We start from the raw sequence: 230686 nt of genomic DNA, 5'->3' as shown, positions 1-230686 counted from the left end.
TCAATAATTCCGGGCGAGTGAGCAGCGCCATGGCAATCATCACGCGCTGGCGTTCGCCGCCAGAAAGCTGGTGGGGGAAATCCCCCAGGCGCTGGTGGGCATTGCGGATACCCACCCGGTCAAGACAGGTCAGGATCTCGGCGCGGGCGGCCTCCCGGCGCATCCCCCGATGTAGCGATAAGACTTCGTAGAGCTGCTTTTCCACGCTATGCAGTGGATTGAGCGACACCATCGGTTCCTGAAAAATCATCGCGATTTTATTGCCGCGCACCTGGCGCAAGGTTTTCTCGCTGGCATGCAGCAGGCTTTCGCCATGAAAGAAGATATCGCCCTGCGGATAGACAGCGGGTGGCGTGGGCAGCAGGCGAAGGATCGACAATGCGCTCACGCTTTTGCCCGAGCCGGATTCGCCGACCAGCGCCAGTGTTTCGCCCGCCTCAATTTGCAGCGAAAGCGAATCCACCACCGTGCGTTGTGTCTCCTGCTGACGAAAAGCGATAGACAGGGAATCAATGCGTAACAGGGGAGGGGTCATCTTATACCGCCTTGTTGGGATCGAAGGCGTCGCGCACCGCTTCACCAATAAAAATTAACAGCGACAGTAATACCGCCACAGACAAAAACGCCGCGATACCCAGCCAGGGCGCCTGCAGATTGTTCTTCCCCTGCAGTAATAATTCGCCAAGCGACGGTGAACCCAGTGGCAAACCGAAGCCGAGGAAATCCAGCGAGGTCAGGGTGGAAATCGAGCTACATAAAATAAACGGCAGGAAGGTTAGCGTGGCGACCATCGCATTAGGCAGCATATGGCGCAGCATAATGCTGCGGTCGTTCACACCCAGCGCCTGCGCCGCACGGATATAGTCGAAATTTCGCGTGCGCAGAAACTCAGCGCGCACCACGCCCACCAGACTCATCCAGCCGAACAGTACCGTAATGGCCAGCAACCACCAGAATCCAGGCTGTACGACGCTGGAGAGCAGAATAATCAGGAACAGCGTTGGCATGCCTGACCAGACCTCAATAAAGCGCTGGCCCCACAGATCGATTTTCCCGCCGTAATAGCCCTGTAGTGCGCCTGCGAGCACGCCGATAACGCAGGAGCAGAGCGTCAACATTAAGCCAAACAGCAATGAGATACGCGTCCCGTAGAGAATACGTGCCAGCACATCCCCGCCGTTGGCATCGGTACCTAACCAGTTCTGCTTTGAGGGCGGCGAGGGGAAAGGCTGAGTGGTGGAGTAGTTGATACTGCGCGCGCCAAAGCGGATGGGGGCATGAATCATCCAGCCATGCTGAGCGATTTGTTGCTGCAGCCAGGGATCCTGATAATCCGCAGGCGTGGCAAACGGACCGCCAAATTCGCTCTCGCTGTAGTTGAAAATCACCGGCGCGTACCAGTGACCCTGGTAACGCACCAGCAGCGGTTTATCGTTGGCGATCAGTTCGGCAAACAGGCTGAATAAAAAGATCAGCAGAAAAATCCACAGCGACCAAAAGCCGCGGCGATTATGGCGAAAACGCGCCCAGCGAGTCTGGTTGACGTAGCTTAATTGAAACATCAGCGTCCCTCGAAATCGATGCGCGGGTCGACCAGCGTGTAAGTCATGTCGCTGAGGATATTCAGCAACAGGCCGATAAGCGTGAAAATATAAAGCGTGCCAAACATCACCGGATAATCGCGCGAGACGGTGGCCTCGTAGCCCAGCAGCCCCAGCCCATTAAGCGAGAAGATCACTTCAATGAGCAGTGAGCCGGTAAAAAACATGCTGATAAAGGTGGCAGGGAAGCCTGCGATCACCAGTAACATCGCGTTACGAAACACATGCTTGCGCATAATATTGCCTTCGCTGACGCCTTTTGCGCGCGCGGTCACCACATACTGCTTTCTGATCTCATCCATAAAGGAGTTTTTCGTCAGCATGGTCAGGGCCGCAAAGCCGCCAATGACGGTTGCCAGCACGGGCAGGGTGATGTGCCACAGGTAGTCGGTTACCTTAGCGTACCAGGGCAGGGTATCGAAGTTCGACGAAACCAGCCCACGTAGCGGGAAGATATCGTAGTAGCTGCCGCCTGCAAAAAAGACGATCAGCAAAATAGCGAACAGAAATGCGGGGATCGCGTAGCCGATAATAATAAAAGCGCTGCTCCAGACATCGAACCGGCTGCCGTTATAGACCGCTTTGCGGATCCCCAGGGGAATCGACACCAGATAGATAATCAGTGTCCCCCATAGCCCCAGCGTGACGGAAACCGGCAGGCTCTCTTTGATCAGTTGTAGCACTGAGGCGCTGCGAAACAGGCTATTGCCGAAGTCGAAACGGACATAGTTCCAGAGCATTTTGAAATAACGCTCATGAATCGGTTTGTCGAAGCCGTAGCGTTTGGTGATTTCAGCAATCACTTCCGGATCAAGCCCACGCCCGCCGCGATAGTGGCTATCGTTGCTGGTAGCGCTGCCGACACCGGTTCGGGCGTGTGTGGCACCGCCACCTTCGACCGTCGTCCCCGGTAAACCACTTTGGTTACCGAATTCAATCGCTGCAATGGCCTGATCGACCGGCCCTCCCGGGGCAATCTGTACGATGAAAAAGTTAATGGTGATAATCGCCCACAAGGTGGGAATGATCAGCAACAAGCGTCGAATAAAATAGGCGCCCATCCTGTCTCCTTAGCGTCTGTCTGCGGGCAGTTTTGCCGCTTTGTTCACGTCGTACCACCAGGTGTCGAAACCGAGTGAATAGACGGGGCGAATGCCTGGCATCGAGAACTTGTCCCAGTAGGCCACCTGATCGGCTGCCATATACCACATGGGCAACATGTAGTAATTCCACGTCAGCACCCGGTCGAGCGCCCGCCCCAGCGGCAGCAGTTTTTGCTTATCTCCCTGCGCCTGGATAATTTGCGCGATCAGTTTATCCAGTACCGGGCTTTTCACGCCGGGGGAGTTATAGGTTGAATCAATGTATTGCGAACTCCAGGAGATTTGCAGATCGGAACTGGGCCACGGCATTGCCCGCCACACGCGCGGCATCATGTCGTAATCGCGGGTGCGCAGACGATTGGTTATCTGCGAGTTATCGACCTGGCGGACTTCCATCGTAATACCCAGCCGCGCCAGGTTGTGCTGAAACGGCAACACCCACTGGTTGTTCCCGCCAGAAGGCAGCAGCATCTCGAAAACGAACGGTTTACCAGTCTGGGTGTTCACCAGCTTCTGGTTTTTCATCTCCCAGCCCGCCTGTTTAAGCAGCTCGGCGGCTTTCAGTAAGTTCTCGCGGTCATAGCCGTCGCCTTTGGAGACGGGTGGAGTATAAATAGAGGTGAAAACCTCCGGCGGCAGGTCGGCTTTCATCGGCGCCAGTAGCGTCAGCTCCGCGGCATCCGGATAATTGCGTGCGGCATATTCCGTGTTCTGGAAATAGCTGTTGGTGCGGCTGTAGGCGTTATAAAACAGCGCCTTGTTCATCCACTCAAAATCAAAGGCCAGCGAGACAGCTTCACGTACCCGACGGTCGGTAAACACTGGTCGCTGGATATTGAATGCCAGCCAACGGGTATCCTGCGCGGAGGTGTTTGGCTGCTCATCTTTAATGATATAGCCACGGTCAAAATTGCTGCCGATATAGCGCGTCGCCCAGTTTTTTGCACTGCCCTCGGTGCGCATATCAAACGCGCCAGCTTTAAAGGCCTCAAAGGCGACGTTGTCGTCCAGATAATAGTCATAGCGAATCGTGTCGAAATTCCAGCGCCCGCGATTGACCGGCAGCGTCGCGCCCCAGTAATCCTTCACACGCGAGTAGGTCACGTACTGCCCCATCCGCCAACTGGTGATGCGATAAGGGCCGCTCCCGAGGGGAGGGGACGATAGCGGGTCGCTGAGTTTATGATCTTTCCAGAATTTCTCAGGCATAACCGGCAGAGAGAAGAGGCTAAGCATGTTCTCTTTGCCCGGTTCACCCAGTTCGATACGCACGGTTAACGGGGAGATCGCTTTTACCGTGGTGCCTTTATAGATCAGGCGGAACTGCGGCACCCCTTCGGTCATGAATTTATGGAAGGTGAATGCCACATCGCTGGCCCGGATAGGTGAGCCGTCGTGGAAGGTGGCGCGCGGATTGATCGAGACCTCGACCCATGAATAATCATCGGCGTAGCGGGCCACCTCAGCAATCAGCGGATAGTAGCTGCCCGGTTCATCATCAGAGGTGGTAAACAGGCTGTCATAGAGCGACTCGGTGCGCACGGCGGCGTTACCGCGCAGTGCAAAGCGGTTGAAGCTATCGAACGTACCGATATAAGAAAGCGTAATATTGCCGCCTTTAGGCGCAGCGGGATTCACATAGTCAAAATGTGAGAAATTGATGGCATATTTGGGTTCGCCGATAACGGCAAACGCGTAATTCTCTTTAATGGTTTGCGCATGGGTAATGGTGCCCACCAGCAGCAAACTCAAAATAAACAGGCGCACAAACTTCATCGGGCGGGATCCTTTACCAGTGGCGCTCCGGGCGCACCAACGTTTTCTCATTGAATAATAAGGGAGGGGGCGCCCGTTGTGAAATAATTAACGGCCTAAAGTCGTGATGAAAACTGCGGGGGGTGCCACATTGTGAATTGCTCAAGTGTCATTGGGCGGCTGAAATAGTAACCCTGCATAAAATTAACGCCATGTTCCCGCAGCCAGCGAGCCTGCTCTGGTGTTTCGACACCTTCTGCCACGGTGGCCATATTCAGACGTTTCGCCAGCGTCAGCACTGCATCAAGCACCGGTGACGTGACGGTTTCAGTACCAATAGCATTCACAAAGCCACGATCGATTTTAAGATAATCAACGGTGAAACGTTCAAGATAGATAAGTGCGCTGTGACCGGTGCCGAAATCATCAATGGCAATTTCATAACCTTCATCACGCAGCCACTGGAATAATTTCACTGCCTCACTCTGGCGCAACATATCCCGCTCGGTGATTTCCAGCACCAGGCGGAAATAGTCGTCCGGAAGGGAATGGGTAAACTGGCGAATATCCTCAGCAAAGCTTTCAACATGCAAATGGCCGGGCGAGATATTAATACCCAGTTTGGCCCCCTGCGGCAGCAGCGTTTGCAAGACCGGCGCATCGTGGGCAATAAGCTTAAACAGATGCAGCGTCAGCGGCACGATTAGCTGTTGCGCCTCGGCATACTGGATAAATGCATCTGGTGGGATCTCGCCGGCAGTGGGGTGCTTCCAGCGCATGAGCACCTCGACACCGCGCACCCGTAATTCGCTGGCATCAACCACTGGCTGGTACACCACATAAAACTGATTCTGTTTAATGGCGGTTAGGATCTCTTTGCCAGGACGCATTCGGATATAGAGATACCAGGCCGTCAGCAAACCGGCAAGCGTACCCACCATGCCGCCAAACAGCAGGGCAAACTGTACATCTTCGGGCTTCCAGGTTTCAGTATAAAGATTAATGGTCAGCGGAAGGCCAGCAAGATGAGCTGTACGAAACGGCGTGGTTTTCAGGGTACGCAGATCAACAAGGCCAGTCGAAAAGGTGGAGATCGCGTTGTCGCCGATTCCGAGAGCAATACCGGTCAGTTCTTGTTGCTGTGAGGTATAAAGCAGGAAAGGGGTGAGGTTGACATTGAGTGATACAAAAACGCCACGGTCCTCAAGCAAGGGGCTGCGGAACCACATTGCAATTGCAGGTTTATCCGGCATCATTGGCGTGCCGTGCAAAATGACCATATCAAAGTCTTTGTGCAGATCAATCTCCGGCAGGAGATCCTTCATCGGCACGTGCATCACGCCCGTAGCGGAAGAACAAAATGCGTTATCGTTTTTGACTAATAAAAATGCGCGGACATTGGTGCTAAAAGCGGCGCGCGAGGTCAGCTCACTGGCGACATCAGCGCACTCATTGAGCGTTAGCGGCTGGAGTGCCTCAGCGGTGGTTTTGATATCGCTAAAATAGTCTGTGAGCCAGTGCTGCATGCCCGTGAGTACGGTATTCATCTTTTGTTCATGTTTCTTCTGAACAACTAAAAAATGAATCCCGCTAACGGCAATAGCCGCGAAGATACCGACCAGAAGGCTAAACAGAAGGATTTTCCGGCTGGCGGAAAAGTTGCGGGTCAACATCACTTATATCCATATCTGGTGAGTTTGAGCGAAAAAAAGCCAGGCGATTGCTCTATTTGATATTCCTGGAATATAGCCTGGAAAGTGTTAATGAGACATATGAACAGGCAAGAAAAATAGGTATAAAAAAACACCGCCGAAGCAGTGTTCTTTTATCGTTTCGCGCCAGCCAAGGGATACCGGCGAAAACATGCGTTAGCTGCGGGACAATATGCGGCGCGCTTCGTTGTAGCGCTTCTTCCAGTAAGGTTCATCCATACTGGAAATCACCACACCACTACTTGTCGAAGCATGGACAAACTGGTTATTGCCAATGTAGATGCCTACATGGCGACCCGTTGACCCTGCTCTGAACAACACCAGGTCACCGGTACGCAAACTGGTGCGTGATACCGACTTACCCATTTCCTGCTGTTCGTAGGTTGAACGCGGTAATTCTAAACCAAACTGCTCACGGAAGGTGCGCTGGACAAAACCGGAACAATCAATACCTTTCTTGGTGTCGCCGCCTAAGCGGTAACGTACACCTTTCCAGTCAGCATATTGATCGAGGATGCGATTTTTCACATCCAGATTACGCACCATATTTTCAAATTCATCCTGAGAGGCTTGCAGTGAAGAGATATCTTCGCCCACAGCATGCGTCTCAGAATGCATGTTTTTCGCGGTATTTGTTGAACAAGCTGATAACAGAACCGCCACTGCTACCGCGGGAATCGCCCGCAAGATATATCTCAAAATCGGCTGAGATTTGACCATGTTAATTATTTTCCCTTGAAGTCCTTAACGATAAATATCGTTATAAAAAATGCCAACGCAGCGAGAGTAATTAGCTGTATGCAATGAGACAATTACCCGTGGTCAAATCTGTGGATGAACGCACAAATTTATTTGTTATGAGAATAATTGCTCATTAGCTCAAAGCAGACCCGAGATTACCCTATCACTACGGGCATTGCGAGCGCTTTTCTGCGATTTTTTATAAGAAATTATGATACAGAAAGTTAATTATCAGGAATGGCTAAAAAAGCGGCAATTTAGGTTAAGAATCATGCAAATCGCTAATTTGAATAGTGATTGTTATGACAGGGGGATGACAGAAAAGGCGAAGTTTTGACAAATTTGCATCAGGGATCGAAAACGATCCCTGATGATTAGTGTATATCCATGTTATTAAATTGTATAAAAGTTGTTTATTTTCCCGGTAGGTAACGATTAAACAGGCTAATTATTTTGTCGCTAAGTGGTGTCATCAGACACCACGGCAGGCCAATCAGCACCACAGAAAGAGAGCCAACAGCAATATCGGTAAACCAGTGGGCGCCAATCATCACGCGTGGGAATGCGAAAACCACAAAAATAATCAGGGCAATGGCGAACGCTTTTTTACCGAAATAACGCAGCATGATAGAAGAAAAAATAAGCAACATCATGCCATGATCGCCCGGGAAACTGTCTTTGGAGGCATCCTTGGTCGGGAAATCCAGTAATTCACTGACCCGATGAATGCCGCTAAAAAAGAGTGTCGGGCTTTCGCGTTTAACGGGAATAAGCAATTGCGCGAGCTGATTAATAGCCACCGCAAACAGCAACATAGTCAGGCCAATAATGACGATCCGGCGACGTCCGGCGCTGTCTTCACGCAACCAGAACGACAGCATCAGGCAACCCATGGCAATGAGCGAGCAGGCGTCAAAGGCGCGGTTGTTGGTCAGCGCGACCAGCCACAGGAATGCACGGTTCTCAACGAGGCCGTTATTGAAGAAGTGGAAAATTGCCGCGTCCAGCGGAAACCAGAATCCATGATTAACCGGTAAATACCAGGACAGGAACAGCGCAAAACCAGCGACATTAAGCAAAAAAATAAGCGGTAAACGAGTCTTCATCTTTATCCATTTTTGAACAATACGGGCAAAACAGTAGTGTCCTTAACTTAAACGAAGCTTCAACAAACTGGCCTGCAAGGCATTCCAGTCCGCTTCGGAGGCGGTAATTAATTCAATACGGCTGTCCGGCGGCGCGACATTTTGCGTCTCAATATGCAGATCCAGCCCCTGGCGATTAATACGCACCAGCCCTTCGGGAATACGCATTACACCCTTGACGCGTTCGACTGGCGCAAGGCGCGCCCACTCAAGTAAACCAATGGTGTCAAACTGCGTATCTGCGTCAAAAATCCAACCGCATGCATGATGACCCTGGCCACTATTCAGGCTGCGTCGCCAGCGTTGATGTTCAGGCAAGCTTAACGCCGCCAGTCCTTTTCTTTCGCCGGTGTGGTGATGATGTTCGGCACTGGTGGGAAGTGCGCGCAGATTGCGGCGTGGGTTATCCAGCAGCGACACGGGAATATTTCCCTGTGTAGCGTTGATACGCAGACGGTCGCCGCCATGTTGCTGCCACCATGCTTCCAGTGCCTGTTGGCTCTCGACGCTGGCGCGGTCTTCTTTATTAGCGACAATGATGTCAGCCGCCGCAAGCTGGTCGCGGAAGTTTTCATTACCCGTTACTTTTTCGTCCAGCAGCTGACGTGGGTCGATAAGGCACAGGGTCGCGCGCAGATCGATCCAGGGTTCATAGACCGGGGCAGTGAGCATATCGAGAATCTGTTTTGGATGGCCCAGGCCGGTAGGCTCAATCAGTAAGCGATCGGGTTTACCCTGACGTAATAGCGTATTAAGGCCAACCTGCATTGGCAGGCCATTCACGCAGCACATGCATCCGCCGGGGATCTCTTTTAATAAGGCCCCGCTGTCCGCCAGTAACGCGCCATCGATGCCCACTTCGCCAAATTCATTGACCAGAACGGCCCATTTTTCGTTGGGGTCTTTATTTGCCAGCATATGGAGAATGGACGTCGTCTTCCCGCTGCCAAGAAAGCCAGTAATCAGATTTGTTTTCGTCACGTTTACTCCAGCATTACGCACAATAATAAGTGCGACAATCCTGGCGAAAATTGGCAAAAAAGAGAAGGGCAGGAGCGGAGAAAGCACTTTCCGCCCCTTTTAATGGCAGAAAATGTTAAATCTGCAGGGCGTTACGCACCGCCTGGTGCGCCCCTTGCGTGCGCAACTGTTGCCATGCACTGTCGATGGCATTCACAAAACGCGGGTCGGTGGGTAAATCAGTACCGAAGATTTCACTGAGCGCCAGCAAAGCCCCAACGCGCTCCCTTTCACTGCTGGTCTCGACGATAGCCCGTATCTTATCGATCAGAGGGTCTCGTACATCAATGGCCTCGCCTGCGTCATCCGTTCCGCTGACATAGCGCATCCAGCCTGCCACGCCGAGTGCCAGCAACGGCCAGTGGCTTTCACGCTGTAAATGCACGCGAACGCTATCCAGCATACGCTGCGGCAGTTTCTGGCTACCGTCCATCGCTATCTGCCAGGTGCGATGCTTAAGCGCCGGGTTGGAAAAACGGGCAATCAGATTGTCTGCATATGCGTTGAGGTCCACGCCGGTAATAGCAAGCGTAGGGGCCTGTTCACCTAGCATCAACTGATGTGCGGCACGGCGAAAAACCTCATCCTGCATACAATCGCTGATATGGGCAAACCCGGCCAGATACCCCAGGTACGCGAGGAACGAATGGCTACCGTTCAGCATACGCAGCTTCATCTGTTCCCACGGGCGAACGTCTTGTACCAGTTGCACGCCTGCCACTTCCCATTGCGGACGACCGGCAACAAAGTTGTCTTCAATGACCCACTGAATGTAAGGCTCACAACTGATGGCACAGGGATCGGCCACTCCCAATTCAGCGGCAATTTCCGCCAGTGATTCGTCAGTAGCGGCCGGCACGATACGGTCCACCATGGTTGAGGGGAAACTGACATGCGTATCAATCCACTGCGCCAGCTCGGAGGAACGGGTTTGCGCCATACCCAGTACCGCGTTTTTCACGATGTGACCATTATCCGGAATATTGTCGCAAGACAGCACCGTAAAGGCGGGCAGGCCGCGCTCACGTCGACGGGCGAGCGCTTCAACCAGAATTCCTGGTGCGGAATGCGGTTCGCCAGGCTCCTGCAGATCATGGGCAATGCGCGGTTGAGTGAGGTCCAGTTTGCCGGTTGCCGGGTCGATGCAATAGCCTTTCTCGGTGATGGTCAGAGAAACAATGGCTACCTGCGGTTCGCAAAATTTTTCAATAATGGCCGCCAGTGAGTCCAGTTTGGCATTCAGACATTCGTTAACCGCGCCAATAACGTAGGCTTTATTCCCTTCAGCCCCTTTCTCCAGCACGGTGTACAGATGATCCTGCGCGCGCAACTGCGCCATAAGCTGGTCGCCGCTGAACAGGCTAATCTCGCATATGCCCCAGTCGCCCCCTAGCGCGTTCAGCACACGGTCAGTCAACAGTGCCTGATGCGCGCGGTGAAAGGCGCCAAAACCGAAGTGAACAATGCGCGAACGCAATGAACGGCGATCATATTGAGGTAACTGCACCGTTTCTGGCAGCGTTACGGAGGCAATTGTTTGCATTGAAATACACCTGTTTAACCATTAATTAACAATATGCAGTGTAAAGTTATATGACAGCAAATTGAATTGGTGTGCCTGAAATATCCGGGTAATGTGAGCTGGATCAATCATTCTTGCGGCGGCGTTTGACCCTCTGCATTAAACATGTATGGTAGTCGTCATGAGCTTTGCGGCATTGGTATAACAACTTTGAGGATGAGGCGATGGAACAAACCTGGCGTTGGTACGGACCGAACGATCCGGTTTCATTAGATGATGTGCGTCAGGCTGGCGCAACAGGTGTTGTGACAGCACTGCACCATATTCCCAACGGTCAGGTCTGGCCGGTAGAAGAAATCAAACAGCGTCAGGCATTGCTGGCTGAAAAAGGGCTGACCTGGTCGGTAGTGGAAAGTATTCCTGTGCATGAAGATATCAAAACGCACAGCGGGCAGTATGACACCTGGATTGCTAACTATCAGCAAAGCATCCGCAACCTGGCAGCCTGTGGCATCGATACCGTGTGCTACAACTTTATGCCGATCCTCGACTGGACGCGTACCGATCTGGAATACGAACTGCCGGACGGCTCCAAAGCGCTGCGTTTTGATCAGATTGCTTTTGCTGCGTTTGAACTTTATATCCTCAAACGCGACGGCGCGCAGGCCGATTATACCGAAGAAGAACAGCAGCAGGCGCAGGCCTATTTTGAAGCGATGAGCGCAGCGGAAATTGAAAAACTGACGCGCAATATTATTGCTGGTCTGCCGGGTGCGGAAGAGGGTTACACGCTGGATCAGTTCCGTGCCCGTCTGGCGGAATACGATGGCATCAATAAAGATCAGTTACGCGAAAATATGGCTTATTTCCTGCGTGCAATTGTTGCCGTGGCAGAAGAAGTCGGCGTGCGTCTGGCGGTGCACCCGGACGATCCGCCGCGTCCAATCCTTGGCCTGCCGCGTATTGTCTCAACCATTGAGGACATGCACTGGCTGAAAAACGCGGTCGACAGCATCAATAACGGTTTCACTATGTGCACGGGTTCCTATGGTGTACGCGCCGATAACGATCTGGTGAACATGATTGAGACGTTCGGCGACCGTATTCACTTCACGCACCTGCGTTCTACCTGCCGTGAAGATAACCCGAAAACCTTCCATGAAGCGGCGCACCTGCAGGGCGATGTGGATATGGTTTCGGTTGTGGCGGCGATCCTGAGTGAAGAGCAGCGCCGTAAGAAAGCCGGCGACCTGCGTCCGATTCCGTTCCGTCCGGATCACGGCCATCAGATGCTCGATGACCTGCGTAAGAAAACCAACCCAGGCTATTCGGCGATTGGCCGTCTGAAAGGGATGGCGGAAGTGCGCGGCGTGGAACTGGCGCTTAAGAAAACGCTGTTCCGCGACCTGTTGTAATCCATTATCTTCGCTCTGGAATAAAAAAAGGACAGTTTTCACTGTCCTTTTTTACTTTTACTGGCTGACTTAGTCCGCACGGCCCATATAACGGCTTTCTTCAATATGAATGCGGATTTTCTCGCCGGTGGTCAGGTATTCCGGAACCTGAATCACCAGACCCGTGCTCATGGTTGCCGGTTTGGTACGTGAACTGGCTGACGCGCCTTTGATGCCCGGTGCGGTTTCAACAATTTCCAGATCAACGGTCTGCGGCAATTCCAGCGCCAGCAACTGGCCATCCCAGGTCAGCACCTGCATATCCGGCATCCCGCCTTCCGGGATAAACAGCAGTTCTTCTTCGATCTGCTCTTTTGTGAAGGTGTACGGCGTGTAATCTTCTTTATCCATAAACACGTATTCGTTGCCATCAACATAGGAGAAGTCAACGAAACGGCGGGTCAGGGTCACGGTATCGACGATATCGTCACCTTTGAAACGTTCTTCGACTTTCAGACCGGTGCGCACATCGGAGAAACGCATTTTATAGAGGGTTGCGGCGCCGCGGGCGCTCGGTGACTGAATATCAATATTCTTTACAATCAGCAGTTTGCCGTTGTAGTTCAGCACCATACCTTTCTTGATTTCGTTCGCTCTTGGCATCAGTGGGATCCTGTAAATTAAAAATAACGAAAATATCGCGACAAAGTACCCGCGAGGGCCTTTACAGGCAAGTGGAATCGCTGAGTTTTGCGTTTGACGGGGAAAACAGGTAGTTTGGCGGCCAGCCCAACAGAGAGTCGTGATTATGGAATGCCGTACGGATTGCGGAGCGTGCTGTATCGCCCCTTCGATTTCAAGTCCTATCCCCGGTATGCCACAGGGCAAGCCGGCCAACACGCGTTGTGTCCAACTGGCGGATGACAACACGTGTAAAATTTTCGGCTCCCCGCTACGTCCGGGCGTCTGTGCCAGCCTGCAACCGAGCGCTGGCATGTGTTTCAGCGATCGTGAGGCGGCCATGACTTTCCTGATTAATCTGGAAGCCGCGACCGCACCTTAAGGCGACTCAGCGCTGTGCTGATATTTCGCTTCATGTTCCAGTAACCATTTCTTACGCGCAATACCGCCACCGTAGCCTGTCATTGCACCGTCCTTGCCAAGGATCCGATGGCAGGGGATGACAATCGCAATACGATTAGCACCAGTGGCACTGGCCACGGCGCGCACGGCTTTCGGGTTGCCTGCCTGTTCAGCAAGCTTGCCGTAATGGCTTATCTGCGCATAACCCACATTGTTCAATGTTTTCCAGACATGTTGCTGAAAGGCGGTTCCCGGCGTATCCAGTGCCAGGGTAAATCGCTGCCGTTTCCCGGCAAAATATTCGCCAGTCTCCTTTACTGCCTGCCGGGTATGTTCATTCTCTCCGGCAATGATACGCGCATCAAAAAGACGCTGAATATCGCTGAACTCCGTTTCCAGGGACCGCCTGTCAACAAATTCAAGCAGGCAGACACCGTTTTCTGTCGCACAGACAAACATTGGGCCGAGCGGAGTGGTAAAGCGCTGGACGACGATAACCTGCGCGCGATGCGTTGGGGGGCGGCCTGTCAGCTTTTTGAAGGTGTAACCAAAGCCACTTAGCGAATCATAGCCACTGTCATAGGCGGTCTCGATAGCTTTACGACCCGATTTCAGCTCCTGCATTGCTGTGTTGACCCGCAGCATTCGCTGATACGCCTGAAAGGTCATACCGTGATGCCTGAGAAACCAGCGGCGCAGGGACTCCGGACTGATATTGTGCTCGCGTAACTGCGCGTCGCTGATTTTGACGTTACCCTCTGTTCGCAATAATGCCAGAGCCTGCTCGACGGCGGGTGGCGCGGTAAACGCATTCTCCGTCGGGCGACAGATCTTACACGGACGGAAACCGGCGGCGAGCGCGGCGGAAAAGTCAGAATAAAACAGCACGTTTTCGCGCTTAGGCTTACGCGCCCGGCAGGTCGAAATACAAAACACGCCGGTCGTCTTTACGCCGACAAAAAAGACGCCTGCATAATCGGATGCCCGCGCAAGCAGCGCCTGATACCAGATATCGCATGTCGATTCATCGTGCTGCTGCATGGGCAAACACCGCGTCAAATGAGTGAGCTTTCACAATATCAGCAAACAGCCTTTTTGCGCTGTTTTGTAATGCCTGATGCGGGAAATCGCCCATCGAAATGCGCTTAACGCCCAGTCTCCCCAGCTCGGTAAACGGGGGCAATGCAGGCATGCACATGACATTAAGCGGCAGCGCAATAGCGTTTGCGATCGCCAAAATGTCTGAGGGTTGTGTGACGCAGGGGACAAACAGGCCATCAGCACCGTTTTGCGCATAAAGCATGCCGCGAGCGAGCGTTTCCGCCAGCGCGTTAACTTCACCCAGCAAGTATGTGTCCGTCCGGGCATTAATGAACAGACTGTGTTGTTCATCAGCAAGGCGCTGGCGGATGGCGTTTAGTAGTGATGCAAATTCAGTAGAATCCTGTAACACCCGCTTTCCTTGCTGAACGCGGCTGTCTTCCAGGTTAATGCCTGCGACACCGAGTTCAACCAGCGCGAGCAGGTTTTCGATGATCTGCTCATGACTTTCACCATAGCCATACTCCATATCAACGGTCAGCGGCAGGGAACAGCAAGCCCGTAAACGGATGACCAGGTGGCGGAGTTCTGCAAAGGTGATGCCGTCGCCATCGTCATAACCGTACATCGCGGCAATAGCTGCGCTTGAGGTGCCAATGGCCTTGTAACCCTCGGCCTGTGCGGCTCTGGCGCTGGAGACATCCCAGACATTTGCGAGCAGCAATGGGCTATCTTGTTGGTGTAAAAGGGCAAAATTCATCATCACATTCCTCTGTTAAGTGGCGTCTTAACGATATCGATAAGGCGCAACCTGCAACAACCGAAAAACGGACACGTATTTTTTTCTTCCCGAATCCCTGTCTTTTTCTGTTCACAACAACGGAACATCATTTCAACGATACCGTCATGCTGATGGGTGCTGAATGAGACCTAAAAAGACGGTCAGCTTTGTTCAGCAAAAATGAGATGCCAGGGAGTGAAATGTGCAGTAGATCGTAATTTTGCAATCAAAAATGAGACTTTTCTTGATTGCTGAAGCGGAAAAGTCAAGACTTCTCGAAACGTTTCAGCGTCATCTTGTTTTTAACACATTTCAGGGTGGCGCATTATTTCTCAAGTTAGCTGAAACGATTCAGTTCAGCAGGAGAGGATTTACATGTTCCAGTTATCCGTTCAGGACATCCATCCGGGCCAGCAGGCCGGAACGAAAGAAGAGGCGATTCGTCAGATTGCTGCCGCACTGGCAGAAGCAGGCAACGTCGCCGGTGGTTATGTTGATGGCATGCTGGCGCGTGAGCAGCAGACGTCAACGTTCCTTGGCAACGGGATCGCCATTCCTCACGGGACGACTGATACCCGCGACCAGGTGTTGAAAACCGGTGTCAAAGTGTTCCAGTTCCCGCAAGGCATCCTCTGGGGGGAAGGCCAGGTCGCCTATGTGGCCATCGGTATTGCCGCCAGTTCTGATGAACACCTGGGCCTGCTGCGTCAGCTGACCCACGTCCTGAGCGATGATTCCGTTGCTGCGCAACTGCAATCGGCGACCACAGCAGAAGAACTGCGTGCGTTGCTGATGGGTGAACAGCAAGTGGCGTCGCTGAAACTTGATAACGATACCCTGAGCCTTGACGTTGTCGCCAGCGACCTGGTGACGCTGCAGGCGTTGAACGCTGCGCGGCTGAAAGAAGCGGGCGCGGTTGATGCTGTCTATGTGGCACGCGCGATTAACGAACAACCGCTGAATCTTGGTCAGGGGATCTGGCTGAACGACAGCGCACAGGGCAACCTGGCGAGCGCGGTGGCTGTCAGCCGTGCTGCAAAAGCATTTGATGTGAACGGTGAAAGCGTTGCGCTGCTGGTCAGTGTAGCAATGGCTGATGACCAGCCGGTTGCCGTGCTCAAACGTCTGAGCAATCTGCTGCTCGACAATAAAGCTGACCGTCTTCTGAGCGCAGATGCCGCTACCCTGCTGGCACTATTGACCAGCGATGACGCTATTGCTGACAACCTGCTGACCGCCGAGTTTGTTGTACGCAACGAACATGGCCTTCATGCCCGTCCGGGCACCATGCTGGTCAATACCATCAAACAATTTAATAGCGAAGTGACTGTCGCTAACCTCGACGGTACCGGTAAATCCGCCAATGGTCGTAGCCTGATGAAAGTGGTCGCGCTGGGCGTGAAGAAAGGTCACCGTCTGCGCTTCACCGCCCAGGGCGATGATGCTGAACAGGCGCTGAAAGCGATTGGCGAAGCCATCGCTGCCGGTCTGGGGGAGGGCGCATAATGAGCAGACGTGTCGCTACTATTACCCTTAACCCTGCCTATGATCTGGTCGGGTATACCCCGGAAATTGAACGCGGTGAAGTGAACCTGGTTCGCACTACCGGCCTGCATGCTGCGGGTAAAGGTATCAACGTGGCGAAAGTGCTGAAAGATCTGGGCATCGACGTGACCGTTGGCGGCTTCCTGGGTAAAGACAACCAGGACGGTTTCCAGCAATTGTTCAGCGAACTGGGCATTGCTAACCGCTTCCAGATTGTTCAGGGCCGTACCCGTATCAACGTGAAGTTGACGGAAAAAGACAGCGAAGTCACTGACTTCAACTTCTCCGGCTTCGAAGTGACGCCGGCAGACTGGGAACGTTTTGTTGCAGACTCTCTGACCTGGCTGGGTCAGTTCGACATGGTGTGTGTCAGCGGCAGCTTGCCATCGGGTGTGAGCCCGGAAGCCTTTACCGACTGGATGACGCGCCTGCGCAGCCAGTGCCCATGCATCATTTTCGACAGCAGCCGCGATGCGCTGGTTGCCGGTCTGAAAGCTGCGCCGTGGCTGGTTAAACCTAACCGTCGCGAACTCGAAATTTGGGCTGGTCGCAAATTACCGGAATTGAAAGATGTGATCGACGCGGCGCATGCGCTTCGTGAACAAGGAATTGCCCATGTGGTTATTTCACTGGGCGCGGAAGGGGCGTTGTGGGTTAACGCTTCGGGCGAATGGATCGCCAAACCGCCGTCAATGGAGGTGGTAAGCACCGTTGGCGCAGGGGATTCAATGGTTGGCGGCCTGATTTATGGCCTGTTAATGCGAGAGTCCAGTGAACATACGTTGCGCCTGGCCACTGCCGTGGCAGCACTGGCCGTTAGCCAGAGCAATGTAGGTATTACCGATCGTACCCAGTTAGCCGCGATGATGGCGCGTGTTGACTTAAAACCCTTTAACTAACAGCAGGAGAGCATAATGAAAACGCTGCTGATAATTGATTCTGAACTCGGTCAAGCTCGCGCATATATGGCGAAAAGCCTGTTAGGCGCAGCGGCACAAAAAGCGAATTTGCAGTTTATCGACAACCCCGGTGAAGCTGAACTGGCGATCGTTCTGGGCTCCCGCGTGCCGGCTGACAGCGCGCTGAGCGGTAAGAAAGTCTGGTTGGGCGACATCAATCGCGCTGTGGCTCATCCGGAACTGTTTTTAAGTGAAGCAAAGAACCACGCTTCTCCGTACACAGCTCCGGCGGCGGCACCGGTGACGTCCAACAGTGGTCCGAAACGTATCGTGGCCATCACCGCCTGCCCGACGGGTGTTGCACACACCTTTATGGCGGCAGAGGCCATTGAAACCGAAGCGAAAAAACGCGGCTGGTGGGTGAAAGTGGAAACGCGCGGCTCTGTTGGCGCGGGTAACGCCATCACGCCGGAAGAAGTGGCGCAAGCCGATCTGGTGATCGTCGCCGCTGACATCGAAGTGGATCTGGCGAAATTCGCTGGTAAACCGATGTATCGCACGACTACAGGTCTGGCACTGAAGAAAACGGCGCAGGAATTAGACAAAGCGCAAGCCGAAGCGAAAACATATCAGCCGAGCGGCGGTACGCAATCTGCGAGCAGTGAAGGTAAAAAAGAGAGTGCGGGCGCCTATCGCCACCTGCTGACCGGTGTTTCTTACATGCTGCCGATGGTTGTTGCCGGTGGTCTGTGTATCGCACTGTCCTTTGCCTTCGGTATCACCGCATTTAAAACGCCGGATACACTGGCTGCCGCGCTGATGCAAATCGGTGGCGGGTCTGCGTTTGCTCTGATGGTGCCGGTGCTGGCCGGTTACATTGCCTTCTCCATCGCTGACCGTCCGGGTCTGACGCCGGGTCTTATCGGCGGTATGCTGGCAGTAAGCACCGGCTCTGGCTTTATCGGCGGTATTATTGCCGGTTTCCTTGCGGGTTATCTGGCGAAAGCCATCAGTAAAGGCGTTAAGCTGCCGCCAAGCATGGAAGCGCTGAAACCGATCCTGATCATTCCGCTGTTCTCAAGCCTGATTGTTGGTCTGGCGATGATCTACCTTATCGGTAAACCGGTTGCGGGTATCCTTGCAGGTCTGACGTCCTGGCTGCAATCCATGGGTACGGCGAATGCTGTCCTGCTGGGTGCAATCCTCGGTGGCATGATGTGTACCGACATGGGGGGTCCGGTGAACAAAGCGGCCTACGCCTTTGGTGTTGGTCTGTTGAGTACGCAGACTTACGCACCGATGGCCGCCATCATGGCTGCCGGTATGGTGCCGCCGCTGGCGATGGGTCTGGCGACCATTGTTGCCCGTAAGAAATTCGATAAAGGGCAGCAGGAAGGGGGCAAAGCGGCGCTGGTTCTGGGCCTGTGCTTCATCTCTGAAGGTGCGATTCCGTTCGCGGCACGTGACCCGATGCGTGTTCTGCCATGCTGTATCGCCGGTGGCGCGCTGACGGGGGCTATCTCCATGGCGATTGGCGCGAAACTGATGGCACCGCACGGTGGCCTGTTCGTTCTGCTGATTCCAGGTGCAATCACCCCGGTTGTGGGTTATCTGCTCTCTATCGTGGCAGGTACCCTGCTGGCAGGTCTGGTCTATGCGTTCCTGAAACGCCCGGAAACCGAAGCTATTGCCAAAGCCGCATAATATGATTGACTGAGTCATAAAGGGGCCGGGAAACCGGCCCTTTTTTTATTCCCCGCCTTCTGTGCCCCGCATCTCATTTCTGTAACGTGTTTTAGTCTCAATCCCTATAAATTTGTGATGACCTTCATATCTATTAACCTTCGCTCGTGGGGATGTATTTACTTTACTCAAATTCGGCTTACGATAAACACATGTTCAAAAATAAACATGTGCTCTAATAAGGTTTCGCAACCAGAAGATAAACGAATTTTTGTCTCGACGATCTCATTAATATGGCATTTTTTGCCAGAGGGCGTTTTATGCGTAAAAAGGATTATATAATCACTATTGGTTCCGCCAATATGGATGTGGCGGGCTATTCACATGGTGTATTGAATTACGCGGATTCCAACCCGGGGAAAATAAAATTCACGCCGGGCGGTGTGGGGCGTAATATTTCACAGAATCTGGCATTGCTGGGAACTGAGTCATGGCTACTCACCGTGGTGGGCGATGATTTTTATGGCCAGTCTCTCTTAAATCAAACCAGTCAGTCCGGTGTCCGAATAGAAAAATGTCTTATTGTTGCAGGTGAAAATACCTCGAGTTATTTATCGCTCCTGGATAATACCGGCGAAATGCTGGTAGCCATCAATGATATGAATATTACCGATCATTTGTCTGCGGATTTCCTGGCAAAACATATCGATTTTATTCGCGACGCCAGCGTAATTGTGGCCGACTGCAATATCAGTGAAGACGCGCTCGCCTGGCTGCTGACACATGCGGGAGATACGCCTGTTTTCATCGACCCGGTATCCGCCTGGAAATGCGTCAAAATACGCGACTGGCTGGAACAGATTCATACGCTGAAACCCAACCGCCTTGAGGCCGAAACGCTCAGTGGCATTACGCTTTCCGGGCGCGACGATGTAGGAAAGGTTGCCGAATGGTTTCATGCTCGCGGTCTGCGACGGCTGGTACTGAGCATGGGCGGCGACGGCGTTTATTACAGCGAGCGCGATGGTGTAAGTGGGTGGTCACCTCCGATTAAAACCCAGGTCGTTAATGTCACCGGGGCGGGTGACGCCATGATGGCGGGTCTGGCGGCCTGTTGGGTAGAAGGTTTTTCATTTATCGATTCGGTCCGTTTTGCGCAAGGGTGTTCGTCTATGGCTCTGGCGTCCGAATATACCAATAATCCTGACTTATCTTTTTCAAAAGTCACATCGCTAGTGGAGAAACAAGATGTCTGAATTAACGATTTCCCCTGAATTACTGCATATTTCTGCGGAAGTAAAAGAAGCGCTCGAAAATAACAAACCGGTTGTAGCGCTGGAATCGACAATTATTTCTCACGGTATGCCCTTCCCGCAAAATGCGCAAACGGCAATTGAAGTCGAAGAGACTATTCGAAAACACGGTGCGGTACCGGCAACTATCGCCATTATTAAAGGCGTCATGAAAGTTGGCCTGACGAAAGAGGAAATTGAATTATTAGGCCGTGAAGGGCACAGCGTCGCAAAAGTCAGTCGCCGGGATTTACCTTTTGTGGTCGCCGCTGGATTAAATGGCGCAACCACGGTGGCATCCACCATGATTATTGCCGCACTGGCCGGTATTAAAGTTTTTGCGACCGGGGGCATTGGCGGTGTTCACCGTGGTGCCGAACATACATTTGATATTTCCGCTGATTTGCAGGAGCTGGCGCACACTAATGTCACGGTCGTTTGCGCAGGGGCGAAATCAATTCTCGACCTCGGCCTGACCACCGAATATCTGGAAACCTTCGGTGTACCGTTAATTGGTTATCAGACCAAATCATTGCCGGCGTTTTTCTGCCGTACCAGCCCGTTTGAGGTCAGCATTCGTCTGGATAGCGCAAAAGAGATCGCGCGTGCCATGGCGGTGAAGTGGCAAACCGGCCTTAACGGTGGTCTGGTGGTAGCGAACCCGATTCCTGAACAGTTTGCGATGCCGGAAGAGAAAATCAACGCTGCTATTGATCGGGCGGTGAAAGAGGCCGAAGAGCAGGGCGTGGTCGGTAAAGATAGCACGCCGTTCCTGCTGGCTCGTGTAGCCGAGCTAACCGGCGGCGATAGCCTGAAGTCAAACATTCAGCTGGTGTTCAACAACGCCGTACTGGCATGTGAAATCGCAAAAGAGTACCAACGTCTCGCATAAACCGGGCGCGGGCAGTGAGCGGTCGCCCGCAGGGATATCAGACATACCAAAACCTGGCGTTTACGCCGGGTTTCCTGGCATGAAGGGAAAATCATTATGGATATAATGAGAAGTTTTCTGGGTATGGTGGTATTACTGACCATCGCTTTTCTGCTGTCAGTAAATAAAAAACGCATTAGTTTACGCACGGTTGGCGCGGCGCTGCTGCTGCAAATCGCTATCGGCGGGATTATGCTCTATTTCCCGCCGGGCAAATGGCTGGTTGAGCAGGCGGCGCTGGGCGTACATAAAGTGATGTCCTACAGCGACGCGGGCAGCGCCTTTATCTTCGGGTCGCTGGTCGGGCCGAAAATGGATGTGCTGTTTGACGGTGCCGGGTTTATTTTTGCCTTCCGCGTGCTGCCTGCGATCATCTTCGTTACCGCCTTAATCAGCCTGCTTTACTATATTGGCGTGATGGGGCTACTGATCCGCATTCTGGGTGGGATTTTCCAGAAAGCGCTTAAGATCAGCAAAATCGAATCCTTCGTTGCCGTGACCACGATTTTCCTCGGGCAGAATGAAATCCCGGCTATCGTGAAGCCGTTTATTCATAAGCTCAATCGCAACGAACTGTTTACCGCTATCTGTAGCGGGATGGCGTCAATTGCCGGGTCGATGATGATCGGCTACGCCGGAATGGGGGTGCCGATTGATTACCTGCTGGCGGCGTCACTCATGGCTATTCCGGGCGGGATCCTGTTTGCCCGTATGCTGAGCCCGGCAACAGAGGCCTCGCAGGTCACGTTTGAAAATCTCTCGTTTACCGAAACACCGCCAAAAAGCATCATTGAAGCGGCGGCAAGCGGTGCGATGACCGGGCTGAAAATTGCCGCCGGTGTGGCGACGGTGGTGATGGCGTTTGTGGCGATCATTGCGCTATTAAACGGCATTATTGGCGGTGTGGGCGGCTGGTTCGGTTTCGGCAACGCGACGCTTGAAGGGATCTTTGGTTATGCGCTGGCACCGCTGGCGTGGATCATGGGCGTGGACTGGCACGATGCGACCCTGGCTGGCAGCCTGATTGGGCAAAAGCTGGCGATCAATGAGTTTGTGGCCTATCTCAATTTCTCCCCTTATCTGCAAGCGGGCGGCACGCTGGATGTCAAAACCATCGCCATTATTTCGTTTGCGCTGTGTGGGTTTGCCAACTTCGGTTCTATTGGCGTGGTAGTTGGCGCGTTTTCCGCGATTGCTCCCCAACGCGCGCCGGAAATCGCCCAGCTTGGGATGCGGGCGCTGGCGGCGGCAACGCTCTCTAACCTGATGAGTGCCACCATCGCCGGGTTCTTTATCGGTCTTGCCTGAGTCAACGGCACGCCAGTGTCACTGGCGTGCATTCTTACGCTTCAGCTTTGCTTGTATTGAGTAACGCCATCGCATTTTCTGCTGAGAGGGCAGGGTTGTTGATGCTCACGCTGGCGCGGGAAATCGCCGCACAGGCCATGGCAAAGTGGGCGCTCTCGGCAAAATCTCCCCCTTCCAGGAAGCTATATAATAGCCCCGCCATAAATCCGTCATCGGCCCCGAATCGGTCGGTGAAGGTGTGATCCGGCGAGGTCAGCAGAAGCTGCTCGCCATCACGTTTAGAGCAGAACACGGAATCATCGTCCAGATACACGAAGATGCGTTGCACCCCTTGTTCATGGAGTGAATTGACCGCCGCGATTTTGTCTGCTTCACGACGAATCGGCTGACCCCATAAGATTTGCAGCTCTTGTAACGTGGGTTTCAGCGTGTGAATGCGTGACAGCCAGGGGCGAATCTTATCGGCTTTGAACTCGGAAACCGTATCGACGAAGACCGGAATATTCCCCGCCATGGTGAAGACCCACTGCAATGCCTCTTCGGTCAGGTTACAATCAGCGAGCACCACACCCGCATGCATCACCAGATCGCGTGAGGCATTGAGCAACTGCGGCGTCAATTGCTGCAGAATATGGGTATCGTTGATGGCCAGTACTGTCTCTTCCTGCTGATTGGCAACCGACAGATAGGTAGAGGTGTTGTGCCCGTGCAGACGAATACAGCTTTGCACGTTCACCCCGGCCTGACGGGTCTGTTCCAGTAACGTCTCGCCGTAAAAATCATCCCCCACGACGGAGATAAGGTGCACATCGCGGCCCAGCAGGGCGAGGTTATGGGCAACATTACGCCCTACGCCGCCTGCGGAGCACTGGATGTTACCGGGGTTGGAGGCGGACTGCGGGTAATGGATATCCGCCACACCGCGAATATCCATATTAATGGCGCCAAACACGACGCAGTAATCCTGCTCGGTCAGAATGTAGCCTTTGCCTTTAATAAGCCCTTTACGCATCAAATCCATAATATGGGCGGCGACGCGTGAACGGCTGATTTGTAAAATATCGCCTATCTCATTTTGCTGAATAAGTGGGTTGCTGCGCAGGATTTGTAATATCTGTTTTTCCCTGTCGTTCATTTACGCCACGGCCTCTTCATTTTGTTGGGCTTTCAGCCAGGCAATCTCTTCTGCCCAGATGTCCGGGTTGATGGTTTCCAGAATCATCGGAATACCGTCGAAGCGATCGTCTTGCATGATCCAGCGGAAAGCATCATGACCAATATTGCCTTCGCCCAGGCTGTGATGGCGGTCGACACGGCTGCCGAATGCGCTTTTGGCATCGTTGAGGTGCATACCGCGCAGGTAGTTGAACCCCACTACGCGTTCAAATTCGGCGAACACTTTCGCGGTGCTTTCAGTGGTGCGCAGGTCGTACCCGGCGGCAAACGCATGGCAGGTATCGATACACACGCCGACGCGGGATTTGTCTTCGACACCATCGATAATGGCGGCCAGATGCTCAAAGCGAAAGCCGAGGTTGCTGCCCTGGCCTGCGGTGTTTTCGATAACCGCTGTGACGCCTTTGGTTTGTGCGAGCACAATATTAATGGATTCGGCAATGCGCGCCAGGCACTTATCTTCATCGATTTGCATAAGATGGCTGCCGGGGTGGAAGTTCAGCAGCGTCAGCCCCAGTTGTTCGCAGCGTTGCACTTCATCGAGAAAGGCATCGCGGGATTTCTCCAGCGCCTCTTCAACCGGGTGACCCAGATTAATCAGATAACTGTCGTGGGGAAGAATTTGTCCCGGCTGATAGTGGTATTTTTCGCAGGCGGCTTTGAATTCATCAATCGTCTCGCTGGTGAGCGGCGCGGCACGCCATTGACGCTGATTTTTTGTGAACAGGGCAAACGCAGTGGCTTCGATTTCTGCTGCGCGAATGGCGGCATTGGCCAGACCGCCGGCGGCGCTGACATGCGCTCCGATGTATTTCATGTAAAGACTCCTGTTAAACCCGCAATACGCGGCATCCTTCACGCTGCATCGTTGTTGGCTTCATTCACTCACCCCGCGCCGGGGATGCTTTCATTTGCCGCCTTGATGCAACGCGAAGGATTTTGCGTAATTAAATAAATATTTTCCAATAATAGCGGGTTAACAGGGAACAGACGTAAGGTTTTATGCCATCACATGGTGCACCAGCAGGTTAATTGCACCGCCACCGACAATCAGCCAGACAAACAGCGCCAGCGCCATCAGTAGCGGCTTCGCTCCAGCCTTTTTCAGTGCGCTGATATGGGTGGTTAATCCCAGTGCGGCCATCGCCATCGCCAGCAAAACGGTATCGACGGTAATCAGGACATCAACCACACTTTTTGGCAGCAGATGGAACGAGTTAAATATGGCCACCAGGATAAACAACACCGCAAACCACGGAATGGTAATCTTGCTTTTTTCGCCGTCTGCCGCCGGGGAGAGTTGTTTAACCCGCGAGGCGAGCAGGATCAGGAACGGCGCCAGCATCATCACGCGCAGCATTTTGGCAATGACCGCCGCATTCTCGGCATCCGGGCTGACGGCATGTCCTGCGGCCACCACCTGCGCCACTTCATGCATGGTTGAACCCATATAGATGCCGTACGCTTCCGGGGTGAACCAGTGCGCCAGCAGCGGATACATGGCCGGATAGATAAAAATAGCCAGCGTTCCGTAAATCACCACGGTGGCGACGGCAACGGCGACTTTGCTGGACTCCGCTTTGACCACCGGTTCGGTTGCCAGCACGGCGGCAGCGCCGCAAATACTGCTGCCTGCACCAATCAGCCAACTGGTCTTTCTGTCCAGCCCAAAGACCTTTTGACCGAGTAAACAGGCCAGCATAAAGGTGCTGGAGAGCATCAACACATCGATAGCGATGCCGCTGACGCCTACCTCGGCAATTTGCGAAAATGTCAGGCGCAAGCCATAAAGAATAATACCGAGACGCAACAAATACTGTTTTGACCATAATACGCCCGCATCACAGTGAACGTGGATGCGCGGGTAAAGCGTGTTGCCTGCGACAATACCAAATAAGATAGCCAGCGTTAGCGCGCTAAAGCCTGCACCCGAAACCGAAGGAATATTACCCAGCCACAATGCCAGCCCGGCGATGACCGCACTGAGTAACAGACCCGGTGCGAACAACGCGACGTAGTTCTTGCGTGGAACATGATGTGTGATTTCAGTCATAACCTTCTCCTTTCTCCGGGTAAAAGGTTACGGCGCTCTGGCTTAAAGGTAAAATTGATTATATATTTATAATTAATCTTTATAAGTGGTAAGTAACCCTTACCCCGACGGTGAAAATTTATGCATATCACATTACGGCAGCTCGAAGTTTTCGCCGAGGTGCTCAAGAGCGGTTCCACGACCCAGGCTTCGCAAATGTTGTCTCTATCGCAGTCGGCGGTCAGTGCTGCGCTGACCGACCTCGAAGGCCAACTCAGCGTTCAGCTTTTCGATCGCGTTGGTAAACGGCTGGTGGTGAATGAACATGGCCGTTTGCTCTATCCCCGGGCGCTGGCGCTGCTGGAGCAGGCGACGGAAATTGAGCAACTGTTTCGTGAAGAAAACGGCGCGATTCGCGTGTACGCCAGCAGTACGATTGGCAACTACATCCTGCCGGAGATCATTGCCCACTATCGACGGGATTTTCCCCAGTTGCCGCTGGATATGAGCGTGGGCAACAGTCAGGACGTTATCAATGCGGTGGCCGATTTTCGTGTCGATATAGGTCTGATTGAAGGGCCTTGCCATACGGCTGAGATCATCGCTGAACCCTGGCTTGAGGATGAACTGGTGGTGTTCGCGCCGCCAGACTCCCCGTTGTTGCAAGGGGAGGTCACGCTGGCGCGTCTGGCCGCTGCGCCGTGGATCCTGCGTGAGCGCGGCTCCGGTACGCGTGAAATTGTCGATTACCTGCTGCTGTCCCATCTGCCTGAGTTTCATCTCGGCATGGAGCTTGGCAACTCAGAAGCTATCAAACATGCCGTGCGCCACGGGCTTGGCATCAGTTGCCTGTCGCGGCGCGTGATCGCCGAACAGCTTGAAGCGGGTTCGTTGGTGGAAGTCCCTGTTCCCTTGCCTCGCCTGGTACGCACCCTGTGGCGTATTCACCACCGTCAAAAGCATCTTTCCAGCGCACTGAATCGCTTTTTGCGTTATTGCGACATTTGATTGCACCAGTAACAGGCAGTTGCACCATTCTGGTGTGCGACTGCCTTCTTTATCTTCTCTTTATGACCGCTTAACTGCCGCTATAACGGGTCCGCTCGCGTTTTTATCTCGTTGGCACATTAGTTGCAAAAAGTGATTCAAAGAATCTTTTGTTTCATGAGCGATGAGGTGACGAGAATGAAGAAGTGGATGATGGCAGCAGCGGGTGCGGCATTAATAGTGTCCTGTGCAGGGCAGGCGATGGCCGATCAGCTCCAGGATATTCAAAAGCGTGGCGTGCTGCGCGTGGCGGTACCGCAGGACTTCCCGCCATTTGGCTCCGTGGGAACCGATCTCAAGCCGCAGGGCTACGATATCGACATGGCGGAGTATCTGGCCAAAGAGATGAAAGTGAAGGTGGAACTGGTGCCGGTAACCAGCGCTAACCGCGTCCCTTATCTGCAAACCAATAAAGTTGATCTGGTCATCTCCAGCCTCGGTAAGAATGCGGAGCGCGAAAAAGTGATCGACTTTAGCCGCGCCTATGCTCCGTTCTTCCTCGGCGTATTTGGCCCGAAAGACGCCACTCTGGCAGACGCTGCCGCGCTGAGCGGTAAGTCGGTCGGCGTCACCCGTGGGGCGGTGGAAGATATGGTGTTAAGCGATCTGGCCCCGAAAGATGCCGAGGTCAAACGCTATGAAGATAACAACACCACCATCTCTGCTTATCTTTCCGGCCAGGTGCAGTATATGGCGACGGGTAATGTGGTGGTGGCTGCGATTGCCCGCCAGAACCCGGAAAAAGCGCCGGTCAGCAAATTTATGCTTAAAGATTCCCCCTGCTTTATCGGGCTTAAGAAAAATGAGCCTGCGCTGAAAGCCGAAGTGGACAAGCTGATTGAACAGGCACTGAAAGACGGCACGCTCAACAACTTCTCGCAGAAATGGATGCAGGCGCCGCTGCCCGCCACCCTGGGCGCGTAAGGGTCTGGCATGACGACAACGCTTGATTTTGCCGCGCTGTGGCCGTTCTGGCCGCAGCTACTCGCGGGGCTTTGGACCACGGTAACCTTAACCATTCTGGCAACCATCGGCGGTGTGTCTCTTGGCATCCTGGGCGCGGCGCTACGAAGCGGCAAGCCCACGCTGGCGAGCCATATCTGGGGGGCGTATGTCGAACTTATTCGTAATACGCCGTTCGTGGTGCAACTCTTTTTTATCGTTTTCGGTCTGCCCGGTCTGGGGCTGAAATTAACGGCAGGCGAGGCGGCGTTAATTGCCATGCTGGTTAACCTTGGGGCTTACAGTACGGAGATTATCCGCGCCGGGATCGAGGTGGCGCCAAAAGGGCAATGGGAAGCGGCGCGTGTGCTGGGGCTAACGAAAACGCAGACCTTTATTCGCGTGATCCTGCCGCCGTCGCTGCGGCGTATTTATCCGGCCCTGGTCAGCCAGTGCATTATCGTCATGCTCGGATCGTCGGTGGTCTCGCAGGTGTCCTATGAAGAGCTGACGTTTGCGGCAAACCTGATCCAGTCGCGTACGTTTTTAAGTTTTGAAGTTTATCTGGTCACCACATTGCTGTATCTGGCGCTTTCACTTTTGATGCGTCAGGTATTGATGGCGGCGGGACGGAAGTGGTTGGGGAGCGAGAGTTGATGAGTACATTTACCGACTGGGATATTCTGCGCAACCTGTTGCTGGCGGCGCGCTGGACCTTGCTGCTGTCGCTGATCGCGTTTATCTGCGGCACGCTGGTGACACTGCCGCTGTTGGTATTACGTATCAGCCGCTGGCACTGGCCGAAACGTCTGATCAGCGCCTATGCCGCGCTTTTTCAGGGTACCCCGCTACTGATGCAGCTCTTTCTGGCTTTCTTCGGTATTGCCTTGTTCGGTATCGATGTTAGCCCGTGGACGGCGGCAACGCTGGCGCTGACGCTCTTTACCAGCGCGTTCCTGCTGGATATCTGGTACGGCAGTATTAAGGCGTTGCCGAAAGGGCAGTGGGAGGCCTGTCGCTGTCTGGGGTTGAGCTTTGGTCAGACACTGTTTCGGGTGATTGCGCCACAGGCTATTCGCATCGCCATCGCTCCGACGGTCGGCTTTTCCGTACAGGTGATTAAAGGGACGGCGTTGGCCTCGATCATCGGCTTTGTCGAACTGACCAAAGCGGGCACCATGCTGAATAATGTCACCTTTGCGCCTTTTAAAGTGTTTGGCCTGGTTGCCCTGGGCTATTTCCTGATGTGTTACCCGCTGTCGCGTTACAGCCGTTATCTGGAGAAGAAATTCCATGCCGCTCATCACCATTAATGACGTGCAAAAATACTATGGCGAGAACCATGTGCTCAAAGGCGTAAGCCTGGATATCGAAATGGGCGAAGTGGTGTCGATCATCGGGCGCAGCGGTTCCGGGAAAAGCACCTTGTTACGCTGCATGAATGGGCTTGAGGGCTACCAGGACGGCAGTATTAAACTCGGTGGGATGACGGTCACCGACCGGGAGTCGCAGGCGCGGGAAATCAGTCGCTCGGTGGGGATGGTGTTTCAGAGTTTTAATCTGTTTCCACACATGACCGCGCTGGAGAATGTGATGCTGGCGCCGCGTCGGGTGCTGAAATTACCGGCGGATGAGTGCCGCAAGCTGGCGATTGAGATGCTGGAGAAGGTCGGTCTCGGTGAGCGCATCGATTATTACCCGTCGAATTTGTCAGGCGGGCAGCAGCAGCGCGTGGCGATTGCCCGTGCGCTGGCGATGAAACCCAAAGTATTGCTCTGCGATGAGATAACTTCGGCGCTGGATCCGGAGCTGGTGGGTGAGGTGTTACGTGTGCTGGAACAGCTTGCCGCTGAAGGGATGACCCTGATTCTGGTGACCCACGAGATGAGTTTTGCCCGCGAAGTGGGCGACCGGGTGGTGTTTATGCATCAGGGAAAAGTATGGGAGCAGGGCGAGAGTAAGTCTTTCTTTAGCCAGCCACGTACCCCGGAGTTGCAGCAATTTATCGCCTCAGTGCGTGGACTGAATTAAGTCTTTGCGTTTTTCCCTCACCCTAACCCTCTCTCCAAAAGGAGAGGGGAGGTTGCAGTTACGCCGCTCTGCGTGAGCTTTCAACCTCTTTTCCCCCCTCGCTCGCCAGATGTCGACTCCACTGCTTTACTTATAATCCACTGGCGATCATGAAGGTCTCTAATAAAACGTTGATTGTGCCGGAAGGATGCCCTTTCGTTTGCTACAATCGCGCCTCATTTTTTAGATGGATAGCATTTTCTTATGGTTTCCGAAACTAAAACCACACAAGCGCCCACGCTTCGCCGTGAACTCAAGGCGCGTCACCTGACGATGATCGCCATTGGCGGCTCAATCGGTACAGGGTTGTTTGTCGCATCAGGGGCGACGATTTCTCAGGCGGGCCCGGGCGGCGCGCTGTTCTCCTATATTCTTATCGGTCTGATGGTCTATTTCCTGATGACCAGTCTTGGCGAGCTGGCGGCGTTTATGCCGGTGTCCGGCTCCTTTGCGACCTACGGTCAGCAATACGTTGAAGAAGGCTTTGGCTTCGCGCTCGGCTGGAACTATTGGTACAACTGGGCGGTGACCATCGCCGTTGACCTGGTGGCTTCGCAACTGGTGATGACCTGGTGGTTCCCGGATACGCCCGGCTGGATCTGGAGCGCCGTATTCCTGTGCGTGATCTTCCTGCTCAACTACATCTCCGTGAAAGGCTTTGGCGAAGCGGAATACTGGTTTTCGCTTATCAAAGTGGCCACCGTTATCATCTTTATTGTCGTTGGCGTACTGATGATCGTCGGCATTTTCAAAGGCGACCAGCCGGCGGGCTGGAGCAACTGGCAAATCGGCGATGCGCCGTTTGCGGGCGGGCTATCGGCGATGATTGGCGTGGCGATGATTGTCGGCTTCTCCTTCCAGGGGACCGAGCTGATTGGTATTGCGGCAGGTGAGTCCGAAGATCCGGAGAAGAATATTCCGCGCGCGGTGCGTCAGGTGTTCTGGCGTATTCTGCTGTTTTATGTGTTCGCTATCCTGGTCATCAGCCTGATCATTCCTTATACCGATCCGAGCCTGCTGCGTAACGATGTGAAAGATATCAGCGTCAGCCCGTTCACCCTCGTATTTGAACATGCGGGTCTGTTGTCTGCGGCAGCGGTGATGAATGCCGTTATTCTCACGGCGGTACTGTCGGCGGGTAACTCCGGTATGTACGCGTCTACCCGTATGCTCTACACCCTGGCCTGCGATGGCAAAGCGCCGCGCATTTTCGCTAAGCTGTCGAAAGGCGGCGTGCCGCGTAACGCCCTGTATGCCACTACCGTGATTGCGGGCCTGTGCTTCCTGACGTCGATGTTTGGCAACCAGACCGTTTACCTGTGGCTGCTGAACACTTCCGGCATGACCGGTTTTATCGCCTGGCTGGGTATTGCTATCAGCCATTACCGTTTCCGTCGTGGTTATGTCATGCAGGGGCACGATCTGAACAACCTGCCGTACCGTTCAGGTTTCTTCCCGCTGGGGCCGATCTTCGCTTTTGTGCTGTGCCTGATCATCACCCTGGGCCAGAACTATCAGGCTTTTCTGGCGGATACCATTGACTGGGGCGCCGTAGCGGCAACCTACATTGGTATTCCGCTGTTCCTGATCATCTGGTTTGGTTACAAGCTTTCGAAAGGCACCCACTTTGTAAGCTACAAAGATATGGTGTTCCCGGAGCGCTTTAAGAAATAACCGGCAGTTGTTCTGCGATGGCCAATAAAAACGCCCCGGCAAATTACCGGGGCGTTTTTTGTTAAGCGTTATCAGAAATTATAGGTTAAGCCAACGGTATAACGGCGGCCATCAAGGACCGTGTCATAGGTGTCGTAATCAATCTGCTTATCCAGCACGTTGTAAACCCCGGCGGAGACCAGCAAATTCTTATTCGCGTTGTAACGCAGACCCACATCCACCTGACTGTAAGATGGCGTACCCTGCGACATTGAGGTGCGGCTTAAGTATTCCGAGGTTTTGCCACGGAAGTTCAGGCGACCCCAAAGACCCACATCCTGCGTGGCCTGCCAGTCGAGCGTGGTGTTGACCATATGTTTTGGCATTTTGTTAAGCGGCTTGCCGGAGAACTGACCGCTTTTCTGTTCTGACTCGGTGAAGGTGTAGTTGGCCGTCAGGTTAAGGTCGCGCGTGATGTTCCAGCCGAAGGTGGACTCAACGCCGCGCATATTGGCTTTATCAACGTTAACGCGATCGCTGACAAAATCGTAACTGACGCTGCCGATCGTACAGGCCGGATCGGCGCTGCTGTTGCACCGACGTACTTCGGTGATTTTATCCTTGAAGTCGGTATTGAACAGCGTAATACCCGCATTGAGGGTGTCGTTGTTATCCCACAGCAGGGCGATTTCTTCGCTCAGGCTTTTTTCTGGTTTCAGGTCGGGGTTGCCAACAATGATACCATTCAGGCGGCCACCGCCTGTCACCTGTCCCCAGCTTGCGGAAGACTGACGCAGATCCGGGGTGCGGTAGCCTGCCGACACGCCGCCTTTAATCGTCCACTGGTCAGTAAGGTGCCACACGCCGTAGCCGCGCGGTGTCCAGTTGGTGCCGTAGTTTTCATCTTTGTCCATACGCAGGCCGCCGGTCAGCGTCACGCTGTCGAGCACCGCCCATTCATCTTCTGCAAATAACGCCCAGCTCCAGCGGGTTAGTTTATTCAGCCCGTCCGCCGCTTCCAGTTGATTGCCGTTATCGCGCAGTTTCTCATAGCGATACTGCCCGCCGACCGTCATGGTATGGCTGCCAAGGAAGATCTGGTTCTGGTTGTTGACGATGGTGTTATACGATTTCATCTGGCGACCAGGGTTATTGGTCTCTTCCTGCTGAATATAGCTGACGGTGTTGAAATCGCTGTAATAACCGCTGTGGGTTAACGAGTAAGTGGTGTGCTCGTAGCGGCTGTCACTTTTGCTGTTGGGCGTACAAACGTTGCCACGGCAGGTCTCCGCCGCCGACGACATACCAGGCGTACTGTTGCGATCCTGCAATTCGCGGGCAATATCCAGGTCGAAATCGTTTTTATCATCCGGGGTGAAATTGAACGTCACGCCACCGTTGCGCAGGCGCTGTTCGTTATAGCCGTTAAGTATTTTATCTTCCGCGCGACGGGATAATAGCCCGGTGACTTTCGCGCCCAGCAGGCCGTCAATCAACGGACCGGAAGCGTAGGCGTTGGTCTGAAAGAGGTCGCCGGAATCGCTGTTTTCCTGGAAGGTGGCATCGCCATGCACGGAGCCCGTCCAGCCTTTGGTATTGGACACTTTTTTGGTAATGACGTTAATAACGCCACCCATGGCATCGGAGCCATATAGCGATGACATCGGACCGCGGATCACTTCAATACGCTCAATGGATTCCAGCGGCGGTAGCCAGCCCTGCTCGATGCCAGCGTTGTCGCTATTTGGGCGCGTACCGCGTGTGCTGATTCGTTTGCCATCGACCAAAAAGAGGGTGTATTGCGAAGCCATGCCGCGAATGCTGATATCACTGCTGCTGCCGCCACCGGTCACCACCACGCCCGGTACATCTTTCAAGGCGTCGGTGACATCGCGATATGCTTTATCTTCAAGCTGCTGTTTAGAAATAACCGAAATAGAGGCCGGAGCGTTCTGGATTCTCTGTTCAAATCCGGTTGCGGAGACGACGACGGTGTCCTCTCCTGCCGCAAGAAGTGCCGGGGGGAAAGTGGCAGCGCAGACGGCAACTGCCAACAATTTAGCGCGAGGTAAAGTCATTTTGTCATTCCGTTTAAATGAATAAAGCTCCATCGGGCAATACCATGAAGAATATAAGTATTTGTCTTTTACGAACTCTGGTGATGGAGAAGCGGAAGGATTGTGGATAAAAAGTGAATTTATGTAAATACAACTGATAATTGAAATCATTTGCATTTGTTGATTTTGATGAAGGGAAATCTAGTTTTTTCAGCGGGATAGTGAAAAGTGTAAGGAATCGTAAAGAGGAGGGCACCGCCCTCCGGTGATTATTTCAGCAGATATTGCGCGTGGAAACGCAGGTGGTCTTCAATAAACGAGGCCATAAAGTAATAGCTGTGATCATAGCCAGGTTGAACACGAAGCGTGAGCGGCCAGCCGGTCTGGCGGGCGGCCTCAGCCAGACGGGCAGGCTGTAGCTGTTCTGCGAGGAACTGATCGGCATCGCCCTGATCGATAAGCGTCGGGATCGCATCTTTATTTTGACTGGCCAGCATCAGTGCGCAGCTATCCCAGGCCTGCCAGGTTGAGATGTCGTTGCCCAGATAAGCGCTAAAGGCTTTCTGTCCCCAGGGGACCTGTGCCGGGTTTACAATCGGCGCAAACGCAGAAACGCTGGTAAAGCGCCCCGGGTTTTTCAGCGCCATGATCAGCGCGCCATGGCCGCCCATGGAATGGCCGCTGATGGCGCAACGTTCGCTGACGGTAAATTGTGATTGAATTAACGCGGGCAGTTCATCGCGTAGATAGTCATACATGCGGTAATGCGCCGCCCACGGTTGTTCGGTGGCGTTGAGATAAAAGCCCGCGCCTTTCCCCAGATCATAGCCATCGGCGTCGGCAACGTCATCGCCGCGCGGACTGGTATCTGGCATTACCAGAACAATCCCCAACTCAGCCGCAACGCGTTGCGCGCCGGCTTTGGTGGTGAAGTTTTCATCTGTACAGGTCAGGCCCGACAGCCAGTACAGCACCGGAGGGGGTGTTGTTGTCTTCACGGGCGGTAAAAAAATGCTGAATGTCATGGTGCAATTCAGCACGGTGGAGTCGTGCCGCCAGCGTTGTTGGCGCCCCTCAAAACAGCGGTGCTCTTCAAGCAATTCCATGCAAGGCTCCTTGATTATTTGTTAACAGTTAAAGCGTGACGATCACTCATAATACAGATAATTCATGCGCCTGTGAGTAACTTTCACTTTCACCTCGCTGCATCATAATGCATCATAAATTTTACTTTTTTTTAACGTCAGAGGTTTTCATGGCGCTACGCATTGCGCTCTGCGGCTTTATCGTACTGGTGGTGGCAATGGGAATAGGGCGCTTTGCCTTCACGCCCCAGGTGCCGCTGATGATTCGCGATGGACAACTGACGTTAACCAGTGCCGGACTGGTCGCCGCGATGAATTACCTCGGTTATTTGCTGGGAGCGTGGGATGCGATGCGCGCCAGTAAACATATCGAGATGCGTCTGTATCTTGGCGTTGCGGGTGCTGTTGCGCTGACCTTTCTTTCGGCGCTGGCGGATAACGCCATTGCACACGGCGCGCTGCGTCTGGTGATTGGTGCGATGAGCGGCTGGGCGATGGTGCTTACCGCGGCCTGGACGAACGAGCGTCTGGCGCATTACGCCCGTCCGGGTTTGAGTGCCGCCGTGTTTGCCGGGCCGGGGGCGGGTATCGCCCTGAGCGGCCTGCTGGCGGTGGTTATTCAGTCGCGCGCGCTCTCCTCAATGGCAGCCTGGCAGGTCTACGGCGTACTGGCCCTGGCGCTGGTGGTCCTGGTCGCCCGCTATTTGCCGCATCCGGGTCAGTTACATCGCTCCGGCGTTCAGCCGGAACCGCTGCATCTGACGACCGATCTGAAACGACTGGTCTGGAGCTATAGTCTGGCGGGGTTTGGCTACATCTTACCCGCGACCTTTCTTTCGCAAATGGCGGCGCTGCGCTTTCCTGGTAGTCTCTTTGCGCAGTTTGTCTGGCCGGTGTTTGGCGCTGCCGCAGTCGTCGGGATTGGGCTGAGTATTGCCCTGCGTCATGTGGGCCACAGCCATCAGCGGCTGGCGATTGTGCTGTGGCTACAAGGGTTGGGTGTGGTGGCCACTTGCGTATTGCCGGGGATGAGTGGGCTTGTCATTGGCGCGCTATTGGTCGGCGGGGGTTTTCTGTGTGCGGTGCAGTTATCGCTGCTCTATGGCCGTGAACTGGCGCCGAATCATACCCGGTATATGGCGGGTTTGCTCACCACCGGCTATGCCGTCGGGCAATTGATTGGGCCGATGACGTCTGCGCTCTCCACCTGGCTTACGCAGCGGCTGGAACCCGCACTGGGACTGGCCGGGCTGGCGCTGCTGCTCGGCGGGATTTTGGTCTGGAAACGGACGGCGTGAAAGGTACGAGCAATTTCATTAATTATCACCTTGAATACTGGATTCTGTGCGCGACCTCACGCACAATGATTGCTCGCTTCGCCCGTCGCACGGCGAAGATGCCACACCTGCAGGAGAATAAAAAATGTCATCACTCAGTAAAGAAGCGGCTCTCGTTCATGAAGCCCTGGTTGCCCGTGGCCTTGAAACCCCGTTGCGCCCGCCTGTCGACATGGATAACGAAACCCGTAAACGCCTGATAGCCGGTCATATGACCGAGATTATGCAACTCCTTAATCTCGATCTGAATGATGACAGCCTGATGGAAACCCCACATCGCATCGCCAAAATGTACGTTGATGAAATTTTCTCGGGACTGGATTATGCCAATTTCCCGAAAATTACCGTCATCGAAAATAAAATGAAAGTGGATGAGATGGTGACGGTGCGTGATATTACGCTGACCAGCACCTGTGAACACCACTTTGTCACTATCGATGGGAAAGCGACCGTCGCTTATATTCCCAAAGAGTCGGTGATTGGTCTGTCGAAAATTAACCGTATTGTGCAGTTCTTTGCCCAGCGTCCACAGGTGCAGGAACGTTTGACGCAGCAGATCCTGACGGCGCTGCAAACGCTGCTGGGTACCAATAATGTGGCGGTGTCCATTGACGCGGTACATTACTGTGTGAAAGCACGCGGCATTCGTGATGCTACCAGCGCCACCACCACGACGTCACTGGGCGGCCTGTTTAAGTCCAGCCAGAACACTCGCCAGGAGTTCCTGCGCGCAGTACGTCACCATAACTAATTAGCCCGGAGAGCTGGATACATGGAGAGAAATGTCACGCTGGATTTTGTTCGTGGCATTGCCATTCTCGGTATCCTGCTCCTGAATATCACCGCTTTTGGACTGCCAAAGGCGGCCTATCTTAATCCCGCCTGGGCTGGCAGCATAACCTTAAGCGATGCCTGGACATGGGCGCTGCTCGACCTGTTTGCGCAGGTTAAATTCCTCTCCCTGTTTGCGCTTCTCTTTGGCGCGGGCCTGCAAATGCTCTTGCCACGCGGCAAGCGCTGGATCCAGTCACGCTTAACGTTACTGGTACTGCTGGGTTTTATTCACGCGCTGGTCTTCTGGGATGGCGATATATTGCTGGCTTACGGGCTGGTGGGGCTTATCAGTTGGCGCATGATTCGCGATGCGCAAAGTGTGAAAGCGTTGTTCAATACCGGGCTGGCGCTGTATTTGATTGGCATTGTGGTGTTGCTGTTGCTGGGATTCATATCTGGCAGTGCGCCAAACCGTTCATGGCTGCCGGGGCCAGCCAATATCCAGTATGAAGTCTGGTGGAAAACCACGGGCAGTATGATGGAGGCCATCAGTAATCGTGCTGATATGCTGTCCAGCGGTCTGCTGGCGCTGGGGGCGCAGTATGGCTGGGAGTTGGCCGGGCTGATGTTGCTGGGCGCAGCGCTGATGCGTAGCGGCTGGCTGAAAGGACAATTCAGCCTGGGGCACTATCGCCGTACGGGATGCTTTTTGATAGCGCTTGGCGTAGCGATAAACCTGCCGGCTGTCATTGCCCAATGGCAACTTGACTGGGCATATCGCTGGTGCGCGTTTATCCTGCAAGCGCCACGTGAGCTGGGCGCACCCATACAGGTGCTGGGTTATACCGCGCTTATCTTTGGTTTCTGGCCGCAACTGTGCCGCTGGAGACTGGTTAATGCCGTGGCCTGCGTTGGGCGGATGGCACTGAGCAATTATCTGCTGCAAACGCTCATTTGTACCACGCTGTTTTTTCAATTCGGCCTGGTGATGAAGTTTGATCGCTTGCAACTGCTGGCTTTCGTCCCACCGGTCTGGGCCGTCAATATTCTCTTCTCTGTTCTCTGGCTGCGCCGGTTCCGGCAGGGGCCGATGGAGTGGTTGTGGCGGCAATTAACCGCGCGTGCTGCGGGGACATCATTGCCGCGCACATCCAGATAACGATCTGGATCACAATCATTAACAAAATGGATGTAACCGTTTCCATTCATGTGATGCCACTCACGCAGCAACCTCTCGCCGACTGAGAGAATAGCCTCCTTGCTAAACAGGGGGTATCTGTGAGCTGCCGTAATCAACATAAAGGTTGGTCAATATGATCACCATTCGTGATGTGGCCCGTCAGGCGGGCGTTTCCGTCGCGACGGTTTCCCGTGTGCTGAATAACAGTGCGCTGGTCAGTCAGGAAACGCGGGAAGCGGTGATGAAGGCGGTTGCGCAACTGGGCTATCGCCCGAATGCCAACGCCCAGGCACTGGCCACGCAGATCAGCGACACCATTGGCGTGGTGGTGATGGACGTCTCCGACGCCTTCTTTGGCGCGCTGGTGAAAGCGGTAGATACCGTGGCGCAACAGCATCAGAAATATGTGCTCATCGGCAACAGCTACCACGAAGCGGAAAAAGAGCGCCACGCTATTGAGGTGCTGATACGTCAACGATGTAACGCATTGATCGTTCATTCAAAAGCGTTAAGCGATGAAGAACTCGCCGGGTTTATGGAACAGATCCCAGGCATGGTGGTGATCAATCGCGTGGTGCCGGGTTATGTCCACCGTTGCGTCTCACTCGATAACGTCAGCGGTGCGGTGATGGCCACCCGCATGCTGCTCAATCACGGACATCAACGCATAGGCTATCTCGCCTCCAGCCATCAGATTGAAGATAACGACATGCGCCGTGAGGGCTGGGTTAAAGCGCTTGCGGAGCAGGGGATTGCCGCGCCGGATGCCTGGGTGGGTATGGGTTCACCGGATATGCAGGGTGGGGAGGCTGCTATGGTGGAGCTCCTGAGCCGCAACCAGCAGCTTACGGCGGTGTTTGCCTATAACGACAGCATGGCCGCCGGGGCATTAACGGCGCTGAAAGATAATGGCATTGCGGTGCCACCGCATCTTTCTCTCATTGGTTTCGATGATATCCCGATTGCCCGTTATACCGATCCGCAATTGACGACGGTGCGATACCCGATTGCCTCAATGGCCCGCCTGGCCACTGAACTGGCGCTGATGGGCGCTGCGGGCAAGCTCGATCCTGATGCAACACACTGCTTTATGCCAACCCTGGTACGCCGTCATTCTGTCGCTTCACGTCAATCTGTGGCAACGATCACTAACTTATGATGTTTGTTGATGTAACCGTTTTCAATCTGTGAGTAAATTCACAGTATCTTAACAAGGCGGTGACTATGATGTCAGCGTTTTAGAAGCTGAAACACAATGTAACGGTGATCATTCATTTTCACCGAGTCATTCAGCCTGAAGCATCGAAGAAAGCGGATTATTGGAGCGTTACCGAACACGGAAGAAAGAATTTTTTGAGTGAACTTCGGCGAACAGTAACGTTTCATTAACTTGCTGCCCCGCCGATCATTATTCGCATGAACTACCCTGCATAAAAAAACCGGAGATACCATGAATAAGAAGGTGTTGACTCTGTCTGCTGTTATGGCAAGCATGCTTTTTGGCGCAGCCGCACATGCAGCTGATACCCGTATTGGTGTGACCATCTATAAATATGACGACAACTTCATGTCAGTTGTCCGTAAAGCCATCGAGAAAGACGCCAAAGAAGCTTCTGGCGTACAGCTGCTGATGAACGACTCCCAGAACGACCAGTCCAAACAGAACGACCAGATCGACGTTCTGCTGGCGAAAGGCGTTAAAGCTCTGGCAATCAACCTGGTTGACCCGGCTGCTGCAGGCACCGTTATCGAAAAAGCACGTGGCCAGAACATTCCGGTTGTGTTCTTCAACAAAGAACCTTCTCGCAAAGCGCTGGACAGCTACGACAAAGCTTATTATGTGGGTACTGACTCCAAAGAATCCGGCATTATTCAGGGCGACCTGATTGCCAAACACTGGGCTGACAATAAAAACTGGGACCTGAACAAAGACGGTCAAATCCAGTACGTTCTGCTGAAAGGCGAACCAGGTCACCCGGATGCTGAAGCTCGTACCACTTACGTTATTAAAGAGCTGAATGACAAAGGCATCAAAACTGAGCAACTGCAGTTAGATACCGCAATGTGGGATACCGCTCAGGCGAAAGACAAAATGGACGCATGGCTGTCTGGTCCGAACGCAAACAAAATTGAAGTCGTGATCGCGAACAACGATGCGATGGCGATGGGTGCGGTTGAAGCGCTCAAAGCGCACAACAAATCTTCCATCCCGGTATTCGGCGTGGATGCGCTGCCAGAAGCCCTGGCACTGGTTAAATCTGGCGCAATGGCCGGTACCGTGCTGAACGATGCCAACAACCAGGCAAAAGCAACCTTCGATCTGGCGAAAAACCTGGCAGACGGTAAAGGCGCAGCTGACGGCACCAACTGGAAAATTGAGAACAAAATTGTTCGTATTCCTTACGTTGGTGTAGATCAGGGCAATCTGTCTCAGTTCATCGGTAAATAATTCGTTTTAAGCATGTTCTCACCGGGCGCAACAATAATAGTTGCGCCCTTATAATACGATATGCCAGGCCAACAAGGTACAATTATGGTCAGCAATAATACTCAGTCGTCCGGTGAATTCTTGTTGGAAATGAGCAATATCAACAAGTCTTTTCCAGGGGTAAAGGCTCTCGATAATGTGAATTTAAAAGTGCGTCCGCACTCAATCCATGCATTAATGGGTGAAAATGGCGCCGGTAAATCGACATTATTAAAATGCCTTTTTGGGATATACCAGAAAGACTCCGGTAGTATTCTTTTTCAGGGAAAAGAAATCGATTTCCATTCTGCAAAAGAAGCGCTGGAAAATGGTATCTCAATGGTTCACCAGGAACTTAACCTGGTGTTGCAGCGTTCTGTAATGGACAACATGTGGTTAGGTCGCTACCCAACCAAAGGCGTGTTTGTCGATCAGGACAAAATGTACCGTGATACAAAAGCCATCTTTGATGAGCTGGATATTGATATTGATCCGCGTGCGCGTGTCGGTACATTATCTGTTTCGCAAATGCAGATGATCGAAATTGCAAAAGCGTTCTCATACGATGCCAAAATTGTCATCATGGACGAACCAACTTCTTCGCTGACCGAAAAAGAAGTTAATCATCTTTTCAAAATCATCCGTAAGCTGAAAGATCGCGGCTGCGGTATTGTTTATATTTCCCATAAGATGGAAGAAATCTTCCAACTGTGTGATGAAATTACGATCCTGCGTGATGGTCAGTGGATTGCGACCCAGCCGCTCGAAGGGCTGGATATGGACAAGATCATTGCGATGATGGTAGGGCGTTCGCTCAACCAACGTTTTCCGGATCGCCAGAACACGCCGGGTGAGACGATCCTCGAAGTGCGTAATCTAACCTCATTGCGCCAGCCGTCAATCCGCGATATCTCCTTTGATCTGCGTAAAGGTGAGATTCTTGGTATTGCTGGTCTGGTTGGGGCGAAGCGTACCGATATCGTAGAAACATTATTTGGTATTCGTGAAAAAGCCACGGGTACGATTAAGCTACACGGCAAAAATATTAATAACCATAATGCGAATGAAGCCATCAATAATGGTTTCGCACTGGTTACCGAAGAGCGTCGCTCTACCGGTATTTACGCTTACCTGGATATCGGATTTAACTCGCTTATTTCCAATATTCAGAATTATAAAAATAAAGTCGGTCTGCTGGATAATTCCCGTATGAAAAGCGATACCCAATGGGTTATTGACTCCATGCGCGTGAAAACACCCGGCCACCGTACCCAGATCGGATCGCTTTCCGGTGGTAACCAACAGAAAGTGATTATTGGTCGCTGGTTGTTAACCCAACCGGAAATATTAATGCTTGACGAACCCACGCGCGGTATTGACGTTGGGGCGAAGTTCGAGATTTATCAGCTGATTGCGGAGCTGGCGAAGAAAAACAAGGGGATTATTATTATCTCCTCTGAAATGCCTGAATTGTTGGGTATCACTGACCGTATTCTGGTTATGAGCAATGGTCTCGTTGCCGGAATTGTTGACACTAAAACGACAACGCAAAACGAAATACTCCGTCTTGCGTCTTTGCACCTTTAAGATCAGGGGCTCCTCATGAGTGCGTTAAATAAAAAAACTTTTCTCACTTATCTGAAAGACGGCGGTATTTACGTTGTTCTTTTAGTGTTACTGGCGATTATTATTTTCCAGGATCCTACGTTCTTAAGTCTGCTGAACTTAAGTAACATTCTGACCCAATCCTCCGTGCGTATTATCATCGCACTGGGCGTAGCCGGGCTGATTGTGACACAGGGTACTGACCTGTCCGCAGGGCGCCAGGTAGGCCTGGCGGCGGTAGTGGCAGCGACCTTGTTGCAGTCGATGGAAAACGTCAACAAAGTGTTCCCGGAAATGCACACTATGCCGATCATCGCGGTCATCGGCATTGTCTGTGTGATCGGTGCAATCATCGGTCTGGTGAACGGTATTATCATTGCTTACCTCAACGTGACGCCTTTTATCACCACGTTGGGTACCATGATCATCGTGTACGGTATCAACTCCCTGTATTACGACTTCGTGGGTGCATCGCCGATTTCCGGCTTTGACAGCGGCTTCTCAACCTTCACGCAAGGCTTTATCGCACTGGGTGCGTTCCGTCTGTCTTACATCACTTTCTATGCGCTGATTGCTGTCGCCTTCGTTTGGGTGTTGTGGAATAAAACGCGCTTCGGTAAAAACATTTTCGCTATCGGCGGTAACCCTGAGGCGGCGAAAGTGTCTGGTGTTAACGTTGCGCTGAACCTGCTTATGATCTATGCCCTGTCCGGTGTGTTCTATGCGTTCGGTGGGATGCTGGAAGCCGGTCGTATCGGCTCGGCAACCAACAACCTCGGCTTTATGTACGAACTTGATGCTATCGCAGCGTGCGTGGTTGGCGGCGTTTCCTTTAGCGGCGGGGTAGGTACGGTTCTGGGCGTGGTGACTGGTGTAATCATCTTCACCGTTATCAACTACGGTCTGACCTATATCGGTATCAACCCGTACTGGCAGTATATCATTAAGGGCGGCATCATCATCTTCGCGGTGGCGCTGGACTCTCTGAAATACGCGCGTAAGAAATAACAATCAGAACCCGGATGAGGCGTTGCTTTATCCGGGCTACTTTTGCAGCAAATCCGAATAAGGTGATTTAATGCCGAATTCGGGATTGCCTTACCTTGATAGCGCATCGGCGGCGCAAATCAGCGCCAGATGGCTCAACCCCTGCGGCACGTTGCCGCGCCATTCGCCGCTGCGCACATCGAACATCTCATTAAACGTCTCCACGTTGCCCTTATCGCAGAGCGTCTTAAGAATGGTGTCCATACAGTGCCGGGCGCGGGTTTTATCCCCCATCTCCGCCAGCGCCTCCACCATCCAGAACGAACAGGCGACAAAGGTGCTCTCCTCCTGCTCGACACCGCTGTAGCGATAGAGCATGGGTTCGCCATGCCCCAGTTCGTCCATAATGGCGTTGAGGGTTGAACGCATGCGCTGCGGATTACAGTGCTTACCATAATGCCAGGCAAGACAGAGCGAGGCGTCGAGCCGGTCGCTGCCAGCATAAAAGGTATACGCCTGCTTTTTCTCCGACCAGCAATGCGTCTCGACCCATGCCTCGATGCGCGCTTTTTCACGATCCCAGCGGGCCACCCAGGTTGCCTCCAGGTGCCCCTCACGCGCCAGATGCGCGGCAATATCCAGCGTTATCCAGCAGGTGATTTTAGAGTGGGTGTAGTGTTGCAGGTCGTGCAGTTCCCAGATGCCGGAGTCCGCCTGCTTCCAGATATCGGCGCAGGTGTTCGCCAGCGAGGCGAGCAGCCGGGCGGTGGTAAGATCCAGCACGTGTCCGGCGCGGACAAACAGCAGAGCGGTGGCCAGCAGATCGCCATACATACTGAGCTGTTGCTGGTCACGTGCGTTATTGCCTGTGCGTACCGGGCGTGAGTTCTTATAGCCGCATAATGGCGGGTAGCTTTCCGCCGGAACGATGCCGCCATCAAGGGTATAACAGACGCGGACTTTGCCGTCATGGCGCAGGATGGTGTTGGTAAGCCACGAGAAGGCCGCTTTGCACTCCTCCAGCGCACCGATAACGGTAAAAGCACGGATGATCATGCAGGCATCGCGCGTCCAGGCGTAACGGTAGTCATAGTTTTTCTCGCCGCCGATGTCTTCCGGCAGCGATGTGGTCGGTGCCGCCGCCAGGGCGCCGGTCGGGGAATAGAGCAGGAACTTTAGCGCCAGCGCCGAACGCGTCACGTGCTCAGGGAACATGCCTTTATAGGTCAGGCTTTCGCACCATAACTGCCAGACGTGGTCGGAGATATCAATATGGCCGTCAATTTTTTCAAGAGAGGGTACGGCGAGCGGCTCTTTATGGCTGACCAGCAACGCCACCAGTGAACGCACACCTTCACGGGCGATAACGGTTCCCTCTATCGCGTGGTCATCGAAATGGGTGACGGTGACATCGTCAGAGGTCCGCAGCATCGCCATTAAATCGCCAATATGGATAACCTGGCCTTTGTTGGTGTTCTGAATCCAGGGAGAGCGGGTACAGGCCGCTGTGCCCGGCACAAATATCACCCGCAGTTCAACTTCGCCTTTAATGCCTTCGATACGTCTTGCCAGTTCACACCAGGGCAATCGTCCGGCGTAATTGCTATTGAGGGATTCAGTCAACATCACGCTACCTGATGCTGTCTCATAAAAGGTTTCCAGCACATTGCTGTTTTCCCGGTAGCGGCGATCAACGCGATAATCACCGGTGGGCTCAATCTGGAAATAACCGCCGCCGGCGGCGTCAAGAATGCGATCGAAGAGCGGCGGGGAGTCCATATTGGGGGCGCACCACCAGTCAATTGCGCCGTCGGGGGCGATTAACGCCACCGAGCGGCCATCGCCAATGGCGGCGTAATCGCCCAGTCCCGCATAGCCATCATGACGCGGCGGATGAGAGTACGACTCGTTCTTCATCTTTTCTCCTGGTCATAAGTATGGCGGCCATCTGCCGCCATAAATAAGTGCGTAGATCAAGCGTAACAAGGATTGGCGATAGCGCAGGAAAATGACCTGTCTTTTCATCAGGCTGACTAAAGGTCGCTGAGGATGTATTCCTGTTTAGCGTTGGCGCTCCCGGCGGGAGATATACGTTCGGTTTGGATATCCCGGGCAAAAACGGAGCAGGGCACAATGCCCGGAAAAAGGAGAAATGTGAGCAAAACCGATGTGAGGTTGAACGTAAATTAAGAAAATTCTTACCCAATGAAAAGCAAGCGTAGCCACAACAGCTATGGCAGGCCGTAGCCTGCCACAGGTTTTACAGTGTTCCCGTTCCGCCGTCAGAACACCAGACCTGACCAGAAGAGTAGGAACTCTCATCCGAGGCAAACAGCACATACAGCGGGGCAATTTCCACGGGTTGACCCGGGCGACCAAGCGGTGCGGATGCGCCAAATTGTTTCACTTTTTCCTCAGGTTGACCGCCACTTGATTGCAGCACTGTCCAGTATGGCCCTGGCGCGACGGCGTTGACGCGAATACCTTTAGCGCCAAGTTGCTGTGCCAGCGCTTTGGTAAATGCGACCCCACAGGCTTTGGTTTGCGCATAGTCCAGCAGAATAGGGCTGGGCTGATAAGCCTGAACCGAAGTGGTATTGATAATGACCGCCCCTTCCTGCAAATGAGGGATGGCTGCTTTGGTTATCCAGAACGGCGCATACACGTTCGTTTTGAAGGTTGCATCAAACGCCTCGGTGGTCAGATCTTCAATGGATTCGCAGTATTGTTGACGTCCGGCATTGTTGACCAGAATCTCCAGTCCTCCCAGTTCCCGGACGGCGCTTGCGACGAGCTGCTGGCAAAATGCTTCGTCACGAACATCGCCAGGTAACGCGACTGCTTTTCGTCCTTCTGCGGCGATTAACGCGATCACCGCTTCGGCATCGGATTGCTCCTCAGGTAAATAATTAATCGCCACGTCAGCCCCTTCACGGGCAAAAGCGATAGCAACGGCACGGCCAATACCTGAATCACCACCGGTAATTAATGCACGCTTACCTGCCAGCCTTCCGGAACCGATATAACTTGTTTCCCCATGATCGGGAATAGGTTTCATCTCGGAAGCCAACCCCGGTGGCTGTTGCGGCTGCGCCGGGAAAGGAGGCCGTGGGTAATGAAGATGTTTCTTATCCGCAGGTGACATAATTATTTTCCTCTTCTGTAAACCAGAATTTTAAGGTAGACCTTAATATTCATTCGCGCTATCAGAACAGAAATAACGAAACGTTTTTTTTAATTTTTATACAAACGTAACGCGCTATTTTTCTTATTTTGTGTAAAAGATAAAACTAGCGAAGCGGCTATTTCTATCAAGCGATTCGTCAAGGATATATCTTCCGGTTGTCCTTTTTTTGAACATGAGGGTAACAAACCGTTAACTGATAACTCCCTGTTGAATAACATATATTCGGAATTTACTTAGGTTGGTAATTAATAAACGCGACGATATAACGGATGGAATAACAAATTCACTTTTACATTAAAACTTCACCTATTCTTTATTGTTAATTTTTGCATTTCGGTGCTACGCTCTTTGAGTCACAACATTCACAAGGAGATTAGGATGAACAATGAATCAGCATTTCCTGCATTTCCCGTTAATGGATGGCAGGTGGGAGCAGTGGAAGATTTGAATGGCGTGGTTATTCGTTTTGGTTACAGTACTTCCCCTTATGCGCCGGGCGGTTCAACGTTCGAGTCGCAGTTTTTTAGTCTGACGCCGGAGAAAGTTAAAAGCCTCATTTACGATCTCCAGGTTAGTCTGCATAAGTATGAAGAAAAAGTTGCCTGATACCCCTCAGTTTATGAATGATTAACATTGCAGCAGCTGTGGCTTATTGCAGTCTGCTGCCCATTATTGCCAGGCATCTTACTATTTAATTTGTTATTTTTACTACATAATAGTTAAGTGCCGCTACGTTAACACTTAAGCCAATTCTTAATGTTGGCGTATTGCCTGCTTCTTACGCTATATATTATAGGTGAGCAGTCCGTTGTGATGCTGAACTGGAGCGCCTATGAATGTTGTGTATTTTAAAGTTGATCACCCGCCGCACGAAAGACAAACCTCTGTTCACTACTATTTAAAATCCGTGCAGCTATTGCGGGATAATGCTGTTGTTGCCGATCTTGGTGATCTGAAAATAACTAATTTGCCTGCCTGGTTTTATACCGTTATCCCCACTGGATTCAGTAAAATAGAATTTTCAATGCAAAATAGATCGCAATTGCGTATTGAATGTTATGCGGGTTACTTACGTACTGGCGAGTATATTGTCTCGACGCCCGGTGGAGAAATCGTTTTGCCATTTAATGCCCTCTCAGGGCTTTGGACGCTGAATAAGCAAGGACAAGTGCATATCGACCATCAAGAATTTATGGCACGTAATTATTCGCTACTTCGACCTGCCAAAATACCTGCACGTGGTGTATCCGTGTTTTGATGTGGGGTAGAGAGATATCTAGTTATTTTTCTTGTCTAAATCAAGCAGCTGCTCGACGGTCACCGCCGGGTAGCCCTGCGCGTCTTCAGGTACCTCCTGCAATGAAGGAATAGGTTCCAGCGGGCCTAAGAAACGGGGTTCACGTTTGAACAGATATAAATCAGCGAGCGTCCCCAGACGTGCGCCAAATTCACGTATGCGTACGCTCCACATATTTTTCGGCGAAGGGACGGCATAGCATTGCGCCTGGATGCCCATATGCTGGGCAATAAAAAGTGCACGTTCGCAATGAAAGCGCTGGGTGATAATAATAAAATCGTTGGTATCGAAAACCTTACGAGTACGCACAATCGAGTCGAGTGTGCGAAAGCCTGCGTAGTCCAGCACGATATCAGAAGGGTCAACGCCAGCGGCAATCAGGTCCTTACGCATGGTCATCGGCTCATTATAACTTTGCAGAGCGTTATCGCCGCTTAACAGCAGGTAATTCACTTTGCCGCTGTTGTAGGCATTCAGCGCACCCTGAATACGATAGCGGTAATACTGATTAATCACGCCAGTGCGGTAATATTTTGCGGTGCCCAGTACCACTCCCACCTGACGCCAGGGTAAATCCTGCAGGTCATCGTAGATGTAGGGGGCGGTTTTCCAGCTTATCCAGCGGTCTAAGCCGAGCGCAGTCAACAGCAGTAAGCCGATAAGGACCAACAGGCTGTATACAAAGCGCTTTAGCATGCGGACAAACTCGATACAGGATTAAATTTCACTCAAGGCTACTTTACCCGTCCGGCAATCGCAAGAAACGGGCGTTCAATTGCGGGGTTTTTCATCACTGCGGGCAAAATGCCCGCAGTTGACTGGTCAGTCGAGCAAAACACGCTCAACGTTCTGGCAACCCAGAGCGCGCAGCGTGGCGACAGTCGCGTCCCATTGGGTGAGAGGGGCATCGGCTTTTTCTGCGAGTACTGCACGCTGCATATCCGGATAGTCGAACCCGGCCAGGCTCATCAGATTCAGCGCGCCCTGGAGTGGTGGCAATGTCGGGTTGAATGCGGCATTTTCCGCATAGCTGCCGCTGAAAATGCGCCCATTGCGACACTCAATAGCCACACCAGACGGCGATTGTGTATACGGCGTATGGCTTTTGTTGGCTGCTGCGATAGCTGCCTGGGAAAGCGTGTCTCCGCTGGGGGCAAACCCGTGGTCCTGAGCATCAAGTAACAAGGTTTTAATCTCAAGATCCTTCGGACCGAACGCGTCTGGCAGATAATCACCCAGGGTATGCGGCGCACGCCCCGGTAAGTTAATACGCAGCGTCAGGCCGCTATTCAGTTCATTCATAAACTGACGACAGTGACCGCAGGGGGTGTAATTAACGGTGATAGAGGCCAGCGCCTTTTCACCGCGCTGCCAGGCGTGGCTAATGGCACTCTGCTCTGCATGGACGGTTTGCTGCATGGTGGCGCCAGCGAATTCCATATTGCTACCGAAATACCAGGTGCCGCTGACTCCGCGGGCAATCGCGCCGACGTTAAAGTGCGAAAGCTCAGTACGTGCGCAGGCTGCTGCTAACGGTAACAGAGCGAAAGCCAACGCGTCTTCGTCCATTCCTGTGGCGTTAAGCAGAGTCGCTACCTGTTCTGCGCTTAACATCGCGGGAAAATCCGCGTCCGCCAGCAGCGGCGCCAGTGCGGCCTGTAAATTCTCCGCAAGGGTCGGAAACGCAGTGTGAAAACGTGAATGCATGGCGTTGCCTCATAACAATGTATTGGGATCGTAGTGTAAGGGCCGTTTTAGCCTTTATATGTGATCAACATCTCACTGTATATGTAACGTATGCAATTCAAATTAAAAATGCGCGACGCATCGCAAATTTTAGCCCGCTATCGCGAGGATTACCGGGAACAGGAATGGCGCAATCAGTGACGTAATAATCCCACAAATGACCAGCGCCAGTGAGCTAAAGGCCCCTTCCTGATAATCCAGCTCTGCACAGCGCGCGGTTCCCAGGGCGTGCGACGCGGTACCCATCGCCAGGCCGCGTGCTGATTTTGTGTGGATACGCATGGCATTCAGCAGGGTATGACCGAAGACCGCGCCCAGGACGCCGACAAAAATCACACAGACTGCGCTAATTGCCGGAATACCGCCAATGCTGCCGCCAACCGCCATGGCAATCGGCGTGGTGACCGATTTAGGCAGAATAGAGGCGGCAATCTCTGGCGATGCCCCCATCATCAGTGCAATACCGGCACCGCTCGCCATCGCCACGATACTGCCAAAAAAGCAGATAGTGATGATGGATTTCCAGCGCGCGCGGATCTGGTGCAACTGCTCATAAAGTGGAAACGCCAGGGCGACCACGGCGGGCTGCAATAAATCATTCAGGATTTTGCTGCCCTGGAAGTAGTGGTCATAGGGAATACCGGTGACCAGCAGGAACGGGATAATGACCACCATCGCAATCAGCAAAGGATTAAGCAGCGCCATCTTGAAGCGTGCGGAGAGCTTACGCGCTGCAAAAAAGACCGCCAGTGTGAGCGGCAGAGACCACCAGATATATGTCATCATTTTTCACTACCTTTCTCGCCAACGACCTTACGCTCGCCGTGTACCAGATGGGTACTCCAGCTCACCACAAGAAAGACAATCACCGTGCTAACGGCACAGGAGACCACTATTGGCCCAAACTGCGCGCGCAAAATGTCGTAATACTGCATTACGCCCACGCCGATAGGCACAAACAGGAGCGCCATGTAGCGGATCAGCACGTAGCAGCCGGGATTGACCCATTTGGCGGGCAGGATTTGCAGTGCCAGCAGGACGAACATGATTAACATGCCAATAATGCTGCCGGGAATCGTAATAGGCAGCAGTGATGAAATATAAATTCCTGCGTATAAACAAGCATATATCAGGACAAATGCGCGAAGGTACTGCCAGACAATGTTCAGTGATTTACTCATGGTGTATACCCTTGATGAAACGCATTCATCATACAATTAAAGCCGGAAATGTGCTACCGATCACATCATGAATTCTGAGCATACCAAACATTCCATTCGGGAACGTCGGGCATTACCACAAGATTGTTGTTCCTGGGTTACGCGCTGTCTTTACGCTCTGCTGAGGGGATCGCCTGAATGCTGTGGATCACTTCGCGCATTGCGCGATTCACGACTTTGTCCTGGCGCATAATCAGCCCAAGCGTGCGATGCAGCGCAGGGACCAGTGGCTGAACAGTTAAGCCAGCGCAATCTTCTGCCTGCGTAACCGACATCCGCGGCACAATGCTGTAACCGAGCCCTGCGCGCACCATCCGTTTTATCGCCTCAATACTGCCAAGCTCCATCACTGGCGAGGCATTCTTACCGGCACGCTGGAACCAGCCATCAATAAGCTGGCGTGTGCTGCTCCCGGCGGCAAAAACAATCAGCGGCAGTTGCTCCGTCTCAACGCCAGACTCGCCCTCGGGCGGTTTCGCCGTGATAGAGACAAATTCATCGACCAGGACTGGCGTTACATCCAGATTTCTGCTGGTGGCGGGCAGGGTAACAAGGCCGATGTCAATACTGTTCTCCTCCACACCCCGGACAATATCCTGCGTATTGCCGGTTCTGACGCCAACCGAGAGCTGAGGATACTCTTTGCGTAGCTGTTGCAATATGGCAGGTAATAAATGAATACAAACCGTGGCGCCAGTGCCAAGCGTCACCGTGCCGCTGATATCGAGTTTATGCATAGCAACAGACTGCACGGCAGCGCTAACGGCTTTTTCGATTTCTTCGCAGTGGGCCAGTAATGTCAGCCCTGCCGGTGTCGGGCGAACGCCGCGACCGGTGCGTTCAATCAGGCGGGTTTGCAGCGCGGTCTCCAACTGGCGCATCTGCAAACTGACCGCAGGCTGCGAGATCCCCAGCGCTTCGGCGGCAGCGGTAAAGCTGCGCCGGCTGATGACCAGCCTGTAGGTCGTCAATTGATCGAGACTGAGGTGTGCCATCCAAAGTTTTCCTTATACAGGTAATAAGCGCAGCACTATGTCTGTACTTATGCGTTACGGCTAGCCTGTCAACACACCTGAGCAGGAGCCGGACAATGGAAATTATCGAAGCAGAAGAACAACATATTAGCGCAATGCAGCAAATATACGCCTGGCATGTGGTGAATGGCAGCGCCTCATTTGAAACCGCTGCGCCTGACAGAGAGGAAATGCTGGCGCGTTTGAACAAGACTCGCAGCGCCGGATTGCCGTGGTTTGTCATTCTCGAAGAGGGGATCGTGAAAGGCTATTGCTACCTCTCACACTATCGCACGCGTTATGCCTACCGCTACACGTTGGAGGATTCTATCTATATTGATGAGCGATTTCGCCAGCGCGGTGCGGGCAAAGCGTTACTGGCGAAAGCCATTGAATGGGCGGAAAATCACGGCTATCGCCAGCTTATTGCCGTCGTTGGCAACAGTGAAAATGTGGGGTCGTTGCGCCTGCATCAGCAGGCAGGTTTTATCCTGACAGGGACGCTGAACAATGTCGGCTTTAAGCATGGTCGCTGGCTGGATATTGTTATTATGCAGCGCACGCTGGGTGAGGGGAGTTCAACCCTTCCGGCGACGGACGCTTACCGACGCTCGGCCTGATGCAGTAGCGTTTTGAAACACACTTTCTTCCCTGTGTCAGAGGCGCTACTATGTCGCCTCATTTTTTCAGGGGCAATGTATGCGTGTATTACTGGCGCCGATGGAAGGTGTGCTCGATTCGCTGGTGCGCGAGCTGCTGACCGAGGTTAACGACTACGATCACTGTATCACCGAGTTTGTACGGGTGGTCGACCAACTGTTGCCGGCAAAATCGTTTTACCGCATCTGCCCTGAACTGCATCATCAAAGTCGCACCCCCTCCGGTACGCTGGTTCGCGTACAACTACTGGGGCAATACCCCGAGTGGCTGGCGGAAAACGCGGCTCGTGCGGTGGAGTTAGGTTCGTGGGGCGTCGATCTCAACTGCGGCTGTCCGTCGAAGCTGGTGAATGGCAGCGGCGGCGGGGCAACGCTGCTCAAAGACCCTGAGCTGATTTATCGCGGGGCGAAAGCCATGCGCGAAGCCGTGCCCGCTCATCTGCCGGTAACGGTAAAAGTGCGTCTGGGGTGGGATAGCGGCGCACGACAGTTTGAAATTGCCGATGCCGTTCAGCAGGCCGGCGCGTCTGAGCTGGTGGTTCACGGGCGAACAAAAGAAGACGGCTATAAAGCGGAGCGTATTAACTGGCAGGCCATTGGTGAAATTCGCCAGCGTCTTAGCATTCCGGTTGTCGCGAATGGTGAGATCTGGGACTGGCAGAGCGCGCAGGACTGCATGGCAGCCACCGGCTGCGATGCGGTAATGATTGGTCGTGGCGCGCTGAACGTCCCCAACCTGAGCCGGGTCGTCAAAGAAAACGCGCCGCGTATGCCCTGGCCCGAGGTTGTTGCGCTGTTGCAAAAATACACGCGGCTGGAAAAGCAGGGCGATACCGGGATGTATCATGTGGCGCGAATCAAACAGTGGCTGGGCTATCTGCGCAAAGAGTACGCCGAAGCGACTACGCTGTTCGAGCAGATTCGTACCCTCAAGAGTTCGCCGGACATAGCCCGCGCGATTCAGGCACTGAAAGCGTAAACTCTGCGATCATAGTCACGTTTTTGTGTGGCATTGATTGAGTGAATGAAGCAACCTGATAAAGTTTCCTGCGGATTGTTACTGCGTAAGCAGGCTAAACCTGATGTTCTGGCATTCGCCGGAAGTCAGGTTTTTTTGTTTCTGGGGTTCGGATGAAAATCGCCAAAATACTTAATAATAATGTGGTGGTCGTGCTGGATGAACAACAACGCGAGCAGGTCGTTATGGGCCGGGGGCTCGCGTTCCAGAAACGTACCGGCGATGAGCTGGATGACAGCAAAATCGAGAAGATTTTTGCCCTGCAAAGTGACGAACTGGTCAGACGCTTAAGCGAGTTGCTCAATCAGATCCCGCTTGAGGTGATGACCGCCTGCGATCGCATTATTGAACTGGCGCGTGGTCGGCTGGGGAAGTTGCAGGATAGCCTCTATATCACCCTGACAGACCACTGTTTTTTTGCCATTGAACGGCTGAAAACAGGGCAGGTGATTCGCAATGTTCTGTTGTGGGAGATACGCCGTCTCTATCCCAAAGAGTTCCAGATTGGGCAAGAGGCGCGGGCGATCATCGCAAAACGCCTGGGCGTGGAATTACCAGAAGATGAAGCCGGATTTATCGCGCTGCACCTGGTTACCGCCCAGCTTAACAGTGATATGCCGGATGTTATGCATATCACCAAAGTGATGCAGGAGATCCTGCATATCGTGAAGTACCAGTTGAAACTCGACTATAACGAAGAGTCGCTCAGCTATCATCGGTTCGTCACGCACCTGAAATTTTTCTCGCAGCGTATGTTAACCCGCACGGTGGTCGAGGATGACGATTTGTCGCTGCACCAGGCGGTTAAAGAGAACTATGCCAGCGCCTGGCGTTGTGCGGAAAAGGTGGCCCGCCATCTGGAACAAAATTATCAGCGGAACCTCACCACAGAAGAGATTATGTTCCTTGCGATTCATATTGAGCGTGTACGAAAAGATAAACGCTAAAAATAGCGTGAAGAACGAAGTGTAAAACAGGATTGTTACTGCATCTCGCAGGCAAAACCTGAGCCCGGCCCGCGAGGTGCTGGACTCAGGTTTTTTTTTATCTCAGTCACCGCCTTCGGGCATAAGAAGTAAGGAAAAAGCATGGAATATCAAGCGCTGGCGAAAGATATTCTCAGCCACGTTGGGGGCAAGGAGAACATTACCAGCCTGGTGCACTGCGCCACCCGGTTACGCTTTAAGCTCAAAGATAACAAGAAAGCTGATGGCGAAGGGCTGAAAGCCAACCCAGGCATCATTATGGTGGTCGAAAGCGGCGGGCAGTTTCAGGTAGTGGTCGGTAACCACGTTCATGACGTCTGGCAGGCGGTGCGTGATGAAGCCGGGCTCACGGATGACACACCCGTTGCTGAGCCGAAACAAGGGGAGAAAGTCTCTCTTGTTGGTCGCGTGATCGACGTCGTCTCCGGCATTTTTACCCCTTTTATCGGTATTATGGCCGCATCAGGGATCCTGAAAGGGCTGCTGGCGCTGGCCGTGGTCTGCGGCTGGTTGACGACAAACAGCGGAACATACCAAATCTGGTTTGCCGCCAGCGACGCGCTGTTCTACTTTTTCCCGCTGATTCTCGGTTACACCGCCGGGAAGAAATTTGGCGGTAACGCCTTTGTGACCCTGGCGATTGGTGGCGCGCTGACCCACCCGATGATGATAAAAGCCTTTGAAGCAAGCCAGACACCAGGGGCGGTCAGCGAAACGTTTTTGGGAATCCCGATAACTTTTATCAATTACAGCGGCTCGGTTATTCCGATCATTATTGCCGCCTGGGCAAGCTGCTGGCTGGAAAAGCAATGTAATAAATTCCTGCATTCGGCAGTGAAGAACTTTTTTAGTCCGCTGATCTGTATCGCGGTGGTTGTGCCGCTGACCTTCCTGGCGATCGGTCCGCTGGCAACCTTGCTGAGTCAGGGGCTGGCGCACGGTTATCAGGCCATCTACCTCTTTGCCCCCTGGCTTGCCGGCGCAGCGTTGGGTGCGCTGTGGCAGGTGTGCGTGATTTTCGGTCTGCACTGGGGACTGGTACCGCTCATGATCAATAACCTGACCGTGTTCGGCCAGGACACGATGCTGCCCATTTTACTGCCTGCGGTACTGGGCCAGGTGGGGGCGGTACTGGGGATTTTCCTGCGTACCCGTGACCCTCGTCAGAAAATACTGGCCGGTTCGGCGGCCACGGCAGGTATCTTCGGTATTACTGAACCGGCGGTCTATGGTCTGACGCTACCGCTGCGCCGTCCGTTTATTTTTGGTTGCGTTTCCGGGGCTATCGGCGGGGCGATTGTTGGCTTTAGCGACAGTCACGTCTACTCGTTTGGTTTTGCCAATGTCTTTACTCTGGCGCAGATGATCCCGCCGGGCGGCGTGGATGCCACCCTGTGGGGCGGGATTCTGGGTACGGTTGTGTCGCTGGTGCTGGCGTGCATCCTGACCTTTGTGGCGGGGATGCCAAAAACGGCTGCGGTGACAAAACCGATTACCATTGTGCCGGGTGAAAACGATATCCTCTCACCGATGTCCGGAACCGTACTGGCGCTTGAACAGGTGCCGGACAGCACCTTCGCCGCCGGGTTGCTCGGCCAGGGGGCGGCGATTATCCCCTCGGACAATAAAGTGATTGCGCCCTTTGCCGGTGAAGTGGCCTCACTCTTTCAGACAAAACATGCCATCGGTTTATTAAGCGACAGCGGTATTGAGGTGTTAATCCACGTGGGCATCGATACCGTCAAGCTGGAGGGCAAGCCCTTTACCGCGCATGTCAGCGTTGGCGATAAAGTTCAGCCTGGCGATTTATTGCTGGAGTTCGATCGCGATGCGATCCTCTCGGCCGGATACGATCTGGCAACGCCCATCATCATCAGCAACAGTGACGACTATCGCGCTGTGACGACCGTGGCATCGACATCGGTGGAATCCGGCATGCCGCTACTGGCCGTCAATCGTTAATCAAAGGAGATATCAATGAATACATTCCCGAATGACTTCTTATGGGGCGGCGCTATCGCTGCAAACCAGGTGGAAGGCGCTTATCTGGAAGACGGCAAAGGCCTTTCCACCTCTGATGTGCAACCTAAAGGCGTATTCGGTGACGTGGTAGAGCGCGTGGCAGGTGACAGCGGTCTGAAAGATGTCGCTATCGATTTCTATCACCGCTACCCGGAAGATATCGCCTTGTTTGCGGAAATGGGTTTTAGCTGCCTGCGAGTGTCCATTGCCTGGACGCGTATTTTTCCCAACGGGGATGAAACCACGCCCAACGAAGCGGGGCTGGCGTTCTACGACAAACTGTTTGATGAGATGATCAGCAAAGGGATGACGCCGCTGGTGACGTTATCGCATTACGAAATGCCATGGGGGCTGGTGAAAGGGTACGGCGGCTGGGGCAGCCGCCAGACCATTACCTTCTTTGAGCGTTATGCCCGCACGGTATTTGAACGTTATAAGAACAAAGTGAAGCTGTGGCTGACTTTTAACGAGATCAACATGTCGCTGCATGCCCCGATGACGGGGGTCGGCCTGCCGGAAGGTAGCAGCAAAGCGGAGATCTTCCAGGCTATCCACCATCAGCTTGTGGCGAGCGCGCTGGCGGTAAAAGCCTGCCACGAGATTATCCCCGATGCCAAAATCGGCAATATGATCCTCGGCGGCCTGATGTATCCGCTGAGCTGCAAACCGGAAGACGTGCTGGAAACGCTGCAGCAAAACCGTACCTGGCAGTTCTTTGGCGACGTGCAGTGCCGTGGCGAATATCCGGGTTATATGCTGCGTTTCTTCCGCGAAAACGGCATTACTTTCAACATCAGCGATGCGGATCGTGACGCGCTGCGCACCACCATCGATTTTATCTCGTTTAGCTACTATATGACCGGCTGTGTGACGACCGATGAAGAGCTGAACCAGAAAGCGCGCGGCAACATACTCAGCATGGTACCGAACCCGCACCTTGCAAGCTCAGAATGGGGCTGGCAGATTGACCCGATTGGCCTGCGCACGCTGCTGAACGTCATGTGGGATCGCTGGCAGAAACCGTTATTTATCGTGGAAAACGGTCTGGGTGCGAAAGACAAACCGGAAGCGGATGGCAGCATCAATGACGATTACCGCATCAGCTATCTTAACGATCACCTTGTGCAGGTACGCGAAGCCATTGAGGACGGGGTGGAGGTGATGGGGTATACCAGTTGGGGGCCAATCGATCTGGTGAGCGCGTCAAAAGCGGAGATTTCCAAACGCTATGGCTTTATCTACGTTGATCGTGATGATGCCGGTAACGGTACGCTGGCGCGCAGCCGTAAGAAAAGTTTCTGGTGGTATCAGGAAGTCATCGCCAGCAAAGGAGCATCGCTTAAGCGATAAGCTAACGGCTGTCATTCGCAATACCCCCTCACTTCCACGGAGGTGAGGGGAGAGTTTTTAGAAAATCATCTTAAACACGCCGGTGACCACCAACAGCCCAATCAAAAAGATAATCAAAATAACCCACAGCAGTACCTTCAACATGCGTTTCTCTCCCTTGATGCGTTTTACTCACCGCAAAGTGTAGCAACCGTTCAGAAATATGCCTTTTCTCTATACTGAAGGTTTGGCCTCACGACCGGAGGGGAAAATGACCATGCAGAAAGTCGCTATTGTGACCGCAGCGGATTCAGGTATTGGTAAAGCCTGCGCGCTAATGCTGGCGGAAAAAGGGTTTGATATTGGTATCACCTGGCACTCGGATGACAGCGGTGCGCGCGATACTGTTCAACAGGTAGAAGCGCGCGGCAGACAGGCCCGTACCATCCAGCTCGACTTAAGCCATCTGCCGGATGGCGCTCAGGCTATTGAGACGCTGATTAACGCGTTCGGCCGTGTTGATGCGCTGGTCAATAATGCCGGCGCAATGACCAAAGCACCGTTTTTGGATGTCAGTCTGGAAGCGTGGCGGAAGATTTTTACCGTGGATGTTGAAGGGGCGATGTTGTGTTCACAAATTGCCGCGCGTCATATGGTTAAGCAGGGGCAGGGGGGACGTATTGTGAATATCACCTCTGTGCATGAACATACCCCATTGCCCGAAGCCAGCGCCTATACGGCGGCGAAACATGCGTTGGGCGGATTAACCAAATCCATGGCACTTGAACTTGTTAGTTACAACATACTGGTGAATGCGGTGGCGCCCGGTGCGATAGCCACGCCGATGAATAACATGAGCGATGCTGACGCCAAACCGGGCTCTATGCCGAATATCCCGCTGGCAAGGCCTGGTAAAACCCAGGAGATCGCGAGCCTGGTGGCCTGGCTCTGTTCTGATGACGCCAGTTATACCACCGGGCAGTCGTTCATTGTCGACGGCGGCTTTATGCTGGCGAATCCGCAGTTTAACGCCAGCCGCCATTAACTACTCAGACGGTGGGTTGCGGCGTTTCTTTTGCCGATGCCGCAGCCACCAGCGCACAGAAAAGACTACCACCACGGCCAGTACCAGCCAAATCAGCTTCTTAAGATGGTGATCAAACTGATGTAACCACGGCCCGATAACTTCCCCACCCAGGTAGCCTAACGTCGTGAAAATCAATGCCCAGACAATGGCACCGAAAATATTCAGTGGCAGGAAGATTTTTGGGGGCAGATGGCTGGCGCCAATCAGTAGCGGCCCGATGATGCGAAAGCCGTACATAAAACGTGTACCGATGACAAACAGCCAGGGACGGCGGTTAATCATGCGTTGCGCCTGGTTAATTTTGTCCTGATGGCGGGAAAAGCGTTGCAGGATCTTCATGCCATATCGGCGCCCCAGCAAATAGAGCAACTGGTCTCCAATCATCCCACCGAGCGCAACGGCCATGACCACCAGCGGAAACTTAAGCAACCCCTGATGCGCGGCAACGCCCCCCAGCAGGGTGATGGTTTCCCCCTCAGCAATACTACCAACAACCAGCGCGGCATAGCCGTACTGGCTGATAAGATGATTCATATCCATAGGTCCAACAATTCTCCCGTTAAACCCCTTAAGCATACACCCTATGAATTGAATGCGCCGACAACCACGGTTTCGTTGCGCAGATTGTCGCTACGTATTTTTTGATCTGAACACAAAATAACCAGCAGAGTGACTTATACTTAAGGTGTCTGTATTCGGGCATTCAGCAAGGGGGCGTTATGAACCATGTCTGGGGACTTTTTTCCCATCCCGATCGTGAAATGCAGGTCATAAAGGGCGAAAACGAAACCGTTTCGCATCACTACACCCACCATGTACTGTTCATGGCGGCGATTCCCGTTATCTCTGCTTTTATTGGCACGACGCAAATAGGCTGGAATTTTGGTGAAGAGAGCGTGGTTCAGTTGAACTGGTTTACCGCGTTTTATCTGGCCGTCATTTTCTATGCGCTGATGCTGGCCGGTGTGGCGGTGATGGGCCGTGTGATTTGGTGGATGGCAAGGAGCTACCCGCAGCGTCCCTCTCTGGCGCGCTGTATGGTGTTTGCCGGGTATGTCGCAACGCCACTCTTTTTGAGCGGTATTGTGGCGCTCTATCCGCTGGTCTGGCTGTGCGCGCTGGTGGGGACCGTAGCACTCTTCTATACCGGTTATCTGCTCTATGTAGGGATACCAACCTTCCTTAATATCAACCGAGAGGAAGGGCTGAGTTTCTCCAGCTCGACGCTGGCGATTGGGGTGCTGGTACTTGAAGTGCTACTGGCGCTCACGGTCATTCTTTGGGGTTACGGCTACCGTCTGTTCTAATCGCATTGCGTTGCTGGTTGAAGTACCAGCAACGCAATCTTCTGCAATGAATCTTGTGTGGCGACATGCGGGCGTGGCGGCTATTATGCCAGGGCCAGCTTCTGTTATTTACTTCCTGAACAGATGCGGTGTGCGTAATCACGTGCATGAATAATCATCAGAAGTCACACCATGCTGAAAATCCGAGTTTCTTTATTAAGCCTCGCGCTTATGTTTGCCGTGCCCGTCGCACCGCAGGCGCTGGCAAAAACTGCTGCGGCAACGGCGTCCGCGCAACCTGAAATTGCCTCCGGTAGCGCGATGATTGTCGATTTACAAACCAACCAGGTTATCTATTCCAGCCACCCGGATCTGGTACGTCCCATCGCGTCTATCACTAAGCTGATGACGGCAATGGTAGTGCTGGATGCGCATCTGCCGCTGGATGAAAAAATAAAAGTGGATATCAGCCATACGCCGGAAATGAAAGGGATCTACTCTCGCGTACGTCTGAACAGTGAAATCAGCCGCAAGGATATGCTGCTGCTGGCGCTGATGTCCTCAGAAAACCGTGCGGCGGCGAGCCTTGCTCACCATTATCCTGGTGGATATGACGCGTTTATTCGTGCGATGAATGCGAAAGCGAAGGCGCTGGGCATGACGCATACCCGTTATGTCGAGCCGACAGGCTTATCTATCAGCAATGTGTCCACGGCGAGCGACTTGATTAAACTGCTGGTGGCCACCAAACAGTATCCGCTGCTGGGCCAGTTGAGCACCACGCGGGAAGACATGGCGACGTTCAGTAATCCGGGGTATACGCTGCCGTTCCGTAATACCAACCATCTGGTGTATCGCGATAACTGGAATATTCAGTTGACCAAAACCGGGTTTACCAATGCGGCGGGTCACTGTCTGGTGATGCGTACCGTTATTAATAATAAACCGGTGGCACTGGTGGTGATGGATGCTTTCGGGAAATATACCCACTTTGCGGATGCCAGCCGTTTACGGACCTGGATTGAAACCGGGAAAGCTCAGCCTGTACCCGCTTCCGCATTAAGCTACAAACGTCAGAAAGCGGCGCAGATGGTGGAAAACCACGGCGCACAAACCGCGCAAAACGACTAATTATTCCGGCAGCGTCCAGTCACCATCGTTGAGTGGGCGCTGCATGATAACCGTATCCCGCCAGTCACCCTTCTTGTAGCCCACGCTGCGTAACTGCCCGACAATTTCGAAGCCGTGTTTTTTGTGCAGGCGCAGCGATCCGGCATTATTTTGCCCATCGCCGATCACCGCGATCATCTGCCGCCACGGACCTTCTTCACACCTTGCGATCAGCGCATCCATCAGCATACTGCCAATACCGCGTCCGGTCATACTGGCGTCAACATAGATAGACTCTTCCAGGGTATAGCGGTAGGCCTGGCGCGGACGGTAAGGACTTGCGTAGCAATACCCCACCACGATGCCGTGGTAGAGCGCGACCATCCAGGGAAGCCCGTCATTGGCGATTTTGTGCATGCGTTGGCGCATTTCGTCGATAGTAGGCGGCACTTCTTCGAAGGAGGCGCGTCCATGCAGCACGTGCCAGGCATAGAGAGATGAAATCGCATGAACATCATCAAGCGTGGCATCGCGCACTACGAGTGCGTTTTCGGACAGGACATCAACGGCAGACATGATGGAGTAACTCCTCAATGTAGCAGGCCAGAGAAACGTTTCTCTGGCCTGCTACTTTAGTACGAATGAAGAGTACAATACAGCCTGGCTTAAACATATATCGCAGTTAGACTGCGACGAACCACTAACGTCATAGCCTATTGCCAGTTTTTTCTCTTGCTTGTTTTTCCGATCCCAGGGTTCATGCTGTTTGTTGGGTCATTTTCCAGGTAAAAACGTTTTAAATCATCGGGCGCTTCATATAAATGCCCCACGTTGTGTTCAGCCGGGTATTGCGCGCCGCGCTGGCGCAATAATTCCAGCATCTGTTCTTTGAGCGCGTGCGTATCAACGCCTTTCTTCACAATATAATCCTGATGGAAAACATGGCAGAAGAAATGGCCGTAATAGAGCTTCCAGGTTAACTGGCTGTCAATCTCCGGCGGCAGGTGTTCGAACCAGTCATCGTCGTTTCGGCGCAGGGCAATATCCAGCGCCAGAATGTCTTCTACTTCGTCGGCATGTACCGCCTGATAACGAATTGCCGCCCCCGCTGCGGCGAAGCGGTGAAGAAAGGCTTTGTTCCCTTCTTCTGTTGTACAGGCGAAGAACCCGCCCTCTGCCGTCTTAAAGTACTCGGTCAGCCAGCGTTGCGCCTCGGCGATACCGTCACCCGACATTTTCAGTAGCAGATGGTGTTCATACTTGTCCCGCCAGCTTTTCATTCGCGGTGGCAGGTGAGAGGGGAACAGGTGCCCCAGCTTTTGCATTGCCCGGTCGGTAAAGTGCGGCTTAAATATGGAGGCTTTTGCCAGCAGGGCATCGGTGCGGCCTTTCAGGGTAAAAAAGAAAGGCATTTTGTCGGTGCCGAGCTTGTCGATCATCAGGAAGGTGTCTTTCCCGTAGCGCTCGGCGATATCGTAAATATCGCGATGCATATACTCCCCCGCCACCGGCAAATGGATGAACTCGCTAAGAATATGGCGGCGAAGCGCGCTCAGCACCTCCGGCTGGTTAGTGCCGATATAAAACACCTGCTGGTGGGCGGGGGCGACAAAGGTGTCCAGCCGTACGGCGAAGACGGCCAGTTTCCCGGCACAGCCGGAGGATTCAAACAGACGATCCGGGTCGGCGTTGTAGCGTGCTGGTGTATCCGCCTCCACATCGCGCACGCGGGTGACATAATCCTGATCGTGCCCGTGACGCCCATCGTGACGCACATCGGCGTCGGTTACCCGTTCGTCATCAAGTTTACTTAAGATTTGCTCCGGCGTACTGCCAAGCTCAATGCCTAAGTGGTTAACCAACTGGAGTCTGCCGGTTTCGTCAATTCGCGCATACAGCGACATTTCGGTGTATGCCGGGCCGCGCTGCACCAGCGCGCCGCCGGAGTTATTACAAATCCCGCCGATGACCGATGCCCCGATACAGGATGAACCGATGACGGAATGCGGCTCGCGGCCAAGCGGTTTTAGCGCTTTTTCCAGCGAATAAAGGGTTGTGCCCGGATAAGCCAGTACCTGCTCACCGTTATCGATAAGATGCAGTTTATCGAGCCGTAAGGTGCTGATGATAATAATGTCGCGGTCGTAGTCATTACCGTTTGGCGTTGAGCCTTCGGTCAGGCCGGTATTTGCCGCCTGCATCAGGATGATCTTATCGGCGTTCACACAGGCGCTGAGTACACGCCATAATTCAAGCAGTGTGCCGGGAAAGACGACGGCGAGCGCATCACCCTGCCCGGAACGAAACCCCTTACGGTAGCGTGCCGTTTTGGCCGGGTCGGTCAGGACATGTGAAGCTCCAGTGAGGCGTTCGAGTTCACGGATAAAAGCGATATGGTGTTGGGAAGTTGTAGAAGACATTTTCCTCTCCCTGGTGGTGGAACAGCGTTCTCGCTTTAAAGCATAGTGTCTGAAAGTGAGGAATTCTCAGAAAAATCAGAGAATAACTCTGCAAGCCGGACTACGATTATGGCACACTGCGTTTTTTTCATGGTCAGGCCCGTGAGTGGCTGTATAAACGAGAGAGTGAACGACATGAAATGGCTATGTTCGGTAGGTGTCGCCGTAAGCCTTGCGCTGCAACCGGTGATGGCAGAAGAGATGTTTGGTAACCATCCTCTGACGCCGCAAGCAAGGGATGCGTTTGTCACTGAATTACTAAAAAAAATGACGGTGGATGAAAAAATTGGGCAACTGCGACTGATTAGCGTCGGGCCGGACAATCCGAAAGAAGCCATCCGTGACATGATTGCCAAAAACCAGGTCGGCGCCATCTTTAATACCGTGACCCGCCCGGATATCCGCGCGATGCAGGATCAGGTCATGCAGCTTAGCCGTCTGAAAATTCCTCTGTTTTTTGCCTACGATGTGGTCCACGGTCAACGGACCGTCTTCCCGATTAGCCTGGGTCTGGCCTCCAGCTTCAATCTTGATGCGGTGAAAACCGTCGGGCGCGTTTCCGCTTATGAAGCGGCGGATGACGGGCTGAACATGACCTGGGCGCCAATGGTGGATGTATCCCGCGATCCGCGCTGGGGCCGTGGCTCTGAAGGCTTTGGTGAAGATACCTATCTGACCACGGAAATGGGCCGCGCGATGGTGAAATCCATGCAGGGCAAAAGCCCGGCGGATCGCTATTCGGTTATGACCAGCGTCAAGCACTTCGCCGCCTATGGCGCGGTTGAAGGGGGCAAGGAATACAATACCGTTGATATGAGCCCACAGCGTCTGTTCAACGACTATTTGCCGCCGTACAAAGCCGGGCTGGAGGCAGGCAGCGGTGCGGTCATGGTGGCGCTGAACTCTCTCAACGGCACGCCGGCAACTTCCGATTCCTGGCTGCTTAAAGATGTCCTGCGCGATGAGTGGGGCTTTAAAGGCATCACCGTTTCGGATCATGGCGCAATCAAAGAATTGATCAAACACGGCGTGGCCGCCGACCCGGAAGATGCGGTACGCGTGGCGCTCAAAGCCGGTATTAACATGAGCATGAGCGACGAGTACTACAGCAAGTACCTGCCGGGGCTTATTAAATCCGGTAAGGTCACCATGGCGGAACTCGACGATGCGACCCGCCACGTGCTGAACGTGAAATATGACATGGGTCTGTTCAACGACCCGTACAGTCACCTGGGGCCGAAAGATTCGGACCCGAAAGACACCAATGCGGAAAGTCGTCTGCATCGTAAAGAAGCACGAGAAGTGGCGCGCGAAAGTCTGGTCCTGCTGAAAAACCGTCTCGACACACTGCCGCTGAAAAAAGACGCGACCATCGCGGTGGTCGGTGCGTTGGCGGACAGCAAGCGTGACATGATGGGAAGCTGGTCGGCAGCCGGCGTGGCGGGGCAATCCGTAACCGTGCTGACAGGTATCCGCAACGCAGTGGGGCCTAAAGGCACTATCCTCTACGCTCGCGGTTCGAATATCACTGACGATAAAGGCATTGTCGATTTCCTCAATCTGTATGAGCCAGCCGTAGTGCAGGACAAACGCAGCCCGCAGGAGATGATTGATGAAGCCGTGACCGTGGCGAAGAAATCGGATGTCGTCGTGGCGGTCGTCGGTGAGGCCCAGGGGATGGCGCATGAAGCGTCAAGCCGTACGGATCTGACCATCCCACAAAGCCAGCGTGATTTGATTGCCGCGCTAAAAGCAACCGGTAAACCGCTGGTGCTGGTGTTGATGAACGGTCGTCCGCTGGCGCTGGTGAAAGAAGATCAGCAGGCCGATGCGATCCTGGAAACCTGGTTTGCCGGTACCGAAGGCGGTAATGCCATCGCTGATGTGCTGTTTGGCGATTACAACCCGTCCGGCAAGCTGCCGATGTCTTTCCCGCGCTCCGTCGGGCAGATCCCGGTCTACTACAGTCACCTGAACACCGGGCGTCCGTATAATGCCGATAAACCGAACAAGTACACGTCACGCTATTTCGACGAGGCCAATGGTCCGCTTTATCCGTTCGGTTACGGCCTGAGTTACACCACGTTTAACGTCTCCGATGTGAAAATGTCGGCGCCGACCATGACCCGTGACGGTAAAGTGACGGCCAGCGTCGATGTTACCAATACCGGTAAACGCGACGGTGCGACGGTTGTCCAGATGTACCTGCAGGATGTGACGGCGTCCATGAGTCGTCCGGTAGAACAACTGCGTGGTTTCGAAAAAGTGGATCTCAAAGCCGGGGAAACCAAAACCGTCAGCTTCCCGATTGATATCGAGGCGCTTAAGTTCTGGAATCAACGCATGAAATACGATGCAGAACCCGGCAAATTCAATGTCTTTATCGGCCTGGATTCAGCCCGTGTTAAACAGGGTGAATTTACCCTCCAGTAACCCCGCAAAGGCCGCTTTTTAGCGGCCTTTCATCTTTAAATCCCTTGCGTTATAACCGCTTCGTCTAATCAGAAACATCAAAATCTGAACGACTGATTTATTCCAGGTCGATTCTCTACTACGCTTTTTGCACAGCCGGAAATCCAGGCACCACAAAAAAAGAGGTAAGAGCATGAAATCACTTTCGCAATGGAGCGCTGCAGGGTTATTGATGCTGGCCGCAGGCGCACAGGCGACTGAGCCAGTAAAAGTGGGTTCCAAGATTGATACCGAAGGCGCGCTGCTGGGCAATATTATTTTGCAGGTCCTGGAAAGCCATGGCGTGAAAACCGTCAATAAAGTCCAGTTGGGTACCACCCCGGTGGTGCGCGGGGCGATCACCTCGGGTGAACTGGATATCTACCCGGAATATACCGGCAACGGTGCGTTTTTCTTTAAAGAGGAGAACGATCCGGCGTGGAAAAATGCGCAGCAAGGCTATGACAAAGTCAAAAAGCTGGATGCGGAGAAAAACAAACTGGTCTGGCTGACGCCAGCCCCTGCCAATAATACCTGGACAATCGCGGTACGCCAGGATGTTGCGCAGAAAAACAAGCTGGTCTCCCTTGACGATCTCAGTCGCTATTTGAAAGAGGGCGGTACCTTTAAACTTGCCGCTTCCGCCGAGTTTATCGAGCGTAGCGACGCCTTACCGGCCTTCGAAAAAGCCTATAACTTCAAGCTCAACCAGCAGCAGTTGCTGTCGCTGGCGGGGGGCGATACGGCAGTGACCATCAAAGCCGCCGCACAGCAAACATCAGGCGTGAATGCGGCGATGGCCTACGGCACAGATGGGCCGGTTGCGGCGCTGGGGCTGCAAACGCTGACCGACCCGAAAGGCGTTCAGCCCATTTATGCGCCTGCCCCGGTTGTGCGCGAAGCGGTGCTGAAAGCTTACCCGCAACTGGATGAGTGGCTGAAACCGGTATTTGCCAGCCTGGATGAAAAAACGCTGCAGAAACTGAATGCCAGCATTGCAGTGGAAGGTCTCGACGCCAAAAAAGTGGCCGCCGATTACCTGAAAGGAAAGGGACTGATTAAATAAACGTGGAGCGACGTTGTCATAACCGCGTGTTGTTGCTGCTGGTGTTACTGGCACTGGCGGCAATAACACTGCCCTTCGTGAGTTACGCCCCTAACCGCCTGGTCTCCGGGGAAAGTCGTGCAATCTGGCAGGTCTGGCCGGCATTTGCCGCCTGGGGACTGCTTGTACCGGCAGGGCTACTGCTTTTGAGCTTTCTCCCGCATCGCATTGCCAGTCTGGCAACGTTACTGCTTACCGAAGCCTCATTTTGCGTCTTAGTCTGGTGCGCGGGCAGGGCGGCCACCGATCTGGCGCAGTCTGGCAGCGCACTTGCCCGCACCTCCCCCGGCAGCGGCTTATGGCTGTGGCTGGCGCTGTCGTTACTGGCCAGTAGTGATGCAATCCGACGGCTAACGGTCAATCCGGTCTGGCGCTGGCTGCTGCATGCGCAAATCTGGCTACTGCCCCTGTGGCTGCTGCTCAGTGGGCAACTGGATTCGCTCTCTTTACTTAAGGAGTACGCGAATCGGCAGGACGTCTTTAACGATGCGCTGGCGCAACATCTCAAACTGCTGTTTGGTACGCTGCTACCGGCGCTGGCGCTGGGGGTGGGTATCGGCCTGTGGTGTTATCGCCATCCGTCGCGTCAACAACCGGTGTTTGCCGTATTGAATGTGATTCAGACCGTGCCGTCCGTTGCGCTATTTGGTCTGCTGATCGCACCACTGGCAGGGCTGGTGGCGCAGTTCCCCTGGCTGGGTTCGCTCGGCGTGGCGGGGACCGGTATCACACCTGCGCTGATTGCGCTGGTTCTCTATGCGTTGTTACCGCTGGTTCGCGGTGTGGTGGCGGGCTTAAACCAGGTGCCGGTAGATGTGCTGGAAAGCGCCAAAGGGATGGGCATGAGCGCCCGTCAGCGGTTTTTGCATATACGTCTGCCGCTGGCGTTACCCATTTTGCTGCGTAGCCTGCGGGTGGTCACGGTACAGACGGTGGGCATGGCGGTGATTGCGGCGCTGATTGGCGCAGGCGGCTTTGGCGCACTGGTGTTTCAGGGGCTTTTAAGTAGCGCACTGGATCTTGTGTTATTGGGTGTGATCCCGGTTATTGCTCTGGCAGTGGTCGTGGACGCACTGTTTGCGCTGGGTATCGCGCTGTTGGAGGTAAAACAGCCATGATTGAATTCAGGCATGTCAGCAAATCCTTCGCCGGGCAACAGGCGGTGAGCGATCTGAATCTTGAATGTAAAACCGGCGCGTTTTCCGTGTTGATTGGTACATCAGGATCCGGGAAGTCCACCACCCTGAAAATGATCAACCGCCTGGTGGAACATGATGAAGGCACCATTTTGTTTGCCGGTGAAGAGATTCGCAGCCTGCCGGTACTGGAACTGCGTCGGCGGATGGGTTACGCCATTCAGTCGATAGGCCTGTTTCCGCACTGGACGGTGGCCCATAACATCGCCACCGTGTTGCAATTGCAAAAATGGTCGCGAGGGAAAATCGCCGCGCGAGTAGATGAACTGATGGCTTTACTGGGGCTGGATGAGAGCCTGCGCGATCGTTTTCCCCATCAACTTTCCGGCGGTCAGCAGCAGCGTGTTGGCGTGGCCCGCGCGCTGGCGGCAGACCCGGAGGTGTTGCTGATGGATGAACCTTTCGGTGCGCTGGATCCGGTCACGCGCGGTGCGCTCCAGCAGGAGATGATTCGTATCCACCGTCTGCTGGGACGCACCATTGTGCTTGTCACCCATGATATTGATGAAGCGCTACAGTTGGCGGATCACCTGGTCTTAATGGACAGTGGGGCGATTGTGCAGCAGGGGACACCGCTGGAGATGTTAACCCGCCCGGCAACCCCGTTTGTCCGCGACTTTTTTGGTCGCAGCGAGTTGGGGGTTCGTCTGCTTTCATTGCGCCATGTCAGCGCCTGGATGCGGCCGGGCGAAACGGTGGCCGGGGAACCACTGCGAGAGGATATGACCTTGCGCGAAGCCTTATCGCTGTTTGTCGCCCGCCAGTGTGATGTGCTCCCCGTTGCTGATGCGCAAGGCGTACCCTGCGGTACGCTGCATTTTCGCGACCTGCTCAGAACGGAGGCGCTCAGTGAGACTTCTGCGTGACCCGCTACTCTGGCTTATCGCCGTGTTTGTCGCGCTGCTGGTGGCGATGCCCTACAGCGGCGCACTCTTTGGTACGCTATTTCCCCAGTTGCCGCGACCGGTTTATCAGCAGGAAAGTTTTGTCTCACTGACGCTTGCCCATTTCTGGCTGGTGGGGGTGTCGAGTCTGCTGGCGATCGTTATTGGGCTGGGGGCGGGAATTGCAGTGACGCGCCCCTGGGGCCGCGAATTTCGCCCGCTGGTGGAGACCATTGCCGCAGTAGGACAGACCTTTCCACCGGTGGCGGTACTGGCCATTGCGGTACCGGTTATGGGATTTGGCCGCGAGCCTGCCATTATCGCGCTGATCCTCTATGGGGTCTTGCCGATATTACAGGGCACGTTGGCGGGGATTGCCGCCGTGCCGGAGAGCGTACACAGCGTGGCAAAGGGGATGGGGATGAGCAGTATGCAGCAACTTTTCAGGGTTGAATTGCCGCTGGCGGCGCCGGTCATTATCGCCGGGATCCGCACATCCGTGATTATTAACATCGGTACGGCGACCATTGCGTCTACGGTCGGCGCCAGCACGCTGGGAACGCCGATCATTATCGGTCTGAGCGGGTTTAATACGGCTTACGTCGTGCAAGGGGCTGTTCTGGTTGCGCTGGCCGCTATCATTGTTGATAGAGGATTTGAGCGTCTTGCCCGCTTATTCAGCCTGCACCGCCGCGAACAATAAAGGAATAGCCAGCGAGCATCACGCCACCGATGCCGCCGATCGCCATCAGCAGAAAAATCGCAATGACGGTAAGTTTGGACAGGTTCATTTTTCGCTCCTTTGTTAATAAAAGTATTATACGAGGAAGCGGGGCTGTTAATGAACCATTAAATGCCCAGGGGAAAAATGGCATGTCCGTTTTGCTGCCAGTCATGCATCTGTTTTTGCTGTGACGAGGAGGGGGCCTCGCCACACCACACCAGTAATGTCTGGCCTTCAAACATTTCCGGGCGCAGATAACTCAACGAGTGCGCCAGCACATCGACCCGCCAGCCTTGCTGGCTTGCCATCCAGCCCTCCAGCCAGATTCGGGTGGTATCCTGCACATTCCAGCCGACAACCAGCGCGTCACGCCCGTTTTTCTTGCGCGCGGTATTCAGACAACCGCAAATATAGTTAATCAACACCCCATCAAGCAGACTGAGCATCACCGTGAGGGCTGGCTGCTGGGATTGCAGACGGCGACGAAGAGGGATAAACAGGTGGGTTATCAGGGTCTCTGCCGGATAGTCGTGGCTGCGCTCTTTGATCCACAGACGCAGCCGCTGCAGGTTCCCGCTTTGCAGAATTTGCAATACTGCTTCCTGCTGCGCGCGCCAGCCATTGCGTTCATTTTCGGGTTCATTATTGAGCAGGGTCTGTACTTTACTGACCTGGACCCCGGTATCGATCCAGCGTTTTATTTCACGAATTCGGTCGATGTCGGCATCGGTAAACAACCGATGACCGCCTTCCGTGCGCTGTGGTTTGAACAATCCGTAGCGTCGCTGCCATGCCCGCAAAGTCACGGGATTGATATCGCATAACATCGCCACTTCACCAATCGTGTAAAGCGCCATGGTTTCACCTTTGCAAGAAATCCCCCACTTTAACTTTAGCCGTTCTTACTTAAACCAGGTTGAATTGTTTGTTTAATGTTCGATATGTATCCATTTCGTATCATTATGCTTTCAGGATTGTGATAACGAGCACGAATTAACATTTTTTTGGAAACCCTCAAAGAATCTCTGCGCGACTCCATGTAAGGTACGCGCTTTCAGTCAACGCGGTGCTGCGGGTATGTACGAATTTAATCTGGTGTTGCTGCTGCTCCAGCAAATGTGTGTGTTTTTGGTTATCGCCTGGCTGATGAGCAAAACACGTCTTTTTATTCCGCTGATGCAAGTCACGGTACGTCTGCCGCATAAACTGCTCTGTTATGTCACCTTTTCGATTTTCTGCATTCTGGGTACCTATTTCGGTTTGCATATTGAAGATTCTATTGCCAATACCCGCGCGATTGGTGCGGTGATGGGCGGGTTGCTCGGCGGCCCGCTGGTGGGGGGGCTGGTGGGATTAACGGGGGGGTTACACCGTTACTCAATGGGCGGCATGACCGCGCTGAGTTGTATGATTTCCACCATTGTGGAAGGGCTGCTCGGTGGGCTGGTACACAGTATTTTAATCAAGCGTGGCCGCACCGACAGGGTCTTTAATCCGCTTACCGCCGGGGCCATTACCTGCGTAGCGGAGCTGACACAGATGCTGATCATCCTGCTTATCGCCCGACCTTATGAGAGCGCGTTGCATCTGGTGCAAAGTATTGCGGCCCCAATGATGGTGACCAATACCGTGGGCGCGGCACTGTTTATGCGCATCCTGCTCGACAAGCGCGCCATGTTTGAAAAATACACCTCGGCGTTTTCTGCCACGGCCCTCAAAGTCGCTGCGTCGACAGAAGGGATCTTACGTCAGGGCTTTAACGAAGAAAACAGCATGAAAGTCGCCCAGGTTCTCTATAAAGAGCTGGATATCGGCGCGGTAGCGATTACCGATCGCGAGAAGTTGCTGGCGTTTACCGGCACCGGGGACGACCATCATCTTCCCGGCAGGCCAATATCGTCCGTCTGGACGCAAAAAGCCATCGAAAGTGGCGAAGTGGTGTATGCCGATGGCAATGAGGTGCCGTACCGCTGCTCGCTGCATCCACAGTGTAAACTGGGTTCAACGCTGGTCATTCCATTGCGCGGTGAAAACCAACGCGTTGTGGGCACCATCAAACTGTATGAAGCAAAAAACCGGCTCTTTAGCTCTATCAACCGCACCCTGGGGGAGGGGATTGCGCAGTTGCTGTCGGCGCAAATCCTTGCCGGACAGTATGAGCGGCAAAAAGCGCTGTTGACCCAGTCGGAAATCAAATTACTGCATGCGCAGGTCAATCCCCATTTTCTGTTCAATGCCCTGAATACGCTGATGGCGGTGATCCGCCGCGACAGCGATCAGGCCGGTCTGCTGGTGCAATATCTGTCGACATTCTTTCGCAAAAACCTTAAGCGACCCTCGGAAATCGTCACCCTGGCCGATGAGCTTGAACACGTTAATGCGTATCTGCAAATTGAAAAGGCGCGCTTTCAGTCCCGCCTACAGGTACAACTGCACGTACCGGACGCGCTTTCGCATCTCCATCTGCCCGCTTTTACCCTGCAACCGATTGTGGAAAATGCCATTAAACATGGCACCTCACAACTGCTTGGCGTAGGGGAAATCACTATTAATGCCAGCCAGGACGGTGACCATCTGGTGTTGGATATTGAAGATAATGCCGGGCTGTACCAACCCAAAACAGATGCCAGTGGTTTAGGGATGAGTCTGGTGGATAAGCGTCTGCGGGCGCGCTTTGGTGATGGATGTGGCATTTCGGTGGCCTGCGAGCCTGATATCTTTACCCGAATTACCCTACGACTCCCGCTGGAGGAAAGCGCATGTTAAAAGTGCTGATTGTTGATGATGAACCGTTGGCGCGTGAAAATCTGCGTATTTTACTGCAGGAAGAGAGCGATATTGAGATTGTGGGCGAATGCGCCAACGCGGTTGAGGGCATCGGCGCGGTGCATAAATTGCGCCCGGATGTACTGTTTCTTGATATCCAGATGCCGCGTATTAGCGGGCTGGAAATGGTGGGGATGCTCGACCCTGAACACCGACCCTATGTGGTTTTTCTTACCGCTTTTGATGAATACGCGGTAAAGGCGTTTGAGGAACACGCCTTTGACTATCTGCTAAAACCGATAGAGGCGCGCCGCCTGGAAAAAACTCTCACCCGGCTGCGTCAGGAGCGCAATGTCCAGGACGTATCGGTGCTGCCGGAAAACCAGGCCTCGCTGAAATTTATTCCCTGTACCGGGCATAGCCGCATTTATCTGTTGCAGATGGATGAGGTTGCGTTTGTGAGTAGCCGCATGAGCGGCGTCTATGTTACCAGCCACGACGGCAAAGAGGGCTTCACCGAACTGACCCTGCGCACGCTGGAGAGCCGTACGCCGCTGCTGCGCTGTCATCGGCAATATCTGGTGAATATGGCACATCTGAAAGAGATCCGTCTGGAAGATAACGGCCAGGCGGAGTTGTTACTGCGCGACGGACAGACTGTACCGGTTAGCCGTCGCTATCTTAAGAATTTAAAAGAAGCGCTGGGGTTGTAGCTTTTGATGGTAGACTGCCCGCTTACGATGATTTTTTCGAAGGCTTTATGCTCAATAACGATATCTTACGTAGCTTACGCTACGCACTAAAAATGAATAATGGCGACCTCAAGCGCGTATTTGCGCAGGCAGACGCCCCGGTGAGCGACGAGCAGCTTGTCGGCTGGTTGCACAAAGAAGATGAAGAGGGCTTTCAGCGCTGTCCGGACATTATGATGTCTGTCTTCCTCAACGGCCTGATTTATGAACGCCGTGGTAAAGATGAATCTCAGCCTGCGCTGGTGACCGAGCGTAAGATGACAAACAACATCATCCTTAAAAAATTACGCATCGCCTTTTCGCTGAAAACGGACGATATTCTGGCGATCCTCACCGAGCAGAAATTCCGCGTCTCCATGCCGGAGATTACCGCCATGATGCGGGCGACCGAGCATAAAAATTTCCGTGAATGCGGCGATCAGTTCTTACGTTATTTCCTGCGCGGACTGGCAGTGCGTGAGCACGCGAAACCTGCTGCTCAGTAAAGGCAATGCCAGCGCGTGACAAGCGCGCGCTGGCACGTTGATTATTTCACTTCTTTAAAACCATGTGATTCCAGAAGCTGCTGTGATTTCGTCATGCTGACGCCATCTTTCACATCACCGGTGAACGCCGCGCCCTGTATCTGCTGCAATGCGTTACGATCGGCTTTGGTATAGTCGACAGTCAATGTTTCTGTCGCGTAAGTGTCCTGATAATCGATACTTTCCGTTACGCCCTGAATCGATTTGTATTTCTCACTGATCGGCCCCAGGCGTTGCATCGCTGCCTCTTTATTTGCGGCCCCAATGCTTGCGTACTGAATCTTATTCTTTGCCGTCTGACGTAATACCACATCGTCTTTATAGTAATAGGTCAGAGAAATCTCTGTTTTGCCATCCGTCCAGTTAAATGTCTTACTCTGTTCTTTGTCACCACAGCCGCTGACCGCAAACAAGACCAGAGTAGTCAGTGCGATGGCGATCATTTTTTTAAACATATTCATAAAGCCCCTTTTGTTAGAAAAATCCTGTCCATTGAAGAATAGTGCAATAAAAAAAAAGGCGCTGTTTTCACAGCGCCTTTCAGCGATTTATTTTACCTGTTGGCCAGGTTTTGCACCCTCATCAGGACTTAACAGGAAGATATCTTTCCCGCCAGGACCTGCGGCCATCACCATGCCTTCTGAAATACCGAAGCGCATTTTGCGCGGCGCCAGGTTAGCGACCATCACCGTCAGGCGACCGATCAGCACCTGCGGGTCCGGGTAGGCGGAACGAATGCCGGAGAAGACATTGCGTTTCTGACCGCCCAGATCCAGCGTCAGGCGCAGCAGCTTGTCAGAACCCTCGACAAACTCCGCGTTTTCAATCAGCGCCACGCGCAGGTCGACTTTTGCGAAATCGTCAAAACTGATGGTTTCGGCAATCGGGTCATCTGCCAGCGGACCGGTGACCGGTGCGGCAGCGGCTTTCACTTCCTCTTTTGACGCCTCAACCAGCGCTTCGACCTGTTTCATCTCAATGCGGTTATACAATGCCTTAAAGGTGTTCACTTTGTGGCCAAGCAGCGGCTGTTCGATAGCATCCCAAACCAGTGTGGTGTTCAGGAACGCCTCGACACGTTCGCTCAGGGTCGGCAGAACCGGTTTCAGCCAGGTCATCAGCACACGGAACAGGTTGATACCCATGGAGCAAATCGCCTGCAGATCAGCATCGCGACCTTCCTGTTTCGCGACAACCCACGGTGCCTGCTCGTCAACATAACGGTTAGCCACGTCAGCCAGCGCCATGATTTCACGAATAGCTTTGCCGAATTCACGGTTCTCCCACGCATCAGCAATAGTGTCCGACGCATCGGTAAAGGTTTTATACAGTGCCGGATCCGCCAGCTCAGCCGCCAGTACGCCATCGAAACGTTTGGCGATAAAACCTGCACAACGGGACGCCAGATTCACCACTTTGTTGACGATGTCAGCGTTAACGCGCTGAACAAAATCTTCCAGATTCAGGTCGATGTCATCGATACGAGAAGAGAGCTTCGCCGCGTAGTAGTAACGCAGGCTGTCCGCATCAAAGTGGTTCAGCCAGGTGCTGGCCTTAATAAAGGTGCCACGAGATTTGGACATCTTCGCACCGTTCACGGTCACGTAACCATGCACGAACAGATTGGTCGGCTTGCGGAAATTGCTGCCTTCCAGCATCGCTGGCCAGAACAGGCTGTGGAAATAGACGATGTCTTTGCCGATAAAGTGATACAGCTCGGCATCAGACTCTTTTTTCCACCAGTCGTCAAAGTTCAGGTCGCTGCGTTTATCGCACAGGTTCTTGAAGGAGCCCATGTAGCCGATAGGCGCATCCAGCCAGACGTAGAAATATTTGCCAGGCGCGTTGGGGATTTCGAAACCGAAATAGGGTGCGTCGCGGGAGATATCCCACTGCTGCAGGCCGGCGTCGAACCACTCCTGCATTTTGTTGGCTACCTGCTCCTGCAGCGCACCGCTACGGGTCCACGCCTGCAGCATTTCACTGAACGAAGGCAGGTCGAAGAAGAAGTGTTCGGAATCACGCATTTCAGGCGTTGCGCCGGACACCACGGATTTCGGGTCGATAAGTTCGGTCGGGCTGTAGGTCGCGCCGCACACTTCACAGTTATCGCCGTACTGATCCGGAGACTTACATTTCGGGCAGGTGCCTTTCACAAAACGATCCGGCAGGAACATCCCTTTTTCCGGGTCGTAAAGCTGAGAGATAGTGCGGTTTTTAATAAAACCGTTCTCTTTCAGGCGGGTATAGATCAGCTCCGACAGCTCGCGGTTCTCTTCGCTGTGCGTAGAGTGGTAGTTGTCATAGCTGATATTAAAGCCAGCGAAATCAGTCTGGTGTTCCTGACTCATGTCACCAATCATCTGCTCCGGGGTGATGCCCATTTGTTGCGCTTTGAGCATAATCGGCGTGCCGTGAGCATCGTCCGCGCAGATGAAGTTGACATTGTGGCCGCGCATTCGCTGGTAACGGACCCAGACATCAGCCTGGATGTGCTCCAGCATATGGCCGAGGTGGATTGAGCCGTTGGCGTACGGCAATGCGCACGTTACCAGAATTTTCTTCGCGACTTGAGTCATAGTGGGTATTACTTCTTCTTTAGTAAAAAGGGGGTTTGATGTTACCTGAAAGGGAAAAGTTGTGCCATAAAAGCCCGCCCTGGATTGGGCACTATTGAGAAATGAAAAATGGGTGACAGTGGAGTAAACTTGAACCTTAACAATGTCTTTTTAGAACAACATAACAAGGAGTCGGGATGAACTCTCAATCCCAGGCCAAATCCCCTGAAGCCTTGCGTGCGCTCGTCGCCGGAACGCTGGCCAATTTTCAGCACCCAACCCTCAAGCATAATCTTACCGCGCTTAAGGCGGTTCATCATGTTGCCTGGCTGGATGACACCGTCCATATTGAGCTGCTGATGCCCTTTGTCTGGCGCAGTGCGTTTGAAGAGTTGAAAGAGCAATGCAGTGCCGAACTACTGCGACTTACGGGCGCGCGAGCGATTGACTGGAAGCTCTCCCACAATGTCGCCACCTTAAAGCGGGTGAAAAATCAGCCTGGCGTGAACGGGGTAAAGAACATCATTGCCGTCAGCTCCGGTAAAGGCGGGGTAGGAAAATCCTCTACCGCCGTCAATCTGGCGTTGGCGCTGGCGGCAGAAGGGGCAAAAGTCGGTATTCTGGATGCGGATATCTACGGCCCGTCAATCCCGATGATGCTGGGGGCGGAAGGTGAACGCCCGACCTCGCCGGATGGCACTCATATGGCGCCGATTATGGCGCACGGACTGGCGACCAACTCCATTGGTTATCTGGTGACTGACGATAATGCCATGGTGTGGCGCGGCCCAATGGCCAGCAAGGCGCTCCTGCAACTGCTGCAAGAATCTATGTGGCCCGATCTTGACTATCTGGTACTCGACATGCCGCCGGGCACTGGCGACATCCAGCTTACGCTGGCGCAGAATATTCCGGTTACTGGCGCGGTGGTGGTGACCACGCCGCAGGATATCGCGCTGATTGATGCCAAAAAAGGCATTGTGATGTTCGAGAAAGTGGAAGTACCGGTGCTGGGTATCGTGGAAAACATGAGCATGCATATTTGCAGCAACTGTGGTCATCACGAGCCGATTTTCGGTACCGGTGGGGCAGAGAAACTGGCCGGGCAGTACCACACGCAACTGCTGGGGCAACTGCCACTGCACATTAGCCTGCGTGAAGATCTCGACCGGGGGCAGCCGACGGTTGTCAGCCGTCCGGACAGCGAGTTCACCGGTTTGTATCGCAAGCTGGCGGGGCGCGTTGCGGCGCAACTCTACTGGCAGGGTGAAGTTATTCCCGGTGATATCGCGTTTCGCGCGGTATAAATAATGGATAAGGCTGCCCGTCAGGGCAGCCGATAATGCATGAGCAGATAGTTCCCGTCCGGCGATGTGCCTTCCGCTTCAACGTGCCAGCCATGGTGCTGATAAAACGCCAGCGCGTGGTGGTTTTGCACCAGACATTTCAGTGAACCTGTACTGGTAAATTCAGACTGCACTTTTTTCAGCAGCGCGCTGCCGACCCCTTTGCCTTGTGCATTCGGGTCAACAAACAGGCTATGCAGAAAATTGTCGTTCACATACACGGCGGCAAAACCAAGCCGGTGCCCGTCTTCTTCCGCCACCCAGATGGTTTCATCACGGGTAACGGCGTCAAAATCTTCCAGTTGCCAGTCGCTACCGTCCAGCCATGTCCAGTTTGCCCTGCGGGAATGCAGGAACAATGTACGTAGAAAAGGGCGGTCGTTCTCTTGCCAGGGGCGAATAATCAATAGGATTTCCTGAAATTAACGGTGATAAAAGATGTCGCCATTGTAGGCTTTCAAAATTTTACCGTCGGCGTCCGTGATAAGCACGTAATTTCCACCCATATAGGTCCAGTGGCTACCCGGATCAGGCGCAGGCAAATTGCGCAGATTCCACTGCTTAATGTTGTACTCTTCGCTACGGTACATTTCGGGCACCGTATCGCCGATGGTGAATTTAGTAAAATCGGCAACAAAATCCTTCACTTCATAAGACTGGGTTCCGCCTGTCGCGGCAGGGGTTTGCGGTGCAGCAAAAGTCGCACTGGCCGTTGCCAATAATGTTCCCAGAAGCAACATTTTTGTTTTACCCATAATCTCTCCAGGTGTCGTGGGTTTTCATTTCGCGGGGCTTATCATCGACTACCGTCTGGCGACGTCGCAACCGCGAAAATGTTATGAAAATAATGCTTTGGTAAAAAGTGTAAGCAAAAGAAGAGAACAGCAGGAGAGGCGGAACGCTTTTTTCGCTATCCGCCTGAGTATAAAAGTGTTTTTAAGAGAAATCCTGGCTATATTTCAATGCGTTAGTGCGCAGAAAATCCTTCCAGCACGATTTTGCCTACCGCACGGTGCGTTTCAAGCAACTGGTGCGCTTTACGCAGATTTTGTGCGTTGATGACGCCGAAGTGTTCTCCCAGTGTGGTTTTGATAACCCCATCATCAATAAGCGCGGCGACACGCGCCAGTAAACGGTGTTGCTCCGCGATATCGGCGGTCCCGAACATGGAGCGGGTAAACATAAATTCCCAATGCAGAGAAATGCTTTTCACTTTTAAGGGCACAGCGTCAAGTGATTGCGGATCGTCAATCAGGGCCAGTTTGCCTTGTGGTTGCAGGGCGTTGATCAACTGCTGATAGTGCTGCTCCGTGTTGTTGAGGCTGGCAACGTGGCTGACCTGCTTAATGCCAATACGCGCCAGCTCCTCGGTTAACGGTTTGCTGTGATCGATAACATGGTGCGCGCCCAACTCGCTGACCCACTGCTGGCTTTGCGGGCGGGATGCTGTGCCAATCACCGTCAGGCGAGTCAACTTACGCGCCAGTTGCGTCAGAATGGAGCCTACGCCACCTGCGGCACCGACAATCAGCAGTACGTCGCCTTCGTTGCCATTTTCACGTACGCCTAAACGATCAAACAACATTTCCCAGGCGGTAATGGCGGTCAGCGGGAGGGCCGCGGCAGAGGCGAAATCCAGCGAGGCGGGTTTGTGGGCGGCAATGCGCTCATCCACCAGTTGAAATTCGCTGTTACTGCCAGGACGGGTCAATGCCCCGGCATACCAGACTTCGTCGCCGGGCTTAAATAATGTGACCTTGTCGCCAACGGCGGTAACCACACCGCTCGCGTCCCAGCCCAGTACGCGAGGTTTATCGGCGTTAAACCCGGCGCGAACTTTGGTATCCACCGGGTTAACAGAGATGGCTTTCACTTCGACCAGCACATCATGACCTTCGGCTTTCGGTGTTGGTAATTCAATGTCGGTTAAAAAATCAATGTTGCTGCCGTTCTGTGCGGCCTGAGTAATAGCAATAGCTTTCATAAACACTCCGTGATTTCAGTATTCGTCAGGGGATGTGTTAATGCTAGTTCGCCTGGGACAGGTGAAAAACCCGCGCGGGAGGGGAGCACTTATCCTCCAGAAGTGAAAATAGTGTGCGATGCCTCAACGCTGAAAGTTCCTTGCGGTGAGCAGTGACAGAGCGCTACTCAGTATGGCAGAGTGCTGTGCACGGTATTTTGGGCTGAGCAGCAGAGCACAACGGGTTCAATGAATTCAGTTGCGACCTCCTGACATTGCTGCCAGTGGTGCTGTTACTATTTATTTTTAAACTCAATATTGCCTTTTCTATCGACTGAATTGATTAATTTCTTTTAACTTTTTGCCGATGGTACTGTTAATTACCCGGCGAAGGAGGTTGCTTTGAAACGGATTCTTACTGTGATATTGGGCGTGGGCATATGCGCTGGCGCTCTTGCTGATTCGGGATCCCCGCAACTGAAACTGGAAAGCCAGAGGCTGATTCGCGAGTCTGGACATGAATGCAACAAGGTGGAAGGCGTTTATCCTTCCGCGTTCGGCGGTTCTCTGATTGTGATTTGTGATGATTCGCACAGGTATACGATCAAGAATAAAGATGGCCGCTATGTCGTTGGTGTGGCTGAGTAAGGTATCCGGCATGGCAATGAACGCATGCCTGGAATGTGTTGAATGCCTGTTCTCAAAAATATTTTCGTCCTGATTGTTGGATAAACAGACCGTATCATTTTCCTCAAACCGTTTTATCTATCGACTTACCGACGCTTTAGTAAGGAAAGTGGGTTTGCCGTTTACAAGACTTCTCCGTGGCTTTATCCTGATCCTGGATTAACAAACGTTAATCGCAACTAATTGATTTTATTTGACTCGGGGTGCCCTTCCACGTGAAGGCTGAGAAATACCCGTACCACCTGATCTGGATAATGCCAGCGTAGGGAAGTCAGATGCCTGCCCGGCATCCCTTCTTCACGCCGGGCAGGAGCGAATCGATGCAACCTGACCTGCTTCACCGTGCGCAAACCGCGCAAATTCTTCAGCAATTCCGTCAATGTAAGCCGCTTGTTCACTGCATGACTAACGATGTGGTGCAGACCTTTACGGCCAATGTTCTGCTGGCGTTGGGGGCGTCCCCGGCCATGGTGATTGACCGCGACGAAGCGCAGCAATTTGCCGCCATTGCTGACGCGCTGCTGATTAATGTCGGCACACTGACCCGGGAACGCGCCGATGCGATGCACGCGGCTATTTTGAGCGCCAAGGCCGTCCATAAACCCTGGACGCTGGATCCGGTTGCCGTCGGGGCATTAACCTTCCGCAGCGATTTTTGTCGCGAGCTTTTGTCTTTGCGGCCTGCCGCCATACGCGGTAACGCTTCGGAAATTATGGCGCTTGCCGGGATGAGTGCCGGAGGGCGAGGTGTCGACACTACCGATAGCGCCATTGCCGCGCTGCCTGCGACCCAGGCGCTGGCACGCCAGACGGGGGCCATTGTTGCGGTAACTGGTGAGGTGGATTACATCACCGATGGTCTTCGCATCCTGCGCGTTACGGGGGGCGACCTGCTGATGACCCGGGTGGTGGGAACAGGCTGTGCGCTGTCTGCGGTGGTAGCCGCCTGTTGCGCATTGCCCGGCGATCGTCTGTATAACGTGGCGGCGGCCTGCGCCTTTATAGCACAGGCAGGCAGTCTGGCAGTGGCGACCACGCGCGGGCCTGGTAGTTTTACCCCGGCGTTTCTCGATGCCCTCTATGCGCTTCACGGGGAGGTGCTGGTATGAAACGGATCAACGCACTGACCATTGCCGGAACGGATCCCAGCGGCGGGGCGGGTATTCAGGCCGATTTGAAAACTTTTTCGGCGCTGGGCGCCTACGGCTGTTCGGTTATTACCGCGCTGGTGGCGCAAAATACCCGCGGAGTACAGTCGGTTTATCGCATTGAACCTGATTTTGTTGCCGCGCAACTGGATTCGGTGTTCAGCGATGTGCGTATTGATACGACCAAAATCGGCATGCTGGCGGAAACCGATATTGTTGAAGCGGTGGCGGAGCGTTTACGCTGCTATCAGGTGAAAAATGTGGTGCTCGATACCGTCATGCTGGCAAAAAGCGGTGACCCGCTGCTTTCCCCCTCAGCGGTAACGGCGCTGCGACAACATCTGTTGCCACAGGTATCACTGATTACTCCCAATCTGCCCGAGGCCGCCGCGCTGCTGGATGCCCCTCATGCCCGTAACGAACGCGAGATGCATGAACAGGGGCAGGCGTTGCTGGCGCTGGGATGCGAAGCGGTGTTAATCAAAGGCGGGCATCTGGATAACGATGAGAGTCCGGACTGGCTGTTTACCCGTAATGGCACTGAACGTTTTACCGCCCCCCGGATAAAAACCAAAAATACCCACGGCACGGGCTGTACCCTATCGGCCGCACTGGCGGCACTGCGTCCACGTCACGCAGACTGGGCTTCAACGGTCAATGAGGCCAAGCGCTGGCTGTCAGTGGCACTGGCCCAGGCAGACACGCTGGAAGTGGGACATGGCATCGGCCCGGTACACCATTTTCATGCATGGTGGTGAGGGGGCGGTTCCCGAATGGAGGTCAGGCAATGCGTAATACGTAGCCCGGCTTAGCGTAGCGCCAGCCGGATGGGGGAGCCGGGGGCAAAATATTGAGCTTCGCACAGCGGTAAACCACTAGCCGAAACGTGCCACCAGAAAATGCTGAAAAACGGCGATATAGTGGCGAGCCTCGACAAACGGTACCAGGCTTATTCTGCCCATTCATCGGGTCAGGACAAACCACATCCGCCTTTGTGCGGAGCTTACGGGAGTATAGCGATGACTGATATTGTGCAGTTACTAGGCAACGATGCCGACACCCTTTTACAACACCGTTGCACGACCATTGCGGCCGACCAACTCTACCTGCCGGGAGAGGATTACGTCACCCGTGTGATGATGGATAACAACCGTCCGCCAGCGGTACTGCGTAACATGCAGACGTTGTATAACACGGGCCGACTTGCCAAAACGGGTTATCTGTCGATTTTGCCGGTTGATCAGGGTATCGAACATTCCGCCGGGGCCTCGTTTGCTGCTAACCCGCTCTATTTCGATCCCAAAAACATCGTTGAGCTGGCGATTGAAGCCGGGTGTAACTGTGTGGCGTCCACCTATGGGGTGTTGGCTTCTGTGGCGCGCCGCTACGCGCACCGTATTCCGTTTCTGGTTAAGCTTAACCACAACGAAACCCTGAGCTATCCCACCGAATATGACCAGACGCTCTATGCAAGCGTAGAGCAGGCGTTCAACATGGGGGCCGTCGCCGTTGGCGCGACCATCTATTTTGGCTCTGAGGAGTCACGTCGGCAGATTGAAGAAATTTCTGCCGCATTTGAACGAGCTCATGAGTTAGGGATGGTCACGGTGCTGTGGGCGTACCTGCGTAATCCGGCATTCAAAAAAGATGGTGTGGATTACCATGTTTCCGCCGACCTGACCGGCCAGGCTAACCATATTGCGGCAACCATCGGTGCGGACATCGTCAAACAGAAAATGGCGGAAAACAACGGCGGTTATAAAGCGGTAAACTTCGGCTATACCGATGAACGCGTCTACAGCAAGTTGACCAGTGACAACCCTATCGATCTGGTGCGTTACCAACTGGCAAACTGCTATATGGGGCGCGCCGGCTTAATTAACTCTGGCGGCGCGGCCGGTGGTGAAACCGATTTAAGCGATGCAGTGCGCACGGCGGTTATTAATAAGCGTGCAGGCGGCATGGGCCTGATTCTTGGCCGTAAGGCGTTTAAAAAGTCTATGGCCGACGGTGTGAAATTAATTAATGCCGTTCAGGATGTTTATCTCGATAAGAAAGTGACTATCGCTTAAATACCCGCATAAACAACGCATCTCTCTTCGTCAGACGGGGAGAGATGCGCTTTTCAATTCTCTTCTTGCAGATATTCTCTTACGGCAATCACGACTCTTTTTCACCCGTCGACCGCCGTCAATCTACTGTAAGGCTTAACGCAGTAGCGGGCAGTCAGGCGGCAGGCGGCATTTCAGCGCACCGGGCAGAATGTTAATACTGAAATGCTGTCCGGTTAGTGGCTCGCCGTCCAGGTTAAAGGTGATATCGTGCGGCGCGCTCACCTCAAACCAGGCGGATTTACCGTCAATAATATGCGGATTATCTTCCGGCTGGGTCAGGGTGGTGAACAGGGCGGGCAGGATCTCATCGCCGGTAAAAATACGCAGTTGCAACAGACCGTCGTTAATGAGCGCACCAGGGCATAGCTGTTGTCCGCCGCCTGCCTGGCGTCCGTTACCGATGCCGATGACCAGCGCGTCGCCCTGCCAGTGGAACTCTTCACCCTTGATTTCGCAGCGGTCCGGCTTAAGCGTATCCATACGCATCAGGCCATGAATGATGTAGGAGACACCGCCCAACGCGGCTTTCAGTTTCTCTGGCGTTTCGGTGGTAATACGGGTACCAAACCCGCCGGTGGCCATATTGATAAAGCAGGTTTTGCCGTTCACTTCGGCAATGTCGATCGGTACCGCTTTACCCACGATAGCGAGCTGTAGCGCTTTATCCAGTGGCTCCGGGATATCGGCGCTGGTGGCAAAATCATTCGCGGTGCCTAAAGGCAAAATCCCCAATACAGGTGGGTTGTCGCTATCACTGTGCACCAGCGCGCTGGCGACCTCATTAATGGTGCCATCGCCACCGCCCGCAATCACGGTTTCGACGCCGAGCTTGATGGCTTCTGCCACATAGCGCTCTGCATCGCCTTTTTCCCAGGTGACGCGCACCTGAATGTCCATCCCTTCGTTGCGCAGGAGGGTAATGGCCTCGCGCAACATGTCGTCGCCCGCACTTTTACCGTTGAGGATCAATAAACTGCCTGGAAAATTGCTCATCCTTTTCGCTCTTCGAAAATACCATGAGCAAAGTGTATCTCACGACCGGAAAGCGCGCCTGGAAGGAAGGTAAAAGGGGAGATAAAAAAATCAGCCTGCGTAAGGGAGATTACGCAGGCTAAGGAGGTGGTTCCTGGTACAGCTAGCATTTATGGGTTATGTTTTTCAGCGATGAGGATAATACCCATAATGACCGCAACGGTATGTGATCCGATTCTAAGATTCTTGTCGAGTGAAAAAATAACCCCGGTTAATTACTTAGCGTGCGGATTACGCGTGGTCTGTCCAGTAAAATTACGCATCAACAGGGCATACTCCAGCATCACATCCTGGGGAACCGGCATCCAGACGGTATAACCGTCTCCCGGTGCAACCTCCATTGCCTCGCCTTTGGCGTTTTCCATATGTTCCAGCGTGAAGTTAACGTTGCCCTGCGGCGTCATCAGCTCAAGGCTGTCGCCGACGATAAATTTGTTTTTTACCGCCACGGCCGCCAGCTCGCCTTTACGCTCACCGGTAAACTCGCCGACAAACTGCTGACGCTCAGAGACGGAGTAACCGTACTCGTAGTTCTGGTAATCGTCATGAGTGTGGCGACGCAGGAAGCCCTCGGTATAGCCGCGGTGTGCCAGCCCTTCAAGGGTTTCTAACAGGCTGGTGTCAAACGGTTTGCCTGCGGCGGCATCGTCAATGGCCTTACGGTAGACCTGCGCAGTGCGGGCACAGTAGTAGAAGGATTTGGTGCGGCCTTCGATTTTCAGCGAGTGCACGCCCATTTGTGTCAAACGCTCAACGTGGGCGATCGCGCGCAAATCTTTGGAGTTCATGATGTAGGTACCGTGCTCATCTTCGAACGCGGTCATGTACTCGCCCGGACGCTGGGCCTCTTCAATCATAAATACTTTATCCGTTGGCGCGCCGATACCCAGCGTTGGCTCAACGTTTTGCACGGCAATCGGCTCGTATTTGTGCACGATATTGCCGACGTCATCTTCTTTACCTTCCTGGACATTATATTCCCAGCGACAGGCGTTGGTGCAGGTTCCCTGGTTCGGGTCGCGCTTGTTGATATAGCCAGAGAGCAGGCAGCGGCCGGAATAGGCCATACACAGCGCGCCGTGGACGAAAATTTCAATTTCCATGTCCGGCACCTGAGCGCGGATTTCGGCGATTTCATCAAGCGACAGTTCGCGAGAGAGGATCACGCGGGTCAGCCCCATCTGTTTCCAGAACTTCACCGTCGCCCAGTTTACGGCGTTAGCCTGTACGGACAGGTGAATATCCATCTCCGGGAAGTTTTCGCGCACCAGCATAATCAAACCCGGATCGGACATAATCAGCGCATCCGGCCCCATATCCACCACGGGTTTTAAATCGCGAATAAACGTTTTCAGCTTGGCGTTGTGCGGCGCGATATTCACCACGACGTAGAATTTTTTGCCGAGGTCATGGGCCTCGTTAATGCCTTTTTGCAAATTCTCGTGGTTGAATTCGTTATTGCGCACGCGCAGTGAATAACGTGGCTGGCCCGCATAAACGGCGTCCGCGCCATAAGCGAAAGCGTAACGCATATTTTTCAGCGTTCCCGCCGGGGAAAGGAGTTCCGGTTTAAACATGATGTTCTCGTTCTGATGACAGGTCAGATTCGCCTCACCAGGTGAGGCGGCTGGGGAGATCCCATAAATTTAGGGCGGGAATTGTAGCGCTGGCGGGAAAGGGAGTAAACCCACACAGTATGTAAGCGGGTCATTGTACCAGATAGTGTTGTAGCGACCGGCGTATTTCGGGCGCCTGCGCCAGCAAACAGGTCAGGATTTCCTGCTGACCAGACGTGGGGTTAATCCCCGCCTGATTGTATTTCACTTTCCAGCTCGCCAGTTCTTCTGCCTGCTGTGACGGCGACAGTAAAGGGAAATGGCGTAGCAGCACGATGAGCCAGTCCCATTTGTTTATCTGGTGTACCAACCGCCAGTACAACAGGGTGTGCTTCTCCGAAGGCGTATGCGTCAACAGTGCCTCAAGTTCGCTTCGTGAAAAAGAGAGCGGGTGGTGCGCCAGTGATTTCATTGCCGCCATAGCAAAAGACAGGCTCGGGTCGGCTAAGGCGGCCAGAATGCGGGGTTTCGCCTCTTCACCTTCAAGCGTCAACAAGATATGCAGCGCCGCCTGGCGGATACCGTTTTCAGGCTGCGAATAGCTCCACAGCGCCAGTGAATGCAATGCGGGATCGCGTGCCTCTTTCAGACCATAGAGCGCGGAACGGCGCTGAGTTATCGAACAGGCCGGCGAGGTGATAACGTCGCGCCAGAACGCGGTAGCATCAACGATTTCAGATAGCATGCGACGGGCGCGCTGGCGGATCAGACCGTTTTTATCCAGCAGTAGTTCCCTGTGCAATGGTTCGGGCAGCGCTTGCCCATGCTCATCAAGATAAAAGAGGGTATCGCGACGGATACGCGGCCAGGGATCGCGCAGCAGGCGTGTCATCAATGACTCAGACAGTTTCGGCGCGCGTGCCAGCCAGTAGGTAACCGCAATGCCCCGCAAATAGGTATCACCGGTATCCAGTACAAAGGCCAGCGCGGCTTCATCGTGCAATTGCTCCTGCTCGATAAGCGTATGCAACACGGCATGGCGCAGTTCGCGATCAGGGGAATAGAGCGCCTGCCTTAAGTCGGCTATATGGGCCTGCGAGGCCAAAAAGCGGCTAATCAACTCCACTAAAGGCACGTGGTTGTAGCGTCTGCACGTCAGTAACTGTCTGACCTGCGCAAGATGGGCAATAAAGGCGGGCGCATTTTCCGCCGTCATCAGCGCCATCACTTCCTGGGTGGCGAGGCGGTGAATCGGCTTAACCCAGTCATTAGCGCAAATCAGGAGTTCCCGGAGGGCGGCGATGTCGCCTTTTAAAGAGAGCGCCATTACGGCTTTTTCACGCAAGAAACCGTTGTGGTGATGGGTGAGCTGGCAAAGACTCTCGACACTGCGGATATCGCTATTTTTTAGCCAATAGTTGCCATTGCGCGGCTCGTTGAGCAGCATTCTAATTTCTTGATAAATTTCTGTTTCTTCATCAAGAGGTGGCTCGGTGAATGAGAAGAACCAGCGCTTTAGAAAAGATTTATCGCTCATGATCGTCAGCATGCTTCCTGCATGAAAGAGCCGGTTGCAGATATGCGCCATCGATGTCGGGATGTGATGCACAATCCACGGCGTCGATGAATGAAATGCCATCAGGGAGCGGATGAGTATCATGCCAGTCGGCAGGCATCAGCTTCCCAACGATAACCCACGCCATAGACGGCGCGGATGAAGGACTGTTCTTCATCCAGCGACTCCAGTTTACGGCGCAGGTTCTTGATATGGCTGTCGATAGTGCGGTCAGTCACCACGCGGTAATCGTCATACAGGTTATTGAGCAACTGTTCGCGCGAGAATACCTTCCCCGGTTCGCTGGAGAGGGTTTTCAGCAGACGAAATTCCGCTGGCGTTAAATCCAGCAGCTTGCTGCGCCAGCTTGCCTGGAAGCGGCCTTCATCAACGATAAGCGGGCTTTCTGCGTCCAGCGCCTGTATTTCACGCTGCGGCTTACAGCGGCGGAGGATCGTTTTCACCCTTGCCACCACTTCGCGCGGACTATAGGGTTTGCAGATATAGTCATCAGCACCGATCTCCAGTCCCAGCAGGCGGTCAATCTCTTCGATTTTTGCCGTCACCATAATGATGGGAATATTGGAGAAACGACGGATTTCACGGCACAGTGTCAGCCCGTCGGTGCCGGGGAGCATCAGATCAAGCAGGATCAGGTCCGGCGGCGTCTGACGCACATACGACAGTACCTGATCGCCATGGTTAATCAGCGATGGCGCGTAACTGGCCGCACGCAGATAATCAATCAGCAACTGACCCAGCTTTGGTTCGTCTTCCACGATCAAAATGCGTGGGGTGTTTTCATCAATAGGTAACTCAGTCATACGTTTCTCGCTATGTCCCGTTCCAGGGGTAATTCAACTTTAATGCTAACCCCACCAAAAGGCGAATGCGCGGCGCGGACCTTGCCGCCGTGGGCTTCGATAATATTCAGACAGATTGCCAGACCTAAGCCGGAGCCGCCGCTGGCGCGGTTGCGCGAACCTTCGGTGCGATAAAAGCGTTCAAATAATCGGCCTAATTGCAGATCGCTGACTCCGGGCGCGCTATCGGCAAAATCGAGGGTAAGCATACTGCCCTCCGTCATTGCGGAGATGTGCATACCGCCGCCGCTATCGGTGTAGCGCAGACTGTTTTCCAGCAGATTATTGAACAGTTGCATCAGACGATCCGGGTCGCCAAAAACCACGGCGTGCTCCGGTAGCGTCATGTCGATAGTCAGATTGCGGCTGGCGTAACGTTCACGAAACGCTCCGGCTGCCACCTCCAGTAATGAAATGACATCCACCGGCCTTTTCTGGTAAGCCAGCGCGCCTTCATCTGACATGGACAACTGATGCAAATCGTCCACCAGCTTGGTTAAGGTGGCGACTTCTGCCTGTAAAGAAGTCACCGACTCCGGTGTAAATTGCCGTACCCCATCCTGAATGGCCTCAAGTTCGCCACGCAGTACCGCCAGCGGTGTACGCAATTCGTGGGAGATATCCGCCATAAAATCACGGCGCATCTGCTGATTTTTCTCCAGCGTACTGGCGAGCTGATTAAAGTCCTGCGCCAGCTTGCCCAACTCATCCTGGCTGCCAGGGTTAACGCGGGTGGAGAAATCCCCGGCGGCCAGCTTATGCGTACCGTCAACCAGCCGTTTGACCGGCGCGAGCAGGCCGCGGGCCAGTGGGAAGGTGGCCAGCGCGGCCAGCAGGGTCGAGAGCGCGACAATCATCCAGCTTGTGCGCCGCTGCTGACGGTCAAAGTTAATATCGGTATTGCGCGTCAGGCGCTCCACCGGCGAGGCGATGACCCAGCCGACAGGCTGACCATTAACCGTAATGGCTCGCCGTGTCCCGTCGGGCGGTACCGGGCTACGTGGCCCAACAAGCACTTCCGCCGATGCGTCAGTCACCCAAAATTGTGTCCGCCAGCCGTGTGGCGGCATGCCATTACCGGGTTCTGGCGGAGGGCCTGGCGGCGGCTCATGCTCATGATTATCACCATGTTCCGGCCCTGGCCCAGGGCCACCTGGCCCACCCTCACGCTCGTTGTCTCGCTCGAATGAACGCAGGATCTGGAAGATAAAGCGGTCGTTGTTGCGTAAAAAACCCCAGTCTCCATGCTGAGCGTATTGCTCACTCAGGGCATCGCTGAGCAACTGCAGACGCTGTTCGTTGCCGCGTTTAATGTAGTCGATAAAACCCCGTTCGAAGCTGATGCGCACGGCCCAGTGCATACTGATAAGCAGCACGATACAGGTGGCGAAAATAGCCAGAAAGAGCTTAGCGGTAATACCGGGTCGCCAGATTTTCATGATTGACTCCTGTTGCGCCGGGAAATGACCACGTTCTGACTGACATCATTCGGGACTCGGGCAAAGATAAAGGCGGGCAGGGCGATAATGAATGCCATGCACAGGTAGGTATAAAGAAAGACGTGATGGGCAACGCCGCTGTCGGCGGACAGATTGTGCTGGCCGAACAGCCCCAGTAGCAGCCCGGCCACGGTGACGCCGATACTCATCGAAAGCTGCATGATCATTGATAACAGGCTGTTGCCGCCGCTTGCCAGTTCATCGGGCAGGTCTTTCAGTGTCAGGGTATTCATGGATGAAAAACGCATGGAGTTGATCATGCCCTGCGCGAACAGTACAAAGGGCAGCAGAGCGTACCAGCCCATCAGCGCCGTCCCCATAAACAGCAGACTGACGGCGGCCAGACCCAGCGTTGAACACACCAGCGCGCGACGGTAGCCAAAGCGGTTGACTAACTGAACGACAATCCGCTTCATTCCCATACTGCCGATGACCATCGGAATCATCATTAGCCCGGCATGAAACGGCGAAAAACCCAGACCAATCTGCAAAAAGACCGGCGTCATAAAGGGCAACATGCCGCTGCCTATGCGTCCGGCGAAACTGCCGCACAGGCCAAGGGAGAATGACGGCGTACGAAACAGGCGCAGATTAAACAGCGCTCCCGCATTGCCTTTGGCATGCAGTAGATAGATAACAATTGCCAGCACGCCGCCCGCCACCAGAAGGCCGAGCAGCAGCGGTGAAATTCCGAGCCCCTTTTGCCCGTCGAGCGCCAGCGTCAGCGTTGCCATCCCCGACGCCAGCAGCAAAAAGCCAAAGAGGTCAAAACGACGGGTTTGTAAGGTGTAGTTGGGCATTAACCACAGGGTGGCGATCGCCCCCACCACGCCAACGGGCAGGTTAATCAGGAAGATCCAGTGCCAGGAGGCATATTCCACCAGAATGCCACCTAACGCCGGGCCGAGCAGTGGCCCTACCTGGCCGGGCAGGGTGACGAAGGTCATTGCCGCCATGTATTGATCGCGCGGGACAATTTTCATCACCGTCAGCCTGCCGACGGGCACCATCATCGCGCCGCCAACGCCTTGTAATATACGGGCCATTACCAGCTCATTGAGCGTGTTGGCCTGGGCGCAAAACAGCGAACCCAGGGTAAAGAGAACGATGGCGGTAAAGAAGATATTACGCACCCCGACGCGATCTGCCAGCCAGCCACTGGCAGGCAGCATGATAGCAACGGTCAGCACATAGGAGACCACCACCATATGCATATGCAGCGGGCTTTCTCCCAGACTTCGCGCCATTGAAGGCAGGGCGGTGTTGACAATCGTGGTGTCCAGCGACTGCATAAAGAAGCCAAACGCCACAATCCATAATTGCCAACGCACATTTTTGGGCAGTTCTGTCACTCTGTTACAGCCTCTCTGCGTTTAGGGGCAAATCGGCGTTGCAGGCGGTCAAAGAACAGGTACACCACCGGCGTGGTATACAGTGTCAGCAATTGACTCATTACCAGACCGCCAACAATGGTTATCCCCAGCGGCTGGCGCAGTTCGGAACCGTCGCCACCCGAAATCACCAGCGGAAGCGCGCCAAACAGCGCCGCCAGTGTGGTCATCATTATGGGTCTGAAACGCAGCAGACAGGCCTGGAAAATCGCCTCTTCTGCGTTCAGATTTCCCTTCCGTTGGGCTTCAAGCGCAAAATCCACCATCATGATGGCATTCTTTTTCACTATACCAATCAATAGCATAATGCCTATTAAGGCAATCAGACTGAATGGCGCGCCAAACAGCTCCAGCGCCAGTAGCGCCCCGACACCTGCTGAGGGCAGGGTTGAGAGGATCGTCAACGGATGGACGTAACTCTCATAGAGAATACCCAGCACGATATAGACCGTCGCGATCGCGGCGATAATCAGGATCACCTGCGAATTCATGGTTTGCTGAAAGACTTGCGCAGTTCCGGCGAAACTGCCGCGCACTGTCGAAGGCACCCCCAGTTGCGTCATGGCGCGGTCAATTGCGTCACTCGCTTCGGATAGCGACACCCCTGTGGGCAGGTTGAACGAAATCGTGGACGCCGCCGATAGCCCCTGATGGTTAACCGCCAGTGGAGCGTTCGCTGGTTGCCAGCGGGCAAAATAGGACAGCGGAATAGGTTTGCCCTCGCTATTAATGACAAACATCTTATCCAGCGCGCTAATGTCCTGGGTATAGCGTCGATCGACTTCCATCACCACTTTGTACTGGTTAAGCGGCTGGTAGATGGTGGAAATTTGCCGCTGGCCGAAGGCGTTGTTCAGCAGGCTGTTGGCCTCTTGTACGTTGATCCCCAGGCGCGACATGCTTTCGCGATCATAAGTCAGGTTCATCTCCGCGCCGTTATCCTGCTGGTCGGAGTTCACGTCCGCCAGCTCCGGCAGCGAGGCGAGCGCTTTGCGGATTTTCGGCTCCCACTCACGCAAGGCGCTAAGATCGTCGGAGAGCAGCGTGTACTGATAACTGGCATTGGATTGCCGTCCACCTACGCGGATATCCTGGACCGCCACCAAAAACAGACTGGCTCCCGGCTCTTTGGCGAGCTTTCCTCGCAGACGGTCGATAACCTGTTGGGCAGTTTCATTGCGTACACTGCGTGCCTTAAGGGTAATAAACATCATGCCGCTGTTGACTCGTGAACCGCCGGTAAAACCCGTCACGTTATCGACGGCGGGATCGTCGCGGATGATTTTCATAAAGTCCTGCAACTTAATGCGCATCGCCTGGAATGAAATACTCTGATCCGCCTGAATACCGCCCATCAGGATGCCGGTGTCCTGCTCCGGAAAGAAGGTTTTCGGAATGCTGATATACATCCAGATATTCAGCGCGATGGTGCCAATCAGTACCAGCCCTACCAGGCGCGCGTGGTTCAACACCCATTTGAGTGATTTTGCATAGGCACGCTGGAGTCCGAGAAGCAGGCGACCAATGCCCTTGTTGCGCGTGGCGGTCGGGGATTTGCGGCTACGTAGCAACCAACCGCACATCATCGGCGTCAGAGTGAGCGAGATAGCCAGTGAAATGCCGATGGCCACCGAAAGGGTGACGGCAAACTCCCGCAGCAGGCGCCCCGGCAGCCCTTCCATCAGCAAAAGCGGCAAGAACACCGCGACCAGCGATATACTCATCGAGAGCACCGTAAAGCCGACTTCCCGCGTTCCCTGCAGTGCCGCCTGCAGCGGTTTCATGCCCGCTTCCAGGTGACGGGAAATATTCTCCAGAACCACGATGGCGTCATCGACCACGAAACCGGTGGCGATGGTCAGCGCCATCAGCGAGAGGTTATTAAGGCTAAAACCGCACAGGTACATGGCGGCGAAAGTACCGATCAGCGACACCGGGACTGCCACTGCGGGGATCAGCGTCGCCCGTCCGGAACGCAGAAACAGGAAGACCACCAGGATAACCAGCGCGACCGAGATCACCAGCGACTGCTCCACTTCCGCAAGGGAGGCACGGATAGTCGGCGAGCGGTCCTGGGCAATCTGCAGGTCAATCGCCGCCGGAATGGTCTTTTGTAATTCCGGCAGGCGAGCGCGGATGCTGTCCACCGTCTGAATGATGTTGGCTTCCGGCAGTTTGCGGATCATCAGCAAAATGGCGGGTTTAGCGTTGGTCATCCCGGCGTTACGGATATCCTGAACGGAGTCGGTCACCGACGCGACATCACTCAGACGGACGGCTGCGCCATTTTTGTAATGGATAATCAGCGGCTGGTAAGCGGCAGCCGTTTTCAGCGCGTCATTGGTCTGCACCTGCCAGCGGTGGGTTGCGTCTTCAATCGCCCCTTGTGGGCGACGAACGTTGGCCTGGGTTATGGCGGTGCGCACCGCATCCAGCGAGACACCCTGGTTAAACAGCGCCTGCGGGTTTAAGCCAACGCGCACGGCGGGCAGCGAACTCCCACCGATATCGACATCTCCGACGCCGTCGATCTGCGAGATGGTTTGTGCCAGTTGCGTAGAGGCGAAATCATACAGCTCACCCTGCGAATAGGTATCGGAGGTGAGCGTCAGGATCATAATCGGTGCGGCAGACGGGTTGGCTTTGCGATAGGTCGGACGGCTCGGCATGCCGCTAGGCAACAGGTTTTGTGCCGCGTTTAGCGCCGCCTGGACATCACGCGCCGCGCCGTTGATATCGCGGTTAAAGTTAAACTCCAGAATGATACGCGTACTGCCAAGCGAACTGGACGAAGTCATTTCGTTGACGCCAGCGATACGCCCGAGCGAACGTTCCAGCGGGGTTGCAACCGACGAGGCCATGGTTTCCGGCGAGGCTCCCGGCAGCGAGGCGCTGACCATGATGACCGGGAAATCCACCTGCGGCAGCGGGGCCACCGGCAACAGCCGGAAACCCAGAACGCCGCAGAGCGTAATGGCAACGGAGATCAGTATCGTCGCCACCGGGCGGTAAATGAAGAGGGCGAAAAACTTCATTTACACCTCCTCTTCACGGCGCGGGAAGCGGCGACGCAGAGAGAGCGCGAGTCGGTCAAAGAGCAGATAGATAACCGGGGTGGTGAACAGCGTCAGCACCTGGCTCACCATCAAACCGCCCACCATACCAATCCCCAACGGACGGCGCAGTTCCGCCCCAACGCCGGTACTCAGCATCAGCGGCAACGCGCCCAGCAACGCTGCCAGGGTGGTCATCAGGATCGGACGAAAACGCAACAGACAGGCCTGGAAGATGGCATCGCGTGGGGACATCCCCTCTTCACGTTCGGCGGCGAGGGCGAAGTCAATCATCATGATGGCGTTTTTCTTGACGATACCAATCAGCAAAATGATGCCGATGATGGCAATAACGTCCAGTTCGCTCCCGGCAATCATCAGCGCCAGCAGAGCGCCGACCCCTGCGGTTGGCAGGGTAGACAAAATGGTGACCGGGTGAATAAAGCTCTCATACAACACGCCCAGCACGATATACATCGCCACTACGGCGGCAACTACCAGCCAGACGGTGCTGCCGAGCGCGGCCTGGAACGCCAGGGTACTGCCCTGGAACTGGGTGGTGATGTCGGTCGGCAGGTTGAGCGTCTTCTCGCTGTCAATAATCGATTGCACAGCTTCGCCCAGGGAGTGACCTTCCGCCACGTTAAAGGAGATGGTGGTGGAGGGGAACTGGTCCAGGTGGTTAATCGACAGTGGTGCGAAACGCTGCTCGATTTTGGCTATCGAACTCAGTGGCACGGTACCGCCGCTGCTACTGGCAAGGCGGATATTATCCAGCGCCGCCAGCCCCGGCGTTTGCGCGGTGTTGTGTTCCAGCACCACGCGATACTGATTTGCCTGGGTATAGATCGTGGAGATCAGACGCTGACCGAAGGCGTTGTAAAGGGCATTGTCCACATCGGACATGCTGATCCCAAGGCGGCTGGCGCTGTCGCGATCCACATTGACATACGCCACCAGCCCCTGATCCTGCCAGTCACTGCTGACATCAGCGAGCTGCGGTAAGGCCTGCAATTTGTCCATCAACTGTGGCACCCATTCGCTCAGGGCCGTCAGTGAGTTTGCCTGCAGGGTAAACTGATATTGCGTGCGGCTGACCGTGGTATCAATGGTCAAATCCTGCGTTGGTTGCAGATAGAGCGCTGCGCCGGGGATTTTCGCCACCGACTGCTGTAAACGTTCAATCACCACCGGCACGCGATCGTTACGTTCGCTGAGCGGTTTAAGGTTGATCTGTAGACGCGCGCTGTTGAGCGCCGGATTGGTGCCGTCCACACCGACAAAGGTGGTCAGACTTTGCACTGCCGGATCCTGGAGTACGATATCCGAGACCTGGCGCTGGCGCTCCGCCATGCTGGCAAACGACGCCGACTGCGGTGCCTGTAACGTACCCTGGATGATGCCATTATCCTGCACCGGGAAGAAGCCTTTCGGGATCACTATCCACAGCAAAACGGACAGTAGCAGGGTTGCGATCGCGACACTTAGCGTCAGCCACGGATGGTTGAGTACTTTGGCGAGCAGCCGACCGTAAGCGGCAATCACCCGTTCGAAAAAACGCTCCGACGCGCGGGAAAAACGGTTCTGTTTACGCAACGATTCCGCGCTCAACATGCGTGCGCACATCATCGGTGTCAGAGTTAGCGAGACAATTGCCGAGATTAAAATCGCCACCGCCAGGGTAACGGCAAATTCGCGGAACAGTCGCCCGACGATATCACCCATAAACAGCAGCGGGATCAGCACGGCAATCAGCGAGAAGGTCAGTGAGATGATGGTAAAGCCGATCTCGCCAGCCCCTTTAAGGGCCGCAGCCAGCGGCTTCTCGCCTTTTTCGATATAGCGCGAGATGTTCTCAATGACCACGATGGCGTCATCCACCACGAAACCGGTGGCGATGGTGAGCGCCATCAGCGTCAGGTTATTGATGGAGAAATCCAGGAACACCATGACCGCGAAGGTGCCTATCAGCGAGAGCGGCACGGCGACGCCCGGAATGATAGTGGCCGGGACATTACGCAGGAACAGATAGATGATCATGACCACCAGCGCGATAGCCAGCATCAGTTCGTACTGGGTATCGGAGACCGAGGCGCGGATATTGGTGGTGCGATCTGACAGTACTTTCACCTCAACCGATTTCGGCAGGCTGCTGGTCAGTTGCGGCAGCATGGCGCGGATACTGTCGGCGGTGTTGATGATGTTTGCGCCCGGCTGGCGCTGAACATTCATGACAATCGCCTGCTGTTTGTTGGCCCACGCTCCAAGCCAGCTATTTTCCGCTCCCTGTTCAACGGTTGCGATATCGCCTAAGCGGATGGGGGCGCCATTCTGATACGCCACAATCAGTCGCCGGTACTCCTCGGCGGATTGCATCTGGTCATTCGCGGACAGGGTGACAGCGCGTGCCGGGCCGTCGAGGCTCCCTTTAGCGGAATTCACGTTCGCATTACTGATCGCGGTGCGGACCGTTTCGCTGGTCAACCCAAGGGCCGCCACCGCCTGCGCATTGAGTTTGACGCGCACCGCAGGGCGCTGCCCCCCGGCAAGCGTGACCAGGCCGACGCCCGAGACCTGCGAGATTTTCTGCGCCACGCGGGTTTCCACCATATCTTCAACCTGCGTCATCGGCATGGCGGAGGAGGTGACGGCCAGGGTCATGATCGGCGGGTCCGCAGGGTTTACCTTGCTGTACACCGGTGGGTTAGGCAGGTCAGAGGGCAGCAGGCTGTTAGCGGCGTTCATTGCCGCCTGCACTTCCTGCTCGGCGACATCAAGCGGCAGCGTTAACTGGAACTGTAGCGTAATCACCGATGCGCCGCCGGAGCTTTGCGATGACATCTGCTTGAGGCCTGACATCTGACCAAACTGACGTTCCAGCGGGGCGGTAATCGCAGACGTCACCACATCCGGGCTCGCACCGGGGTAGAGCGTCACAACCTGAATGGTGGGGTAGTCCACTTCCGGCAATGCGGAGACAGGCAGGAAGCGGTAGCCGATGATCCCGGCGAGCAAAATCGCCACCATTAAAAGGGTGGTGGCGACAGGGCGCATAATAAACAGGCGCGACGGGCCGCCGGTTCTGCCTGGCGGAAGCAGTTGCATCAGGACTGCGCTCCTTTCGACGGGCGCTCGCGTTTGGCGGGCATCTGGTCAGCGTTTTTGGCGTCGACCACTTCCACTGTCGCCCCTTCGGTCAGGCGATCGATCCCATCCGTCACCACGCGGTCGCCAGCGGAAAGCCCCGCGGCGATCACCACTTTTTGACTGTCCTGAATACCCGGCGTCACCCTGTGTTTGCTGACCTGGTTTTTATCGTTGAGCACCCAGACGAAATTCCCTTCGTTACCCATCTGCAGGGCGGCTGTGGGGATGACAACCGCGTTCTCCTGGGTCGAGACGAGCATACGCGCATTCACAAACTGGTTCGGGAAGAGGGTGTCGTCCTGGTTATCAAAGCGGGCTTTTAGCTTGATAGTCCCTGTGGTGGCATCAATCTGGTTATCGAGGCTTAACAGTGTGCCGGTGGTAAGCTTTTGTTTGTTCGTACGGTCCCAGGCTTCGACACTTAACGTTTGCCCGGCTTTCTGCGCCTTGATAACGGTAGCGATGTCGTTTTCCGGCAGGGTGAACACCAGATCAATGGGGTGCGTCTGGGTCAAGACCACAATGCCGGTGGTATCGCTGCTGGAGATCTGGTTGCCGATATCCACCTGTTTGAGGCCGACGCGTCCGTCGATAGGGGCGACAATGCGGCTCCAGTCGAGCTGGAGTTGGGCGCTGGCGACAGAGGCTTCATCGGCTTTGATGGTGCCCTGTGTTTCGCTGACTAACGCCTGCTGAGTATCCAGATCCTGACGCGAGACAAGATTGGTTTTCACCAGTTGCTGATAGCGGGCAAGATCGCGCTGGGCATTGGCAAGGGTGGCTTTGTCTTTCGCTAACTGTCCCTGCGCCTGTGCCAGCGCGACTTTAAAAGCGCTCGGGTCAATTTCCGCAAGGAGGTCGCCCGCTTTCACCTGCTGGCCTTCTTTAAAATGAATCGCCTGCAACTGCCCGGACACGCGGCTGCGCACTGTCACCGCGTTGGCGGCCGTGACCGTCCCAAGACCCGTAAGATATTGCGGTACTGCCTGCTGCGTTGCCGTTGCTGCCTGTACCGGCGGCAGCGCACCACCACGCATACCATGACGACCACCGCCCGCTCCCGGACGCTGCGTTTGCCCGTTTGTTGCCCCGGCTGCAGGCGTTGTTTCCTTATGGCTGAACCCGTACCAAATAGCGGCAATGCCCGCAATGACCACCACTGCTGCTATCACCAGGCGGGAAGACTTTCTGCCTTTCATCGTTATGTCTATCTCATCCAGAAACTTTGCCTGAAATAATACTAGTTTAGTGAGTGCAGGCGTCAGAAAAATGGAGAGAATATGAAGTACTGTCTGGAAACGTCTGAGTGTGAGTCTAATTTGCGTTAGGGATTTTTTTCAATGAAAAAACTGAAAAGCACTGCGCCTTACGAATATCTGACCGGGTTCCAGGATTGTTGAGATCCACTTTGCCGCTAGTGTCAGGTATGCAGGAAAACTGAATGGCAGCACCTTTCGCTATTGGTGGAGACCCGGCAATGTTCCTCATGCCGTTTGCCAGGTGAAAAAGCCTGCGGAGTTATGCGTTTCGGTGAGGGGAGTAAAATTTAAAGTGATTATCATTCTTCGGTTTTAATAATATCCGTATCGACTTAAATCCGAAAAACCATAAATATTAGTGACTTAATGAATAAACAATCTCGGGAAGGGGAATTGACCATCTCCCCGAATTTGTGCTTTTTTTACTGATAGGTAATCGTATACTCCAGCCGTCCATTCGCTTTACCCGCGCCGATGCTACTTTCTGTCTGGATATAACGGGCATAAAGCGGGACGGTAATGTTTGTAATGCCCGCACTCTGGTTCAGGTACTGGTTTACTGGCGCATTAAGATTAATCTTATTACTCTCATTTTGGCTTGTAGAAAGCTGGATCCCAATTCCCGTCGCTTGCCCTGTTTCATTATCAATTTTCATAATACCATCAATTGGTTTAATAGTGCCGTTGCGAGGCGACAGCGTTAAAGAAAGCGAGTTCGGAGTAAGGCTGAATGGAATCATATTACCTGACTGATAGACGGAGCTCGAGTTTGATGAACCTGGGTTTTTGTTGCCAAAAAACTGTTGGCAGCCCGTCAACTGGATACTGGCATTTTTCCAGCCTGTCCCGGAGCCAATACCATTAAAATCGCTGACCTTTTGGTTACCCATTGGCACTACCATGCTGGCGCTGGCCGGGAGAATATTACAGGTTGGCACATTTATCAGAAACTGACCGCTCATTTGAAACCGGGCAAAAACCACTTTGCTGCTTTGCTGACCCAGCGCATGTTCGATAACAGGCAGACTGTTGGCCTGCACATAACCTGCCGCCGTGGTTTCTGCTGTTTTCACAAACTCAAGATTAAAACTCTGGACTAAATTGGTAGTGACTGTGGAGCTGGCACCCGACGTGGTCTGAAAGCTCATGGGATAAGACGGGTCGCCAATGCGAGTGGCAACGACTCTAAAACCAATTCCGCTGAGATTGGTCTTATATACATCGGTAAACCCCTCCGCCAGAGTAAGCGTGCCTGCGCCAAACTGTCTGAATTCATATACTGGCGCTGAGGTGCAGGTGACCGTCCTGGTTATATCACCTGTGGTCATAGAGACCCATTGTCGCGAAATAACATAACCTACGGCGACATTGGGGGGGACGGAAAAGCTACGTCCATCGAGTGGGATAGTAAAATCCTTAGCTGTTGTGCTGGCGGGGGCAAATGCACAACCCGCCTGCACATTTTTTATCGTGGCCAGTAGTATTAAAGCCAAAATTTGCAGAAAGATGTTTTTGTTAAACATATTTCTCTCCATGAAATAGTATACATTCAATTCCTGAATATGTATTTGCAGAAACTGGGTTTGTTATTTGTTTAGTGAATGACTGCTATCATTAATGGCAATAAAGTCAACTCTCGCTAAGAATAGTATATTTAGTGAGGGAAAGAAATTATTTTGAAATTTTCACTATTTTACGTTGTATATGATTCCATTTATTATTTTCTATTATTCGAAATTGCTATTTATTTATTTGAATTATGTTTTTGCAACCTGGATTATTGCCGCAACGCGTGAATATATATGCGGCAGTGATGATTACAGGCATGGGCTTTTCGGTAATTGAAAACTTTTATCTCTTTTTGTTATGCCGGGTCTTATATGAAGAAGGCAGTGTATCGCTAAAACCCGATATCCTGCCGGATAGAGTGCATTGCAGTTATATTTGTCTGAGCAATATGCTCATTGATAGGTGATGACATATTCCAGCCTGCCGTCGGCTTTACCGGCTTTAACACTGTCTTCGGTCTGGATATAGCGTGCGTAGAGCGGGACGGTAATGGACTGTGTGCCGTCTTTAGGCAGTGTCTGAGTGACAGGACTGGCAAGGTTCACCAGACCACTGGTGCTTTCGCTGGTGGAGAGCTGGATGCCGACACCGGTTGCTTTTAACGGTTGGTCTTTAATTTTCATAATGCCTTTTGCCGCGTCTTCGATGCCGTTCAGCGGCGTTAGGGTGATGGACAGGAAGTTGTTGTTCAGATTGTAATATGTAACGGCTGAGCCATCAAAAGTCGCCATTGTGTTACCGCCCTGGCTGTTGCCATAAAACTGACCGCAGTTCGTTAATTGAATACTGGCATTTTTCCATGGTGTCGTGGCGTCTTTGCCAGTAAATGCCGCAATATCATATTTACCCATGTTAACCGTCATCGACTGGCTTGCGGGGGTGATATTGCAGGTTGGGACTGTAATAGTGATGTTGCCGCTAAGTGTGATTTTATATACTTGCGCCATACTATCGATTTGCCCAAATGAGTAAACTACAGTAGGTAATTTTATACCCTGAATAACATCCGGGACAACAACATTTGCGGTTTTTATGAGTGAGAAGTATGAATATGCACTCCATCCGCTATTATAGGCGCAGGATCTCACTACTCCGCATATCGCAACAGTATAAGGGAAATCTGCGCTACTGGTGAATTTAATGCCGATACCAGAAACGCCGGTTTCGTAGATTTTTTGGCTGGCATTATAAAAGGGAAGCGGAGTGTTCGCGTATTCGTAACCGCCATAGAACTGAGCCGTTGAGTCACACGTAACATAAGCTATTCCCATGTTTTTCAAATTAATATATTGCCGATAGATTTCCTGGCCTGGTTGAACATCTGATGGAACTGAAATGGTGCGATTAATGGGCATGGTTAAAATGCGGGTCGAAAGGATATAAGGATCATCTCGGGTACCTTGGCTCAGTGAGCATGCAGCGAATGTAAAATGTGAAAAAAATGTCAATAGGGATAAGAAAAGAAAGGAAAAAATGCACTTGAACATAAAATCTCCACGTGTTAATAAAAAGTATTTCATTCCAACAATCTTTTTGCTATGTGTTGAGTTTGATGTTAATTAAATAAAATTTGTTTTTATTGTGATGGTATAAAATTTACATAGCAGCACTGTGGAAAGATGATTAATCATAAATGATATCCGCCATGATGCCGGGGCCTTTTTTGCCAAACATGAGTCTTCTGCCGGCACTCAAATCCTTACTGGTAATAACCCTGTGTGCCTGGAGGTATAAATTATGTGTGCATCTGCTGCAGAGAAATTTTCAACATTGTTAACGTTAGCGAGTTTCCCCCACCTCTTGACTCGCCGGTTTGGTATATTGCATTGCTATAACCTGAAGAGAGCGGCGACGTCATCCTGGCGTCGTACCCCCAGTGAAACTGGCCTGTGCTAATATCATTCACACAGAAAATACGCTGGCTGGAGAAAGAAATATTTTGTCGGTAAATCCCTTTCCCTGTAGGGATATCTGGTGGTGTCGAAAGGGTTTCTGATATTGGCATAGTGAATGATTTTGTTGCTGTTATATCTCCCGGTTCGGTTCGAAACGTACAGGAGGAAAATGCCTGTGTGGCAATGGGGTATAACAAAAATGAGCAAATTAAAAATACACATCCTTTTATTTTCATCATAGTCCTTTGAACTTCTGAGTATTTATCACTATTTATTGAATTTATGCTTTGTTTGCATATATTTATTTTATAAATGGTTTGATAATGATGTGGTTGTTGACTGTAAAAATAGCATAGGGTGCCTATTAAGGGAAACCTTATTTCGGTAAGCCGAGGGCACCTGCGGTTATAACAAACTAAGTGAAGTTGAGTTGTGTCTGATTGGTAAAAACTTTTTTGTTCAATGGTGTGATTAAATGCTTTTTTGCGCGCGATGCTATCAGATTTATCAGGATTTTTGGCTTGTTTGTCTTTTTCTTATCCAGATGTGCGTCAAAGGAATTATTACAATTTATTCAGTTGAATAATAATTGATATTTATAATTTAAATTTAATATATTCTTTTGGGTTATTAATTACGAGTGTTCAGCTATCGATACGCTAAAGTAGACTTAAAAATTTACCCACAACAGCGACTGTTTTTGCAAAAAGAATGCCCGCCAGGATCGCGACGCGGGCATTTATTGGATGCTTAACGAAATACCACCTGCGCCCAACGGGCCAGACCGGCAGTGACCGAGCCAAAATCATCGCCACCGGCAATCGGGATCCCAGGCAGCGCCTGTGACAGTGCGCGTTTTATAATCGGTGAGCGCGCGCTGCCCCCGGTGAGATAAATCACCTCCGGTGTCGTATCACTGTTGTCCAGCGCCAGTTGCACCTGCTCCAGAATACGCTGCAATGGCTGATTCAGCGCGGCTTCCAGGCCGTCCTGATCAATAGCGGTGGCCAGTTCGTTGCTGATAAACGGCAACTGCGCTAGGGTTTGCACCTGCCCGGAGAGGGCGATTTTGCTCTCTTCGGCACTGCGCACCAGGCGGTAACTTAAGCGCTGCTTCCACACCTTTTGCAACAGGGCGACTTTGTCCGCCTCACGGGCATCGCGTATCAGGTCGTTGAGCAGTCGTCCGTTTGCCGCGCTGTAGAAATCGGTTTGCGCCGGAACGTCGTTAATTGCTACAGCATTCCACCAGGGCAGAATAGGCAGGGCGATGCCTTTTTCTGTCTGGCCGCCCATGCCGAGCAGCGGCATCAGGTTTTTAAACGCCAGTGCGATGTCCAGGTCGTTACCGCCGACACGGCAGCCGCTGTGCCCCAGCAGGCTGGTCTCACGATCCTGACGATTGTGCCACTGTGGCCCCATCAGCAATAACGAACAGTCGGTTGTCCCGCCGCCGATATCCACCACCAGAACGCGCTTTTCTTCGCGCAAAGTGGCTTCAAAATCCAGCCCGGCAGCCACCGGTTCGTACTGGAACACGACATCGCGAAAACCGGCGCGTTTTGCCGCACGCTCAAGGATGCCCTGAGCCTGCGCGTTGGCGTCATCACCACCCAGGCCCTGGAAGTTAATCGGCCGCCCAATCACCGCCTGGTCAATCGTCTGCGGAAGCTGTGATTCTGCCTGCTGGCGAATGTGCAGCATCATGGCGCAGACCAAATCTTCAAACAGCGCGATTTGCTGTGGTTTTAGCCCGCTTGCGCCGAGGAACGATTTCGGTGATTTAACGAAGTAAACCTCTTGCGGATCTTCCACATAGTGACGCAGCGAGTTCAGGCCGAACTGGACGCTTGACGCCTGGACGTCGATATCTTCTTCGCGGTTATAGCTCACGGCACGGCGCAGCAGCGCCTGCGTTTCGCTCCCCGTTGCCGGGACATTGTGGTGACGATAGAGCCACTCACTCACCGCTTCGCGCGTGGGCGCGCAGAGCATCGACGGCAGCAGGGTGCTGTCGTTTTCCATTTTTAAGAGTTGTGGAGTGTCTTCCTGCATAACGGCGACCGAGCAGTTGGCGGTGCCGTAATCAAAACCTACAAACACGTGTTTATCCCCATGCCAGTGAAGAAGGGGGGCGACTTTAGCCGAATGCGCGCGGCAGGACAACTGGAATATCAAAGCAAAGCGCAAAATCATGAATGCGTATATGCTCTTAGCCACTAATGACAGGAGATGGTATGTACACACTGCGCTGGCAGCCGCCCTATGACTGGGCATGGATACTGGAATTTTTACGCTTGCGTACGGTTTCTGGCGTCGAAGTGATTACCCAGACGACGTACACCCGCTCGTTCGCTCTTGGCGAGCATCGCGGCGTGATGAGCGCCGAGCCGGATGAGGCCACTTCAACCCTTAAAGTTACGCTGAGCGATGGCCTTTTGCCGGTGGCAGATGTCTGTTTGCAGCGGCTGAGTCAGCTCTTTGATCTCGACTGTACGCCACAGATCATTACCGATGCGCTCGGGGATGTGGGGGCCGCGCGACCAGGTCTGCGCCTTCCTGGCTGCGTGGACCCGTTTGAACAGGCCGTCCGCGCAATTCTGGGCCAACTGGTGAGCGTGGCGATGGCGGCAAAGCTGACCTCCCGCGTGGCGGCCCTCTACGGCGACAGGCTGAATGAACAGTTCGTTCTGTTCCCGCAGCCCGCGCAACTGGCGCAGGCGGATCCGCTGGCGCTAAAAGCATTAGGCATGCCGGTAAAGCGCGCGGAATCGCTGATCTTTCTCGCTCAATCGGTGCTGGACAGGACGTTTCCCCTGACGATGCCGGATGATGTAGAACGCGGGATGAAAACGCTACAAACCTTTCCGGGGATTGGTCGCTGGACGGCGAACTATTTCGCTCTGCGCGGCTGGCAGGCAAAAGATGTTTTCCTGCCGGATGATTATCTGATTAAGCAGCGTTTTGCCGGAATGACGCCCGCGCAGATTCGCCGCTATGCCGAGCGCTGGCAGCCGTGGCGTTCTTACGCGTTGCTGCACATCTGGTATACCGAGGGCTGGCAGCCACATCTCACCGTTAGTTAATGGCGAAGTAGCTGGTGTTGAGCATCATATCCAACGGCTGAGGCTGTGAAATGGTGTCGCCGAAGATCAAATCAATGCCAATACCGGAAAGCGTATCCATCATCAGCGGCTGATTTGTTGGCCCGGCAATGCTCTTAAGGCCCAGACGCTGGGCATGGCCCTGAACAATCGTGACCATCATTTCATCCATCAGATTGCCATGAACATTTGTCACCAGTTCCTGGTCGAGCAAAAGGTAATCGGCGGTGTGCGGCGTAAGATGGTTGAAAATTTCCAGGTCCTGGCCAATGTGACTCAGGATGATACGGCAGCCCGCATGGCGCAGCTTTTTCAGGTTATCGATAATCTCTTTGCCCTGACGCATAAGGGCATCAGCATTGATCATCAGGTGCAGCAGTCGACCCGGCATCGGTCCATGTTCGAGCAGGTCCAGTATTTCATCTACCAGTTTGCTGTTGGAAAGCCCGGCAGCAGATAGCGGTAAAGCAACACCCAGTCCTTTCGCCGCAACGGCGGTGGCGTGGTTACGGAAAAATTCATGGAATACGCGGCGGTCAAGGGCGCGGATCAGCTCCGGCTCATTTAACCCCGCGCGGAAGGCCCGCTCTTCCATGACTTCGCCTTCGCTGGTCCACAGGCGCAGAGAGAGCAACCAGAAGTTGCAGGTTTCCGGTACGCGCGGTGAGGCGACGCTGCGGGCAATCATCATCAGGTGATTGTCTTTGATCATCCGCCATTGTTCCTCCAGCGACATCATGCTGCGTTCCTGGAGCATCTGACCTTGCAGCGCTTCATAGACTGTCACCAGTCCGCGGCCATTATTTTTCGACGCATAGCAGGCAATGTCGGCCTGCGACATGACTTCCGAGGCCTGATGGTTGGTTTCATCAATAATGGTTATCCCCGCGCTGGCGCCGATTCGGTGCATACGTCCTTCCCACATAAAGTGGTAGTCGTTAATCGACTGAATAATGCGCCCGGAAATATAGCGTGCGCTTTCGACGTTGCAGTCCGGCAACAGCAGGCCAAACTCATCGCCGCCCAGACGGGCCAGAATATCGGTGGAACGCAGCATACTCAGCATCAGCGAGGAGAGTTCACGCAGCAGGGCGTCGCCAGCAGCATGCCCGGCGGTATCGTTCACTGCTTTAAAGCGATCGAGATCGATAAATACCAGCGCATGACGCTGATGTAACTCCTGCACGCTTTTCAGCAGGCGCTTAAGATGTGTTTCGAAATTAACGCGGTTCGCCAGATGGGTCAGGGCGTCGTGAGAGGCGCTGTAGCTGAGCTGGCGTAACATCTTACGCGACTCGGTGACGTCCTGAATAACCAGTACGAAACCGATATTTTGCCCGTCCAGGGTACTCAGTGGCGTCACGCTGTAATGGATATCGTAAGTGCCCCCGGTACGGCAGTGAAGCACCACGTCCTGCTCAATAGCAGAACGCGACATATCGCCGCTATGGATGTTTTCCATCGACGGGCCGGTTTCACCAAAGGTGATTCGCAGCACATTCATCAGCGGCTGCGACATCGCCTGTTCCTGCGACCAACCGCTCATTTTTTCGGCGACCGGGTTCATAAAAGTGACGTTCATATCGACGTCAGTACAGAGCACGGCTTCACCGATGGAGTCCAGGGTAATATGTAGACGCTCTTTTTCCTGGAACAGCGCTTCGTTGAGTTGCTTCACCTCGGTCATGTCCATATTGACGCCGAGCAGACGTTCCACTTCGCCATTGCGGTTCAGCACCCGGTTGGCGAGAGTGCGGATATGGCGAATACCGTCTTTTACGGCAATACGAAACTCCAGTTTAAAGGCGATCCGCGACATCAAAGAGTCGCGGATAATGCGTTCGGTCTCTTCCCGGTCCTCAGGCAAAATACGTTCATACCAAAGCTGCCAGGTCGGTTTAATATGCGACGGCACTTCATACAGTTCGAACATACGCTTGTCCCAACTGATGATATCCGGCTCCAGCTCCCACTCCCAGATACCTATCCCCCCGGCTTCATTCGCCAGGGTGATACGTTCCATCAACCGTTTATTGACCCACTCAGTCTGTTTCAGATCGTTTATGTCTTCGACCTGGGCGATGAAATAACGCGGAGAGCCGTCCGCGTGACGTACCACCGACACCGCCAGCAGCGCCCAGACCAAATCGCCGCTTCGGGTGTAGTAGCGCTTTTCCAGCGAGTAGGTATTAATTTCACCGCGAACTAACAGATCCAACTGCTCAAGGTCTTTATTCAGGTCTTCCGGCCAGGTAAGCTGCTGGAAGGTCATCAGCCGCAATTCTTCCTGGGTGTAGCCCAGAAAATTGCACAGGGCTTTGTTGGCCTGTAGCCATTGCCCCTGGAGGCCGACCAGCGCCATGCCGATGGCGGAGTATTCCATCGCATTACGAAAGCGCTCTTCGCTTTCACTTATATGTTTGCGTTCGGCCCGGAAGGCATACATCACCATTGTCATGACGTTAGCGGGCAGAAGAATCATTAAAAACGGCAGCCAGGGCGCGTTCAACATCGCGCCAGATTTGGGTGGGAGAATGCCCACCAGCGGATGAGTTGCCATAATCAGCGACACCATCATCACGGTAATCAGGTAGATAAGGAACGCTTCCATACGAGGCAGGCGGATGGCGCTCCACATCAGCAGTACGATCACGGCGGTAAACGGCCAGGGCAGCCAGGTCATTGCCAGCCAGCTCAGGCAGAGCGTAACGGCCAGGGTTGCCAGCGTTTCAAGAAGCAACTGCGGCTTGCGGTGGCGCAGCAGGTAGTGCGGTTTAAAGAGAACACCAATCGGCACCAGCGCCAGAGCGCCAATGGCCTCGGAGAGCACCCAGAGCATGAAAGTGCGCACGAGGTTGTCTGTGGGCACCAACAGACAAACTAAAATCCCGCCCAGCAGGGGAGGGATGAGCGCGCTACCGATAGCCAGCCGTATCCAGTCGCTTAGATTCTGTAGCGGGTTATACCAGGGCAGAAATTTGCGAAGTAGCATGGCCCCGGTCACTGCTTCAATAACGTTGATGACCGTATACCAGAGATTGACTGAACTTACCGAAAATAGCTGAATGGTAGCCACCACACTGCCCAACGAACAGACAACGGCGATGCCCGGCCACATTTTTCCGGCGTGGCGATAAAACGCCACCATTATCAGCGCGGTGGGAAACCACAGCGGTGAGAGGTGAGTGCCGAAGCGGGTCAGTTGCAGCGAGAATAACGAAAAGATGAACGACAATAACCCCAAACTGAACAGACGCAGTATAAGGTTAGGGGTGGCCATCAAGACTCGCTGATTTTCTTTCATCATTACCGCTTAATCCGCAAACCCTATGTTGTCAGGAACGGCGTCCGGACGAGTTAAATATGAGTTCGGATTATGCTAGTACAAACAATTTACAATTCCTATGCCGTCTGCTCAGAATTTGACATCATAATGTTATTAATTACTTAGTTTCGGGAAAAAAGCCGATAAGCGCTGTTAATTTGAACGTTCTGATTTGCGAAAAGTCGCATTTTGCAAAATAAGCACCGCGCTTTTTTCCTGAACGGCGTACAGGACGTATTCGACTGGTATCATGGACGCGAAATCCCTATAATTGCCGCGTTTGACGCTCAGGCGTCGTCCTTCCTTTACATCCAGGTTAATCAGGTCGCTAAATTTATGACTGATAAGTCACATCAGTGCGTCATTATCGGCATCGCCGGCGCATCGGCTTCAGGTAAAAGTCTTATTGCCAGCACGCTTTATCGTGAACTGCGTGAGCAGGTGGGTGATGAGCATATCGGCGTTATTCCGGAAGACAGTTACTATAAAGATCAAGGTCATCTGTCGATGGAAGAGCGAGTCAAAACCAACTATGACCATCCAAGCTCCATGGATCATAGTCTGCTGTTCCAGCATCTGCAGATGCTCAAAAGCGGCCAGGCCATTGAATTACCGGTCTATAGTTATGTAGAACATACCCGTACACCGGAAACTATTCACATCGAACCGAAAAAAGTCATCATTCTTGAAGGCATTCTGCTGCTGACCGACGCGCGCCTGCGTGATGAGATGAACTTTTCTATCTTCGTTGATACCCCGCTGGATATCTGCCTGATGCGCCGTATCAAGCGTGACGTTAACGAGCGTGGCCGTTCAATGGACTCGGTGATGGCACAATATCAGAAGACAGTTCGCCCGATGTTCCTGCAGTTTATTGAGCCTTCCAAGCAGTATGCCGATATCATCGTGCCGCGCGGGGGTAAAAACCGCATCGCGATTGATATTCTGAAAGCCAAAATCAGCCAGTTTTTTGAATAATACATGATAGGCTGTACCCTTTAGTTTACTTTGCTTTGCCCCTGAACTGTCAGGGGCGCCATGCACGAAAGGAGAAAGTGCCATGCGTCTTTGCGACCGAGATATTGAAGCCTGGCTGGATCAGGGGCGTCTGTCGATTACCCCGCGTCCCCCCGTTGAGCGCATTAATGGCGCGACTGTCGATGTCCGCCTGGGCAACAAATTTCGCACCTTCCGTGGGCACACTGCTGCGTTCATCGATTTGAGCGGGCCGAAAGACGAAGTGAGTGCGGCGCTCGATCGTGTAATGAGCGATGAAATCGTTCTCCCCGACGGAGAAGCATTTTTCCTGCATCCTGGCGAACTGGCGCTGGCGGTAACCTTTGAATCGGTGACATTGCCGGCCGACCTGGTGGGCTGGCTGGATGGCCGTTCTTCACTGGCACGTCTGGGGCTGATGGTCCACGTCACCGCACATCGAATCGATCCCGGCTGGTCCGGCAGTATCGTGCTGGAGTTCTATAATTCTGGCAAACTGCCGCTGGCATTGCGCCCCGGTATGCTGATTGGTGCGCTGAGCTTTGAACCGCTCTCCGGCCCGGCCGACCGACCGTATAACCGCCGTCAGGACGCAAAATATCGCGACCAGCAGGGCGCGGTTGCCAGCCGCATTGATAAGGACTGAGTGATTTGTACCCACTGAGGCTGCCATGAGAAGAGTGTTAACCACGCTAATGATTTTACTGGTCGTGCTGGTAGCCGGTCTTTCGGCGTTGGTCGTCATGGTCAACCCAAACGATTTTCGTGACTATATGGTGCGTCAGGTTGAAGCCCGTAGCGGCTATCAGTTGCAACTTGACGGCCCGCTGCGCTGGCATGTCTGGCCGCAACTGAGCATTCTCTCCGGGCGCGTTACCCTGACTGCCCCGGGAGCGGAAGCCCCTGTGGTGAAAGCGGACAATATGCGTCTGGATGTTGGGCTGCTGCCGCTACTCTCTCATCAGCTTCAGGTGAAGCAGGTCATGCTCAAAGGAGCGGTCATTCAACTGACGCCGCAGACCTATGCGGCACCAGAACATGATGCGCCGGTGGCCCCTAAAGAGAACACGCTGCCGCAGGCTGCTGAAGATCGTGGCTGGTCGTGGGATATTGCCCGACTACAGGTTGCCGACAGCGTGCTTGTTTTCCAGCATGAAAACGACGAACAGATGACCGTGCGCGATATTCGCCTGCAGATGGAACAGGATGCTACGCACCAGGCGACGCTGGACTTTTCGGGGCGTGTGAATCGCGATCAGCGCGATCTCTCGTTATCCCTGAAAGCGCAAGTAGATGCCAGCGACTATCCGACCCACCTCACGGCGGCCATCAGCGATCTGAAATGGCAACTGCAGGGTGGCGATGTCCCGGCACAGGGGATTGCGGGCGAGGGGAGCCTCTCCGCGCAGTGGCAGGGCGATCGTCAGCAAATTTCCATTAGCAATCTCCGTCTTAGCGCCAACGATAGCGCATTTAGCGGCAAGGGCAGCGTCATTCTTTCCGCAAAACCGCAATGGCTGCTGGATTTACAGTTCGACACGCTGAATCTCGATAACCTGCTGGCGCCGAAAGAGACGGCTTCCACGGATGCTTCGACTGAACAACAGGGGCAGCAAGCGCAGGGGCGTATGCCGCGGCCGGTGATTGCCAATAGCGTACAGCAGGAATATACCAGCCTGCGTGATTTCACCGCGCAGGTATCGCTTACCGCCAATAATATTCGCTGGCGCGGAATGCGCTTTGATAACGTCACCGGTCAGTTCTCTAATAATGCCGGTTTGCTCAGCATCTCTACGCTGCAGGGCAAAATGGGCGATGGGGATATCTCTCTGCCCGGTATGCTTGATGTACGCCGTGATAATTCACGTGCTGTCTTTCAGCCGCGGTTGGATAACATCGAAATTGGCAATATCCTTAAAGCCTTCAATTACCCGATTGCCCTCACGGGTAAACTCTCTCTGGCGGGCGATTTTTCGGGTAGCCGCATTGATGCCGATGATTTCCGCCGTCACTGGCAGGGCGATGCCCATGTCGAGATAAACGACAGCCAGATGGAAGGGCTTAACTTCCAACAACTGGTCCAGCAGGCAGTTGCCCGCAGTAGCGATGTCCAGGCGCAGGAAAATTACGATAACGTGACGCGCCTCGACACCTTCAGCACTGAGCTGTCGCTGGACTCGGGCGTCATGACGCTGGCGGATATGCAGGGGCGTTCACCGCTGCTGAGCCTGTCCGGCCAGGGTGAAATGGACCTGGTGAAGGAGCAGTGTGACACCCACTTTAACATTCGTGTGCTCGACGGCTGGAAAGGCGACAGTAAACTGATTGATTACCTGAAATCTACCGATATTCCGCTGAACGTGTATGGTAAATGGCAGTCACTGAATTACAGCCTGCAGGTCGATCAGATTTTACGTAAGCATTTGCAGGATGAAGCGAAACGCCGACTGAATGAGTGGGCGGATCGCAACAAAGACAGTCAGAACGGTAAAGACCTGAAAAAACTGCTCAATAAACTGTAACGCCGGGAGCCCCGGCGTCAGTCAGACCTGATAATCCAGTTCGTCGTCCGTATTCAGGGCGATGATCTGGACCTTCTGCACGCGGTGGCTTTCCACCTCCAGCGTTTTTACGACATAGTCGCCTACCTGCACTTCTTCCCCTGGCGTCGGGATCCGTTGCAGATACTCCATCAGTAGGCCGGCGATCGTGTGGTATTCGCGCTTTTCATCCAGCGGCAGCGGGACATATTGCACCAAATCTTCCAGCGGCATATGACCATTCGCGGTCCAGCTACCGTCACTGTTTTTTTGAATGTCGTGGCGGGCATCGATCTCCTCTACTTCATTCGGCAGATTGCCAGCGATAGTCTCCATCACGTCGCTCAGGGTGACCACACCTTCAACCGAACCGAACTCATCGACCACAAACGCAAAATGGGTGCGGGCACTACGGAACTGCTCCAGCGCCTGCAGCAGTGGCAGGGTTTCCGGGAATACCAGCGGCTGGCGGATCAATACGCGCAGATCCAGCGGCTCACCGCGCAGGGACTGTTGCAGTAAATCAATAATATGCACCACGCCCAGCAAATCACTCTCTTCATCGCCACCAGTCACCACTATGCGCGTATGCTGGTTTTTCTCCAGCAGATCGCGAATCTCCGCTTCCGGGGCGTTCAAATCGATATGTTCAATATCATGACGGGAGGTCATGATACTGCTAACGGTACGCTGATTGAGGTTAAGCACCCGCCCAATCATCCGCCGCTCTTGCGGGTTAAAAAGCTGGCTACTGTCATGGTCGACCAGCAGTGAAGAGGTTTCAGCATCAAGCTCCGCATCCTCTTTTTTGCCGCTCAGCAGGCGCAAGACGGCTTCTGTCGTACGCTGACGTAAGGTCTGGTTGGCTGAGAGGAAACGGCGACGGTTAAAGATAGCAAGCTGATTAAGCGCTTCAATCATGACCGAGAAACCTATCGCGGCATACAGATAGCCTTTCGGGATATGGAAACCAAAGCCTTCGGCGACAAGGCTAAAGCCAATCATCAGCAGGAAGCTCAGACAAAGAATGACAATCGTCGGGTGGCTGTTTACAAAACGCGTCAGCGCTTTGCTGGCAAGCAGCATCAGCGAGATGGCGACAATCACGGCGGCCATCATGACAGCCAGATGATCAACCATCCCGACTGCGGTAATCACCGAGTCGAGAGAGAAAACGGCATCCAGAACGACGATTTGCGCTACCACGGCCCAAAACTTCGCCCCGCGTCGTTGCGTGGGGTTATCGCTGTCCTTACCTTCCAGGCGTTCATTGAGTTCCACAGTGGCCTTAAAGAGCAGAAACAGGCCGCCGAACAGCATAATGAGATCGCGCGCGCTGAAACTAAGGTCGCGGAAGGAGAAAAGAGGATTGGTGAGCGTAACCAGCCAGGAGATAGACGCAAGCAGTAGCAGGCGCATGACCATCGCCAGTAGCAGCCCTGTAACACGGGCACGGTCGCGTTGCGCCGGTGGGAGTTTTTCCGCAAGTATCGCGATAAAAACCAGGTTATCAATGCCGAGCACGAGTTCGATCACAATCAGCGTAATCAGACCGGCCCAGATTGATGGATCGGCAATCCATTCCATCGTATGTGTAACACCTTATCAATTCTAACAATTGTCGTTATCTGATCATGGATAAAGCCCATCTAAATTGCAATGCCGGTATGCGATTTATCTTATTTGTGATTGCGGGAGGGAATATATTAAAAATCTATTTCCTTATTAATATTGGGATTATTTGCACCAGCAGATAAAAAGACCTTTTCGGATATTTCGCATACGTAAATGCAGGTAAGGATTTTGTCAATATCAATAAAATCCTAAAAACCTAAATATTTGCTCTTAATATTATTCTTAAAAATATGTTTAGGGCGGGATGTTGCCTTGCCTGTAATTCGCTTAGCTGCAACAATTCCTCCAGCATGTTTCAAATATACCTGTGAAGTTATTTTTAATGCAGCTAAACAGCGTAAATCCTTATGACTGCCGTATTTAAGGCATCCAGGAATATTCTCTATCAGGTTCGGGGTACAAAAGGGTGTTTTCAATAACTTACTGTTTAATCAGTGGATTGGTAGCTGAAAGCCAAGGGCGGTAGCCTGCCTGACAGCATGTCAAAAAGTCTGGATTATTCTGTCAATAGCATGTGGTTGAATAAGCGATTTTTAGGACTGATACCAGTTATATTAAGTTCCGATTAACTGCATTCTGCTTCCGTTATGATCAGTCGCTTATTTAAATACACAGGATAATTACTCTGCAAAAGTGATAATTAATCAATGATGAAATCCAAAACGAAATTGATACCATTATTGGTGTCCATGAGCTTGATGAGTGGCTGCACAGTTTTTCCCGGTAGTAATATGTCAACATCGGGAAAAGATGTGATTAAACAACAAGACGCCGATTTTGATTTAGACCGCATGGTGAATGTCTATCCATTGACGCCACGTCTGGTTGAACAATTACGTCCGCGACCGAATGTCGCCCAGCCGAATATGTCGCTGGATCAGGAAATCTCTAACTATCAATATCGCGTTGGCCCAGGGGATGTGCTTAGCGTTACCGTCTGGGACCACCCTGAACTGACCACACCGGCAGGCCAGTACCGGAGTTCAAGCGACACCGGTAACTGGGTACAGCCCGATGGCACCATGTTCTATCCCTATATTGGCAAAGTTCACGTTGTGGGGAAAACCCTTGGCGAAATCCGCAGTGATATTACCAGCCGCTTAGCGACGTACATCGCTGACCCGCAGGTGGACGTTAATATCGCCGCCTTCCGTTCGCAGAAAGCCTATGTCTCCGGGCAGGTCAACAAATCAGGCCAGCAGGCCATCACCAACGTTCCGCTGACGGTTCTGGATGCGATTAACGCCGCGGGCGGACTGACCGATGCCGCCGACTGGCGCAATGTGGTGCTGACACATAACGGCAAAGAACAACGTATCTCCCTGCAGGCGCTGATGCAGAACGGCGATTTGAGCCAAAACCGTCTGCTCTATCCGGGCGACATCCTTTTCGTACCGCGTAATGACGATCTGAAAGTCTTCGTAATGGGTGAAGTTAAAAAACAGAGCACCCTCAAAATGGACTTCAGCGGTATGACGTTGACCGAAGCGCTGGGTCAGGCCGAAGGCATCGATCTGACAACCTCCAACGCCAGCGGCATCTTCGTTATTCGTCCGCTGAAAGGCGAGAACGGTCGCGGCGGCAAGATTGCCAACATCTATCAGCTTGATATGTCCGATGCGACATCGCTGGTGATGGCGACTGAATTCCGCCTCCAGCCGTATGACGTGGTGTATGTGACGACCGCACCGGTTGCTCGCTGGAACCGTCTCATCAATCAGTTGCTGCCAACCATCAGTGGCGTTCGCTACATGACGGATACGGCGCGCGACATTCACACCTGGTGATAGGCGATGTTTAACAAAATTCTGGTGGTGTGTGTGGGGAACATTTGCCGTTCCCCCACGGCGGAGCGGCTGTTGAAAAAGTATCAGCCCGCATTAACGGTGGAGTCAGCCGGTCTCGGGGCGCTGGTAGGTAAAAGCGCGGATGCGGAAGCAACGCGCGTGGCAGAGAAAAACAATCTGTCCCTTGAAGGGCATTGCGCCCGGCAGATTTCCGGAAAAATGTGCCGTGATTTCGACCTGATTCTGGTCATGGAAAAACGGCATATCGCCGCACTGTGCGAAATCGCGCCGGAAATGCGCGGCAAAGTGATGCTGTTTGGTCACTGGGACGATGAACGTGAAATTCCCGATCCGTATCGCAAAAGCCGCGACGCCTTTGAGGCTGTTTACACCTTACTTGACCAGTCTGCCCGCCAGTGGGCGCAGGCACTGAACGCTCAGCAGGGATAACAATGACAGAGAAAACACACCATTCCGCCGCGTCGTCGGTGGGAAATGATGAAATCGATGTAGGGCGATTAATCGGTACAGTCGTCGAGGCACGCTGGTGGGTGCTGGGGATCACCGGCTTATTTGCCGCGGCTGCTATCGTTTACTGCCTGTTTGCCACGCCCATCTATAGTGCGGATGCGCTGGTACAGATTGAGCAGAATGCCGGCAATTCGCTGGTGCAGGATATCGGTTCGGCGCTGACAAACAAGCCACCCGCGTCAGAAGCGGAAATTCAGTTGATTCAGTCCAGGCTGGTGCTGGGTAAAACCGTCGATGATTTAAACCTGGATATCGCTGTAACCAAAAACACCTTTCCGGTTTTTGGCGCGGGCTGGGACAGGCTGATGGGTCGGCAAAATGACACGGTCAAAGTGACGACATTCACGCTCCCCAAAGGCATGAATGATCAGGTCTTTACCCTCAAGGTGCTGGGGCCGAAACAGTACTCCCTGACCAGCGACGGTGGTTTCAGCGCTCGTGGTGAAGTAGGGCAACCGTTAAGTAAGGACGGTGTGACCATGCTGGTAAGCGCCATTCAGGCGGCGAACGACAGCGAATTCACCGTGACCAAATTCTCGACGCTCGGGATGATCAATAATCTGCAAAACAACCTGAGCGTGACCGAGAACGGCAAAGATACCGGGGTGCTCAGTCTTACCTATATCGGAGAAGATCGGGATCAGATCCGCGATATTCTGAACAGTATTACCCGCAACTACCTGCAACAGAACGTTGAGCGTAAATCCGAAGAGGCGGCTAAGAGCCTGGAATTCCTCAATAAACAACTGCCGGAAGTGCGCGCCAAACTGGACGTGGCCGAAAACAAACTCAACACCTATCGTCAGCAGCAAGACTCTGTCGACCTGCCGCTGGAAGCGAAATCGGTGCTCGACTCGATGGTTAACATCGATGCGCAGCTTAATGAACTGACCTTTAAAGAGGCGGAGATTTCCAAGCTGTACACCAAAGCACACCCGGCTTACCGCACATTGCTGGAAAAACGCAAAGCGCTGGAAGATGAAAAGGCCAAACTCAATACCCGCGTGACGGCAATGCCAAAAACGCAGCAGGAGATTGTCCGTCTGACGCGTGATGTGGAATCCGGCCAGCAGGTTTATATGCAGTTGCTGAATAAACAGCAAGAGCTGCGTATTACCGAGGCCAGTACTGTAGGGGATGTGCGCATTGTCGATGCCGCCATTACTCAGCCGGGCGTACTGAAACCGAAAAAAGCGCTGATTATTCTTGGCAGTATCATCCTTGGGTTGATTCTCTCCGTTGTGGTGGTTCTGCTGCGTTCACTCTTTAATCGTGGTATCGAAAGCCCGCAGGCGCTGGAAGAGCAGGGGGTCAGTGTTTACGCCAGTATCCCACTGTCGGAGTGGCAAAAAGCGCGCGATACGGTCAAAACCGTCAAGGGCAACAAGCGTTACAAGCAGCGCCAGTTGCTGGCGGTGGGTAACCCGGCGGATCTGGCGATTGAAGCGGTACGCAGCCTGCGCACCAGCCTCCATTTCGCCATGATGCAGGCGCCCAATAACGTCCTGATGATGACCGGGGTCAGCCCGTCGATTGGTAAAACGTTTGTCTGCGCCAACCTGGCGGCGGTCATTAGCCAGACCAACAAACGTGTGCTGATGATCGACTGTGATATGCGCAAAGGCTATACCCATGAACTGCTCGGTACCGATAACGTTAACGGTCTGTCGGACATTCTGGTTGGCAAGGGCAATATTGAAAATTGTGCCAAAAAGACCTCCATCGCCAACTTTGACCTGGTGCCGCGTGGGCAGATCCCGCCAAACCCGTCCGAACTCTTAATGAGCGAACGTTTCACGCAGTTGCTCGACTGGGCGAGTAAACATTATGACCTGGTGCTGATTGATACACCGCCAATCCTTGCGGTGACCGATGCCGCGATTGTGGGTCGCCACGCGGGCACCACGCTGATGGTCGCACGTTACGCGGTGAACACGGTGAAAGAGGTCCAGACCAGCCTGAGCCGCTTTGAGCAAAACGGTATTCAGGTCAAAGGCGTCATCCTGAACTCCATTTTCCGCCGCGCGACTGGCTATCAGGATTACGGCTATTACGAATACGAATACAAGTCTGATAGCAAATAATATTTTCCCCTCACCCTAACTCTCGCCCTCAAGGGAGAGGGCCGGGGTGAAGGGAATATTGATCAATCGGGGAAGAAAATGACCACAGAACGTCCGTTAATCTCGATTTATATGCCAACGTGGAACCGCCAACAATTGGCGATCCGCGCCATCAAATCGGTGCTGCGTCAGGATTACACCCACTGGGAAATGATCATTGTTGACGACTGCTCGACGGCCTTTGAGCAACTCCAGAGTTATGTGGCCGAACTGAATGATCCACGCGTGACCTATACCCGTAACGCTTTTAATTCCGGCGCCTGTGCGGTACGCAACCAGGCGATCATGCAGGCGACAGGCCAGTTTATTACTGGCATTGATGATGATGATGAATGGACGCCGGACCGCCTGTCGGTCTTTCTGGAGCATAAACACCATCTGGCAACGCGGGCTTTTCTCTATGCCAATGACTATGTCTGCCAGGGCGAAGTCTATTCACAACCGACCAGTTTACCGCTTTACCCAAAATCGCCGTTTTCCCGCAAGCTGTTCTACAAGCGCAACATTGTGGGCAACCAGGTGTTTAGCTGGTCATGGCGCTTCAAAGAGTGTCTGTTCGATACAAAACTGAAAGCGGCACAGGACTACGACATCTTTTTACGCATGGTGGAGCAGTACGGCGAACCGTGGAAAATCGAAAAAGCGACGCAAATTCTGCACATCAATCACGGTGAAATGCAGATCACTTCGTCGCCGAAAAAATTCTCCGGCTACTTCCATTTCTACCGGAAACACAAAGCCAAGTTTGACCGCGCCAGCAAGAAATATCAGCTCTTCACGCTGTACCAGATCCGCAACAAGCGTATGAACTGGCGCACGCTGCTGACCCTTTTCTCCGTGCGTAATGGCAAGCGTCTGGCTGATGGTCTGCGAGGGAAATAATGCGACTGGAAGATTTTCGCGCTAATCAATGGAGTTTGCGCCCATGCTGCATGGTCGCGGCCTATCGCGTCGCCCATTTTTGCTCGGTATGGCGTAAGAAAAATGTGCTCAACAACCTGTGGGCTGCCCCCGTGCTGTTGATTTACCGCTTTATGACGGAATGCCTGTTTGGCTATGAGATCCAGGCGGCTGCGACAATTGGCCGTCGTTTCACTATTCACCATGGTTATGCCGTCGTGATCAATAAGCACGTGGTTGCGGGTGATGATTTCACCATTCGCCATGGCGTGACCATCGGCAATCGTGGCGCAGACAATCTGGCCTGTCCGGTCATCGGCAACAACGTTGAGCTCGGGGCCAATGTCGTCCTGCTGGGTGATATCACCATTGGCAATAACGTCGTGGTTGGCGCAGGCAGCGTCGTGCTCGACAGCGTGCCGGATAATGCGCTGGTGGTGGGTGAAAAAGCGCGGGTGAAGACAATAAAATGAACATATTACAATTTAACGTTCGCCTCGCCGAAGGCGGCGCGGCGGGTGTCGCGCTGGATTTACACCAGCGGGCATTGCAGCAAGGCATGCAATCGCAGTTCGTCTATGGTTACGGTAAAGGCGGCAAGAAAAGTGTCAGCCATGACCAGTATCCCAACGTGTTTAAACAGACTCCACGTCTGACATCGATAGCAAACCTGGCGCTGTTTCGCCTGTTTAATCGCGATGTATTTGGCAATCTCAATAATCTCTATCGCAGCGTCAGCCGCACCAAAGGGCCGGTGGTGCTGCACTTTCACGTGATGCACAGCTACTGGCTGAACCTGAACGAGGTGGTAGCATTCTGCCAGAAACTGAAAACGCATAAGCCTGACGTGACCTTTGTCTGGACGCTGCACGATCACTGGAGTGTCACCGGGCGCTGTGCGTTCACCGATGGCTGTGAAGGCTGGAAACAGGGATGCAAAAAATGCCCGACGCTGGCGAACTATCCACCGGTAAAAGTGGATCGCGCGCATCAACTGGTGGGTGAGAAGCGCCGTTTATTTAACGAGATGATGGCCATCGGTTGCCAGTTTATATCCCCCAGCCAGCACGTGGCTGAGGCATTCAACAGTCTGTACGGTGCGGGGCGTTGCCGCATTATCAATAATGGAATTGATGTGGCGACCGAAGCCATTCTGGCGGAGTTATCTCCGGTTACCGTCACCCAGGGGCGCCCGAAAATCGCCGTGGTGGCGCACGACCTGCGCTATGACGGCAAGACCAATCAACAACTTGTCCGTGACGTGATGGCGCTGGGTGAACTGGTTGAGCTGCATACCTTTGGCAAGTTTTCTCCCTTTGAGGGGCCGAACGTGGTGAACCACGGCTTTCTGACGGATAAACGTCAGTTAATGAGCGAACTCAACCAGATGGATGCGCTGCTCTTTACCTCGCGCGTGGATAACTACCCGCTCATTTTGTGTGAAGCGCTCTCCATTGGTGTGCCGGTGATTGCCACGCACAGCGATGCAGCGCGTGAGGTTCTGGAAAAGTCCGGCGGCAAGACCTTTAGCGACGCGGAGGTCGTGCCGCTGGTGCAGCGTCACAAAGCCGACATCGCGCAGGCCGTATTCGGCACATCGCTGGACGCGTTTCGGGCGCGTAGTCGCCGTGCATACAGTGGGCAACAGATGCTGGAGGAATATGTCTCATTCTATCAGGGTCTGTAGTTATCTCCTGCTGCCGCTGATTTACCTGCTGGTTAACGTGAAGATTTTCCAGCTTGGCGAAAGCTTTCCGATAACCATTGTGACGTTCTTACCGCTGTTACTGCTGCTCTATGTGGATAAACTCAACCTGAAAAAGTTGATGATTGCCCTGGGCACCGGTGCCGGATTAACGCTGTTTAACTACATTTTTGGTCAGTCGCTTAACGCCAGTAAGTATGTCACCTCAACGATGCTGTTTGTTTATATCGTGATCATCATCGGCATGGTGTGGAGCATCCGGTTCAAAACTGTTTCGCCGCATAACTACCGCAAAATACTCCGCTTCTTCTACGTGGTGGTTGCGTTGGTCGTGATGCTGGCAGCGGCGGAAATGGCGCAAATTATTCTCTCCGGCGGCAGCAGCCTGATGGAGATAATTTCGAAATATCTGATTTACAGTAATAGCTACGTACTGAATTTTATCAAATTTGGCGGTAAGCGAACCACGGCGCTCTATTTCGAACCGGCATTCTTCGCTCTGGCATTAATCTCAATTTGGCTCAGCATCAAACAGTTTGGTATCAAAACGCCGAAGACAGATGCTATGATTCTGACAGGGATAGTTCTTTCGGGATCGTTTTCAGGGGTAATGACATTTATCCTTTTTTATCTACTGGAATGGGCATTTCAGTATTTAAACAAGGAAGCGATACGCAAGAAATTACCGTTGGCCATTATTTCACTGGCGGTATTTGTTGTCGGGGTGGTGTTCGCCTTTCCTTATATTGCGGAACGTCTCGGTGATTTAGGAACAGAAGGCTCCTCCTCTTATTATCGCATTATCGGACCGCTGGCGATGGTGGGATATTCCCTGGCCAACATTGATGGTGTGGTAAGATTCGGCTCACTTTACGAATATGTCGCATCATTCGGAATCTTTAACGGTGCAGATGTCGGTAAAACCATAGACAATGGCTTGTATCTGTTAATTATCTATTTTTCATGGTTTGCCGTATTACTGACCGGTTGGTATTTGTTCAAAGTAGCAAGAATGACTGTCAATGCGTTTGGTAATAATCAGAATTTTCGTGTTCAGCTTTATCTGTTCGCTCCGATATCGTGGTTTTTTACGGGGTCGATTTTTAGTCCTGAATACGCATTTTTAATTGTTTGCCCGTTTATTTTCCGCAAGGCGTTAAATATTTCGAGCATATGACGAGGTGGGTCACATGTTACTAAGCGTTATTACCGTTGCGTTTCGTAATTATGAAGGCGTAATGAAAACCTGGGAATCGCTGGCCCATCTGGCACAGGCGCAGGATATCGCATTTGAGTGGATTGTTGTGGATGGCGGCTCTGCTGACGGTACCGCAGAGTTTCTGAAAAACCTTAACGGCCAGTACCACTTACGTTACGTCAGCGAGAAAGATAATGGCATCTATGATGCGATGAATAAAGGCATCAGCATGGCCAATGGTCGCTTCGCGCTGTTCCTCAATTCAGGTGATATTCTGCATCCGGAAAGCGTCGATGTTATCCGCCAGTTGGCAGAAAAACGTGACAATGCCATGTATATTGGTGATGCATTATTAGATTTCGGCGATGGCACAAAAATACGCCGTAGCGCGAAACGTGGTTGGTATATTTACCATAGTCTACCCGCCAGCCATCAGGCCATATTCTTCCCGATGAGTGGCCTGAAAACCTACCCCTACGATTTACAATATAAAGTCTCTTCCGATTACGCGCTGGCAGCCAGAATGTTTAAGGCAGGCTTTCGCTTTAAACGCCTGCACGGTCTGGTATCCGAATTTTCAATGGGGGGCGTCTCTACGTCGAATAACCTTGAATTATGTCGGGATGCTCGCAACGTCCAACGAAAAATATTACACGTACCGGGCTTCTGGGCGGAATTGTCGTACCTGTTGCGCCTGCGTACGACTGGCAAAGCGAAAGCCTTATATAACAAAGCATAATGTGAATGCCCTGGATAATTTGAATCGCGGGAAGACGGAAAGTCAGAGAATTCCGATGAACTTACGTGCGTAAGTGGTTCGGATGAACGCATGCAGTTAACGCACCGGCGGTTTGAAGAATAACGGGGACACGTATAAGGAAACACGATGCAAGACTTACAAGGATTCTCCGTGCCGAAAGGCTTTCGGGGCGGGAATGCTATTAAGGTTCAATTGTGGTGGGCGGTGCAGTCGACATTATTTGCCTGGTCGCCACAAATTATGTATCGCTGGCGTGCCTTTCTGTTGCGTTTATTCGGTGCAAAAATCGGAAAAAACGTAGTGATTCGTCCGTCGGTGAAAATAACGTATCCATGGAAATTAACGCTGGGTGATTATAGCTGGGTTGGCGATGACGCTGTGTTATATACCCTGGGCGATATCTCAATTGGCGCTAATTCTGTGATTTCGCAGAAATGTTATTTGTGTACCGGCAGTCATGATTTTATGAGCGCGCATTTTGATATTACCGCGTCGCCCATCGTGATTGGCGATAAATGCTGGCTGGCAACGGATGTCTTTGTTGCTCCCGGCGTGCGTATTGGTGACGGAACGGTTGTCGGTGCGCGCAGCAGTGTTTTTAAGACGCTTCCGGCAAATGCAGTTTGCCGTGGCAACCCCGCAGTGGTAACGCGCGAACGCGTAAAAACTGAATAACTTCTGATAAGTAATAGAGGAATAAAATATGTCTAAAGTCGCTCTCATCACCGGCGTTACCGGGCAAGATGGCTCTTATCTGGCAGAACTGCTTCTGGAAAAGGGTTATGAAGTTCATGGCATTAAGCGTCGTGCCTCTTCATTCAACACTGAGCGTGTGGACCATATTTATCAGGATCCGCACACCAGTAACCCGAAATTCCACCTTCACTACGGTGATCTGACGGATACCTCTAACCTGACCCGTATTCTGCAGGAAGTGCAGCCGGATGAGGTCTATAACCTTGGGGCGATGAGCCACGTAGCGGTCTCCTTTGAATCACCGGAATATACCGCAGATGTGGATGCGATGGGGACATTGCGTCTGCTGGAAGCCATTCGCTTCCTGGGCCTTGAAAAGAAAACACGCTTCTACCAGGCCTCTACCTCTGAGCTGTATGGCCTGGTCCAGGAGATCCCGCAGAAAGAGACCACGCCGTTCTACCCACGCTCTCCGTATGCGGTGGCAAAACTGTACGCCTACTGGATCACCGTTAACTACCGCGAATCCTATGGCATGTACGCGTGCAACGGCATTCTGTTTAACCATGAGTCTCCGCGCCGTGGTGAGACTTTCGTCACCCGCAAAATTACCCGCGCGATTGCCAACATCGCCCAGGGCCTCGAATCTTGCCTGTATCTTGGCAACATGGACTCCCTGCGTGACTGGGGTCATGCGAAAGATTACGTGAAAATGCAGTGGATGATGCTGCAACAGGACCATCCGGAAGACTTCGTTATCGCCACCGGCGTGCAGTATTCCGTGCGTCAGTTTGTGGAAATGGCGGCGGCGCAACTGGGTATCAAACTGCGCTTTGAAGGCAAAGGCGTGGAAGAGAAGGGGATTGTGGTCTCCGTCACCGGCCATGACGCTCCTGGCGTGAAACCGGGTGATGTGATTGTTGCCGTTGATCCGCGTTACTTCCGTCCGGCGGAAGTGGAAACCCTGCTCGGCGACCCGACCAAAGCACACGAAAAACTGGGCTGGAAACCGGAAACCACGCTGCAGGAGATGGTCTCTGAGATGGTAGCCAAAGATCTTGAAGCGGCGAAAAAACATTCGCTGTTAAAAGCTCACGGTTACGAGGTTGCCATCGCGCTGGAGTCCTGAGAATGACGAAACAACGTATCTTTGTCGCGGGTCACCGCGGCATGGTCGGATCGGCCATTGTAAGACTGCTGTCACAGCGCGAAGACGTGGAGCTGGTGCTGCGTAGCCGTGACGAACTGAACCTGCTGGATTCCGCACAGGTGCAGGCGTTCTTTGCCAGCGAACGTATCGACCAGGTCTATCTGGCGGCGGCGAAAGTGGGTGGAATTGTCGCCAATAACACCTACCCGGCAGATTTTATCTACGAGAACATGATGATGGAGTGCAACATCATTCACGCCGCGCATTCGCATGACGTGAACAAGCTGTTGTTCCTCGGTTCATCCTGTATTTACCCGAAGCTTGCGCACCAGCCGATGGCTGAAAGTGAACTGTTGCAGGGGACGCTGGAGGCGACGAACGAACCGTATGCGATTGCCAAAATTGCCGGTATCAAACTGTGCGAGTCCTACAACCGCCAGTACAACCGCGATTATCGTTCGGTGATGCCGACCAACCTGTACGGGCCGAATGACAACTTCCACCCAAGCAACTCCCACGTGATCCCGGCGTTGCTTCGTCGCTTCCATGAAGCCACGCTCAGCAACGCGCCTGACGTGGTGGTATGGGGCAGCGGTACGCCGATGCGTGAGTTCCTTCATGTGGACGACATGGCGGCGGCCAGTATTCATGTGATGGAGCTGGACCGGGAAGTGTGGCAGGAGAATACCGAACCGATGCTGTCGCACATTAATGTCGGCACCGGTGTGGACTGCACGATCCGTGAGCTGGCGCAAACGCTCGCCCAGGTGGTGGGCTACAAAGGCCGGGTGGTCTTTGATGCCACCAAGCCGGATGGTACGCCACGCAAATTGCTGGATGTGTCCCGTCTGCACGCGCTTGGCTGGTATCACGAGATCTCGCTGGAGCAGGGGCTGGCAAGCACCTACCAGTGGTTCCTCGAAAATCAGCAACGGTTCAGGGGGTAAGCATGTTTTTACGTCCGGAAGATTTTGCCACGGTCGTGCGTTCGACTCCGCTTATCTCCATCGATCTTATCGTGGAGAACGAAAGCGGCGAGTTTTTGCTCGGCAAGCGTACGAATCGTCCGGCGCAGGGTTACTGGTTTGTGCCGGGTGGACGGGTGCAAAAAGATGAATCTCTGGCGAGCGCGTTTGAACGTTTGACGCTGGCTGAACTGGGCGTACTCCTGCCGATGTCGGCAGGAGAGTTTTATGGCGTCTGGCAGCACTTTTATGACGACAACTTCTCCGGCAGCGATTTTTCTACCCACTACATCGTGCTCGGCTTTCGCTTACGGGTCGATGCCTCCACGCTGGCCCTGCCGACAGAACAGCACGATGACTATCGCTGGCTGACGCCCGATGTGCTGATTGCTGACCCGCTGGTACATGACAATAGCCGCGCCTACTTCAGGGAAGCGCGGGGAGTACCGGGCTTATGAAAATTCTTGTTTACGGCATCAACTATGCGCCGGAGTTAACCGGTATCGGTAAATACACCGGCGAGATGGTTGAATGGATGGCCCGGCAGGGGCATGACGTGCGTGTCATTACCGCACCGCCTTACTACCCGGAATGGCAAGTGGGTAAGGCGTATTCCGCCTGGCGTTATCGCCGGGAAAGCGGTGCCGCGACCGTCTGGCGCTGTCCTCTGTATGTGCCGAAACAGCCTTCGACATTGAAACGCCTGATTCATCTGACCAGTTTCGCCGTGAGCAGCTTTTTCCCGCTGATGGCACAGCGAGGCTGGAAGCCGGATCGCATCATCGGCGTGGTACCGACACTGTTTTGCACACCGGGTATGCGCCTGCTGGCAAAACTCACCGGTGCGCGCACGTTGCTGCACATCCAGGATTATGAAGTTGACGCCATGCTTGGTTTAGGGATGGCCGGGAAAGGCAAAACCGGCAAAGTGGCGAAACTGGCCGCCGCGTTTGAGCGCAGCGGCCTGCACAATGTCGACAATGTGTCCACCATCTCCCGCTCAATGATGAACAAAGCACGGGAAAAAGGGGTGGAGCCAGGGCGGATAATCTTCTTCCCGAACTGGTCAGAAGTGGCCCGCTTTCGCGATGTTGACGCGCAGGACGTTGCCCAACTGAGACAAGCGCTGGGATTGCCGGAAGATAAAAAAATCATTCTTTACTCCGGCAACATTGGTGAAAAGCAGGGGCTGGAAAATGTGATTGCGGCGGCGGCTAACCTTCGCGAGCAACCGTGGTTGTTTGTGATTGTGGGTCAGGGTGGCGGCAAAGTCAGACTGGAAAAACAGGCCCTGCAACAGGGGCTGGATAACGTGAAATTCTTTCCGTTGCAGTCTTACGAGGCGTTGCCTGCGCTGCTCAAGATGGCCGATTGCCATCTGGTGATTCAAAAACGTGGCGCGGCGGATGCCGTGCTGCCATCGAAACTGACCAATATCCTCGCCGTGGGCGGCAATGCCGTTATCACCGCTGAGGCGTCCACCGAATTGGGCCAACTGTGTCTGGCATCGCCGGGCATTGCCGTGTGCGTAGAGCCTGAATCCGTACCGGCGTTAACGGCGGGCATCGAACAGGCACTCTTGATGCCCAAAACCAACGCGGTGGCACGTGAATATGCCGAACGCACGCTCGAGAAAGAGAGCGTGTTAACCCAGTTTATGACTGATATCTCCCGACGCGATCCGGCGGTCAGTGCAGGGCAGGCCGCCCATGCGCAAGACGAACGTCTGAATTACGAAGGGAATGGGGATAAATCATGAGTCAAACACAACTGTATCCGGTAGTGATGGCCGGAGGCTCCGGCAGCCGCCTGTGGCCACTGTCCCGTGTCCTGTACCCAAAACAATTTCTCTGCCTGAAAGGCGATTTGACCATGCTGCAGACCACCGTCTGCCGTCTGGACGGGGTGGAGTGTGAAAGTCCGGTTGTTATTTGTAATGAACAACACCGCTTTATCGTTGCCGAGCAGTTGCGCCAGCTCAACAAGCTGACGGAAAACATCATTCTTGAACCGGCGGGCCGTAACACCGCACCGGCGATTGCGCTGGCCGCAATGGCGATCAAACGCCATAACCCGACTTCTGACCCGCTGATGCTGGTGCTGGCGGCGGATCATGTGATTCAGGATGAAGAAGCGTTCCGCACGTCGGTGCGCCAGGCGCTGGCTTATGCCGAAAGCGGCAAACTGGTGACCTTTGGCATCGTACCGGACCTGCCGGAGACCGGTTATGGCTACATCCGTCGTGGCGAAGTGACCCCAGGTAAAGGTGAAGGTCTGGCCTTCGACGTGGCGCAGTTTGTGGAAAAACCGAACCTCGATACGGCGCAGGGTTACGTGGCGAGCGGTGAATATTACTGGAACAGCGGCATGTTCCTGTTTAGCGCCGGGCGCTATCTGGAAGAGCTGAAAAAATATCGTCCCGATATTTACGAGGCCTGCGAACGCGCAATGAATGTAACGGACCCGGACCTGGACTTTATCCGTGTTGATGAAGCCGCGTTCCTGGCCTGCCCGGAAGAGTCTATCGACTACGCGGTAATGGAAAAAACCGCCGATGCGGTGGTGGTACCGATGGATGCCGGCTGGAGCGATGTGGGTTCCTGGTCCTCGTTGTGGGAAATCAGCGCCCATACGCCCGAGGGAAACGTCCATCACGGCGACGTCATCAGTCATGACACGGAGAACAGCTTCGTCTATGCGGAGTCCGGTCTGGTCACCACCGTCGGCGTGAAAGATTTGGTGGTGGTGCAGACCAAGGACGCCGTGCTGATTGCGGACCGTAACCATGTGCAGGATGTGAAGAAAGTGGTCGAGCAGATCAAAGCGGATGGCCGCCACGAGCACCACATCCACCGCGAAGTCTACCGTCCCTGGGGGAAATATGACTCCATTGATGCGGGCGATCGCTACCAGGTGAAGCGCATCACCGTGAAACCTGGCGAAGGGCTTTCGGTCCAGATGCATCATCATCGGGCTGAACACTGGGTCGTGGTGGCCGGTACGGCGAAAGTCACCATTAATGACGAGATCAAACTGCTGGGTGAGAACGAGTCGGTCTACATTCCGCTCGGCGCACGTCACTGTCTTGAGAACCCGGGGAAAATACCGCTCGATTTAATTGAAGTACGGTCCGGTTCATATCTTGAAGAGGACGATATTGTGCGGTTTGAAGATCGCTACGGGCGCATCTGACGCTGTCCGACACCTTTCGCGCAGCCGCTGATTTGCCGCAACGCGACGTCGGACAGATATAACGATTGAATTCTTTTTGATTATTTCTCCACACCGGAGAGGGCTAACTGTTGCCTGAAAACGAGGTAATGATGGAAAAATTAACCTGTTTTAAAGCCTACGATATTCGCGGCAAGCTGGGTGAAGAGCTGAATGAAGACATTGCCTGGCGGATTGGCCGGGCCTATGGCGAGTATTTAAAACCGCAAACCATCGTGCTGGGCGGTGATGTCCGTTTAACGAGCGAAACATTAAAGCTGGCGCTGGCCAAAGGGCTACAAGACGCGGGTGTGGATGTTCTGGATATCGGCCTTTCGGGCACCGAAGAGATCTATTTTGCCACCTTCCATCTGGGCGTAGATGGTGGGATTGAAGTGACGGCCAGCCATAACCCGATGGACTACAACGGCATGAAGCTGGTCCGTAAAGGTGCCCGTCCAATCAGCGGTGATACGGGGCTGCGCGATGTTCAGCGCCTGGCAGAAGCGAATGACTTCCCGCCGGTGAATGCGCAAAAACGCGGCAGCTATCGGCAAATCAACCTGCGTGACGCCTATATTGATCACCTGCTCAGCTATGTCGACCTGGCGAATTTCAAACCGTTAAAACTGGTGATCAATTCCGGTAACGGGGCGGCAGGGCCGGTCATTGATGCTCTGGAACAGCGCTTTAAGGCGAACAATGTTCCCGTCACCTTTATCAAGGTGCACAACACCCCCGATGGCAACTTCCCGAACGGTATCCCGAACCCACTGCTGCCGGAATGCCGTGACGATACCCGCAACGCGGTTATTGAACATCATGCGGATTTAGGTATCGCGTTCGACGGCGATTTTGACCGCTGCTTCTTCTTTGACGGTAATGGCCAGTTTATCGAGGGCTATTACATCGTCGGTCTGCTGGCGCAGGCATTCCTGGAGAAAAACCCCGGCGCGAAGATCATCCACGACCCGCGCCTTTCCTGGAACACGGTGGACGTTGTCACGGCGGCAGGCGGTAAGCCGGTGATGTCGAAAACCGGGCATGCGTTTATTAAAGAGCGGATGCGTGAAGAGGATGCGATCTACGGCGGTGAGATGAGCGCGCATCACTATTTCCGTGATTTTGCCTATTGCGATAGCGGCATGATCCCATGGCTTTTGGTGACGGAGCTGCTGTGTCTCAAGGGCAAAACGCTGGAAGCGCTGGTACGCGATCGCATGGCGGCTTTCCCGGCCAGCGGCGAGATCAACTTAAAGCTGGACCAGGCCGCGCCGGCAATCGCCCGCGTCGAAGCACATTTCAGCGGTTCTGCGCTGAGCGTTGACCGTACCGATGGCATCAGCATGTCCTTCCCGGACTGGCGCTTTAATTTGCGCTCGTCCAATACCGAACCGGTTGTGCGTCTGAACGTGGAATCGCGCAGCGACACCGCGCTGATGGAGGCGCGAACACAGGACATTCTGGCGTTGTTGAAACAGTAATCCCTGTTTTCCCCTCACTCTAACCCTTTTCTGCGAGAGGAGAGGGCTGGGGTGGGGGGAAACAAATGAATAGGTACAACGATGACAAATCTAAAAAAGCGCGACCGGGCCAAAACGAATGCATCGTTAATCTCAATCGTGCAGCGATTCTCAGACATCACCATCATGTTCGGTGGGCTGTACATTGTCTGTAGGTTCAATACGTTGCCATTCTTTTATCAGCATCTGCTGATGGCCCTCATTACCCTCGTGGTGTTCCAGATGATTGGCGGCATGACCGATTTTTATCGTTCATGGCGTGGTGTGCGGTTTATGACCGAGCTGGTTTTATTGTTGCAAAACTGGACCCTCAGTTTTGTCTTTAGCGCCGGTCTGGTGGCTTTTCGCAGCGAACTTAACAATACCTTTGCCCTCTATTTTGCCTGGTATTTGCTCAGCAGTTCAGGGCTGATTATCTGCCGTGGCGTGATCCGTTTTGCCGCCGGTTGGCTGCGTAATCATGGCTATAACACCCGTCGCGTTGCGGTGGCGGGCGACCTTCCCGCCGGGCAGGAACTGCTGGAGAGTTTTCGTAATGAACCCTGGCTGGGTTTTGAAGTGGTCGGTGTCTATCACGACGCGAAACCGGGTGGCGTGAGCAGTGACTGGGTGGGCAATTATGACCAACTGCTTGACGACGCTCGCGCCGGGAAAATCCACAACGTCTACATCGCCATGTCAATGAACGACGCTCAGTGCATCAAACATCTGGTGCGGCAACTGGCAGACACCACCTGCTCGGTGATCCTGATACCCGATGTTTTCACCTTCAACATTCTGCATTCGCGGATTGAAGAGGTGAATGGCGTGCCGGTGGTGCCGCTGTATGACACGCCGCTTTCGGGCGTCAACCGCATTCTCAAACGCCTCGAAGACATTGTGCTGGCGTCGCTCATCCTGATGCTGATCTCACCGGTGCTGTTGGGGATCTCGCTGGCGGTGAAATTGACCTCCCCGGGCCCGGTTATCTTCCGCCAGACCCGTTACGGTATGGACGGTAAGCCCATCAAAGTGTGGAAATTCCGCTCCATGAAAGTTATGGAGAACGACAAGGTCGTAACCCAGGCCACGCAAAACGATCCGCGCGTGACCAAAGTTGGCAGCTTCCTGCGCCGGACGTCACTGGATGAGCTACCGCAGTTTATCAATGTGCTGACGGGCGGGATGTCTATCGTCGGTCCACGCCCTCATGCGGTGGCGCATAACGAGCAGTACCGTCAGCTCATTGAAGGCTACATGCTGCGCCATAAAGTGAAACCGGGTATTACCGGCTGGGCGCAGATTAATGGCTGGCGCGGCGAGACGGATACGCTGGAAAAAATGGAAAAACGCGTTGAGTTCGACCTTGAGTACATCCGTGAATGGAGTCTTTGGTTCGATATCAAAATCGTTTTTCTGACCATCTTTAAAGGGTTTGTGAATAAAGCGGCGTATTAGGAACTTGTCCCATAAGGCTATTTTGCTGGCCATTTTGAACCAGGGCAGTGCTCAAAATCCTCACGTACTTCGTGTACGTTCCGGTTTTTCCGCGCTGTCCGTGTTCAAACTGCCTGCGCCAATAACGCCTTATGGGCCATGTTCAAAGGAAAAATAATCATGAGCTTACGTGAAAAAACCATCAGCGGGGCGAAATGGTCGGCCATGGCAACGTTGACCATTATCGGGCTTGGGCTGGTACAGATGACCGTACTGGCGCGCATTATCGATAACCACCAGTTTGGCCTGCTCACTGTCTCGCTGGTGATTATCGCGCTCGCCGATACGCTATCGGATTTTGGTATTGCCAACTCCATCATCCAGCGTAAGGAGATAAGTCATCTCGAACTCACTACCCTGTACTGGCTGAATGTCGGGCTGGGGCTGGTGGTCTGTGTGGCTATCTTTTTACTCAGCGATCTGATTGCCGGGTTGCTGCATAACCCGGATCTGGCGCCGCTGATAAAAACTCTGTCGCTGGCCTTTGTGCTGATTCCGCATGGTCAGCAGTTCCGGGCGCTGATGCAAAAGGAACTGGAATTTAACAAGATCGGCAGCATAGAAACCGTCTCGGTGCTGGCAGGTTTTACCTTTACGGTGGTCAGCGCCTTTTTCTGGCCACTGGCAATGACCGCCATCCTCGGCTATCTGGTTAACAGCGCCGTGCGTACGCTGCTCTTCGGCTGGTTTGGCCGCAAGATTTACCGTCCTGGTCTGCATTTTTCGCTGCGTTCGGTCAGTTCTAACCTCAAGTTTGGCGCGTGGCTTACGGCGGACAGCGTCATTAACTACCTTAACACCAACCTCTCTACGCTGGTACTGGCGCGCATCCTTGGTGCCAGCGTCGCGGGCGGTTACAACCTGGCCTATAACGTGGCCGTCGTTCCACCAATGAAACTCAACCCCATCATTACACGCGTCCTGTTCCCGGCTTTCGCCAAAATTCAGGATGACACGGAAAAGCTGCGGCTTAATTTTTACAAACTGTTGTCGGTAGTGGGGATCATTAACTTTCCGATCCTGCTTGGGCTGCTGGTGGTGTCGAATAACTTCGTGCCGCTGGTGTTCGGCGAGAAGTGGAGCAGCATCATTCCTGTCCTGCAATTGTTATGCATTGTGGGGCTGCTGCGTGCGGTCGGCAATCCGATTGGGTCGTTGTTAATGGCCAAAGCCCGCGTGGATATCAGCTTTAAATTCAATGTTTTCAAAACCTTTTTATTTATTCCCGCCATCATTATCGGCGGCCACCTGGCAGGGGCCATTGGCGTCACGCTGGGCTTTCTGCTGGTGCAGATTATCAACACCGTCCTGAGCTATTTCGTGATGATCAAACCTGTTCTGGGATCCAGCTATCGCCAGTACATCCTGAGTCTGTGGCTGCCCTTCTACCTGTCGCTGCCGACGCTGGTGGTGAGTTATGGGCTGGGGCTGTCACTCGCCGGGCGTCTGCCGGTGTCGGCATTGCTTGCCGTTCAGGTGATGGCGGGCGCGCTGACGTTCGCGGCGATGATTGTGCTGTCACGTAATGCGCTGGTGGTGGAGATGAAGCGCCAGTTTTGCCGCAACGAAAAGATGAAAACGCTATTGCGTGCCGGTTGATTTTCATTTTCCTCCTCACCCCGGTTCTCTTCCCGAACGGAGAGGGGGGGGGGGAGGGGAATTTTTTAAGAGGTCATTATGAAATTATTAATTCTTGGCAATCACACCTGCGGCAACCGTGGCGACAGCGCCATTTTGCGCGGGTTGCTGGATGCGATTGCACGCATCGAACCACAAGCGGAAGTGGACGTAATGAGCCGCTACCCGGTGAGTTCTTCCTGGCTGTTGAACCGCCCGGTCATGGGTGATCCACTCTACAGCCAGATGAAAGCACACAATACTGCCGCCGGGTTAATGGGGCGGGTGAAAAAGGTCCTGCGCCGTCGCTACCAGCACCAGGTACTGCTTTCTCGGGTGACCGATAGCGGCAAGTTGCGCAACATCGCTATTGCCCAGGGTTTTACCGATTTCGTCCGCCTGCTTGCAGGTTATGACGCGATTATCCAGGTGGGTGGCTCCTTTTTTGTCGATCTTTACGGCGTTCCGCAGTTCGAACATGCCCTCTGTACGTTTATGGCTAAAAAGCCGCTGTATATGATTGGCCACAGCGTCGGGCCGTTCCAGGATCCGCAGTTTAATCAACTGGCAAATTATGTCTTTGGTCATTGCGACGCGTTGATCCTGCGTGAGAGCGTCAGTCTGAATTTAATGAAGCAGAGTGAAATCACGACCGAGAAAGTGGAACAGGGCGTTGATACCGCCTGGCTGGTGGAAGATGATGCGGCATTTATCCCCAGCTACGCCATCCGTCACTGGCTGGATGTGGCTGCAAAACAAAAAACTGTCGCTATTACGCTACGTGAACTCGCGCCGTTTGATAAGCGACTTGGTACGACCCAGCAAGCCTATGAAAAGGCCTTTGCCGACGTGGTGAACCGCATTCTGGATGCAGGCTGGCAGGTGATCGCGCTCTCGACCTGTACCGGTATCGACAGTTACAACAAAGATGACCGGATGGTGGCGCTCAATCTGCGTCAGCATATTAGCGACCCGTCCCGCTACCACGTGGTTATGGATGAACTTAACGACCTCGAAATGGGCAAAATCCTCGCCGCCTGTGACCTGACGGTGGGTACACGCCTGCACTCCGCCATCATCTCGATGAACTTCGGTACGCCAGCTATCGCCATTAACTACGAACACAAATCAGCCGGGATTATGCAACAGCTCGGTATGCCGGAGATGGCGGTGGATATTCGTCACTTGCTGGATGGTTCTCTGGCGGCGATGGCGGCGGACACCCTGGGGCAACTGCCTGCGCTCAATCAACGGCTGGCCACCGCCGTGGCGGCCGAACGAGAGAAAGGCGCGTTGATGGTGAAATCGGTGCTGGATCGCATTCGGGAGGTGAAATGAAAGTCAGCTTCTTCTTGCTGAAATTTCCGCTCGCCTCAGAAACCTTTGTTCTGAATCAGATTGTGGCGTTTATCAACATGGGTTATGAGGTGGAGATCGTCGCGCTGCATAAGGGCGATCTGCAAAATACCCATAGCGCCTGGACGGAGTACCGTCTGGCGGAAAAAACCCACTGGTTACTGGATGAGCCGGAAGGCAAGCTGGCGAAACTGCGCTATCGTGGGCAGGCGATATTACGCGGCGCAGGACGCGCGGCCACCTGGAAAGCGCTCAATATGTCGCGCTACGGTGATGAAGCGCGAAATCTGATTCTGGCAGCCATCTGCGGTCTGACACCGCAGGTTTTTCGCGCCGATGTCTTTATTGCCCATTTTGGCCCGGCAGGGGTTACGGCGGCGAAACTGCGCGAACTGGGTCTGTTACAAGGCAAGATTGCCACTGTTTTCCACGGCATTGATATTTCGCATCGTGATGTGCTCAGCCACTATACGCCGGAATATCAGCAGCTCTTTCGCCGTGGCGACCTGATGTTACCTATTAGTGAACTATGGGCGGACAGGTTACGCAGTATGGGCTGCCCGGAAGAAAAAATTGCCATCTCGCGCATGGGGGTGGATATCGCCCGTTTTACCCTGCGCCCGGTGAAAGCCCCCGGAACGCCGTTGCAGATGATCTCTGTTGCGCGGCTGACTGAGAAAAAGGGGCTGCATGTAGGTATTGAAGCCTGCCGTTTACTCAAAGAGCGTGGCGTGGCCTTTACCTGGACTATTTTGGGCATTGGCCCGTGGGAGCGGCGCTTGCGCACCCTGATTGAGCAATACCAACTGGATGATGTGATCCACATGCCGGGCTTTAAGCCCAGTCATGAGGTCAAAGCGATGCTGGATGAAGCCGATCTCTTTTTATTGCCGTCGGTCACCGGTGTGGATGGCGATATGGAAGGGATTCCCGTGGCCCTCATGGAGGCGATGGCCGTAGGTATTCCGGTGGTGTCAACGGTGCACAGTGGCATTCCTGAACTGATCAACGCTGGGGAGTCGGGCTGGCTGGTGCCGGAAAATGACGCCCGCACGCTGGCGGACAAGCTCGCCGAGTTCAGTGCCATGCAGCGTCAGGATCTGACGCCGGTGATTGCCCGCGCCCGCCAAAAAATCGAAACCGACTTCAACCAGCAACGTATCAATCAGCAACTTGCCACGCTGCTACAGGCGCTCTGAATCGAGGTCCTATGTCTGAGTTCGAAAAAAAGAATCGATTTGCGTTTAACCGACGCAGTTTCCTGACTGCTGGCGCCGCTCTTGCGGCGCTGCCTTTTTTACCGGTTGCCACTGCGCGCGCCGAAACGGTGGATATCCGTCGCTATCAGACAACCGACTGGCCTGCGGCATTGAAACAGGCCTTTAGTGAAGCACAAACGGTTGAAATCCCGGAAGGCCTGGTGTGTGAAAATCTCAATACCGGGGTCTTTATTCCGCCGGGGAAGACGCTGCTGGTGCGGGGGAGCATTAAAAGCAATGGTCGTGGACGTCTGGTATTGCAGGATGGCTGTAAGGTCATCGGTGAGAAGGGGGGGAGTCTGTACAATCTGACGCTTGATGTCCGCGGTTCAGATTGTGTCATTCAAGGTTTGAATATGAGCGGTTATGGCCCGGTGGCGCAAATCTACATCGGTGGAAAAGAGCCGCAGGTGATGCGCAATCTGACCATCGACAACATTACGATCACCAAAGCCAACTATGCCATTCTGCGTCAGGGCTTTCATAATCAGATTATTGGCGCCCGGATCACCAATAGTCGCTTTACCTACTTACAAGGTGACGCCATAGAGTGGAACGTCGCCATTAACGATCGCGATATCCTGATCTCTGACCATGTCATTGATCATATTGACTGCACGAACGGCAAAATCAACTGGGGCATTGGTATTGGGCTGGCGGGCAGTACCTACGATAACACCTACCCGGAAGACCAGGCGGTGAAGAATTTTGTTGTTGCCAACATCACCGGCAGCAATTGCCGACAACTGGTCCACGTTGAAAACGGCAAACACTTTATTATTCGTAACATTAAGGCAGAAAATATTACCCCGGACTTCAGCAAAAAAGCCGGGATTGATAACGCGACGGTGGCAATATATGGCTGTGACAATTTTGTCATTGATAACGTCTCGATGGTCAACAGCGCCGGAATGCTCATCGGCTACGGGGTTATCAAAGGCGATTATTTGTCCATTCCGCAAAATTTCAAACTGAACGATATTCACCTGGAGAATGCACAGAGCCAGTACAAGCTGCGCGGTATCCAGATATCGTCCGGTAACGCCACCTCATTTGTGGCCATTACCAACCTCAACTTACAGCGGGCAACGCTGGAGTTCCATAACAAACCACAACATCTTTTCCTGCGAAATATCAATGTAATGCAAGATTCCTCTGTGGGGCCGGCACTCAAGCTTAACTTCGATTTACGTAAGGATGTGCGCGGGCGCTTTATGGCGCGGCAGGATACCTTGCTGTCACTGGCAAATATTAAAGCTGTGAATGAGAGAGGGCAGAGCTCCGTCGATATCGATCGCATCGATCATCAGGTTGTGAATGTACAAAATCTCAACTTCCGTTTGCCGACGAAGCCGTAGCGGTAAGGAGATTGTCATACTTTGCGATGAATCCTGGAGACTTTATTTCACTGCCAGGATTACATCTACAGCAATTATACGACAATCGGCGTAACATATTTCGCGGCAACTCGTCCCGTGAACGCTGGCGAAAAGAAGTTGAAGGTCTATAATTTATCAATCATTTACAGGTGGAAGGCATAATGATTAATTTGAAAGCAGTTATTCCGGTAGCAGGTTTGGGGATGCATATGCTACCCGCCACCAAAGCTATTCCTAAAGAGATGCTACCTATCGTCGATAAGCCAATGATTCAATACATTGTCGACGAAGTTGTTGCTGCAGGGATCAAAGAAATCGTCCTGGTAACTCACTCTTCCAAAAACGCGGTCGAAAACCACTTCGATACCTCCTATGAGCTGGAAGCGTTACTTGAACAGCGCGTAAAACGTCAGCTTCTGGCTGAGGTGCAGTCTATTTGCCCTCCTGGCGTGACAATCATGAACGTCCGTCAGGCGCAACCGCTGGGCCTGGGGCACTCCATTCTCTGTGCGCGCCCAATCGTTGGCGACAATCCGTTCGTGGTAGTCCTGCCGGATATTATCCTGGACTCTGCTTCTGCCGACCCGCTGCGTTACAACCTGGCGGCAATGGTTGCCCGTTTCAATGAAACCGGCCGTAGCCAGGTGCTGGCAAAACGCATGAAGGGCGACTTGTCTGAATACTCTGTGATTCAGACCAAAGAGCCGCTGGATAGCGAAGGTAAGGTGAGCCGTATCGTTGAGTTCATCGAAAAACCGGATCAGCCGCAAACGCTTGATTCAGACCTGATGGCTGTGGGCCGCTATGTGCTTTCCTCTGAAATCTGGGCAGAGCTGGAGCGTACTGAACCTGGCGCCTGGGGACGTATTCAGTTAACAGATGCTATCGCGGAACTGGCGAAGAAGCAGTCTGTGGATGCCATGCTGATGACCGGCGAGAGCTACGACTGCGGTAAAAAAATGGGCTACATGCAGGCGTTCGTCAACTACGGCCTGCGTAACCTCAAAGAAGGTCAAAAATTCCGCGAAAGTATCAAGAAACTTTTGACGCAGTGATTGTAAAACCTGCACTTCATGAGGTAAGTGTGGGTCGAGAGATTAAAGCGGACAAATACAGCAACTTTTATGTGCCATTTGCCCGCTTTTTTATGCTACCAGCCCAAACCCGCATATTTCTTCTTTTTTCTACTTTTCCCCCAAGTAAAGCCACTTGTTTAGTGATAACACTTTTCCAATCGAGCGGGGGAAGTACAATCGCTCACCTCCCGAGTTTTCGTATAGCATTGGAATCAGGTATTAAGTAACATACTAACCACTTAAGCCCGTCTGACTCGTTGCCGGATGGGTTACCACACCTGACAGGAGTAAGTAATGTCTAAGCAACAAATCGGCGTTGTTGGTATGGCCGTGATGGGGCGCAACCTGGCGCTTAACATCGAAAGCCGTGGCTATACCGTTTCCGTTTTCAACCGCTCCCGTGATAAGACCGAAGAAGTGATTGCCGAGAACCCGGGCAAGAAACTGGTTCCGTATTACACCGTGAAAGAGTTTGTTGAATCCTTAGAAACTCCCCGTCGCATCCTGTTGATGGTGAAAGCGGGCGCTGGCACAGATGCCGCTATTGACTCCCTGAAACCGTACCTGGAAAAAGGCGACATCATCATTGATGGCGGTAATACCTTCTTCCAGGATACCATTCGTCGCAACCGCGAACTCTCTGCTGAGGGCTTTAACTTTATTGGTACCGGTGTTTCAGGCGGTGAAGAAGGCGCGCTAAAAGGCCCATCTATCATGCCTGGCGGTCAAAAAGATGCTTACGAACTGGTCGCGCCGATCCTGACCAAAATTGCAGCCGTTGCTGAAGATGGCGAGCCTTGTGTGACCTATATCGGTGCTGACGGTGCGGGCCATTACGTTAAAATGGTTCACAACGGTATCGAATACGGCGACATGCAGTTAATTGCAGAAGCCTATTCACTGCTCAAAGGCGGCCTGAATCTGTCTAACGAAGAACTGGCTACTACTTTCAGCGAGTGGAATAAAGGTGAGCTGAGCAGCTACCTGATCGACATCACCAAGGACATCTTCACCAAGAAAGATGAAGACGGTAACTATCTGGTCGATGTGATCCTGGACGAGGCGGCCAACAAAGGCACCGGTAAATGGACTAGCCAGAGTTCCCTGGATCTCGGCGAACCGCTTTCCCTGATCACTGAATCCGTATTCGCACGTTATATCTCTTCGCTGAAAGAGCAGCGCGTTGCCGCGTCTAAAGTTCTGAGTGGCCCACAGGCACAGCCTGCTGGTGACAAAGTTCAGTTTATCGAGAAAGTCCGTCGCGCACTGTACCTCGGTAAAATTGTCTCTTATGCACAGGGCTTCTCTCAGTTGCGTGCCGCGTCTGATGAATACAATTGGGATTTAAACTACGGCGAAATCGCGAAAATTTTCCGCGCAGGCTGCATCATCCGCGCTCAGTTCCTGCAGAAAATTACCGATGCATACGCAGAAACGCCGGCAATTGCTAACCTGTTGCTGGCTCCGTATTTTAAGAAAATCGCTGATGAGTATCAGCAGGCGCTCCGAGATGTTGTAGCCTACGCGGTGCAAAATGGTATTCCGGTCCCGACCTTTGCTGCTGCGGTTGCCTATTACGATAGCTACCGTGCTGCCGTACTGCCAGCAAACCTGATCCAGGCTCAGCGTGATTATTTTGGCGCGCATACTTATAAGCGTACTGATAAAGAGGGTGTGTTCCACACCGAGTGGTTGGATTAATCTGAAATAGCCAACAGCAAAATGTAGGCCCGGAGCGCTCCTCCGGGCTTTTTTATTTTCTAAAGGCGGGTTTCAGTCAGGTCTGATAGGCGCCGTTGTAGAAAACCAAGATATACTGACGATATGCTGACTCGATACGCCATCTATGCAGGCGACGTGTTCACCCTCAAATGTTTAACCGGAAGAAGTTGCAGAGCGAATGAAAATAACAATCTCAGGAACAGGCTATGTTGGCTTATCGAATGGTATTCTGATTGCGCAGCATCATGAAGTGGTCGCACTGGATATCGTGCAGTCTAAAGTCGATATGCTGAATCAGAAAAAATCGCCGATCGTTGATAAAGAAATTGAAGAATATCTGGCGACAAAAGAACTGAATTTTCGCGCCACCACGGATAAGCAAGATGCCTATCGGGGCGCCGATTATGTCATTATCGCCACCCCGACTGATTACGACCCGAAAACCAACTACTTCAATACCTCCAGTGTTGAGTCGGTCATCCGCGATGTGCACGAAATCAACCCCGATGCGGTGATGATTATCAAGTCTACCATCCCTGTGGGGTTCACCCAGTCCATCAAAGATGAGCTCGGCATCGACAATGTTATCTTCTCGCCGGAGTTCTTGCGTGAAGGTAAGGCGCTTTACGACAACCTGCATCCGTCACGTATTGTCATTGGCGAACGTTCCGCACGCGCAGAGCGTTTTGCGGGCCTGCTGCAGGAAGGGGCTATCAAGAAAGATATCCCAACGCTGTTCACCGACTCCACCGAAGCCGAAGCCATCAAGCTGTTCGCCAATACCTACCTGGCAATGCGCGTGGCCTATTTCAACGAGCTGGACAGCTATGCCGAAGCGCTGGGGCTCAATACGCGCCAGATCATTGAAGGGGTTTGCCTTGACCCGCGTATTGGCAATCACTACAACAACCCGTCATTTGGCTATGGTGGCTACTGTCTGCCAAAAGATACCAAGCAATTACTGGCGAACTATCAGTCGGTGCCGAATAACATTATTGCGGCTATCGTGGATGCGAACCGCACGCGCAAAGACTTCATTGCTGACTCCATTCTTTCCCGTAAACCCAAGGTGGTGGGTGTCTACCGTCTTATTATGAAGAGCGGTTCGGATAACTTCCGCGCATCCTCTATTCAGGGGATTATGAAACGCATCAAGGCGAAGGGTGTACAGGTCATCATTTATGAACCGGTAATGCAGGAAGACGAGTTCTTCCACTCTCGCGTTGTCCGCGACCTGGAAGCGTTCAAGAAAGAATCGGATGTGATTATTTCAAACCGCATGGCGCCGGAGCTGGCAGATGTTGAAGCCAAAGTCTATACCCGCGATCTGTTCGGTAACGACTAACCACAGATATGACAACGGCCCGTCAGGGCCGTTTTTTTACGCCTTGTAATACGACTTGTACCACTCGACAAATTTCTTCACGCCTTCTTTAACCGATGTCTGCGGTTTAAAACCGATGGTGTCATACAACGGCTGCGTATCGGCGCTGGTTTCCAGCACATCTCCCGCCTGAATCGGCATCATATTCTTCTGCGCTTCAATACCCAGCGCCTCTTCCAGCGCTGTGATGTAATCCATCAACTCGACCGGCGAGCTATTGCCGATGTTGTAGATATGATAAGGCGCTGAACTGGTGGCCGGGGAGCCACTTTCAACGGTCCAGTTCGGGTCAGCCTGCGGAATTACATCCTGCATGCGGATAATGGCTTCAACAATATCATCCACATAGGTAAAGTCGCGTTTCATCTTGCCGTAGTTATAGACATCAATGCTTTTGCCTTCGAGCATGGCTTTCGTGAATTTAAACAACGCCATGTCCGGGCGTCCCCACGGGCCATAAACCGTAAAGAAGCGCAGCCCCGTGGTCGGCAAACCATAAAGATGTGAATAGGTATGCGACATCAGCTCATTGGCTTTTTTAGTTGCGGCGTAAAGCGATACCGGGTGATCAACCGAATCTTCCGTAGAGAAAGGCATCTTGCGGTTCAGGCCGTAAACAGAACTGGAGGAGGCATACAGCAAATGCTGAACCTTATTGTGGCGGCAGCCTTCCAGCACGTTCAGATGACCTATCAGGTTAGCTTCGGCGTAAACATATGGGTTTTCAAGTGAATAGCGTACGCCCGCCTGAGCGGCAAGATGGATAACGCGGTCGAACTTCTCTTCGGCAAACAGCTGTGACATGGGGTGTTGATGAGCAATGTCGATTTTACGAAAGCTGAACAACGGTGATTGTAGTAAATTCAAACGAGTCTGCTTTAAATTAACATCATAGTAATCGTTAAGATTATCAATTCCGACTACAGCGTGCCCGGCCTCCAAAAGGCGTTTGATTGTATGAAAGCCGATAAATCCAGCAGCTCCAGTGACTAAAAACTTCATATATATCCTCCGGGTTGTATGTACCCGCTGTGTATAAGTCTCGATTTTACACTGGCTTGCTATAAGGTTCATCTGCTTTACAGCAGATGAATTTCCGGACGGTGTATGCATGTTTACGGCTGGATGAAAAATAGGCGGTTATTGCTGGGTAATATAACTGCGCTTGGCGACTATAATGACTTTGATAATGTCAAACATTTTCAATGTGTTATTCTCTCGTATCGTTGATTTCTCTGATAAATGAGTCTGATGGGGGGACCATTCTGTCACTTTTTGCTAAAGCCCGTGCAGGCCTCTGCCAATGCCATTGATGTGCAAACTGGTTCGCCATGTTTTTTAATTTTTATTCTTACGTGTCAGGGTTATAATAAGTGAGTGATATATTCTGGATGTCAATGCCTGATTGTGTTATCGTTAACTGATTGAAATAAAAGGATATCGATGGTAATGAGGAAATGCATTAAATTTAACCTGATTGTCTGGTGCTACGGCAGGTTAACCTCTAACCATCAATCAGTCTTGGGTGTGTTCATTTGGTTTAACTGCTACCTCGAAGCGGGTGATAGTTCAGCACGCATATGCGAACCGAGTACCAAAAAATGAGATAGTCCTGATAGTAAAATCGCCTTGAAACAACGAAATTGCGAGTTAGTGACGTGATCGTTTGGTTTCTTTTTGCACAGGATGTTGGTGGTTTTATGAGCTAAGTAATACTTCCATCTAATTTTCGCAGGAGTAAAGATAAACACCTTCTGGCCGCAAGGCCTGGTCATTGGTCGCTGCGAAATGCTTTTGGTCATCATTTAATTGTCAGGAGAAAGTAGACACAATAATGTGGAAGGATAACGCGCTTTGGTTGCGATAGCTAAGGGCGGTAGCATGGCCGGAGAATGATTACGAAACTCCGCAGCATGCAAACACTGGTGTGTGGTACTCTCTCGACGCATTTTTGGCGCTGCCAGGCTTTGATTCTTTATTTTGCGATAATCTATTCAACTTGAGTAAAGTTATGAAAAGTCTTTTTATATCCACAATTTTATATTTATCAATGGGTTGTAAAAATTGGGCGGCATTCAGACAAAATTAAATATAATGATTATTCTTAATAGTCGCTAGTCATATAAATTTCGATTATATGAAAATTTATTTCTTGGACCTGATGCGAGAATTATTACCATTGTTTCCATGGGATGTTAAAAATTGCTAATGAGGAAATACATATAGCAGTGAATATATTATCGCAAATTAATAAAATCAGTGCCAGACTACGTAAAAAGATGCGTTGTGTGGTTATGTATAGAAAATACCATGCGTCAGTCGTTGCGGGTTGCTGTGTGTGTAATCTTTCTCTGGGCTGTTGAGGAACAGTATGAGAATAGTATATTTCGTTAATGCCGCTTGGTATTTTGAGTTACATTGGTTGGACAGATCGGAAGCAGCCATCAATAAAGGCTATGAAGTTCATCTCATCAGTTGCTTTTCTGACGACTCTGTAAAGAAAAACCTCGAAGATAAAGGCATAAAGTGCTGGGATATTAAACTAAATCGTTTTTCTAAAAACGTCCTTAAAAATATTTCAGTATTTATTTCATTCCGAAAGTATTGTAAGCAAATAAATCCTGACATAATTCACCTTATCACAATAAAACCTATTATTTTTGGTGGTTTATATGCTCGTTTAGCTGGAATACCATTTATTGTCAGTTTTGTTGGATTAGGTAGACTTTTCAGTGTTCAAGATGGCTGGTTAAATCATCTGATTTATCAAGCGGTAGTATCTGTTTATCGCTATCTGTTAGCCTCAAATAGCCCTGCGAATATTATTTTTGAACATAAAGCTGATTTTGTTGAGCTTAGTAAATATATTAATTTTAACAAAAAAAATGTTCATATTATCGAAGGTGCGGGCGTTGATCGGTTTCGCTTCTCCTATCAGCCAGAGCCCGATGAGCATCATTTTTCAATTTTATTCGCAAGCCGTTTGCTATGGTCAAAGGGACTCGGGGTTGCTGTCGAAGCAGTTGAACAATTAAAACATAAAAACATTAAAAATATAACATTATATGTTGCCGGGATTCTTGATGATTGTGATCCAGACAGAATTGAATTGGAGCAAATTCTGGACTGGGAAAAAGATGGGAAAATCGTATGGTTAGGAAGAAGGAATGATATTCACGAGTTAATAAAAAACAGTCATATTGTTGTGTTGCCAACGATGTATTCAGAAGGTGTTCCGAGGATAATAATCGAAGCTTGCGCCATAGGTCGCAGCTGTATTGTTGGTAATGTCGCCGGATGCAAGGCCATTATTATAGACGACTTTAACGGTTGTGTTATTCAAAATTATAGTGCTGATGAAATTTCAAGTAAGCTTTTGTATCTGCTGGAAAATAGTCACATAAGGAAAGAATTTGGGCGGCGTTCCGCAAAAATCGTTAAAGAAAGATTTAGTAAAGAAATAGTCATTGATAAAACATTACGTGTTTATAGCCACTTGCTAAGTACAACAAAGCGATATAAAAAATGATTGGAACATTAGTAAACATTTCTAAAATACTTATCCAGAAGAGAGAGTTGATCTGGCAAATGTCAAAAAGAGACGTGATGGGGCGCTATAAGGGCTCTTTCCTTGGTCTGGCATGGTCTTTATTTAATCCGATACTAATGCTGGCAGTCTATACTTTTGTATTTTCTGTTATTTTTAAATCGCGCTGGGGGAATGCTCCAAATGAAGGTCATGCTGATTTTGCCATAATACTATTTACCGGTTTGATTGTTTTTAACTTATTCTCTGAGTGTATAAACAGATCAACCAGTCTAATTGTTTCAAATGTGAATTTTGTGAAGAAAGTTGTCTTTCCGATTGAAATTTTACCAGTTGCTAATTTACTTGCAGCATTATTTCATGCTTGTATAAGTTTAATTGTTTTGTTTATTGCTATTTTAGTCTTCAAACAACAGCTACATCTTACAGTTCTTTTACTACCTGTTATAACCATTCCGCTGATGCTTTCTATTCTTGGGTTAAGCTGGATTTTGGCATCACTTGGCGTATTTATTCGCGATGTGCCACAAACGATCGGTATCTTAGTGACTATTTTAATGTTCTTGTCACCTGTTTTTTATCCGCTATCTGCACTCCCTGCTGATTTCCAACAAATCGTCATGCTTAACCCTTTAGCATTCATGATTGAGGAAGCAAGAAAAGTTGTTTATTGGGGGAGTGAGCCAAACTGGACTATGTTCGCTATTAATATGGTTGTTGGTTTAATTGTCTGTGCCGCTGGGTTTGCGTTTTTCCAGAAAACAAAGAAAGGTTTTGCCGATGTCCTCTGATAACATTGCGATTAGCGTAAGTAACATTAGCAAATGCTATAATATTTACTCTTCCCCCCGGGATAGACTGAAACAATTTATTCTACCTAAATTCCAGTACATAGCAGGAAGACCAGTCCATCGCTATTACAACGAGTTTTGGGCCTTAAATAATATCAATTTTACAATAAAAAAAGGTGAATCAGCAGGTATTATTGGACGTAATGGTTCAGGTAAAAGTACTTTGCTACAGTTAATAACCGGCACACTAACGCCGACGACTGGTAGTATTGAAACAAAGGGAAGAATTGCTGCGCTGCTTGAATTAGGTTCAGGTTTTAACCCAGAGTTTACGGGTCGGGAAAATATTTATCTCAATGGTGCTGTTCTTGGATTATCGCGCTCTGAAATAGATGCTAAGTTCGATGCCATTGCGGGATTTGCTGATATTGGTGCACATCTTGATCAGCCAGTGAAAACCTACTCAAGTGGGATGATGGTGCGCTTGGCATTTGCGGTTCAAGTGCAGCTCGAACCTGACATTCTTATTGTTGATGAAGCTCTTGCTGTTGGTGATGCTTTGTTTCAGAAGCGCTGCTTCCAGCAAATTGAGAAGTTAACAAGCAATGGAGTTACTCTGCTGTTTGTTTCTCACGATCAAGAATCTGTGCGTACCTTGACAAATAAGGCAATTTTGCTCGATCGAGGAACTCAACTCAGTACTGGTCTGTCTTCAGAGGTACTACTTGAATATCGTCGTTTACTGCATCAGGAAGAGAGTAAATATTTCTCCCAGTTAGCAGAGGATGTAACCGCGCATGCCGATGCTACCCGAGAGGAAAATAAAACCTCACCTGCAGAGACTGCCGTTCGTGCAGAGAATACCATAGTAGAGGAAACTGCCCCGTCACGTACCGATAAATTATCTTTCGGTGAAGGTGAAGCGGAAGTAGAAGGTGTTGAATTGTTCACAGCGGCTGGTGAGCGCAGCAATGCATTTAATCCTGGTGATAAAATCAAAATTCGGGTTAATTGCAAAGTGAACAAAGATATTAATCATATCAATGTCGGTATCCGCATACGCAATAAAGAAGGCGTAAAGATTTATTCGTGGGGTACGTTAAACCAAGACATGGTTGTCCGTTTCAACCAGCTCGATCAACCGCAGTTCTGGGAGCGTGAATTTAAAGCCGGAGATCGCTTTCATGTTGATATGGAATTTGAATGTACGCTTGGAACAAATCTCTATGAGATACAGGCTGCCGTGTCCTATGAGGGTACACCAAACTATTTCTCGCAACGTATTCTGCACTGGCGTGATGAAGCAGCCTTCTTCCACGTTAACGTCTTGCGCGATGAATATTTCTTCGGTGGCATATTAGATCTAAAAATGAACGCAGAGTGGTAAACTAATGAAAGATATTTCTATCACTGATTATCTTGGCCCCGGTGTTTATCTACTATGTAATTATCCTCAGGAATCAGGAGCTCTGATTGCTGAGAAAGGTTATAAAATATGCTATTGCGAGGATTTAGCGCACTTAGCAGATGTTATTGATGATAATAAAGCTGACTTTATTCTGATTAGCGATAACGAAGGTAAATTCGAAGCATATATCGATATTATCAGGTTGTCGGCACAATATTCGGTAAAAAAAGTCGCCATCGATATATTAGTGACAGAAAGTCAACGTGAGTTTTACTTTAATTTTGTTAATGAATCACATCGCTTAGGCTATCGGCTGGATTCCTCTTTTTATTTGCTTAACCCGGGCTATGATAGTTCGTTCAATAGCGAGCAACATCTCAGGATGGTGCTAAGCTTTGGGCCGGAACAGCTAAATGAATTAGCGGGTATACCAGGCGAAAATGTGGTTACCAGGAAAAATATCACGAATGCCCTGCCCTATGTACGTCCTGGGGACAGGGTGCTCGTTATTTCCGAGTCAGCCAGCTCAGCCAAAGACATTCAATGTGTTTTGTCAGAACAGACAAAAGCGTCTGTAGTTCAACACTCTTCGTTAGACAATATCGACGAAGCTTTATTCAAAGAGCTGGGCTATCATTTCATTGTAGTTGATAAATATTCAGATGATGATTTGATTAAATCCTTGGGCAATATTACTGCCAGGTTATTACCAGCTGGTCGCTTTTTTTTTCTAAAAATAAATAAAGAAATTATTCATTCCTTAGAAAATTTGAATGTTCAGCCAGAAGTTTATTTCATTTATGAACACAGCAATCTGAAGGCGAAAATACATTATGGGGAAGATATTACACCCTCTCCTGAACTATGTGTATTGATGAAAAACCCTTTAGAAAAGACGTCAATGATATATGAAGAGACTATTTATGGCTACCCATCACCGCCAGAAAATCTTTTAGCTTTTGCGAGAGATTATACTCACCCATGGCTAATTCGTGGTATTGTTGAATTTCCATTCAGAAATCACTCAGCATATCATCTTAAGCAATATAGTCGACAAATTTTGCACCAATATGACCCTAGAAGCCCCGATTATGCGGCCGCACTAGCAGTATTAGGATATCAGTTACTTAGCAATGGTGATGATTCTGATGAAATTTTAGCCAAGATTCTAACCTATTGTTCCGAAGTGTTAAAATTGGCTAAACCATCGCCTCATCAATACCGCTGGTACATTTCACTGTCGACACTATTAGGTCTTATTTATAATAAAAAAGATGATAAAATTGAGGCATTAATTCACTTTTCAAATGCGGCGAATTCTTGTGTTGAAAAATTTAGTCCTTCAATTGGTACCAAGATATTACAAAGTCTATATATGCAGTCCGTTATATTGATTTCTTTGAATAAAATATCTTGTGCTGAGATAACTATTGAGAGAGGAATTAAAAGAGGCATACATCTATTTTATCATAACCCCGAGGAGTTGGTCGGTAAAGTATCTCAGCCGTTCAATTTTGTTCTATTTATTTATCATGACATTATTGATTGGCTTATCAAGCTGGTGAATATTAAGAATGCAATTAATTCCAGGAAATTCAACATATTAAATAATGATAACAATAATACCTGGTCGGCTCTGCTACATGAGCGCATGAATGCTATTAATAATATGTCGCAGATGATTGATGAGCGTGATAATACCATTCGTTTGCAAACTGGTTTAATTGATGAACGTGATAGTATGATCGCGGCGCAAGGGAACTTAATTAATGAACGTGATAATATGATCGCGGTGCAGGAAAACTTAATTAATGAACGTGACAATGAGATCGCAGCACAGAAAAATTTAATTGGTGAGCGTGACAATGCGATTGCGGCGCACAAGAACATTATTGAAGAACGGGATAATGTGATAGCCGCGCAGAAGGACTTAATTAATGAACGTGGCAATGCGATCGCCGTACAGAAAGACTTAATTGACGAACGTGATAGTGCGATCGCGCTGCAGAAAGAGTTAATTGATGAGCGTGACAATGCAATTGCGGCTCAAAAGGGCTTAATAGGTGAGCGTGACAATGCGGTCGCGGTCCAGAAAAGCGTAATTGATGAACGCGACAAGACTATTCATCAGAAAAATCAGGTGATTGAGAATTTACAGGAGGTAGTTAGCACTAAGGAACAAAAAATTGCTGAATTGCTTCATAAAAATGATGAAATCATTGCGTTAAATGATGAAAAAGAACTACACATGGCCCAACTCTCTGCGGATCTCGAACGGGCCAGATCGACTCTGCGTAAAATTAATAGCACGCCAGTAATAGGGCGTTTACTACGCATACTAAATATAAAATAATTTATTTATCAAAGGTTACAATGGCTAATATTGCTTGGTTTATTCCCCAACTCATTGAAGGATCTGGTGGTCATCGCACAATGCTGCAGCACGCTTCTTATCTTGAGAAAATGGGTCATACCTGTGTTATCTATCTTGAAGATAAGAGTGGGAAAATAAGTGGTGCTCAAGTTATCCATAAACTTTTCGGCATGAAATTCGAAAATGTAGTTTATGACTGGAATAATGCCCAACCCTGTGATGCGGCGGTAGCAACAATATGGTACTCCGCGCCTTTCGTTGCTGCACTTCCATTTGACTGCAAACGTTTGTACTTTGTTCAGGATTTCGAAGCCTACTTTAACCCTGTAGGTGACGCTTATCTGATGGCCGAGAATTCATATTGCTATGGGCTTACGCCAATCACAATCGGCCGCTGGCTGCGCCATAAGCTGTATCAAGATTTTGCGGTTAATAGCTACCACTTTGAGTTCGGAGCAAATAATAATATCTATAAGCGTATTCCGACGATAGAAAAAGAGAAAGCTGTTTGCTTTATTTATCAGCCTGATAAACCAAGGCGCTGCTCACGCATCGGTATTGAAGCTTTAGGAATCGTTAAGCATTGCATGCCTGATGTTAAAATATATCTTTATGGTTCATCGATTAATGATAGCTTGTGGTTTGAGCATGAAAACCTTGGGTTGCTAGATCTAGCTTCATGTAATGAGTTGTACAATAAATGTTCCGTAGGTCTATGTATTAGTTCTTCTAATCCTTCGCGTATTCCCTTTGAGATGATGAATGCAGGGTTGCCGGTTGTTGAAGTCTGGCGCGTAAATAATCTTTACGATTTTAACGAAGAAGCAATGTTGCTATGTAAACAGACCCCGGAAAGTATTGCTGCAGGGATAATGAAGATTCTTAACGATTCAGACTTATCTAGTAAAATGAGCCATGCTGGCCAGAAGTTTATGAATGGTCGGACGCTTGAAACAGAGACTGAAGGGTTTTACCGCGCATTCAATAATGTCATGAATGGTCAATTCCCTACGGGTGAAGAAATTCCCCGCTCATACAGAAAGTCTCCTTTTGAAGCATCGCTTGCCAGGCCAGATATTGCAAATACATTAACATTTGCTCACCAGAGTCTTTTAAAACGAATCGCTCTGCGTTTACCTGTATCTGTTCGTACCCCGCTACGTGCTCTTTATTTTAAGTTGAAGAAATAATCCAGATGAATAAATTTAAACTCAAAACAGTCGATGTGTGGGATACTATTCTGCGGCGTAACTGTCATCCAGACTTCATAAAGCGTTCAACTTCATATTATTTTTTCCTGAAATATCACAAAATTCACAACATTGACTCTGTTGACCAACTATTTGTTAAGCGAGTAGAAACAGAGCATACCATTGGTCAAGAGAATATAGCGCTTGGCTATGATGATGAATATCTGATTCAAGATGTTATACGGCGCTGGGTAGAAAACTATATCTCTGCTGAGCAGTATGATACTGCCGCGATTTCTCATGAACTGTATAACTGGGAAATGGAGCAAGAGAAAAAAAACATCTACCTTGACCCTGGTATTGAAGAATTTTTAGCACAGTATCCTGCTGATACAACGCTGTTCCTGTCGGATTTCTATACATCAGCTGATGATTTGAAAAAATTGCTTAACAGCGCAGGTATGCATGCTTCGATCATTGCGGACGGAGTTTCATCAATTGACGTGCGTTTAAATAAGCGCAGCGGTAAACTTTTCGATTTTGTTCAGCAAAAATATCAGCTATCTCCTGCTGATTGGGTGCACATTGGTGATAATGAATGGTCTGACGTAAAAATGCCAGCATCAAAAGGCATAAACAGCATTCGATATCTCCCGACAGAACAGCATCAACTGCGTGAGCAAAAAGAGTTTCTCTGGAATAATCATGATGCTTTAACCGAGACACTTATTAATAACATAATCCAGAGACACTCTGAATCTGAGAATTTGCCAGATAATTTCTTATTTGGTCTGAAAACCACGCCATTAATTGCTGGTTTTTGTCTCAGTATATTAGAGAAAGCCATTTCTTCGGGTAGTGATAAAATATTATTTTTCACCCGAGAAGGTGAGTTTTTCATTAAAGCATTTGATGTTTTGATTAAACATTTGAAAAATAATGTAAGCGAGATAAATCTACCAGAAATCGATATTCTTGAAGTCAGTCGGCTAGCGACTTTTGCACCATCATTGCAAGAAATCAGTCTTAAAGAAATGATGCGTGTGTGGAATTTATATAGCACTCAATCTCTAAATGCTTTATTTAAAACTCTAAATGTTAATATTTCTGAGTTCCAAGAGCTTATTGATAAATATGGTATTCCTGCTGAACAACAAATCCAGTATCCATGGCAGGATACACGTGTTCAGCAATTATTTGATGACGCTTCGTTTAAGGAAAAACTCTGGCAGCATGTGCTACAGGAACGGGGCCTTTTAAAGCACTATTTTGAGACAAAAGGGTTGCGTGATGATATGGATATTAAAGTTTGTATTGTCGATGTTGGTTGGCGTGGCACAATTCACGATAACATTGCTTTGCTATACCCAAATATTCATTTTACCGGCGTTTACCTTGGGCTGCAAAAATTTCTAAATGATCAGCCGTCAAATACATCAAAGTTTGCTTTTGGTCCGAATCTGAATCACCAGCTGGAGTATCCGCATTTTCTTGATTCGGTTGCACCCATTGAGATGATCACCAATTCCCCTTCAGGCAGTGTCACGGGCTATGAAGAAAAAAATGGAAAATTCGTTGCTATCCGTAAAATTGATAATGATGAAAACACCGCGTGGAGTAACTTTACTAAAACCTTTCAGGAAGGGATTTTGGTGGGTATGGAATCCTTTTCTGCAGCAGTGTTAAGTTACGGACTTACACACGATCAAGTGCGTGGCTACGCTCTAAAAGTGTGGGACGTATTGATTAGCGGGAATAACAAATCGCTGACAGATGCTTTTAGCAATTTAAATCATAATGAAACATTTGGTTTAGGGGGTTATGTTAAAAAAAGTCAGGTACCTTCAACCTGTGAAATACTCGGTGCTCTCTGGAATAAAGTGTATAGAAAGAATTTGATTAGTTTTATCAAAGCGAATCAGTGGAGTGAAGGTATACGTAATCGTGATAATCTTACCTGGCTAAATAAAAACGTTTTAGCATTGACGATTGACCTCGCAGTATTTTACAAAAAAAAATTCTATCGTAAATAGGAACTGTTATCCGGAGGGGTTTATATATTACTACTCGGATTAACCATTTCTTTCATGGTGGTAAGTAACATTTACCACCTGTCTTCACTCGTATTATTGCGTTATATAAAATAACTAAAAGACAAAAATTAAATATCAACATTCTTGAAACGGATGATTCACTTATAGTGAGGGATAGAAATGAATTTTGATGATGTCAGATTAATGCACTCAAAGTGTAAAACTTTATAATTTTATCTACATACTAGTTCACGCTTGCTGATGCCTCATCTTCTGGAAAAATTACGAAATCCGCAGCCCATAATATAATTACCTCGCTTCAGTCATTGTGCTGTAGTGTTTCGTAATTTTTCCTTAGTAGCGTGCCTGAAATCGAAGAAGGACTTAGTTATATAAATTATTAGTCCATTGAAAACGAGAGAGAATATGAAGATCCTTGTTACCGGTGGAGCTGGTTTTATTGGTTCTGCTGTTGTTCGTCATATCATAGAAAATACACATGATGAAGTGCGGGTTGTCGATTGTTTAACCTACGCGGGTAATCTGGAGTCTTTGGCTCCAATAGCAAACAATGAACGCTATTCTTTCTCGCGAACGGATATCACTGATGCTAAAGGTGTTGCGGAGCAGTTCAATGACTTTCGACCAGATATTGTGATGCATTTGGCGGCAGAAAGCCATGTGGATCGCTCAATCGACGGGCCAGCCGCATTCATTCAGACGAACATAATTGGAACTTTCATCCTTTTAGAAGCTGCCCGACATTATTTCAACTCGCTTAACGAATACCAAAAGTCAGTATTTCGTTTTCATCATATCTCGACTGATGAGGTGTATGGAGATCTGGCTGGGACGGGCGGTCTGTTTACCGAAGAAACACCTTATGCACCAAGCAGTCCCTATTCAGCAAGTAAGGCAGGAAGCGATCATTTAGTTTATGCCTGGAACCGCACTTACCATCTTCCGGTTCTAGTGACAAATTGTTCGAATAATTATGGACCTTATCATTTTCCGGAAAAGCTCATTCCGTTGACTATTCTGAATGCACTTGCAGGTAAACCCCTACCAATTTATGGAAATGGTGAACAAATCCGTGACTGGTTGTATGTTGAAGATCATGCCCGAGCTTTATATAAAGTTGCAACTGAAGGTATAAGCGGGGAAACCTACAATATTGGTGGGCACAACGAGCGTAAAAATATTGATGTGGTGAAAACGATTTGCGCCATTCTTGATCGCGTAGTTGAACATAAACCTGGACACATTAAGCAATTTGCTGACTTAATTACATTTGTAACCGATCGACCAGGCCATGATCTGCGCTATGCAATCGATGCCAGTAAAATTCAACGCGAATTGGGTTGGGAACCTCTGGAAACCTTTGAAAGTGGGATCGAGAAAACCGTCCATTGGTATTTAAATAATAAGTCGTGGTGGAAGCGAGTGCAGGACGGCTCTTATGCGGGAGAGAGACTTGGGATGAACCAATAAATAGGAGATAGTAAGAATGAAAGGTATTGTTCTGGCCGGTGGTTCTGGCACTCGCTTATATCCAATTACTCAAGGTGTTTCGAAGCAACTCCTGCCTATCTATGATAAGCCTATGATCTACTATCCTATATCGGTATTAATGTTGGCCGGGATTAGGGATATTTTAATCATTAGTACACCCATCGATATGCCTGCATTCCAGCGACTACTTGGAGACGGTTCCCAGTTTGGTGTCAATTTTACTTATGCGGTTCAACCTTCCCCAGATGGATTGCCACAAGCCTTTTTAATTGGTGAAAAATTTATCAATGGAGATCGTTGTGCCCTGGTGCTAGGCGATAATATCTTTTTTGGTCAGGGTTTTGCACCACAACTTATTGAGGTTTCGCACCGTCAGAATGGAGCAACAGTTTTTGGGTATCGTGTCCGTGATCCTGAGCGTTTTGGTGTTGTAGAATTTGATGATAAATTCAGAGCCATTTCAATTGAAGAGAAACCTAAAGCACCGAAATCCGACTGGGCAGTGACAGGTCTTTATTTCTATGACAAAAATGTTGTAGATATGGCGCGAATGGTAACACCTTCTGAACGAGGTGAGTTAGAAATCACAACGTTGAATGAAATGTACCTCCATACCGGTAATTTAAATGTTGAACGTTTAGGACGTGGTTTTGCCTGGCTGGATACTGGAACACACGATAGTTTGCTTGAAGCATCGCAATTCATCCATACAATAGAAAAAAGGCAAGGTTTTAAGGTCGCCTGTCTTGAGGAAATTGCTTATAATAATAAATGGATTACCAAGGATAAAGTTAATGAGCAGGCTCAAAAAATGGGTAAAACTGAATATGGCAATTACTTATTTCATTTAGTGAGTGTTTAGGCTATGGAGTTTTAGACCCTTAAATAATATTGCTAATTCATTATTGTTGACTTTAATCATTATCAACGGATGTTGTGAATTTCGGTGAGTGTTAGAATCGTCAGATTGTTGTCCACTGAGTAATTTAGAATTCACTAATCCTACCCATGTAATTGAGCACAGAACTAAGTAAAATTTTATTTTTAGATGTTTCTGGTTGATATCGAGACAGGTGCTGTGGCGTAACCTGAGATTGTAATTAGATTCGATATTATTAAATCGACGTCTAGATTACTTTATCAGCTGATAACGCATTTTCCTTAGCTATACTTCACTTTTACCATGACCGTTCTGAAAGATAACATTTTTGTGTTGTTTACCCTATTCGAGGTCTCTAAGTAGAACAATCTGGCTGGGATATGTATGTACTGGCGACAACATAGGGCCGGACTTCCGGCCCCTGTATTTATTTGTGCCGGGCTTTGAGATTTTCGATAACAGCGGTCAGATCCAGGTTCTGATCCTGCAACAAGACCAGCAGGTGATACATCAAGTCTGACGCTTCATTGGTCAGTTCTTCGCGATCGTGAACGGTGGCTGCCAGTGCGGTCTCCACGCCTTCTTCACCCACCTTTTGCGCGATACGCTTGGTACCGCTGGCATACAGCTTAGCGGTATATGAGCTGGCCGGGTCTGCCGTTTTGCGTTCGGCGAGCAGTTGTTCCAGTTGGTAGAGGAAAAGCCACTGATGGGCATTGTCGCCAAAGCAACTGGACGTTCCCGTGTGGCAGGTCGGACCAATGGGATTCACCAGTACCAGCAGGGTATCGTTATCACAGTCCGGCGCAATGTTCACCACATTCAGAAAATGGCCAGAACTTTCGCCTTTGGTCCACAAACGTCCTTTGGTCCGCGAGAAGAAGGTGACTTTGCCACTTTCCAGCGTTTTCGCCAGCGCGTCCTTGTTCATATACCCCAGCATCAATACTTCGCCGGAGACCGCGTGTTGCACCACGGCGGGCAGCAGTCCGTCGGTTTTTTCCCAGTCCAGTTGGGCCAGTTGCAGCTCTGTTAACATACCCTTATCTCCACGCCCTGGCCTGCCAGGAACGTTTTTAACTCACCAATATTGATAATTTGTTTATGGAACACCGATGCCGCCAGCGCGCCGTCGACGTTGGCGTCGCGGAAGGCCTCAAGGAAGTGTTCCATTGTACCCGCGCCACCGGAAGCGATAAGCGGAACGTGGCAAACCTCGCGCACTTTTTTCAGTTGCTCAAGGTCATAACCGTTACGCACGCCGTCCTGGTTCATCATGTTAAGCACGATCTCGCCAGCTCCGCGTTTCTGCACTTCCTGCACCCAGTCCAGCGTCTCCCAGGTGGTCACGCGGGTGCGGCTTTCATCACCGGTATACTGATTGACGTGGTACTTGCCGGTCGACGCATCAAACCAGGTATCGATACCCACCACAATACACTGCACGCCAAAACGATCGGCGAGGCGGGTGATAAGCTCCGGATCCACCAGCGCCGGGGAGTTGATGGAAATCTTATCCGCGCCGAAAGAGAGAATTTTGTGCGCATCGTCAGCAGACTTGATCCCGCCCGCCACACAGAACGGAATGTCGATCACTTCCGCGACGCGAGAGACCCAGCTTTTATCGACCACGCGCCCGTCACTGGAGGCGGTGATATCGTAAAAAACCAGTTCGTCTGCGCCTTCTTCGGCGTAGCGTTTCGCCAGAGGCACGATGTCACCGATGATTTCGTGATTACGAAACTGAACGCCTTTCACCACCTGACCATCGCGTACGTCGAGACAAGGAATTATCCGTTTTGCCAGCATTGGATGGCCTCCGTTACAGTAAATTTACCTTCCAGCAGCGCGCGACCCACGATCACGCCTTTCACGCCTGTTCCACGCAGCGCCGCAATATCATTGATATCGCCGATACCACCGGAAGACTGAAACGCAACCTGCGGATATCGCGCGCACACTTCTTCATACAGCGACACGTTCGAACCTGCCAGCGTACCATCGCGGGAGATATCGGTGCACAGCACATGCCTGAGGCCAACCGGGAGATAGATTTCTACCAGTTCTTCCAGCGAGACGCCGGAATCTTCCTGCCAGCCGCTTACCGCTACCTGTTTATTGCCTGCGGCATCAATACGTACATCCAGCGCCAGCACCAGCGCATCGGCGCCAAAACGCTCGAACCATCCTTTAACCACCTCAGGTGATTTCACGGCTGTTGAACCAACGACCACACGGGCGACACCGGCATCAAGCAGCGCGGCGACATCCTCTTCGGTACGTACACCGCCGCCGACCTGTACCGGCACATTCACCCCGGCAACCAGTGTTTTCAGCAATGGGATCTGGCGACGCGCCGGATCTTTCGCACCGGTTAAATCCACCAGATGCAGCACTTGCGCACCCTGGGCGGCGTAATCCTGCAGGCGTGGCAACGGGTCGGTGCCGTAGTCGCGCTGCTGACCATAATCCCCCTGGTGCAGGCGCACTACCGTTCCATCAATTAAATCTAAAGCCGGAATAATCATCACATCTCCAGAAAGTTTTTCAGCAGTTGTGCACCCGCGCGCCCTGAACGTTCCGGATGGAATTGCACGCCATAGAAATTGTCTTTTTGCACCGCAGCAGTAAACGGCGTGCCGTACTGACATTGAGCGATGGTGTAAGGGTTAACCGGCATGGCGTAGCTATGGACAAAATAGAAGTGCGCGCCGTCATCTATCCCCTGAAACAGGCGATTGCCTGCTTTCGGATAGACTTGGTTCCAGCCCATGTGCGGCAGTGGTAAACCAACATCTTCCATTTTCGGCACGTCCTGGTCGATGATACCCAGTAAATCCACGCCATTATTTTCTTCGCTGAAACGTCCCAGTAACTGCATACCCAGGCAGATGCCCAGCACCGGCTGGGTGCAGGCTTTTACCAGTTCAATCAGGTCGCGTTCGCGCAATTGATCCATGGCGGCCTGCGCCGTGCCTACGCCGGGCAGAAACAGTTTGTCGGCGCGCAGCACCACGTCCGGATCGCGGCTCACCAGCGGCTCGTAGCCGTGGCGCGAAATGGCCGATTTCACAGAGTTGAGGTTAGCGCACCCGGTATCCAGGATAACGACATTCATCACAACACTCCTTTCGAGGAGGGAAGGGTATCGCCTTCGACGCGAATGGCCTGGCGCAGCGTACGACCAAAGACTTTGAACAGGCTCTCCACGCGGTGGTGATCGTTTTTCCCTTTGGTTTTCAAATGCAGCGTCACACCCATGGTGTAAGAAAGAGAACTAAAGAAGTGCTCAACCATCTCGGTGCTCAAATCGCCCACGCGCTGATAGGTAAACTCAGCTTTATATTCCAGGTGCGGACGCCCGGAAATATCCAGCGCGCAGCGTGCCAGGCATTCGTCCATCGGCAGCACAAAACCGAAACGGTTGATACCGCGCTTGTCGCCCAGCGCCAGTTTCAACGCTTCGCCTAACGCCAGGCCGGTATCTTCAACCGTATGGTGATCGTCAATGTAGAGATCGCCTTTGACGTCGATTTCCATGCGAAAGCCGCCGTGGGTGGCAATTTGATCGAGCATATGATCAAAGAAGCCCACGCCGGTGCGGATTTTGCTGCCGCCTTCGCGATCCAGCCACACTTTGACGTCAATCTGCGTCTCTTTGGTTTTGCGCTCAACGTGGGCGTAGCGATCGCGTTTGGTCAACTGCTCGCCAATGGCTGCCCAGTTCAGGGTTTCGCGGTTGTAACGCAGCCCGGCAATGCCCATGTTGGCCGCCAGTTCAATATCCGTTGCGCGATCGCCAATGACGTAGCTGTTCGCTTTATCCAGCGCTTGCTCAACCAGCCAGCGCTCAACCATTTTTACTTTCGGTTTGCGGCAATCACACTCATCGCCCGGGAAGTGCGGGCAAATCAGCACCTCTTCAAACACCACACCCTGAGAGATGAAAATTTGCATCATCAGGTTATGCGGGCCGTCAAAATCGGCCTGCGGGAAGCTGCTGGTGCCCAGACCGTCCTGATTGGTGATCATCACCAGTTTAAAACCGGCTTTTTGGAGTGCGAGCAGAACCGGAATCGCGTCCGGTTCAAAGGCCAGCTTGTCAAAACGATCGACCTGATAATCAGATGGCGGCTCGGAAATCAGGGTTCCATCACGATCAATAAAAAGGTACTTCTGGCTCATACAGACTCCGCACGTAAAGCGTCGATGACGCGCTGGCTCTCTTCGCGGGTGCCGATAGTGATACGCAGGCAGCCGCTCAAGGTCGGTTGTTTATTTTGGTCACGCAGGATAATGCCCTGATCCCACAGAGATTTAAAGACAGCGCTGGAGGCTTTGAAGCGTACCAGAATGTAGTTGGTCTCTGAATCAAACACCGTCTCCACGCAGGGAATGTCGCGAAGTGATGTTGACAGATATTCGCGCTCGGCCACGATCTGTGCGACACGCTCACGCATCGCCACAATCCCTTCCGGGCTCAGGGCCTGGGCCGCGATATCGGCCACTGGTGTAGAGAGTGGATAGGGGGCGATCACTTTCATCAGCAGGTTGATCACCTCTTCATTTGCCAGGGTGAAGCCGCAACGCAGGCCTGCCAGCGCAAAGGCTTTGGACAGCGTGCGCAGTATCACCAGGTGCGGATACTCTTCAAGCCAGCCCGCCAGCGTCGCCTGAGGGCAAAATTCAATATACGCTTCGTCGGCCACTACGAGCGCTTTGCCGCGCGTCATCTCCAGCACGGCGCGAATGTCCTGTGGATTGATGATTTGACCGGTGGGGTTGTTCGGGCTGCAGACATACACCAGTTTGACATTCTCAAGCTGGTCGGCAATGTTTTGCAGATCCAGTTGCCAGCCGTCCAGTGTCAGGGCCGTGCGGTACTCAACGCCAAAAGTTTCTGCGCTGACGCTGTACATACCGTAGGTCGGCGGGCAGAACAGAATGGCGTCTTTACCCGGTTCGCAGAACGCGCGGATAAGGAGTTCAATACCTTCATCAGCGCCGCGACTCACCAGCACTTGTTCCGGCTTAAGCCCGGCGTACTGCGCATACCCTTCGATAACCGCTTTTGGCTGGCATTCCGGGTAGCGGTTCAGCGTTTGCTGAGTGAAATTAAATTCCACTGCCGTCGGGAATTCGTTGGCGTTCAACCAGACATCGCCCTTGCCGCCAAGACGACGGGCAGACTGATACGGGGTCAGGGCACGTACGTTGGCGCGAGCCAGTTCCTCAATACTCATGCTTGCTCCTTAAGGGCGTTAACACGCAGGGTGACGGCATTTTTGTGGGCGGTGAGCAGTTCAGCGGCCGCCAGCGTTTCAATCGTAGAGGCGAGAGACGCGAAGCCTTCGCGTGATAATTCCTGGACGGTCATCCGTTTCTGGAAATCGGCCAGCCCCAGGCTGGAGCAGGTTGCGGTGTAACCGTATGTTGGCAGGACATGGTTGGTGCCGGAGGCATAATCACCGGCGGACTCGGGTGACCAGTCGCCCAAAAAGACCGAGCCGGCGCTGGTGATATCATCCACCAGGTCACGAGCGCTACGGGTCTGAATAATCAAATGCTCCGGACCATACTGGTTAGAGATTTGTACGCATTGTGCCAGATCTTTCGCCACAATCAGGCGGCTGGCGGAGAGCGCTTTACGCGCTGTTTCCGCGCGAGGCAGGTCGGCTAACTGACGTTCAACGGCATCGGCAACGGCGCGGGCCATGTCGGCATCCGGCGTCAGCAGGATCACCTGCGAGTCCGGGCCGTGCTCCGCCTGCGACAACAGATCGGAGGCGACAAAATCAGGCGTGGCGCCGCTGTCGGCAATCACCAGCACTTCTGACGGACCCGCTGGCATATCGATAGCAGCACCATCCAGACGCTGGCTTACCTGACGCTTGGCCTCGGTCACGAAGGCGTTGCCGGGTCCAAAGATTTTGTCGACTTTTGGCACTGATTCCGTGCCAAATGCCAGAGCCGCAATCGCTTGCGCGCCCCCCACTTTAAAGACTTCCTGTACACCGCAGAGTTGCGCCGCATAGAGAATTTCATCCGCAATAGGGGGAGGGGAGCAGAGCACCACTTTTTTGCAGCCTGCAATGCGTGCCGGAGTGGCCAGCATCAGTACGGTGGAAAACAGCGGCGCGGAACCGCCTGGGATATACAACCCGACGGAGGCGATAGGGCGGGTGACCTGCTGGCAACGCACGCCTGGCACTGTTTCGACATCAACCGTTTGCAGTTTCTGTGCGATGTGGAACGTGTCGATATTCTTAACCGCCACGGCCATCGCCTGCTTGATGTCGTCACCGAGACGGGCGCTGGCATCGGCAATTTCCTGCGCGGTCACTTTCAGCGCGGTAACGTCAGTTTTATCAAATTTCGCGCTGTATTCGCGCAGGGCGTTATCGCCGTTGCTTTTCACGTTGTCGAGGATCTCCACAACGGTACGGGTGATACTTTCTGAGGCGGTGATCGCCGGGCGCATCAGCAGCTCGCGTTGCTGTTCAGGGCTGCAACTGTTCCAGTCGATGATAGTGTTAAAGCTCATAATCATTTTCCTTTATAGGCAGGGTGACGCTTTCGCTTATCCGGCCTGGATGTCCAGGCCCGGCAGACATAGCGCCACCGGGCGAATCGTAAGGTGGATTACTCCATCATCTTCTCGATTGGCAGCACCAGAATAGAACTGGCACCCAGCGCTTTCAGTTTTTCCATCGTTTCCCAGAACAGGGTTTCGCTGCTCACCATATGCATGGCGACACGTTGCTGATCGCCTGCCAGCGGCAGAATGGTAGGACGTTCGGCGCCCGGCAGCAGAGAAATCACTTCATCCAGACGCTCGGTTGGCGCGTGCATCATGATGTATTTTGATTCACGCGCCTGAATCACGCCCTGAATACGGGTCAGCAATTTATCGACCAGCTCTTGTTTGCCATCCAGCAGATCGCCGTCACGTTGAATCAGGCAGGCTTTGGAGCGGTAAATCACTTCCACTTCGCGCAGACCATTCGCTTCCAGGGTGGCGCCGGTGGAAACCAGATCACAGATGGCATCCGCCAGACCGGCACGTGGGGCCACTTCAACAGAACCGTTGAGCAGGCAGGACTTGAAGGCGACACCTTTCTGGTCGAGATAGCGTTTGAGCAGGTGCGGATAAGAGGTGGCAATACGTTTGCCGTCGAGTGACGCCGGGCCTTTCCACTCTTCGTCGGCGTTGGTCGCCAGCGACAGGCGGCAACTCCCGAAATCAAGGCGGCGCAGGGTGAAATAACGCGGATCTTCCCCCTGTGCGCGGCGGGTCAGCAACTCTTCTTCCAGGACGTTTTCGCCAACAATACCCAGGTCGACCACGCCGTCCATGACCAGCCCCGGAATGTCGTCATCACGCACGCGCAGAATATCAATCGGCATATTTTCGGCCAGGGCAATCAGACGCTGTGTGTGCAGGTTGATTTTAATGCCGCAACGGGCCAGTAATTCGCGTGAGTCATCGCTCAGGCGGCCTGATTTCTGAATAGCTATGCGTAAACGGGTATTGTCTAACATTCTGTTTTCCTCATTATCCTGCTGAATTTGGTCCAAAAAAAAGCCCCCGGAAGATTATCTTCCGGGGGCTTTCTCTTGCGTTCATGCACCACTGGAAGATCCAAACGTCTTCCAGCACACATCGCCTGAAAGACTAGTCAGGATGATGGTGATGATGGTGAAGTTTAAATTGAACGCCTGTCATAAAATTCTCGATGAATGTTTATTCATTTGATGTCGTTTAACCTAAACCACTTTCACCACCAAAGGCAAGGGCTTTTTTTAATCATTAAATCATTTCATATTTGCTCTATGAATTGTCAGTTTCGTCGGGCTGGCGTAGCCTTAAAATGGAATCTGCGAAATGTCGGGAGAGACACATGAAAAAGGTCGCTATTGTCGGATTAGGATGGTTGGGCATGCCGCTGGCGCTGTCATTAACGGCGCGCGGCTGGCAGGTCACCGGCAGCAAAACCACTCAGGATGGCGTGGAGGCGGCTCGTATGTGCGGCATTGAAAGCTACGTGCTGAAACTTGAACCGGAGCTGTTCTGCGAGCCAGACGATCTGGATGCATTAATGAATGTCGACGCGCTGGTTATCACTTTGCCCGCCAGACGCAGTGGTCCTGGCGAGGCTTTCTACCTGCAGGCGATGCAGGAGATTGTTGATAGTGCGCTGGCCTATCATATTCCGCGCATCATTTTTACCAGCTCTACCTCGGTGTATGGCGACACCAGCGGCACAGTAAAAGAAAACTCACCGCGTAATCCATCAACAGCGAGCGGACGAGTCCTGAAAGAGCTTGAGGACTGGCTGCATAATTTGCCGGGGACATCGGTCGATATTCTGCGTCTGGCAGGGCTGGTAGGGCCGGCCCGCCATCCGGGGCGTTTTTTTGCCGGGAAGACGGCGCCAGACGGGCAACAGGGGGTCAACCTGGTCCATCTGGAGGATGTTATTTCCGCCATCACGTTGCTGCTTCAGGCACCGAAGGGCGGGCATATCTATAATTTATGTGCACCTGAGCACCCGGCGCGAGCGCAGTTTTACCCGGCCATGGCACGCAAGCTTGGCCTGCCTGAGCCACAATTCCTCGACTCTGCGCCCGGCGAAAAAGGGAAAGTGGTTGACGGTAACCGCATTTGCCACGAACTGGGATTTGAGTATGAATATCCGAATCCGATGACCATGCCACTGGACTGATTTTAAAAAGTTTAATGCCATAAACACGGGGGAAATCTGTCATTTCCCTGAAACAGTGCAGAAACATTTTAGCAAAAAGTGCTATTAATTTGCTCTGGTTCAAAGTGAATTATTTAAATTCAGTAAGTTAGGTGTTACCGCTTTGTGAGCGCCATTGCACAGGCTTGTCAAAACGCCTCACTTTGGTGCAAAATATGTCGCTGCAAAAAATTGAAACTAACCGACGTTAATCAGACGTCGGTTATTTTTTTGCACTTTAGAAACGTCATTCAATCCAAGAGGCCGGGCTTCGTACCGGATAGATATTTACTAAAAACCGACAGTCGTTGTCGCTGAGGAATATAAAGAAATGGGGCAATCTTTTGCTTACGCGCTGGCGTTCACCGTAAAAGGGGATAACTATGTCGCATAACGCTACTCCAAAGACCTCTCGCGTGGAATTGCGTAAAACACTTACGTTGATTCCGGTTGTTATGATGGGCCTCGCCTATATGCAGCCTATGACGCTGTTCGATACGTTTGGTATCGTCTCTGGCTTGACCGACGGCCATGTTGCAACGGCGTATGCCTTTGCGCTGGTGGCCATTCTTTTTACGGCGCTGAGCTACGGTAAACTGGTTCGCCGTTTCCCGTCTGCGGGCTCCGCATACACCTACGCCCAGAAATCCATTAGCCCGGCGGTTGGCTTTATGGTGGGGTGGTCTTCGCTGCTGGACTACCTGTTCATGCCGATGATCAACATTCTGTTGGCGAAAATCTATTTTGAAGCGCTGGTGCCTTCTATTCCATCGTGGATCTTTGTTGTCGCGCTGGTGGCCTTTATGACCATCTCTAATCTGCGCAGCATCAAGACCGTGGCCAACTTCAATACCCTGATTGTGATTCTGCAGATGGGCATTGTGGCCGTTATCGTTGGTCTGATCATTTACGGCGTCTCTCACGGTGAAGGCGCTGGTACGTTGACCAGCACGCGTCCGTTCTGGTCCGAAGGCGCACACGTGGTGCCGATGATTACCGGTGCGACTATCCTGTGTTTCTCGTTCCTCGGCTTCGACGGTATCTCTTCTCTGTCAGAAGAGACCAAAGATGCAGAGCGCGTGATTCCGAAGGCTATCTTCCTGACGGCGTTGATTGGCGGCCTGGTATTTATCGTTGCCTCTTACTTCCTGCAACTGTACTTCCCGGATATCTCTCGCTTTAAAGATCCGGATGCGTCTCAGCCGGAAATCATGCTGTATGTGGCGGGTAAAACCTTCCAGTGGGGCGTGCTGATTTTCTCCAGCGTGACCGTTCTGGCTTCTGGTATGGCGGCACATGCGGGCGTTTCGCGTCTGATGTACGTGATGGGCCGTGATGGCGTCTTCCCGACCCGTTTCTTTGGTTATGTACACCCGAAATGGCGTACTCCGGCATGGAACGTCCTGCTGGTTGGCGCGATTGCGTTGCTGGCGATTAAATTCGACCTGGTGACGGCGACAGCGTTGATTAACTTCGGCGCACTGGTGGCGTTTACCTTCGTTAACCTGTCAGTGATTTCGCAGTTTTGGATCCGTGAAAAGCGTAACAAGACGCTGAAAGATCACTTCAACTATCTGGTACTGCCGGTCTGTGGCGCGCTGACCGTAGGCGCACTGTGGATTAACCTGGAGCAGAGCTCAATGATTCTGGGCCTGATCTGGGGGGGTATCGGTCTGGTCTATCTGGCCTGCGTGACGAAAAGTTTCCGCAACCCGGTGCCACAGTACGAAGATATCGCGCAGTAATGACTGAATAAAAAAACCGGAGGCCATGGCCTCCGTTTTTTTTGCCTGCACTCTGGCGGCTACACAATCTCCTGGGCGTACTGCCAGAGCGATTTCAGCAGTGTCAGCTTCGCTTTATCGTCGGCGTACTGCTGGGACAGCATCTGTAGCTCATCGGCATAAGCCTGCAAAAACTCAGGCGTAAACACCTGACGGCGATGCTCCAGCCAGCGCTGTTGTTCGTCATAATCGAGCGTTCCGGGGAAGTTACGCGCCCGGTAGTTAAACAGCAGTTTCTCGATTCGCTTATCGACAAAGGTGATATCCAGCGCCGGGAGATTACGTGGCTCGGTTTCCAGCAGAATGTTCATTGCCGCACGGTCTGCATCGCTGAAAAAACCGTTATAAAGTTGTGTATCCACATTCTCAGAGGGTACAAACGGCTCGGCTTCGGCAAAGATAGCCAGTACTTTTTCGCGTACCTGCGGGTTATTGCGCAGAACGTTCAGGTTATCCAGACACTGTTTGCGGTCAATCCCCAGCCGTTCAGCATCCTCAGGACGCAGCGTTTTCGCCTGTGCCAGGATAGGGCATTTATTCAGATGTACCAGCTTCACCGGCACGGCAGCATTGTCACCTAACTCGGCTTTTGCGGTATACAAGCGCTCGCGCAGCGCGTCAGCATCCAGTTCCAGCAACGGCGACATATCGCCCGCGAGGTCCACCATGATCACGGCATTGCGGTTTTCCGGGTGCCAGGCCAGCGGAGCAACCCAACTGGTATTGCCGCGCCAGGCGCCAAACATGCCGGAAACATGGACCAGCGGCGTCATCTGCGGAACATCAATCAGGGCCGCCAGTTTATGCTTATTACGGTGGCTCAGCAGATAATCAAACAGCCTCGGCTGGTGGGTTTTCACCAGTTGCGCCATGGCGATGGTGGCGTAAACGTCGGCCATTGCATCGTGGGCATTGCTGTGTTCAATACCGTTCGCTTTTGTCAGATGCTCAAGGCGGAAACTCGGCAGCCCATCGTCATTCTCCGGCCAGTTGATGCCGTCCGGGCGCAGGGCATAGCAGGCACGCATCACATCCAACAAATCCCAGCGCGAGTTGTTGTTTTGCCAGCTCCAGGCATAGGGATCGTAAAAGTTGCGATAGAAGATATTCCGCGTCACTTCGTCATCGAAGCGGACATTGTTATAGCCGAGTACGCAGGTTTTGGGGACGGTGAACAAGTCATGGATGCGGCGGGCAAAGTCAGCTTCATTGACGCCATTCGCTCTGGCGTGCTGTGGCGTAATGCCGGTAATCAGCACTGCCTCTGGCTGAGGCAAATAGTCATCTGCCGGTTTACAGTAAAAGACTTCCGGCTCGCCAATGATGTTGAAATCGGCGTCGGTACGAATCGCAGCAAACTGTGCGGGGCGATCCAGCGAGGGGCTGGTACCGAACGTTTCGTAGTCATGGAAAAGAAATGTGGGCGTTGCCGTTGAATCAGACACCTGAGCTCATCCTGTTGATCAATAACCTGCCTATGGTAAACCATTGCGTCGCATCTTCCGAAGGAAAACGCATTGCGGAGCGTCATTCGGAGCAAGAGCCGGGACGTAAAAAAATGACTTTCGTCACATTTATTTGCAATTTGTCCCAGTATCGACATATTAAGTTGCGTAAAAAGAACGGCTAATTTCACGTAAATGAGGATATTTCTTTGAAATGCCGTTTGTTTTTTGCCTTCTCCCTTTTGTCCGCGACAATCCATTGCGCGTTGGCAGATGATATGCCGATTTCTCCTCAGCCGCCGGAAATTCAGGCGGGCTCATGGGTCTTAATGGATTACACCACCGGGCAGATCCTCACTGCAGGCAATGAACATCAGCAGCGTAATCCGGCCAGCCTGACCAAGCTGATGACTGGCTATGTTGTGGATCGCGCCATCGACAGCCACCGTATCAGCGCCAGCGATGTGGTAACGGTAGGTAAGGATGCCTGGGCGCGAGGAAATCCGGTCTTTGACGGCTCTTCATTAATGTTCCTGAAAGCCGGGGATCGCGTTACGGTGCGCGACCTGAGCCGTGGACTGATTGTCGATTCTGGCAACGATGCCTGCGTCGCGCTGGCCGATTATGTAGCGGGAAGCCAGCCGCAGTTTGTCAGCATGATGAACGATTATGTGCAAAAGCTAAATTTGCGTGATACCCATTTTGAAACGGTACATGGCCTGGACGCGCCCGGCCAGCACAGTTCGGCATATGATCTGGCGGTGCTTTCCCGTGCCATTATCAGTGGTGAGCCGGATTTTTATCATATGTACAGTGAGAAAAGCCTGACCTGGAACGGTATCACCCAGCAGAACCGTAATGGGCTGCTGTGGGATTCATCATTGAATGTTGATGGCCTGAAAACCGGGCATACCTCGGGTGCCGGTTTTAACCTGATAGCATCAAGCGTTGATGGGCAGCGTCGCCTGATTGCGGTTGTGATGGGGGCGGAAAGCCCGAAAGGCCGTGAAGACCAGGCGCGGAAGTTGCTGCACTGGGGCCAGCAAAATTTTGATACCGTGCAGATTCTGCAAAAAGGTAAAAAAGTTGGCAGCGAGCGTATCTGGTATGGCGATAAGGAACAGATGACGGTCGGTACCGACCAGGACCTTTGGCTGGCGCTACCGAAAGCGGAACTCCCGAATATCAAAGCACGCTATGTCATAGACGCTAAAGATCTCGAAGCCCCGCTTGCCGCTCATCAGCGCGTGGGCGAAATCCAGCTTTACGATCGTGACAAAGTGGTGGCGCACTTGCCGCTGGTAACGCTGGACAATGTCGGTAAAGGTGGTTTGTTCTCGCGGTTGAGCGACTATCTGCACCATAAAGACTGATGCGGACTGGCTGCGACGCGAGTCTGCTCACATAATTGATCTGTTATGAGTGCCCGGTTTCGATGATTTCACTACACTGTACAAATACACAGTGAAGGGAGGGTAACATGGCATACACCGTAAGACAGGTTGATAAGCGCACTATCGCCGGGTTTCATCTGGTTGGCCCCTGGGATGTCACCGTTAAGAAAGGGTTCGAGCAGTTAGCGATGTGGGTTAATGGTAAACAGATTCAGACTCAGGAATGGATCACGGTTTACTATGACAATCCCGATGAAGTTCCCGCGGAAAAGTTGCGTGCTGATGTGGTTGTTTCGGTTCCGGCGGATTTCGTCATTCCTGAAAACAGTGAAGGGGTGATGCGTACTGAGATTCCGCCAGGCCTGAACGCAGTGGCACGTGCTCGCGTCTATAACGAAGAGTTCGAACAGGCGTGGGATGCTTTTTTTGATGAATTGATGGCAGACGAGCAGTATCAGATTGCTTTACGCCCCTGTTTTGAAATCTATCTGAATTCAGCGCAGGAGGATGGCTACTGGGAAATCGATATGTACATTCCCGTAGAACCAAAAGTGCTCTGATCGTAAACGTTAAAAGGGTTCACTGTTCAATCTGTACACACGGATTTTAAGCAGTGAACCCTTTTTTGTTCTAAACAGTGACCTTTGCCGCAGAAAGATCGCTACAATTGCGCCTTCGTTGTTTTTTGACTGGAGAGCGGGTGTGCGTCCCGACAAATCACTCAGTCCTTTTGAGATCCGTCTTTACCGACATTATCGCGTGGTTCACGGCGTACGTATTGCGCTGGCTTTTATCCTGACCTTTTTGTTGGTTCGTCTGCTCAATGTACCCGAGGGTACCTGGCCACTCATCACCCTGGTGGTGATCATGGGGCCGATTTCGTTCTGGGGAAATGTGGTTCCCAGGGCATTTGAGCGCATTGGTGGCACAATCTGTGGTTCTGCGTTGGGGCTTGTCGCACTTAAGCTTGAGCTGATCTCCCTTCCGCTGATGGTGATGTGGTGTGCGGGAGCCATGTTCCTCTGTGGCTGGCTGGCGCTGGGTAAAAAGCCATATCAGGCATTGCTTATCGGTATCACGCTGTCGGTGGTGGTTGGCGCGCCGGCCGGGGATATGAATACGGCGTTGTGGCGAAGTGGCGACGTCATTTTTGGCTCATTACTGGCAATGCTCTTCACCGGTATCTGGCCGCAGCGAGCCTTCCTGCACTGGCGTATCCAAATGGCGAACTACGTTACCGCCTTTAACCGGGTCTATCAGGCCGGTTTTTCGCGTAACCTCGTTGAGCGCCCGCGGCTGGAAAGGCATCTGCAAAAAATACTCAATGATGTGGTGAAAATGCGTGGACTGATTACACCCGCCAGTAAAGAGACGCATATCCAGAAAGCCATTTTTGAAGCGATTCAGACTGTAAGCCGCAATATGGTGTGTGTACTGGAACTGCAAATGAATGCGCACTGGGCTTCCCGCGCCAGCCACTTCGTTATGCTCAACGCCAGTACGTTGCGTGAAACGCAGCAAATGACGCAGCAGACGCTGTTGACCATCGCCCATGCGCTCTATGAAGGAAATCCGCAACCGATTCTGGCCAATACGGAAAAACTGACTGACATTGTGACGGAATTGCGCGACCTGCTCCGCGATCATCAGGGCGATGCGTTGGCGGAGAATTCGATTCACGGCTATGTGTGGCTGAGCATGGAACTGGCGCGGCAACTCGAGTTGATGTCACATTTAATATGTCGGGCGCTGCGCAAATAAGCTTCACACAATTCGGAAAAACAGTCAGGCTGTTTCGATTCAGCCCAATTTGGGGTTATGATAGAGAAAAGGATAAAATCATTGTCATCAGCAACGGCTAAAAGTAAGGTCTTAGGCGGTTGCTTTAACGAATCCGAATCTCACATTAGCAGGGGTATCAAAATGGAAACAAGTAAGCCTTCATTCCAGGACGTTCTGGAGTTTGTTCGTCTGTTCCGTCGTAAGAATAAACTGCAGCGCGAAATCCAGGATGTTGAGAAAAAGATCCGTGATAACCAGAAACGTGTACTGCTGCTGGACAACCTGAGCGACTATATCAAGCCGGGTATGAGCGTTGAAGCTATCCAGGGTATTATCGCCAGCATGAAAAGCGATTACGAAGACCGCGTTGATGATTACATCATCAAAAACGCCGAGATCTCCAAAGAACGCCGTGAGATCTCCAAGAAACTGAAAACAATGGGTGAGCAGAAACCCGTTGAGCCAAAAGAAGACTAATCACTCTGACGGTGAGAGGGCCTCTCTCACCGTTCTCTTACCCCGCCTTCCACCATGCGCAACAGATGTTGTTGCGGCCAGTGCTGTTGCAATGCAGGTTTACTCAGTAACGCGCGCACTTTCGCCAGATCATGACGTTGTCTGTCCAGAAATAAGCCCACAACACTACCGCTATGGGCGACATTCAGCCCGTACAAATCGCACTGTTCCACTATCCCCATCAGTGAATTAAAACCCGGTTTAGGTAGCAGCGTCTGGCTTGCCATGGCACTTTGCGATGCCGCCTCGCCCAGTAGTGCCGGATCGTTTGTCAGGCAGGCGCGCTGCACTTTACGCCAGGCGCTGTCGAGAGCATCGGCGTTGGCCATCAGCGCGGCCCGCCGGGGCTGGCGATGATAATCTTCTGTGCGAAGCGTTAACGGGCTTTCCAGTAATAAGACATCGAGAGTGGGAACACGCTCACAGGAGATCCGTGTTTGTGCGGTGTTGTGATCAAATAACGTCAACGAGCGAAAAACGGTGCTGTCGGTGGGTTCCAGCGCGACGCAAAGCTGAGAGAGGGTGACGTCATCAAGCGTAAACCCAAGATGACGTGATGTGGCAACCGCTGTGGCCGCGATATCTGCGGTACTGCTCGCCATCCCTTTGGCGACGGGAATGGTTGAGCGGCAGTCAATGCGGATTTCATCACTTAATGCAGCAGGTAGCTGCCAGTGTGCCAGCACCTGTTTTACCATCGCTCGTACCAGGGGGCGTTCAGCAGGCACAGGCGTACCGGCTGTGACTTCAACCTCGCTATACCAGTCGACCGGGCAGGAAACCAGCTTTTCACTGCCCAGGATCCATCCCTGAATGATTTCGCCGCAGGATGCGGGACACTGTGCCAGCGCCAAGTTCAACCTCTCATTGTGGTGCCTAACGTCAGGATAGTGTCATGCCGATCCGCTGAAGGCCAGAATTTCGCGTAACGACACCACGCCGCCAATCACGATCAGCGCGGGGGCGTGAAACCCGGCGGCTTCGCTCTCTTGTGCCAGCGCAGACAGCGGTGCACAGAGAACTTTCTGTTCCGGTGTGCTGGCACGCATCACCACGGCTGCAGGTGTATCGGCTGGTTTACCTGCACTCATCAAAGCGGCACAGATGGTCTGTATCTGCGACATCCCCATCAGGATCACCAGCGTCCCCGGCAGGACCGCAAGTTTACCCCAGTCCTGGGGTTCTTTACCGTCCTGTAAATGGCCGGTCACAACATGAAAACTGGAGGCAAAATCGCGGTGCGTGACCGGGATACCCGCTGCTGCAAGCCCGCCAATCGCGGAGGTGATACCTGGTACCACCTCGCACTCGATACCACACTCCCGTAGTGCTTGCATCTCTTCGCTCCCGCGACCAAAAACAAAGGGATCACCGCCTTTTAAGCGCACAACCCTGAGGCCTCTGCTGGCGCAATCAATCAGGATTTGGTTGATTTGTGGCTGCGGGATAGGGTGTCGATTCGCCTCTTTGCCCACATCGTGCAACTCACAACCAGCCGGGGCTTCCTGTAACAGAAGCGGATTAACCAGCCTGTCGAAAACAACGGCCCCGGCTTCACGCAGGCAGTTTAATCCTTTTACGGTCAGCAGACCTGGGTCGCCCGGGCCTGCGCCCACCAGCCAGACTTTACCTGTCATGCTTCTGCCTCCGCATATTCCGGCAGCCCGATGCGCATTACGTCACGGGCAATCATCAGTTCTTCATTGGTATTGATCACGGCGACTTTCACCACAGAATGGTCAGTCTGGATAAACGTGGCATTGCGGTCGTTTTTCCCGGCGTCAATGTCCAGCCCCAGGAAATGCAGGTTGCGACAGATGGCCGCTCTGGCTCGTGCGGAGTTTTCACCAATGCCGCCGGTAAATAACAGAACATCCAGCCCACCCAATTGCATTACATAGCTGCCGATAGTGGCGCGGATACGTTCGGCAAAAAGAGTGAGCGCCAGTGTTGCGCGCGCGTTGCCGGCATTCGATGCTTGTTCGACATCGCGAAAATCGTTCGATACGCCAGAGACCCCTAGCAGCCCCGATTCGTTATTTAGCAGAGCGTTAAGCTGTTGCGGCGACTTGTCTTCTTTTAACGCAATCCAGGGCAAAATAGAGGGGTCGATATCCCCGCTGCGGGTACCCATCATTACCCCCGACTGCGGTGTGAACCCCATAGAGGTGTTGACGGATCGCCCACCTTTAATAGCGCACAGGCTGCTGCCATTGCCTAAATGGCAGGAGATAACCCGCAATGCGCTTAATGGAACGCCCAGTTTTTCGGCTAATTGCTGGCTGACAAATTTATGGCTGGTGCCATGGAACCCGTAACGGCGAATCCCAAGTTCCGCGTAATAGCGCCAGGGCAGAGGGTAGATGAAAGCGCTTTGTTCCAGTGTTTGATGAAATGAAGTATCAAACACGGCAACCGCCGGGGCATGTGGCAGCGCCTGGCGAAAAATGCGAATGCCCGCTGCGTTGACCGGGTTGTGTAATGGTGCCAGTTCCGCAAGGCGTTCGATTTCTGCCAGTGCGTCATGGGTAATCAACGCCGAGTCTTTAAACGTTTCTCCACCATGTGCGACACGATGCCCCACGCCGTCTATTGCCGATAAGGAGGAGATAATGTTATGTGAAAGCAATTTTTCCAGCAGTAATTCCGCCGCCTCTTTGTGGTCGGCAATGGCACGTGTCTCCTGCCATTTTTGTTCCCCCTGCTTGAGGGTGAAAATGGCATCGGACAGCCCGATACGTTCGATCAGACCCTGACAGAGAAGCGTGCCAGCAGGCATAATAAGAAGCTGAAATTTAAGCGAAGAACTACCGGCGTTAATTGCCATTATTGTTCGGGACATGCGTGCTCCTGGGGTTGAAGAAAAGCGATGACCTCAGCGACACCCTGACCGGTTTGCGCGCTGGTGATAAAAAGATGCTCTGCACCTGACTGCCGTAACCACTCGCCGATTTGCGTGATCTTGTGTTCTGCGACAAGGTCGGCTTTGGTGATGATGCCAATCGTCTGGCGGTTCATTGGCAAGGTAAATCCGGGTGAAAATGGGCACCATTCGGCGTCGGCATTCAGTACCAGCGCCAGCACATCGGCTTCGCAGGCGCTGGTGAGTAAGGCGCTGTAGAGGCATCGGTTTTCGAGGTACTCCCCCGGCGTATCGATGGTCTCAGGTGACCAGACAATGGCCTGCGTTTTTTGATAGCGCATTGCCTCACCGCGTAAGCGTTGTGTCAGCGATGTCTTACCGCACTGGCTTGGGCCAATTAACATCATTCGTTTCATCGCGTCAGGTCCTTGTGACCTGGCAGGTCGTAAAATGCAGCATTTCGCCGAGTGAACGCGTTACCTGACGTAGTGCATACTCCACCGAGGAAACATCCCCCGTGAGGACCACGGCACCTGTGAAACGATCGATAAAACCGATCTCAACTGCCCCGGATTTGGTCGCGATATCGCAGGCGATGATTGAGGCCTCGCTGGGGGTAATCGTCAGAATGCCAATGGCAGAAGCCGTCTCGCTTAAGCCCAGCTTTTTGTAGAGATCTTTGCCTGGATTGGCGATCAAATGGGCCAGTGTGACCTGTTTACCGGGCACATACTCCTGAATCATGCGTTCAGTGCTGCGTTGTGTCTCCATTACCCCTCCACAATCTGTCGCCACATGGCTTCATGGGGACGCGGGATCACTGAGCGGTACACCAGCAGACCTTTTTCGCCAGCACTTTCACTGGCAACGGCGACGGCATTTTCCACATCCGAAATATCACCGGTCACGACCATGTAGCATTTGCCACCAATGCCGAACGCCATATGAACGCGTACCAGGGTGACATTCGACGCCTTCACAGCACGGTCGGCCGCGCTCACGCAGGCGGCTACACTCCAGGTTTCAACGATACCCACTGCCTGACGTTGCTCGACGGCATTGAGACCGCTAATCGCAGGCAGCACGCTGGCATGAATATTGGGAAGGACCAGGCTGTCGACCAGCATCTCTCCGGCCTGGCTGTCGCCCGTGGCAATGGCCTGCTGGACTGCGCCAACATCGCCTCCCACCATAACCAAAAATTTACCGGGGCAAAGCGTCTTACTGACCAGAAGCGTCACATTGGCGCTTTTGAGCATGGCATCACCCAGTTCCATGCCTTTGGCGATGCTGGTTAATTCAAGTATTCCAATAGCCTGTGACATGGTTATCCTCGTACAACCGTAATGGCTTTATCTGTGACCGACGCAATAACGCCATCGATACTGGCATGAAGGGGAACGCCCGGCATGCCTTCGGGGATATTGGCAATGCGCTGCCCCCGGATGACGACATCGCCTTCTTTTACGCAAGGAATCGCTGGCGCACCAATATGCTGGCGCAGCGGCAATACGACCTGTGAAGGGGTAATGACATGCTCTTCCAGCGGCGCATCCTGATACCAGTCGCGCAGGCCAAGCCTGGCCACCAGGCGCTTGACAGGGATCAGGCGATAGCGCGCCATCTCATCAGCCTCGCGAAGCGGCCCCTCATAGCGTGCGCCGCTGGCGCGTAAATGAACTTTAAGGAGACGGTTTACCCGCATCGGTGAGATGCCTACCGGGCAGGCGACGCTTTCACAGACGTTGCATTCAGAACAGGTCAGGGCACTGAGCAGCGTTTGCGGCGTAGCGACGTCCTGATAATTGACGGCCCGCACCAGAAGATGAGGCGAGAGTTCGTGGCCAATTAAATGCCGGGGGCAGAGATCGGTACATAACCGGCACTGCTCGCAGACGGTACGGGCGATGGTTAGCACGGTGCGGTCATCCTGCAGACGGCGCTGAATCAGCGAGTGTGATTTCGGCAGTACCAGCAGGCCACCCGTGGTTTTTGTCACCGGCACATCCAGTGATGGCAGCAGGCCGCCCATCATTGGGCCACCGTTAATAAAACCGGGCTCCTCTACCGTGGCGCCACCCGCCATTTCCAGCACTTCCCGTAACGACATACCCAGCGGGACCGTTACAGTCAGGGGATGACGTACCGCGCCGTTTACCGTCAGGGTTCTGCGGGTCACGGGATATTGCTGTTCCACCGCGCGTGCAATATTGAGAACGGTCTGCACGTTATTGACGACAACCCCCACGCTGACCGGCAGCGCGGCAGGCGGTACACGACGCCCTGTCGCCATCCAGATAGTGATAACTTCGTCTCCGGCGGGGTAGACGTCAGGCAGAATATGCAGACGAATCTGCGCAGGTAGCAGTGGGGTAAGTGCGGCAATGGCGGCGCGATATTTTTCTTTGAGCGCAATAATGCCCTCTGTCGCGCCCGTTGCCGTCATGCCATAAAGCACGCCACGCACCAGTCGTGCCGCCTGTTGCGCCATCAACTGCTGATCGACTTTCAACATCGGTTCGCATTCGGCGGCATTAACCAGAAAAATCTCGACCTGTGCCTGCAGTTTTACATGGGTTGGAAACCCGGCGCCGCCAGCGCCAACGACGCCCGCTTCGTGTACGCGCTGGCGAATGGTCTCTGCCGTTGCCGGAGTCAATTCGCCCCAGGGGGACGGGAGAAGGGCCGCTTCACTCACAGCAATTCCTCCAGAAGATGTCGAATGTCATTGCCATCGGCAGGGCGAGGCGTGGTTTTCAGCGTGACATCCGCCAGTGCAGCCTGAACCATGGCGGGGATCCGCTCGCGGAATTTATCTTTGTCTGCTTTTAGCGCGGCCGAGAGCGTCGGCATCTCACACTGCTGACGAAGCTGCTCAATCTGGCGAATCAGTGAATGAATGGCGACCAACTCATTCGCACCGGTCGGGCAAAAATGGCAGGCTTTAGCCAGCCGGGCATAACGCTTCGCCGCACGTTTATCACTGGCATTAAAGCGAATGACCGCCCCCAGCAGCAGCGCATTAGCTAACCCATGCGGCAGGTGAAATTGCCCGCCCAACTGATGTGCGATGGCGTGATTAATACCTAACCCCGCCTGGCTGAACGCCATCCCTGCGAGGGTCGCAGCGTTGTGCATTTTGCCACGCGTCGCCAGGCAGTCGCCTTTACGTACCGCCGTTGGCAGGTACTGGAACACTAACTGTGCTGCTTTCTCTGCCAGCGCATCGGTAAAATCGCTGGCCCGAGGCGACACATAGGCTTCAAGGGCGTGGGTCAGCACATCCATGCCGGTATTCGCCGTAATAGCAGGCGGGACGCTAACGACAAGCGTCGGGTCCAGGATCGCGATATCGGGATAGAGCGCATTATCGAACAACGGATATTTGATGCCTTTTTCGGGATCGCTTATCACGCAGGCGCTGGTCACCTCCGAGCCAGTGCCGCTGGTGGTCGGAATCGCGACACAGGTTTCGATATTGACGCCCTGTTGTTTGCTGAACCAGACGATCGCTTTCGCCGCATCCAGCGCGGAGCCGCCACCGAAACCAATAACCACCTGCGGCTGGAGTGAATGCATCTGTGTAACGCCTTCCACAACCGTGGCGATGGTCGGATCAGGTGTAATGTCGCTAAAGACGCTGATGCGGTTATCTGCCGGGATTGCCTTGCGCAGCCGTTCTATAAGCGGAGAGCTGGCAAGAAAACCGTCGCAGATAACCCATATGTGCTTGTTACGAAAGCGTTTAAGCACCTCAAGGCTTCCCGCTCCGCTGTAGAGTCGCGTTTGTAGCGAAAATCTCTTCATATCGGCCTCAATTAGCGAATGGAGAAACCGTTGGTCAGTACGCAACGACGCGAACGGGCAAAGGTTTTTGCTGATGTCGTGCCTTCGCCGGTTGGTGTGGCGATAGTGAACGTGGTAAAGCCTTCACCGCCCACGCCAATCCCCGCATAAGACGGTCCGTTTTTCACAAAAATAGAGGTCTGCAGGCTGCGTGCGGCCAGGTTCAGTCGGGAGACATTTTGTGAATGCATCACCGCCGTGTGGTGCAAACCCTCCTCAACAACGAGGGCAAGGGCGAGGGCGGCATCAAAGTCGTTAACCCGAACGACAGGCAGTACGGGCATTAACTGCTCTGCGATAACCAACGGATCGTTGCCTTGTACTTCGGCTATCAACAGGCGAGGCGCTTTAGGCGGCACACTCAGACCGGCCGCTTGCAGAATGTGTGAAGGGCTTTTACCGACCAGTTTTTTATTGGCCACCCCATCCTGGATACAGACGGCACGCAGTTTATCGATATCCGCACCGGTAATGCGCAGCGCGCCAAATGCCTGCATCTGTTGCATCAGGCGGTCGGCAACACAGTCGACAACAATCAGACTCTTTTCTGCAATGCAGGGCAGGTTGTAATCGAAGGATGCGCCGTTGATGATGTCTTCCGCTGCTTTCACCAGATCGGCAGTTTCGTCGACGATACAGGGTGGGTTTCCGGCACCTGCGCCGATCACTTTCTTGCCACTTTTTAGGCCCATCAGCACAATGCCTGGGCCACCGGTAATCGCCAGCAGGGCGATTTTTGGATGTGCCATCATCTGCTGGGTGGCTTCGAATGTAGGTTCGGCAACGGTTACTACCAGGTTGCGAATACCCGTATGGCGAAACGCGATATCTTCAATCATGCGGATCAGCTTGAGCGAAACCTTTTTCGCACCCGGATGCGGGCTGAAATAGATGGTATTGCCTGCCGCCAGCATGCTGATGCTGTTGTTAATAATGGTTTCGGTCGGGTTCGTGCTCGGCGCAACGGAACCAATAACGCCAAACGGGGAATATTCGAATAACACCATGCCGCCGTCGCCGGTCAGCGCGGTGGTGGTGAGATCTTCTATACCCGGGGTGTTTTCCAACGCGGCTTTGTTTTTGAGAAACTTGTCTTCTTTGTTGCCCATACCGGTTTCTGTGGCGCTCTCTTCGGCCAGTTCGGCCAGATAGGGAGCCAGCTCATCACGAATACCGCCAATAATGGCGCTGCGGGTTTTTAAGGGACACTGTTGATAGCGCAGGAAGGCCTGGTGTGCTGCGTCGATAGCTTCTGATGGCGTGGCGAATACCCCTTTGGTGCAGCTCTCTTTTTTCTCTTGTGTAGGTGTGAGTTGTTCGCTCAGGATGGTGCGAATAAGGGTTTCAAGTTCGGTCGTGTTCATTATTTTTTTCCCATATTAATCGCCGCAAGTGCGGTCTGAGCAATGTCCATGTCTTGTTCAACGGAACCGCCGCTGATGCCAAGACCACCAATAATGTTGCCGTCACGCCAGATGGGGAAACCGCCTCCAAAAGTGACAACTTTGCCTTCCATGTGCGCCTCTAACCCATACAGCGCGCGTCCTGGTTGCACGGCGTCTGAAAGTTCGTGTGTGGCCGATCTCATCGCGACCGCCGTCCAGGCTTTTTTCGGTGCCAGGTCGCTACTGACCAGCAGCGCGTCTGGCATGCGCCAGGTCAGCATGCCGATGCCATGGGCGTCCACGACGCTTATCACCACCGGCACATTAAGCTCGCCAGCGCGTGTCATCGCGGCTTTGGCCAGTTGATGAAGGTCATGAAATGAAAGTGACATAGAGGTGCCTTTCGCCGGTATGGCTTGTGCCGCAGCGCGATAACGCGCCGCGACTTCGTGAATGACTTTTTCCTGGTGCGCCAGATGGTCTTCAAGGCGGGCCAGCGCGTACAAGCAGTCGGAAAGGCGGTTGATATAGCGCATCAGCACCTGACGGACGTTTACCTGTTCACTTAACTCCACCAGGCGACGCTCGGCTTTGCGGGCCAGTGTCCGGGCAACATGCAAACGGGCTGCTGCTTCGCAGCGGCCTGGCAGCACAAAGCTGTGGACGTTGTCGACCTGGGACATCGCGTTGTCTATTACTTGTTCCAGCGCAGCAATATCTTCAGTACTGACATAGCGCTGTTTTGGCGAGGGTGTTTCGCTTTCACTCGCCAGTTCTGCGCTAAACCAGAAAATCTGCAGTTGCACCGCGTCCAGGAATGGCTTGCTGGCGGGGGCTTGCACGGCGCAGGCACAGAGACTCAACTGAGAGTTGAGTTCATCCAGCGTGCCGTATGCTTCGACGCGCGGATGGGTTTTGCTGACGCGCTGGCCGCTAAACAGAGCCGTCGTGCCAGCGTCGCCAGTGCGGGTATAAATGGCCATTATTCCTCCTTAGCGCGACAGGGTGTCGACAATGCCCACCACCGCCAAATCAATGGCTTCGTTCGGGCCGGAAAAAACATGCCTCGCACTGGAGCCACTGCTGAGCAGAACCAGTTCGCCGACACCTGCGCCAACGGAATCGATGGCTACTTCATCACCCTGTAATGGATTGGCGGGAAGTTCGTCGTCTGCCGTAACCCGCCGGACCAGCAGCAATTTTTTGCCCACCAGAGAAGCGGATTTTTGTGTCGAGACCACCGAGCCAGTTACCCTTGCGAGATGCATGCTTTACTCCTGCTTCACGAGTCGTATGTGTTGCGAAATCACTGCGTCACGGGCCAGTGCCGTGATAACCGTTTTACGTGAGACAGCAAGCCAGCACGCGTTGAGGCTAGCGACATCGCGGTAGCTCAATACTTTTGCCTGATGGATAACCACCGTGACTCCTTGCTCATCCATAAACGTCACAGGCAGTTTTGCCAGTGTTTTCAGGGGCAAGCAGGACAGCAGCCTGCTGTTTAACGTAATGCTCACTGACATGCCCAACGCCAGAGCTTCAAAAAGGTGTGCAACGGCAATATTGTCCTGAGCGCCGTCTGCCAGCGCCCCGAGAAAACACAGATCGATTTGTTGCACGCAGAGCGCGTCATGGTTCAGAAAAAACTTCATCACAGAAGCATGACGCAGCGCTTCCTGACTGAGCGTGAGGGTGTTGCCCTGCCTGGCCTGCAGGCGGGCAACGATCAGCCCGACGATGTGCGCTAACTGTTCACTGTTCATGCGCGTGGTACCAGGCGAGCGCGAGCGCCAGGTTCGTCTGCGCCACAGGCATTCGCTTCATCGGTATCGATATGCATTTCGAGAAGCAAACCCGGCGCCACGCGGATGGCGACATCATCAAAAATCACCCGGCGCCCGGTGCCTTCAATTGCAACGCAGACGTTATCACCATGGGAAACGCGCAGAACCAGGGCGTCCAGCGGCGACATATGAATGTGCCGTTGTGCGACGATGACACCGTTGGGTAAGTCGATTTCCGCATACGGACTCACCAGCCTGATCCCTGGTGTACCCGCCTGATTGCCGGACATCCGCAGCGGGGCGGCGATACCCAACATACGGGCGTCCGTACGAGAAATCTCGACCTGGCTGGCGCCGCGTAGTGGGCCAAGCAGGCGCACATTTTTTAGTTGCCCTTTTGGTCCTGCCAGCGTGACAGTTTGCTCTGCCGCAAAATAACCGGGTTGCAGCAACGCTTTTTTAATCGTCACCGTCTGACCTGGAAATAACCGCTCGAAATCCTCAGGTGAAAGATGGATATGTCGGTTCGATATACCCAGAGGGATGGGACGCGCACGCATCTCATCGAGAACCTGAGTGACCACATTTTCGACTAACTGTTTATCCATGTTTATTCCCCTCGCTGACCGCTATGAATACACAGCGAGCGTGGTTCCCCTTTCTGGCGTGGACACGTCGGGTCAAGGCAAAGATTGCAGGTCACCAGTTGAATCGCCGCCGATTCGGAAGCGGCGGATGTTTCTCCACGCAATGGCTGCACGTGCTCAATGCTCTGAACCGGTTTTTCCGTCGTTGTTATCGACACAGGGGGCGTTTCAGAGATGGCTGCACGCGTTTGCGCAGAGGCCAGAATCCCCTCAGCAGGCCGCGCAATGACCTTTTGTGCCACCAGCCCGTTACGCGTTTGCGCAAAGTTGGCACCAGTGATGATGGCCGACTGAACAGAGGCCACATCACCAGCGACTTTGATTACCGTCCAGCCAGAGCCATTGGTTTTTTCCATACCCAGCAGCGTGATGGAAGCGGCTTTCGCCATAACATCCGCGCAACTGATAGCCAGCGCCAGACCGCTAACTTCAAGTAATCCGAGTGATTGCTTCACGCTGTGCTCCTTTATCTGCCAGTCAGGCTGATTTCGGTAAAATGGCTTCGACGTCGCTGTGCGGACGCGGGATCACGTGACAAGATTTCACTTCACCCACCGCGCTGGCTGCCGCAGCGCCTGCGTCAACGGCGGCTTTCACTGCACCCACGTCACCGCGCACCATGACGGTGACCAGACCCGAACCAATTTTTTCGTAACCTACCAGTTGCACGTTGGCGGATTTCACCATGGCATCGGCGGCTTCGATTGCACCCACCAGACCTTTTGTTTCAACCAGTCCCAATGCGTTGTTCATACTGCGTTTCTCCTGTTTATGGATAAAAGTGGTTACCGGAACGGTATCCCCTTCACCAGTCTGGCGGCGTTATTACCTGCCTTGCGCCGGGACTGGAGGTCTTCATGAAGCATCAGCGTAAAAAGCGGCGCTGATGCGGGTAAATTTCGGTAATGGATAACCAGTTGCTGGTTATCGCAGGCGATGCCAACCAGCAGTGCTGACTGGTTGGCCGCCTGCCAGGCATGGGCGACGACATCAAGCCCGGAGGCCTGTTGCCAGCGCCAGGGAATACCTTCCTCTTCAATTCCCCACAGCACTTCCTGCCACTGCGGCTGGCACTCTGCGAGCGCGGTGATAACGATGACCGGACTGTCCTGCTTAACGTCCATTGGCATACTCCTTCTGCCAGGAGAGGATCAGCCCCGTTGCCACCGCGTTGCGTGGACCTTCAACGCCCCGGATATTTCCCCGTCCGGCCACCAGTCGGTAGTGGGCAAGGGCATCGGTGACGAGTTGCGGTATCTCGAAGTCGAGTGAGGAGCCGCCAACCAGCACCACGAATGGAATATCGCGGATATTTCCGGTAGGGCTTACCTGGCGCAGCGCGCGCAGGGCATTGGTGACAAACACGCGTTCTTTGGCGCTGCGGCGAATAATGCGTACTTTTTCCAGCACCATGTCTCCCGGCAGCGGTACCAACTCATCGGGTTTCACAACACACACGCGGGCAAACACCGCAGGTGGAAGAGGGGTCGGGAAAAACTGCACGCTGCCGTCTTCATGGCGCAGGTGAAATAGGCTTTCGACTTTCGCCAGCGGGTACTTTTTGATTTCCTCCGCAAGGTAGCGATCCTCGAGCCCCAGTTCGCGAGCGATGATCATCGTCACCATGTCTCCGGCTCCGGCCAGATGGGTGGCGGTAATTTGCCCCTGCGGCGTGATAATGGAGGCGTCGGTAGAACCGGCGCCAAGGTCAAGAATGGCCAGCGGCCTCGATGTGCCCGGCGTGGTGAGCGCACCAAAGATAGCGGCTTCTGCTTCTGCACCGCCCACCTGCACATCAACGTGTAGCTTTTGCTCAATTTCGCGGGCAATCATGGCCATCTGTAGGCGGTCCGACTTGACCATCGAGGCGATGCCAACGGCTTGTTCGAGGGAGAACTCACCCGCCAGCCCCCCTGTCACGTTGACCGGGACAGCGGTATCGACAGCGAGAAGATCCTGAATAAATACATCGCTGCTGGGTTTGTTGGTGAGCTCAGCCATGGTCTGGCGGACATGTTCCAGCATGCCGCCGATATTGGTGCCAGCCTCGCCGGTGACGTTATCCAGTGTTGGACATTCATTCACCGCTTTCATGATGGCATCGGCCCCGGCGGCAACATCGACCTTGAGCGTTCTGCCTTTGGCGACTAACTCAATATTCCCTGCGGGGATTGAGCGGGCTTTGACATCACCGGACGGTGTTTTCACGACGACGGCGGAACGGTTGCCAATCAGCGCCCTGGCCACGGGCACGATGTTGCGTGTCTCATCAGCGCTCAGGGAAAAGACAGTGGCGATGCCGTAAGGGTTAGAGAGACTTTCGATAACCTTGCCCGGCATCGCCACTTCAACAGCGGCGAGCATCCCCATCGGAATGCGCTCGATATACAGCACTTCGTCAACGATGGGGACAGGGCGCTCAAGGCGGTTATTGACCAGTACGCCATCGTCGCGCTGCAAAATGATGCCGTTGATGTGATAGCCGACTCGCGTTGAGGCGTTAACCATGCGCGCAACATCGGAAAAATCGAATGCAGCGGAAACAACCAGAATATAAGGTTGATCCGCTGGACGCGTCAGAAGCTCTTCCGGTGTGATAGTGATACCTACCCCCAACCCTATACCGCCGGGTGTTTTCGGGTTATGGCCTATCATTGTTGATTCGGTAATGATGGTTTCCGTGATGGTTTCCATCGCTACATCACCGATCACCGGTGTCGCTTCGTTAATACGAATAAGCGAAATATCGCTGACAGAGATACCCACATTGGCGACAACTTTGTTCAGCGCTTCCTTAATGCCGAATACATTGCGCAGTGTGCCTTTAATACCCGTCGTTTCCGCAAGCGAACTGCTCACAATGTTCAGTGCGCCAGTCTCATCCATGGTGGCCAGTGCCACCTCGGTTGACGAGTTACCTATATCAATGCCAGCTATATAACGCATAAGTCATCCCTGTGATTAATCGTCGCCTTTAAGTTTCTTGCGTTCGACGTAAAGCACTGCCGCTTCACGTACAAATGCTGCGCAGATTTTTGCTTTGTAGTGGCTTTCCAGATCCTCTGCGATATCCAGCAATTCTTGCCTGGTTGAACGGTAGGGACGCAGCGCGTTGTAAATCTCCAGGATACGGTCATCCGGTACGGCGGTCAGTTCCGCCGCGCGCTCGAAGTTCATAGCCAGCCGGTCACGCCCTGCATCTTTGGCGATAGACGCCTGGATACGCAGGGTTTCCGGGGTGATACGCATATCCTGTGCGGTGATTTTCCCGTCCAGCACACTCTCCAGCGTTAACTCATCCAGGGTTTTATTGGTGGATGTTTTCACCCACTCCGGATGTTTATTCGCCAGCGGGTAATCGCTAACTTTGGCCTGGTGCGTGGTGCCGCCTGATGGCGCGGTTGGCGCCGTTACCGGGGCTGCCCCCTGCAGGCTATTCATACGGCTCAGCACATCACGAACCATTGATTCAATTGCGTCAGAATTCATGGTGTTGTCCTTTTAAAGCGCAACGCGCAGCTCTTGCGGGTTTTTCCCGGTCACGACGTATTTGGTCTCTTTGATATGCAGAATGGCGGACTTGGCCTGATATTTCGGACGCGCCATCTGATCGTTCAGCGTCGGCACAGGCTGCGGCGATTCGCGTTTCGCGTATTGCGCGGCGTTTTTGCCAATCTGACGATAGGTTTCAAGCGTCAGCAAAGGTGCCTGCGGGAAAAGTTCCAGGTTAGAAAGCGGCGGTAATCCTTGTTGGTGAATGACCGTTGTGCCTTTTGACTGAATACCCACAGAGATGCCCGAGCCGCTAAGACGGTTACCTTCCACGGCGACGAACGCCACGTCAGACGATTTGAAACAGCGAATCACGCGTGCTTTCACGCCTTCTTCTTCAATGCCGGCAATCACCTCGCGCAGGATGCTCTTGTGCGGTAAACCGACGATGTTCACGGTTTGCGAAAGACCGAAAGCAGGACCAACGGCGATGATCACTTCATCCTGTTGGGTGCCGGGTTTCGCTTCGCCAATTTCCGTCAGAAAGCCGCCCTCAGCCGTTGCTGCAGGTTTTGCGGTACCGCCAGGTTGGGCGCTAAACGAGACTTTTTTATCGCTGGTTTGCATCTCTGCCAGCACATCTTCGATGATCTGGCGCAGCAATTTTTCGTTGATTTCCATCATTCACCCCTTAGCCCAATTCGTTCGGATCGAGTGCGCCCGGGATATTTTTGATCTCTTCCCAGCGTTCACCTTGCAGGCGATAACCTGTTGCCGGACCGGCATAGTCGTTTACATCGTTTACCGCTGAGAGCACCAGCCCATCGCCGACGATGATGGCCGAGGTATGCAGGTAGTCACCGGTCAGTTTGGCTTTTTGAATGTTCAGCATGTCTTGCGCGACATCTTTAAAGCCGCCCTGGGCCAGGGCTTTCACCACTTCGAGACCGTTACGGTTCTTATTGATGATCTCCTGGGCGAATTTGATGTCTTCGACGATATTGCGCTCTGGCATATCTTTTGAGCCGTGGGCGTAGGTTGCCGCTTCCACTTCTTCGTCAGTGATAGGGGGTAATCCCATTCCTGCGAAGACGGCCTGCAAAGCACGAGCCGCTTTGTTGCGAATGGCGATGACATCTTCTTCACGCACCGGACGTAAACCGCCGTCAACTTTCAGGTCACGCTGGATAACGTTGTAATCGTCAAAGTCTTCCGCATCTTCGTTGGAGCCTGCGAACATGTTGTCGTAGTTCGGCACAGCGGAATAACCGGAGGAGATAAAGTCAGTACCCGGTAAGAACTGCATTAGCAGACGGGCGGTACGGCGCATATCCGAGTGGGTAAATGTCTGGTCATTACTGGAGGCGCACTCCAGATCCAGGGCGGCACAAATCAGGTTTTCGGCAAGAATGGCGCGAATCCCTGACGGCACGGCAGAAGGCACACCCACACAGCTTACCGAGCCGTTTTGCAGACCCTGAACACCGGCGGCTTTAGTGATGTAAATGCAGCGTGCTTCCAGATACAGCATGGATTTACCTTCGGCATAACCCATCTGAACTTCTGACCCGGAGCCGGAGGTGAAGCGCATTTTCAGGCCACGCGAGGCATAGGAAGATGCCAGGAAACCTTTTGACCACGGGGTATCATCGCCGTCGGTAAACACAGGCTCAGTACCATAAACCGAGATGGTTTCCGCATAGCAGGTGTGGCCGAGCATCCCCAGTTTCAGTTCGGTTGCTTCTTCCAGTGAGCATTGGGTTAATACGCCAGGGCGACCAACCTGTGAACCGACTAACAGTGCGATGGCATTGAAGGGGGCATAACGGGCGACCGCGACGGTGGTTTCCTGTTCGTCGAATCCACGGAACGCACCTTCGGCGGCATCAGCGGCAATTTGCACCGGGTTGTCTTTAACGTTAGTGACGTGCGCCTGCTGTGATGGGGTACGACGTGCGCGCATTTTCTGCATCGACATCATCATTTCCACGACATTCATGTGCGACACCACTTCGACGATTTTTGCCGGCGTCATTGCGGTGGTGAGCGGCACAATGTCGCTGCGCTTAACGTTAGGATCGCAGAGCATGTTGGCGAGCTTGACTGAGTCCATCGCCATCACTTCTTCCGCGCGATCCAGGTTGATACCGTAGCGGGCAATAAAGTGGTCAATCAGGTCAAATTTACTGGCGGGTTTACCGTCCAGTTCAGTAACCACGCCGTCGACAATGCGAATAGAGGGTTTGGGATCGTTCGGGCTTTCCATTGCGATAAAGCCTTCTTCAATCCACTCCTTCACAAAGCCGTCCTGGTTAACAGGGCGTTTCGCCAGCGCTTCAAATCGTTTCGATCTCATGAAACAGCCTCTCTGTTATCAGATGTAGGACGGGCGGTCGTTTTTCGGCTCAGACCCCATTGTGCCCAGTACGGTTTTACCGATTTCCCGTGCAGAAATGACGGCCTGACGTACAGCGCCGGAGTCACCGGAGATGACCAATATGGCTTCGTTGCTGTAGCTGGTGCCTTTTGCCGGGGAGCTATACGCCACCACTTCCACATTGGCAGATTTCAGTGCCGTATCGGCCATTAACACGCCGACGGAGGCTGGTGCGCCAACAATCACGCCGCAGGCACGGCCAACCGGCGCGCCGAACGCTTTTTCCAGCGCGTAACTGGCGCGAGCGGTGTATTGCATTTCGATGTGGCCAGCTTCGTTGGCATAAACATCGCCGAAGGTGCGGTCGAGTTCTTTCAGCGCAACCTCGATGGCGCGTTTGACGTCGGAAACATCATTACCGCCAAACAGGATCAGTGAGCCGTGGCCCGCACCGCCTTTGGTATCACGCGGTAATTCGATGCTGATCACTTCGGTGTTAGTTGCTTTGACGGCTTCATCCGCCGCCATGATGTGCGGACCTGCGCCAGTACGTGCGCCGAGTATGCCGATTGAGCGGTAGCGCTTTTCCAGCTTCATTGCATCAAGCAATGCGCTATCGACGTTCGCGATCACCAGACCAACGGTGTCGCCAATCGCCGTACCAACAAATTCCGTTAAACTGCAGCTTTTTTCTGCCATAGCCGTCTCTCGTTTGGGATGGGTTACAGTGGGGGAGGTCGCAGGTGTCGGTGAAGACACTTTGGCGATCACCTGAGCCATGATCTGTTCCACCAGGTCATTGCTACTCATTGGCTAATTCCCTTAGGTAAGATTTTTTCAACATCAGTGTGCGGACGCGGGATGACGTGTACGGCTTTCACTTCACCCACCTGAGCGGCTGCGGCAGCACCTGCATCCGTTGCTGCTTTCACGGCGCCAACATCGCCGCGAACAATGACTGTCACCAGGCCAGAACCTATTTTCTCGTAGCCCACTAACATGACATTGGCGGATTTCACCATTGCATCTGCGGCTTCAATTGCGGCTGTTAAGCCTTTGGTTTCCACCATTCCTAATGCTTCTTGTTGCATAAAAACCTCGATAAGGTTGTCCCGATTTTTGGACTATACAAATAAGCGAGGAAAAAGAATGGCTGTCTTTAAATTACATTCGGAACTTCCTGGTTTAGTTAAGTGAAATAATTGCTTTTATAATTCTTATGTTTATGATTTTTAATGGTGTTTTATTGGTATTGGCATGGCAAAATATTGCTATGTCAATTTCACATTTACATTTTTGATAATGACTTTATAAAAGTGATGTGATATTTGCGCGGGCGAAATCATTCTGTGAGCAATGCTGTAAAACGACACACGAAAAATAACAATAATTTGTTATTTCAATAAAACGAATAATAGTGAGTGAAATAGGGCTCAGCTCCATATTCATTTAGTCTGAATGGCAAAATATTGTTATTGAGAGGCGATTTTTTTGACGTTTTTACCCTGAGGTTGCCAACACTTTTCAATATCGCATTCCTATAGTGAGCGGCGTTGTACTCTGCTGCCAGCTTCAGGCGTGCTGGTGAGATCGTGACTCTACCTGGAAGGTGACACAAATGAATGATTCACTTAAGGCACAATGCATTGCCGAGTTTTTAGGCACAGGGCTGTTCTTGTTCTTCGGAATCGGCTGTCTGTGCGCCATGAAAGTTGCCGGGGCTACGCTGGGGCTATGGGAGATTTGCATTATCTGGGGGCTGGGCATTTCATTGGCCGTATATCTGACCGCCGCAGTGTCCGGTGCGCACCTGAACCCCGCGGTTACCATCGCCTTGTGGCTGTTTGCCTGCTTCCCTGCTCGTAAGGTGGTGCCGTACATTGTGGCGCAAGTTGCGGGTGCGTTCGGTGGGGCCGCGGTCGCCTATTTGCTCTATCACAGCGTGTTCATTGAATATGAAACCGCTCATCATATCGTTAAAGGCAGTGTGGAAAGCCTGCAACTGGCATCGTTATTCAGCACTTATCCGGCTGCCGCGCTGAGTATCTGGGAAGCGGGCCTGGTTGAAATTATCATTACCTCAATCTTGATGTGTATGATCATGGCGCTGACCGATGACGGCAATGGTGTGCCACGTGGTCCTTTAGCACCGCTGTTGATTGGTGTGCTTGTGGCGGTGATTGGTGCGGCTACCGGGCCATTAACAGGATTTGCGATGAATCCGGCGCGTGATTTTGGCCCGAAATTGTTCACTTTCTTCGCGGGTTGGGGAAACATTGCGTTTACGGGGGGCCGCGATATTCCGTATTTCCTCGTACCGATTATTGCACCCATTATTGGGGCTTGCGGAGGGGCTGCCTGCTACCGTTATTTGATTGGCAAAAACCTCCCTTGCAATGCCTGTAAGCTGGAAGAGAGCAAAAGCTGACGCCTCCTCGAAATAGCGTCTTGAAATAAATGTCCGAAGATTATTTATTTCGTGATCTGCTTTCACGAACGCACGAAATCGTCTCCCAGGGATGGGAGACTTTTGTTATCTTGAATTCAGCCTATGGTCATTCAGTGTTATTGATTGTCATTTAATATGAATGATGTGTAAACAATATAGGTTTGTTTATAACAATAAATTAAAATTAACTGAGAGGTTTTATCATGATTTCTGCGAGTGCACTAAACTCCGAACTCATTAATAAAATCGCCCAGGATTTTGCACAAGCCACCGGTCTGGCCGTTGTTGTCGTTAATATCCACGGCGAAGAAATTTCCGAGCTTTTCAACTTCACACCCTTTTGCCAGCTGATGCGTCAGAACCCGCAACACAGCGCGCGGTGTCGTATGAGCGATCGTTGTGGCGGCTTCGAAGCCTCTAAATCCAACCAACCCTGCATCTACCGTTGCCATGCCGGGCTTACCGATTTTTCTATTCCGTTGGTCATTGCCGGGCACCTGGTCGGGTTTGTACTGTGTGGGCAGGTACGTTTGCGTGAAGGCGATAGTGTTGAACTCGTTAATATCCTTAACATTGACGATCGCTGGCAGGCGGATCAGAAATTGATGGATGAGTTTCTGAACGTACCAGAGATGGATTACTCGCGGGTCATTGCATCAGCCGATCTGCTTAAACTGATAGTCGAAAATTGCCTCAAAAAACAGCTCAATTTCGTCGTTATTAAAGATCAGCAACAGGCGCAGGAGGCGGGGCGAACGAGTCGAAATCAGGGGCCGCATGACAGTAAGATGAAGAAGGCGTTGCGCTATATTGATGCCCATCTCTCTGATGAGTTGCGCCTCGAAGACGTGGCGGCGCATGTTTATCTTAGCCCGTATTATTTCAGTAAGCTGTTCAAAAAATATCAGGGAATTGGCTTTAACGCCTGGGTCAATCGCCAGCGTATGGCCAGCGCAAAAGAAATGCTGTGTCACAGTGACTGGAGTATCGCCAGCATCGCGCGCAATTTAGGATTTTCTCAAACAAGTTATTTTTGCAAAGTATTTCGCCAGACATATCAGGTGACGCCACAAGTTTTCCGCCTGCAGAATAATGCAAACTATGACGGCGATTAAATTTCCGATAACAATATTTTGTTATTCCTAAAACCAATAAAATTGCCTGAAAGACCGTCAAAATAAGAGATTAGAGAAAAGGCCGAACAATAAATTGTTATAGCGCAACAAATTATTGCCGATGCAGGGATAAACTGAACCAGTTTTTATTTCCCTGATGCGATAGATTGCAGTCAGGAGAAAAATCACTTTTTCAGCAATATGCTGTATGAGTGAAACGAATAATGAAGCCAACAGGTTTGCCGCAAATTATCGCGGCTGGGAAGGGGGTGAGAATCCCCCGCAGCCCCCGCTGCTGTGATGCTGACGACCCCGTAATCACCACTGATCGCAAGATTGGGAAGGACGGGCGAGGACGACGCTAAGCCAGAAGACCGACCTGATGGTTACTCTCAACAACTTCGGTGGGAAGTCGGTTGCTCAGACGCGTACAGTCATTGACTGGGACTACGCACAGCCTGACACAGCCTTTCCACCCTTAACGGGGCTTTAAGGTATGTCTGACGGGCGTCGCGCCTTTATCCTTGCCGGTACCGGAAGTGGCTGTGGTAAAACTACCGTCACCCTCGGCCTGCTGCGCGTTTTACAGCAGCGCGGTATGCGGGTACAGCCATTTAAAGTCGGCCCGGACTATCTCGATACCGCCTGGCATACCGCCGTAACGGGCGTGGAATCCCGCAATCTTGACAGCTTTATGCTGCCTGCCCCGACGCTGAACGCCTTGTTTAACCAGCAAATGCAAGCCGCCGATATCGCCGTAATTGAAGGCGTCATGGGCCTTTATGATGGCTATGGCACTGACCCTGATTATTGCAGCAGCGCCGCACTGGCAAAACAGCTTGGCGTACCGGTCATCTTACTGGTCGACGGAAAAGCGGTGTCGACCTCTATCGCCGCCACGGTGATGGGTTTTCAACATTTCGACCCTGCGCTCACTATTGCGGGTGTTATTGTTAACCGCGTCAACAGCGACAGCCATTACCAGTTGCTCAAACACGCTATCGAACGCTATTGCGGCATTCCTGCGCTGGGCTACGTGCCCGTGACGGCCGGAGTGGCATTGCCGGAGCGGCATCTGGGGCTGGTCACCGCACGTGAATCTGTCATTGACTCCCTATCCTGGCGTGATTTTGCCGGGCGCATCGCGCAAACGCTGGATATCGATAAGCTGCTTTCGCTGAGCACGCTCCCATCATTACCCGAGGGGCAATGGCCCGCTTTACCGGCGCGTGACGAAGGGGAAGGGATAACGCTCGCGCTGGCCGATGACGAGGCATTCAACTTTTATTACCCCGATAACATAGAACTGCTTCGCAATACGGGTGTGAAGATTGTGCGCTTTAGCCCGCTGCACGACGCAAAATTGCCCGAATGCCAGATGCTCTGGCTCGGCGGCGGCTACCCGGAACTCTACGCTTGCGCCCTTTCTGCTAACAGGCCCATGCTTGACGCTATCCGTTCGGCGCACCAGCGTGGTGTGGCGATCTACGCCGAGTGCGGCGGCCTGATGTATCTCGGCTCTACGCTTCGCGATGCCGCAGGTGACATTCATTCTATGGTGGGCGTGATACCCGGTCACAGCGAGATGGGAAAACGCCTGACCCGCTTTGGCTATTGTGAAGCCACCGCCAGCCAGCCCATGCTGCTTGCCGATGCAGGCGAGACGCTGCGCGGCCATGAATTCCACTACTCCGATTTTACCCCTGAGCAGGATGCGGTCATGCAGTGCCGGAAAACCCGCGATGGCAGGATGTTGTCCCAGTGGCAGGGCGGCTGGCAGGTGGGCAACACCTACGCCAGCTATCTGCACATCCATTTTGCTCAACGCCCGACCATGTTGAGCCGTTGGATCGCCGCCGCAAGGAGCGTGTTATGACGATCCTTGCCTGGTTTGTCGCTTGGCTTCTTGACCGCTGGCTGGGTGACCCTCCGCACTGGCCGCATCCGGTCCGCTGGATCGGCGCACTGATTACGCTGACACAGCGTGCCGTTCGCCGGGTCTGCCATTCCGATACCGCCTTGCGTATTGGTGGCGGGGTGATGTGGCTGGTGGTCGTGGGTATGACCTGGAGTGTGGCATACGGCGTGCTGGTCTGCGCGCAAGCCATCCATCCATGGCTCGGTTGGTGTGTGGAGGTGTGGATGATCTACACACTGCTGGCGGCGCGTTGCCTGGCAGATGCGGCACGGGAAGTAGAGCACGCCTTGCGCCACGGCACTCTTGCCCAAAGCCGGGAGAAACTCTCCTGGATAGTCGGGCGCGACACTTCGCAGCTACAGCCACCGCAGATCACCCGCGCGGTCGTGGAAACCGTGGCAGAAAATACGGTGGATGGCGTTATCGCCCCGCTGTTCTTTTTATTGCTGGGCGGCGCGCCGCTGGCGATGGCCTACAAAGCGGTAAATACCCTCGATTCGATGGTGGGCTACAAACACGAAAAATATCGTGCCATTGGCATGGTGAGCGCGCGTCTGGATGACGTGGCCAACTTTATTCCGGCCCGCCTGAGCTGGCTACTGCTGAGCGTTGCCGCCTGGTTTTGCCGCCTGAACCCGGCACGGGCATTGCGTATCGGCTGGCGCGATCGCCGCAATCACAGCAGCCCCAACTGCGCCTGGCCGGAAGGCACCGTTGCGGGCGCGCTTGGCGTGCAGCTTGGCGGCCCAAATGACTACTTCGGCCAGCGCGTCGAAAAACCCTGGATTGGCGATGAGACTCGCGCCATCACCGTTGAAGATATTACGCAAACCATACGCCTGATGTGGGTAGCCTCCACCCTGGCTCTGGCCATATTTGCGCTTACGCATGTTACGCTCGCAGGAGCAGCAATCTGATGAAAACAATGGATTATTTGCAGCAACCCCAGGCCATTGAAGACAAAAGTTTTGTCATTATTGGCGATATCATTCGCGAAACGCGGCCTGATTACCGTTTTGCCAGCCCTCTGCACGAAGCCATCATCAAACGAGTGATCCACACTACCGCCGATTTCGACTGGCTGGACATCCTGTGGTTTTCCCCGGATGCCCTTGAAAGCCTCGGCAGCGCGATTCGCAGCGGCTGTACGCTTTATACCGACACCACCATGGCCCTTTCCGGGATAAACAAAACTTTGCTGGCAAAATTTGGCGGCGAGGTGAAGTGCTACATCAGCGACCCGCGCGTGGCGCGTAAAGCAAAAGAGGCGGGGATCACCCGCTCGATGGCGGCGGTGGATCTGGCGCTCAGCGAAGAGGGCGAAAAAATCTTCGTCTTCGGTAATGCCCCCACCGCGCTGTTCCGCTTACTGGAGCAAAACGCTCAGGTGCGTGGCGTGGTTGGTGTCCCGGTCGGGTTTGTCGGTGCGGCAGAATCGAAAGATGCGCTGGTGGAAAGCGGGTTGCCGGGCATTGCCGCGCTGGGGCGTAAAGGCGGCAGCAATGTGGCGGCGGCGATCGTTAATGCCTTTTTATATTTCATGCGGGAGGCGTAATGAGCGAAGAGACATTCGACGCCCCGGTGTGGCACAACGGCAAAGCGCTACGCAAAGGTTATACCACCGGTTCCTGCGCAACGGCGGCGGCAAAAGTCGCTGCGCTGATGGTCCTGCGCCAGCACATTATCCATCAGGTGTCGATTGTCACGCCCTCTGGCGTCACGCTGCGTCTTAACGTTGAATCACCGCATATTGAAGGCCATCAAGGGATTGCCGCTATCCGTAAAGACGGCGGCGATGATGTAGATGCCACCCACGGCATGCTGATTTTTGCGCGTGTCACGCTGAATGATGGCGGCGAGATTGTGCTGTCCGGCGGCGAAGGCGTAGGCACCGTGACCCGCAAAGGGATTGGCCTGCCGGTTGGCAGCGCCGCCATTAACCGCACACCGCGCCAGACCATCGAAGCCGCTGTACGCGAAGTGATCGGTCCTTCGCGTGGCGCCGAAGTGGAAATTTTCGCGCCCGAAGGGGAAGAACGGGCGCAAAAAACCTACAACAGCCGGCTGGGCATACTTGGCGGTATCTCGATTATCGGCACCACGGGTATCGTCACGCCGATGTCCGAAGAGAGCTGGAAACGCTCGCTTTCTCTGGAGCTCGAAATCAAACGCGAAGCCGGGCTGGAGCGGGTTGTGCTGGTGCCAGGCAATCACGGGGAGCGCTTTGTCCGCGAGCAAATGGGGCTTTCCAGCGACATCGTAGTCACCATGAGCAACTTCGTGGGCTACATGATTGAAGAGGCCGTTCGCCTCGGTTACCGGCAAATTGTGTTGATTGGCCATCCGGGCAAGCTGGTAAAAATCGCCGCCGGGATTTTCCACACCCACAGCCATATCGCCGATGCGCGCATGGAAACGCTGGTGGCGCATCTGGCGCTGCTTGGCGCACCCCATGAGTTGTTGCAAAAAGTCAGCGAGTGTGACACCACCGAAGCGGCGATGGAGCACATCGACGCGGCGGGATTCGGCCATCTGTACGACCATCTGGCGCAGCGTATCTGCCAGCGCGTCATGCAGAACCTGCGCTTTACCAAAAATCCCCCCCAGTGCGACGCCATTATGTTTTCGTTTGATAACCACATCCTCGGCACGAACCGCCCGTTCCAGGACATTGTGGAGGATTTGCAATGTTGACCGTCGCAGGCATGGGGCCTGCCTCACTGGCCTTAATGACCCCCATGGCGCTGGATGCTGTCGCGCAGGCGGATGTCCTGGTCGGTGGTAAACGCCATCTTGAGCAGTTCCCTGATTTTGTTGGCGAACGCCGTGCGCTGGATGCCGACATCCCCGGATTAATACGCTGGATTGCGCAGCGGATGCATCAGCGCGTCGTGGTGCTGGCATCCGGTGATCCGCTGTTTTACGGCATTGGCAAACGTCTGGTGGCCGAGTTCGGCATAGAACAGGTGCGCATTATTCCGGGCATCAGCGCTGTGCAGTATCTGTGCGCGAAGACCGGCATCGATATGAATGATATCTGGCTGACCAGCTCCCACGGGCGCGATGTGGATTTTGACGCCCTGGCCCGTTCCCCTAAAACCGCGATGGTGACCGATGCCCGCTGTGGCCCGCGGGAAATTGCCGCCGCCCTGGTGGCGCGCGGTGCGGGAGAGCGCTGGCTGGTGATTGGCGAAAATCTGGCGATGGACAACGAACGCATTCACTGGCTGCCCGCTCGTGATGTCCAGGCGCAGTATGAGATGAATGTCGTGGTGATCCTCAATGAAAGATGAACTGTTTTTGCGCGGTGAAAGTGTCCCGATGACCAAAGAAGTGGTCCGCGCGCTGGCGCTCTCGCGGCTGAACTTATCCGCTGCCCGCCATTTTATTGATATCGGCGCAGGCACAGGCAGCGTCTCGATTGAGGCTGCCGTCTGCCACCCGCAGTTGCAGGTGACCGCCATTGAACGCAATCCGGCGGCGCTGGGGCTGCTGGAAGAGAACTGCCAGCACTTTGGCTGTCGCAATATCACCATTGTCCCGGGCGTGGCGCCGTTATTTGTCGAACAGCCCGCCGACGCGGTCTTTATGGGCGGCAGCGGTGGCAACCTGACCCAACTGATTGACTGGTCTTTGGCCCAACTGCTCCCCGGTGGCCGCCTGGTGATGACCTTTATTTTGCAGGAGAACCTCAGCAGCGCGCTGAGCCACCTCGCTACCTGCCAGGTCGCCGCACTGGACTGCCAGCAAATTCAGGTTTCGCTTCTTCATGCGCTGGGCAGCGGCCACTACTTCAAACCGAATAACCCTGTTTTTGTGATTTCCTGCGAGAAGGAAGAGTCTCATGGCTGAACAATTTGATACGCAAACCGTCTGGTTTGTCGGTGCTGGCCCCGGTGACCGCGAGCTTATCACCCTGAAAGGATACCGCCTGTTGCAGCAGGCACAGGTCGTCATTTACGCGGGCTCGCTCATTAATACCGAGCTGCTCGAATACTGCCCGCTGGGCGCCGAGTGCCACGACAGCGCCGAACTGCACCTGGAGCAGATCATCGACCTGATGGAAGCCGGTGTGAAAGCGGGCAAAGTGGTGGTGCGCCTGCAAACCGGTGATGTCTCCCTTTATGGCTCCGTGCGTGAACAAGGAGAAGTGCTGACCGGGCGTGGTATTCAGTGGAAGGTCGTTCCCGGCGTGAGTGCCTTCCTCGGGGCGGCGGCAGAGCTGGGTGTGGAATACACCGTGCCGGAGGTGTCGCAGAGTTTGATCATCACTCGCCTCGAAGGGCGTACCCCGGTCCCCCCGCTGGAACAACTGGAATCCTTTGCCAGCCACCAGACTTCAATGGCGATTTATCTCTCTGTACAACGCATCAATCGGGTTGCTGAGCGTCTGATCGAAGGCGGTTATCCGGCAACCACGCCCGTGGCAGTCATTTATAAAGCCACCTGGCCGGAAAGCCAGACGGTGCGCGGGACCCTTGCGGACATTGCTGACAAGGTGCGCGATGCCGGGATTCGTAAAACCGCACTGATCCTCGTTGGCGCATTTCTTGGCGAGGAGTACCACTACTCACGTCTTTATGCGGCGGACTTTAGCCATGAATACCGTAAAGCCTGAATCCATTGCGCTGTTCTGCCTGACGCCGGGCGGTGTTGCCCTGGCGAACCGGCTGAAACTGGCGCTGCCCATGACCTGCTACACCAGTGAGAAATTGCTGGAAGAGGGGTTTGTACCTTTCGATGGCGGCTTTGCCCCTGCGTTGCGTGATGCCTTCACCCAACACTCGGCGCTGGTATTTATCGGCGCGACGGGGATTGCCGTACGCGTGCTGGCCCCGTTGGTGAATGACAAATTCAGCGACCCGGCGGTGATTGTTATCGATGAGCGCGGACAGCACGTCATCAGCCTGCTTTCTGGCCATTTTGGTGGGGCAAATGCGCTGGCTCGCTATCTTGCGGGCGTGCTGGGCGCAGACCCGGTGATCACCACGGCAACGGATGTCAACGAACTGGCGGCGCTCGATACGCTGGCCTGTCAACTGGATGCGCGCATGGAGGATCTGCGTGCAGCAGTAAAGACAATCAACCACTGGCTGGTCAGCGGCGAACGTATTGGCCTGTGGTGTGAAGACGCCTTGCGCGAAGAAGTCGAACGCTGCGACACGCGCGGGTTTATTCCGGTGACATCTCTTGATGATCTGCCCGAGCTGACGGCGCTGATCTGTGTGACCGTGCACGCTGCGCTGCCCGAACTCCCGGTGCCGGTCTACAAACTGGTTCCCCGCCGTGTGGTGGCAGGAATCGGTTGTCGTCGCGATACCCCGTTTGCGCTGGTGTCAGGGCTGCTTAAGCAACAGTTGCAGGTACACGCTTTCGACCCGCTGGCGCTGCGCGCCATAGGGAGCATCACATTGAAAGAGCATGAGAAAGCGCTCACGCAACTGGCAGAAAGCCTGCGTGTGCCGTTTGAAATTTTTACCGCTGATGCCCTGCGTCAGCATGAGCATCGTTTCCCTGCCTCTGACTTTGTGCGTCAGACCACCGGCGTGGGAAGCGTATCCGGACCCGCAGCCTGGCTGATGAGTCGTGGGCAACTGGTTGGCGAGACTCTGCGTGAGCAGGGCGTCACTATTACTTTGGGAGTTTCACACTGATGTTAACCGTTATCGGGATTGGCCCTGGCTCACAGGCAATGATGACCATGGAGGCGATCGAAGCCTTGCAGGCTGCGGAAATCGTGGTGGGGTACAAGACCTACACTCATCTGGTGAAAGCGTTCACGGGCGACAAGCAGGTGATCAAAACCGGCATGTGCAAAGAGATTGAGCGTTGCCAGGCGGCGATTGAACTGGCGCAGGCCGGGCATAACGTGGCGCTTATCAGCAGCGGCGATGCCGGGATTTACGGTATGGCGGGGCTGGTTCTTGAGCTGGTCAGTAAACAGAAACTGGACGTGGAAGTGCGTCTGATCCCCGGAATGACCGCCAGTATTGCCGCGGCGGCGTTACTCGGCGCACCGCTGATGCATGACTTCTGCCATATCAGCCTGAGCGACTTGCTGACCCCGTGGCCGGTCATTGAAAAACGGATTGTCGCCGCCGGGGAAGCTGACTTTGTTATCTGCTTCTACAACCCGCGTAGCCGAGGCCGCGAAGGGCATCTTGCGCGTGCATTTGAACTGCTGGCGGCCAGCAAAAGCCTGCAAACCCCGGTGGGGATTGTGAAATCCGCCGGACGTAAAAAAGAAGAGAAGTGGCTAACCACCCTCGGCGAGATGGACTTTGAACCGGTCGACATGACCAGCCTGGTGATTGTCGGCAACAAGGCCACCTACGTAGCGGATGGCTTGATGATTACGCCGCGAGGTTACGAGCTGTGAGGCCAGGCGACGTACTGGTGATCGGCGGGACCAGCGATGCGCGGGCCATTTGCCAGCAGCTCGACGCCGCCGGGGTGCGCTACACCCTGTCGGTGGCAACCCCCACCGGGCAGCATCTGGCGGGCGATATTCGCGGCGAAGTGCGCTGTGGGCGGATGGATCCTGACGCCATGCTGCGCTGGCTTACCGATAACCAGACCCGCTGGGTGGTGGATGCGTCACACCCTTATGCCGAGGTCGTCAGCCAGAACATTGCCGGGGCCTGTCGGCAGGCGCATGTGCTGTTAAGCCGTTACCAGCGTCCCGAACAACTGCCGGAACTGGAACATCCCCTGTTGCACAAGGTCGCCTCGATTGATGAAGCCTGTAAAGTCGCACGCGGACTCGGGCAGCGCGTGTTGTTGACCACTGGCAGTAAAGACCTGGCGCTCTGGCGTGCGGGGCTTGGGGAGAAGACCCTGCTGGCACGGGTGCTGCCGGTTGCCGATGTGATGGCGCAGTGCGCCGAGAACGGTTTTGGTGTTGGCGAGATCTACGCCATGTGCGGGCCGTTTAGCGCAGAGTTCAACGCCGCCTTCTACCGGCAGTGCCGCGCTGACGTGATGATCACCAAAGCATCCGGTGCGGAAGGCGGCTATCAGGAAAAAGTTCAGCCGTGTCTGGACGCAGGGATCCCCTGCATTGTTATTACACGCCCGCAGCCTGCGGTTTCGGGTGAGGAGCTACTGGAAAGCCTGGATGCGTTTTCGCAGCGACTGCTGCGCTGGCTTGCTACTCAGTGAGGAAAAGAACATGAAAAAAGCGCTTCTGGTGGTGAGTTTTGGCACCAGCTATCACGACACCTGTGAAAAGAACATTGTGGCCTGTGAACGGGACCTGGCTGCCAGTTGCCCTGACCGCACGCTGTTTCGGGCATTTACCTCAGGAATGATCATTCGCAAGCTCAAACGCCGCGACAACCTGCACATCGACACCCCCTTGCAGGCACTGCAAAAACTGGCAGACCTGGGCTATCAGGATGTGGCGATCCAGTCTTTGCACATCATTAACGGTGACGAATACGAAAAAATTGTTCGTGAGGTACAAACCCTACGGCATCTGTTCAAACGCATGGTGATCGGCGCACCGCTGCTCAGCAGCCACGACGACTACATGCATCTGATGCAGGCGCTGGCCCGCCAGATGCCGGTACTGGCAGACGGTGAAAAAGTGGTGTTTATGGGCCACGGAGCCAGCCATCACGCCTTCGCCGCTTACGCCTGTCTCGATCATATGATGGCGGCACACCGTTTCCCGGCGCGTGTCGGTGCGGTGGAAAGTTACCCGGAGGTAGATGTGTTGATCGACAGTCTGCGCCGCGAAGGGATCAGCGCGGTACACCTGATGCCGCTAATGCTGGTAGCAGGCGATCATGCCATTAACGATATGGCCTCTGATGAAGAAGACTCGTGGAAAACGCAGTTTGAGCGGGTCGGGATTGCCGCAACGCCGTGGTTGCAGGGGCTGGGCGAAAACCCGGCTATCCGAGCGATGTTTGTCGCGCACCTGCATCAGGCGCTGAGCCAGTCTCTGGAGGTGGCGGCATGAGCGGCAGACTCTACGCATTAGGGATTGGCCCCGGCGCCAGCGACCTTCTCACCGTTCGTGCTGCGCGCATTCTCGGCAAACTTGATGTGCTCTATGCCCCGGCGGGGCGCAAAGGAGGCGACAGTCTGGCGCTTTCCATTGTGCGGGAATATCTGGGCGAGCAGACGGAAATCCGCTGTACCCATTTCCCGATGAGCGCCGACAGTGCGGAAAAAGAGGCCGTCTGGGATGACGTGGCCGCCGCGCTTAGCGCAGAAACTCTGGCCGGAAAACAGGTGGGGTTCATCACCCTGGGCGACGCCATGCTGTTCAGCACCTGGGTCTTCTTGTTGCAGCGTCTGGGGCGTCCTGACTGGCTGGAAATCGTGCCTGGGGTGACCTCTTTTGCCGCCATTGCCGCGCGCACGCAAATACCGCTCGCCATGGAGCAGCAGTCGCTGGCGGTGGTCTCCTGTACCGCGCCGGAGGCGGAGATTAAACAGGCGCTGGCGAACCACGACAGCCTGGTGCTGATGAAAGTCTATGGCCGCTTCGCACGCGTCAAAGCGTTGCTGGCCGATGCCGGATTGCTTGACCGCGCAGTGATGATGGCCGAAGCAACCCTGCCGGGAGAGCAGTGCTGGCGGCAGCTCGCTGAGGTGAGCGACGAACAGCCACTGCCGTATTTTTCGACCATTCTGGTTAATAAACAGTGGGAGAGGCGATGAAACGGGAACAACAGCTTAAACGCCTGTCGTTAAGCGGGCTGGCAGCAGGTCTGTTACTGCTTGTCGTACCGGAGCAGGCATTTGCCATGCATATCATGGAGGGCTTTTTACCGCCGTTATGGGCGCTGGCCTGGTGGATGTTGTTTTTACCCTGTCTGTGGTACGGGCTGGTGCGTCTGCGCCGTATCGTGGCGGAAGACAGTAACCAGAAGTTGCTGCTGGCGCTTTGCGGCGCGTTTATCTTCGTGCTCTCGGCGCTGAAAATCCCATCCGTGACGGGCAGTTGCTCACACCCGACAGGGGTGGGCCTGGCGGTTATCCTCTTCGGGCCGGGCGTGGTGGCTGTCCTCGGCGCGATTGTGCTGCTGTTTCAGGCGCTGCTGCTGGCGCACGGCGGCCTGACAACGCTTGGGGCAAACGGCATGTCGATGGCGGTGATCGGGCCTGTCGTCGGTTATCTGGTCTGGCAGATGGCCTGTCGCGCGGGTATTCGTCGTGATGTTGGGGTCTTTTTATGTGCCATGCTCGCTGACCTGGTGACCTACTTTGTCACCTCCGTGCAGCTTGGCGTGGCCTTCCCGGATCCGCAGGCCGGGGCGAGCGGTTCCATCATCAAGTTTATGGGTATCTTCTGCCTGACGCAGATCCCTATTGCGATTGCCGAAGGGCTGCTCACGGTAATGATCTACGACCAGCTCACTAAACGTCAGTTGATCACCGCACAAGGACATTAAGATGAAAAAGACACTGATTTTGCTCGCGATGGTTATCGCGCTGGTGATTCTGCCGTTTTTTATCAATCACGGCGGCGAGTACGGAGGTTCAGACGGTGAGGCGGAAAGCCAGATTCAGGCCGTTGCGCCACACTATAAACCCTGGTTCCAGCCGCTGTATGAACCCGCCAGCGGGGAAATTGAAAGCCTGCTCTTTACCCTGCAAGGATCGCTGGGCGCGGCGGTTATTTTCTACATTCTGGGTTATATGAAAGGCAGACAGCGTGCTGACGAACGGGCTTGATCGGCTGAGCTACCAGAGCCGCTGGTTTACTGTTGCCCCGGAGCGCAAATTCTTTCTCTGGCTGGCGATGATGGTCCTGGCGTTTTCGCTGCCTCCGGTCGGGCAGGGAGCTTTGCTGGTTGTGCTGGCGGCGTTTACCTGCTGGCTACTGCGTATTTCGTTCTGGCGCTGGTTACGCTGGATGGCGATCCCCATCGGTTTTCTGCTGGTGGGTGTGGTGACAATATTGTTTAGCATCACCCAACAGCCGCAGCACTTGTTGGTGGGCATTCCACTGGGAAGCTACTGGCTGGGCGTTTTGCCGGAAGGGCTGGCGATGGCCAGTACGACCTTCTGGCGCAGCCTGGCGGCGCTGGCGGCCACCTTCTGGCTGGTGCTGAACCTGCCGTTTCCGCAGCTCATTGTGTTACTCCGAAAGGGGCGAGTGCCGCGTCTGCTGACCGAGCAAATCCTGCTGACCTGGCGGTTTATCTTTATCCTGCTGGAAGAGGCCGCGGCCATTCACCGGGCGCAAACCCTGCGCTTTGGTTACCGAACCTTGCCGCTGGGCTACCGCTCGCTGGCGATGCTGGTTGGGCTTTTATTTACCCGCGTGTTGCTGCGCTACAAAGAGATGGCAACCACGCTGGATATCAAACTCTATCAGGGTGATTTTCACCTGTAAGGAATGGCATGCTGGCGACCGAGGGGCTGTGGTTCAGTTATCAGGAAGAGCCCATTCTGAAAGGGTTAACGCTCGATTTTTCGCGCCAGCCGGTTACCGGGCTGGTGGGGGCGAACGGCTGCGGGAAATCGACGCTGTTTATGAACCTGAGCGGTATTTTACGTCCGCAACAAGGCGCGGTGCTGTGGCAGGGAAAACCGCTGGATTACAGCAAGCGCGGGCTGCTTGCGCTGCGCCAGCAGGTCGCTACCGTGTTTCAGGATCCCGATCAGCAGATTTTCTATACCGATATCGACAGCGATATCGCCTTTGCCCTGCGCAATATTGGTGTGCCGGAAGCGGAGATTGCCCGGCGCACCGATGATGCGCTGACGCTGGTGGATGCGCACTCTTTTCGCCATCAGCCGATTCAGTGCCTCAGCCACGGGCAGAAAAAGCGCGTCGCCATTGCCGGGGCGCTGGTCTTGCATGCGAAGTATCTGCTGCTGGATGAACCCACCGCCGGGCTGGACCCCTCGGGGCGCACCCAGATGATCGCGATCATTCAGCGGATTGTGGCGCAGGGGAATCATGTGGTGATCTCCAGCCATGATATTGATTTGATTTATGAGATTTGCGATGCGGTGTATGTTCTACGCCGCGGCGAAAGGCTGGCGTACGGCACGCCGGGTGAGGTTTTCGCCCAAAAAGCACAGATCGAACAGGCGGGGTTAACGCAGCCCTGGCTGGTAAAACTGCATAGCGAACTGGGAATGCCGCTGTGTAAAAGCGAAGCCGAATTCTTTACCCGCATGCGGGAAACGTACATTAAGGAGGCGTCATGACGCTGGCGATTATGCTCCAGGGCACGGCATCAGACGTGGGTAAAAGCGTGCTGGTGGCGGGGCTGTGCCGCATCCTGTATCAGGATGGATTAAAGACCGCCCCCTTTAAATCGCAGAATATGGCGCTTAATTCGGGTATCACCCCGGACGGGCAAGAGATGGGGCGTGCGCAAATTTTTCAGGCAGAGGCAGCAGGGATTGTGCCGGATGTGCGCATGAACCCGGTTCTGCTCAAACCCACCAGCGACCGTAAAGCGCAGGTGGTGCTGATGGGCAAAGTGGCGAGCGATATGGACGCCGTCAGCTATCACGACTACAAACCGCGTCTGCGCGAGCAGATTATCAGCGTCTACCAGAGCCTGAGTCGTGAATATGACGCCATTGTACTGGAAGGGGCGGGCAGCCCGGCCGAGATTAACCTGCGCGATCGCGATATCGTCAACATGGGCATGGCGGAGATGGCCGGCTGCCCGGTGGTACTGGTAGCAGATATCGACAGGGGCGGCGTTTTCGCTGCGATTTATGGCACCCTTGCGCTGTTGCAGGAACATGAACGCTGGCGCGTAAAAGGGGTCATCATTAATAAATTCCGCGGCGACGTGGCCCTGCTCACCCCCGGCATTAAACAGATTGAAGCCCTGACCGGGGTGCCGGTGCTGGGGGTGATGCCGTGGCTGGAGGTAGATTTAGAAGACGAAGATGGCGTGGCGCTGCAGCGTGGCAAATACCTGCGCACCGGCGAGCGGGCCATCGATATTGCCGTTGTGCAACTGCCGCACATCTCTAACTTCACCGATTTTAACGCCCTCGCCGCGCAACCGGACGTGCGTGTGCACTATGTTCGCTCGCCACAAGAGCTGCACAACACCGATTTCATTATCCTCCCCGGCAGCAAAAACACGCTGGGGGATCTTGCCTGGCTACAGGAGAGCGGGCTGGCGCAGGCGGTTTTACAACAGCATCGCCAGGGCGTGCCCGTACTGGGGGTTTGTGGTGGTTACCAGATGCTCGGCGAAACCATTGTCGATGAGGTGGAATCAGGGCTGGGCACGCTGCCGGGGTTGGGGCTGCTCAATACCGTCACTCATTTTGCGCAGAACAAAACCACCACCCTGGTGGCGGCCTCCGTGCAGGGCGAACTTCCCGGACTGCTGGCGGGCTGCGGGCATCTTCCCCTGCACGGCTATGAAATCCATATGGGTGAAACCACGCTGCATGAGGGGTGTCGTCCGATGTTGTGGCTGGAAAAAGAGGGGCAACGCATCGCCGATGGTGCGGTCAGTGAAGACGGGCTGGTATTTGGCACCTATCTGCACGGGCTTTTTGACAGCAATGATTTTACCCGCACGTTGATTAATACGTTGCGGGCGCGCAAAGGCTTGCCGCCGCTGGACAGTACGGTGGATTATGCCCACTACAAAGCGCAGCAGTTTGACCTGCTGGCAGATGCCATGCGCAAGAATATCGACATCGACAGGATCTATCAGGTTATGCATCAACATCAGGAACGCGCATGTTAACGCTGGTTACGGGTGGGGCGCGCAGCGGCAAAAGCCGCCACGCTGAATCGCTGGTTGCAAATGCGAAGGGGATTCTCTACATCGCCACTTCGCAAATCTTTGATGAGGAGATGGCGGCCCGCATTCAGCACCATCGGGATAGCCGCCCGGCGCACTGGCGCACCGAAGAGCGCTGGCAGGGGCTGGCCGATATCATTACCGCGGATAACTCCCCGGACGAGGCCATTTTACTGGAGTGCATCACCACCATGGTGACCAATCTGTTGTTCGCGCAGGGTGGCGACAGCGACCCGGACGGCTGGGACTATGCGCTGCTGGAAGCGCAGGTGCAGGAAGAGATCGAGCGGTTAATCGCCGCCTGTGAACGTTGCCCGGCGCCGGTGGTGCTGGTGACCAACGAAGTGGGAATGGGCATTGTGCCGGAAAACCGTCTGGCGCGGCATTTTCGCGATATCGCCGGGCGGGTGAATCAACGTCTGGCGCAGGCGGCGGATAACGTCTGGCTGGTGGTGTCGGGGATCGGAGTCAAAATCAAATGATCAGGTTGTTTTTTGCCACGCTGTCGTTTATCAGCCGTTTGCCAGTGCCATCCCGCCTGGTTCAGGGGCTGGAGGTGCAGGACTACGTGCGTGGCATCGTCACCTTTCCGTTTGTTGGCGTGGTACTTGGCGGTATCAGCGGTGGTGTGTTTATGCTGCTCCAGCCCTGGTGCGGCGCGCCGCTGGCGGCCCTCTTTGCGGTTCTGGCACTGGCGTTGCTGACCGGCGGCTTTCATCTCGATGGTTTAGCGGATACCTGTGATGGCGTCTTTTCAGCCCGCACGCGTGAGCGGATGCTGGAGATCATGCGCGACAGCCGTCTGGGTACTCACGGTGGGCTGGCGCTGGTGTTTGTGCTGGTGGCGAAAATTCTTGTTATCAGCGAACTCTCTTTGCGCGGTCTTGCGGTTCCGGCGGCGTTAGCCGCGGCCTGTGCCGCCGGGCGCGGTTGCGCGGTGGTGGTGATGTATGGTCATCGCTATGCCCGCGAGGAGGGGCTGGGTAATTTGTTTATCGGCAAGGTCACTTTCACGCAGACCGTTATCACGCTGGCGCTCGCGCTGCTGGTGGCGGTGGGGCTGGAAGGGGCACGCGGCCTGACGGCTGTGCTGATAACCGTGCTGGCGATTTTTCTACTCGGCCTGATGCTTAAACGCACGCTGGGCGGGCAAACGGGCGACACCCTGGGTGCCGCCATTGAACTGGGTGAACTGGTCTTCCTTCTGGCGCTGCTTTGAGTGGCGCCTTACCACTACTGAGAATTCCTATGCAAACACTGACTTCGTTACTGGCAGCAATTCCCGCGCTCGATCAGGGTGCGATGGTGCAGGCGCAACAGCATATTGATGGGCTACTCAAGCCGCCCGGAAGCCTGGGGCGTCTGGAGTCGCTGGCGGTGCAGCTTGCCGGGATGCCGGGGTTAGGCGGCAAACCACAGTCCGGGAAGAAGGTCATTATCGTGATGTGCGCCGACCACGGCGTCTGGCACGAAGGGGTGGCGATTTCACCGCAAATTGTGACGGCTATTCAGGCAGCGAATATGACGCAGGGTACCACCGGTGTTTGCGTGCTGGCAGCGCAGGCCGGGGCGAAAGTGCATGTGCTGGATGTCGGTATCGACAGCGATCCGATTCCCGGCGTTATCAATATGAAAGTCGCGCGTGGCAGTAATAACATCGCCCAGGGGCCGGCAATGAGTATCGCACAAGCGCAGGAGTTGCTGCTGGAAACCATTCGCTATACCCGCGAACAGGCGGCTGATGGCGTGCAGCTTTTTGGCGTGGGCGAGCTGGGTATGGCGAACACCACACCGGCGGCGGCGATTGTCAGCGTGCTGACCGGGGAAGCGCCGGAGTCGGTTGTGGGCATTGGCGCGAATTTGCCTGAGTCGCAGCTTGGACATAAAGCGCAGGTGGTGCGTCGCGCCATTGAGGTTAACCAGCCTGATGCAAACAATGGGTTGGATGTGCTGGCGAAGGTCGGTGGCTTTGACCTGCTGGGGATGACGGGCGTGATGATCGGTGCCGCGTCATGCGGCCTGCCGGTGGTGCTGGATGGGTTCTTATCCTATGCCTCAGCGCTAGCGGCGTGCCGTATCGAGCCGAAAGTGAAGGATTATCTGATCCCGTCGCATCTTTCGGCGGAGAAAGGCGCGCGTATCGCCCTACAAAACCTCGGTCTGGAGCCGTATCTCAATATGGGGATGCGTCTGGGCGAGGGCAGCGGCGCGGCATTAGCCATGCAACTGGTGGATGCCGCCTGCGCCATGCACAACAAGATGGGAACGCTGGCTAACAGCAATATTGTGTTGCCCGAAAGTAAGTAAAATCTCCCCGGTGGCGCGTTGCTTACCGGGGCTACATGATGTGTTCGCGCCCCGACCCGAAAGTCAGCCAACATAAGCATCATGGACCGCGCCAGCGGCGATTTTCCTGGCCGGGAGCCCGGGTCGCCAGGGGGGCGGTGAGCCACCCTGGCACGTTCACGGGTTCTGTCGCGACAGAAAAGCAAGGAACATAAGGTGAACGGAATGACCATCAGAGCCGCATTTTCCCCCTCACCCTGACCCTCTCCCTCAGGGAGAGGGGACCGTTCGTGCTCGCATTTTTGTGGGGATTCCTCAGCCCTCAAGGGAGAGGGGACTTACCTTCCTGCCTGCATCACCTGCAACAACGTATCCAGCAGCCCGGGAAAACGGGCGTCCAGGTCTTCCCTGCGTAACGAAATCATATTCTCCCGCCCTTGCGGACGCTGCCAGACCACGCCGCTGTCGCGCAGCACGCGCCAGTGATGGGTCATGGTGGACTTTGCCACATCCTCCGGGCGCAACGCATTGCAACTCAATTCACTGCCATCGGCGAGCCGCTTGATCATCGCCAGACGCAAAGGGTTACCAAGGGCGAAAAGGACGTTTTCCAGCAATATTTGTTCGGTATCGGGGTGGTTCGCAATCATAGTTTTCCTGAGTCGGCGGTTGCTCTGCTCATCATGAGCAGCAGCCCGTATCGGCGGCTGGCCGGTAATATACCCGATGCGTACAAACACGGCTATGCGCCATGCATCAGGACCAACAATCTCAATGATAGCGCAAAATTTAAAAATAGTACTAGAATACTCGTACAATTGGACTATTATAGTTTGCGAAACCTAACCGGCCATATCGGCCATTTATTGTCAAACTGACTAAGGACGCATCATGCCCCGACCCATCCCTCTCGAACGTTATCGCAACATCGGTATCTCCGCGCACATCGATGCCGGTAAAACGACAACCACAGAACGCATCCTGTTTTACACCGGGATGAGCCACAAACTGGGTGAAGTACACGATGGCGCGGCAACAACCGACTGGATGGAACAGGAGCAAGAGCGCGGGATTACCATTACGTCCGCGGCGGTAAGCTGCTTCTGGCCAGGTATGGACAGAGGTTATGAGCCGCATCGCATTAATATCATCGACACCCCAGGGCACGTGGATTTCACCATTGAAGTGGAACGTTCCATGCGTGTACTGGATGGCGCAGTGATGGTTTATGACTCCGTTGGCGGCGTACAACCGCAGTCGGAAACCGTCTGGCGGCAGGCCAACAAATACCATGTGCCGCGCCTGGCGTTCGTCAACAAAATGGACCGCCCCGGCGCGGATTTCTTCCGCGTGGTGCAGATGATGATTGACCGCCTGAAAGCGAACCCGGTGCCGATTGTTATCCCTATCGGTGCGGAAGAGCATTTCACCGGCGTGGTGGACCTCATCAAAATGCGCGCTATTGTCTGGGACGACGCCACACAGGGTATGACCTTTAGCTATGCGCCTGTACCGGATGATTTGCTGGCCACCGCCCAGGAGTGGCGTGAAAAAATGGTCTCTGCGGCGGCCGAAGCCAGTGATGAGCTGATGGACAAATATCTGGAAACGGGCGATCTGGACGAAGCGGAAATCATCGCCGGGCTGCGTAAACGCACCGTGGCCGGGGAAATCCAGCCGATGCTGTGCGGTAGCGCCTTTAAAAACAAAGGTGTGCAGCGCATGCTCGACGCGGTGATTGAGCTGATGCCGTCGCCGCTGGATATTCCGGCGATTCAGGGCGTGGACGAGAAAGGCCAGCCTGCGGAACGTCATCCGAACGATGATGAGCCGTTCTCGGCTCTGGCGTTCAAACTGATGACCGACCCGTACGTGGGTCAACTGACCTTTATCCGTGTCTATTCCGGCGTGCTGAAAAAAGGCGACGCGGTATGGAACCCGGTGAAAGGTAAAAAAGAGCGTATTGGTCGTATCGTGCAGATGCATGCCAACGATCGCCATGAAGTCGACGAGTTGCGGGCGGGCGATATTGCCGCCTGTGTGGGGCTAAAAGATGTGACCACCGGCGACACCCTGAGCGATCCGGATGCGGTGATAACCCTGGAGCGCATGGAGTTTCCGGAGCCGGTGATTTCGCTGGCGATTGAGCCGAAAACCAAAGCGGACCAGGAAAAAATGGGGATCGCCTTGCAGCGCCTGGCGTCTGAAGACCCGTCGTTCCGTCTGCACACTGACGAAGAGTCCGGGCAGACCATTATTTCCGGGATGGGTGAGTTACATCTGGAAATTATCGTCGACCGTATGAAACGTGAGTTTGGCGTGGAAGCGAATATTGGGCGTCCGCAGGTCACTTACCGCGAGACCTTGCGTAAAGCGGTGAAAGAGATTGAAGGGAAATTTGTGCGCCAGTCCGGCGGTAAAGGGCAGTACGGCCATGTTGTGCTGAGCCTTGAACCGCTGGAGCCGGGCAGTGGCTTCGTGTTTGAAGATGCCACCAAAGGCGGCGTGGTGCCGCGCGAGTACATTCCGTCTGTGGAAAAAGGGCTGCGCGAAGCCATGAACAACGGCGTACTGGCGGGTTATCCGGTGGTGGACGTAAAAGCGACCCTGACATTTGGTTCGTATCACGACGTCGACTCCTCGGAAATGGCCTTCCGTATGGCGGCGATCTTCGGTTTTAAAGATGGCGCGCGCAAAGCGGACCCGGCGATCCTTGAGCCGATTATGCATGTGGAAGTGGAAACGCCGGAAGAGTACGCCGGGAATATCATGGGCGATCTCTCTTCCCGTCGCGGGATGGTGCAGGGTATGGAAGAGCGTTTCGGTAGCCAGATTATCCGCGCCGACGTACCGCTGGCGGAGATGTTTGGTTACTCCACCACGCTGCGTTCCATGTCGCAGGGCCGCGCGACCTACAGCATGGAGTTCCACCATTACGCGGAAGCACCGCGCAATGTGGCGGACGATATCATTGCCAGTCGCGCCAAAGCGTAACCTGTTGGCTGTAACTCAAAACCCCGCTCCGGCGGGGTTTTTTATGGGCGAATTTTGAGCAGTAAAATCGTTCAGCCTGTACCCGGGCACTTCGCTAACCGGGGCTACAAATACCCCATGGCGGCAAATATCCCGTAGTCCGGATAAGGCGTTCACGCCGCCATCCGGGAATTGTCCCCGGTGGCGCTTCGCTGACCGGGGCTACAAAAAGCCCGTGGCGGCAAATATTCCGTAGCCCGGATAAGGTGCGTCAAGCACCGCATCCGGGAATTATCCCCGGTGGCGCTTCGCTAACCGGGGCTACGGTCGGATTCGTCTCTTTGGGGGGGGAGGGGCTCAAACCGCACTCCGCCCGCAAATTAGCCCTCACTCGCCACATAGCCAACCCGGTAATTCTCGCAATCCGCCTGCGGCGCAGCGCCAGGATCCGCCTGCAACCCTTGCCAGCGGCTCACATCCCACGCGCAAAGTCGTCCCTCCAGCGTCAGGGTCGCCAGGTCACTGTGTGCGGCAATTGGCTGCTTTCTTATCGACAGCCAGGCGGCATTGCGCACCTCATCAATATCGGGCAGACGCAGCGCCAGCCAGGTATCAATTTGCGGCCAGCCAAAATCCTCTGTCAGCTTTTTAAAGCCGGGACTCTGTAAAAACTGCGCCATCGCTTCGGGATTTCTCCAGACATACAGCGGCGCATAGCGATTCTCAGCGCAATGTGCGTCCTCGCGCCGGGAAAAGAGATACGCCTTAACCAGCAGGCCTGGGAAGCCGTCCAGCCTCGCGCCGTTTTCCCGGATGCGCGTCTCAATCACCGCCATGTCGTAGTCGGCAGGCAGAGTAAAGCGGTATTGCATCACAATCATCACGCCTCCTCCGACAACAAACGCCCCTGGCTGAAACTCCACTCATCGGCGGTATTAAACTGGATCATCACCATCACATCATTCGGGTGAATATTTAGCGCGCTTTGTAGCCGTTGGCAGAGTACGCGGCAGAGATTTTGCTTCTGCTCAGGCGTGCGGGGTTTCCCCGCGAGAATATGAAACTGAATGAAATTATCGCTGCGCCCGCCGCTTTTATAGTGGCGGTCAAACACGCGCTGGTTGACCGGTAGCGCTTCAAATACCTGAAAACGGTCACCGGACGGAACGGAAAATTCGTCCTCCAGCGTCTGCTGCAGGATGTCGGAAATCTGCGTTATCTGCGCGTCGCTATACCCCTGGCGCAGAGTGATACGGGTGAAGGGCATACGCTTACTCCTCTTCCAGACAGCCGAGGGCAGATACTGCCGCAGGCCAGCCCGCGTAGAACGCCAGGTGGGTGAAGGCTTCGGCCAACTCTTCGCGGCTCAGGCCATTTTGCCGTGCGAAATTGATATGCCAGGGAAGTTGCTGCACGCGGCCCAGCGCCGTCAGCGCACCCAGTGTGACCAGGCTGCGCTCGCGTGGAGAAAGCGCCTCCCGTTGCCAGATATCATTGAACAGCACGTCCTGACTCAGTTCGGCCAGCTTCGGCGCAACGCGGGCCAGGGTTTCACGATCGAGGGATTTAGCCATGGTTTTCTCTCCGTATTGACAGTAAAACGATTCTGGCGTCATAGTTTCGTCCTGAAAATCAAATTATCCGCAATCTACCATCCCGTATTTCAGGACGATAATGGACAAACTTCCCTTAACGCTCGACCTCGACGCGCTGCGCAGTTTTGTAACCGGCATTGAGTGCGGCAGCTTTGCGCTGGCGGCAAGCCGCTTGTGCCGCTCGACCTCAGCGGTAAGCGCACAGCTTAAAAAGCTGGAACAGCAGTGCGATGCCGAACTGGTGATGAAGCAGGGCCGCCACCTGGCATTAACCCGCAATGGCGAGATCCTGATGGGCTACGCCCGTCGTCTGCTGGCGCTCAATGACGAGGCGCAGCGGGCATTGAAAGGCGAGCTGCTACAGGGGGAGATCCGTATTGGTATGCAGGAAGACTTTGGCGAATCGCTGATGCCCGGCATTCTGGGCGAGTTCAGGCGCCACCATCCGGGGTTGCGGATCATCGCCCGGGTGGATCGTAATCAGGCGCTTCTCTCGGCGCTGGATGACGACGCCCTGGATATGGCACTTTTGTGGCAATCGGAAAACAGCCCGCGCGAGGGGAAACTTATCGGCCAGTGTCAGCTTGAGTGGATACAGCATCCGGAAACGGATATTAGCGCGCTGCTGGCACAGGGCGAGCCATTGCCGCTGGTGATGTTTGACAACCCGTGCCTGATGCGCTCACGCGCCATCGCCTGCCTGGATCGGGCGGGTATTCCCTGGCGCGTGGTGTTTGTCAGCCACAGTCTGAGCGGTATCTGGGCGGCGGTGCAGGCGGGGCTCGGCATCACGCTACGCACGCGTGTCGGGATGCCCGTTCATCTTCGCGTCGCGGGAAGTACGCTGCCATCGCCGGGCAATCTGGGGATTATGCTGGCGCACGGGCACGGGAATGTGGCAGATACCGGTGCGCGAGCGAAGCTGGGGGAACTGATGGAAGCGGCGTTGTTGAATGTGAAATAAACGGTTTTTCCCGCAGGTTAGTCAATTAATTTGATGCATTATGTTAAACAAACGATATTTATTCTCATCGGGTAATGCGTAGAGTAGTGAGCATCAAAGGCAGTGAGGTTATTTGCTGCCGACATATCCCTGAGAATAAGGACCCACGTCATGAAGAAGATTGGATTTTTGTCATTTGGTCACTGGACGCCGTCGCCGCAGTCGGGAACCCGTTCGGCCGCTGACGCGCTGCTGCAATCCATCGATCTGGCGGTTGCCGCCGAAGAACTGGGGGCCGATGGCGCTTATTTCAGGGTGCACCATTTTGCGCGTCAGTTAAGCTCGCCGTTCCCGCTGCTGGCGGCGATTGGGGTGAAAACCAGCAATATTGAAATTGGCACGGGCGTTATCGACATGCGCTACGAGAACCCGCTCTATATGGCAGAAGATGCGGGTGCGGCCGATTTGATCTCCGGTGGGCGTTTACAACTGGGCATCAGCCGTGGCTCTCCGGAGCAGGTTATTGATGGCTGGCGCTACTTTGGCTACGTCCCGTCTGAGGGAGAAAACGAGTCAGATATGGCGCGTCGGCACACTGAAGTGCTGCTGGATGTGCTGCGCGGTGAAGGTTTCGCGAAACCCAATCCGCAGCCGATGTTCCCGAACCCGCCGGGCTTGCTGCGTCCTGAGCCTTTTTCCGACGGGTTGCGTGAGCGTATCTGGTGGGGCGCAGGCTCTAACGCCACCGCAGTATGGGCGGCGAAGCTGGGGATGAACCTGCAAAGCTCGACGTTGAAAGATGATGAAACCGGCGAGCCGTTCCACATTCAGCAGGCAAAACAGATCCGCGCCTATCGAGAAGCCTGGGCGGAAGCGGGGCACACCCGTACGCCACGCGTTTCGGTCAGCCGCAGTATTTTTGCCCTGATGAACGATCAGGACCGGATGTATTTCGGCTCAGGCCGTGATGACAGCGATAAAGTCGGTTTCCTCGACGAGAAAACCCGCGCGATTTTCGGGCGCAGCTTTGCCGCCGAGCCGGACAAGCTTGTTGAGCAGTTGAAACAGGATGAGGCGATTGCCGAAGCGGACACCTTATTGTTGACGGTGCCGAATCAACTGGGCGTGGAATACAACGTACATGTGATTGAGTCCATTCTGAAACATGTTGCACCGGCGATGGGCTGGCGCGATTAAAAAGCAATAACGTCTCGCACTGTGCAAACAGGCGAGGCGTTACATTCACATCGCTTACGGCTGCGTTTGCGGTTGTAGCTGATAAATCCATGCGCTGAGCTGCTCGCCATTTGTGGTGATGACGTCAACCTCAACGCGATCGTAGCCATCTTCAAATTCATCCAGCATTGGCCAGTGCGCCTCAAGATTATCTGAGGTAAACAGGTAACCCTGAACCTGCGGCCCGTTTTTGTGTAACACAATCCCCGGAAAATCCGCTGCTGCACCCCAGCCGCGTTCATAAAACGTGCCCGTCACATAACCCGGCAGCCATTCACCACCAATGTTTTCCAGAATATAAGCATTAGAGTGACCCGGACGTAGTGTCCCGTAGACAAACAAGCGTTCCATTTTCCCTCGTTAGCTGACGCAATATTGCCCCTCAATGGGGGAAGAAATGTCTTCAAAATAAGAGGTTATCACGTGCGTCGCAACCCGTTCTTCATCGCGTTTTATTATCACTGTCCGGCGCGACGTATCACCAGAACTGCCACCACGGGTTATGTTCAACAAAATACTGGTCGAGATGTTCAGTGATATAGCTTTGTTCCTCCGGGATAGCCTGTAATCTCACCTGCACGACCTTTCCTTTGATTTTGAAAAACAGCGACAGTCCACTTTCATACGCCAAAAAACTGGAACCAACAAACTTCCAGACTTCACCTTCAAAACGGGTGACTCCGTCGTAATCGACGAAGGTTTTCGCCACCTTATAATATTTACCGGCAACGAGGTGTGCGTAGGCTTGTTTGAGCTGGCGGGTGTCCATGTGGTGGGTTCCTTTGCTTGACGTTGGCAATAATAGGCGAGAAGAGAGGAATGATCATTGGCGGGGTCGAATAAATGGTTGTATGCGCAAAATGTCTGGATGTTATCCGGGAGCGAAGAATTGAGCAGAGCGTGAACCTCTGCCCTTTGTTTGTAGACACCCTCCCGGAGTGTCAGCGTGCAGATGCCAGGAATGGATATTGAAATATTTCAACCCTTGCCAAACTGCCTGACAATATCACCGCTCCGGGCAACCATTTTATAACACGCCCAGTTGTTTCATCAGGGTCAGGTTATCTTCAAGATGCCAGTTCGCAATGATTTTATTATTCCTGACCTGGTAGATATCCGTCGCGATAAAATCAACCTGCTGACCTTTACCTTTCAATTTGCCGAAGGTTCCCGTGAAATGCCCGCGAAAATGAAGGTGCGATACCACGCGATCGCCTGCAATGATCATCTGCTCAACCTCGCAACTCAGATCCGGGACGGCGGTACGGAAGGCACGTGAGGCCAGAAGCGCGCCTTCTGGTCCCTGTTTGCGCCCCTCGGGCGGTGTCTTATCGACAAAATTATCGGCCAATGCCTCACGGGCCAGGGCTTCATCGCCCGTATTCCAGAATGTTGCGTAACGTCTTGCGACAGTTTCAAGCATCGCCACGTGTGCGGAAGATAACTGGCTTTCCGCAATCAATTCATGGGGTTTTACCAGTTCAAGCGGTGCAGAAAACACAGCGCTGGACATGGGTAGAAGCATAAGTGCCGCCAGTCGTGGAGGATAAAGCGTCAACTTTTTCATAAAAATGTCCTTTTTGTTGCCTAAGAGAAACAGGTGACTCGGGCGCATTTCAGCCGCCTGTGGGTGTAACGTCAGGATGAGTTAATCAGCGCGCCGCCTTCGATATCCAACAGGGTTCCGGTGACAAACGGATTGTCCATAACAAACAGATAGCTTTTGCGATGTCCCTGGCCTGCATCCGCTTTCCGCTGTCCCGTCCTGCAAGGATTAGGCATTCTCCCTGTTCAGCGAGAGCGTCAGCCACGGCAAAACAAATGCCGGAAGCTCCGCCGATGATTACTGTTTTTTTCACCGTCCTGTTACGCCTCGTCAGTTTTATAAAATGGGTAATCGGTATAGCCTGCGCTGTTTCCACCAAAAAGCGTGGCGGGATCGCTTATGGTCGCTAATGGAAGGTTATTCCTGAGCCGGTACGGCAGGTCAGGGTTGGCAATGAACGGACGGCCAAAGGCAAACAGGTCGGCCAGCCCCGCCTTAAGGAGTTTGTCCACTTTGTTCTGGGTATAATTTCCAGCGACAATAAGGGTACCGCTAAAGGTGGCGCGTAAAGTTTCACGAAAATCAGCAGGTACCTGTGGGGCATCGTCCCAGTCAGCCTCTGCCAGGTGGATATAGGCGATACCTTTCTTTTCACACCATGCAGCCAGCGCGAGTATCGCCTCAGTCACCTGCGGGTCGTTCATTCCGCGCTGGGTGATGAATGGGGAAAGGCGTATGCCCGTGCGCGTATTGCCGATGGCGTCGCTGATGGCATCCAGCACCTCCTGCGCAAAACGGATCCGGTTAGCCAGGCTGCCGCCGTACTCATCGGTACGTTTGTTCGATGTCCGGCGAAGAAACTGATCGATCAGGTAACCATTACCGCCATGTACCTCAACACCATCAAATCCGGCGTTAATAGCGTTTAATGCGGCCTGCCGATAATCAGCAATAATCTGCTGAATATCGGTATGCTCAAGCGCCCGCGGCTGCGGGCAGTCAACCATATGTCCTTTCCCCTGCTCATCAACAACCCATACCTGAGCATCGGGCGCGAGTGCAGACGGCGCGACAGGTTTGCCATCCTCATGGAAACCCGCATATGACATGCGCCCAACGTGCCAGAGCTGGGAAAAGATAATCCCTCCGGCACGGTGAACGGCTTCTGTGCTCAATCGCCATCCTTCAACTTGTTCAGCGGAGTGCAGGCCTGGTGTCCAGGAGTATCCCTGGCCCTGAGGTGAAATCTGCGTGGCTTCGGTAATGATCAAACCCGCGCTGGCGCGCTGCTGGTAATACGCCGCCATTAATGCGGAAGGAACGTTTCCCGGCTGTAACGCCCGCGCCCGGGTCATTGGTGCCATTACGATCCGGTTTTTCAGGCTCAGAGCCTTTAAGTGGTAGCTGTCAAAAAGTGTCCGATTTTGCATTTTCTGTCCCCCGTAATGAATCTGTGAAAATACTTTACGTGGTGAGAGATATTTTGATAATGGCATTAAAATATGATTGTCTTTTCAGGATTTCTGAATAATGGGAAAGCTCGAAGATATGGCACTGCTGGTTGCAGTGGTGGAGGCTGGTGGGCTTTCAGCCGCTGGTCGCCGTATGGGGCTCTCAGCGGCCACCATGACCGCCAGACTAAAGGCGATTGAAGAGCGTTATCAGACCCGGCTATTCCACCGTTCCACCCGCGCCATTACGATGACGCGTGCCGGTGAGGAGTTCTATCACGCTGCACTACGTGTACTGGAGGAAATGAACCACGCGGAGTCGCTGCTTACCCAAAAAGAAGGGGTGCTCAGCGGTAATATCCGCATTTCGGCCCCCTCTGATTTTGGCCGACAGTACCTCAGCCCGGCGCTGCTCGATTTTTCCCGCCAGCATCCGGCAGTGAAATGCTCGGTGTACCTGGGCGAAAATGTCGAAGATTTGGTCGCCAACCGTCTGGATATGAGCATTCGCTTCGGAAACCTGCCAGACAGCAGCCTGGTCGTCAGAAATATCCGCCCGAATCATAGGGTACTGGTCGCCTCAGCCAATTATCTCCGGGCAGCAGGCACACCCAATACCATTGAGGACTTACACCGCCACCGATGCCTGGCCCTGGAACTGCGTGGCATGGTCATGAACGAATGGCGTTTTGAGCATGATGGTAAACAGAGCGCATTACGTTTTACCCCAGCCATGGTGTGCGACGATGGTGCGCTACTCCGCCAGTGGGTATTGGCTGATGCGGGTATTGCCAGCAAATCATGGTGGGATGTAAAGCGTGATGTGGAGCAGGGCAGGCTGCAACTGCTGTTTGCGGAAAGTTTTATTGGCTTTAGCCGTTTTGATAAAAAAAATGTCGGCCTGCAATTTGTCTATCCGCAGCGACGGCTTCAGCCGCTGCCGGTTACCGCCTTCACTCAGTTCTTCATTGACTGGCTGGAAAATGAGTAGAAGTCTATGACCTGCTGCTCGTTTTTTTTGTACGCCGTTGCGTTAGTGATATGCGCCCGAAAAAATCTGGACTTCACGCTATCGCTGATATCTCTCCGGCGCAGCCCGGATATGGAAACTGCGCCGCAATTTGATTATCTAATTCGTCAAAATCCTTTGAACCGTATAACCCATTTTCTACTATCGGACATGTTTAATGCGCGCCGCAATACTGCGTGAACGACATGCTCTATGACGTGAGAAAAACGGGGAGATTGCCTTTTCTTATCGGCAACGCTGCTGTCTTTGAAAACAGCCGCAACGATCACGCTATGGATTATCGGGCTTCGCAAGGGTAAGGACACCAGCCACCATGAATTTGACTAAAAATTGCACACATGCAGCCTCTGATGTTATATTAAAATATAATATTTGGAGGTGTTCTATGTATATCGCTCGCCTTAAAAAGGTTGGAGGATCCGTCATGCTGGCGGTTCCTCCTGCCGTATTGAAAACCCTGGGGCTGTCGACGGATAGCGAAGTGGGTATGACCATTGAGAATGGTTGCCTGATTATTGAACCCCAGAAACGGCCACATTACTCGCTTGAGGAATTGCTGGCGCAGTGTGATCCGCACGCCGAAATCAGCGAAGAGGATCGGCAATGGATTGATGCGCCTGCGGCGGGCAAGGAACTTCTGTAAATGGACAGAGGGGAAATCTGGCTCGTTTCACTGGATCCGACCACCGGGCATGAACAAAGCGGAAAACGTCCAGTGCTTATCGTTTCTCCCGCGTCATTTAATGCACTCACCCGTTTGCCCGTTGTTGTTCCGGTCACCAGTGGCGGAAACTTTGCCCGAGCGGCGGGTTTTGCCGTCTCACTGGACGGTGCGGGAACGAAAACCACGGGTGTGATTCGCTGCGATCAGCCCAGAACCATTGATATGGACGCCCGAAACGGCAAGCGTCTGGAACGTATACCCGATGCTGTCGTGAATGAAGTGCTGGCCCGACTGGAAGCCATTCTGAGTTGAGATTTTGCGGCAAGGCAGGGAAGTTTGGTGAGCGTTACATCATCGAAGCGAAATGCCCAAAGCCCGACGCTCGGTACAGAAGAAATATCAGGGACCAAAAAAGCAAAAAGCCTGCTCGTAAGCAGGCTTCTTAAATTTGGCTCCTCTGACTGGACTCGAACCAGTGACATACGGATTAACAGTCCGCCGTTCTACCGACTGAACTACAGAGGAATCGGTGTGGAGTCGTATCTTAGCGGCGAAAAAACTTTTGTCAAACCTGATTTCAGGCGGTTTTGTGCAACTGCCGCAAATCACGGCAGTTTGCTGTAATTAACAACAATTTTTTGGAAATGCTTTGCAGGATCACGAATTCTACCCCATCATTTGAAATGAAGTTTCATCTTTCTCACTAAGGTCAATTTTGAACGTCGTCGCCCCGATACGCCAGGCTATCATGCGCACGCCATGGTACGCCAAACGCAAGAGCTACAAGGTCCTGTTCTGGCGCGAAATCACGCCGCTCGCCATCCCTATCTTCCTCGAAAACACCTGCGTCCTGTTAATGGGTGTGCTCAGTACCTTCCTTGTCAGTTGGCTCGGTAAAGAAGCCATGGCGGGAGTGGGGCTGGCCGACAGCTTTAACATGGTCATCATGTCGTTTTTCGCCGCGATTGACCTCGGAACCACCGTTGTTGTGGCATTCAGCCTCGGCAAGCTCGATAAAAAGCGGGCGAGGGCGGCAGCGCGGCAGTCGCTGGTGATCATGACCCTGTTCTCTATTATTCTGGCGGCGGTTATTCACTACTTCGGCACGCAAATCATCGACTTTATCGCCGGGGCGGCCACGCCGGAGGTCAAAGCGCTGGCGCTGACCTATCTGGAACTCACCGTGCTGAGTTATCCGGCGGCGGCTATCGCGCTCATCGGTAGCGGCGCGCTGCGTGGGGCCGGGAACACCAAAATTCCACTGTTGATAAACGGCGGGATGAACATCCTCAACATCATTATCAGTAGCATCCTGATTTACGGCGCGTTCTCCTGGCCGGGGCTGGGTTTTGCCGGTGCCGGGCTGGGGCTCACTATTGCCCGTTATATCGGCGCGATTGCCATTATCTGGGTGCTGATGATTGGCTTTAACCCGGCGTTGCGCATCCCGCTGAAAAGCTATTTCAAGCCGCTGAACTTCGCCATTATCTGGGAAGTGATGGGGATTGGTATTCCGGCGAGTATCGAGTCGGTGCTGTTTAACGGCGGGAAATTGCTGACACAAATGTTTGTCGCCGGGATGGGGACCAACGTTATCGCCGGTAACTTTATTGCCTTCTCCGTCGCCGCGCTGATTAACCTGCCCGGTAACGCCCTGGGCTCGGCGTCGACCATTATTACCGGTAAGCGACTGGGCAAGGGGCAACGCAGCCAGGCCGAACGACAGCTACGCCATGTGTTCTGGCTGTCGACCATTATATTGACGCTTATCGCGTGGGGCACGGCGCCTTTCGCCGGGCTGCTGGCGTCGTTCTATACCCATGAAGAAGATGTAAAAGAGGTGGTCAAGACGCTTCTCTGGCTGAACGCCGCGTTTATGCCGATCTGGGCCGCTTCCTGGGTGCTGCCTGCGGGGCAGAAAGGGGCGCGCGATGCCCGTTTCGCCATGTGGGTGTCGATGCTCGGTATGTGGGGTTGTCGCGTGGTGGCGGGCTATACGCTCGGGATTATGCTCGGTATGGGCGTCGTCGGCGTTTGGCTTGGGATGGTGCTCGACTGGGCGGTGCGAGGAGCGCTCTTTTACTGGCGAATGGTGAGCGGCCGTTGGCTGTGGAAATACCCAAAAGTACCGCGAGATCACACGTAACCGCTTCATTTTCCCGCAGAGTGGAGAATAAATCGGCAAACGGACATTTTTGTGAAAACAGCCTTTGACAAGGGCAGGAGGCCTCGTTAATATGCGCCTCGTTCACACGATTCCTCTGTAGTTCAGTCGGTAGAACGGCGGACTGTTAATCCGTATGTCACTGGTTCGAGTCCAGTCAGAGGAGCCAAATTTGAAAACCCGCGTAAGGCAACTTAAGCGGGTTTTTGCTTTTCTGATACTTTCCACTTCGCGTTTATCTGCGCCGTTCCAGCAGCACAAAATAGACGATGGTCATCGCCAGCACAATTAACAACAAAATCAGCGCGGCGGCGGCCCCTTCGTTGAGCGACAGCCCCAGAAACGCCCGGCGATAGGCAAAGAAGCTCAGCACTTCGGTGGCATTCCCCGGCCCGCCACGGGTCAGGATATAGGGCAGGTCGTAGGTGCGAAGTTCGTTAATTAACTGAATCACAATCGCAATTGCCGAAACCGGGCGCAGCATCGGCAGGGTGATATACCAGAACTGCTGCAAGCTATTTGCACCGTCAATTTCGGCGGCCTCGTACGGGTCTTTAGGCAGCGACGCCAGCCCCGCAGCGAGGATCAGCACCACAAATGACATCTGCTGCCAGACATCAATAAACACCATGCTCCAGAACGCCAGCGTAGGGTTACCCAGCCAGTCGACGCCCGGCAGGCCAACGCTTTGCAGCATATGGTTGATAATCCCAAGGTTCGGTTGCAGCAACATACGCCAGATCAGCGCCACGCTCACCGGCGACATCGCCATCGGAATGGTCAGTAACGCGAAATAGACCGGGCGGGTTTTCACCACCCGGTTTAGCATCAGGGCGATACCCAGCCCGACAATAAACTCACCGGTTACCGTCAATAATGAGTAACGGATAGTCAGCCAGGCAGAGTGCCAGAAGGTATCGCTGCTCAGCACGCTGATAAAATTGTCCAGCCCTGCAAAAGGGAAGATCTCCGCATGCATCAGCGTATAGGACGAAAAAGCCAGTACAACGGAATAGATAACAGGGAAGCCGAGCACAATCGCCAGAGCCAGCAACCCAGGCAGGGCGAATGCCCAGCCTGTCACCCGGAATCTGTCTATTGTTAAACGGTACTTCGGTTTCACGCTAAATTCCTCAGCTAAAGCCATCTGCCGGCCCCCTTTGTCTTATTTCACCAGCAACTTATCCAATTGATCGGATGCATTTTTCAGCGACTTGTCGACGGTATTTTCGCCACTCGCCAGCAGGGACAATTGTGTCCCCAGAACATCTTCATACTGAGCGGAATAGGAGAAGACCGGGAAGGACTTACCGGACGCCACAATATTCAGAGCGTCTTTATAGTAAGGATACTTTTTCAGTACCTCGGCGTTTTCATAGACATCGGAACGAACAGGCGCGTGCCCCTGCAATGCGCGTGCTGTAGTGACCTCTTTACTCTGCACCCACTGAATAAAGGTCCAGGCGGCCTGTTTCTCTTTATCTGAGACGTTTTTCGGAATGCCCCAACCCCAGCCGCCGCTCTCCCCGTGACCACCAGGAACGGTTGTCAGCGCGAGTTTACCGGCTACGGCAGGGCAGGCGGTGGCATTATCCAGTTGCGGCAGCATCCACCAATAGGTCAACATACTGAACGCTTTACCGCTGCACATCAGACGCACGGTATCGTCGAGGGTGGCGGAAAGCGCACCGGTTTGCGCGGCATTCTTGATGGCATCCGCATACAGCGTCATCGCTTTGTTCCCCGCCGGGCTGTTCAGTGCGGATTTACCTTTGTCGTCTACGTAAGCGCCGCCGCTGGAGAACAGGTAATTCGAGAACTCCATGCTGTTCGGGTCGCCGCGCTGCCCTTGCATAGCCGCCCCGGCCATATCACTGTTCTTCTTGATAAATTTGGCAAGCGTAACGTACTCTTCCAGGGTTTTGGGCTGCTCAAGCGGTTTTTTAAACTCGGCCTGATAGGCGCTCTTTATTTTCTCATCCTGCAACACATCCGTGCGGTAAATCAGCCCCATGGAATAGTTGTACATCGGGATCAGCGTGGTTTTATTGGGCGTCACATTAATGAGCGACACGGTGGCCGGAATAAAGGCCGACATATCAAAGTTAGATTTTTTCACATCCGGCGTGAGATCAGTCAGCCAGCCGGCTTTACTGAATTCCCCCGCCCACAGAAAATCCACTTCCAGCAGGTTGTAATAGCTCTGCGACTGAATCAGTTGCGATACCAGCTTGTCATGCATATCGCCGTAACCGATTTTTTCGAACTGCACTTTGATGTGGTACTGCTTCTCAAAATCAGGCAGCATTTTTTCAATGATTTTCGTTTCCGGAACATCTTCCATCAACGCACGCAGCACAACATCTTCCGCCCGAACGGACGCCGAAAGGCTAAGGACTATCAGACCCGATAACAATGTGACTTTCTTACGATTCAACATAATTAACTCCTGGAGAAGGTGCCGGAGTGTTAACGGCGACAATTTTCTGTCTGGATGGCATGACTTTACTTAACACCGCCGAAGGTGAGACCTTTGACGATGTAACGCTGAATAAAATGTGAGGCGACCATCAATGGCAGCACTGCCAGCACAATGCCTGCCGAAACCTTGCCAATCTGTACACCGTTCGAGGTCTGTAGCGCGGCAAGCGACACCGGGACCGTGGCGGTCTCCGGCCCGCTAAGCACCAGGGCAAAAAGAAACTCATTCCACGACAGGATGAAGCCCAGCACGGCGGAGGCCGCAAGACCCGGCAGCGACACGGGCAGCACCACATGCCAGAACGCGCCCCAGGCGGTAGCGCCGTCGGTCATCGCGGCCCACTCCAGATCCACCGGGATCCCTTCGAAAAAGCCCATCAGGATCCAGGTCAGAAACGGCAGGTTTAACGCGGCATAGACCAGCGTCAGTCCGAAGAGCGAGTTGGTCAGCCCAACGGTTCGCAGCATGGCAAAGGCGGGTAACACAAGCGCTACCGCTGGCAGCATCTGGGTCGCCAGCATAATAAAGCGCGCCGCTTTACCGCCCGTTTTAAAGCGGGCAAAGGCATAGCCGGTGGCGGCGGCAAACGGCAGGGCGAGGACAACCGACCCGGTGGCGACAATCAGGCTATTGGCGTAATGACGTAAAAAACCGTTGTTCTCAATCAGAGAACGGAAATTTTCCGCGGAAAACTGCGGGAAAATATCGCTGCTGTAGGCCATCGATTCCGGCACCAGACTGGTTCTCACAATCCACAGCACCGGCAGTAAAATTGAAAGACAGGCCAGCACCAGCCCGGTATGCAATCCAATTTTTCGTAGCATGTTCGCTCCTCACGCGCCTGGGGTGTCAGCGTTGTCCGGTGTTTTACGGCGCTCAACCACATCTCCGCTGCCGGGGTGAAACAGATGCAGTGAGTTGGGATCCAGCCAGATGCTGAGCGTCTGGCCCACCTTCGGGTGCGTATGGTGATCAAGGCGGATCACCACTGGCACTTTACCGAGCGTGCCGCTGACAATGTTTTCCGCGCCCAGCGCTTCCACCCCGCTGACGGCAATTTCCAGCGGGAGCCAGTCTGGTCTGCGTGGGTGGGCGTGAAAATCTTCCGGTCGCACGCCGAGGGTCATCTGTTTTCCCGCCAGGCTTTGATAGTCGGCGGCCATCCAGCCCGGCACCGGGAGCTGTGGGCCATCGGACAGTTGCAGGCTGACATCCATGCCCGTCCGTTGCACAAGACAGGGAAGAAGGTTGATGGACGGAGAGGAGAGAAAACGGGCAACAAACGTATTTACCGGGTAGTTATAGACTTCCAGCGGAGTCCCGCACTGGATCAAATGGCCATCACGCATGATGCAAATGCGATCCGCCATCGTCATGGCCTCTACCTGGTCATGGGTGACGTAGACCATGGTTTTGCCCAGCCGACGATGAAGCTTGATCAGCTCACTACGCATCTCGCCGCGCAACTGCGCATCAAGGTTTGAGAGGGGTTCATCTAACAAAAAGGCCTGCGGCTCACGCACGATAGCGCGGCCCAGGGCGACGCGCTGGCGCTGCCCGCCGGAAAGCGCGGCCGGTTTACGGTGTAATAATTTATCCAGCCCCAGCATTGCAGCGCTCTCGGCCACTTTACTGTTGATGACGTTGCCCGGCACGCCACGCATTTTCAGGCCGAAGGCCATGTTTTCGGCGACGGTCATGTGCGGGTAGAGCGCATAGCTCTGGAATACCACGGCGATATTGCGATCGCGCGGTGCCACATGACTCACGTCGCGCCCGTCGATTAATAATGTGCCATCGGTAATGCTTTCAAGTCCGGCAATCATGCGGAGTGTGGTGGACTTTCCGCAGCCGGAAGGGCCAAGGAAGATAACAAATTCACCATCCCGGATGTGCAAATTCACATTACGGACGCTGTGCTGATTGCCGTTGTAGGATTTCGACACGTTCCGTAATTCAATGGAGGCCATATTGGGTTACCTCTGTTACGTGTTGCCCGTCCTGGGACTGGTGACATCCATGTTCGGTTTTGTTCGAAATGAAGCAGCTTTGTTCACAATGGCGTGTTGTCAGCCCGTATACACCCCGCCAGTCACGTTGACGCCCTGACCTGTCATAAAACGGGCGGCGTCGGAACTCAAAAAGGCCACCACTTCGGCGACATCTTCGGGCGTTTCCAGGCGGCCAAGCGGCGTCTGGCGAATGTAATCATCAATGACCTGTTCAGGCGTCATGCCGCGCAGTTGTGCTTCCCACTGTACTTCACGGCTCTGCATGCCGGTTTTAACGAAACCCGGACAGACGGCATTCACGCGGATCCCGTCAGCGGCCAGTTCCCGTGCCAGCGCCTGAGTCCAGCCGAGGACGGCAAACTTACTGGCGGAGTAGTGGGCCAGCAGCGGCGCGCCAACTTTGGCGGCGAGCGACGCTGTGTTCACGATAGTACCGGATTTACGCGCCACAAATTTGCGTGCGGCAATCTGATTAGTAAGAAAAATACCCCTGGTGTTGACGTCAAAATTAAAATCCCACTCATCATCTGTTATCGCCAGGGCTTTTTGCATCGTTGATACGCCCGCGTTGGCGATCAGCAGATCATAGTCCCCCAGCGTTTTCTCTACCCAGCCAAAGCCTTCTTCAACGGACGCACGTAAACGAACATCCAGATGAAACGCCACCGTGTTCGCGCCGAGTTCGGTTGCCGCTGCCCAGGCGGCTTCTTCGTTGATGTCTCCAATAGCGACCCGCATGCCCTGGCGAATCAGATTGCGGGCGATGGCATAACCAATACCCGTAGCGCCGCCGGTAACAATCGCCACTTTACCTTGCAGGTCCGGATAGTGTCCGGACGTCAAATGTGATGTGTGCATGTTCTTTTCCCCTGTGTTGATGATTATTTTTTACACCAATATAACGAACACAACAAAACATATTTCTTATGATAAAAACAATTGCGATCACAAATTTTGTTTTGTATGTTTGTTTTTGTTAACTTCAATGTTCGGAGTCAGCCGATGACGCACAACGACGCTCTGCCTTTTCAGCCTGACGCCCCCGGATCCGGTGCGCGTTTACGCCGTTCGGCTGCGTCGCGTCAGAGTGAAGTCATGCAACTGCTGGTTCAGCAAGGTGCGGTGTCTGTGCCGGATCTGGCCGCGAAGTTTGCCGTTTCCGAAATGACTATCCGTCGTGATCTGATGGAGATGGAGCAGAAGGGCAGCCTCTGCCGTACGCATGGTGGGGCGGTTTTACCGCAGAGCGCAAGCGCAGTGGCGATTGACAAGGTGGAACCGAGTTTCGAGTCCCGCCTGTTGCAAAACCATGAGGCTAAGTTGCGCATCGCGGCGGCGGCGGCAGAGCTCGGCAAAAAATTTCGCACGCTGGCTCTGGATGTCGGCAGCACGACGTTTCTTGCCGCACGTTACCTCAGCCAGTGTTCACATTTGAAAATTTTTACGAACAGCCTTCGCGTGGCGCATGACATTGCCCCCGCGAAGGCCGAAATCTACCTTGCGGGCGGGCGGATGCGCCCGGATGAAATGTCGACCGGCGGCTCTGCGGCGCTACAGCAGTTTTCCAGCCTGTGGTTCGACATCACCTTTATTGGCGTCTCTGGTCTGACCGCCGAGGGAATTTATGACTACGCCTTTGAGGATGCGGAACTCAAACGTCTTTATCTCAACCGTTCCAGCCTGAAAGTGGTGCTGTGTGACGCCAGCAAGTTTCAACGAATGTCGCTGGTGCACCTCGCCACACTGAGGCAATTCGACATCCTGATCACTGAACAGGCGCCGCCGCCAGCCCTGTCGGCGATGCTTGAAGCGGCAAATATTGATGTGATCATCGCGCCTGCGTTGCCGAAAGACGCGTGATCGCTTTTTACCATGACATATCAGCCAACACCGGAGAAAGTTATGATCTTTGAATTTTTGGGTAATAAGAAAAAAGCGGTTATCGCAATGGCCCATATTGGCGCGCTGCCTGGCGCGCCGCTGTACGACGCTAAAGGTGGACTCAATAAGCTTATCGACGATGTGCTCAGTGATGTAGAGAAACTACAGGCAGGTGGAGTGGATGCGATTATGTTCGGCAACGAAAATGACCGTCCTTATGTGTTTAAAGCCTCGCTGGAAGGCGTCTCGGCCATGTCGGCTGTGGTACAGGCGGCGAAATCGGTACTGAAAGTGCCGTTCGGCGTGAACTACCTGTGGGATCCTAACGCCAGCGTCGCCATTGGTGCTGCCACCGGGGCGAGCTTCGTGCGTGAAATTTTCACCGGCGTGTTTGCCTCTGATATGGGGATCTGGGAGCCGGATTGTGCCAGCGCGTCTCGCCTGCGCCGCAACCTGGGCCGTGAAGACATGAAATTGCTCTTTAACATCAACGCCGAATTCGCCCATTCTCTGGATGCGCGCCCCATCGAATTGCGCGCGCGCAGCGCCATTTTCTCGTCACTGGCAGATGCCATTCTGGTGTCCGGACCGATCACCGGTGAACCGGCTGAACATTCTAATCTGCGCAAAGTCTGCGAAGCGGTAGAGGGCGTTCCGGTTTTTGCCAACACCGGCACCAACATCGATAACGTCACCGACATTCTGAGCATTGCCAGCGGTGTGGTCATCGGCACGCACTTTAAGGTCGATGGGCACACCTGGAATCAGGTCGACGGGGATCGGGTAAAACGCTTTATGGATGTGGTCGAAAAGCTGCGCTAAACATAACCCCTGGAACGGGAGGATAAGATGCAGTATCTGTTAGGCATTGATATTGGTACAACCTCAACCATTGGCATCCTGATCGGCCTGCCCGATAAGGTGCTCGGTACGGCCTCCCGCCCGGTCACGCTTTTCGCCCCGCACAGCGGCTGGACGGAGGAGTCGCCGGAGCAGTGGTGGGAGAATGTCGGTGAAATTTGCCAGCAGTTGCTCACACAAAGCGGCATTACGGCGAGCGAAATCTGTGGCATTGGTGTGACCGGGATGTTACCTGCCGTGGTTTTACTGGATAGCGAAGACCGCCTGCTGCGTCCGAGCATTCAACAGAGCGATGGTCGCAGCGGCGCACAAGTGCAGCAGATGCGCTGCGAAATGGACAGTCAGCACTTTTTAGAGCGCGCCGGAAACGGTATTAACCAGCAGCTGGTGGGGGCGAAAATCCGCTGGATTGAACACCATGAACCGGAAGTGTTTGAACGTATTGCCACGGTGTTCGGTTCCTATGATTTTATTAACTGGAAGCTCACGGGTGAGAAAATCATCGAGCAGAACTGGGCGCTGGAGGCGGGTTTTGTTGATATCAGCAGCAATACGCTGGATGACGAACTGATTGCCTTTGCCCATCTTCCCCGTTATGCGGTCCCCCGTCTGGTCCGCTCTCATGACATTGTCGGCGCGGTTACCGCGCAGGCGGCGGCCTGGACCGGGCTCAGTGAAGGCACGCCGGTGATTGGCGGGGCGGCGGATTTGATTGCCTCCGCGCTCGGCGCGGGGGTGACTTCGCCTGGCGAAGTGCTGCTCAAATTCGGCGGCTCGGTGGATATTCTGACCGTAACGCAAAGCGCTACCCCTGACCCGCGTCTGTATCTGGATTATCACCTTGTGCCGGGTTGCTATATGCCCAACGGCTGTATGTCGACCGGCGGTTCGGGGCTGAACTGGTTTGTGCAGAACTTCGCGGCGCAGCATGAAGCGGCGGCACGTGAAAAGGGCATGAGTATCCATCAGTACCTGGACGCGATGGCGGAAAACCGCCCGGCGGGCAGTGACGGCCTGATTTTCCTGCCCTATTTTCTGGGGGAGAAAACCCCGTTACATGATCCAAATGCCCGCGGCATCCTCTTTGGCCTGACGCTCAGCCACGACGCGGGGCATATCTGGCGCGCGCTGCTCGAAGCCTACGCCTATGCCATCAAACACCATATCGACACGCTGGTGGACATCGGCTATCCGGTAAAACGCTACGTCGTCTCTGATGGCGGTTCGGCAAGCAAACTGTGGATGCAGATTGTCGCCGATGTGCTGGGCGAGCCGCTGACTCGCCTGGATGGGCACCCCGGTTCTTGTCTGGGGGCAGCCTGGACGGCGGCGATGGGTGTCGGGGTATCGACAGACTGGAAGGGAGCCAGCGCCTGGGTCAACCTCAAAGATGTAATTACGCCACGGCCTGAACATGCCGATGTTTACCATGAGGGATATCCGCGTTTCCGCCAGCTCTATGAAGCCTGTCGTCCACTGACCCGCCAGGAGACACCATGAAATTTACTGCCATTGCCTGGGACGTTGACGGCACGCTGGTCGACAGTGAACCACTGCATCACCGGGCACTGCTGGCTGTCTGCCATCGCTTCGGGTTGGATCTGAGCCATATTCCCGAGACGCGCTTTTACGGTGTGCACATTAACGATGTCTGGCTGGCCCTGTGCGCAGAACTGCCCGCCGATTTGGA

The 230686-nt window shown here is 53.2% G+C and carries 217 protein-coding genes, 2 tRNA genes, 2 riboswitches and 1 other annotated feature (2 of these 222 cut by a window edge); of the genes, 122 read left to right on the top strand and 97 right to left on the bottom strand.

Features of this window, described 5'->3' with window-relative positions; translation table 11 throughout:
• The 9 genes from yejF to IP582_RS17365 all read right to left on the bottom strand — a co-directional run.
• Window positions 1-535, bottom strand: partial view of a microcin C ABC transporter ATP-binding protein YejF gene (gene yejF, locus IP582_RS17405; RefSeq protein WP_193793943.1) — the beginning only. 1055 nt of this gene lie to the left of the window's left edge; only the first 535 of its 1590 coding nucleotides appear in the window; it begins with the start codon at window positions 533-535; the stop codon falls past the left edge of the window.
• 1 nt (window position 536) lies between these two features.
• Window positions 537-1562 (bottom strand): microcin C ABC transporter permease, encoded by a 1026-nt coding sequence (locus IP582_RS17400; RefSeq protein ID WP_193793942.1) that lies wholly within the window; start codon window positions 1560-1562, stop codon window positions 537-539.
• The gene (locus tag IP582_RS17395) at window positions 1562-2662 is read right to left on the bottom strand and encodes a microcin C ABC transporter permease YejB (RefSeq protein WP_193793941.1); all 1101 of its coding nucleotides are present in this window, start codon (window positions 2660-2662) and stop codon (window positions 1562-1564) included. The genes IP582_RS17400 and IP582_RS17395 overlap by 1 nt, the downstream gene beginning before the upstream one ends.
• A 9-nt stretch (window positions 2663-2671) precedes the next feature.
• Window positions 2672-4480: an extracellular solute-binding protein gene (locus IP582_RS17390; protein WP_193793940.1), complete on the bottom strand. Its 1809-nt coding sequence runs from the start codon at window positions 4478-4480 to the stop codon at window positions 2672-2674.
• Between the two features lie 95 nt (window positions 4481-4575).
• Window positions 4576-6132 carry a cyclic di-GMP phosphodiesterase gene (locus tag IP582_RS17385; RefSeq protein ID WP_193793939.1) on the bottom strand — a complete coding sequence of 519 codons (1557 nt, stop codon included), beginning with the start codon at window positions 6130-6132 and terminating at the stop codon, window positions 4576-4578.
• 195 nt (window positions 6133-6327) lie between these two features.
• Window positions 6328-6891, bottom strand: coding sequence for a bifunctional murein DD-endopeptidase/murein LD-carboxypeptidase (gene mepS, locus IP582_RS17380; protein WP_039079949.1), 564 nt, complete (start codon window positions 6889-6891; stop codon window positions 6328-6330).
• Window positions 6892-7325: 434 nt separating this feature from the next.
• Window positions 7326-8018 carry a phosphatase PAP2 family protein gene (locus IP582_RS17375; protein ID WP_039079950.1) on the bottom strand — a complete coding sequence of 231 codons (693 nt, stop codon included), beginning with the start codon at window positions 8016-8018 and terminating at the stop codon, window positions 7326-7328.
• Between the two features lie 42 nt (window positions 8019-8060).
• On the bottom strand, window positions 8061-9038 hold the full coding sequence (locus IP582_RS17370; protein ID WP_071195759.1) for a GTP-binding protein: 978 nt from the start codon (window positions 9036-9038) through the stop codon (window positions 8061-8063).
• 115 nt (window positions 9039-9153) lie between these two features.
• Window positions 9154-10620 (bottom strand): mannitol dehydrogenase family protein, encoded by a 1467-nt coding sequence (locus IP582_RS17365; protein ID WP_193793938.1) that lies wholly within the window; start codon window positions 10618-10620, stop codon window positions 9154-9156.
• Window positions 10621-10823: 203 nt separating this feature from the next.
• On the opposite strand from IP582_RS17365, the gene uxuA reads away from it, so the two are divergent.
• Entirely contained in the window at window positions 10824-12014 is a 1191-nt protein-coding gene (gene uxuA, locus IP582_RS17360) for a mannonate dehydratase (RefSeq protein ID WP_039079952.1), read from the top strand.
• A gap of 69 nt (window positions 12015-12083) precedes the next feature.
• Here uxuA and yeiP read toward each other — a convergent pair whose 3' ends face one another.
• Window positions 12084-12656 carry an elongation factor P-like protein YeiP gene (gene yeiP, locus IP582_RS17355; RefSeq protein ID WP_039079953.1) on the bottom strand — a complete coding sequence of 191 codons (573 nt, stop codon included), beginning with the start codon at window positions 12654-12656 and terminating at the stop codon, window positions 12084-12086.
• Window positions 12657-12801: 145 nt separating this feature from the next.
• On the opposite strand from yeiP, the gene IP582_RS17350 reads away from it, so the two are divergent.
• A complete protein-coding gene (locus IP582_RS17350) occupies window positions 12802-13056 on the top strand; it encodes a YkgJ family cysteine cluster protein (RefSeq protein ID WP_193793937.1) in 255 nt (84 codons plus the stop codon).
• Here the strand turns inward: IP582_RS17350 and IP582_RS17345 are convergent.
• Together IP582_RS17345 and IP582_RS17340 are read right to left on the bottom strand one after the other, a co-directional pair.
• Window positions 13053-14117 (bottom strand): bifunctional transcriptional activator/DNA repair enzyme AdaA, encoded by a 1065-nt coding sequence (locus tag IP582_RS17345; protein WP_193793936.1) that lies wholly within the window; start codon window positions 14115-14117, stop codon window positions 13053-13055. The genes IP582_RS17350 and IP582_RS17345 overlap by 4 nt on opposite strands.
• Window positions 14101-14877: an isocitrate lyase/phosphoenolpyruvate mutase family protein gene (locus tag IP582_RS17340; protein ID WP_193796299.1), complete on the bottom strand. Its 777-nt coding sequence runs from the start codon at window positions 14875-14877 to the stop codon at window positions 14101-14103. Before IP582_RS17340 ends, IP582_RS17345 begins: the two co-directional genes overlap by 17 nt.
• Before the next feature lie 396 nt (window positions 14878-15273).
• Between IP582_RS17340 and fruB the strand changes: the two genes are divergently transcribed.
• From fruB to IP582_RS17310, 6 genes are all read left to right on the top strand, one after another.
• Window positions 15274-16404 (top strand): fused PTS fructose transporter subunit IIA/HPr protein, encoded by a 1131-nt coding sequence (gene fruB / locus IP582_RS17335; protein ID WP_039079955.1) that lies wholly within the window; start codon window positions 15274-15276, stop codon window positions 16402-16404.
• A complete protein-coding gene (fruK, locus tag IP582_RS17330; RefSeq protein WP_039079956.1) occupies window positions 16404-17342 on the top strand; it encodes a 1-phosphofructokinase in 939 nt (312 codons plus the stop codon). Before fruB ends, fruK begins: the two co-directional genes overlap by 1 nt.
• A gap of 15 nt (window positions 17343-17357) precedes the next feature.
• Window positions 17358-19046 carry a PTS fructose transporter subunit IIBC gene (fruA, locus tag IP582_RS17325; protein ID WP_193793935.1) on the top strand — a complete coding sequence of 563 codons (1689 nt, stop codon included), beginning with the start codon at window positions 17358-17360 and terminating at the stop codon, window positions 19044-19046.
• 299 nt (window positions 19047-19345) lie between these two features.
• Window positions 19346-20281: a pseudouridine kinase gene (locus IP582_RS17320; protein WP_193793934.1), complete on the top strand. Its 936-nt coding sequence runs from the start codon at window positions 19346-19348 to the stop codon at window positions 20279-20281.
• Window positions 20274-21209 (top strand): pseudouridine-5'-phosphate glycosidase, encoded by a 936-nt coding sequence (locus tag IP582_RS17315; RefSeq protein WP_193793933.1) that lies wholly within the window; start codon window positions 20274-20276, stop codon window positions 21207-21209. Before IP582_RS17320 ends, IP582_RS17315 begins: the two co-directional genes overlap by 8 nt.
• A 96-nt stretch (window positions 21210-21305) precedes the next feature.
• Window positions 21306-22556, top strand: coding sequence for a NupC/NupG family nucleoside CNT transporter (locus IP582_RS17310; RefSeq protein WP_193793932.1), 1251 nt, complete (start codon window positions 21306-21308; stop codon window positions 22554-22556).
• 34 nt (window positions 22557-22590) lie between these two features.
• Here the strand turns inward: IP582_RS17310 and IP582_RS17305 are convergent, their stop codons facing one another.
• The 3 genes from IP582_RS17305 to IP582_RS17295 form a co-directional block, all read right to left on the bottom strand.
• Complete coding sequence (locus tag IP582_RS17305) at window positions 22591-23691, bottom strand: sugar kinase (RefSeq protein ID WP_193793931.1); 1101 nt, start codon at window positions 23689-23691, stop codon at window positions 22591-22593.
• Window positions 23692-24549: a deoxyribonuclease IV gene (gene nfo, locus IP582_RS17300; RefSeq protein WP_079496282.1), complete on the bottom strand. Its 858-nt coding sequence runs from the start codon at window positions 24547-24549 to the stop codon at window positions 23692-23694.
• A gap of 183 nt (window positions 24550-24732) precedes the next feature.
• A complete protein-coding gene (locus IP582_RS17295) occupies window positions 24733-25785 on the bottom strand; it encodes a YeiH family protein (RefSeq protein WP_193793930.1) in 1053 nt (350 codons plus the stop codon).
• Between the two features lie 120 nt (window positions 25786-25905).
• Here IP582_RS17295 and yieE point away from each other — a divergent pair, with 120 nt between their 5' ends.
• From yieE to IP582_RS17265, 6 genes are all read left to right on the top strand, one after another.
• On the top strand, window positions 25906-26772 hold the full coding sequence (gene yieE, locus IP582_RS17290; RefSeq protein ID WP_039079964.1) for a DNA-binding transcriptional regulator YeiE: 867 nt from the start codon (window positions 25906-25908) through the stop codon (window positions 26770-26772).
• Window positions 26773-26949: 177 nt separating this feature from the next.
• Window positions 26950-27735 (top strand): transporter substrate-binding domain-containing protein, encoded by a 786-nt coding sequence (locus IP582_RS17285; protein WP_193793929.1) that lies wholly within the window; start codon window positions 26950-26952, stop codon window positions 27733-27735.
• A gap of 9 nt (window positions 27736-27744) precedes the next feature.
• On the top strand, window positions 27745-28410 hold the full coding sequence (locus IP582_RS17280; protein ID WP_193793928.1) for an amino acid ABC transporter permease: 666 nt from the start codon (window positions 27745-27747) through the stop codon (window positions 28408-28410).
• On the top strand, window positions 28410-29066 hold the full coding sequence (locus tag IP582_RS17275; RefSeq protein ID WP_039079967.1) for an amino acid ABC transporter permease: 657 nt from the start codon (window positions 28410-28412) through the stop codon (window positions 29064-29066). Before IP582_RS17280 ends, IP582_RS17275 begins: the two co-directional genes overlap by 1 nt.
• Complete coding sequence (locus IP582_RS17270) at window positions 29047-29784, top strand: amino acid ABC transporter ATP-binding protein (protein WP_039079968.1); 738 nt, start codon at window positions 29047-29049, stop codon at window positions 29782-29784. The genes IP582_RS17275 and IP582_RS17270 overlap by 20 nt, the downstream gene beginning before the upstream one ends.
• A 243-nt stretch (window positions 29785-30027) precedes the next feature.
• Window positions 30028-31497: an amino acid permease gene (locus IP582_RS17265; RefSeq protein ID WP_193793927.1), complete on the top strand. Its 1470-nt coding sequence runs from the start codon at window positions 30028-30030 to the stop codon at window positions 31495-31497.
• A 71-nt stretch (window positions 31498-31568) separates the two neighbouring features.
• On the opposite strand, the gene IP582_RS17260 is transcribed toward IP582_RS17265, so the two are convergent.
• Window positions 31569-33554 carry a ligand-gated channel protein gene (locus IP582_RS17260; protein ID WP_193793926.1) on the bottom strand — a complete coding sequence of 662 codons (1986 nt, stop codon included), beginning with the start codon at window positions 33552-33554 and terminating at the stop codon, window positions 31569-31571.
• Between the two features lie 248 nt (window positions 33555-33802).
• Window positions 33803-34639, bottom strand: coding sequence for an S-formylglutathione hydrolase (gene fghA / locus IP582_RS17255; RefSeq protein WP_193793925.1), 837 nt, complete (start codon window positions 34637-34639; stop codon window positions 33803-33805).
• Between the two features lie 149 nt (window positions 34640-34788).
• Here fghA and IP582_RS17250 point away from each other — a divergent pair, with 149 nt between their 5' ends.
• The 7 genes from IP582_RS17250 (at window position 34789) to mglC (ending at window position 42989) form a co-directional block, all read left to right on the top strand.
• Window positions 34789-35916, top strand: a complete 1128-nt coding sequence (locus IP582_RS17250) for a YbfB/YjiJ family MFS transporter (protein ID WP_193793924.1) — start codon at window positions 34789-34791, stop codon at window positions 35914-35916.
• A 124-nt stretch (window positions 35917-36040) separates the two neighbouring features.
• On the top strand, window positions 36041-36706 hold the full coding sequence (folE, locus tag IP582_RS17245; RefSeq protein WP_039079972.1) for a GTP cyclohydrolase I FolE: 666 nt from the start codon (window positions 36041-36043) through the stop codon (window positions 36704-36706).
• A 21-nt stretch (window positions 36707-36727) separates the two neighbouring features.
• Window positions 36728-37888 carry a DUF418 domain-containing protein YeiB gene (gene yeiB, locus IP582_RS17240; protein WP_193793923.1) on the top strand — a complete coding sequence of 387 codons (1161 nt, stop codon included), beginning with the start codon at window positions 36728-36730 and terminating at the stop codon, window positions 37886-37888.
• A gap of 154 nt (window positions 37889-38042) precedes the next feature.
• Entirely contained in the window at window positions 38043-39068 is a 1026-nt protein-coding gene (gene galS, locus IP582_RS17235) for an HTH-type transcriptional regulator GalS (RefSeq protein ID WP_125124179.1), read from the top strand.
• Between the two features lie 291 nt (window positions 39069-39359).
• A complete protein-coding gene (mglB, locus tag IP582_RS17230) occupies window positions 39360-40358 on the top strand; it encodes a galactose/glucose ABC transporter substrate-binding protein MglB (protein ID WP_039079975.1) in 999 nt (332 codons plus the stop codon).
• 84 nt (window positions 40359-40442) lie between these two features.
• Window positions 40443-41963 (top strand): galactose/methyl galactoside ABC transporter ATP-binding protein MglA, encoded by a 1521-nt coding sequence (mglA, locus tag IP582_RS17225; protein ID WP_039079976.1) that lies wholly within the window; start codon window positions 40443-40445, stop codon window positions 41961-41963.
• 15 nt (window positions 41964-41978) lie between these two features.
• Complete coding sequence (mglC, locus tag IP582_RS17220; RefSeq protein ID WP_047369545.1) at window positions 41979-42989, top strand: galactose/methyl galactoside ABC transporter permease MglC; 1011 nt, start codon at window positions 41979-41981, stop codon at window positions 42987-42989.
• 90 nt (window positions 42990-43079) lie between these two features.
• On the opposite strand, the gene IP582_RS17215 is transcribed toward mglC, so the two are convergent.
• The gene (locus IP582_RS17215; protein ID WP_193793922.1) at window positions 43080-44885 is read right to left on the bottom strand and encodes a glycoside hydrolase family 15 protein; all 1806 of its coding nucleotides are present in this window, start codon (window positions 44883-44885) and stop codon (window positions 43080-43082) included.
• A 343-nt stretch (window positions 44886-45228) separates the two neighbouring features.
• Window positions 45229-46113 (bottom strand): SDR family oxidoreductase, encoded by an 885-nt coding sequence (locus tag IP582_RS17210; RefSeq protein ID WP_193793921.1) that lies wholly within the window; start codon window positions 46111-46113, stop codon window positions 45229-45231.
• A 420-nt stretch (window positions 46114-46533) separates the two neighbouring features.
• On the opposite strand from IP582_RS17210, the gene IP582_RS17205 reads away from it, so the two are divergent.
• Window positions 46534-46761 carry a phage domain protein gene (locus IP582_RS17205; RefSeq protein ID WP_041852031.1) on the top strand — a complete coding sequence of 76 codons (228 nt, stop codon included), beginning with the start codon at window positions 46534-46536 and terminating at the stop codon, window positions 46759-46761.
• A 226-nt stretch (window positions 46762-46987) separates the two neighbouring features.
• On the top strand, window positions 46988-47413 hold the full coding sequence (locus tag IP582_RS17200) for a hypothetical protein (protein ID WP_193793920.1): 426 nt from the start codon (window positions 46988-46990) through the stop codon (window positions 47411-47413).
• A gap of 18 nt (window positions 47414-47431) precedes the next feature.
• Here the strand turns inward: IP582_RS17200 and sanA are convergent, their stop codons facing one another.
• The 5 genes from sanA to IP582_RS17175 form a co-directional block, all read right to left on the bottom strand.
• Window positions 47432-48148 carry an outer membrane permeability protein SanA gene (gene sanA, locus IP582_RS17195; protein ID WP_193793919.1) on the bottom strand — a complete coding sequence of 239 codons (717 nt, stop codon included), beginning with the start codon at window positions 48146-48148 and terminating at the stop codon, window positions 47432-47434.
• Between the two features lie 126 nt (window positions 48149-48274).
• Entirely contained in the window at window positions 48275-49159 is an 885-nt protein-coding gene (gene cdd / locus IP582_RS17190) for a cytidine deaminase (RefSeq protein WP_193793918.1), read from the bottom strand.
• Between the two features lie 129 nt (window positions 49160-49288).
• Window positions 49289-49984, bottom strand: a complete 696-nt coding sequence (locus IP582_RS17185) for a CidB/LrgB family autolysis modulator (protein WP_193793917.1) — start codon at window positions 49982-49984, stop codon at window positions 49289-49291.
• Window positions 49981-50379, bottom strand: coding sequence for a CidA/LrgA family protein (locus tag IP582_RS17180; RefSeq protein WP_041852026.1), 399 nt, complete (start codon window positions 50377-50379; stop codon window positions 49981-49983). The genes IP582_RS17185 and IP582_RS17180 overlap by 4 nt, the downstream gene beginning before the upstream one ends.
• A gap of 137 nt (window positions 50380-50516) precedes the next feature.
• A complete protein-coding gene (locus IP582_RS17175; RefSeq protein WP_193793916.1) occupies window positions 50517-51413 on the bottom strand; it encodes a LysR family transcriptional regulator in 897 nt (298 codons plus the stop codon).
• 95 nt (window positions 51414-51508) lie between these two features.
• Between IP582_RS17175 and IP582_RS17170 the strand changes: the two genes are divergently transcribed.
• From IP582_RS17170 to IP582_RS17145, 6 genes are all read left to right on the top strand, one after another.
• Complete coding sequence (locus IP582_RS17170; RefSeq protein WP_193793915.1) at window positions 51509-52051, top strand: GNAT family N-acetyltransferase; 543 nt, start codon at window positions 51509-51511, stop codon at window positions 52049-52051.
• 79 nt (window positions 52052-52130) lie between these two features.
• On the top strand, window positions 52131-53069 hold the full coding sequence (dusC, locus tag IP582_RS17165) for a tRNA dihydrouridine(16) synthase DusC (RefSeq protein ID WP_041852023.1): 939 nt from the start codon (window positions 52131-52133) through the stop codon (window positions 53067-53069).
• A 152-nt stretch (window positions 53070-53221) separates the two neighbouring features.
• Entirely contained in the window at window positions 53222-54055 is an 834-nt protein-coding gene (bglG, locus tag IP582_RS17160) for a transcriptional antiterminator BglG (protein WP_041852022.1), read from the top strand.
• A gap of 141 nt (window positions 54056-54196) precedes the next feature.
• On the top strand, window positions 54197-56056 hold the full coding sequence (gene bglF, locus IP582_RS17155; protein WP_193793914.1) for a PTS beta-glucoside transporter subunit IIABC: 1860 nt from the start codon (window positions 54197-54199) through the stop codon (window positions 56054-56056).
• Window positions 56057-56071: 15 nt separating this feature from the next.
• The gene (locus tag IP582_RS17150) at window positions 56072-57466 is read left to right on the top strand and encodes a glycoside hydrolase family 1 protein (protein WP_193793913.1); all 1395 of its coding nucleotides are present in this window, start codon (window positions 56072-56074) and stop codon (window positions 57464-57466) included.
• 256 nt (window positions 57467-57722) lie between these two features.
• Complete coding sequence (locus IP582_RS17145; RefSeq protein WP_172960921.1) at window positions 57723-58490, top strand: SDR family oxidoreductase; 768 nt, start codon at window positions 57723-57725, stop codon at window positions 58488-58490.
• Here IP582_RS17145 and IP582_RS17140 read toward each other — a convergent pair whose 3' ends face one another.
• Window positions 58491-59072, bottom strand: coding sequence for a DedA family protein (locus tag IP582_RS17140; RefSeq protein WP_041852018.1), 582 nt, complete (start codon window positions 59070-59072; stop codon window positions 58491-58493).
• Window positions 59073-59251: 179 nt separating this feature from the next.
• Between IP582_RS17140 and IP582_RS17135 the strand changes: the two genes are divergently transcribed.
• Both IP582_RS17135 and pbpG read left to right on the top strand, forming a co-directional pair.
• Window positions 59252-59839, top strand: a complete 588-nt coding sequence (locus IP582_RS17135) for a Yip1 family protein (RefSeq protein WP_193793912.1) — start codon at window positions 59252-59254, stop codon at window positions 59837-59839.
• Window positions 59840-60010: 171 nt separating this feature from the next.
• Window positions 60011-60949 carry a D-alanyl-D-alanine endopeptidase gene (gene pbpG / locus IP582_RS17130; protein WP_071195698.1) on the top strand — a complete coding sequence of 313 codons (939 nt, stop codon included), beginning with the start codon at window positions 60011-60013 and terminating at the stop codon, window positions 60947-60949.
• On the opposite strand, the gene IP582_RS17125 is transcribed toward pbpG, so the two are convergent.
• Both IP582_RS17125 and dld read right to left on the bottom strand, forming a co-directional pair.
• Complete coding sequence (locus tag IP582_RS17125; protein WP_041852015.1) at window positions 60950-61504, bottom strand: GNAT family N-acetyltransferase; 555 nt, start codon at window positions 61502-61504, stop codon at window positions 60950-60952.
• A 137-nt stretch (window positions 61505-61641) separates the two neighbouring features.
• Window positions 61642-63348 (bottom strand): D-lactate dehydrogenase, encoded by a 1707-nt coding sequence (dld, locus tag IP582_RS17120; protein WP_193793911.1) that lies wholly within the window; start codon window positions 63346-63348, stop codon window positions 61642-61644.
• A gap of 174 nt (window positions 63349-63522) precedes the next feature.
• On the opposite strand from dld, the gene bglX reads away from it, so the two are divergent.
• From bglX to IP582_RS17095, 5 genes are all read left to right on the top strand, one after another.
• The gene (gene bglX / locus IP582_RS17115) at window positions 63523-65820 is read left to right on the top strand and encodes a beta-glucosidase BglX (protein WP_041852013.1); all 2298 of its coding nucleotides are present in this window, start codon (window positions 63523-63525) and stop codon (window positions 65818-65820) included.
• Between the two features lie 172 nt (window positions 65821-65992).
• Complete coding sequence (locus IP582_RS17110) at window positions 65993-66904, top strand: ABC transporter substrate-binding protein (protein WP_193793910.1); 912 nt, start codon at window positions 65993-65995, stop codon at window positions 66902-66904.
• A 2-nt stretch (window positions 66905-66906) separates the two neighbouring features.
• Window positions 66907-68061, top strand: a complete 1155-nt coding sequence (locus tag IP582_RS17105; protein ID WP_193793909.1) for an ABC transporter permease — start codon at window positions 66907-66909, stop codon at window positions 68059-68061.
• Window positions 68058-69005: an ABC transporter ATP-binding protein gene (locus IP582_RS17100; RefSeq protein WP_041852010.1), complete on the top strand. Its 948-nt coding sequence runs from the start codon at window positions 68058-68060 to the stop codon at window positions 69003-69005. Before IP582_RS17105 ends, IP582_RS17100 begins: the two co-directional genes overlap by 4 nt.
• Entirely contained in the window at window positions 68989-69726 is a 738-nt protein-coding gene (locus tag IP582_RS17095; RefSeq protein ID WP_041852009.1) for an ABC transporter permease, read from the top strand. Before IP582_RS17100 ends, IP582_RS17095 begins: the two co-directional genes overlap by 17 nt.
• On the opposite strand, the gene IP582_RS17090 is transcribed toward IP582_RS17095, so the two are convergent.
• Entirely contained in the window at window positions 69701-69814 is a 114-nt protein-coding gene (locus IP582_RS17090; protein ID WP_075203650.1) for a protein YohO, read from the bottom strand. The two genes, IP582_RS17095 and IP582_RS17090, sit on opposite strands and share 26 nt — an antisense overlap.
• A 58-nt stretch (window positions 69815-69872) precedes the next feature.
• Window positions 69873-70604 (bottom strand): HTH-type transcriptional regulator MlrA, encoded by a 732-nt coding sequence (gene mlrA, locus IP582_RS17085; protein ID WP_193793908.1) that lies wholly within the window; start codon window positions 70602-70604, stop codon window positions 69873-69875.
• A 220-nt stretch (window positions 70605-70824) separates the two neighbouring features.
• On the opposite strand from mlrA, the gene IP582_RS17080 reads away from it, so the two are divergent.
• Genes IP582_RS17080 through IP582_RS17070 form a run of 3 tightly spaced genes read left to right on the top strand, consistent with a single transcriptional unit; the run spans window position 70825 to window position 73750 of the window.
• The gene (locus IP582_RS17080; RefSeq protein WP_041852007.1) at window positions 70825-72513 is read left to right on the top strand and encodes a sensor histidine kinase; all 1689 of its coding nucleotides are present in this window, start codon (window positions 70825-70827) and stop codon (window positions 72511-72513) included.
• Window positions 72507-73226: a two-component system response regulator BtsR gene (gene btsR / locus IP582_RS17075; RefSeq protein ID WP_103278766.1), complete on the top strand. Its 720-nt coding sequence runs from the start codon at window positions 72507-72509 to the stop codon at window positions 73224-73226. The genes IP582_RS17080 and btsR overlap by 7 nt, the downstream gene beginning before the upstream one ends.
• Before the next feature lie 47 nt (window positions 73227-73273).
• Complete coding sequence (locus IP582_RS17070) at window positions 73274-73750, top strand: DUF1456 family protein (protein ID WP_193793907.1); 477 nt, start codon at window positions 73274-73276, stop codon at window positions 73748-73750.
• Window positions 73751-73791: 41 nt separating this feature from the next.
• On the opposite strand, the gene IP582_RS17065 is transcribed toward IP582_RS17070, so the two are convergent.
• Both IP582_RS17065 and metG read right to left on the bottom strand, forming a co-directional pair.
• The gene (locus IP582_RS17065; protein ID WP_193793906.1) at window positions 73792-74250 is read right to left on the bottom strand and encodes a YehR family lipoprotein; all 459 of its coding nucleotides are present in this window, start codon (window positions 74248-74250) and stop codon (window positions 73792-73794) included.
• 87 nt (window positions 74251-74337) lie between these two features.
• Entirely contained in the window at window positions 74338-76368 is a 2031-nt protein-coding gene (gene metG, locus IP582_RS17060; protein WP_193793905.1) for a methionine--tRNA ligase, read from the bottom strand.
• 176 nt (window positions 76369-76544) lie between these two features.
• Between metG and apbC the strand changes: the two genes are divergently transcribed.
• Window positions 76545-77654, top strand: a complete 1110-nt coding sequence (apbC, locus tag IP582_RS17055; protein WP_071195710.1) for an iron-sulfur cluster carrier protein ApbC — start codon at window positions 76545-76547, stop codon at window positions 77652-77654.
• A gap of 20 nt (window positions 77655-77674) precedes the next feature.
• Here apbC and IP582_RS17050 read toward each other — a convergent pair whose 3' ends face one another.
• The 3 genes from IP582_RS17050 to IP582_RS17040 form a co-directional block, all read right to left on the bottom strand.
• Complete coding sequence (locus IP582_RS17050) at window positions 77675-78100, bottom strand: GNAT family N-acetyltransferase (protein WP_041851999.1); 426 nt, start codon at window positions 78098-78100, stop codon at window positions 77675-77677.
• Between the two features lie 15 nt (window positions 78101-78115).
• Window positions 78116-78448 carry an RcnB family protein gene (locus IP582_RS17045; RefSeq protein WP_071195711.1) on the bottom strand — a complete coding sequence of 111 codons (333 nt, stop codon included), beginning with the start codon at window positions 78446-78448 and terminating at the stop codon, window positions 78116-78118.
• A gap of 212 nt (window positions 78449-78660) precedes the next feature.
• Window positions 78661-79677 (bottom strand): zinc-binding alcohol dehydrogenase family protein, encoded by a 1017-nt coding sequence (locus tag IP582_RS17040; protein ID WP_193793904.1) that lies wholly within the window; start codon window positions 79675-79677, stop codon window positions 78661-78663.
• 381 nt (window positions 79678-80058) lie between these two features.
• Here IP582_RS17040 and IP582_RS17035 point away from each other — a divergent pair, with 381 nt between their 5' ends.
• The 4 genes from IP582_RS17035 (at window position 80059) to fbaB (ending at window position 83563) form a co-directional block, all read left to right on the top strand.
• Complete coding sequence (locus IP582_RS17035; protein WP_193793903.1) at window positions 80059-80304, top strand: hypothetical protein; 246 nt, start codon at window positions 80059-80061, stop codon at window positions 80302-80304.
• Window positions 80305-80532: 228 nt separating this feature from the next.
• Window positions 80533-80629: riboswitch (TPP riboswitch) on the top strand.
• Window positions 80630-80663: 34 nt separating this feature from the next.
• Window positions 80664-81452: a hydroxyethylthiazole kinase gene (gene thiM, locus IP582_RS17030; RefSeq protein ID WP_193793902.1), complete on the top strand. Its 789-nt coding sequence runs from the start codon at window positions 80664-80666 to the stop codon at window positions 81450-81452.
• Window positions 81449-82249: a bifunctional hydroxymethylpyrimidine kinase/phosphomethylpyrimidine kinase gene (thiD, locus tag IP582_RS17025; RefSeq protein WP_193793901.1), complete on the top strand. Its 801-nt coding sequence runs from the start codon at window positions 81449-81451 to the stop codon at window positions 82247-82249. Before thiM ends, thiD begins: the two co-directional genes overlap by 4 nt.
• Window positions 82250-82510: 261 nt before the next feature.
• Window positions 82511-83563, top strand: a complete 1053-nt coding sequence (gene fbaB, locus IP582_RS17020; protein WP_041851992.1) for a class I fructose-bisphosphate aldolase — start codon at window positions 82511-82513, stop codon at window positions 83561-83563.
• A gap of 135 nt (window positions 83564-83698) precedes the next feature.
• Here the strand turns inward: fbaB and yegS are convergent, their stop codons facing one another.
• The 13 genes from yegS to yegD all read right to left on the bottom strand — a co-directional run bounded on the left by yegS (window position 83699) and on the right by yegD (window position 104527).
• Complete coding sequence (gene yegS / locus IP582_RS17015) at window positions 83699-84598, bottom strand: lipid kinase YegS (protein ID WP_193793900.1); 900 nt, start codon at window positions 84596-84598, stop codon at window positions 83699-83701.
• A gap of 254 nt (window positions 84599-84852) precedes the next feature.
• Window positions 84853-86214, bottom strand: coding sequence for a tRNA 5-hydroxyuridine modification protein YegQ (gene yegQ, locus IP582_RS17010; protein WP_079496308.1), 1362 nt, complete (start codon window positions 86212-86214; stop codon window positions 84853-84855).
• Between the two features lie 130 nt (window positions 86215-86344).
• Window positions 86345-87742 (bottom strand): HEAT repeat domain-containing protein, encoded by a 1398-nt coding sequence (locus tag IP582_RS17005; RefSeq protein WP_193793899.1) that lies wholly within the window; start codon window positions 87740-87742, stop codon window positions 86345-86347.
• A 107-nt stretch (window positions 87743-87849) separates the two neighbouring features.
• Window positions 87850-88572: a two-component system response regulator BaeR gene (gene baeR, locus IP582_RS17000; RefSeq protein WP_071195733.1), complete on the bottom strand. Its 723-nt coding sequence runs from the start codon at window positions 88570-88572 to the stop codon at window positions 87850-87852.
• Window positions 88569-90050, bottom strand: a complete 1482-nt coding sequence (baeS, locus tag IP582_RS16995) for a two-component system sensor histidine kinase BaeS (protein ID WP_193793898.1) — start codon at window positions 90048-90050, stop codon at window positions 88569-88571. The genes baeR and baeS overlap by 4 nt, the downstream gene beginning before the upstream one ends.
• Complete coding sequence (locus IP582_RS16990) at window positions 90047-91462, bottom strand: MFS transporter (RefSeq protein WP_041851987.1); 1416 nt, start codon at window positions 91460-91462, stop codon at window positions 90047-90049. The genes baeS and IP582_RS16990 overlap by 4 nt, the downstream gene beginning before the upstream one ends.
• Complete coding sequence (gene mdtC / locus IP582_RS16985; protein WP_193793897.1) at window positions 91459-94536, bottom strand: multidrug efflux RND transporter permease subunit MdtC; 3078 nt, start codon at window positions 94534-94536, stop codon at window positions 91459-91461. The genes IP582_RS16990 and mdtC overlap by 4 nt, the downstream gene beginning before the upstream one ends.
• Complete coding sequence (locus IP582_RS16980; RefSeq protein WP_193793896.1) at window positions 94537-97659, bottom strand: MdtB/MuxB family multidrug efflux RND transporter permease subunit; 3123 nt, start codon at window positions 97657-97659, stop codon at window positions 94537-94539.
• Window positions 97659-98900: an MdtA/MuxA family multidrug efflux RND transporter periplasmic adaptor subunit gene (locus IP582_RS16975; protein ID WP_193793895.1), complete on the bottom strand. Its 1242-nt coding sequence runs from the start codon at window positions 98898-98900 to the stop codon at window positions 97659-97661. The genes IP582_RS16980 and IP582_RS16975 overlap by 1 nt, the downstream gene beginning before the upstream one ends.
• Before the next feature lie 482 nt (window positions 98901-99382).
• A complete protein-coding gene (locus IP582_RS16970; RefSeq protein WP_193793894.1) occupies window positions 99383-100483 on the bottom strand; it encodes a fimbrial protein in 1101 nt (366 codons plus the stop codon).
• A gap of 438 nt (window positions 100484-100921) precedes the next feature.
• Entirely contained in the window at window positions 100922-102049 is a 1128-nt protein-coding gene (locus tag IP582_RS16965; RefSeq protein WP_193793893.1) for a fimbrial protein, read from the bottom strand.
• Window positions 102050-102264: 215 nt separating this feature from the next.
• Window positions 102265-102663, bottom strand: a complete 399-nt coding sequence (locus IP582_RS16960; protein ID WP_193793892.1) for a hypothetical protein — start codon at window positions 102661-102663, stop codon at window positions 102265-102267.
• Window positions 102664-103174: 511 nt separating this feature from the next.
• Window positions 103175-104527: a molecular chaperone gene (gene yegD / locus IP582_RS16955; RefSeq protein ID WP_193793891.1), complete on the bottom strand. Its 1353-nt coding sequence runs from the start codon at window positions 104525-104527 to the stop codon at window positions 103175-103177.
• A gap of 134 nt (window positions 104528-104661) precedes the next feature.
• Here yegD and alkA point away from each other — a divergent pair, with 134 nt between their 5' ends.
• Window positions 104662-105510 (top strand): DNA-3-methyladenine glycosylase 2, encoded by an 849-nt coding sequence (alkA, locus tag IP582_RS16950; RefSeq protein WP_193793890.1) that lies wholly within the window; start codon window positions 104662-104664, stop codon window positions 105508-105510.
• Here alkA and IP582_RS16945 read toward each other — a convergent pair.
• Window positions 105503-108835: a diguanylate cyclase gene (locus tag IP582_RS16945; RefSeq protein ID WP_193793889.1), complete on the bottom strand. Its 3333-nt coding sequence runs from the start codon at window positions 108833-108835 to the stop codon at window positions 105503-105505. The genes alkA and IP582_RS16945 overlap by 8 nt on opposite strands.
• Window positions 108836-109189: 354 nt before the next feature.
• On the opposite strand from IP582_RS16945, the gene udk reads away from it, so the two are divergent.
• The 3 genes from udk (at window position 109190) to asmA (ending at window position 112371) form a co-directional block, all read left to right on the top strand.
• Complete coding sequence (gene udk, locus IP582_RS16940; RefSeq protein ID WP_041852052.1) at window positions 109190-109831, top strand: uridine kinase; 642 nt, start codon at window positions 109190-109192, stop codon at window positions 109829-109831.
• A gap of 82 nt (window positions 109832-109913) precedes the next feature.
• Complete coding sequence (gene dcd / locus IP582_RS16935; protein WP_041851979.1) at window positions 109914-110495, top strand: dCTP deaminase; 582 nt, start codon at window positions 109914-109916, stop codon at window positions 110493-110495.
• 25 nt (window positions 110496-110520) lie between these two features.
• Window positions 110521-112371, top strand: a complete 1851-nt coding sequence (gene asmA, locus IP582_RS16930; RefSeq protein ID WP_193793888.1) for an outer membrane assembly protein AsmA — start codon at window positions 110521-110523, stop codon at window positions 112369-112371.
• 21 nt (window positions 112372-112392) lie between these two features.
• Here the strand turns inward: asmA and IP582_RS16925 are convergent, their stop codons facing one another.
• Window positions 112393-113976: a TerC family protein gene (locus IP582_RS16925; RefSeq protein WP_193793887.1), complete on the bottom strand. Its 1584-nt coding sequence runs from the start codon at window positions 113974-113976 to the stop codon at window positions 112393-112395.
• A gap of 695 nt (window positions 113977-114671) precedes the next feature.
• Here IP582_RS16925 and IP582_RS16920 point away from each other — a divergent pair.
• The 23 genes from IP582_RS16920 to ugd all read left to right on the top strand — a co-directional run bounded on the left by IP582_RS16920 (window position 114672) and on the right by ugd (window position 141802).
• Complete coding sequence (locus IP582_RS16920) at window positions 114672-115811, top strand: polysaccharide export protein (protein WP_041851976.1); 1140 nt, start codon at window positions 114672-114674, stop codon at window positions 115809-115811.
• Between the two features lie 6 nt (window positions 115812-115817).
• Complete coding sequence (gene wzb / locus IP582_RS16915) at window positions 115818-116261, top strand: low molecular weight protein-tyrosine-phosphatase Wzb (protein WP_041851975.1); 444 nt, start codon at window positions 115818-115820, stop codon at window positions 116259-116261.
• A gap of 2 nt (window positions 116262-116263) precedes the next feature.
• A complete protein-coding gene (wzc, locus tag IP582_RS16910; protein ID WP_193793886.1) occupies window positions 116264-118426 on the top strand; it encodes a tyrosine-protein kinase Wzc in 2163 nt (720 codons plus the stop codon).
• 78 nt (window positions 118427-118504) lie between these two features.
• On the top strand, window positions 118505-119347 hold the full coding sequence (gene wcaA / locus IP582_RS16905) for a colanic acid biosynthesis glycosyltransferase WcaA (protein ID WP_041851973.1): 843 nt from the start codon (window positions 118505-118507) through the stop codon (window positions 119345-119347).
• On the top strand, window positions 119347-119838 hold the full coding sequence (gene wcaB, locus IP582_RS16900; protein ID WP_041851972.1) for a colanic acid biosynthesis acetyltransferase WcaB: 492 nt from the start codon (window positions 119347-119349) through the stop codon (window positions 119836-119838). Before wcaA ends, wcaB begins: the two co-directional genes overlap by 1 nt.
• Window positions 119835-121052 (top strand): colanic acid biosynthesis glycosyltransferase WcaC, encoded by a 1218-nt coding sequence (gene wcaC / locus IP582_RS16895; protein WP_193793885.1) that lies wholly within the window; start codon window positions 119835-119837, stop codon window positions 121050-121052. The genes wcaB and wcaC overlap by 4 nt, the downstream gene beginning before the upstream one ends.
• Complete coding sequence (wcaD, locus tag IP582_RS16890; protein WP_041851970.1) at window positions 121027-122247, top strand: colanic acid polymerase WcaD; 1221 nt, start codon at window positions 121027-121029, stop codon at window positions 122245-122247. Before wcaC ends, wcaD begins: the two co-directional genes overlap by 26 nt.
• Window positions 122248-122260: 13 nt before the next feature.
• Window positions 122261-123007 (top strand): colanic acid biosynthesis glycosyltransferase WcaE, encoded by a 747-nt coding sequence (gene wcaE / locus IP582_RS16885; RefSeq protein WP_041851969.1) that lies wholly within the window; start codon window positions 122261-122263, stop codon window positions 123005-123007.
• A gap of 147 nt (window positions 123008-123154) precedes the next feature.
• A complete protein-coding gene (gene wcaF, locus IP582_RS16880) occupies window positions 123155-123703 on the top strand; it encodes a colanic acid biosynthesis acetyltransferase WcaF (protein ID WP_079496321.1) in 549 nt (182 codons plus the stop codon).
• Window positions 123704-123731: 28 nt separating this feature from the next.
• Window positions 123732-124853 carry a GDP-mannose 4,6-dehydratase gene (gene gmd, locus IP582_RS16875; RefSeq protein ID WP_041851967.1) on the top strand — a complete coding sequence of 374 codons (1122 nt, stop codon included), beginning with the start codon at window positions 123732-123734 and terminating at the stop codon, window positions 124851-124853.
• A 2-nt stretch (window positions 124854-124855) separates the two neighbouring features.
• Window positions 124856-125821, top strand: coding sequence for a GDP-L-fucose synthase (locus IP582_RS16870; RefSeq protein WP_041851966.1), 966 nt, complete (start codon window positions 124856-124858; stop codon window positions 125819-125821).
• Between the two features lie 2 nt (window positions 125822-125823).
• Window positions 125824-126297 carry a GDP-mannose mannosyl hydrolase gene (locus IP582_RS16865; RefSeq protein WP_193793884.1) on the top strand — a complete coding sequence of 158 codons (474 nt, stop codon included), beginning with the start codon at window positions 125824-125826 and terminating at the stop codon, window positions 126295-126297.
• Window positions 126294-127598 carry a colanic acid biosynthesis fucosyltransferase WcaI gene (wcaI, locus tag IP582_RS16860; protein ID WP_193793883.1) on the top strand — a complete coding sequence of 435 codons (1305 nt, stop codon included), beginning with the start codon at window positions 126294-126296 and terminating at the stop codon, window positions 127596-127598. The genes IP582_RS16865 and wcaI overlap by 4 nt, the downstream gene beginning before the upstream one ends.
• Entirely contained in the window at window positions 127595-129031 is a 1437-nt protein-coding gene (gene cpsB, locus IP582_RS16855) for a mannose-1-phosphate guanyltransferase (RefSeq protein ID WP_041851963.1), read from the top strand. Before wcaI ends, cpsB begins: the two co-directional genes overlap by 4 nt.
• A gap of 131 nt (window positions 129032-129162) precedes the next feature.
• Window positions 129163-130533: a colanic acid biosynthesis phosphomannomutase CpsG gene (gene cpsG / locus IP582_RS16850; RefSeq protein WP_041852051.1), complete on the top strand. Its 1371-nt coding sequence runs from the start codon at window positions 129163-129165 to the stop codon at window positions 130531-130533.
• An 81-nt stretch (window positions 130534-130614) separates the two neighbouring features.
• Window positions 130615-132009, top strand: coding sequence for an undecaprenyl-phosphate glucose phosphotransferase (wcaJ, locus tag IP582_RS16845; protein WP_108700977.1), 1395 nt, complete (start codon window positions 130615-130617; stop codon window positions 132007-132009).
• Between the two features lie 159 nt (window positions 132010-132168).
• On the top strand, window positions 132169-133647 hold the full coding sequence (wzxC, locus tag IP582_RS16840) for a colanic acid undecaprenyl disphosphate flippase WzxC (RefSeq protein WP_193793882.1): 1479 nt from the start codon (window positions 132169-132171) through the stop codon (window positions 133645-133647).
• Window positions 133648-133725: 78 nt separating this feature from the next.
• Complete coding sequence (gene wcaK, locus IP582_RS16835) at window positions 133726-135003, top strand: colanic acid biosynthesis pyruvyl transferase WcaK (RefSeq protein WP_193793881.1); 1278 nt, start codon at window positions 133726-133728, stop codon at window positions 135001-135003.
• Window positions 135000-136220, top strand: coding sequence for a colanic acid biosynthesis glycosyltransferase WcaL (gene wcaL, locus IP582_RS16830; RefSeq protein WP_071195749.1), 1221 nt, complete (start codon window positions 135000-135002; stop codon window positions 136218-136220). Before wcaK ends, wcaL begins: the two co-directional genes overlap by 4 nt.
• An 11-nt stretch (window positions 136221-136231) precedes the next feature.
• Window positions 136232-137638 (top strand): colanic acid biosynthesis protein WcaM, encoded by a 1407-nt coding sequence (wcaM, locus tag IP582_RS16825; RefSeq protein WP_193793880.1) that lies wholly within the window; start codon window positions 136232-136234, stop codon window positions 137636-137638.
• Window positions 137639-137820: 182 nt separating this feature from the next.
• A complete protein-coding gene (gene galF / locus IP582_RS16820; RefSeq protein WP_041851958.1) occupies window positions 137821-138714 on the top strand; it encodes a GalU regulator GalF in 894 nt (297 codons plus the stop codon).
• Window positions 138715-139029: 315 nt separating this feature from the next.
• A complete protein-coding gene (gene gndA, locus IP582_RS16815; protein WP_107223908.1) occupies window positions 139030-140436 on the top strand; it encodes an NADP-dependent phosphogluconate dehydrogenase in 1407 nt (468 codons plus the stop codon).
• A gap of 199 nt (window positions 140437-140635) precedes the next feature.
• A complete protein-coding gene (gene ugd, locus IP582_RS16810) occupies window positions 140636-141802 on the top strand; it encodes a UDP-glucose 6-dehydrogenase (RefSeq protein ID WP_193793879.1) in 1167 nt (388 codons plus the stop codon).
• Window positions 141803-141838: 36 nt separating this feature from the next.
• Here ugd and IP582_RS16805 read toward each other — a convergent pair whose 3' ends face one another.
• Window positions 141839-142843 (bottom strand): NAD-dependent epimerase, encoded by a 1005-nt coding sequence (locus IP582_RS16805; RefSeq protein ID WP_193793878.1) that lies wholly within the window; start codon window positions 142841-142843, stop codon window positions 141839-141841.
• A gap of 1369 nt (window positions 142844-144212) precedes the next feature.
• On the opposite strand from IP582_RS16805, the gene IP582_RS16800 reads away from it, so the two are divergent.
• The 8 genes from IP582_RS16800 to rfbA all read left to right on the top strand — a co-directional run bounded on the left by IP582_RS16800 (window position 144213) and on the right by rfbA (window position 155558).
• Window positions 144213-145370, top strand: a complete 1158-nt coding sequence (locus IP582_RS16800; RefSeq protein WP_193793877.1) for a glycosyltransferase family 4 protein — start codon at window positions 144213-144215, stop codon at window positions 145368-145370.
• Entirely contained in the window at window positions 145367-146179 is an 813-nt protein-coding gene (locus IP582_RS16795) for an ABC transporter permease (protein ID WP_193793876.1), read from the top strand. Before IP582_RS16800 ends, IP582_RS16795 begins: the two co-directional genes overlap by 4 nt.
• Window positions 146169-147566 (top strand): ABC transporter ATP-binding protein, encoded by a 1398-nt coding sequence (locus IP582_RS16790; protein ID WP_193793875.1) that lies wholly within the window; start codon window positions 146169-146171, stop codon window positions 147564-147566. The genes IP582_RS16795 and IP582_RS16790 overlap by 11 nt, the downstream gene beginning before the upstream one ends.
• Window positions 147567-147570: 4 nt before the next feature.
• On the top strand, window positions 147571-149940 hold the full coding sequence (locus IP582_RS16785) for a hypothetical protein (RefSeq protein WP_193793874.1): 2370 nt from the start codon (window positions 147571-147573) through the stop codon (window positions 149938-149940).
• 20 nt (window positions 149941-149960) lie between these two features.
• Window positions 149961-151151: a glycosyl transferase family 1 gene (locus IP582_RS16780; protein WP_193793873.1), complete on the top strand. Its 1191-nt coding sequence runs from the start codon at window positions 149961-149963 to the stop codon at window positions 151149-151151.
• A 5-nt stretch (window positions 151152-151156) separates the two neighbouring features.
• Window positions 151157-153184, top strand: a complete 2028-nt coding sequence (locus IP582_RS16775; RefSeq protein WP_193793872.1) for a hypothetical protein — start codon at window positions 151157-151159, stop codon at window positions 153182-153184.
• 426 nt (window positions 153185-153610) lie between these two features.
• Complete coding sequence (gene rfbB / locus IP582_RS16770) at window positions 153611-154675, top strand: dTDP-glucose 4,6-dehydratase (protein ID WP_193793871.1); 1065 nt, start codon at window positions 153611-153613, stop codon at window positions 154673-154675.
• A gap of 16 nt (window positions 154676-154691) precedes the next feature.
• A complete protein-coding gene (gene rfbA / locus IP582_RS16765) occupies window positions 154692-155558 on the top strand; it encodes a glucose-1-phosphate thymidylyltransferase RfbA (protein WP_193793869.1) in 867 nt (288 codons plus the stop codon).
• A gap of 445 nt (window positions 155559-156003) precedes the next feature.
• Here rfbA and hisIE read toward each other — a convergent pair whose 3' ends face one another.
• The 9 genes from hisIE to hisL all read right to left on the bottom strand — a co-directional run bounded on the left by hisIE (window position 156004) and on the right by hisL (window position 163302).
• The gene (hisIE, locus tag IP582_RS16760; protein ID WP_193793868.1) at window positions 156004-156615 is read right to left on the bottom strand and encodes a bifunctional phosphoribosyl-AMP cyclohydrolase/phosphoribosyl-ATP diphosphatase HisIE; all 612 of its coding nucleotides are present in this window, start codon (window positions 156613-156615) and stop codon (window positions 156004-156006) included.
• Window positions 156609-157385, bottom strand: coding sequence for an imidazole glycerol phosphate synthase subunit HisF (gene hisF / locus IP582_RS16755; RefSeq protein ID WP_193793867.1), 777 nt, complete (start codon window positions 157383-157385; stop codon window positions 156609-156611). Before hisF ends, hisIE begins: the two co-directional genes overlap by 7 nt.
• Entirely contained in the window at window positions 157367-158104 is a 738-nt protein-coding gene (gene hisA / locus IP582_RS16750) for a 1-(5-phosphoribosyl)-5-[(5-phosphoribosylamino)methylideneamino]imidazole-4-carboxamide isomerase (protein ID WP_193793866.1), read from the bottom strand. The genes hisF and hisA overlap by 19 nt, the downstream gene beginning before the upstream one ends.
• Window positions 158104-158694, bottom strand: a complete 591-nt coding sequence (hisH, locus tag IP582_RS16745) for an imidazole glycerol phosphate synthase subunit HisH (RefSeq protein ID WP_193793865.1) — start codon at window positions 158692-158694, stop codon at window positions 158104-158106. Before hisH ends, hisA begins: the two co-directional genes overlap by 1 nt.
• Window positions 158694-159761, bottom strand: a complete 1068-nt coding sequence (hisB, locus tag IP582_RS16740; protein ID WP_193793864.1) for a bifunctional histidinol-phosphatase/imidazoleglycerol-phosphate dehydratase HisB — start codon at window positions 159759-159761, stop codon at window positions 158694-158696. The genes hisH and hisB overlap by 1 nt, the downstream gene beginning before the upstream one ends.
• Window positions 159758-160819, bottom strand: a complete 1062-nt coding sequence (hisC, locus tag IP582_RS16735) for a histidinol-phosphate transaminase (RefSeq protein ID WP_041851937.1) — start codon at window positions 160817-160819, stop codon at window positions 159758-159760. Before hisC ends, hisB begins: the two co-directional genes overlap by 4 nt.
• A complete protein-coding gene (hisD, locus tag IP582_RS16730; protein ID WP_193793863.1) occupies window positions 160816-162120 on the bottom strand; it encodes a histidinol dehydrogenase in 1305 nt (434 codons plus the stop codon). The genes hisC and hisD overlap by 4 nt, the downstream gene beginning before the upstream one ends.
• Before the next feature lie 98 nt (window positions 162121-162218).
• The gene (gene hisG, locus IP582_RS16725) at window positions 162219-163118 is read right to left on the bottom strand and encodes an ATP phosphoribosyltransferase (protein ID WP_041851935.1); all 900 of its coding nucleotides are present in this window, start codon (window positions 163116-163118) and stop codon (window positions 162219-162221) included.
• A 34-nt stretch (window positions 163119-163152) separates the two neighbouring features.
• Window positions 163153-163276 (bottom strand) — a sequence feature (His leader region).
• Window positions 163252-163302 carry a his operon leader peptide gene (gene hisL, locus IP582_RS16720; protein ID WP_103245916.1) on the bottom strand — a complete coding sequence of 17 codons (51 nt, stop codon included), beginning with the start codon at window positions 163300-163302 and terminating at the stop codon, window positions 163252-163254. Its footprint overlaps the feature before it by 25 nt.
• Window positions 163303-163477: 175 nt before the next feature.
• Between hisL and IP582_RS16715 the strand changes: the two genes are divergently transcribed.
• The 3 genes from IP582_RS16715 (at window position 163478) to IP582_RS16705 (ending at window position 166065) form a co-directional block, all read left to right on the top strand.
• Entirely contained in the window at window positions 163478-164302 is an 825-nt protein-coding gene (locus tag IP582_RS16715) for an SDR family oxidoreductase (RefSeq protein ID WP_071196263.1), read from the top strand.
• A gap of 349 nt (window positions 164303-164651) precedes the next feature.
• Window positions 164652-164714: a membrane protein YoeI gene (gene yoeI, locus IP582_RS25580; RefSeq protein ID WP_103245917.1), complete on the top strand. Its 63-nt coding sequence runs from the start codon at window positions 164652-164654 to the stop codon at window positions 164712-164714.
• The gene (locus IP582_RS16705; RefSeq protein WP_071196264.1) at window positions 164704-166065 is read left to right on the top strand and encodes an APC family permease; all 1362 of its coding nucleotides are present in this window, start codon (window positions 164704-164706) and stop codon (window positions 166063-166065) included. Before yoeI ends, IP582_RS16705 begins: the two co-directional genes overlap by 11 nt.
• 59 nt (window positions 166066-166124) lie before the next feature.
• Here the strand turns inward: IP582_RS16705 and sbcB are convergent, their stop codons facing one another.
• Complete coding sequence (gene sbcB, locus IP582_RS16700) at window positions 166125-167549, bottom strand: exodeoxyribonuclease I (RefSeq protein WP_108700993.1); 1425 nt, start codon at window positions 167547-167549, stop codon at window positions 166125-166127.
• A gap of 209 nt (window positions 167550-167758) precedes the next feature.
• Here sbcB and dacD point away from each other — a divergent pair, with 209 nt between their 5' ends.
• The 4 genes from dacD (at window position 167759) to IP582_RS16680 (ending at window position 171202) form a co-directional block, all read left to right on the top strand.
• Window positions 167759-168922, top strand: a complete 1164-nt coding sequence (gene dacD / locus IP582_RS16695; RefSeq protein WP_193793862.1) for a serine-type D-Ala-D-Ala carboxypeptidase DacD — start codon at window positions 167759-167761, stop codon at window positions 168920-168922.
• Window positions 168923-169029: 107 nt separating this feature from the next.
• The gene (sbmC, locus tag IP582_RS16690; protein WP_193793861.1) at window positions 169030-169503 is read left to right on the top strand and encodes a DNA gyrase inhibitor SbmC; all 474 of its coding nucleotides are present in this window, start codon (window positions 169030-169032) and stop codon (window positions 169501-169503) included.
• Between the two features lie 142 nt (window positions 169504-169645).
• Window positions 169646-170704 carry an FUSC family protein gene (locus IP582_RS16685; protein WP_071196314.1) on the top strand — a complete coding sequence of 353 codons (1059 nt, stop codon included), beginning with the start codon at window positions 169646-169648 and terminating at the stop codon, window positions 170702-170704.
• Between the two features lie 162 nt (window positions 170705-170866).
• On the top strand, window positions 170867-171202 hold the full coding sequence (locus tag IP582_RS16680) for a DUF496 family protein (protein WP_193793860.1): 336 nt from the start codon (window positions 170867-170869) through the stop codon (window positions 171200-171202).
• Window positions 171203-171228: 26 nt separating this feature from the next.
• On the opposite strand, the gene IP582_RS16675 is transcribed toward IP582_RS16680, so the two are convergent.
• From IP582_RS16675 to pduA, 22 genes are read right to left on the bottom strand one after another with little or no spacing between them, the layout of a single operon-like run.
• Window positions 171229-172095, bottom strand: a complete 867-nt coding sequence (locus IP582_RS16675) for an L-threonine kinase (protein WP_193793859.1) — start codon at window positions 172093-172095, stop codon at window positions 171229-171231.
• Window positions 172096-172134: 39 nt separating this feature from the next.
• A complete protein-coding gene (cobA, locus tag IP582_RS16670) occupies window positions 172135-172878 on the bottom strand; it encodes a uroporphyrinogen-III C-methyltransferase (RefSeq protein WP_193793858.1) in 744 nt (247 codons plus the stop codon).
• Window positions 172875-174083, bottom strand: coding sequence for an acetate/propionate family kinase (locus IP582_RS16665; RefSeq protein ID WP_193793857.1), 1209 nt, complete (start codon window positions 174081-174083; stop codon window positions 172875-172877). The genes cobA and IP582_RS16665 overlap by 4 nt, the downstream gene beginning before the upstream one ends.
• On the bottom strand, window positions 174068-174520 hold the full coding sequence (locus IP582_RS16660; protein ID WP_193793856.1) for a EutP/PduV family microcompartment system protein: 453 nt from the start codon (window positions 174518-174520) through the stop codon (window positions 174068-174070). The genes IP582_RS16665 and IP582_RS16660 overlap by 16 nt, the downstream gene beginning before the upstream one ends.
• A 4-nt stretch (window positions 174521-174524) precedes the next feature.
• A complete protein-coding gene (gene pduU / locus IP582_RS16655; protein WP_041851920.1) occupies window positions 174525-174875 on the bottom strand; it encodes a propanediol utilization microcompartment protein PduU in 351 nt (116 codons plus the stop codon).
• Window positions 174875-175429 carry a propanediol utilization microcompartment protein PduT gene (gene pduT, locus IP582_RS16650; RefSeq protein WP_041851919.1) on the bottom strand — a complete coding sequence of 185 codons (555 nt, stop codon included), beginning with the start codon at window positions 175427-175429 and terminating at the stop codon, window positions 174875-174877. Before pduT ends, pduU begins: the two co-directional genes overlap by 1 nt.
• A gap of 2 nt (window positions 175430-175431) precedes the next feature.
• Complete coding sequence (locus IP582_RS16645) at window positions 175432-176763, bottom strand: 4Fe-4S dicluster domain-containing protein (RefSeq protein WP_193796298.1); 1332 nt, start codon at window positions 176761-176763, stop codon at window positions 175432-175434.
• Window positions 176764-176798: 35 nt separating this feature from the next.
• Window positions 176799-177911, bottom strand: coding sequence for a 1-propanol dehydrogenase PduQ (locus IP582_RS16640; protein WP_193793855.1), 1113 nt, complete (start codon window positions 177909-177911; stop codon window positions 176799-176801).
• 11 nt (window positions 177912-177922) lie between these two features.
• Entirely contained in the window at window positions 177923-179314 is a 1392-nt protein-coding gene (gene pduP / locus IP582_RS16635; RefSeq protein WP_193793854.1) for a CoA-acylating propionaldehyde dehydrogenase PduP, read from the bottom strand.
• Window positions 179314-180318 carry a two-domain cob(I)yrinic acid a,c-diamide adenosyltransferase PduO gene (gene pduO, locus IP582_RS16630; protein ID WP_193793853.1) on the bottom strand — a complete coding sequence of 335 codons (1005 nt, stop codon included), beginning with the start codon at window positions 180316-180318 and terminating at the stop codon, window positions 179314-179316. The genes pduP and pduO overlap by 1 nt, the downstream gene beginning before the upstream one ends.
• 9 nt (window positions 180319-180327) lie before the next feature.
• Window positions 180328-180603 carry a EutN/CcmL family microcompartment protein gene (locus tag IP582_RS16625; protein ID WP_193793852.1) on the bottom strand — a complete coding sequence of 92 codons (276 nt, stop codon included), beginning with the start codon at window positions 180601-180603 and terminating at the stop codon, window positions 180328-180330.
• Window positions 180604-180606: 3 nt separating this feature from the next.
• On the bottom strand, window positions 180607-181098 hold the full coding sequence (gene pduM, locus IP582_RS16620) for a PduM family microcompartment protein (protein WP_193793851.1): 492 nt from the start codon (window positions 181096-181098) through the stop codon (window positions 180607-180609).
• Complete coding sequence (locus IP582_RS16615; protein ID WP_193793850.1) at window positions 181095-181727, bottom strand: phosphate propanoyltransferase; 633 nt, start codon at window positions 181725-181727, stop codon at window positions 181095-181097. Before IP582_RS16615 ends, pduM begins: the two co-directional genes overlap by 4 nt.
• A 2-nt stretch (window positions 181728-181729) precedes the next feature.
• Window positions 181730-182221 (bottom strand): BMC domain-containing protein, encoded by a 492-nt coding sequence (locus IP582_RS16610; RefSeq protein ID WP_193793849.1) that lies wholly within the window; start codon window positions 182219-182221, stop codon window positions 181730-181732.
• A 22-nt stretch (window positions 182222-182243) separates the two neighbouring features.
• Complete coding sequence (pduJ, locus tag IP582_RS16605) at window positions 182244-182519, bottom strand: propanediol utilization microcompartment protein PduJ (protein ID WP_041851911.1); 276 nt, start codon at window positions 182517-182519, stop codon at window positions 182244-182246.
• A 32-nt stretch (window positions 182520-182551) separates the two neighbouring features.
• Complete coding sequence (locus tag IP582_RS16600) at window positions 182552-182890, bottom strand: glycerol dehydratase reactivase beta/small subunit family protein (RefSeq protein ID WP_041851910.1); 339 nt, start codon at window positions 182888-182890, stop codon at window positions 182552-182554.
• Window positions 182880-184712, bottom strand: a complete 1833-nt coding sequence (locus tag IP582_RS16595) for a diol dehydratase reactivase subunit alpha (protein ID WP_193793848.1) — start codon at window positions 184710-184712, stop codon at window positions 182880-182882. Before IP582_RS16595 ends, IP582_RS16600 begins: the two co-directional genes overlap by 11 nt.
• A 15-nt stretch (window positions 184713-184727) precedes the next feature.
• Entirely contained in the window at window positions 184728-185255 is a 528-nt protein-coding gene (gene pduE / locus IP582_RS16590; protein WP_108701002.1) for a propanediol dehydratase small subunit PduE, read from the bottom strand.
• A 12-nt stretch (window positions 185256-185267) separates the two neighbouring features.
• Entirely contained in the window at window positions 185268-185939 is a 672-nt protein-coding gene (locus IP582_RS16585; protein WP_041851907.1) for a propanediol/glycerol family dehydratase medium subunit, read from the bottom strand.
• Between the two features lie 10 nt (window positions 185940-185949).
• Window positions 185950-187614, bottom strand: coding sequence for a propanediol dehydratase large subunit PduC (gene pduC / locus IP582_RS16580; protein WP_041851906.1), 1665 nt, complete (start codon window positions 187612-187614; stop codon window positions 185950-185952).
• A gap of 18 nt (window positions 187615-187632) precedes the next feature.
• Window positions 187633-188445, bottom strand: coding sequence for a propanediol utilization microcompartment protein PduB (gene pduB, locus IP582_RS16575; protein WP_071196325.1), 813 nt, complete (start codon window positions 188443-188445; stop codon window positions 187633-187635).
• Window positions 188442-188726 (bottom strand): propanediol utilization microcompartment protein PduA, encoded by a 285-nt coding sequence (pduA, locus tag IP582_RS16570; RefSeq protein WP_041851904.1) that lies wholly within the window; start codon window positions 188724-188726, stop codon window positions 188442-188444. The genes pduB and pduA overlap by 4 nt, the downstream gene beginning before the upstream one ends.
• A 527-nt stretch (window positions 188727-189253) precedes the next feature.
• On the opposite strand from pduA, the gene pduF reads away from it, so the two are divergent.
• The 23 genes from pduF to IP582_RS16455 all read left to right on the top strand — a co-directional run bounded on the left by pduF (window position 189254) and on the right by IP582_RS16455 (window position 208373).
• Entirely contained in the window at window positions 189254-190063 is an 810-nt protein-coding gene (gene pduF, locus IP582_RS16565; protein WP_041851903.1) for a propanediol diffusion facilitator PduF, read from the top strand.
• Between the two features lie 224 nt (window positions 190064-190287).
• A complete protein-coding gene (gene pocR, locus IP582_RS16560) occupies window positions 190288-191199 on the top strand; it encodes a regulatory protein PocR (protein WP_193793847.1) in 912 nt (303 codons plus the stop codon).
• Window positions 191200-191418: 219 nt separating this feature from the next.
• Window positions 191419-191596, top strand: a riboswitch (cobalamin riboswitch).
• A 99-nt stretch (window positions 191597-191695) separates the two neighbouring features.
• Window positions 191696-193075: a cobyrinate a,c-diamide synthase gene (locus IP582_RS16555; protein WP_193793846.1), complete on the top strand. Its 1380-nt coding sequence runs from the start codon at window positions 191696-191698 to the stop codon at window positions 193073-193075.
• Complete coding sequence (cbiB, locus tag IP582_RS16550; protein WP_193793845.1) at window positions 193072-194034, top strand: adenosylcobinamide-phosphate synthase CbiB; 963 nt, start codon at window positions 193072-193074, stop codon at window positions 194032-194034. Before IP582_RS16555 ends, cbiB begins: the two co-directional genes overlap by 4 nt.
• A gap of 8 nt (window positions 194035-194042) precedes the next feature.
• A complete protein-coding gene (locus IP582_RS16545) occupies window positions 194043-194672 on the top strand; it encodes a cobalt-precorrin-8 methylmutase (RefSeq protein WP_193796297.1) in 630 nt (209 codons plus the stop codon).
• Window positions 194672-195811 (top strand): cobalt-precorrin-5B (C(1))-methyltransferase CbiD, encoded by a 1140-nt coding sequence (gene cbiD / locus IP582_RS16540; RefSeq protein ID WP_193793844.1) that lies wholly within the window; start codon window positions 194672-194674, stop codon window positions 195809-195811. The genes IP582_RS16545 and cbiD overlap by 1 nt, the downstream gene beginning before the upstream one ends.
• On the top strand, window positions 195805-196410 hold the full coding sequence (locus IP582_RS16535) for a cobalt-precorrin-7 (C(5))-methyltransferase (RefSeq protein ID WP_193793843.1): 606 nt from the start codon (window positions 195805-195807) through the stop codon (window positions 196408-196410). The genes cbiD and IP582_RS16535 overlap by 7 nt, the downstream gene beginning before the upstream one ends.
• The gene (locus IP582_RS16530) at window positions 196400-196969 is read left to right on the top strand and encodes a decarboxylating cobalt-precorrin-6B (C(15))-methyltransferase (protein ID WP_041851897.1); all 570 of its coding nucleotides are present in this window, start codon (window positions 196400-196402) and stop codon (window positions 196967-196969) included. Before IP582_RS16535 ends, IP582_RS16530 begins: the two co-directional genes overlap by 11 nt.
• Window positions 196962-197735 carry a cobalt-precorrin-4 methyltransferase gene (locus tag IP582_RS16525; protein ID WP_193793842.1) on the top strand — a complete coding sequence of 258 codons (774 nt, stop codon included), beginning with the start codon at window positions 196962-196964 and terminating at the stop codon, window positions 197733-197735. The genes IP582_RS16530 and IP582_RS16525 overlap by 8 nt, the downstream gene beginning before the upstream one ends.
• Window positions 197716-198771: a cobalt-precorrin 5A hydrolase gene (gene cbiG, locus IP582_RS16520; protein WP_193793841.1), complete on the top strand. Its 1056-nt coding sequence runs from the start codon at window positions 197716-197718 to the stop codon at window positions 198769-198771. The genes IP582_RS16525 and cbiG overlap by 20 nt, the downstream gene beginning before the upstream one ends.
• Window positions 198771-199496 carry a precorrin-3B C(17)-methyltransferase gene (locus IP582_RS16515; RefSeq protein ID WP_193793840.1) on the top strand — a complete coding sequence of 242 codons (726 nt, stop codon included), beginning with the start codon at window positions 198771-198773 and terminating at the stop codon, window positions 199494-199496. Before cbiG ends, IP582_RS16515 begins: the two co-directional genes overlap by 1 nt.
• Window positions 199493-200278 carry a cobalt-precorrin-6A reductase gene (locus tag IP582_RS16510; protein WP_193793839.1) on the top strand — a complete coding sequence of 262 codons (786 nt, stop codon included), beginning with the start codon at window positions 199493-199495 and terminating at the stop codon, window positions 200276-200278. The genes IP582_RS16515 and IP582_RS16510 overlap by 4 nt, the downstream gene beginning before the upstream one ends.
• A gap of 10 nt (window positions 200279-200288) precedes the next feature.
• Window positions 200289-201083 (top strand): sirohydrochlorin cobaltochelatase, encoded by a 795-nt coding sequence (locus tag IP582_RS16505; protein ID WP_193793838.1) that lies wholly within the window; start codon window positions 200289-200291, stop codon window positions 201081-201083.
• Window positions 201080-201790, top strand: a complete 711-nt coding sequence (locus IP582_RS16500) for a cobalt-factor II C(20)-methyltransferase (protein WP_041851891.1) — start codon at window positions 201080-201082, stop codon at window positions 201788-201790. The genes IP582_RS16505 and IP582_RS16500 overlap by 4 nt, the downstream gene beginning before the upstream one ends.
• Window positions 201787-202524 carry a cobalt ECF transporter S component CbiM gene (gene cbiM / locus IP582_RS16495; protein WP_193793837.1) on the top strand — a complete coding sequence of 246 codons (738 nt, stop codon included), beginning with the start codon at window positions 201787-201789 and terminating at the stop codon, window positions 202522-202524. Before IP582_RS16500 ends, cbiM begins: the two co-directional genes overlap by 4 nt.
• Before the next feature lies 1 nt (window position 202525).
• On the top strand, window positions 202526-202807 hold the full coding sequence (locus IP582_RS16490) for an energy-coupling factor ABC transporter substrate-binding protein (protein ID WP_041851889.1): 282 nt from the start codon (window positions 202526-202528) through the stop codon (window positions 202805-202807).
• Window positions 202791-203471, top strand: a complete 681-nt coding sequence (locus IP582_RS16485; RefSeq protein ID WP_193796296.1) for an energy-coupling factor ABC transporter transmembrane protein — start codon at window positions 202791-202793, stop codon at window positions 203469-203471. The genes IP582_RS16490 and IP582_RS16485 overlap by 17 nt, the downstream gene beginning before the upstream one ends.
• Before the next feature lie 8 nt (window positions 203472-203479).
• Window positions 203480-204295 carry an energy-coupling factor ABC transporter ATP-binding protein gene (locus tag IP582_RS16480; RefSeq protein ID WP_193793836.1) on the top strand — a complete coding sequence of 272 codons (816 nt, stop codon included), beginning with the start codon at window positions 203480-203482 and terminating at the stop codon, window positions 204293-204295.
• Window positions 204292-205815: a cobyric acid synthase gene (locus IP582_RS16475; protein WP_193793835.1), complete on the top strand. Its 1524-nt coding sequence runs from the start codon at window positions 204292-204294 to the stop codon at window positions 205813-205815. Before IP582_RS16480 ends, IP582_RS16475 begins: the two co-directional genes overlap by 4 nt.
• Entirely contained in the window at window positions 205809-206354 is a 546-nt protein-coding gene (cobU, locus tag IP582_RS16470) for a bifunctional adenosylcobinamide kinase/adenosylcobinamide-phosphate guanylyltransferase (RefSeq protein ID WP_193793834.1), read from the top strand. The genes IP582_RS16475 and cobU overlap by 7 nt, the downstream gene beginning before the upstream one ends.
• The gene (gene cobS / locus IP582_RS16465; RefSeq protein ID WP_193793833.1) at window positions 206351-207091 is read left to right on the top strand and encodes an adenosylcobinamide-GDP ribazoletransferase; all 741 of its coding nucleotides are present in this window, start codon (window positions 206351-206353) and stop codon (window positions 207089-207091) included. The genes cobU and cobS overlap by 4 nt, the downstream gene beginning before the upstream one ends.
• Before the next feature lie 29 nt (window positions 207092-207120).
• On the top strand, window positions 207121-208179 hold the full coding sequence (gene cobT / locus IP582_RS16460) for a nicotinate-nucleotide--dimethylbenzimidazole phosphoribosyltransferase (RefSeq protein ID WP_193793832.1): 1059 nt from the start codon (window positions 207121-207123) through the stop codon (window positions 208177-208179).
• Between the two features lie 35 nt (window positions 208180-208214).
• Window positions 208215-208373: a hypothetical protein gene (locus IP582_RS16455; RefSeq protein WP_193793831.1), complete on the top strand. Its 159-nt coding sequence runs from the start codon at window positions 208215-208217 to the stop codon at window positions 208371-208373.
• Window positions 208374-208496: 123 nt separating this feature from the next.
• Here IP582_RS16455 and IP582_RS16450 read toward each other — a convergent pair whose 3' ends face one another.
• Window positions 208497-208808, bottom strand: coding sequence for a helix-turn-helix transcriptional regulator (locus tag IP582_RS16450; RefSeq protein WP_041851883.1), 312 nt, complete (start codon window positions 208806-208808; stop codon window positions 208497-208499).
• A 241-nt stretch (window positions 208809-209049) separates the two neighbouring features.
• On the opposite strand from IP582_RS16450, the gene fusA reads away from it, so the two are divergent.
• Complete coding sequence (gene fusA, locus IP582_RS16445; protein WP_041851882.1) at window positions 209050-211152, top strand: elongation factor G; 2103 nt, start codon at window positions 209050-209052, stop codon at window positions 211150-211152.
• A 359-nt stretch (window positions 211153-211511) separates the two neighbouring features.
• Here fusA and IP582_RS16440 read toward each other — a convergent pair whose 3' ends face one another.
• The 3 genes from IP582_RS16440 to IP582_RS16430 are packed head-to-tail and all read right to left on the bottom strand — an operon-like array spanning window position 211512 to window position 212705.
• Entirely contained in the window at window positions 211512-212012 is a 501-nt protein-coding gene (locus tag IP582_RS16440) for a DUF4865 family protein (RefSeq protein ID WP_193793830.1), read from the bottom strand.
• Window positions 212012-212398, bottom strand: coding sequence for a tautomerase family protein (locus tag IP582_RS16435; RefSeq protein WP_193793829.1), 387 nt, complete (start codon window positions 212396-212398; stop codon window positions 212012-212014). Before IP582_RS16435 ends, IP582_RS16440 begins: the two co-directional genes overlap by 1 nt.
• A gap of 4 nt (window positions 212399-212402) precedes the next feature.
• Window positions 212403-212705, bottom strand: a complete 303-nt coding sequence (locus tag IP582_RS16430; protein WP_041852041.1) for a carboxymuconolactone decarboxylase family protein — start codon at window positions 212703-212705, stop codon at window positions 212403-212405.
• A gap of 100 nt (window positions 212706-212805) precedes the next feature.
• Here IP582_RS16430 and IP582_RS16425 point away from each other — a divergent pair, with 100 nt between their 5' ends.
• Window positions 212806-213690 (top strand): LysR substrate-binding domain-containing protein, encoded by an 885-nt coding sequence (locus IP582_RS16425; protein WP_107224093.1) that lies wholly within the window; start codon window positions 212806-212808, stop codon window positions 213688-213690.
• Window positions 213691-213840: 150 nt separating this feature from the next.
• The gene (locus tag IP582_RS16420; protein ID WP_193793828.1) at window positions 213841-214866 is read left to right on the top strand and encodes an LLM class flavin-dependent oxidoreductase; all 1026 of its coding nucleotides are present in this window, start codon (window positions 213841-213843) and stop codon (window positions 214864-214866) included.
• A gap of 54 nt (window positions 214867-214920) precedes the next feature.
• Here IP582_RS16420 and IP582_RS16415 read toward each other — a convergent pair whose 3' ends face one another.
• The 5 genes from IP582_RS16415 to IP582_RS16395 all read right to left on the bottom strand — a co-directional run bounded on the left by IP582_RS16415 (window position 214921) and on the right by IP582_RS16395 (window position 217881).
• Window positions 214921-215256, bottom strand: coding sequence for a gamma-glutamylcyclotransferase family protein (locus IP582_RS16415; protein WP_041851877.1), 336 nt, complete (start codon window positions 215254-215256; stop codon window positions 214921-214923).
• 127 nt (window positions 215257-215383) lie between these two features.
• Entirely contained in the window at window positions 215384-215674 is a 291-nt protein-coding gene (locus IP582_RS16410) for a DUF3601 domain-containing protein (RefSeq protein WP_193793827.1), read from the bottom strand.
• A 258-nt stretch (window positions 215675-215932) separates the two neighbouring features.
• Complete coding sequence (locus tag IP582_RS16405; RefSeq protein WP_193793826.1) at window positions 215933-216472, bottom strand: ester cyclase; 540 nt, start codon at window positions 216470-216472, stop codon at window positions 215933-215935.
• Window positions 216473-216543: 71 nt separating this feature from the next.
• Complete coding sequence (locus tag IP582_RS16400) at window positions 216544-216687, bottom strand: hypothetical protein (protein WP_193793825.1); 144 nt, start codon at window positions 216685-216687, stop codon at window positions 216544-216546.
• An 84-nt stretch (window positions 216688-216771) separates the two neighbouring features.
• The gene (locus IP582_RS16395; RefSeq protein WP_193793824.1) at window positions 216772-217881 is read right to left on the bottom strand and encodes an alkene reductase; all 1110 of its coding nucleotides are present in this window, start codon (window positions 217879-217881) and stop codon (window positions 216772-216774) included.
• 100 nt (window positions 217882-217981) lie between these two features.
• On the opposite strand from IP582_RS16395, the gene IP582_RS16390 reads away from it, so the two are divergent.
• The 3 genes from IP582_RS16390 to IP582_RS16380 all read left to right on the top strand — a co-directional run bounded on the left by IP582_RS16390 (window position 217982) and on the right by IP582_RS16380 (window position 219908).
• A complete protein-coding gene (locus tag IP582_RS16390) occupies window positions 217982-218893 on the top strand; it encodes a LysR family transcriptional regulator (RefSeq protein WP_107224095.1) in 912 nt (303 codons plus the stop codon).
• 424 nt (window positions 218894-219317) lie between these two features.
• On the top strand, window positions 219318-219575 hold the full coding sequence (locus IP582_RS16385; protein WP_041851870.1) for an antitoxin: 258 nt from the start codon (window positions 219318-219320) through the stop codon (window positions 219573-219575).
• Window positions 219576-219908 carry a type II toxin-antitoxin system PemK/MazF family toxin gene (locus IP582_RS16380; RefSeq protein WP_107224096.1) on the top strand — a complete coding sequence of 111 codons (333 nt, stop codon included), beginning with the start codon at window positions 219576-219578 and terminating at the stop codon, window positions 219906-219908.
• A 137-nt stretch (window positions 219909-220045) separates the two neighbouring features.
• Here the strand turns inward: IP582_RS16380 and IP582_RS16375 are convergent.
• Window positions 220046-220121 (bottom strand) — tRNA-Asn (locus tag IP582_RS16375).
• 6 nt (window positions 220122-220127) lie between these two features.
• On the opposite strand from IP582_RS16375, the gene IP582_RS25575 reads away from it, so the two are divergent.
• From IP582_RS25575 to IP582_RS16365, 3 genes are all read left to right on the top strand, one after another.
• Window positions 220128-220220, top strand: a complete 93-nt coding sequence (locus IP582_RS25575; RefSeq protein ID WP_222556193.1) for a DUF5951 family protein — start codon at window positions 220128-220130, stop codon at window positions 220218-220220.
• Window positions 220221-220308: 88 nt separating this feature from the next.
• A complete protein-coding gene (locus IP582_RS16370; RefSeq protein ID WP_107224097.1) occupies window positions 220309-221742 on the top strand; it encodes an EmmdR/YeeO family multidrug/toxin efflux MATE transporter in 1434 nt (477 codons plus the stop codon).
• 111 nt (window positions 221743-221853) lie between these two features.
• Window positions 221854-221929, top strand: a tRNA-Asn gene (locus tag IP582_RS16365).
• Between the two features lie 66 nt (window positions 221930-221995).
• Here IP582_RS16365 and IP582_RS16360 read toward each other — a convergent pair.
• The 5 genes from IP582_RS16360 to IP582_RS16340 all read right to left on the bottom strand — a co-directional run bounded on the left by IP582_RS16360 (window position 221996) and on the right by IP582_RS16340 (window position 227112).
• A complete protein-coding gene (locus tag IP582_RS16360) occupies window positions 221996-222907 on the bottom strand; it encodes a carbohydrate ABC transporter permease (protein ID WP_107224098.1) in 912 nt (303 codons plus the stop codon).
• Between the two features lie 18 nt (window positions 222908-222925).
• Window positions 222926-224200: an extracellular solute-binding protein gene (locus tag IP582_RS16355; protein WP_071196351.1), complete on the bottom strand. Its 1275-nt coding sequence runs from the start codon at window positions 224198-224200 to the stop codon at window positions 222926-222928.
• A 65-nt stretch (window positions 224201-224265) separates the two neighbouring features.
• A complete protein-coding gene (locus IP582_RS16350) occupies window positions 224266-225066 on the bottom strand; it encodes a carbohydrate ABC transporter permease (RefSeq protein ID WP_079496379.1) in 801 nt (266 codons plus the stop codon).
• Between the two features lie 9 nt (window positions 225067-225075).
• Window positions 225076-226212 (bottom strand): ABC transporter ATP-binding protein, encoded by a 1137-nt coding sequence (locus IP582_RS16345; protein ID WP_193793823.1) that lies wholly within the window; start codon window positions 226210-226212, stop codon window positions 225076-225078.
• A 99-nt stretch (window positions 226213-226311) separates the two neighbouring features.
• Window positions 226312-227112, bottom strand: a complete 801-nt coding sequence (locus tag IP582_RS16340) for an SDR family NAD(P)-dependent oxidoreductase (protein ID WP_193793822.1) — start codon at window positions 227110-227112, stop codon at window positions 226312-226314.
• A gap of 144 nt (window positions 227113-227256) precedes the next feature.
• Between IP582_RS16340 and IP582_RS16335 the strand changes: the two genes are divergently transcribed.
• The 4 genes in view from IP582_RS16335 to IP582_RS16320 are tightly spaced (at most 42 nt apart) and all read left to right on the top strand, a layout consistent with a single transcriptional unit that may run on beyond the window.
• Window positions 227257-228114, top strand: a complete 858-nt coding sequence (locus IP582_RS16335) for a DeoR/GlpR family DNA-binding transcription regulator (protein WP_193793821.1) — start codon at window positions 227257-227259, stop codon at window positions 228112-228114.
• Between the two features lie 42 nt (window positions 228115-228156).
• Window positions 228157-228957: a BtpA/SgcQ family protein gene (locus IP582_RS16330; RefSeq protein ID WP_108701022.1), complete on the top strand. Its 801-nt coding sequence runs from the start codon at window positions 228157-228159 to the stop codon at window positions 228955-228957.
• A 27-nt stretch (window positions 228958-228984) separates the two neighbouring features.
• Entirely contained in the window at window positions 228985-230496 is a 1512-nt protein-coding gene (locus tag IP582_RS16325; protein WP_193793820.1) for an FGGY-family carbohydrate kinase, read from the top strand.
• On the top strand, window positions 230493-230686 hold the 5' portion of the coding sequence (locus IP582_RS16320; protein ID WP_107224101.1) for an HAD family phosphatase. Its footprint extends 430 nt past the window's final position; only the first 194 of its 624 coding nucleotides appear in the window; its start codon is at window positions 230493-230495; its stop codon lies beyond the right edge, outside the window. Before IP582_RS16325 ends, IP582_RS16320 begins: the two co-directional genes overlap by 4 nt.

It is taken from the genome of Citrobacter sp. BDA59-3 (assembly GCF_015167655.1).
GTDB lineage: Bacteria > Pseudomonadota > Gammaproteobacteria > Enterobacterales > Enterobacteriaceae > Phytobacter > Phytobacter diazotrophicus.
Note: the sequence above shows the minus strand (reverse complement) of the source record. Positions and strands in the feature narration are given on the sequence as shown.

Excerpts from the sequence above, each read along its gene's own strand:
- IP582_RS17400 (WP_193793942.1), bottom strand. The coding sequence starts at position 1,562 with ATGTTTCAATTAAGCTACGTCAACCAGACTCGCTGGGCGCGTTTTCGC.
- IP582_RS17395 (WP_193793941.1), bottom strand. The coding sequence starts at position 2,662 with ATGGGCGCCTATTTTATTCGACGCTTGTTGCTGATCATTCCCACCTTG.
- IP582_RS17390 (WP_193793940.1), bottom strand. The coding sequence starts at position 4,480 with ATGAAGTTTGTGCGCCTGTTTATTTTGAGTTTGCTGCTGGTGGGCACC.
- IP582_RS17385 (WP_193793939.1), bottom strand. The coding sequence starts at position 6,132 with ATGTTGACCCGCAACTTTTCCGCCAGCCGGAAAATCCTTCTGTTTAGC.
- mepS (WP_039079949.1), bottom strand. The coding sequence starts at position 6,891 with ATGGTCAAATCTCAGCCGATTTTGAGATATATCTTGCGGGCGATTCCC.
- IP582_RS17375 (WP_039079950.1), bottom strand. The coding sequence starts at position 8,018 with ATGAAGACTCGTTTACCGCTTATTTTTTTGCTTAATGTCGCTGGTTTT.
- IP582_RS17365 (WP_193793938.1), bottom strand. The coding sequence starts at position 10,620 with ATGCAAACAATTGCCTCCGTAACGCTGCCAGAAACGGTGCAGTTACCT.
- uxuA (WP_039079952.1), top strand. The coding sequence starts at position 10,824 with ATGGAACAAACCTGGCGTTGGTACGGACCGAACGATCCGGTTTCATTA.
- yeiP (WP_039079953.1), bottom strand. The coding sequence starts at position 12,656 with ATGCCAAGAGCGAACGAAATCAAGAAAGGTATGGTGCTGAACTACAAC.
- IP582_RS17350 (WP_193793937.1), top strand. The coding sequence starts at position 12,802 with ATGGAATGCCGTACGGATTGCGGAGCGTGCTGTATCGCCCCTTCGATT.
- IP582_RS17345 (WP_193793936.1), bottom strand. The coding sequence starts at position 14,117 with ATGCAGCAGCACGATGAATCGACATGCGATATCTGGTATCAGGCGCTG.
- IP582_RS17340 (WP_193796299.1), bottom strand. The coding sequence starts at position 14,877 with ATGAATTTTGCCCTTTTACACCAACAAGATAGCCCATTGCTGCTCGCA.
- fruB (WP_039079955.1), top strand. The coding sequence starts at position 15,274 with ATGTTCCAGTTATCCGTTCAGGACATCCATCCGGGCCAGCAGGCCGGA.
- fruK (WP_039079956.1), top strand. The coding sequence starts at position 16,404 with ATGAGCAGACGTGTCGCTACTATTACCCTTAACCCTGCCTATGATCTG.
- fruA (WP_193793935.1), top strand. The coding sequence starts at position 17,358 with ATGAAAACGCTGCTGATAATTGATTCTGAACTCGGTCAAGCTCGCGCA.
- IP582_RS17320 (WP_193793934.1), top strand. The coding sequence starts at position 19,346 with ATGCGTAAAAAGGATTATATAATCACTATTGGTTCCGCCAATATGGAT.
- IP582_RS17315 (WP_193793933.1), top strand. The coding sequence starts at position 20,274 with ATGTCTGAATTAACGATTTCCCCTGAATTACTGCATATTTCTGCGGAA.
- IP582_RS17310 (WP_193793932.1), top strand. The coding sequence starts at position 21,306 with ATGGATATAATGAGAAGTTTTCTGGGTATGGTGGTATTACTGACCATC.
- IP582_RS17305 (WP_193793931.1), bottom strand. The coding sequence starts at position 23,691 with ATGAACGACAGGGAAAAACAGATATTACAAATCCTGCGCAGCAACCCA.
- nfo (WP_079496282.1), bottom strand. The coding sequence starts at position 24,549 with ATGAAATACATCGGAGCGCATGTCAGCGCCGCCGGCGGTCTGGCCAAT.
- IP582_RS17295 (WP_193793930.1), bottom strand. The coding sequence starts at position 25,785 with ATGACTGAAATCACACATCATGTTCCACGCAAGAACTACGTCGCGTTG.
- yieE (WP_039079964.1), top strand. The coding sequence starts at position 25,906 with ATGCATATCACATTACGGCAGCTCGAAGTTTTCGCCGAGGTGCTCAAG.
- IP582_RS17285 (WP_193793929.1), top strand. The coding sequence starts at position 26,950 with ATGAAGAAGTGGATGATGGCAGCAGCGGGTGCGGCATTAATAGTGTCC.
- IP582_RS17280 (WP_193793928.1), top strand. The coding sequence starts at position 27,745 with ATGACGACAACGCTTGATTTTGCCGCGCTGTGGCCGTTCTGGCCGCAG.
- IP582_RS17275 (WP_039079967.1), top strand. The coding sequence starts at position 28,410 with ATGAGTACATTTACCGACTGGGATATTCTGCGCAACCTGTTGCTGGCG.
- IP582_RS17270 (WP_039079968.1), top strand. The coding sequence starts at position 29,047 with ATGCCGCTCATCACCATTAATGACGTGCAAAAATACTATGGCGAGAAC.
- IP582_RS17265 (WP_193793927.1), top strand. The coding sequence starts at position 30,028 with ATGGTTTCCGAAACTAAAACCACACAAGCGCCCACGCTTCGCCGTGAA.
- IP582_RS17260 (WP_193793926.1), bottom strand. The coding sequence starts at position 33,554 with ATGACTTTACCTCGCGCTAAATTGTTGGCAGTTGCCGTCTGCGCTGCC.
- fghA (WP_193793925.1), bottom strand. The coding sequence starts at position 34,639 with ATGGAATTGCTTGAAGAGCACCGCTGTTTTGAGGGGCGCCAACAACGC.
- IP582_RS17250 (WP_193793924.1), top strand. The coding sequence starts at position 34,789 with ATGGCGCTACGCATTGCGCTCTGCGGCTTTATCGTACTGGTGGTGGCA.
- folE (WP_039079972.1), top strand. The coding sequence starts at position 36,041 with ATGTCATCACTCAGTAAAGAAGCGGCTCTCGTTCATGAAGCCCTGGTT.
- yeiB (WP_193793923.1), top strand. The coding sequence starts at position 36,728 with ATGGAGAGAAATGTCACGCTGGATTTTGTTCGTGGCATTGCCATTCTC.
- galS (WP_125124179.1), top strand. The coding sequence starts at position 38,043 with ATGATCACCATTCGTGATGTGGCCCGTCAGGCGGGCGTTTCCGTCGCG.
- mglB (WP_039079975.1), top strand. The coding sequence starts at position 39,360 with ATGAATAAGAAGGTGTTGACTCTGTCTGCTGTTATGGCAAGCATGCTT.
- mglA (WP_039079976.1), top strand. The coding sequence starts at position 40,443 with ATGGTCAGCAATAATACTCAGTCGTCCGGTGAATTCTTGTTGGAAATG.
- mglC (WP_047369545.1), top strand. The coding sequence starts at position 41,979 with ATGAGTGCGTTAAATAAAAAAACTTTTCTCACTTATCTGAAAGACGGC.
- IP582_RS17215 (WP_193793922.1), bottom strand. The coding sequence starts at position 44,885 with ATGAAGAACGAGTCGTACTCTCATCCGCCGCGTCATGATGGCTATGCG.
- IP582_RS17210 (WP_193793921.1), bottom strand. The coding sequence starts at position 46,113 with ATGTCACCTGCGGATAAGAAACATCTTCATTACCCACGGCCTCCTTTC.
- IP582_RS17205 (WP_041852031.1), top strand. The coding sequence starts at position 46,534 with ATGAACAATGAATCAGCATTTCCTGCATTTCCCGTTAATGGATGGCAG.
- IP582_RS17200 (WP_193793920.1), top strand. The coding sequence starts at position 46,988 with ATGAATGTTGTGTATTTTAAAGTTGATCACCCGCCGCACGAAAGACAA.
- sanA (WP_193793919.1), bottom strand. The coding sequence starts at position 48,148 with ATGCTAAAGCGCTTTGTATACAGCCTGTTGGTCCTTATCGGCTTACTG.
- cdd (WP_193793918.1), bottom strand. The coding sequence starts at position 49,159 with ATGCATTCACGTTTTCACACTGCGTTTCCGACCCTTGCGGAGAATTTA.
- IP582_RS17185 (WP_193793917.1), bottom strand. The coding sequence starts at position 49,984 with ATGATGACATATATCTGGTGGTCTCTGCCGCTCACACTGGCGGTCTTT.
- IP582_RS17180 (WP_041852026.1), bottom strand. The coding sequence starts at position 50,379 with ATGAGTAAATCACTGAACATTGTCTGGCAGTACCTTCGCGCATTTGTC.
- IP582_RS17175 (WP_193793916.1), bottom strand. The coding sequence starts at position 51,413 with ATGGCACACCTCAGTCTCGATCAATTGACGACCTACAGGCTGGTCATC.
- IP582_RS17170 (WP_193793915.1), top strand. The coding sequence starts at position 51,509 with ATGGAAATTATCGAAGCAGAAGAACAACATATTAGCGCAATGCAGCAA.
- dusC (WP_041852023.1), top strand. The coding sequence starts at position 52,131 with ATGCGTGTATTACTGGCGCCGATGGAAGGTGTGCTCGATTCGCTGGTG.
- bglG (WP_041852022.1), top strand. The coding sequence starts at position 53,222 with ATGAAAATCGCCAAAATACTTAATAATAATGTGGTGGTCGTGCTGGAT.
- bglF (WP_193793914.1), top strand. The coding sequence starts at position 54,197 with ATGGAATATCAAGCGCTGGCGAAAGATATTCTCAGCCACGTTGGGGGC.
- IP582_RS17150 (WP_193793913.1), top strand. The coding sequence starts at position 56,072 with ATGAATACATTCCCGAATGACTTCTTATGGGGCGGCGCTATCGCTGCA.
- IP582_RS17145 (WP_172960921.1), top strand. The coding sequence starts at position 57,723 with ATGCAGAAAGTCGCTATTGTGACCGCAGCGGATTCAGGTATTGGTAAA.
- IP582_RS17140 (WP_041852018.1), bottom strand. The coding sequence starts at position 59,072 with ATGGATATGAATCATCTTATCAGCCAGTACGGCTATGCCGCGCTGGTT.
- IP582_RS17135 (WP_193793912.1), top strand. The coding sequence starts at position 59,252 with ATGAACCATGTCTGGGGACTTTTTTCCCATCCCGATCGTGAAATGCAG.
- pbpG (WP_071195698.1), top strand. The coding sequence starts at position 60,011 with ATGCTGAAAATCCGAGTTTCTTTATTAAGCCTCGCGCTTATGTTTGCC.
- IP582_RS17125 (WP_041852015.1), bottom strand. The coding sequence starts at position 61,504 with ATGTCTGCCGTTGATGTCCTGTCCGAAAACGCACTCGTAGTGCGCGAT.
- dld (WP_193793911.1), bottom strand. The coding sequence starts at position 63,348 with ATGTCTTCTACAACTTCCCAACACCATATCGCTTTTATCCGTGAACTC.
- bglX (WP_041852013.1), top strand. The coding sequence starts at position 63,523 with ATGAAATGGCTATGTTCGGTAGGTGTCGCCGTAAGCCTTGCGCTGCAA.
- IP582_RS17110 (WP_193793910.1), top strand. The coding sequence starts at position 65,993 with ATGAAATCACTTTCGCAATGGAGCGCTGCAGGGTTATTGATGCTGGCC.
- IP582_RS17100 (WP_041852010.1), top strand. The coding sequence starts at position 68,058 with ATGATTGAATTCAGGCATGTCAGCAAATCCTTCGCCGGGCAACAGGCG.
- IP582_RS17090 (WP_075203650.1), bottom strand. The coding sequence starts at position 69,814 with ATGAACCTGTCCAAACTTACCGTCATTGCGATTTTTCTGCTGATGGCG.
- mlrA (WP_193793908.1), bottom strand. The coding sequence starts at position 70,604 with ATGGCGCTTTACACGATTGGTGAAGTGGCGATGTTATGCGATATCAAT.
- IP582_RS17080 (WP_041852007.1), top strand. The coding sequence starts at position 70,825 with ATGTACGAATTTAATCTGGTGTTGCTGCTGCTCCAGCAAATGTGTGTG.
- btsR (WP_103278766.1), top strand. The coding sequence starts at position 72,507 with ATGTTAAAAGTGCTGATTGTTGATGATGAACCGTTGGCGCGTGAAAAT.
- IP582_RS17070 (WP_193793907.1), top strand. The coding sequence starts at position 73,274 with ATGCTCAATAACGATATCTTACGTAGCTTACGCTACGCACTAAAAATG.
- IP582_RS17065 (WP_193793906.1), bottom strand. The coding sequence starts at position 74,250 with ATGAATATGTTTAAAAAAATGATCGCCATCGCACTGACTACTCTGGTC.
- metG (WP_193793905.1), bottom strand. The coding sequence starts at position 76,368 with ATGACTCAAGTCGCGAAGAAAATTCTGGTAACGTGCGCATTGCCGTAC.
- apbC (WP_071195710.1), top strand. The coding sequence starts at position 76,545 with ATGAACTCTCAATCCCAGGCCAAATCCCCTGAAGCCTTGCGTGCGCTC.
- IP582_RS17045 (WP_071195711.1), bottom strand. The coding sequence starts at position 78,448 with ATGGGTAAAACAAAAATGTTGCTTCTGGGAACATTATTGGCAACGGCC.
- IP582_RS17040 (WP_193793904.1), bottom strand. The coding sequence starts at position 79,677 with ATGAAAGCTATTGCTATTACTCAGGCCGCACAGAACGGCAGCAACATT.
- thiM (WP_193793902.1), top strand. The coding sequence starts at position 80,664 with ATGCAACCTGACCTGCTTCACCGTGCGCAAACCGCGCAAATTCTTCAG.
- thiD (WP_193793901.1), top strand. The coding sequence starts at position 81,449 with ATGAAACGGATCAACGCACTGACCATTGCCGGAACGGATCCCAGCGGC.
- fbaB (WP_041851992.1), top strand. The coding sequence starts at position 82,511 with ATGACTGATATTGTGCAGTTACTAGGCAACGATGCCGACACCCTTTTA.
- yegS (WP_193793900.1), bottom strand. The coding sequence starts at position 84,598 with ATGAGCAATTTTCCAGGCAGTTTATTGATCCTCAACGGTAAAAGTGCG.
- yegQ (WP_079496308.1), bottom strand. The coding sequence starts at position 86,214 with ATGTTTAAACCGGAACTCCTTTCCCCGGCGGGAACGCTGAAAAATATG.
- IP582_RS17005 (WP_193793899.1), bottom strand. The coding sequence starts at position 87,742 with ATGCTGACGATCATGAGCGATAAATCTTTTCTAAAGCGCTGGTTCTTC.
- baeR (WP_071195733.1), bottom strand. The coding sequence starts at position 88,572 with ATGACTGAGTTACCTATTGATGAAAACACCCCACGCATTTTGATCGTG.
- baeS (WP_193793898.1), bottom strand. The coding sequence starts at position 90,050 with ATGAAAATCTGGCGACCCGGTATTACCGCTAAGCTCTTTCTGGCTATT.
- mdtC (WP_193793897.1), bottom strand. The coding sequence starts at position 94,536 with ATGAAGTTTTTCGCCCTCTTCATTTACCGCCCGGTGGCGACGATACTG.
- IP582_RS16980 (WP_193793896.1), bottom strand. The coding sequence starts at position 97,659 with ATGCAACTGCTTCCGCCAGGCAGAACCGGCGGCCCGTCGCGCCTGTTT.
- IP582_RS16975 (WP_193793895.1), bottom strand. The coding sequence starts at position 98,900 with ATGAAAGGCAGAAAGTCTTCCCGCCTGGTGATAGCAGCAGTGGTGGTC.
- IP582_RS16970 (WP_193793894.1), bottom strand. The coding sequence starts at position 100,483 with ATGTTTAACAAAAACATCTTTCTGCAAATTTTGGCTTTAATACTACTG.
- IP582_RS16965 (WP_193793893.1), bottom strand. The coding sequence starts at position 102,049 with ATGAAATACTTTTTATTAACACGTGGAGATTTTATGTTCAAGTGCATT.
- IP582_RS16960 (WP_193793892.1), bottom strand. The coding sequence starts at position 102,663 with ATGATGAAAATAAAAGGATGTGTATTTTTAATTTGCTCATTTTTGTTA.
- alkA (WP_193793890.1), top strand. The coding sequence starts at position 104,662 with ATGTACACACTGCGCTGGCAGCCGCCCTATGACTGGGCATGGATACTG.
- IP582_RS16945 (WP_193793889.1), bottom strand. The coding sequence starts at position 108,835 with ATGATGAAAGAAAATCAGCGAGTCTTGATGGCCACCCCTAACCTTATA.
- udk (WP_041852052.1), top strand. The coding sequence starts at position 109,190 with ATGACTGATAAGTCACATCAGTGCGTCATTATCGGCATCGCCGGCGCA.
- dcd (WP_041851979.1), top strand. The coding sequence starts at position 109,914 with ATGCGTCTTTGCGACCGAGATATTGAAGCCTGGCTGGATCAGGGGCGT.
- asmA (WP_193793888.1), top strand. The coding sequence starts at position 110,521 with ATGAGAAGAGTGTTAACCACGCTAATGATTTTACTGGTCGTGCTGGTA.
- IP582_RS16925 (WP_193793887.1), bottom strand. The coding sequence starts at position 113,976 with ATGGAATGGATTGCCGATCCATCAATCTGGGCCGGTCTGATTACGCTG.
- IP582_RS16920 (WP_041851976.1), top strand. The coding sequence starts at position 114,672 with ATGATGAAATCCAAAACGAAATTGATACCATTATTGGTGTCCATGAGC.
- wzb (WP_041851975.1), top strand. The coding sequence starts at position 115,818 with ATGTTTAACAAAATTCTGGTGGTGTGTGTGGGGAACATTTGCCGTTCC.
- wzc (WP_193793886.1), top strand. The coding sequence starts at position 116,264 with ATGACAGAGAAAACACACCATTCCGCCGCGTCGTCGGTGGGAAATGAT.
- wcaA (WP_041851973.1), top strand. The coding sequence starts at position 118,505 with ATGACCACAGAACGTCCGTTAATCTCGATTTATATGCCAACGTGGAAC.
- wcaB (WP_041851972.1), top strand. The coding sequence starts at position 119,347 with ATGCGACTGGAAGATTTTCGCGCTAATCAATGGAGTTTGCGCCCATGC.
- wcaC (WP_193793885.1), top strand. The coding sequence starts at position 119,835 with ATGAACATATTACAATTTAACGTTCGCCTCGCCGAAGGCGGCGCGGCG.
- wcaD (WP_041851970.1), top strand. The coding sequence starts at position 121,027 with ATGTCTCATTCTATCAGGGTCTGTAGTTATCTCCTGCTGCCGCTGATT.
- wcaE (WP_041851969.1), top strand. The coding sequence starts at position 122,261 with ATGTTACTAAGCGTTATTACCGTTGCGTTTCGTAATTATGAAGGCGTA.
- wcaF (WP_079496321.1), top strand. The coding sequence starts at position 123,155 with ATGCAAGACTTACAAGGATTCTCCGTGCCGAAAGGCTTTCGGGGCGGG.
- gmd (WP_041851967.1), top strand. The coding sequence starts at position 123,732 with ATGTCTAAAGTCGCTCTCATCACCGGCGTTACCGGGCAAGATGGCTCT.
- IP582_RS16870 (WP_041851966.1), top strand. The coding sequence starts at position 124,856 with ATGACGAAACAACGTATCTTTGTCGCGGGTCACCGCGGCATGGTCGGA.
- IP582_RS16865 (WP_193793884.1), top strand. The coding sequence starts at position 125,824 with ATGTTTTTACGTCCGGAAGATTTTGCCACGGTCGTGCGTTCGACTCCG.
- wcaI (WP_193793883.1), top strand. The coding sequence starts at position 126,294 with ATGAAAATTCTTGTTTACGGCATCAACTATGCGCCGGAGTTAACCGGT.
- cpsB (WP_041851963.1), top strand. The coding sequence starts at position 127,595 with ATGAGTCAAACACAACTGTATCCGGTAGTGATGGCCGGAGGCTCCGGC.
- cpsG (WP_041852051.1), top strand. The coding sequence starts at position 129,163 with ATGGAAAAATTAACCTGTTTTAAAGCCTACGATATTCGCGGCAAGCTG.
- wcaJ (WP_108700977.1), top strand. The coding sequence starts at position 130,615 with ATGACAAATCTAAAAAAGCGCGACCGGGCCAAAACGAATGCATCGTTA.
- wzxC (WP_193793882.1), top strand. The coding sequence starts at position 132,169 with ATGAGCTTACGTGAAAAAACCATCAGCGGGGCGAAATGGTCGGCCATG.
- wcaK (WP_193793881.1), top strand. The coding sequence starts at position 133,726 with ATGAAATTATTAATTCTTGGCAATCACACCTGCGGCAACCGTGGCGAC.
- wcaL (WP_071195749.1), top strand. The coding sequence starts at position 135,000 with ATGAAAGTCAGCTTCTTCTTGCTGAAATTTCCGCTCGCCTCAGAAACC.
- wcaM (WP_193793880.1), top strand. The coding sequence starts at position 136,232 with ATGTCTGAGTTCGAAAAAAAGAATCGATTTGCGTTTAACCGACGCAGT.
- galF (WP_041851958.1), top strand. The coding sequence starts at position 137,821 with ATGATTAATTTGAAAGCAGTTATTCCGGTAGCAGGTTTGGGGATGCAT.
- gndA (WP_107223908.1), top strand. The coding sequence starts at position 139,030 with ATGTCTAAGCAACAAATCGGCGTTGTTGGTATGGCCGTGATGGGGCGC.
- ugd (WP_193793879.1), top strand. The coding sequence starts at position 140,636 with ATGAAAATAACAATCTCAGGAACAGGCTATGTTGGCTTATCGAATGGT.
- IP582_RS16805 (WP_193793878.1), bottom strand. The coding sequence starts at position 142,843 with ATGAAGTTTTTAGTCACTGGAGCTGCTGGATTTATCGGCTTTCATACA.
- IP582_RS16800 (WP_193793877.1), top strand. The coding sequence starts at position 144,213 with ATGAGAATAGTATATTTCGTTAATGCCGCTTGGTATTTTGAGTTACAT.
- IP582_RS16795 (WP_193793876.1), top strand. The coding sequence starts at position 145,367 with ATGATTGGAACATTAGTAAACATTTCTAAAATACTTATCCAGAAGAGA.
- IP582_RS16790 (WP_193793875.1), top strand. The coding sequence starts at position 146,169 with ATGTCCTCTGATAACATTGCGATTAGCGTAAGTAACATTAGCAAATGC.
- IP582_RS16785 (WP_193793874.1), top strand. The coding sequence starts at position 147,571 with ATGAAAGATATTTCTATCACTGATTATCTTGGCCCCGGTGTTTATCTA.
- IP582_RS16780 (WP_193793873.1), top strand. The coding sequence starts at position 149,961 with ATGGCTAATATTGCTTGGTTTATTCCCCAACTCATTGAAGGATCTGGT.
- IP582_RS16775 (WP_193793872.1), top strand. The coding sequence starts at position 151,157 with ATGAATAAATTTAAACTCAAAACAGTCGATGTGTGGGATACTATTCTG.
- rfbB (WP_193793871.1), top strand. The coding sequence starts at position 153,611 with ATGAAGATCCTTGTTACCGGTGGAGCTGGTTTTATTGGTTCTGCTGTT.
- rfbA (WP_193793869.1), top strand. The coding sequence starts at position 154,692 with ATGAAAGGTATTGTTCTGGCCGGTGGTTCTGGCACTCGCTTATATCCA.
- hisIE (WP_193793868.1), bottom strand. The coding sequence starts at position 156,615 with ATGTTAACAGAGCTGCAACTGGCCCAACTGGACTGGGAAAAAACCGAC.
- hisF (WP_193793867.1), bottom strand. The coding sequence starts at position 157,385 with ATGCTGGCAAAACGGATAATTCCTTGTCTCGACGTACGCGATGGTCAG.
- hisA (WP_193793866.1), bottom strand. The coding sequence starts at position 158,104 with ATGATTATTCCGGCTTTAGATTTAATTGATGGAACGGTAGTGCGCCTG.
- hisH (WP_193793865.1), bottom strand. The coding sequence starts at position 158,694 with ATGAATGTCGTTATCCTGGATACCGGGTGCGCTAACCTCAACTCTGTG.
- hisB (WP_193793864.1), bottom strand. The coding sequence starts at position 159,761 with ATGAGCCAGAAGTACCTTTTTATTGATCGTGATGGAACCCTGATTTCC.
- hisC (WP_041851937.1), bottom strand. The coding sequence starts at position 160,819 with ATGAGTATTGAGGAACTGGCTCGCGCCAACGTACGTGCCCTGACCCCG.
- hisD (WP_193793863.1), bottom strand. The coding sequence starts at position 162,120 with ATGAGCTTTAACACTATCATCGACTGGAACAGTTGCAGCCCTGAACAG.
- hisG (WP_041851935.1), bottom strand. The coding sequence starts at position 163,118 with ATGTTAGACAATACCCGTTTACGCATAGCTATTCAGAAATCAGGCCGC.
- IP582_RS16715 (WP_071196263.1), top strand. The coding sequence starts at position 163,478 with ATGAAAAAGGTCGCTATTGTCGGATTAGGATGGTTGGGCATGCCGCTG.
- IP582_RS16705 (WP_071196264.1), top strand. The coding sequence starts at position 164,704 with ATGTCGCATAACGCTACTCCAAAGACCTCTCGCGTGGAATTGCGTAAA.
- sbmC (WP_193793861.1), top strand. The coding sequence starts at position 169,030 with ATGGCATACACCGTAAGACAGGTTGATAAGCGCACTATCGCCGGGTTT.
- IP582_RS16680 (WP_193793860.1), top strand. The coding sequence starts at position 170,867 with ATGGAAACAAGTAAGCCTTCATTCCAGGACGTTCTGGAGTTTGTTCGT.
- cobA (WP_193793858.1), bottom strand. The coding sequence starts at position 172,878 with ATGACAGGTAAAGTCTGGCTGGTGGGCGCAGGCCCGGGCGACCCAGGT.
- IP582_RS16665 (WP_193793857.1), bottom strand. The coding sequence starts at position 174,083 with ATGTCCCGAACAATAATGGCAATTAACGCCGGTAGTTCTTCGCTTAAA.
- IP582_RS16660 (WP_193793856.1), bottom strand. The coding sequence starts at position 174,520 with ATGAAACGAATGATGTTAATTGGCCCAAGCCAGTGCGGTAAGACATCG.
- pduU (WP_041851920.1), bottom strand. The coding sequence starts at position 174,875 with ATGGAGACACAACGCAGCACTGAACGCATGATTCAGGAGTATGTGCCC.
- pduT (WP_041851919.1), bottom strand. The coding sequence starts at position 175,429 with ATGTCACAGGCTATTGGAATACTTGAATTAACCAGCATCGCCAAAGGC.
- IP582_RS16640 (WP_193793855.1), bottom strand. The coding sequence starts at position 177,911 with ATGAAGAGATTTTCGCTACAAACGCGACTCTACAGCGGAGCGGGAAGC.
- pduP (WP_193793854.1), bottom strand. The coding sequence starts at position 179,314 with ATGAACACGACCGAACTTGAAACCCTTATTCGCACCATCCTGAGCGAA.
- pduO (WP_193793853.1), bottom strand. The coding sequence starts at position 180,318 with ATGGCCATTTATACCCGCACTGGCGACGCTGGCACGACGGCTCTGTTT.
- IP582_RS16625 (WP_193793852.1), bottom strand. The coding sequence starts at position 180,603 with ATGCATCTCGCAAGGGTAACTGGCTCGGTGGTCTCGACACAAAAATCC.
- pduM (WP_193793851.1), bottom strand. The coding sequence starts at position 181,098 with ATGAACAGTGAACAGTTAGCGCACATCGTCGGGCTGATCGTTGCCCGC.
- IP582_RS16615 (WP_193793850.1), bottom strand. The coding sequence starts at position 181,727 with ATGGATAAACAGTTAGTCGAAAATGTGGTCACTCAGGTTCTCGATGAG.
- pduJ (WP_041851911.1), bottom strand. The coding sequence starts at position 182,519 with ATGAACAACGCATTGGGACTGGTTGAAACAAAAGGTCTGGTGGGTGCA.
- IP582_RS16600 (WP_041851910.1), bottom strand. The coding sequence starts at position 182,890 with ATGGACGTTAAGCAGGACAGTCCGGTCATCGTTATCACCGCGCTCGCA.
- IP582_RS16595 (WP_193793848.1), bottom strand. The coding sequence starts at position 184,712 with ATGCGTTATATAGCTGGCATTGATATAGGTAACTCGTCAACCGAGGTG.
- pduE (WP_108701002.1), bottom strand. The coding sequence starts at position 185,255 with ATGAATTCTGACGCAATTGAATCAATGGTTCGTGATGTGCTGAGCCGT.
- IP582_RS16585 (WP_041851907.1), bottom strand. The coding sequence starts at position 185,939 with ATGGAAATCAACGAAAAATTGCTGCGCCAGATCATCGAAGATGTGCTG.
- pduC (WP_041851906.1), bottom strand. The coding sequence starts at position 187,614 with ATGAGATCGAAACGATTTGAAGCGCTGGCGAAACGCCCTGTTAACCAG.
- pduB (WP_071196325.1), bottom strand. The coding sequence starts at position 188,445 with ATGAGTAGCAATGACCTGGTGGAACAGATCATGGCTCAGGTGATCGCC.
- pduA (WP_041851904.1), bottom strand. The coding sequence starts at position 188,726 with ATGCAACAAGAAGCATTAGGAATGGTGGAAACCAAAGGCTTAACAGCC.
- pduF (WP_041851903.1), top strand. The coding sequence starts at position 189,254 with ATGAATGATTCACTTAAGGCACAATGCATTGCCGAGTTTTTAGGCACA.
- pocR (WP_193793847.1), top strand. The coding sequence starts at position 190,288 with ATGATTTCTGCGAGTGCACTAAACTCCGAACTCATTAATAAAATCGCC.
- IP582_RS16555 (WP_193793846.1), top strand. The coding sequence starts at position 191,696 with ATGTCTGACGGGCGTCGCGCCTTTATCCTTGCCGGTACCGGAAGTGGC.
- cbiB (WP_193793845.1), top strand. The coding sequence starts at position 193,072 with ATGACGATCCTTGCCTGGTTTGTCGCTTGGCTTCTTGACCGCTGGCTG.
- IP582_RS16545 (WP_193796297.1), top strand. The coding sequence starts at position 194,043 with ATGGATTATTTGCAGCAACCCCAGGCCATTGAAGACAAAAGTTTTGTC.
- cbiD (WP_193793844.1), top strand. The coding sequence starts at position 194,672 with ATGAGCGAAGAGACATTCGACGCCCCGGTGTGGCACAACGGCAAAGCG.
- IP582_RS16535 (WP_193793843.1), top strand. The coding sequence starts at position 195,805 with ATGTTGACCGTCGCAGGCATGGGGCCTGCCTCACTGGCCTTAATGACC.
- IP582_RS16530 (WP_041851897.1), top strand. The coding sequence starts at position 196,400 with ATGAAAGATGAACTGTTTTTGCGCGGTGAAAGTGTCCCGATGACCAAA.
- IP582_RS16525 (WP_193793842.1), top strand. The coding sequence starts at position 196,962 with ATGGCTGAACAATTTGATACGCAAACCGTCTGGTTTGTCGGTGCTGGC.
- cbiG (WP_193793841.1), top strand. The coding sequence starts at position 197,716 with ATGAATACCGTAAAGCCTGAATCCATTGCGCTGTTCTGCCTGACGCCG.
- IP582_RS16515 (WP_193793840.1), top strand. The coding sequence starts at position 198,771 with ATGTTAACCGTTATCGGGATTGGCCCTGGCTCACAGGCAATGATGACC.
- IP582_RS16505 (WP_193793838.1), top strand. The coding sequence starts at position 200,289 with ATGAAAAAAGCGCTTCTGGTGGTGAGTTTTGGCACCAGCTATCACGAC.
- IP582_RS16500 (WP_041851891.1), top strand. The coding sequence starts at position 201,080 with ATGAGCGGCAGACTCTACGCATTAGGGATTGGCCCCGGCGCCAGCGAC.
- cbiM (WP_193793837.1), top strand. The coding sequence starts at position 201,787 with ATGAAACGGGAACAACAGCTTAAACGCCTGTCGTTAAGCGGGCTGGCA.
- IP582_RS16490 (WP_041851889.1), top strand. The coding sequence starts at position 202,526 with ATGAAAAAGACACTGATTTTGCTCGCGATGGTTATCGCGCTGGTGATT.
- IP582_RS16480 (WP_193793836.1), top strand. The coding sequence starts at position 203,480 with ATGCTGGCGACCGAGGGGCTGTGGTTCAGTTATCAGGAAGAGCCCATT.
- IP582_RS16475 (WP_193793835.1), top strand. The coding sequence starts at position 204,292 with ATGACGCTGGCGATTATGCTCCAGGGCACGGCATCAGACGTGGGTAAA.
- cobU (WP_193793834.1), top strand. The coding sequence starts at position 205,809 with ATGTTAACGCTGGTTACGGGTGGGGCGCGCAGCGGCAAAAGCCGCCAC.
- cobS (WP_193793833.1), top strand. The coding sequence starts at position 206,351 with ATGATCAGGTTGTTTTTTGCCACGCTGTCGTTTATCAGCCGTTTGCCA.
- cobT (WP_193793832.1), top strand. The coding sequence starts at position 207,121 with ATGCAAACACTGACTTCGTTACTGGCAGCAATTCCCGCGCTCGATCAG.
- IP582_RS16455 (WP_193793831.1), top strand. The coding sequence starts at position 208,215 with ATGATGTGTTCGCGCCCCGACCCGAAAGTCAGCCAACATAAGCATCAT.
- IP582_RS16450 (WP_041851883.1), bottom strand. The coding sequence starts at position 208,808 with ATGATTGCGAACCACCCCGATACCGAACAAATATTGCTGGAAAACGTC.
- fusA (WP_041851882.1), top strand. The coding sequence starts at position 209,050 with ATGCCCCGACCCATCCCTCTCGAACGTTATCGCAACATCGGTATCTCC.
- IP582_RS16440 (WP_193793830.1), bottom strand. The coding sequence starts at position 212,012 with ATGATTGTGATGCAATACCGCTTTACTCTGCCTGCCGACTACGACATG.
- IP582_RS16435 (WP_193793829.1), bottom strand. The coding sequence starts at position 212,398 with ATGCCCTTCACCCGTATCACTCTGCGCCAGGGGTATAGCGACGCGCAG.
- IP582_RS16430 (WP_041852041.1), bottom strand. The coding sequence starts at position 212,705 with ATGGCTAAATCCCTCGATCGTGAAACCCTGGCCCGCGTTGCGCCGAAG.
- IP582_RS16425 (WP_107224093.1), top strand. The coding sequence starts at position 212,806 with ATGGACAAACTTCCCTTAACGCTCGACCTCGACGCGCTGCGCAGTTTT.
- IP582_RS16420 (WP_193793828.1), top strand. The coding sequence starts at position 213,841 with ATGAAGAAGATTGGATTTTTGTCATTTGGTCACTGGACGCCGTCGCCG.
- IP582_RS16415 (WP_041851877.1), bottom strand. The coding sequence starts at position 215,256 with ATGGAACGCTTGTTTGTCTACGGGACACTACGTCCGGGTCACTCTAAT.
- IP582_RS16410 (WP_193793827.1), bottom strand. The coding sequence starts at position 215,674 with ATGGACACCCGCCAGCTCAAACAAGCCTACGCACACCTCGTTGCCGGT.
- IP582_RS16405 (WP_193793826.1), bottom strand. The coding sequence starts at position 216,472 with ATGAAAAAGTTGACGCTTTATCCTCCACGACTGGCGGCACTTATGCTT.
- IP582_RS16400 (WP_193793825.1), bottom strand. The coding sequence starts at position 216,687 with ATGCCTAATCCTTGCAGGACGGGACAGCGGAAAGCGGATGCAGGCCAG.
- IP582_RS16395 (WP_193793824.1), bottom strand. The coding sequence starts at position 217,881 with ATGCAAAATCGGACACTTTTTGACAGCTACCACTTAAAGGCTCTGAGC.
- IP582_RS16390 (WP_107224095.1), top strand. The coding sequence starts at position 217,982 with ATGGGAAAGCTCGAAGATATGGCACTGCTGGTTGCAGTGGTGGAGGCT.
- IP582_RS16385 (WP_041851870.1), top strand. The coding sequence starts at position 219,318 with ATGTATATCGCTCGCCTTAAAAAGGTTGGAGGATCCGTCATGCTGGCG.
- IP582_RS16380 (WP_107224096.1), top strand. The coding sequence starts at position 219,576 with ATGGACAGAGGGGAAATCTGGCTCGTTTCACTGGATCCGACCACCGGG.
- IP582_RS16360 (WP_107224098.1), bottom strand. The coding sequence starts at position 222,907 with ATGGCTTTAGCTGAGGAATTTAGCGTGAAACCGAAGTACCGTTTAACA.
- IP582_RS16355 (WP_071196351.1), bottom strand. The coding sequence starts at position 224,200 with ATGTTGAATCGTAAGAAAGTCACATTGTTATCGGGTCTGATAGTCCTT.
- IP582_RS16350 (WP_079496379.1), bottom strand. The coding sequence starts at position 225,066 with ATGCTACGAAAAATTGGATTGCATACCGGGCTGGTGCTGGCCTGTCTT.
- IP582_RS16345 (WP_193793823.1), bottom strand. The coding sequence starts at position 226,212 with ATGGCCTCCATTGAATTACGGAACGTGTCGAAATCCTACAACGGCAAT.
- IP582_RS16340 (WP_193793822.1), bottom strand. The coding sequence starts at position 227,112 with ATGCACACATCACATTTGACGTCCGGACACTATCCGGACCTGCAAGGT.
- IP582_RS16335 (WP_193793821.1), top strand. The coding sequence starts at position 227,257 with ATGACGCACAACGACGCTCTGCCTTTTCAGCCTGACGCCCCCGGATCC.
- IP582_RS16330 (WP_108701022.1), top strand. The coding sequence starts at position 228,157 with ATGATCTTTGAATTTTTGGGTAATAAGAAAAAAGCGGTTATCGCAATG.
- IP582_RS16325 (WP_193793820.1), top strand. The coding sequence starts at position 228,985 with ATGCAGTATCTGTTAGGCATTGATATTGGTACAACCTCAACCATTGGC.